The organism is Micromonospora sp. NPDC050397 (assembly GCF_044901685.1).
In the GTDB taxonomy this organism is placed as follows: Bacteria; Actinomycetota; Actinomycetes; order Mycobacteriales; family Micromonosporaceae; genus Micromonospora_G.
In genome coordinates this window covers 378991-609676 of the sequence record NZ_JBJDPS010000002.1, presented here as the reverse complement: position 1 = coordinate 609676, position 230686 = coordinate 378991, and the positions used below count along the sequence as shown (strand labels likewise).

General features: G+C 71.5%; 209 protein-coding genes, 10 pseudogenes and 1 riboswitch (2 of these 220 running past the window's edge). Of the genes and pseudogenes, 80 read left to right on the top strand and 139 right to left on the bottom strand.

All coding sequences use genetic code 11. The features are described from left to right. Positions 1-47: the 3' end of an SDR family oxidoreductase gene (locus ACI2K4_RS08900; protein WP_404509858.1), read on the top strand. It extends 700 nt beyond the left edge of the window; the window shows 47 of its 747 coding nt (coding positions 701-747); the start codon falls outside the window, past its left edge; its stop codon occupies positions 45-47. A 29-nt stretch (positions 48-76) separates the two neighbouring features. On the opposite strand, the gene ACI2K4_RS08895 is transcribed toward ACI2K4_RS08900, so the two are convergent. Beyond that, the gene (locus ACI2K4_RS08895) at positions 77-484 is read right to left on the bottom strand and encodes a hypothetical protein (protein WP_404509856.1); all 408 of its coding nucleotides are present in this window, start codon (positions 482-484) and stop codon (positions 77-79) included. A gap of 208 nt (positions 485-692) precedes the next feature. Here ACI2K4_RS08895 and ACI2K4_RS08890 point away from each other — a divergent pair, with 208 nt between their 5' ends. Next, entirely contained in the window at positions 693-1352 is a 660-nt protein-coding gene (locus ACI2K4_RS08890) for a hypothetical protein (RefSeq protein ID WP_404510308.1), read from the top strand. Positions 1353-1463: 111 nt separating this feature from the next. Here the strand turns inward: ACI2K4_RS08890 and ACI2K4_RS08885 are convergent, their stop codons facing one another. After that, complete coding sequence (locus ACI2K4_RS08885; protein WP_404509855.1) at positions 1464-2783, bottom strand: NAD(P)/FAD-dependent oxidoreductase; 1320 nt, start codon at positions 2781-2783, stop codon at positions 1464-1466. Next, the gene (locus ACI2K4_RS08880) at positions 2780-3724 is read right to left on the bottom strand and encodes a ferric reductase-like transmembrane domain-containing protein (RefSeq protein ID WP_404509853.1); all 945 of its coding nucleotides are present in this window, start codon (positions 3722-3724) and stop codon (positions 2780-2782) included. Before ACI2K4_RS08880 ends, ACI2K4_RS08885 begins: the two co-directional genes overlap by 4 nt. 312 nt (positions 3725-4036) lie before the next feature. On the opposite strand from ACI2K4_RS08880, the gene ACI2K4_RS08875 reads away from it, so the two are divergent. The 6 genes from ACI2K4_RS08875 to ACI2K4_RS08850 all read left to right on the top strand — a co-directional run bounded on the left by ACI2K4_RS08875 (position 4037) and on the right by ACI2K4_RS08850 (position 10513). Beyond that, on the top strand, positions 4037-4990 hold the full coding sequence (locus ACI2K4_RS08875) for a DUF4142 domain-containing protein (RefSeq protein WP_404509851.1): 954 nt from the start codon (positions 4037-4039) through the stop codon (positions 4988-4990). A 28-nt stretch (positions 4991-5018) separates the two neighbouring features. Further along, on the top strand, positions 5019-6044 hold the full coding sequence (locus ACI2K4_RS08870) for a Pecanex-like protein 1 (protein WP_404509850.1): 1026 nt from the start codon (positions 5019-5021) through the stop codon (positions 6042-6044). A 298-nt stretch (positions 6045-6342) separates the two neighbouring features. Continuing rightward, positions 6343-7260, top strand: a complete 918-nt coding sequence (locus tag ACI2K4_RS08865; RefSeq protein ID WP_404509849.1) for a DNA-3-methyladenine glycosylase family protein — start codon at positions 6343-6345, stop codon at positions 7258-7260. A gap of 18 nt (positions 7261-7278) precedes the next feature. Further along, a complete protein-coding gene (locus ACI2K4_RS08860) occupies positions 7279-8388 on the top strand; it encodes an ATP-dependent DNA ligase (RefSeq protein ID WP_404509848.1) in 1110 nt (369 codons plus the stop codon). 36 nt (positions 8389-8424) lie between these two features. Continuing rightward, positions 8425-10008: an alpha/beta hydrolase gene (locus tag ACI2K4_RS08855; RefSeq protein ID WP_404509847.1), complete on the top strand. Its 1584-nt coding sequence runs from the start codon at positions 8425-8427 to the stop codon at positions 10006-10008. Between the two features lie 46 nt (positions 10009-10054). Further along, the gene (locus ACI2K4_RS08850; RefSeq protein ID WP_404510307.1) at positions 10055-10513 is read left to right on the top strand and encodes a GNAT family N-acetyltransferase; all 459 of its coding nucleotides are present in this window, start codon (positions 10055-10057) and stop codon (positions 10511-10513) included. Between the two features lie 27 nt (positions 10514-10540). On the opposite strand, the gene ACI2K4_RS08845 is transcribed toward ACI2K4_RS08850, so the two are convergent. The 5 genes from ACI2K4_RS08845 to ACI2K4_RS08825 all read right to left on the bottom strand — a co-directional run bounded on the left by ACI2K4_RS08845 (position 10541) and on the right by ACI2K4_RS08825 (position 14672). Further along, positions 10541-10951, bottom strand: coding sequence for a hypothetical protein (locus ACI2K4_RS08845; protein WP_404509845.1), 411 nt, complete (start codon positions 10949-10951; stop codon positions 10541-10543). After that, positions 10948-11415 carry a hypothetical protein gene (locus ACI2K4_RS08840; RefSeq protein ID WP_404509843.1) on the bottom strand — a complete coding sequence of 156 codons (468 nt, stop codon included), beginning with the start codon at positions 11413-11415 and terminating at the stop codon, positions 10948-10950. Before ACI2K4_RS08840 ends, ACI2K4_RS08845 begins: the two co-directional genes overlap by 4 nt. Before the next feature lie 415 nt (positions 11416-11830). Then, positions 11831-12637, bottom strand: a complete 807-nt coding sequence (locus ACI2K4_RS08835) for a hypothetical protein (RefSeq protein WP_404509842.1) — start codon at positions 12635-12637, stop codon at positions 11831-11833. 392 nt (positions 12638-13029) lie between these two features. Further along, the gene (gene ligD, locus ACI2K4_RS08830; protein WP_404509841.1) at positions 13030-14067 is read right to left on the bottom strand and encodes a non-homologous end-joining DNA ligase; all 1038 of its coding nucleotides are present in this window, start codon (positions 14065-14067) and stop codon (positions 13030-13032) included. A 29-nt stretch (positions 14068-14096) separates the two neighbouring features. Then, a complete protein-coding gene (locus ACI2K4_RS08825) occupies positions 14097-14672 on the bottom strand; it encodes a hypothetical protein (RefSeq protein ID WP_404509839.1) in 576 nt (191 codons plus the stop codon). Positions 14673-14738: 66 nt separating this feature from the next. Here ACI2K4_RS08825 and msrB point away from each other — a divergent pair, with 66 nt between their 5' ends. The 3 genes from msrB (at position 14739) to ACI2K4_RS08810 (ending at position 16050) form a co-directional block, all read left to right on the top strand. Further along, on the top strand, positions 14739-15152 hold the full coding sequence (msrB, locus tag ACI2K4_RS08820; RefSeq protein ID WP_404509838.1) for a peptide-methionine (R)-S-oxide reductase MsrB: 414 nt from the start codon (positions 14739-14741) through the stop codon (positions 15150-15152). Between the two features lie 127 nt (positions 15153-15279). Then, positions 15280-15540 (top strand): Prokaryotic metallothionein, encoded by a 261-nt coding sequence (locus ACI2K4_RS08815; protein ID WP_404509836.1) that lies wholly within the window; start codon positions 15280-15282, stop codon positions 15538-15540. A 69-nt stretch (positions 15541-15609) separates the two neighbouring features. Next, entirely contained in the window at positions 15610-16050 is a 441-nt protein-coding gene (locus ACI2K4_RS08810) for a GNAT family N-acetyltransferase (protein WP_404509835.1), read from the top strand. Positions 16051-16189: 139 nt separating this feature from the next. Here ACI2K4_RS08810 and eis read toward each other — a convergent pair whose 3' ends face one another. Next, positions 16190-17425, bottom strand: a complete 1236-nt coding sequence (eis, locus tag ACI2K4_RS08805) for an enhanced intracellular survival protein Eis (protein WP_404509833.1) — start codon at positions 17423-17425, stop codon at positions 16190-16192. 124 nt (positions 17426-17549) lie between these two features. Further along, a complete protein-coding gene (locus ACI2K4_RS08800; protein ID WP_404509832.1) occupies positions 17550-18302 on the bottom strand; it encodes an acetate uptake transporter family protein in 753 nt (250 codons plus the stop codon). 209 nt (positions 18303-18511) lie between these two features. On the opposite strand from ACI2K4_RS08800, the gene ACI2K4_RS08795 reads away from it, so the two are divergent. Beyond that, entirely contained in the window at positions 18512-20146 is a 1635-nt protein-coding gene (locus tag ACI2K4_RS08795; RefSeq protein WP_404509831.1) for a hypothetical protein, read from the top strand. A gap of 67 nt (positions 20147-20213) precedes the next feature. Here the strand turns inward: ACI2K4_RS08795 and hemQ are convergent, their stop codons facing one another. The 3 genes from hemQ to hemE are packed head-to-tail and all read right to left on the bottom strand — an operon-like array spanning position 20214 to position 23537. Continuing rightward, positions 20214-20915, bottom strand: a complete 702-nt coding sequence (hemQ, locus tag ACI2K4_RS08790; RefSeq protein WP_404510306.1) for a hydrogen peroxide-dependent heme synthase — start codon at positions 20913-20915, stop codon at positions 20214-20216. Between the two features lie 59 nt (positions 20916-20974). Continuing rightward, on the bottom strand, positions 20975-22435 hold the full coding sequence (hemG, locus tag ACI2K4_RS08785; protein WP_404509830.1) for a protoporphyrinogen oxidase: 1461 nt from the start codon (positions 22433-22435) through the stop codon (positions 20975-20977). Between the two features lie 19 nt (positions 22436-22454). Further along, positions 22455-23537: a uroporphyrinogen decarboxylase gene (gene hemE, locus ACI2K4_RS08780; protein WP_404509829.1), complete on the bottom strand. Its 1083-nt coding sequence runs from the start codon at positions 23535-23537 to the stop codon at positions 22455-22457. Between the two features lie 118 nt (positions 23538-23655). Here hemE and ACI2K4_RS08775 point away from each other — a divergent pair, with 118 nt between their 5' ends. Next, entirely contained in the window at positions 23656-24228 is a 573-nt protein-coding gene (locus ACI2K4_RS08775; RefSeq protein ID WP_404509828.1) for a DUF3000 domain-containing protein, read from the top strand. Between the two features lie 66 nt (positions 24229-24294). Here ACI2K4_RS08775 and ACI2K4_RS08770 read toward each other — a convergent pair whose 3' ends face one another. Together ACI2K4_RS08770 and ACI2K4_RS08765 are read right to left on the bottom strand one after the other, a co-directional pair. Further along, on the bottom strand, positions 24295-25143 hold the full coding sequence (locus ACI2K4_RS08770) for a hypothetical protein (RefSeq protein ID WP_404509827.1): 849 nt from the start codon (positions 25141-25143) through the stop codon (positions 24295-24297). A 73-nt stretch (positions 25144-25216) separates the two neighbouring features. Next, positions 25217-26524 (bottom strand): trypsin-like peptidase domain-containing protein, encoded by a 1308-nt coding sequence (locus ACI2K4_RS08765; protein WP_404509826.1) that lies wholly within the window; start codon positions 26522-26524, stop codon positions 25217-25219. A gap of 221 nt (positions 26525-26745) precedes the next feature. Between ACI2K4_RS08765 and ACI2K4_RS08760 the strand changes: the two genes are divergently transcribed. Then, positions 26746-28065 carry a ribonuclease D gene (locus tag ACI2K4_RS08760; protein ID WP_404509825.1) on the top strand — a complete coding sequence of 440 codons (1320 nt, stop codon included), beginning with the start codon at positions 26746-26748 and terminating at the stop codon, positions 28063-28065. Positions 28066-28132: 67 nt separating this feature from the next. Here the strand turns inward: ACI2K4_RS08760 and galE are convergent, their stop codons facing one another. After that, positions 28133-29152 carry a UDP-glucose 4-epimerase GalE gene (gene galE / locus ACI2K4_RS08755; RefSeq protein ID WP_404509824.1) on the bottom strand — a complete coding sequence of 340 codons (1020 nt, stop codon included), beginning with the start codon at positions 29150-29152 and terminating at the stop codon, positions 28133-28135. A gap of 242 nt (positions 29153-29394) precedes the next feature. Between galE and ACI2K4_RS08750 the strand changes: the two genes are divergently transcribed. Together ACI2K4_RS08750 and ACI2K4_RS08745 are read left to right on the top strand one after the other, a co-directional pair. Beyond that, on the top strand, positions 29395-30594 hold the full coding sequence (locus ACI2K4_RS08750; protein WP_404509823.1) for a thiolase family protein: 1200 nt from the start codon (positions 29395-29397) through the stop codon (positions 30592-30594). Next, positions 30591-32660 (top strand): 3-hydroxyacyl-CoA dehydrogenase NAD-binding domain-containing protein, encoded by a 2070-nt coding sequence (locus tag ACI2K4_RS08745; RefSeq protein ID WP_404509821.1) that lies wholly within the window; start codon positions 30591-30593, stop codon positions 32658-32660. The genes ACI2K4_RS08750 and ACI2K4_RS08745 overlap by 4 nt, the downstream gene beginning before the upstream one ends. 73 nt (positions 32661-32733) lie before the next feature. On the opposite strand, the gene ACI2K4_RS08740 is transcribed toward ACI2K4_RS08745, so the two are convergent. The 4 genes and pseudogenes from ACI2K4_RS08740 to ACI2K4_RS08725 form a co-directional block, all read right to left on the bottom strand. After that, positions 32734-33117 (bottom strand): VOC family protein, encoded by a 384-nt coding sequence (locus ACI2K4_RS08740; protein ID WP_404509820.1) that lies wholly within the window; start codon positions 33115-33117, stop codon positions 32734-32736. Positions 33118-33448: 331 nt separating this feature from the next. Continuing rightward, a pseudogene (locus tag ACI2K4_RS08735) lies at positions 33449-34615 on the bottom strand (sensor histidine kinase); the annotation flags it as partial. A gap of 8 nt (positions 34616-34623) precedes the next feature. Beyond that, entirely contained in the window at positions 34624-35310 is a 687-nt protein-coding gene (locus tag ACI2K4_RS08730; protein ID WP_404510305.1) for a response regulator transcription factor, read from the bottom strand. 165 nt (positions 35311-35475) lie between these two features. Further along, on the bottom strand, positions 35476-36924 hold the full coding sequence (locus ACI2K4_RS08725) for a PQQ-binding-like beta-propeller repeat protein (protein WP_404509819.1): 1449 nt from the start codon (positions 36922-36924) through the stop codon (positions 35476-35478). A gap of 78 nt (positions 36925-37002) precedes the next feature. Here ACI2K4_RS08725 and ACI2K4_RS08720 point away from each other — a divergent pair, with 78 nt between their 5' ends. Then, positions 37003-38982 carry a hypothetical protein gene (locus ACI2K4_RS08720; protein ID WP_404509817.1) on the top strand — a complete coding sequence of 660 codons (1980 nt, stop codon included), beginning with the start codon at positions 37003-37005 and terminating at the stop codon, positions 38980-38982. A gap of 109 nt (positions 38983-39091) precedes the next feature. Here ACI2K4_RS08720 and ACI2K4_RS08715 read toward each other — a convergent pair whose 3' ends face one another. Both ACI2K4_RS08715 and ACI2K4_RS08710 read right to left on the bottom strand, forming a co-directional pair. Beyond that, the gene (locus ACI2K4_RS08715; protein WP_404509815.1) at positions 39092-41083 is read right to left on the bottom strand and encodes a hypothetical protein; all 1992 of its coding nucleotides are present in this window, start codon (positions 41081-41083) and stop codon (positions 39092-39094) included. Positions 41084-41114: 31 nt separating this feature from the next. Beyond that, positions 41115-43061, bottom strand: a complete 1947-nt coding sequence (locus ACI2K4_RS08710) for a hypothetical protein (RefSeq protein WP_404509814.1) — start codon at positions 43059-43061, stop codon at positions 41115-41117. A 188-nt stretch (positions 43062-43249) separates the two neighbouring features. Between ACI2K4_RS08710 and ACI2K4_RS08705 the strand changes: the two genes are divergently transcribed. Beyond that, positions 43250-44437, top strand: a complete 1188-nt coding sequence (locus tag ACI2K4_RS08705; protein WP_404509812.1) for a hypothetical protein — start codon at positions 43250-43252, stop codon at positions 44435-44437. 176 nt (positions 44438-44613) lie between these two features. On the opposite strand, the gene dxs is transcribed toward ACI2K4_RS08705, so the two are convergent. Then, entirely contained in the window at positions 44614-46602 is a 1989-nt protein-coding gene (gene dxs, locus ACI2K4_RS08700) for a 1-deoxy-D-xylulose-5-phosphate synthase (RefSeq protein ID WP_404509811.1), read from the bottom strand. 233 nt (positions 46603-46835) lie between these two features. Between dxs and ACI2K4_RS08695 the strand changes: the two genes are divergently transcribed. Then, positions 46836-47090, top strand: coding sequence for a hypothetical protein (locus ACI2K4_RS08695; protein WP_404509810.1), 255 nt, complete (start codon positions 46836-46838; stop codon positions 47088-47090). Positions 47091-47151: 61 nt separating this feature from the next. Here ACI2K4_RS08695 and ACI2K4_RS08690 read toward each other — a convergent pair whose 3' ends face one another. Continuing rightward, positions 47152-48516, bottom strand: a complete 1365-nt coding sequence (locus ACI2K4_RS08690) for a class I SAM-dependent RNA methyltransferase (RefSeq protein ID WP_404509808.1) — start codon at positions 48514-48516, stop codon at positions 47152-47154. Beyond that, positions 48513-50597, bottom strand: coding sequence for an APC family permease (locus ACI2K4_RS08685; RefSeq protein ID WP_404509807.1), 2085 nt, complete (start codon positions 50595-50597; stop codon positions 48513-48515). The genes ACI2K4_RS08690 and ACI2K4_RS08685 overlap by 4 nt, the downstream gene beginning before the upstream one ends. Positions 50598-50766: 169 nt before the next feature. On the opposite strand from ACI2K4_RS08685, the gene ACI2K4_RS08680 reads away from it, so the two are divergent. After that, entirely contained in the window at positions 50767-51432 is a 666-nt protein-coding gene (locus ACI2K4_RS08680) for a potassium channel family protein (RefSeq protein WP_404509805.1), read from the top strand. Between the two features lies 1 nt (position 51433). After that, a complete protein-coding gene (locus tag ACI2K4_RS08675) occupies positions 51434-52123 on the top strand; it encodes a potassium channel family protein (protein ID WP_404509804.1) in 690 nt (229 codons plus the stop codon). Between the two features lie 11 nt (positions 52124-52134). Here ACI2K4_RS08675 and ACI2K4_RS08670 read toward each other — a convergent pair whose 3' ends face one another. From ACI2K4_RS08670 to dut, 4 genes and pseudogenes are all read right to left on the bottom strand, one after another. Continuing rightward, positions 52135-52827, bottom strand: coding sequence for a DUF3159 domain-containing protein (locus ACI2K4_RS08670; protein WP_404509803.1), 693 nt, complete (start codon positions 52825-52827; stop codon positions 52135-52137). A gap of 40 nt (positions 52828-52867) precedes the next feature. Further along, complete coding sequence (locus tag ACI2K4_RS08665; RefSeq protein ID WP_404509802.1) at positions 52868-53248, bottom strand: OB-fold nucleic acid binding domain-containing protein; 381 nt, start codon at positions 53246-53248, stop codon at positions 52868-52870. 295 nt (positions 53249-53543) lie between these two features. Further along, positions 53544-54212 (bottom strand): annotated as a pseudogene (locus ACI2K4_RS08660) (DUF3710 domain-containing protein); the annotation flags it as partial. Continuing rightward, positions 54209-54709, bottom strand: coding sequence for a dUTP diphosphatase (gene dut, locus ACI2K4_RS08655; RefSeq protein WP_404509800.1), 501 nt, complete (start codon positions 54707-54709; stop codon positions 54209-54211). The gene dut and the pseudogene ACI2K4_RS08660, both read right to left, overlap by 4 nt. Before the next feature lie 87 nt (positions 54710-54796). Between dut and ACI2K4_RS08650 the strand changes: the two genes are divergently transcribed. Further along, a complete protein-coding gene (locus ACI2K4_RS08650; protein ID WP_404509799.1) occupies positions 54797-55336 on the top strand; it encodes a DUF3093 domain-containing protein in 540 nt (179 codons plus the stop codon). Here the strand turns inward: ACI2K4_RS08650 and ACI2K4_RS08645 are convergent. After that, positions 55333-56208: a hypothetical protein gene (locus tag ACI2K4_RS08645; RefSeq protein ID WP_404509797.1), complete on the bottom strand. Its 876-nt coding sequence runs from the start codon at positions 56206-56208 to the stop codon at positions 55333-55335. The genes ACI2K4_RS08650 and ACI2K4_RS08645 overlap by 4 nt on opposite strands. A gap of 141 nt (positions 56209-56349) precedes the next feature. After that, the gene (locus ACI2K4_RS08640; RefSeq protein ID WP_121159124.1) at positions 56350-56646 is read right to left on the bottom strand and encodes a DUF4193 domain-containing protein; all 297 of its coding nucleotides are present in this window, start codon (positions 56644-56646) and stop codon (positions 56350-56352) included. Between the two features lie 439 nt (positions 56647-57085). Between ACI2K4_RS08640 and ACI2K4_RS08635 the strand changes: the two genes are divergently transcribed. Beyond that, positions 57086-57601: a LytR C-terminal domain-containing protein gene (locus ACI2K4_RS08635; protein ID WP_404510304.1), complete on the top strand. Its 516-nt coding sequence runs from the start codon at positions 57086-57088 to the stop codon at positions 57599-57601. Between the two features lie 281 nt (positions 57602-57882). On the opposite strand, the gene ACI2K4_RS08630 is transcribed toward ACI2K4_RS08635, so the two are convergent. After that, positions 57883-58704, bottom strand: coding sequence for an inositol monophosphatase family protein (locus ACI2K4_RS08630; RefSeq protein WP_404509795.1), 822 nt, complete (start codon positions 58702-58704; stop codon positions 57883-57885). 286 nt (positions 58705-58990) lie between these two features. Between ACI2K4_RS08630 and ACI2K4_RS08625 the strand changes: the two genes are divergently transcribed. Both ACI2K4_RS08625 and ACI2K4_RS08620 read left to right on the top strand, forming a co-directional pair. Further along, complete coding sequence (locus ACI2K4_RS08625; RefSeq protein ID WP_404509793.1) at positions 58991-60604, top strand: RNA polymerase sigma factor; 1614 nt, start codon at positions 58991-58993, stop codon at positions 60602-60604. Positions 60605-60849: 245 nt separating this feature from the next. After that, positions 60850-61083: a hypothetical protein gene (locus ACI2K4_RS08620; RefSeq protein ID WP_404509791.1), complete on the top strand. Its 234-nt coding sequence runs from the start codon at positions 60850-60852 to the stop codon at positions 61081-61083. Positions 61084-61293: 210 nt separating this feature from the next. Here ACI2K4_RS08620 and ACI2K4_RS08615 read toward each other — a convergent pair whose 3' ends face one another. The 3 genes from ACI2K4_RS08615 to ACI2K4_RS08605 form a co-directional block, all read right to left on the bottom strand. Further along, positions 61294-63015, bottom strand: a complete 1722-nt coding sequence (locus ACI2K4_RS08615) for a DEAD/DEAH box helicase (RefSeq protein WP_404509790.1) — start codon at positions 63013-63015, stop codon at positions 61294-61296. A 181-nt stretch (positions 63016-63196) separates the two neighbouring features. Further along, positions 63197-63907, bottom strand: a complete 711-nt coding sequence (locus ACI2K4_RS08610; RefSeq protein ID WP_404509789.1) for a trimeric intracellular cation channel family protein — start codon at positions 63905-63907, stop codon at positions 63197-63199. A 39-nt stretch (positions 63908-63946) separates the two neighbouring features. Continuing rightward, positions 63947-64165 carry a DUF3039 domain-containing protein gene (locus tag ACI2K4_RS08605; protein WP_404509787.1) on the bottom strand — a complete coding sequence of 73 codons (219 nt, stop codon included), beginning with the start codon at positions 64163-64165 and terminating at the stop codon, positions 63947-63949. A 104-nt stretch (positions 64166-64269) separates the two neighbouring features. Between ACI2K4_RS08605 and ACI2K4_RS08600 the strand changes: the two genes are divergently transcribed. Beyond that, on the top strand, positions 64270-65205 hold the full coding sequence (locus ACI2K4_RS08600) for a pseudouridine-5'-phosphate glycosidase (RefSeq protein WP_404509786.1): 936 nt from the start codon (positions 64270-64272) through the stop codon (positions 65203-65205). Beyond that, positions 65202-66101 carry a carbohydrate kinase family protein gene (locus ACI2K4_RS08595; RefSeq protein WP_404509784.1) on the top strand — a complete coding sequence of 300 codons (900 nt, stop codon included), beginning with the start codon at positions 65202-65204 and terminating at the stop codon, positions 66099-66101. The genes ACI2K4_RS08600 and ACI2K4_RS08595 overlap by 4 nt, the downstream gene beginning before the upstream one ends. A gap of 113 nt (positions 66102-66214) precedes the next feature. Here the strand turns inward: ACI2K4_RS08595 and ACI2K4_RS08590 are convergent, their stop codons facing one another. After that, positions 66215-66589, bottom strand: coding sequence for a YciI family protein (locus ACI2K4_RS08590; protein WP_404509782.1), 375 nt, complete (start codon positions 66587-66589; stop codon positions 66215-66217). A gap of 409 nt (positions 66590-66998) precedes the next feature. Here ACI2K4_RS08590 and ACI2K4_RS08585 point away from each other — a divergent pair, with 409 nt between their 5' ends. Continuing rightward, the gene (locus ACI2K4_RS08585) at positions 66999-67628 is read left to right on the top strand and encodes a hypothetical protein (protein WP_404510303.1); all 630 of its coding nucleotides are present in this window, start codon (positions 66999-67001) and stop codon (positions 67626-67628) included. A 134-nt stretch (positions 67629-67762) separates the two neighbouring features. On the opposite strand, the gene ACI2K4_RS08580 is transcribed toward ACI2K4_RS08585, so the two are convergent. Beyond that, entirely contained in the window at positions 67763-68116 is a 354-nt protein-coding gene (locus tag ACI2K4_RS08580) for a DUF3099 domain-containing protein (RefSeq protein WP_404509781.1), read from the bottom strand. A gap of 102 nt (positions 68117-68218) precedes the next feature. Here ACI2K4_RS08580 and ACI2K4_RS08575 point away from each other — a divergent pair, with 102 nt between their 5' ends. Together ACI2K4_RS08575 and ACI2K4_RS08570 are read left to right on the top strand one after the other, a co-directional pair. After that, positions 68219-68506 (top strand): hypothetical protein, encoded by a 288-nt coding sequence (locus tag ACI2K4_RS08575; protein WP_404509780.1) that lies wholly within the window; start codon positions 68219-68221, stop codon positions 68504-68506. A gap of 13 nt (positions 68507-68519) precedes the next feature. Beyond that, positions 68520-68831, top strand: coding sequence for a ribbon-helix-helix protein, CopG family (locus ACI2K4_RS08570; protein ID WP_404509779.1), 312 nt, complete (start codon positions 68520-68522; stop codon positions 68829-68831). Positions 68832-68865: 34 nt separating this feature from the next. Here the strand turns inward: ACI2K4_RS08570 and ACI2K4_RS08565 are convergent, their stop codons facing one another. After that, on the bottom strand, positions 68866-69441 hold the full coding sequence (locus ACI2K4_RS08565) for an HhH-GPD-type base excision DNA repair protein (protein ID WP_404510302.1): 576 nt from the start codon (positions 69439-69441) through the stop codon (positions 68866-68868). Positions 69442-69747: 306 nt separating this feature from the next. On the opposite strand from ACI2K4_RS08565, the gene ACI2K4_RS08560 reads away from it, so the two are divergent. Genes ACI2K4_RS08560 through dtd form a run of 3 tightly spaced genes read left to right on the top strand, consistent with a single transcriptional unit; the run spans position 69748 to position 72147 of the window. Beyond that, complete coding sequence (locus tag ACI2K4_RS08560; protein WP_404509777.1) at positions 69748-70188, top strand: cupin domain-containing protein; 441 nt, start codon at positions 69748-69750, stop codon at positions 70186-70188. A 46-nt stretch (positions 70189-70234) separates the two neighbouring features. Continuing rightward, positions 70235-71719 carry a methyltransferase gene (locus ACI2K4_RS08555; RefSeq protein WP_404509776.1) on the top strand — a complete coding sequence of 495 codons (1485 nt, stop codon included), beginning with the start codon at positions 70235-70237 and terminating at the stop codon, positions 71717-71719. A 5-nt stretch (positions 71720-71724) separates the two neighbouring features. Next, positions 71725-72147, top strand: a complete 423-nt coding sequence (dtd, locus tag ACI2K4_RS08550; RefSeq protein ID WP_404509775.1) for a D-aminoacyl-tRNA deacylase — start codon at positions 71725-71727, stop codon at positions 72145-72147. A 99-nt stretch (positions 72148-72246) separates the two neighbouring features. Here the strand turns inward: dtd and ACI2K4_RS08545 are convergent, their stop codons facing one another. Further along, on the bottom strand, positions 72247-73035 hold the full coding sequence (locus ACI2K4_RS08545) for a sporulation protein (RefSeq protein ID WP_404509774.1): 789 nt from the start codon (positions 73033-73035) through the stop codon (positions 72247-72249). Positions 73036-73326: 291 nt separating this feature from the next. Here ACI2K4_RS08545 and sigB point away from each other — a divergent pair, with 291 nt between their 5' ends. Continuing rightward, positions 73327-74379: an RNA polymerase sigma factor SigB gene (gene sigB, locus ACI2K4_RS08540; protein WP_404509772.1), complete on the top strand. Its 1053-nt coding sequence runs from the start codon at positions 73327-73329 to the stop codon at positions 74377-74379. Positions 74380-74512: 133 nt separating this feature from the next. Beyond that, positions 74513-74869: a YrdB family protein gene (locus ACI2K4_RS08535; protein WP_404509771.1), complete on the top strand. Its 357-nt coding sequence runs from the start codon at positions 74513-74515 to the stop codon at positions 74867-74869. Positions 74870-74921: 52 nt separating this feature from the next. Here the strand turns inward: ACI2K4_RS08535 and ACI2K4_RS08530 are convergent, their stop codons facing one another. The 5 genes from ACI2K4_RS08530 to ACI2K4_RS08510 all read right to left on the bottom strand — a co-directional run bounded on the left by ACI2K4_RS08530 (position 74922) and on the right by ACI2K4_RS08510 (position 80952). Beyond that, positions 74922-77666 carry a GNAT family N-acetyltransferase gene (locus tag ACI2K4_RS08530; RefSeq protein WP_404509770.1) on the bottom strand — a complete coding sequence of 915 codons (2745 nt, stop codon included), beginning with the start codon at positions 77664-77666 and terminating at the stop codon, positions 74922-74924. Between the two features lie 39 nt (positions 77667-77705). After that, positions 77706-78887 carry an acetoin utilization protein AcuC gene (locus ACI2K4_RS08525; RefSeq protein ID WP_404509768.1) on the bottom strand — a complete coding sequence of 394 codons (1182 nt, stop codon included), beginning with the start codon at positions 78885-78887 and terminating at the stop codon, positions 77706-77708. A gap of 106 nt (positions 78888-78993) precedes the next feature. Next, positions 78994-79848 carry a sulfurtransferase gene (locus ACI2K4_RS08520; RefSeq protein WP_404509767.1) on the bottom strand — a complete coding sequence of 285 codons (855 nt, stop codon included), beginning with the start codon at positions 79846-79848 and terminating at the stop codon, positions 78994-78996. A gap of 124 nt (positions 79849-79972) precedes the next feature. Further along, a complete protein-coding gene (locus tag ACI2K4_RS08515) occupies positions 79973-80161 on the bottom strand; it encodes a DUF397 domain-containing protein (protein WP_404509766.1) in 189 nt (62 codons plus the stop codon). After that, the gene (locus ACI2K4_RS08510; protein WP_404509765.1) at positions 80152-80952 is read right to left on the bottom strand and encodes a Scr1 family TA system antitoxin-like transcriptional regulator; all 801 of its coding nucleotides are present in this window, start codon (positions 80950-80952) and stop codon (positions 80152-80154) included. Before ACI2K4_RS08510 ends, ACI2K4_RS08515 begins: the two co-directional genes overlap by 10 nt. Before the next feature lie 308 nt (positions 80953-81260). Between ACI2K4_RS08510 and ACI2K4_RS08505 the strand changes: the two genes are divergently transcribed. The 5 genes from ACI2K4_RS08505 (at position 81261) to ACI2K4_RS08485 (ending at position 83596) form a co-directional block, all read left to right on the top strand. Continuing rightward, complete coding sequence (locus tag ACI2K4_RS08505) at positions 81261-81542, top strand: hypothetical protein (RefSeq protein ID WP_404509764.1); 282 nt, start codon at positions 81261-81263, stop codon at positions 81540-81542. After that, the gene (locus tag ACI2K4_RS08500; protein ID WP_404509763.1) at positions 81539-81850 is read left to right on the top strand and encodes a hypothetical protein; all 312 of its coding nucleotides are present in this window, start codon (positions 81539-81541) and stop codon (positions 81848-81850) included. The genes ACI2K4_RS08505 and ACI2K4_RS08500 overlap by 4 nt, the downstream gene beginning before the upstream one ends. Before the next feature lie 70 nt (positions 81851-81920). Next, positions 81921-82160, top strand: coding sequence for a DUF397 domain-containing protein (locus ACI2K4_RS08495; protein WP_404509762.1), 240 nt, complete (start codon positions 81921-81923; stop codon positions 82158-82160). Positions 82161-82212: 52 nt separating this feature from the next. After that, positions 82213-82668: a hypothetical protein gene (locus ACI2K4_RS08490; RefSeq protein ID WP_404509760.1), complete on the top strand. Its 456-nt coding sequence runs from the start codon at positions 82213-82215 to the stop codon at positions 82666-82668. 22 nt (positions 82669-82690) lie between these two features. Next, positions 82691-83596, top strand: a complete 906-nt coding sequence (locus ACI2K4_RS08485; protein WP_404509759.1) for a JmjC domain-containing protein — start codon at positions 82691-82693, stop codon at positions 83594-83596. Positions 83597-83770: 174 nt separating this feature from the next. Here the strand turns inward: ACI2K4_RS08485 and ACI2K4_RS08480 are convergent. Further along, positions 83771-83890: pseudogene (locus ACI2K4_RS08480) on the bottom strand (sulfurtransferase); the annotation flags it as partial. Between the two features lie 149 nt (positions 83891-84039). Next, positions 84040-84216 (bottom strand): hypothetical protein, encoded by a 177-nt coding sequence (locus ACI2K4_RS08475; protein WP_404509758.1) that lies wholly within the window; start codon positions 84214-84216, stop codon positions 84040-84042. A 114-nt stretch (positions 84217-84330) separates the two neighbouring features. Between ACI2K4_RS08475 and ACI2K4_RS08470 the strand changes: the two genes are divergently transcribed. Next, positions 84331-85017 carry a metal-dependent transcriptional regulator gene (locus ACI2K4_RS08470; RefSeq protein ID WP_404509757.1) on the top strand — a complete coding sequence of 229 codons (687 nt, stop codon included), beginning with the start codon at positions 84331-84333 and terminating at the stop codon, positions 85015-85017. A gap of 171 nt (positions 85018-85188) precedes the next feature. Here ACI2K4_RS08470 and ACI2K4_RS08465 read toward each other — a convergent pair whose 3' ends face one another. The 6 genes from ACI2K4_RS08465 to ACI2K4_RS08440 form a co-directional block, all read right to left on the bottom strand. Next, positions 85189-85737: a hypothetical protein gene (locus ACI2K4_RS08465; protein WP_404509755.1), complete on the bottom strand. Its 549-nt coding sequence runs from the start codon at positions 85735-85737 to the stop codon at positions 85189-85191. 141 nt (positions 85738-85878) lie between these two features. Further along, positions 85879-87114: an L-2-hydroxyglutarate oxidase gene (gene lhgO, locus ACI2K4_RS08460; protein ID WP_404509754.1), complete on the bottom strand. Its 1236-nt coding sequence runs from the start codon at positions 87112-87114 to the stop codon at positions 85879-85881. 11 nt (positions 87115-87125) lie between these two features. Then, positions 87126-87422 (bottom strand): DUF5522 domain-containing protein, encoded by a 297-nt coding sequence (locus ACI2K4_RS08455; protein ID WP_404509753.1) that lies wholly within the window; start codon positions 87420-87422, stop codon positions 87126-87128. Positions 87423-87532: 110 nt separating this feature from the next. After that, on the bottom strand, positions 87533-88228 hold the full coding sequence (locus ACI2K4_RS08450; RefSeq protein ID WP_404509752.1) for an ABC transporter permease: 696 nt from the start codon (positions 88226-88228) through the stop codon (positions 87533-87535). Beyond that, complete coding sequence (locus tag ACI2K4_RS08445) at positions 88225-89163, bottom strand: ATP-binding cassette domain-containing protein (protein WP_404509751.1); 939 nt, start codon at positions 89161-89163, stop codon at positions 88225-88227. The genes ACI2K4_RS08450 and ACI2K4_RS08445 overlap by 4 nt, the downstream gene beginning before the upstream one ends. After that, on the bottom strand, positions 89160-89519 hold the full coding sequence (locus tag ACI2K4_RS08440) for a GntR family transcriptional regulator (RefSeq protein WP_404509750.1): 360 nt from the start codon (positions 89517-89519) through the stop codon (positions 89160-89162). Before ACI2K4_RS08440 ends, ACI2K4_RS08445 begins: the two co-directional genes overlap by 4 nt. Before the next feature lie 221 nt (positions 89520-89740). On the opposite strand from ACI2K4_RS08440, the gene ACI2K4_RS08435 reads away from it, so the two are divergent. After that, a complete protein-coding gene (locus ACI2K4_RS08435; RefSeq protein ID WP_404509749.1) occupies positions 89741-90436 on the top strand; it encodes an MFS transporter in 696 nt (231 codons plus the stop codon). A gap of 131 nt (positions 90437-90567) precedes the next feature. On the opposite strand, the gene ACI2K4_RS08430 is transcribed toward ACI2K4_RS08435, so the two are convergent. From ACI2K4_RS08430 to ACI2K4_RS08420, 3 genes are all read right to left on the bottom strand, one after another. After that, entirely contained in the window at positions 90568-93471 is a 2904-nt protein-coding gene (locus tag ACI2K4_RS08430; RefSeq protein WP_404509748.1) for a vitamin B12-dependent ribonucleotide reductase, read from the bottom strand. Positions 93472-93536: 65 nt separating this feature from the next. After that, the gene (gene nrdR / locus ACI2K4_RS08425; protein ID WP_404509746.1) at positions 93537-94073 is read right to left on the bottom strand and encodes a transcriptional regulator NrdR; all 537 of its coding nucleotides are present in this window, start codon (positions 94071-94073) and stop codon (positions 93537-93539) included. Between the two features lie 322 nt (positions 94074-94395). After that, the gene (locus tag ACI2K4_RS08420) at positions 94396-94704 is read right to left on the bottom strand and encodes a LysM peptidoglycan-binding domain-containing protein (RefSeq protein ID WP_404509745.1); all 309 of its coding nucleotides are present in this window, start codon (positions 94702-94704) and stop codon (positions 94396-94398) included. Between the two features lie 263 nt (positions 94705-94967). Here ACI2K4_RS08420 and lexA point away from each other — a divergent pair, with 263 nt between their 5' ends. Then, positions 94968-95759, top strand: a complete 792-nt coding sequence (lexA, locus tag ACI2K4_RS08415) for a transcriptional repressor LexA (RefSeq protein WP_404509744.1) — start codon at positions 94968-94970, stop codon at positions 95757-95759. A gap of 110 nt (positions 95760-95869) precedes the next feature. Here lexA and ACI2K4_RS08410 read toward each other — a convergent pair whose 3' ends face one another. Together ACI2K4_RS08410 and hflX are read right to left on the bottom strand one after the other, a co-directional pair. Then, entirely contained in the window at positions 95870-97609 is a 1740-nt protein-coding gene (locus ACI2K4_RS08410; protein WP_404509743.1) for a hypothetical protein, read from the bottom strand. An 82-nt stretch (positions 97610-97691) separates the two neighbouring features. After that, positions 97692-99140, bottom strand: a complete 1449-nt coding sequence (gene hflX, locus ACI2K4_RS08405; RefSeq protein ID WP_404509742.1) for a GTPase HflX — start codon at positions 99138-99140, stop codon at positions 97692-97694. 221 nt (positions 99141-99361) lie between these two features. Between hflX and ACI2K4_RS08400 the strand changes: the two genes are divergently transcribed. After that, entirely contained in the window at positions 99362-100849 is a 1488-nt protein-coding gene (locus tag ACI2K4_RS08400) for an NAD-dependent malic enzyme (RefSeq protein ID WP_404509741.1), read from the top strand. Between the two features lie 149 nt (positions 100850-100998). Here ACI2K4_RS08400 and dapF read toward each other — a convergent pair whose 3' ends face one another. From dapF to ACI2K4_RS08385, 3 genes and pseudogenes are all read right to left on the bottom strand, one after another. Continuing rightward, positions 100999-101859: a diaminopimelate epimerase gene (dapF, locus tag ACI2K4_RS08395; protein WP_404509740.1), complete on the bottom strand. Its 861-nt coding sequence runs from the start codon at positions 101857-101859 to the stop codon at positions 100999-101001. A gap of 215 nt (positions 101860-102074) precedes the next feature. Beyond that, positions 102075-102980, bottom strand: a pseudogene (gene miaA / locus ACI2K4_RS08390) (tRNA (adenosine(37)-N6)-dimethylallyltransferase MiaA); the annotation flags it as partial. Further along, positions 102977-103807, bottom strand: coding sequence for a class III extradiol dioxygenase subunit B-like domain-containing protein (locus tag ACI2K4_RS08385; protein ID WP_404509739.1), 831 nt, complete (start codon positions 103805-103807; stop codon positions 102977-102979). The gene ACI2K4_RS08385 and the pseudogene miaA, both read right to left, overlap by 4 nt. Positions 103808-104028: 221 nt before the next feature. On the opposite strand from ACI2K4_RS08385, the gene ACI2K4_RS08380 reads away from it, so the two are divergent. Both ACI2K4_RS08380 and ACI2K4_RS08375 read left to right on the top strand, forming a co-directional pair. After that, positions 104029-105237, top strand: coding sequence for a DUF349 domain-containing protein (locus ACI2K4_RS08380; protein ID WP_404509737.1), 1209 nt, complete (start codon positions 104029-104031; stop codon positions 105235-105237). Between the two features lie 386 nt (positions 105238-105623). Further along, on the top strand, positions 105624-107003 hold the full coding sequence (locus tag ACI2K4_RS08375; RefSeq protein WP_404509735.1) for a cellulose binding domain-containing protein: 1380 nt from the start codon (positions 105624-105626) through the stop codon (positions 107001-107003). A gap of 55 nt (positions 107004-107058) precedes the next feature. Here ACI2K4_RS08375 and miaB read toward each other — a convergent pair whose 3' ends face one another. After that, complete coding sequence (gene miaB, locus ACI2K4_RS08370; RefSeq protein WP_404509733.1) at positions 107059-108552, bottom strand: tRNA (N6-isopentenyl adenosine(37)-C2)-methylthiotransferase MiaB; 1494 nt, start codon at positions 108550-108552, stop codon at positions 107059-107061. Between the two features lie 306 nt (positions 108553-108858). On the opposite strand from miaB, the gene ACI2K4_RS08365 reads away from it, so the two are divergent. Continuing rightward, positions 108859-109134, top strand: a complete 276-nt coding sequence (locus ACI2K4_RS08365) for a DUF2277 family protein (protein WP_404509732.1) — start codon at positions 108859-108861, stop codon at positions 109132-109134. Between the two features lie 98 nt (positions 109135-109232). On the opposite strand, the gene ACI2K4_RS08360 is transcribed toward ACI2K4_RS08365, so the two are convergent. Then, a complete protein-coding gene (locus tag ACI2K4_RS08360) occupies positions 109233-109715 on the bottom strand; it encodes a hypothetical protein (RefSeq protein WP_404509731.1) in 483 nt (160 codons plus the stop codon). A 604-nt stretch (positions 109716-110319) separates the two neighbouring features. Here ACI2K4_RS08360 and ACI2K4_RS08355 point away from each other — a divergent pair. From ACI2K4_RS08355 to ACI2K4_RS08340, 4 genes are read left to right on the top strand one after another with little or no spacing between them, the layout of a single operon-like run. After that, positions 110320-111072, top strand: coding sequence for an amino acid ABC transporter ATP-binding protein (locus ACI2K4_RS08355; protein WP_404509730.1), 753 nt, complete (start codon positions 110320-110322; stop codon positions 111070-111072). A 58-nt stretch (positions 111073-111130) separates the two neighbouring features. Further along, positions 111131-112012: a glutamate ABC transporter substrate-binding protein gene (locus ACI2K4_RS08350; protein WP_404509729.1), complete on the top strand. Its 882-nt coding sequence runs from the start codon at positions 111131-111133 to the stop codon at positions 112010-112012. Between the two features lie 47 nt (positions 112013-112059). After that, on the top strand, positions 112060-112770 hold the full coding sequence (locus ACI2K4_RS08345) for an amino acid ABC transporter permease (protein WP_404509728.1): 711 nt from the start codon (positions 112060-112062) through the stop codon (positions 112768-112770). A gap of 46 nt (positions 112771-112816) precedes the next feature. Further along, positions 112817-113776, top strand: coding sequence for an amino acid ABC transporter permease (locus tag ACI2K4_RS08340; RefSeq protein WP_404509727.1), 960 nt, complete (start codon positions 112817-112819; stop codon positions 113774-113776). 232 nt (positions 113777-114008) lie between these two features. Here the strand turns inward: ACI2K4_RS08340 and rny are convergent, their stop codons facing one another. From rny to ACI2K4_RS08305, 7 genes are all read right to left on the bottom strand, one after another. After that, positions 114009-115784, bottom strand: coding sequence for a ribonuclease Y (rny, locus tag ACI2K4_RS08335; protein ID WP_404509726.1), 1776 nt, complete (start codon positions 115782-115784; stop codon positions 114009-114011). Between the two features lie 510 nt (positions 115785-116294). Further along, complete coding sequence (locus tag ACI2K4_RS08330) at positions 116295-117005, bottom strand: 3-keto-5-aminohexanoate cleavage protein (protein WP_404509725.1); 711 nt, start codon at positions 117003-117005, stop codon at positions 116295-116297. A 49-nt stretch (positions 117006-117054) separates the two neighbouring features. Further along, the gene (locus tag ACI2K4_RS08325; protein ID WP_404510301.1) at positions 117055-117819 is read right to left on the bottom strand and encodes a regulatory protein RecX; all 765 of its coding nucleotides are present in this window, start codon (positions 117817-117819) and stop codon (positions 117055-117057) included. 278 nt (positions 117820-118097) lie between these two features. Beyond that, on the bottom strand, positions 118098-119144 hold the full coding sequence (gene recA, locus ACI2K4_RS08320; RefSeq protein ID WP_404509724.1) for a recombinase RecA: 1047 nt from the start codon (positions 119142-119144) through the stop codon (positions 118098-118100). A gap of 182 nt (positions 119145-119326) precedes the next feature. Further along, the gene (locus ACI2K4_RS08315; RefSeq protein ID WP_404509723.1) at positions 119327-119527 is read right to left on the bottom strand and encodes a DUF3046 domain-containing protein; all 201 of its coding nucleotides are present in this window, start codon (positions 119525-119527) and stop codon (positions 119327-119329) included. Positions 119528-119862: 335 nt separating this feature from the next. Next, positions 119863-120558, bottom strand: coding sequence for a UdgX family uracil-DNA binding protein (locus ACI2K4_RS08310; RefSeq protein ID WP_404509722.1), 696 nt, complete (start codon positions 120556-120558; stop codon positions 119863-119865). A gap of 93 nt (positions 120559-120651) precedes the next feature. Beyond that, the gene (locus tag ACI2K4_RS08305; RefSeq protein WP_404509721.1) at positions 120652-121992 is read right to left on the bottom strand and encodes an aminotransferase class I/II-fold pyridoxal phosphate-dependent enzyme; all 1341 of its coding nucleotides are present in this window, start codon (positions 121990-121992) and stop codon (positions 120652-120654) included. A 316-nt stretch (positions 121993-122308) separates the two neighbouring features. On the opposite strand from ACI2K4_RS08305, the gene ACI2K4_RS08300 reads away from it, so the two are divergent. Both ACI2K4_RS08300 and leuE read left to right on the top strand, forming a co-directional pair. Then, positions 122309-123505 (top strand): bifunctional pyridoxamine 5'-phosphate oxidase family protein/GNAT family N-acetyltransferase, encoded by a 1197-nt coding sequence (locus tag ACI2K4_RS08300; protein WP_404510300.1) that lies wholly within the window; start codon positions 122309-122311, stop codon positions 123503-123505. Beyond that, positions 123505-124176 carry a leucine efflux protein LeuE gene (leuE, locus tag ACI2K4_RS08295; protein ID WP_404509720.1) on the top strand — a complete coding sequence of 224 codons (672 nt, stop codon included), beginning with the start codon at positions 123505-123507 and terminating at the stop codon, positions 124174-124176. Before ACI2K4_RS08300 ends, leuE begins: the two co-directional genes overlap by 1 nt. A gap of 38 nt (positions 124177-124214) precedes the next feature. Here the strand turns inward: leuE and ACI2K4_RS08290 are convergent, their stop codons facing one another. The 12 genes and pseudogenes from ACI2K4_RS08290 to ACI2K4_RS08235 all read right to left on the bottom strand — a co-directional run bounded on the left by ACI2K4_RS08290 (position 124215) and on the right by ACI2K4_RS08235 (position 137642). Then, entirely contained in the window at positions 124215-125105 is an 891-nt protein-coding gene (locus ACI2K4_RS08290) for a sporulation protein (protein ID WP_404509719.1), read from the bottom strand. 210 nt (positions 125106-125315) lie between these two features. Beyond that, positions 125316-126380 (bottom strand): hemolysin family protein, encoded by a 1065-nt coding sequence (locus ACI2K4_RS08285; RefSeq protein ID WP_404509718.1) that lies wholly within the window; start codon positions 126378-126380, stop codon positions 125316-125318. Then, positions 126377-127750, bottom strand: coding sequence for a hemolysin family protein (locus ACI2K4_RS08280; RefSeq protein WP_404509717.1), 1374 nt, complete (start codon positions 127748-127750; stop codon positions 126377-126379). Before ACI2K4_RS08280 ends, ACI2K4_RS08285 begins: the two co-directional genes overlap by 4 nt. Positions 127751-128074: 324 nt before the next feature. Continuing rightward, on the bottom strand, positions 128075-129541 hold the full coding sequence (locus ACI2K4_RS08275; RefSeq protein ID WP_404510299.1) for a M28 family peptidase: 1467 nt from the start codon (positions 129539-129541) through the stop codon (positions 128075-128077). Positions 129542-129891: 350 nt separating this feature from the next. Next, complete coding sequence (gene mnhG, locus ACI2K4_RS08270; RefSeq protein WP_404509716.1) at positions 129892-130239, bottom strand: monovalent cation/H(+) antiporter subunit G; 348 nt, start codon at positions 130237-130239, stop codon at positions 129892-129894. Further along, positions 130236-130496 (bottom strand): monovalent cation/H+ antiporter complex subunit F, encoded by a 261-nt coding sequence (locus tag ACI2K4_RS08265; protein WP_404509715.1) that lies wholly within the window; start codon positions 130494-130496, stop codon positions 130236-130238. Before ACI2K4_RS08265 ends, mnhG begins: the two co-directional genes overlap by 4 nt. After that, complete coding sequence (locus tag ACI2K4_RS08260; protein ID WP_404509714.1) at positions 130493-131359, bottom strand: Na+/H+ antiporter subunit E; 867 nt, start codon at positions 131357-131359, stop codon at positions 130493-130495. The genes ACI2K4_RS08265 and ACI2K4_RS08260 overlap by 4 nt, the downstream gene beginning before the upstream one ends. After that, the gene (locus tag ACI2K4_RS08255) at positions 131356-132861 is read right to left on the bottom strand and encodes a Na+/H+ antiporter subunit D (protein WP_404509713.1); all 1506 of its coding nucleotides are present in this window, start codon (positions 132859-132861) and stop codon (positions 131356-131358) included. The genes ACI2K4_RS08260 and ACI2K4_RS08255 overlap by 4 nt, the downstream gene beginning before the upstream one ends. A 176-nt stretch (positions 132862-133037) precedes the next feature. After that, positions 133038-133496 (bottom strand): annotated as a pseudogene (locus ACI2K4_RS08250) (Na(+)/H(+) antiporter subunit C); the annotation flags it as partial. Further along, on the bottom strand, positions 133493-136342 hold the full coding sequence (locus ACI2K4_RS08245) for a Na+/H+ antiporter subunit A (protein WP_404509712.1): 2850 nt from the start codon (positions 136340-136342) through the stop codon (positions 133493-133495). The gene ACI2K4_RS08245 and the pseudogene ACI2K4_RS08250, both read right to left, overlap by 4 nt. Before the next feature lie 248 nt (positions 136343-136590). Further along, positions 136591-136989, bottom strand: coding sequence for a hypothetical protein (locus ACI2K4_RS08240; protein ID WP_404509711.1), 399 nt, complete (start codon positions 136987-136989; stop codon positions 136591-136593). Positions 136990-137279: 290 nt separating this feature from the next. Then, complete coding sequence (locus ACI2K4_RS08235; protein ID WP_404509710.1) at positions 137280-137642, bottom strand: hypothetical protein; 363 nt, start codon at positions 137640-137642, stop codon at positions 137280-137282. A 170-nt stretch (positions 137643-137812) separates the two neighbouring features. Between ACI2K4_RS08235 and ACI2K4_RS08230 the strand changes: the two genes are divergently transcribed. From ACI2K4_RS08230 to ACI2K4_RS08220, 3 genes are all read left to right on the top strand, one after another. After that, on the top strand, positions 137813-142459 hold the full coding sequence (locus ACI2K4_RS08230) for a DEAD/DEAH box helicase (protein ID WP_404509709.1): 4647 nt from the start codon (positions 137813-137815) through the stop codon (positions 142457-142459). A 251-nt stretch (positions 142460-142710) separates the two neighbouring features. Then, positions 142711-143193 (top strand): VOC family protein, encoded by a 483-nt coding sequence (locus ACI2K4_RS08225; RefSeq protein WP_404509708.1) that lies wholly within the window; start codon positions 142711-142713, stop codon positions 143191-143193. A 122-nt stretch (positions 143194-143315) separates the two neighbouring features. Then, positions 143316-143843, top strand: coding sequence for a DUF6624 domain-containing protein (locus ACI2K4_RS08220; protein WP_404509707.1), 528 nt, complete (start codon positions 143316-143318; stop codon positions 143841-143843). A 54-nt stretch (positions 143844-143897) separates the two neighbouring features. Here ACI2K4_RS08220 and ACI2K4_RS08215 read toward each other — a convergent pair whose 3' ends face one another. Beyond that, entirely contained in the window at positions 143898-144785 is an 888-nt protein-coding gene (locus tag ACI2K4_RS08215) for a diacylglycerol/lipid kinase family protein (protein ID WP_404509706.1), read from the bottom strand. A gap of 169 nt (positions 144786-144954) precedes the next feature. Here ACI2K4_RS08215 and ACI2K4_RS08210 point away from each other — a divergent pair, with 169 nt between their 5' ends. Further along, entirely contained in the window at positions 144955-145653 is a 699-nt protein-coding gene (locus ACI2K4_RS08210; RefSeq protein WP_404509705.1) for a pentapeptide repeat-containing protein, read from the top strand. Between the two features lie 198 nt (positions 145654-145851). On the opposite strand, the gene ACI2K4_RS08205 is transcribed toward ACI2K4_RS08210, so the two are convergent. Continuing rightward, entirely contained in the window at positions 145852-147135 is a 1284-nt protein-coding gene (locus ACI2K4_RS08205) for a macro domain-containing protein (protein WP_404509703.1), read from the bottom strand. 56 nt (positions 147136-147191) lie between these two features. On the opposite strand from ACI2K4_RS08205, the gene ACI2K4_RS08200 reads away from it, so the two are divergent. Both ACI2K4_RS08200 and ACI2K4_RS08195 read left to right on the top strand, forming a co-directional pair. Continuing rightward, positions 147192-148382: a GTPase family protein gene (locus ACI2K4_RS08200; protein ID WP_404509701.1), complete on the top strand. Its 1191-nt coding sequence runs from the start codon at positions 147192-147194 to the stop codon at positions 148380-148382. Between the two features lie 27 nt (positions 148383-148409). Further along, the gene (locus ACI2K4_RS08195; protein ID WP_404509700.1) at positions 148410-148625 is read left to right on the top strand and encodes a hypothetical protein; all 216 of its coding nucleotides are present in this window, start codon (positions 148410-148412) and stop codon (positions 148623-148625) included. Between the two features lie 53 nt (positions 148626-148678). Here the strand turns inward: ACI2K4_RS08195 and ACI2K4_RS08190 are convergent, their stop codons facing one another. After that, positions 148679-149809, bottom strand: coding sequence for a Clp protease N-terminal domain-containing protein (locus ACI2K4_RS08190; protein ID WP_404509699.1), 1131 nt, complete (start codon positions 149807-149809; stop codon positions 148679-148681). Positions 149810-150072: 263 nt separating this feature from the next. Between ACI2K4_RS08190 and ACI2K4_RS08185 the strand changes: the two genes are divergently transcribed. Both ACI2K4_RS08185 and ACI2K4_RS08180 read left to right on the top strand, forming a co-directional pair. Continuing rightward, entirely contained in the window at positions 150073-150615 is a 543-nt protein-coding gene (locus tag ACI2K4_RS08185; RefSeq protein ID WP_404509698.1) for a TIR domain-containing protein, read from the top strand. A 99-nt stretch (positions 150616-150714) separates the two neighbouring features. Further along, complete coding sequence (locus ACI2K4_RS08180) at positions 150715-151968, top strand: hypothetical protein (protein WP_404509697.1); 1254 nt, start codon at positions 150715-150717, stop codon at positions 151966-151968. Between the two features lie 28 nt (positions 151969-151996). Here ACI2K4_RS08180 and ACI2K4_RS08175 read toward each other — a convergent pair whose 3' ends face one another. Further along, positions 151997-153463, bottom strand: a complete 1467-nt coding sequence (locus ACI2K4_RS08175; RefSeq protein ID WP_404509695.1) for an ATP-binding protein — start codon at positions 153461-153463, stop codon at positions 151997-151999. Positions 153464-153525: 62 nt separating this feature from the next. Beyond that, the gene (locus ACI2K4_RS08170; protein ID WP_404509693.1) at positions 153526-154464 is read right to left on the bottom strand and encodes an LLM class F420-dependent oxidoreductase; all 939 of its coding nucleotides are present in this window, start codon (positions 154462-154464) and stop codon (positions 153526-153528) included. Between the two features lie 80 nt (positions 154465-154544). Between ACI2K4_RS08170 and ACI2K4_RS08165 the strand changes: the two genes are divergently transcribed. The 3 genes from ACI2K4_RS08165 (at position 154545) to ACI2K4_RS08155 (ending at position 156474) form a co-directional block, all read left to right on the top strand. Next, positions 154545-155333 (top strand): S-adenosyl-l-methionine hydroxide adenosyltransferase family protein, encoded by a 789-nt coding sequence (locus tag ACI2K4_RS08165; protein ID WP_404509691.1) that lies wholly within the window; start codon positions 154545-154547, stop codon positions 155331-155333. Positions 155334-155394: 61 nt separating this feature from the next. Next, positions 155395-155643, top strand: coding sequence for a CPCC family cysteine-rich protein (locus ACI2K4_RS08160; protein ID WP_404509690.1), 249 nt, complete (start codon positions 155395-155397; stop codon positions 155641-155643). Between the two features lie 27 nt (positions 155644-155670). Further along, positions 155671-156474 carry a DNA-formamidopyrimidine glycosylase family protein gene (locus ACI2K4_RS08155; protein WP_404509688.1) on the top strand — a complete coding sequence of 268 codons (804 nt, stop codon included), beginning with the start codon at positions 155671-155673 and terminating at the stop codon, positions 156472-156474. A gap of 19 nt (positions 156475-156493) precedes the next feature. Here ACI2K4_RS08155 and ACI2K4_RS08150 read toward each other — a convergent pair whose 3' ends face one another. The 4 genes from ACI2K4_RS08150 to ACI2K4_RS08135 form a co-directional block, all read right to left on the bottom strand. Beyond that, positions 156494-156700, bottom strand: a complete 207-nt coding sequence (locus tag ACI2K4_RS08150; RefSeq protein WP_404509687.1) for a hypothetical protein — start codon at positions 156698-156700, stop codon at positions 156494-156496. Continuing rightward, positions 156697-156951, bottom strand: coding sequence for a hypothetical protein (locus ACI2K4_RS08145; protein ID WP_404509686.1), 255 nt, complete (start codon positions 156949-156951; stop codon positions 156697-156699). The genes ACI2K4_RS08150 and ACI2K4_RS08145 overlap by 4 nt, the downstream gene beginning before the upstream one ends. A 587-nt stretch (positions 156952-157538) precedes the next feature. Beyond that, a complete protein-coding gene (locus tag ACI2K4_RS08140; protein ID WP_404509685.1) occupies positions 157539-158699 on the bottom strand; it encodes a multiprotein-bridging factor 1 family protein in 1161 nt (386 codons plus the stop codon). A 198-nt stretch (positions 158700-158897) separates the two neighbouring features. Continuing rightward, the gene (locus ACI2K4_RS08135; RefSeq protein WP_404509684.1) at positions 158898-160088 is read right to left on the bottom strand and encodes a helix-turn-helix domain-containing protein; all 1191 of its coding nucleotides are present in this window, start codon (positions 160086-160088) and stop codon (positions 158898-158900) included. Between the two features lie 417 nt (positions 160089-160505). On the opposite strand from ACI2K4_RS08135, the gene ACI2K4_RS08130 reads away from it, so the two are divergent. After that, positions 160506-164138 carry a fibronectin type III domain-containing protein gene (locus tag ACI2K4_RS08130; protein WP_404509683.1) on the top strand — a complete coding sequence of 1211 codons (3633 nt, stop codon included), beginning with the start codon at positions 160506-160508 and terminating at the stop codon, positions 164136-164138. Positions 164139-164146: 8 nt separating this feature from the next. Here the strand turns inward: ACI2K4_RS08130 and ACI2K4_RS08125 are convergent, their stop codons facing one another. From ACI2K4_RS08125 to ACI2K4_RS08095, 7 genes are all read right to left on the bottom strand, one after another. Continuing rightward, entirely contained in the window at positions 164147-164929 is a 783-nt protein-coding gene (locus tag ACI2K4_RS08125) for a hypothetical protein (RefSeq protein WP_404509682.1), read from the bottom strand. Positions 164930-165017: 88 nt separating this feature from the next. Continuing rightward, complete coding sequence (locus ACI2K4_RS08120) at positions 165018-165878, bottom strand: PspA/IM30 family protein (protein WP_404509681.1); 861 nt, start codon at positions 165876-165878, stop codon at positions 165018-165020. Between the two features lie 246 nt (positions 165879-166124). Then, entirely contained in the window at positions 166125-166598 is a 474-nt protein-coding gene (locus tag ACI2K4_RS08115) for a helix-turn-helix domain-containing protein (protein ID WP_404509680.1), read from the bottom strand. Between the two features lie 195 nt (positions 166599-166793). Then, positions 166794-167315, bottom strand: a complete 522-nt coding sequence (locus ACI2K4_RS08110) for a CinA family protein (protein ID WP_404509679.1) — start codon at positions 167313-167315, stop codon at positions 166794-166796. 194 nt (positions 167316-167509) lie between these two features. Continuing rightward, positions 167510-168103, bottom strand: coding sequence for a CDP-diacylglycerol--glycerol-3-phosphate 3-phosphatidyltransferase (gene pgsA / locus ACI2K4_RS08105; protein WP_404509678.1), 594 nt, complete (start codon positions 168101-168103; stop codon positions 167510-167512). A 4-nt stretch (positions 168104-168107) separates the two neighbouring features. Next, a complete protein-coding gene (gene rimO / locus ACI2K4_RS08100) occupies positions 168108-169622 on the bottom strand; it encodes a 30S ribosomal protein S12 methylthiotransferase RimO (RefSeq protein ID WP_404509677.1) in 1515 nt (504 codons plus the stop codon). A gap of 223 nt (positions 169623-169845) precedes the next feature. Then, positions 169846-170769 carry an ornithine cyclodeaminase family protein gene (locus ACI2K4_RS08095; RefSeq protein ID WP_404509675.1) on the bottom strand — a complete coding sequence of 308 codons (924 nt, stop codon included), beginning with the start codon at positions 170767-170769 and terminating at the stop codon, positions 169846-169848. A 150-nt stretch (positions 170770-170919) separates the two neighbouring features. Continuing rightward, positions 170920-170986, top strand: a riboswitch (guanidine-III (ykkC-III) riboswitch). A gap of 7 nt (positions 170987-170993) precedes the next feature. On the opposite strand from ACI2K4_RS08095, the gene ACI2K4_RS08090 reads away from it, so the two are divergent. Beyond that, positions 170994-171254, top strand: a complete 261-nt coding sequence (locus tag ACI2K4_RS08090; RefSeq protein WP_404509674.1) for a hypothetical protein — start codon at positions 170994-170996, stop codon at positions 171252-171254. Between the two features lie 58 nt (positions 171255-171312). On the opposite strand, the pseudogene ACI2K4_RS08085 reads toward ACI2K4_RS08090, so the two are convergent. Together ACI2K4_RS08085 and ACI2K4_RS08080 are read right to left on the bottom strand one after the other, a co-directional pair. Continuing rightward, a pseudogene (locus tag ACI2K4_RS08085) lies at positions 171313-172899 on the bottom strand (DNA translocase FtsK); the annotation flags it as partial. Positions 172900-173066: 167 nt separating this feature from the next. Beyond that, positions 173067-173802 (bottom strand): annotated as a pseudogene (locus ACI2K4_RS08080) (DNA translocase FtsK 4TM domain-containing protein); the annotation flags it as partial. Positions 173803-173952: 150 nt separating this feature from the next. On the opposite strand from ACI2K4_RS08080, the gene ACI2K4_RS08075 reads away from it, so the two are divergent. The 3 genes from ACI2K4_RS08075 (at position 173953) to ACI2K4_RS08065 (ending at position 178042) form a co-directional block, all read left to right on the top strand. After that, on the top strand, positions 173953-174423 hold the full coding sequence (locus ACI2K4_RS08075) for a YbjN domain-containing protein (protein WP_404509673.1): 471 nt from the start codon (positions 173953-173955) through the stop codon (positions 174421-174423). 14 nt (positions 174424-174437) lie between these two features. Continuing rightward, the gene (locus tag ACI2K4_RS08070) at positions 174438-176294 is read left to right on the top strand and encodes an HSP90 family protein (RefSeq protein ID WP_404509672.1); all 1857 of its coding nucleotides are present in this window, start codon (positions 174438-174440) and stop codon (positions 176292-176294) included. 173 nt (positions 176295-176467) lie between these two features. Next, a complete protein-coding gene (locus ACI2K4_RS08065) occupies positions 176468-178042 on the top strand; it encodes a YbjN domain-containing protein (protein ID WP_404509671.1) in 1575 nt (524 codons plus the stop codon). 55 nt (positions 178043-178097) lie between these two features. Here ACI2K4_RS08065 and ACI2K4_RS08060 read toward each other — a convergent pair whose 3' ends face one another. Then, the gene (locus tag ACI2K4_RS08060; RefSeq protein ID WP_404509669.1) at positions 178098-178481 is read right to left on the bottom strand and encodes a DUF2784 domain-containing protein; all 384 of its coding nucleotides are present in this window, start codon (positions 178479-178481) and stop codon (positions 178098-178100) included. A 137-nt stretch (positions 178482-178618) separates the two neighbouring features. On the opposite strand from ACI2K4_RS08060, the gene ACI2K4_RS08055 reads away from it, so the two are divergent. Beyond that, entirely contained in the window at positions 178619-179581 is a 963-nt protein-coding gene (locus ACI2K4_RS08055; RefSeq protein WP_404509668.1) for a hypothetical protein, read from the top strand. 87 nt (positions 179582-179668) lie between these two features. Here ACI2K4_RS08055 and ACI2K4_RS08050 read toward each other — a convergent pair whose 3' ends face one another. Continuing rightward, entirely contained in the window at positions 179669-180802 is a 1134-nt protein-coding gene (locus ACI2K4_RS08050; protein ID WP_404509667.1) for an epoxide hydrolase family protein, read from the bottom strand. 106 nt (positions 180803-180908) lie between these two features. Between ACI2K4_RS08050 and ACI2K4_RS08045 the strand changes: the two genes are divergently transcribed. Next, on the top strand, positions 180909-181883 hold the full coding sequence (locus ACI2K4_RS08045; RefSeq protein WP_404509666.1) for a helix-turn-helix transcriptional regulator: 975 nt from the start codon (positions 180909-180911) through the stop codon (positions 181881-181883). A gap of 42 nt (positions 181884-181925) precedes the next feature. On the opposite strand, the gene ACI2K4_RS08040 is transcribed toward ACI2K4_RS08045, so the two are convergent. The 5 genes from ACI2K4_RS08040 to ACI2K4_RS08020 form a co-directional block, all read right to left on the bottom strand. Beyond that, complete coding sequence (locus ACI2K4_RS08040) at positions 181926-183617, bottom strand: ribonuclease J (protein WP_404509665.1); 1692 nt, start codon at positions 183615-183617, stop codon at positions 181926-181928. A gap of 82 nt (positions 183618-183699) precedes the next feature. After that, positions 183700-184626 carry a 4-hydroxy-tetrahydrodipicolinate synthase gene (gene dapA / locus ACI2K4_RS08035; protein WP_404509664.1) on the bottom strand — a complete coding sequence of 309 codons (927 nt, stop codon included), beginning with the start codon at positions 184624-184626 and terminating at the stop codon, positions 183700-183702. Positions 184627-184703: 77 nt separating this feature from the next. After that, complete coding sequence (thyX, locus tag ACI2K4_RS08030; protein WP_404509663.1) at positions 184704-185456, bottom strand: FAD-dependent thymidylate synthase; 753 nt, start codon at positions 185454-185456, stop codon at positions 184704-184706. Positions 185457-185508: 52 nt separating this feature from the next. Further along, positions 185509-186087, bottom strand: a complete 579-nt coding sequence (locus ACI2K4_RS08025; protein ID WP_404509662.1) for a DUF2752 domain-containing protein — start codon at positions 186085-186087, stop codon at positions 185509-185511. A 40-nt stretch (positions 186088-186127) separates the two neighbouring features. Further along, positions 186128-187357: a winged helix-turn-helix domain-containing protein gene (locus ACI2K4_RS08020; protein WP_404509661.1), complete on the bottom strand. Its 1230-nt coding sequence runs from the start codon at positions 187355-187357 to the stop codon at positions 186128-186130. A gap of 162 nt (positions 187358-187519) precedes the next feature. Here ACI2K4_RS08020 and ACI2K4_RS08015 point away from each other — a divergent pair, with 162 nt between their 5' ends. Next, a complete protein-coding gene (locus tag ACI2K4_RS08015) occupies positions 187520-188074 on the top strand; it encodes a GNAT family N-acetyltransferase (RefSeq protein WP_404509660.1) in 555 nt (184 codons plus the stop codon). Here ACI2K4_RS08015 and ACI2K4_RS08010 read toward each other — a convergent pair. Then, complete coding sequence (locus ACI2K4_RS08010) at positions 188047-189390, bottom strand: glycosyltransferase 87 family protein (RefSeq protein ID WP_404510298.1); 1344 nt, start codon at positions 189388-189390, stop codon at positions 188047-188049. The two genes, ACI2K4_RS08015 and ACI2K4_RS08010, sit on opposite strands and share 28 nt — an antisense overlap. 34 nt (positions 189391-189424) lie before the next feature. Between ACI2K4_RS08010 and ACI2K4_RS08005 the strand changes: the two genes are divergently transcribed. After that, positions 189425-190009, top strand: a complete 585-nt coding sequence (locus tag ACI2K4_RS08005) for a GNAT family N-acetyltransferase (protein WP_404509659.1) — start codon at positions 189425-189427, stop codon at positions 190007-190009. Between the two features lie 64 nt (positions 190010-190073). Here ACI2K4_RS08005 and ACI2K4_RS08000 read toward each other — a convergent pair whose 3' ends face one another. From ACI2K4_RS08000 to ACI2K4_RS07985, 4 genes are all read right to left on the bottom strand, one after another. Next, positions 190074-190973 (bottom strand): carbohydrate ABC transporter permease, encoded by a 900-nt coding sequence (locus ACI2K4_RS08000; RefSeq protein WP_404509658.1) that lies wholly within the window; start codon positions 190971-190973, stop codon positions 190074-190076. A gap of 1 nt (position 190974) precedes the next feature. After that, the gene (locus tag ACI2K4_RS07995; RefSeq protein ID WP_404509657.1) at positions 190975-192102 is read right to left on the bottom strand and encodes a carbohydrate ABC transporter permease; all 1128 of its coding nucleotides are present in this window, start codon (positions 192100-192102) and stop codon (positions 190975-190977) included. A gap of 93 nt (positions 192103-192195) precedes the next feature. Further along, entirely contained in the window at positions 192196-193443 is a 1248-nt protein-coding gene (locus ACI2K4_RS07990) for an extracellular solute-binding protein (RefSeq protein WP_404509655.1), read from the bottom strand. Positions 193444-193550: 107 nt separating this feature from the next. After that, the gene (locus tag ACI2K4_RS07985) at positions 193551-194615 is read right to left on the bottom strand and encodes a substrate-binding domain-containing protein (protein WP_404509653.1); all 1065 of its coding nucleotides are present in this window, start codon (positions 194613-194615) and stop codon (positions 193551-193553) included. A 240-nt stretch (positions 194616-194855) separates the two neighbouring features. Between ACI2K4_RS07985 and ACI2K4_RS07980 the strand changes: the two genes are divergently transcribed. Further along, complete coding sequence (locus ACI2K4_RS07980) at positions 194856-196919, top strand: glycogen debranching N-terminal domain-containing protein (protein ID WP_404509652.1); 2064 nt, start codon at positions 194856-194858, stop codon at positions 196917-196919. Between the two features lie 58 nt (positions 196920-196977). Here the strand turns inward: ACI2K4_RS07980 and dapB are convergent, their stop codons facing one another. From dapB to rimP, 18 genes and pseudogenes are all read right to left on the bottom strand, one after another. Further along, on the bottom strand, positions 196978-197730 hold the full coding sequence (gene dapB / locus ACI2K4_RS07975) for a 4-hydroxy-tetrahydrodipicolinate reductase (RefSeq protein ID WP_404510297.1): 753 nt from the start codon (positions 197728-197730) through the stop codon (positions 196978-196980). Between the two features lie 152 nt (positions 197731-197882). Then, the gene (locus ACI2K4_RS07970; protein WP_404509651.1) at positions 197883-199187 is read right to left on the bottom strand and encodes a M16 family metallopeptidase; all 1305 of its coding nucleotides are present in this window, start codon (positions 199185-199187) and stop codon (positions 197883-197885) included. Positions 199188-199413: 226 nt separating this feature from the next. Further along, entirely contained in the window at positions 199414-201771 is a 2358-nt protein-coding gene (locus ACI2K4_RS07965) for a polyribonucleotide nucleotidyltransferase (protein ID WP_404509650.1), read from the bottom strand. Between the two features lie 283 nt (positions 201772-202054). Then, entirely contained in the window at positions 202055-202324 is a 270-nt protein-coding gene (rpsO, locus tag ACI2K4_RS07960) for a 30S ribosomal protein S15 (protein ID WP_404509648.1), read from the bottom strand. Between the two features lie 117 nt (positions 202325-202441). Continuing rightward, positions 202442-203413 carry a bifunctional riboflavin kinase/FAD synthetase gene (locus ACI2K4_RS07955; RefSeq protein ID WP_404509646.1) on the bottom strand — a complete coding sequence of 324 codons (972 nt, stop codon included), beginning with the start codon at positions 203411-203413 and terminating at the stop codon, positions 202442-202444. Positions 203414-203459: 46 nt separating this feature from the next. Continuing rightward, positions 203460-204347, bottom strand: a complete 888-nt coding sequence (gene truB, locus ACI2K4_RS07950) for a tRNA pseudouridine(55) synthase TruB (RefSeq protein ID WP_404509645.1) — start codon at positions 204345-204347, stop codon at positions 203460-203462. Continuing rightward, positions 204344-205450 (bottom strand): AraC family transcriptional regulator, encoded by a 1107-nt coding sequence (locus ACI2K4_RS07945; protein ID WP_404509643.1) that lies wholly within the window; start codon positions 205448-205450, stop codon positions 204344-204346. Before ACI2K4_RS07945 ends, truB begins: the two co-directional genes overlap by 4 nt. Positions 205451-205566: 116 nt before the next feature. Beyond that, positions 205567-206148, bottom strand: a complete 582-nt coding sequence (locus ACI2K4_RS07940) for a flavoprotein (RefSeq protein ID WP_404509642.1) — start codon at positions 206146-206148, stop codon at positions 205567-205569. Positions 206149-206243: 95 nt separating this feature from the next. Then, complete coding sequence (locus ACI2K4_RS07935; RefSeq protein WP_404509641.1) at positions 206244-207575, bottom strand: MATE family efflux transporter; 1332 nt, start codon at positions 207573-207575, stop codon at positions 206244-206246. A 593-nt stretch (positions 207576-208168) separates the two neighbouring features. Continuing rightward, a complete protein-coding gene (locus ACI2K4_RS07930; protein ID WP_404509640.1) occupies positions 208169-208387 on the bottom strand; it encodes a DUF6186 family protein in 219 nt (72 codons plus the stop codon). Continuing rightward, a complete protein-coding gene (locus tag ACI2K4_RS07925) occupies positions 208384-208791 on the bottom strand; it encodes a hypothetical protein (protein WP_404509639.1) in 408 nt (135 codons plus the stop codon). Before ACI2K4_RS07925 ends, ACI2K4_RS07930 begins: the two co-directional genes overlap by 4 nt. A gap of 118 nt (positions 208792-208909) precedes the next feature. Next, entirely contained in the window at positions 208910-209953 is a 1044-nt protein-coding gene (locus ACI2K4_RS07920) for a bifunctional oligoribonuclease/PAP phosphatase NrnA (RefSeq protein ID WP_404509638.1), read from the bottom strand. Continuing rightward, positions 209950-210432 (bottom strand): 30S ribosome-binding factor RbfA, encoded by a 483-nt coding sequence (gene rbfA, locus ACI2K4_RS07915; protein ID WP_404509637.1) that lies wholly within the window; start codon positions 210430-210432, stop codon positions 209950-209952. Before rbfA ends, ACI2K4_RS07920 begins: the two co-directional genes overlap by 4 nt. Before the next feature lie 174 nt (positions 210433-210606). Continuing rightward, on the bottom strand, positions 210607-210900 hold the full coding sequence (locus ACI2K4_RS07910) for a DUF503 domain-containing protein (RefSeq protein ID WP_404509636.1): 294 nt from the start codon (positions 210898-210900) through the stop codon (positions 210607-210609). A gap of 87 nt (positions 210901-210987) precedes the next feature. After that, positions 210988-214014, bottom strand: coding sequence for a translation initiation factor IF-2 (gene infB, locus ACI2K4_RS07905; protein ID WP_404509635.1), 3027 nt, complete (start codon positions 214012-214014; stop codon positions 210988-210990). Between the two features lie 93 nt (positions 214015-214107). Further along, positions 214108-214439 (bottom strand): annotated as a pseudogene (locus ACI2K4_RS07900) (YlxR family protein). Between the two features lie 15 nt (positions 214440-214454). Next, positions 214455-215510 (bottom strand): transcription termination factor NusA, encoded by a 1056-nt coding sequence (gene nusA / locus ACI2K4_RS07895; RefSeq protein WP_404509634.1) that lies wholly within the window; start codon positions 215508-215510, stop codon positions 214455-214457. Further along, complete coding sequence (rimP, locus tag ACI2K4_RS07890) at positions 215507-216340, bottom strand: ribosome maturation factor RimP (protein ID WP_404509633.1); 834 nt, start codon at positions 216338-216340, stop codon at positions 215507-215509. Before rimP ends, nusA begins: the two co-directional genes overlap by 4 nt. Before the next feature lie 274 nt (positions 216341-216614). On the opposite strand from rimP, the gene ACI2K4_RS07885 reads away from it, so the two are divergent. The 4 genes from ACI2K4_RS07885 (at position 216615) to ACI2K4_RS07870 (ending at position 218685) form a co-directional block, all read left to right on the top strand. Next, positions 216615-217052, top strand: a complete 438-nt coding sequence (locus ACI2K4_RS07885; RefSeq protein WP_404510296.1) for a hypothetical protein — start codon at positions 216615-216617, stop codon at positions 217050-217052. Continuing rightward, on the top strand, positions 217049-217471 hold the full coding sequence (locus ACI2K4_RS07880; RefSeq protein ID WP_404509632.1) for a ferritin-like domain-containing protein: 423 nt from the start codon (positions 217049-217051) through the stop codon (positions 217469-217471). Before ACI2K4_RS07885 ends, ACI2K4_RS07880 begins: the two co-directional genes overlap by 4 nt. Positions 217472-217565: 94 nt before the next feature. Then, positions 217566-218108: a PadR family transcriptional regulator gene (locus ACI2K4_RS07875; RefSeq protein WP_404509631.1), complete on the top strand. Its 543-nt coding sequence runs from the start codon at positions 217566-217568 to the stop codon at positions 218106-218108. A 79-nt stretch (positions 218109-218187) separates the two neighbouring features. Further along, positions 218188-218685 carry a nitroreductase family deazaflavin-dependent oxidoreductase gene (locus tag ACI2K4_RS07870; RefSeq protein ID WP_404509630.1) on the top strand — a complete coding sequence of 166 codons (498 nt, stop codon included), beginning with the start codon at positions 218188-218190 and terminating at the stop codon, positions 218683-218685. A gap of 12 nt (positions 218686-218697) precedes the next feature. Here the strand turns inward: ACI2K4_RS07870 and ACI2K4_RS07865 are convergent, their stop codons facing one another. From ACI2K4_RS07865 to ACI2K4_RS07855, 3 genes are all read right to left on the bottom strand, one after another. Then, on the bottom strand, positions 218698-219414 hold the full coding sequence (locus ACI2K4_RS07865; protein ID WP_404509629.1) for a VIT1/CCC1 transporter family protein: 717 nt from the start codon (positions 219412-219414) through the stop codon (positions 218698-218700). Beyond that, a complete protein-coding gene (gene map / locus ACI2K4_RS07860; RefSeq protein ID WP_404509627.1) occupies positions 219411-220268 on the bottom strand; it encodes a type I methionyl aminopeptidase in 858 nt (285 codons plus the stop codon). The genes ACI2K4_RS07865 and map overlap by 4 nt, the downstream gene beginning before the upstream one ends. 136 nt (positions 220269-220404) lie before the next feature. Then, a complete protein-coding gene (locus ACI2K4_RS07855) occupies positions 220405-221661 on the bottom strand; it encodes a SpoIIE family protein phosphatase (RefSeq protein ID WP_404509625.1) in 1257 nt (418 codons plus the stop codon). 466 nt (positions 221662-222127) lie between these two features. Between ACI2K4_RS07855 and ACI2K4_RS07850 the strand changes: the two are divergent. After that, a pseudogene (locus tag ACI2K4_RS07850) lies at positions 222128-222247 on the top strand (hypothetical protein); the annotation flags it as partial. A gap of 5 nt (positions 222248-222252) precedes the next feature. Here ACI2K4_RS07850 and ACI2K4_RS07845 read toward each other — a convergent pair. The 4 genes from ACI2K4_RS07845 to pcaF form a co-directional block, all read right to left on the bottom strand. After that, positions 222253-222561, bottom strand: a complete 309-nt coding sequence (locus tag ACI2K4_RS07845; protein ID WP_404509624.1) for a hypothetical protein — start codon at positions 222559-222561, stop codon at positions 222253-222255. A 291-nt stretch (positions 222562-222852) separates the two neighbouring features. Beyond that, positions 222853-223353: a DUF456 domain-containing protein gene (locus ACI2K4_RS07840; protein ID WP_404509623.1), complete on the bottom strand. Its 501-nt coding sequence runs from the start codon at positions 223351-223353 to the stop codon at positions 222853-222855. Positions 223354-223357: 4 nt separating this feature from the next. After that, positions 223358-225505 carry a putative bifunctional diguanylate cyclase/phosphodiesterase gene (locus ACI2K4_RS07835; RefSeq protein WP_404509622.1) on the bottom strand — a complete coding sequence of 716 codons (2148 nt, stop codon included), beginning with the start codon at positions 225503-225505 and terminating at the stop codon, positions 223358-223360. A gap of 353 nt (positions 225506-225858) precedes the next feature. After that, positions 225859-227064, bottom strand: coding sequence for a 3-oxoadipyl-CoA thiolase (pcaF, locus tag ACI2K4_RS07830; protein WP_404509621.1), 1206 nt, complete (start codon positions 227062-227064; stop codon positions 225859-225861). Positions 227065-227168: 104 nt separating this feature from the next. On the opposite strand from pcaF, the gene ACI2K4_RS07825 reads away from it, so the two are divergent. After that, the gene (locus ACI2K4_RS07825; RefSeq protein WP_404509620.1) at positions 227169-227777 is read left to right on the top strand and encodes a DUF998 domain-containing protein; all 609 of its coding nucleotides are present in this window, start codon (positions 227169-227171) and stop codon (positions 227775-227777) included. A gap of 96 nt (positions 227778-227873) precedes the next feature. On the opposite strand, the gene ACI2K4_RS07820 is transcribed toward ACI2K4_RS07825, so the two are convergent. The 3 genes and pseudogenes from ACI2K4_RS07820 to ACI2K4_RS07810 all read right to left on the bottom strand — a co-directional run. Continuing rightward, complete coding sequence (locus ACI2K4_RS07820) at positions 227874-229118, bottom strand: sugar ABC transporter permease (protein WP_404509619.1); 1245 nt, start codon at positions 229116-229118, stop codon at positions 227874-227876. A gap of 307 nt (positions 229119-229425) precedes the next feature. After that, positions 229426-230223: pseudogene (locus ACI2K4_RS07815) on the bottom strand (ATP-binding cassette domain-containing protein); the annotation flags it as partial. Positions 230224-230337: 114 nt separating this feature from the next. After that, a protein-coding gene (locus tag ACI2K4_RS07810; protein WP_404509618.1) for a sugar ABC transporter substrate-binding protein crosses the window boundary here: on the bottom strand, positions 230338-230686 show its 3' portion. It continues 752 nt past the right edge of the window; 349 of the gene's 1101 nt are visible here — the last part of the coding sequence; its start codon lies beyond the right edge, outside the window; its stop codon occupies positions 230338-230340.

The window sequence follows — 230686 nt, the reverse complement described above, 5'->3', positions numbered from 1 at the left end:
TCTGGGGTCACCTGGCGGACGGCTCGTACGGCGTCCTGCCCTGGTAGTCGGGGTGCCAACCACCCGGTAGGCGGGATCAGGCGCGACCGGCGGGTGCCCGACGCTGTTTCGGCACCTGCCGGTTGAAGCACGGGTGCAGGGCCACGACCAGGGCGTCCTTCGTACCCCCCGGGTTGTCGATCTCCTGCCAGCGGACCGTGCAGCGGCCGAGCCAGCCGGCGATGTCGGCGGCCGCCGCCGCACTGCCGGGCGTGTCGAGGAGCTGGCCGACCTGGTCGTGCAGGACCGACGATCCCCGGTTGCCGGTCAGGTGCTGCCGCAGCCGGCGTCGCAGGTTGCCCGTCCACCCGACGTAGACCACCGTGCCGGCGTCGAGAACCACGTGCACCCCCGGTGAGCTGGGAGCATCTGCGACGGCGTCGATGGTGTACGGCTGGGCGGCGGTGAAGCCGGCCAGGAGGTCGCGGGGCGCGGTAACGGGCATGCACGGACGCTACCGATCCGACCCCGTCCCTGGTAACCCCACCCACCCCCCGAGGCGGCAGCCACTTCCCCCCGGCCGGGTACGGGAAATCGGCGCGAACAGTTCAACGACTTACTGTGAAATTGTCCACGGTGAATCACTCATCCGCTCGGCCGAACCCGCCGTACTTCCCGGTGACCTGCCAAGCTGAGGAGGACACGTGGCACTGATGAAGCGAACCGTCACCGTGGCGAGCACGCTGGCCGCAATGACCGCGATCGCCGCACTGACGGCTTGCGCCCCGGCCGGCTACGACGCCAGCCAGGCCACCGACACCGAGCCGGTGGCAAATGCCGAGGCCGCGGCCGCCGCCGCGAGCCCGACCCCGGAGCCCTCCGAGTCCGCCGCGGCGAAACCGCCGTCGAATGTTCCTCTCACCACGCAGCTCATCGCCAAGGATGTCGCCAAGATGGGTTCGGTGGTCACCGACCAGAAGGGCTGGATCCTCTACCGGTTCGACAAGGACTCGGCCAACCCGCCGACCACGAACTGCAACGGCGACTGCGCCCGGGTCTGGCCGCCCGCGATCACCGACGGCAACACCGAACTGACCGGCGTCTCGGACGAGAAGGTCGGCGAGGTGACCCGCGAGGACGGCACCCGGCAGATCACGCTGGGCGGCTGGCCGCTCTACCGCTACGTCGGTGACCTGAAGCCGGGCCAGTGGAAGGGCCAGGGCGTCGGTGGCACCTGGTTCGTCGTCGCCCCCGACGGCAAGAAGAACCTGAGCTGCCTGCCCGAGGGCACCCCGAAGGCCGTTGCCCCGCCGCCGCTGGAGGGCGAGGCCGGTGCCGCCGAGAACACCGGCGGCGACGCGTACTCGTACTGACCGTGTGGCCCCCGACGCGGCGGCCGACCGTTGCCGTACTGGGCGCGGCCGGCCGTCGCCGGGGGCATTGTCAGGTCGACGGATCTCTCGTGGCCGACGGGCGGCCGGCGGTCAGCTCGCCTCGGCGAGCCGTCGGGCAGCCGGCCTGGCGGTGCCAACGGCGGGAGCCGGGACCGGGGCGGTCGCGGTGACCGCCACGGGAGCGGGCGCGGCCAGGGTGACCGGGGCGGCGAGCATGGACCGGGTGATGGAGGTGAAGGCATGCGGCGCGTTGACCGCGACCAGACCGACGAGTCGACCCTCGTCGTGGTAGCCGACCAGCACGCCGGCCCGGGCCGCGTCGCGGCGACCGGGCCGCATCTCGGTGACCATCACCTCGGCGTACGACGGCAGTTCACCGCAGACCTGAACGCGCAGACCGTACTGGTCGGACCAGAATCTCGGCACCAGGGTCACCGGTGGGATCTCGCGCTCCCCGGCGAGCAGGGTGTGCGCGGCCGCGCGGCCCTGCTCCAGTGCGGCGATCCAGTGTCCACACCGGCGCGGCCGGTGGGAGTAGCGGAGGTTCGGCCAGCGGGCGACGGTGCCGGCGGCGACCACACCCTCGACACCGAGCACCCGGAGACTCTCGTCGCAGCGCACCCCGTCGCTGATGTCGATCCCGGTGCCGTCGAGCCAGTCGACGTCGGGTCGCTCGCCGGTGGTCGTCACGACCAGGTCGGCGAGGACCTCGTCACCGTCGTCGAGCTCCACCAGCCAGCCCCGGCGACGCCGGTTCAGCCCGGTGACCCGGCGGCCGAGTCGCAACTGGACCCCGTCGCGGGCCACCTCCCTGGTGACCATCCGGCCGACGGTCTCGCCGACCGCGTTGGCGAGGACGTACGGCATCGAGTCGACCAGTACGCAGTCACGGGCCAGGGTGCGGATGGCGGACGCCACCTCGCAACCGGTCAGCCCGGCCCCGATCACCACCACCCGTTGGGCGTCGCGCAGGGCACCGCGCAGCGCCCACGCGTCGGCGATGGTGCGCAGGGTGTGCAGTCCGGCTTCGCCGACCGGCCAGCCCCGGGGCAGCGCGGCGCGGGCGCCGCTGGCGATCACCAGCCCGTCGTAACGGAAGCGCTCGCCGGTGTCGGTGCTGACCACCCGGTCGTCCGGGTCCAGGTGCACCGCCCGGCGGCCGAGATGCCAGGTGATGTCGGCGCCGTCCAGCACCGGCATGCGCACGTCAGCGGGGCGCCGGTGTCCGGTGAGCAGCCCCTTCGAACAGGCCGGGCGGTCGTACGGGGCACCCGGTTCGTCGCCGATCACGCGTACCTCGCCCCGGAAACCGGCCCGGCGCAGTTCCTCGGCGGCGGCCACCCCGGCCCGGCCCGCACCGACCACCACGACCCGGTCGTACGCGGAGCGGACGGCGCGTCGCCGCCTCACGGTGCACCGTCGCGGCGGTGCACCCCCGTGCCACTGCCCGAGGGTACGGAGCGGGGAGCCGGTCGGGGCCGGGGACGCCGACCGACCCGGGTGGACCGGCGGTCGTCCTCGGGATCGGTGTCCGGGTCGAGATCGAGGTCGACCGGGAGTGGGGTGAGCACGGTGGTCGGCACCCGGTTGAGGGTAATCGCCCGTGCGGGGCAGACCTCGACCGCTCGGATCACCGCGTTGGTCTGGTCCGCCGGCACCATGGCCTTGTACGCGAGCCGGCCGTCGCCGCGCAGCGTGAACACGTCCGGCGCCTCGTGCTCGCAGAAGCCGAACCGGGCGCACCGGTTGGCGTCCACGTTCACCGTGATCTCCTGCCCGCGTCGCCGGGAGGCGAACCGGTCGCCGAGGTCACGGCGCAGGTCGCCGATCCACGGTGTGGTCGTGATCCAGAGCGCCACAGTGGACAGCCAGGCCACCAGTACGCTGCCCCAGACGACGGGTGGCCCGACATCCGAGCCGGAGATCAGCACGTGTGCGACGAGCAGCATGAAGGCCACGTACGTCAACGCGTGCAACGCCCGCCACCGCGCGTATCCCAACCGACGTTGGATCAGTACGGAGAGGGTCGTGGCGAGCATCAGCTCCAGCGCGACGACGCCGACCCCGATGCCGATCGGATCGGTGGGGTTGAGGAAGGGGATGAACTGGTCCACCAGCCGAACCGGACCGCCGGGCGAGGCGAGTTGGGCGAAACCGTGCACCAGCGCGAGGCAGAGTCCGAGCAGGGCGATGGTGGAGTGCGTGGCGTGAGCGGTCGAGTGCCGGATGCGGGTGAGCGCCCAGCCGTTGCGGAGGACCAGGCCGGACAGCACCGCGAGCCAGAGCAGGAAGAATGAAATAAATCCCACGGTCGCGGCGATGAGATGCACGCTTTCCTGCGCACTGCGCACGTCTGCGGTCCTCCTATTCCAGATGACACCAGCCCAGCGCCACGGGTCTATACCATTCTGGGCTACCAGCCAGTATGGTGACCCGGGCGCAAAAGTCAAGGCGACCCTGACCAACGTTGTGGCCTGGGCATTGAACCGCGCCCATCGGCCGAACGGATGATGTCCCCGGTTGACCGTCGCCAACATAAGTTCCTGTTAAGTAAGACCTAAGAATTCCGTATCTTGTTGACCCCGGATTGACGGCCGGACAATACGATCCGTACGGTTTCCGGGCAGTCGAAGATTTGTTGATTGTCAGGGGGAGGTGAGCCCATGTTGACCGCACTGCCACGCCGGCGACGCGGGCCGAACTGGCCGGTGGCGTTGACCACCGGAATTGCCGGCGCCCTGCTCGGCGGGGTGCTCGGCGCCCCGGTGGCGGCCACCGCCGCTCCGCTCGGCGGCCAGCCGGCGCAGGCCCGGCCAGCCCAGGTCCAACCGGTACGAGCGGCCCAGCCGATGCAGCAGCCGCCCCGGGCGGTGCCGCCGGCACTGGCCCTGGGTCCGGTGGTCGCCCACCCGACGGGTGGCCCGGTCAGCACCGCGGTGCCGAATCCGCTGCTGGAGATGCCGGCCAAGCCGTCCGCCGCCGGACCCGTCGGCCCGGCCGACCGGGACCTGTTGGTCAAGGTCAAGCTGGCCGGGCTCTGGGAGATGCCGGCCAGCGACATGGCGGTGGCCAAGGGCTCGTCCCCGAAGGTCAAGGAGGTCGGCGGCAAGATCGGCCCCCAGCACATGGCACTGGACGAGCTGGTGGAAAGGGCCGCGGCGAAGCTCGGCGTGCCCCTGCCGACCGAGCCGACCCCCGAGCAGAAGGGCTGGCTCGCGGAGATGCAGCGGGCCACCGGCCCGCAGTTCGACCTGGTCTTCGTGGAACGGCTGCGGGCCGCCCACGGCAAGATCTTCCCGGCGATCGGCGCCGTCCGCGCCGGTACCCGTAACGGGGTGGTCCAGGAACTCGCCGCGCAGGCGAACGCGTTCGTACTCACCCACATCACCCTGTTGGAAAGCACCGGGCTGGTCGACTACGAGCGGCTCCCGCTGCCACCGGCCCCCGCCCCCGCCGACGCGGCGGCAGCCGTCGTGGGCGGCAAGGGCTCGCTTCTCAGCAGCGTCGACACCCGCGCCGCCACCGGCGGCATCAACCCGACCGTCGTCTGGCTCGTGCTGCTGGCCGCGCTCATCGCCGGTGCCTACAGCATGGTCCGCCTGATCCGCCCCCGCTGATCAACCCTCTAAGGAAGAGGTGCTCCACGTGAACGACACCCCTGCCCGCAGCACTCGGCAACGCGGGAAGATCCGTCCGCCGCGCCGTACCCGGCTCATCGCCGTACTCTCCACCCTGGTCGTCTTCGGCGGCATCGTCGCGGTCACCCAGATCTCCTCGGCGGGCACGAACGGCTGGCGCAACCGGGGCAGCAACTGGTGCCCCCCGGCGACATCCCCGGCGAAGCCGCCGACGCCCGCGCCGGCCTCGCCCGGTGCGAGCGCACCGGCGGCCACCCTGGCGCCCGGCAGCGCGGCCCCGACCGGCGGCGCGCCGAACCCGTCCAACACGGCGGCGGCGTACCACGACCACGGCTCGATCCAGCACCCCGGCGACGGGCAGGAGCCGCTGATCGCCGGATCGCAGAACCGGCAGCAGGACCGCAACCGGGGTCGCAACTGCACCCCCAGCCCCGGTGCGCCGACCAGCGCTCCCCCGGTCGGCAACCCGGCCAACCCCGGGGCCCCGCTGGAGATCCTCGGCAACAGCTGCGAGCAGAGCCAGAAGCAGCCGCACGACGGCTTCCAGAACGGTGACCGCTGCGTCAGCACCGAGTTCGGTGAGGTCGCGACCGCCGAGGACAACCCGTCGCTGCTGATCACCAACGCCCCGCGTCGGGTCCGGGTGAACCAGTCGTTCACCATCCGGGTCAGCACCCGCAACCTGGTCCGGGACCGCTTCCTCGCGGCCGGTCAGGGCGGCTACTACAAGGAGAGCTCCTTCCTGACCGAGGAGGGCCTGGTACGCGGCCACTTCCACACCGCCTGCCGGATGCTCACCAGCGACCGGAGCGCTCCGGACCCGGCGCCGGTGCCGGCGTTCTTCGTCGCCACCGAGGACGGCAAGGGCGGCGCGCGGGCCGACGAGGTCACGGTGACCGTGCCGGGTCTGCCGGCCGCCGGTGAGGCACAGTGCGCCTCGTGGGCCGGTGACGGTTCGCACCGGGTGCCGATGATGCAGCGGGCCAACCAGATCCCCGCCTTCGACGTGGTCCGGGTCACCGTCACCCGCTGACCGTCGACGGGTGACGGGTAACAACTTCCCGGAGCAGGTGGGCACACCACCAACCACCCCTCCACGGCCGGTGTGCCATCAGGTCCCCAACCAATCCCCACGGCTGGCCCGCGACCGAGCGGACGGACAGGAAGGACGGCCCCTACAACTGCCAGGTCAGCCGACCTGCTCCGGGTAGGACAGGCACCGGGACGCGCACGGGCGTCCCGGTGCCCTCCCGTTTACGTACCCTCTTTTCCCAGGTCACAGCGGTCTGCCCCGGGCGCCGTCGGCCGCTCGCCCGTGGCAGAGTGTCCGGGTGACCGAGACAGCGGCGGCGACGCGGACGCTCCGTCCACCGGACGGATACCGGCTCGCCGCCTCGGTCGGCCTGCTCGCGATGGGCAACCATGATCCGTGTGCCCGCTTTGTCGACGGCACGTTCTGGTGGGCCACCCGTACCCCGTCCGGGCCGGCGACGCTGGCGCTGCGGCGTACCGGTGGGGATCTGGTCGCCACCGGCTACGGACCCGGCGCCGAATGGGTGCTGGAGCGGGCCGACGCGGTCGCCGGACTCCGGGACGACCTGACCGGCTTCGCGGCCCTCGCCGCCGGCCACCCGGTGGTGGCCGAACTGGCCCACACCCACCGTGGCCTGCGGATTCCCGCCACCGGGCAGGTCTGGCCGAGACTGCTGCGGGCGATCCTCGAACAGAAGGTCACCGGCAAGGAGGCGTTCCGAGGTTACGCGGCCACGGTCCGACACTTCGGCACCCGTGCCCCGGGACCGGTGCCGACGCTTTGGGCACCACCGGAGCCGGCCGAGGTGGCGGCGGCGCCGTACTGGGTGTTCCACCCGTTCGGGGTGGAACAGCGCCGGGCCGACACGCTGCGCCGGGCGGCGACGGTGGCGGACCGGTTGGAGCGGTGCGCCGACTCGGCCGAGGCGACCCGACGGCTGACCGCCGTCGTCGGCATCGGACCGTGGACCGCCGCCGAGGTGGTCCGGATCGGGTACGGCGACGCCGACGCGGTGAGCGTCGGTGACTACCACATCCCGAACACGGTGAGCTGGGCGCTGGCCGGGCAGGCGCGCGGGGACGACGCCCGGATGCTCGAACTGCTGGAACCCTTCCGGGGCCACCGTGGCCGGGTCTGCCTGCTGCTGGCCACCGCCGGTATCCATGCCCCACGCTTCGGTCCCCGCATGCCGATCCGCTCCTTCGCCCGCTTCTGAGTCTGGTTGACTGGGCGGGTGGAGCTGCCGATCAACCCACCGGTCGAGCCGATGCTGGCCAAGAGCGTGCCCCGGATCCCCACCGCCGCCGGCATGAGTTACGAGCCGAAGTGGGACGGGTTCCGGTGCATCGTGTTCCGGGACGGTGACGAGGTCGAGTTGGCCAGCCGGGGCGGCAAGACCCTGACCCGTTACTTCCCCGAGGTGGTCGAGCAGGCCCGCCGGCAGTTGCCGGCGCGCTGCGCGGTCGACGGCGAGCTGGTCGTGATCCGGCGGGACGGACCGGACGGCGCACCCCGGCTCGATTTCGAACTGCTCAGCCAGCGGATCCACCCGGCCGCCTCGCGGGTGGCCATGCTGGCCGAGACCACCCCGGCCGACCTGGTCGCGTTCGACCTGCTCGCACTCGACGACGTGTCCCTGGTCGAGTTGCCGTACGCGGACCGCCGGTCCCGGCTGGAGGCGGCACTGGCCGGCGTCGAGCCGCCGGTGCACGTCACCCCGAGCACCGCCGATCCGGAGGTCGCCGGACGCTGGTTCGAGATCTTCGAGGGTGCCGGTCTGGACGGGCTGATCGCCAAGCCCGCCGAGATCAGGTACGAGCCGGGCAAGCGGCTGATGTTCAAGATCAAACATGCCCGTACGGCGGACGTGGTGGTGGCCGGGTTCCGCTGGCACAAGTCGGGTCCGGTGGTGGGTTCGCTGCTGCTCGGGCTCTACGACGACAACGGCGTACTGCACCACGTCGGGGTCTCCGCCTCGTTCACCGCCGCCCGCCGGGCCGAACTGCTCGAAGAGCTGGCGCCCTACCGGGGCGAACCGGAGGGGCACCCGTGGGTGCACGGCGATCCGACCCCGGGCCAGCGCCTGCCCGGCGGGCCGAGTCGCTGGACCGGAACAAAGAGCCTGGAATGGGAGCCGCTCCGCCCCGACCTGGTGGCCGAGGTGGGCTACGACGCGATGGAGGGGGACAGGTTCCGGCACACCGCGCAGTTCGTCCGCTGGCGGCCGGACCGGGACCCCCGGTCCTGCGGGTACGAGCAGCTCGACCGGCCGATCCGGTTCGACGTCGACCAGGTGCTCGGTGGCGACCCGGCGGCAACCGGGCGGGCGGAGCCGACCGCGTAGCCTGGCGACACCGACAGATCGATCGGGAGGTCTCTGGTGACCCGCACGCTCGCCCGACGCTGGCGCGTACTCGCCGGCTGCGTCGCCGCCACACTGCTGCTGAGCGGCTGCACGCTGCCCGTCTTCGCGCCGCGTACCGAGGGCGGGGCCGCCGGTCCCGCCCCGTCCGGGCCGGTCGGGGGAACCGCGGACTGGCGGCCCTGCCCGGAGGTTCCGCGCGAGTTGGTCGGCCGGGCCGCGCCGGACATGCGGTACGACTGCGCGACCGTCGCCGTACCCCGGGACTGGCTCGCCCCCGGCGCCACCGCCTCCCCCAACAACCGCGACACCTTCGGCATCGCCCTGATCCGGGCCCGCTCCGCCAAACAGCGCGACCGGATCGGTTCGCTGCTGGTCAACCCGGGCGGCCCGGGCGGCTCGGGCGTGGACACCGCGGTCTACCTCTCCTTCGGTTCGGCCTTCGGCGGCATCCCGGCCGACGTGACCGATCGGTTCGACATCGTCGGCTTCGACCCGCGCGGCGTGGCCCGGTCCAGCCCGGTGGAGTGTGTCTCCGACGAGAACCTGGACGCCAGTTTCGGGTACGACCCCGACCCGGACACTCAGGCCGGCTTCGACGGGCTGGTGGCGCTGAACCAGCGCATCGGCGAGGCGTGCGCCGACAGGTACGGCGACGAACTGCGCCTGTTCTCCACCGAGCAGGCGGCCCGGGACATGGACGCGATCCGGGCGGCGGTCGGCGACGAGAAGCTGACCTACCTGGGCTACTCGTACGGCACCCTGCTCGGGGCGACGTACGCCCAGCTCTTCCCGCGTAACGTCCGGGCGCTCGTGCTCGACGGCGCGGTGGACCCGAAGCAGGACAGCGTCGCCGACTCGGAGAGCCAGGCCAAGGGCTTCGAGCTGGCCTTCACCAACTTCACCCGGTGGTGCGCCCAGAACGCGGCCCGTTGCCCGATCGGTCCGGACGCGCGGGCGGCGGTGACCGAGGCGCTGGCGAAGGCGGACGTCTCCCCGGTGCGCGGGCGCGGCGGCCGGACCGCGACCGGCGGTTGGATCCTGTACGCCGTGATCGCCTCGCTCTACGCCGAGTCGGACTGGGAGAAGCTGGCCAAGGCGATCGACCAACTGCGGGGCGGGGACCCGACCGGGGTGTTCGAGCGCGCGGACTCGTACGCCGAACGCGAGCCGGACGGCACCTACTCGAACCTCTTCGACGCCAACCTGACCGTCAACTGCGCCGACGACGAGGGCACCCCGGACCTGGCCGGAATCCGCGATCTCCAGTCGCAGTGGCGGACCCGCTACCCGCTCTTCGGCCCCCCGCTCGCGCTCGGCCTGTTGACCTGCCGGTACTGGCCGGCGCAGCGGGACCCCTACCCGACCGGCCCGGCGACCGGGGCGCCGCCGATCCTGGTCGTCGGCACCACCGGTGACCCGGCCACCCCGTACGAGCAGACGCCGAAGCTGGCCGAGATGCTCGGCGTCGGCACCGTGCTGACCTGGGACGGCGAGGGCCACACCGCGTACCCGCAGACGCGTTGCATCACCGAGGCGGTGGACGCGTACCTGGTCGACCTCACCGTGCCCCCCGCCGGCCTGCGCTGCCCGGCCCGCTGACCGGAACGCCGGTCGGCTGTGTCAGGCTGGCCGGGTGACCGAGGAGATCATCTATCGGGTCGCCGGGCGGACGGACGTACCGGCGATCGTGGCGCTGCTCGCCGACGACGAACTCGGCGCGACCCGCGAGATCGTCGGTGAGGAGGTGGACGCCGCCTACTGGGCCGCCTTCGAGGCGATCGACGCCGACCCGCGCAACGTGCTGATCGTCGCCGATCACCACGGCGAGGTGGTGGGCACCATGCAGCTCACCTTCGTCCCGTCGCTCACCCGTGGCGGCGCCGAGCGCGCCGAGATCGAGGGGGTACGCGTCCGTGCCGACCGACGCGGCAGCGGACTGGGCCGCTCGATGATCGAATGGGCGGTGGAGCAGGCCAGGGAGCGGGGCTGCGGTCTGGTCCAGTTGACCACCGACAAGCGACGTATGGCCGCCCACCGCTTCTACTCGCGGCTGGGATTCCAGGCCAGCCACGAAGGGATGAAGCTCCCGCTGCGGCGGGGGTAGGCCACGGGGCGCCCTCGGCGGTCCGGGTCACGGGATCCGGGAACCCGGACCACCGCCCGCCTCTCCGGCGAGGATGTACTCCCGGAGACGCTCGATGGTGGCGTCACTGGCGAAGATCGCCCGCTGCCACCGCCGGATGAGGTCGGTCATTTCCTGGACCGCGGCACGGAGTTCACGAATCTCCCGGCTTGCCGCCGCGGCCTGGCGGCGGGCCCGTTGGGTCTCCGCCTCCAGCTCCGCCACCCGGGTCTTGAGTGGATCGACCAGGGTGAGGGCGGTGTCGGTGAGTACGTCGGCGGCGTCGGCCCGGAACTTGCGTCGCTGCAGTGCGACGGTGGCGATCGCGGTCACTCCGCCGGTGCCGCCCAGCAGTCCCACCACGGAGAGCAGGATCTGGATCCAGGTCGGCCCGGACGCGGTGGATACTGCGGTGATCACGGCGATTCTCTCTCTACGAGCAGGGGGACCTCGACGAGTGTGCAGGCGGCTCCGATCTGGGCAAGCCGGCGTAGGTCGCGGACGATCTGCGTACTACGCCAGTGGGAGGCGGCCGAGACGGCGCCGACGAAGGTGCCGGCGGCCAGGCCGGCACGTCCGCTGGTGGCGAAGATGGCGATGGTGTACATCCCGGTGGTGGTGCCGAAGAGCACGATGGCACCGAGTTCCAGCCCCAGACCGGTGGAGAGCTGGCCGCGCCAGGTGATGCCGACGAGGCCGAGCAGGCCGCCGACGATCAGGCCGACCTCCCAGATCGCCTGCACCGCCTCCGGCATCGTGACGGCGACCGACCGGGGCCGGGCGTCGGCGAGCACCAGGCCCGAGCCGCAGACGACCGCGGCCACGAGCAGGGTCACCTCGAACGGGTGCCGCCCCGAGATGATCGGCAGTGGACGCATCGTCATCCCCTCCGGACCGTGGGCACGCAGCCGCCGGCGGGCGGCTGGTCGGATCCGGTACGGCCGGTTGATGTATGCCGAATCGCGCGGTAGGCGCTGAGTCTCATGATTTGCCCCCTGGCTTCAAGTGGTAGCACGCCCGACGGACCTCCGCCGATCCGCAGTTGTGTCGCGTTTCGGCAGGTCAGAGCACTTTCCTGGGGCGGGAGGCGGCGGGCCGGCCCGGGGTGCGTCGGGACGGACCGGCCCGCCGCCGGTGGACGCCGAGCGGTCCGCCGCCGTGCGGACACGACGGACCGTTCGACGCGCGGGGCGGATCCGGCGGACCCCGCGACGGCCCGGTGCGCTCCGGTGTGGAATCGAGCGGCCGGCCGCCCTGCCTGCCGGACCCGGGTGTTGCCCCGAGTCGTCAGGAGTCGGTTCAGCGCGGGGTCGCCGCGATCCGCCGCAGCAGCGCCTCGGCCAACTTGTCGTAGTCGATCGGGGTCGGCTTCGCCGCCTCCGCCGTCTGGAGCTTGAGTACGGCGGTGACGTCACGGCGGAGTTGGTTGAACTCGCGGACGAACTTCATCTCGCGGGTTCCACCGTCGGTGGTCTCCTGCATGTCGAGCAGCGCGTCGCTGGCCTGCCAGGCCACTGACAACGCACCATCCTGGGCCGGGGTCATCATGTCGTCCTCCTCGATCGGTGTGGTGGTGTTGGTGTCGCCGAGCGCGATCGCGAGGATTCGCCGCATCAGCCCCCGATCGGCGCAGTGGCGCCGGTCGAGACTCAGGTGCCAGTGCCAGAGATGCGAGCTGTCCGAGGTGGCCGCGACGTTGCGGACGTTGTCCCAGCCATCCACCACCTTGTCGCCGTCGACGTTGCAGTAGATCTCGCGGACCTCTTCGAGCTGCCCGGCCCGCATCGCGGTGAGCAGCCGCTTGGACTGGGCGATCATGCTTTCGGTGCTGCCCGGGGTGAAGTCGAAGCCGGCGATGTGCCGCAGTTGGTCCGCGGTCAGCCCGGTCTGCTTCGTGTAGGTACGGCTGGTGGCGAGTGGACTCTTCTCGATGAACTCCTGCGACCGGTGCGCACCCCTGAGGTGCAGATAGTCCCCTTTTGTCCCTGCGGCGGCGCGGGGTCGACCGGTACGTCGGCACAGTTCGTCCCCGAGCCAGTCAAGCTCGACGGTGACGATCTCGCGGCGGACCCAGGGATCGGCGTTGAATGCTGCCTGCGTGGCCATGAAGGCACCGCTTCCCGAACACGGACCGGGCGGTCAGCGGGCAGGTGTCGTACCACCGGCGGCGGCGAGCATCGCCCGCCCGAGAGGTAGACCTGCCGGTTCGTGATCTGATTTTCGATGATCTCCTCGACACGGCGAGGAATTGCCCGGCCGGTCCGACGGGGGGCCGGCCACGCCGGGCCGCGTTGCCCGGCCGGCGCGTCGACGGGTGCCGCACACCGGTTTCCGGATCCCGGTGCGGGCCGGTCGGGGGGATGTGGATGCCTCCGAACCACCCGCCGACAACGCCGTTACTTTAAGCAACGACGCCTCTGACCTGCGGTTTCGTATCGGCGTGCAGGATGGCACATTTTGCGATCACGGTCGGCCGCAACCCGACGCCGAGCCTGTCGTTATCCGGATTTCCCGTCGGTCGGACGGGCCCGGCTGGGCTGGACCCGCTTCGGCTCACCCGGCATCTTCGGATGGTCCGGCGGGTACGGCAGGTCGCCCGACCCGCCCCGGTCGTCGCGGTCGGCCCACTCCAGCAGCGGGGTGATGTCCCACGGCGACTCGTCCAGCCCGGCGTACGGGTCGCCGATCGTGGCGATCCTCGGTGGCACCGTACGCAGGTCGAAGTCGTCCGGCTCGACGTCGGCCAGTTCGTCCCAGGTGACCGGGGTGGAGACGGTGGCCCGGGGGTTCGCGCGCAGCGAGTACGCGCAGGCGATGGTCCGGTCCCGGGCCATCTGGTTGTAGTCCAGGAACACCTTCTCGCCCCGCTGCTCCTTCCACCACGAGGTGGTGGCCAGGTCGGGGCGACGGCGCTCGATCTCCCGGGCGAAGGCGATCACCGCCCGGCGTACCTCGGTGAACGCCCAGCGCGGCTCGATCCGCAGGTAGACGTGGACGCCCCGGCCGCCGGAGGTCTTCGGGAAACCGGTCGCGCCCAACTCGTCGAGAAGTCCGCGCACCTCACCGGCGACCGTCACCGCGTCGGCGAAGTCGGTGCCCGGCTGCGGGTCGAGGTCGATCCGCATCTCGTCCGGCCGGTCCACGTCGGCCGCCCGTACCGGCCACGGGTGGAACACCACGGTGCCCATCTGCGCGGCCCACGCGACATGGGCCAGGTCCGCCGGACAGAGTTCGTCGGCGGTACGACCGCTCGGGAACTTGATCTCCGCGGTCTCCACCCATGGCGGCACGCCCCGGGCCGGCACCCGCTTCTGGAAGAACGCCTCCCCCTCGATCCCCTCCGGGAAGCGTTGCAGGGTGGTGGGACGCGACCGCAACGCCCGCATGATGCCGTCGCCGACCGCGAGGTAGTACTCGAACACGTCCCGCTTGGTGTAGCCCGGTCCGGGGAAGATCACCCGGTCCGGGCTGCTCAGCCGTACCTGGTGTCCGGCCACCTCGACCTCGACGGCCGCCACCTTCGCACTGCCTGCCATGTCGCGACCATATGCCAAGAACGGGCCGCTCACGGCCCCTGCCCGGGGGTCGGTTCGGGTCGCGCCGGCACCCGCCAGTCCCGGTGGGTCGCCCAGAGGTGGCAGATCAGGAAGAGTTTCCGCTCGAACCTCGGGTCCCGGGCGAGCCACCCGTCGTACGGGGCCCGCAGCCGCAGCACCGCGCCGTTGCGCAGGTAGACCGCGACCAGGGTCCGCCCGCGTCGGCGCTCCGCCCGGATGTCGACCACCAGTCGCCAGGGTGCGAAGCCGTCCAACCCCAGTGGCACGCTGCGGACACCCAACTCGTCCAGCCGGGCCCCGACCCGACGGCGGATCACCAGGCCGTAGACCAGGCCCAGCGGCAGCGGGACGAGTGCGGCGAACCAGGTCGGCTGCGGCGGGGCGCGCAGGTGCCAGGTCCCGCCGACCAGTACCGCCAGCGCGGTGGGCCCGGTCAGCACGGCGCCGCTGAACACGAACGTGCCCACCGTGCCACTCCAGAGCCCGTGCAGGAGCGCCTGACGCCAGGTCGGCCGGAAGTCGGCCAGCACCGTGAGCCGATGCTTGCCGTCCTGATCCCCGCCCGGCCTGGTGGCCGCCCGCATGCCCTGTCAACGATCGCCGGGGGCGGTTGGTAATCATCCACGCGCCGGCCGCCGTACCGTTGGGGTATGACTCTTGACAAGAAGGAGCTCCCGCGTACGGAGGACGAGTGGCGGGTCCGCCTGTCACCCGAGGAGTTCCGGGTGCTGCGCCAGGCCGGCACCGAGCGGGCCTGGACCGGCGAATACGTCGAAACCAAGACTCCGGGGACATACCGCTGCCGAGCCTGCGACGCGGAACTCTTCTCCAGCGACACCAAGTTCGACTCGCACTGCGGCTGGCCGAGCTTCGACCAGGCCCTGCCCGGCGCGATCCGTTACATCGAGGACCGGTCGCTGGGGATGGTCCGGGTCGAGGTCCGCTGCGCCAACTGCGACTCGCACCTGGGGCACCGGTTCGACGGTGAGGGGTTCACCCCGACCGACGCCCGTTACTGCATCAACTCGGTCTCCATGCGCCTGGACCCGACCGACGTCCACTGATCGACCGGTTTCCGCCGGGGTGGCCGGATCACCTGCAGCCCCGGCCGGGGCGGTTTGACCGTTCCGGTTGCCCTCCGTGGTTCGGACCCGCAAGCTGGGGGACAGTGTCCGAAACGGGGGATTTGTCATGGCAATCTGCGAAACCTGCGGCAACGACTACTGGATGTCGTTCGAGGTACGGACGGTGAGCGGCGACTCGCACACGTTCGACTCGTTCGAGTGCGCGATCCAGGCACTGGCGCCGATCTGCGAGCACTGCCAGGTCCGGATCGTCGGACACGGCGTCGAGGTGTCCGGCCGGTTCTTCTGCTGCGCCCACTGTGCCCGCGCGGTCGAGGGTGACCGTGGCGCCGCGATCAAGGACGCGGTCGGCGCCCGTCCCGCCTGAGCCGAACCGGAGCGGGACCGGTCCCCTCCGGCTGTCTCCGCCACGCGCCGTTGCGCCTACGATCGCGGAATGCCTGCCACCCTCCACGTCGCCCCGTTCGCCGACCTCGACGCCCGTACGCTGCACGACCTGATCCGGCTGCGGGTCGACGTGTTCGTGGTCGAGCAGAAGTGCCCGTACCCGGAGTTGGACGGTCGGGACGTCGAGCCGGGCACCCGGCACCTCTGGCTGGAGCAGGACGGTGCGCCCGTGGCGTACCTGCGGATCCTGGCCGACCCCGACGGCGTCGAACGGATCGGGCGGGTCGTGGTGGCGGCGAGCGCGCGTGGTGACGGCCACGCCGGTCGTCTGATGACCGAGGCCCTCGCGGTGATCGGCGAGCGCACCAGCGTGCTGGAGGCACAGGCCCATCTCGCCGGCTTCTACGCCCGTTACGGCTACTCCCCCACCGGACCGGAATACCTGGAGGACGGCATCCCCCACCTGCCGATGCGCCGCACCCCCGCCTGACCGCGTCGGGTGTCGGAGGGTCTTCGGCTCCTCCCGCGCGGGTGTTGGTCACGTTTTTCGTACATGTTCTTCCGTGTACGTACGCGAAAGAACATGTACGAAGAAAACGCGGAACACACTCCTGCCCGGTGGCCGACCGTCAGAAGTCGGCGAAGATGTACGGCATCGTGCGCGGGAACAGGGAACGGAGCTGGGCGGCGGCGGGAGCCGGCACGTCGCCGAAGCCGCGCAGGGGCAGTTCGTCGGGATCGAGTACGCCGTAGACCAGCGCGGAGATGCCGGCGGCGGTGAGCGTGGCGGTCGGCACCGAGGCGGCGGCACCGCCGGCACCGGGAGTCACGTCGAGCCGACCGGCACCGGCACCGGCACCGGCACCGGCACCGAGATCGGACCCGCCGTCGAGCAGGTAGGCACCAGCGACGTACGGGTCGTCGACGACCTCGATCCGTACCCGACCGGGGCCGACGGAGATACCGCGCAGGGCCTCCACGGAGAGCACCCGGGCCATCGGGGCGCCCAGGGTGGGGAAGACCACCCTGGTCTCGCTCTGGATGGCGAGGTCGGTGGCCCAGAGTTCCGGCGACTCGTCGGCGGGGACCACGACGCTGATCCGGTCCACCTGGTCGACGTGGCGGGCGAGGAACTGCAACAGCAGCGCCCGGCCGAGCGGATTCGCGGTCAGCATGTCCTCACCGAGCAGCGTGCCGCCGTGGCCGTCGATGGTGTAGGTGAGCGCGCCGACCACCTCGCCGTCGGCAACGGCGGTCACCAGCCAGCGGTCGTCCCGGTCCCGGAGTTGGACCGCCCGGTGGTCGGGCAGGAGCGAGAAGCCGTGCCGGGAGGTGAGCAGCCGCTCGGTGAAGGCGCGGTAGTCGTCGTACCCCTCCCGGATCCGCTGCCAGCGCAGCTCGCCCGGCAGGTCGGCCCGGAGCAGTTCGCCGAGGTCCGCCGGGGAGAACCGGACCGTACGCGGCCGGGGCAGGCCGACGTACCCGAAGCGGGCGTAGAAGGAGGGGCGGAACGGGTAGAGCGCGGTGACCGCGTACCCCTCGTCGCGCATGTCGCCGAGCATCCGGGTGACCAGCGCGCGGACATGTCCCTGACGCCGGGCGAGCGGTTGGGTGGCGACACCGGTGATGCCGAGCATCGCGAACACGCCGCCCCGGACGTTCTGCCGCATCGGGAGTGCGCTGACCACCGCCCGGGTACCGCCGTCGTCCTCCGCCACGAGCGTGACGTTGCCCTCGTGGTAGGGCAGGTGTTCCTGGTACTTCTCCAGCTCGGTCGCGGACATCGGCGACCGTTCGAAGGCGTACCCCTGGATGGGCCAGCTCAGCGTCGGACGTTCCTCGTTGGTCAATCGGCGGATCTTCATCGCCCCATCCCAGCGGGCTTCGCCCCTGGGTTCAACCCGGTTACCGCCGACGTGGACCCGACCGGCTCACGCCGCTGGTCGGGTCCACGTCCGGACGGACCCCGGGGTCAGCCGGTCGGGTGGGTCACTGGCCGACCTTGATGCCCGGCTCGCCCGCGACGAACTGGATGGACTGGCGGGGTTCCCGGCCCGGTACGTTGACCCCGCCCCGCTTGCCGATCGGCAGGATGACCCGGCGGAAGGTCCCCTCCAGCATCATCGCGGTGGCGACGTACCAGGCGATCAGGGCGGCGACGATGAAGAACCAGGCGCCGGTGGTACGCCACGCGGAGCTGTCCGCGATCTGGCCGACCCCGAAGGTGGTGGCGCCGGCGGCGAGCGCGGTGAGCACCCCGGCCAGGCCGAGGTTCACCGCCAGCGCGGCCACCGCACCGGACCAGGTGACAGCGGCCATGGCCACGAACCAGTAGCCGAGCGCCACGAACGGGGTGGGCTGGGTCAGCACTCCGATGGCGACGAGCAGGAAGAGCAGGCCGTAGGCGAGCCAGAACGCGCCCCACATGCCGTGCATGGCGGTGGCCAGGCCGTCCCGGGCCCGGTACGCCCACATGCCGGCGAGGAGTTGGGCCAGGCCGCCGGTGAAGGCGGCGAACGGGAAGAGGAACTGTGGCGTCGCCGAGCTGCCGTACCAGCCGGCCAGGTTGGTGGCGACCACGAAGGTGGCGGCGGCGAAGCCGAACAGCCCGAGGATCGAGGGCGCGGCGACCGGCTGGAGCGAGATCGTGGCGTGGTTGCGCCAGAACTCGAACTCGCCGTCGTGCCCGTCGTGGCCGTCGTGGCCGCGCATGGGTTGTGCCGGGCGGGACATGTGAGACATCTCCAGACTCCTTCTCCAGCGGATCTCACCGCCTTACGCGGCCGTGCCCGTAGCTCTCGCGGACTACCCATCGGACCAGGCATTACACGGATCGGGACGGCACGGCCTTCGCGCCGACCGCCAGGGCGCCTTTCGGTCATTTGTTGACTTTCTCCCATGGTCGAAATAGCCTTCGGCCGATCTGTAAAGTTTGTGAACCGGGAGGCACCGTGGACCTCGGGCCGAATGTCCTGGTGTTCGACCCGTCGATGCCCAGCTCGACGATCCAGGACCGGTTGGACGCCGTCTTCCGCCGGCAGGAGGAGAACCAGTTCGGCGACGACCGGTACGCCCTGCTGTTCCGGCCCGGCAGCTACGACGTCGACGTCAACGTCGGCTTCTACACCCAGGTCGCCGGCCTCGGGTTCCTGCCCGACGACGTCACCGTCAACGGCGGCGTACGGGTCGAGGCGGGCTGGTTCGGCGGCAACGCCACCCACAACTTCTGGCGCGGCGCGGAGAACATGTCGGTCAATCCGCCGTCCGGCACCGACCGGTGGGCGGTGTCACAGGCCGCGCCCTACCGCCGGATGCACGTACGCGGCGACCTCCAGCTCGACGACGGCGGCTGGTCCAGCGGCGGGCTGCTCGCCGACACCCGGATCGACGGGGAGGTCCGCTCCGGGTCGCAGCAGCAGTGGTTGTCCCGCAACACCCGGTGGGAGAGCTGGACCGGTTCGAACTGGAACATGGTCTTTGTCGGCGCGGTCAACGCCCCGGCGAACAGTTTCCCCGACCCGCCGTACACCACGGTGGGACAGACCCCGGTGGTACGGGAGAAGCCGTTCCTCCACCTCGACCCGGCCGGCGACTACCGGGTCTTCGTACCGGCGTTACGAACCAACTCGGCCGGTACGAGCTGGGCCTCCGGCAACCCGGCCGGCACCTCCCTGCCGATCGACGATTTTCTCGTGGTGCGGCCGGGCGCGACCGCCGCCACCGTCAACGCGGCCCTGGCCCAGGGTCGGCACCTGCTCTTCACCCCGGGGATACACCACCTGGCCGACACCCTGCGGGTGACCCGGCCGGACACGGTGGTGCTCGGGCTCGGCATGGCCACCCTGATCCCGGACGACGGCGTGGTCGCGATGACCGTCGCCGACGTCGACGGGGTGAAGATCGCCGGGCTGCTCTTCGACGCCGGCCCGACCAACTCCCCGGTGCTGCTGGAGGTCGGCCCGACCGGCTCGTCGGCGGACCACTCGGCCAACCCCACCTCGCTGCACGACGTGTTCTTCCGGGTCGGCGGCGCGGCGGTCGGCAGGGCCACGGTCAGCCTGCGGGTGAACAGCTCACACGTGATCGGCGACCACCTGTGGCTCTGGCGCGGCGACCACGGCCACGGCATCGGCTGGGACCTGAACACCGCCGACACCGGCCTGGTCGTCGACGGCGACGACGTCACCATGTACGGCCTCTTTGTCGAGCACTACCAGAAGTACCAGATTATCTGGAACGGCGAGCGGGGCCGGACCTACTTCTACCAGAACGAGATCCCGTACGACGTGCCGGACCAGGCGAGCTGGCGCGACGGCGGCCAGCAGGGGTACGCCGCGTACCAGGTGGCCGACGCGGTCGACACCCACGAGGCGTGGGGACTGGGCAGCTACTGCTTCTTCAGCGGCAACCCGTCGGTCGTACTCGGGCACGCGTTCGAGGTGCCGGAGAAGGCCGGGGTCCGGTTGCACAACATGACCACGGTCTCGCTCGGCGGTGGCGTCGGGACCATCCGCGCCGTCGTCAACGGCGTCGGCGACCCGGTGGACCCCGACAACACCGTGTCGACGCTGGTCGACTACCCCTGATCGGCGCCGCCGGGCGACCCGGCGGTGCGGGGGCCGGGGCGACCGGCGCCCGACCCCCGCGGCACGCTCACGGCAGGCTGGCGACCAGTTCGGTGAGGGTACGGCGGCGCCCGGTGTAGAACGGGACCTCCTCGCGTACGTGCCGGCGGGCCCGCGAGGCTCGCAGGTCACGCATCAGGTCCACGATCCGGTGCAGCTCGTCCGCCTCGAAGGCGAGCATCCACTCGTAGTCGCCGAGCGCGAACGAGGCGACCGTGTTGGCCCGTACGTCCGGGTAGCCCCGGGCCATCCGGCCGTGCTCGGCGAGCATCTCCCGGCGCTCGGCGTCCGGCAGCAGGTACCACTCGTACGAGCGCACGAACGGGTAGACGCAGACGTAGTCGCGGGCCGCTTCCCCGGCCAGGAACGCCGGCACGTGGCTCTTGTTGAACTCCGCCGGCCGGTGCAACGCCATCTGGGACCAGACCGGCGCCACATGCCGACCGAGGGCGGTACGCCGGAACAGCCCGTACGCCTCCTGCAACGCGTCCGGGTCGGACGAGTGCCACCAGATCAGCAGATCCGCGTCGGCGCGCAGCCCGGAGACGTCGTACGCCCCGCGTACCACCACGTCCTTGCCGGCCAGGTCGGCGACGAGCGTCTCCGCCTCGGCCGCGATCCGGTCCCGGTCGGCCGGCAACGGTCCGGTCGCCCGGAACACCGACCACATGGTGTAACGGATGCTCTCGTTCAGCTCTCGCAGCCGCGCCGCGTTGGTCTGCTCCACCACCGAGGCACCCGCCTCGTCCGTGGCAACCGTGCCGTCCTGCGAAACCCTCGGATCCGCACTCATACCGTCGCTCCTCCCAGCGCCTTGACGATCTCCTCGGCGGCTGTCTCGCCGGAGCGTACGCAGACCGGCAGACCGACCCCGTCGTAGCCGGCGCCGGCCAGCGCCAGCGTCGGGTGGGACGCCCGCAGCGTGTTCCGGGCCGCCGTCACCCGGTCCAGGTGCCCCGGCGTGTACTGCGGCAGCGCACCGCCCCACCGCTGCACCTGGCTCGCCACCGGGGCCGGCAGCACCGGGCCGCCGATCAGCGTGCCCAGCTCCCGGTGCACGATCGCGGTCAACTCGGCGTCGTCGCGCTGGAGCAGGTGCTCCTCGCCGTACCGGCCGACCGAGGCGCGCAGCAGCGCCAGCCCGTCGGGGCGGCGCAGGTGCGCCCACTTGGTGGTGAAGAAGGTCGCCGCCTTGGTCAGGGTCTGCTCGCCGGCCGGCACCAGGAGGCCGGAGAGGTCGGGCAGGGCCGCCGCCGGCAGGGCCAGGGTGACCAGCGCGACGCTGGCGTAGTCGAGCCGGCCGACCAGCGCTCCGGCCCCGACGTCGACGCCGCTGAGCAGCCGGGCCGCCGGACGTGCCGGCAGCGCCAGCACCACCGCCTCCACCTCGACCGCCTCGGGGTTCCGGGTCGGGCCGATCACCAGCCGCCAACCGGTCGGGGTACGGGTCAGCTCGCGGACCGCGGCGCCGAGCCGGATCTGCACCCCGACCCGCCCGGCCTGTGCACCGGTCGGCGTGACCAGGGCCTCGGCCGCGGCGTTGACCAGCCGGCTCAGCCCGCCGGCCACGGTGGCGAAGACCGGGTGACCCGCGGGCCGGGGCGCCGCCGCCTGGGCCGCCCGGACGGCACCGGTCAGGGTGCCCTCCGTACGCGCGGCACGGGCCAGTCCGGGCATGGTGGCGGCCAACGAGAGGGTGTCGGCGCGGCCGGCGTAGACACCGCCGAGCATCGGGTCGACCAGCCGGTCCACCACCTCGTCGCCGAGCCGGCGTCGGACCAGCTCACCGACGGGCAGGTCCTCGTCCGGGCCGAGCAGCGGGCGGCCGGCGTCCCGGTCCCGGTCCGCCGCCGGAGACGCCAGCGTGGCCACCTTGGCCAGATCCCCGGGTACGCCGACCAGCGTGCCGCCCGGCACCGGCACCAGCCGACCGCCGAGCGCGATCGCGGCCTGCCCGGTCGCCGGGTGCACCAGTTCCTCGCCCAGTCCCAGTCGACGGGCCAGCGCGACCATGGCGGATTCGCCGCCGGCCGGGTCACGGGTCAGGAACGCCTCGGCGCCCAACTCGACCGGGGAACCGGCGATCGTCCCGGTGCGCAGCTTGCCGCCGAGCCCACCGGACTGCTCGTACACCGTGATGGTGGTCCCGGCCGGCGCCAGTTCGCGCAGCCGGAGCGCGGCGGCGAGACCGGCGATGCCGCCGCCCACGACCGCGATCCGTGGTCCCGTTTCCCTGCCCGGCGTCTCCATGCTCAGCGGCTTTCCATGATCAGCGGGCGGACGCCTCGTGTACCAGCGCGACCACCCGGGTCAGCACCTCGGGGTCGGTTTCCGGCAGCACCCCGTGGCCCAGGTTGAACACGTGGCCGGGGGTGGCGGCGCCCTCGGCCAGGATCCGCCGCACCTCGGTCTCGATCACCGGCCACGGGGCGAAGAGCACGCACGGGTCCAGGTTGCCCTGCACCGCCTTGTCCGGCCCGATCCGCACGGTCGCCGCGTCCAGCGGGGTACGCCAGTCGACCCCGACCACGTCCGCGCCGGCCTCGCCCATCGCGCCGAGCAGTTCGGCGGTGCCCACACCGAAGTGGATCCGGGGTACGCCCGCGTCCGCCAGACCGGCCAGCACCGCCGCCGAGTGCGGTAGGACGTACCGCCGGTAGTCGGCTTCGGAGAGCGCGCCGGCCCAGGAGTCGAAGAGCTGTACGGCGGACGCCCCCGCGTCGACCTGCACCCGGAGGAACTGGCCGGTGATCTCGGCCAGCCGGGCGCAGAGCGCGTGCCAGACCTCGGGTGCGCCGTACATCAGCGCCTTGGTCCTGGCGTGTGTCCGCGACGGCCCGCCCTCGACCAGGTAACTGGCGAGGGTGAACGGCGCCCCGGCGAAGCCGATCAACGGCGTGTCGCCCAGGTCGGCGACGAGCAGCCGGACCGCCTCGTCCACAAAGGATAGATCGTCGGGGGTGATCGGACGGATCAGGTCGACGTCGGCGGCGTCGCGCACCGGCCGGGCCACCACCGGTCCGGTGCCCGGCACGATCTCGAGGTCGACCCCGGCCGCGGCGACCGGCACCACGATGTCGCTGAACAGGATCGCGGCGTCCACCCCGTGCCGGCGCACCGGCTGAAGGGTGATCTCCCGGACCAGCTCCGGCCGCCGGCACGACTCCAGCATCGGCACCCCGGCCCGCAGCTCCCGGTATTCCGGCAGCGAGCGCCCGGCCTGACGCATGAACCAGACCGGGGTGTGCGGGACCGGCAACCGCCGGCAGGCGCGGACGAAGGGCGAGTCGGCGGGGCCGGCCGGGGCGGAATCCCCGCCCTGGCTCGCGCTGCCAGCAATCGTGGTGGTCATCGGGGCAATCGTGCCACGCCCCCCGCCGGGACCGGCGGGCGCCGGGTGGTTTTGTGAGCACGGACGCGGCCGGCGCGGCGATCCCCCACCGTGCCACCGGTCGGCTTAGGCTGCGAACATGGCCGCCCCGATCGTGCTCCCCGAGACGTTCACCCGCGCGGTGGCCGGGTTGCGTACGGCCGCGCCGAGGGCCGAGATCCAGCTCGAAGAGGTGGGTGCCCCGCAGCGCCTTGCCCCGTACACCTTCGCGCTCGGCGCCGGGGTGCTGCGCGACGGCGACGAGGTGGCCAGCGGACGGCTGATCCTGCTGCACGACCCGGCCGGACACGAGGCGTGGGAGGGAACGCTCCGGTTGGTCACGTACGTCACCGCGGAGTTGGAGGTGGACCTCGCCGCCGACCCGCTGCTGCCCTCGGTCGGCTGGACCTGGCTGACCGACGCGCTCGACGCGCAGGGCGCCGACCATCGGGCCCTGGGCGGCACCGTGACCCAGACCATGTCGACCCGGTTCGGCGACCTGGCCGGGCCACCGGCCGCGGGCGACATCGAGATCCGGGCCTCCTGGACCCCGCTCGGCGCCGACCTGCGGGCCCACCTGCTGGCCTGGTGCACCCTGCTCGCCTCGACCGCCGGCCTCCCACCGCCCGGGGTCACCGCGCTCTCCGAGCGGCGCCCGGCCGGCGCCGCCTGAACCAGCGGCAGCCGACCGCCACCACGGGAGCGGCCGACCGGGTGGGACGGCCGCTCCGGATCTCCGTCAGAGGTAGCCGTCGGCCTCCTCGCAGACCTTGTCCGCCTCCTCCAGCGCCTTACGGAAGGCCGCCTCGCTGGTCGCGGTCATGGCGGTGCTGACCAGGTCGAGGCACTTCGCGATCACGGCCTTCTGCCGGGCCTGCTCGTCCCGGTCGTTCTTCGTGCCGGTCAGATCCTGCTCGACCGCCTTGATCCGGTCGTTCGCCACCTGTACGTCCCGCTTGAGCTGCTCGATCTGCTGCTGGTTACCGGTGATCGTCTTGTCCCGGTCACTCAGCTTGCCGCCCAGGTCCCGCTCGGTCCGGGACAGCTCGTTCGACTTGGTGACAAAGAGCCCGGTCGTCACCGCGCCCACGCTGAACAGCAGCGCGACGACGATCGACAGCACCAGCACGGTACGGCGCCGGCCACCGCCGGGCGGCGGCGTGACGTACGGCAGGCCGGATCCGGGCGGCCCGGACATCGGCGCACCGAGGGGCGCACCCGGGTACGGCACACCCGAGTAGGGCTGCGGCCCGCCGGAGACCGGCACGCCGGACGCCGGCACCGCCGAGACGGGCGCTCCCGGGACCGGCCCCGGGTACGGCGGCAGGCCCGGTCCCGGCTGGCCGGCGGACGGGTAACCCCCGGCCGGCTGGGCCCCCGGGGCCGGGTACGCCACCGTCGGCGACTCACCACCGGCAACGGGCGGGTACGCCACCGTCGGCGGCTCGACCGGCGCGGCGGGAGCGGCCGGAGCCGGCTGGCCGGCGGCGGGCGTCCCGGAAGTGGCACCCGCACCGGGGACCGGGGACAGCGGGGTGGTCGGATCGCCCGGCGGCGTTTCGCCGGGACCGTTCAGCGGCTGGGACATGGGGGTTCCTCCGTGAGTGGGGCTGAGCGCTGGATCATCGGGGCCGGCGCGGTTCGGGGCGGGCCGACGTGACTCAGCAGATCTTGAAACCGTCGCAGGCGGTCTTGATGGGCACGGCCAGGCCGATTCCCTCGGCGTCGCGGGCCTTCGCCGTGGCGATGCCGACAACCTGCTTGGCCGCGTTGATCACCGGGCCGCCGGAGTTGCCCGGGTTGATCGGCGCGTCGAACTGGATCACCTTGCCGGGGCCGTCCTCGTTGTCCCGGAACGCGCTGACCACACCGGTGGTCACGCTGTCCTCGAGGCCGAGCGGGGCGCCGACCACCACGATCTGCTGCCCGGACTTCACCGCCGCCGGGGCGGCCACCAGGCCGGTGAACTTGCCGTCGGTGCTGAGCTGCGCGATGTCGTTCGCCTTGTCGACCTTGACGATGGTCGCCGGGAAGCGCTGGTCCGTACGTTCCAGGAAGACCTGGCGTCCGCCGCCGTTCCAGAGCTCCTCGACCACGTGGAAGTTGGTGAACAGGTTGGTCCCGCCGTTGCCGGTCGGCTTGCCCACGGCGAACGCGGTCCCGGTGAACTGTCCGGCGCGGACCCGGAAGACGCTGGGCAGCACCGCCGTGGAGATCGCCTCGGGGTTGAACGCCTGACCGGCCCGGTTCTCGAGCTCCTGGGTCCGCCCCTCCACACCGTCCAGCCGGGTCCCGTCCGCCCGCTGCGCCTCCGCCAGCGCCCGGTCGGTGTCGGCCAGCCGGCCGGTGAGCCGGTCGATCTGGTACGCCTGGAAACCGACCACACCGGCCAACGCCAGCACCAGCAGCAGCGCGGTGACCCCGGGCCAGGCGAGCCGCCGCCGGGCCACCGGGGCCGGCGCCGCGCCCACCGGCGCCGGGTAACCCAGCGCCGGATCGGGTGTCCCCCAGGCGGGACCGGAGACGGGAACGTAACCGCCCGACGGGGCCGGCGCGACGGCCGGCGGCGCCGCCGGCCCGTAGCCCGACACGGGCCCGGTGGGCGGGGCGTAGCCGGAGATCGGGGCGTTCGGCGGACCGTAGCCGGGAACGGGCGCGGCGGGCGGGGCGTAGCCGTCCGGTTGGCCCGTGCCGTGACCGGGGTGGAGGTTCGGTGCCGTCGTATCGGCACCCCGTGCCGGCTCCATCCGGGGCGGTTCCATCCGGGGCGGTTCCATCCGGGGCGGCAGCGGACCGGGACGTACGCCGGCGACGCGGTCCGGCTCGGTGGTGCCGGGCGGGGCCTGCCACTGTCCGCCGGCTGATCCGGGGTCGGTGGTGTCGTCGGTCGGCGGTCGCGGACCGGGGACCGGCGCGCCGGGAACCGGCTCGTAGCCGGGCGCCGGCTGCTGGTCGTACCCAGAGGTCATGAATCGACGTCCTCCCGTAGACGTTCATGCCAGAGTCGCAGCATCGGGCAAACCTGCCCGGGGATCTGCGGCAAGGAGGGACCGTACCGGCCGTGCTGAGCTTTGTCTTCCCCGATGTCTGACTCGTCCAATCCGACAGATGTACGCACCGACCGGCTGGACAAAGCGCCGCGCCGGCCCGGCTGCGTATGGCGGATGCGAGTGACCACTAGGGTTGTCAGGTGACCGACGAACCACCCCTGCGCCGTCGGGCCGCGCAAAGCCAAGCAGGGAACGAGCCGCACAGCCTGCCGGCGCTCGCGCCGGATCCCGAGACCGTGGGGCCCGACCCAACGCCTGGCGGGCCCGTTCCGCTCCTCGCCCCTCGTGACGGCACACCGGAGCCGGTGGCAACCCCTGCCGCCCTCGCCGATGTCGTCGCCCGCTTCGCCGCCGGCACCGGCCCGGTCGCCGTGGACGCCGAACGCGCCTCCGGCTACCGCTACAGCCAGCGCGCCTACCTGGTGCAGTTGCGCCGGGCCGGCGCTGGCACCGTACTGATCGACCCGCTCCCCCTCGGTGACCTGCACGGTCTCGACGAGGCGCTCGCCGACACCGAATGGGTGCTGCACGCGGCCAGCCAGGACCTCGCCTGCCTGGCCGATCTCGGACTGCGCCCACGCCGGCTCTTCGACACCGAACTGGCCGCCCGGCTGGCCGGGTTCGAACGGGTCGGCCTGGCCGCGCTGACCGAACAGCTACTCGGCTTCACGCTGGAGAAGCACCACTCCGCCGCGGACTGGTCCAGCCGGCCGCTGCCCGAGTCCTGGCTGACCTACGCCGCGCTCGACGTGGAACTCCTCACCGACCTGCGCGACGCGCTCGCCGCCGAACTGGACCGGCAGGGCAAGTCCGACTGGGCCGCCGAGGAGTTCGCCGCCCTGGTGCTCTGGGGGACGCAGCCGCTGCGGCAGCGCCCCGACCCGTGGCGGCGTACCTCCGGCATCCACCGGGTCCGGGGGGCGCGTGCCCAGGCCCGGGTCCGGTCGATGTGGTACGCCCGGGACGCGATCGCGGCCCGGCGCGACTCCGCCCCGGGCCGGGTGTTGCCGGACGCCGCGATCATCGCGGCGGCGGAGATGGACCCGAAGGACGAGCGGACGCTGTTGATGCTGCCGGGCTTCGGCGGGCGTTCGGTACGCCGACTCGCCCGGACCTGGCTGGAGGCGCTCTCCGAGGCGAGGGCGTTGCCCGACGACGCGTTGCCGGTGAGCGCACCGGTCGACGGGCCGCCCCCGCCGCACCGGTGGGCCGAACGGGACCCGACGGCGGCGGCCCGGCTGGCCCGCTGCCGCGAGGTGGTGACCAGGATCGCGGGCGAGCACAACCTGCCGCCGGAGAACCTGATCACGCCGGACTCGGTCCGGCGGCTGGCCTGGACCCCGCCCGACGAGATCTCCGAGGCCACGGTGGTCGAGACGCTGCGCGGCTACGGCGCCCGCAACTGGCAGGTCGAGCTGATCGGTGCCGACCTCACCCGCGCCCTCCCCGAACCGCTGTGAGGTAAGGAAGGGCCCCTTGTTAACGCATAGCGTTAACAAGGGGCCCTTCCTTACCCTGCTGGGCGGCTCAGGAGGGGGTCGGGGTGGCGGGGGGCAGTACGCTGTCCCGCTTGGCGGCCCACTGCAACGAGTGCCGGATGCCGTCCTGGAGGGTCAGCTCCGGCTTCCAGTCGAGCAACTGCCGCGACCGGCCGGTACGGGTGTAGGAGCCGGCCGAGTCACCGGGGCGGGGCCCGGTCTCGCGTACCCGCAGTGGACGGTCGCTGACCGCGTCGAAGGCGGCGACAAACTCCCGGACGGTGGTCCCGTTGCCGGTGCCGAGGTTGATCACCTCGTGCGAGTGCTCGGCTCCGACCGGCAGGATGTCGTCGAACCGGCGCAGCGCCTGTACGTGGGCGCGGGCCAGGTCCCAGACGTGGATGTAGTCGCGGATGCCGGAACCGTCCCGGGTCGGCCAGTCGACGCCGGTGATCAGGAACTCGTCGTCGTTCTCGGCCGCGCTGATCATCTTGCCGAGCGCGTGGCTGGGGCGGCGCAGTTGCAGCCCCGTACGCATCATCGGGTCCGCGCCGACCGGGTTGAAGTAGCGCAGTGACAGTGCCCGCAGCGGCGACGAGGCGGCGGTGTCGGCGAGGATCGACTCCAGCATCGCCTTGGTCCGGGCGTACGGGCTGGTCGGCTCCAGTGCGGAGTTCTCGTCGACGGAGAAGTCCTCGCCCGGCCGGTAGATCGAGGCCGAGGAGCTGAACAGGATCCGTTCGCAGCCGTTGCGCAGCAGGTGGTCGAGGAAGTCGACCGACTTCGCCACGTTCTCCCGGTAGTAGCGCAGCGGTTGAGCGACCGACTCGGGAACGACGATCAGGGCCGCCGCGTGCACCACGGCGGTGATGTCCGGGTGTTCGGCGAAGATCCGGTCGATCAGCGCGCCGTCGGCGATGTCGCCCCGGTAGAAGATCCGGTCCCGGGTGAACTCCACCCGACCGGTGTTGAGGTTGTCCAGGACAACCGGTTCCAGCCCGTCGTCCAGGCAGGCCGAGACCACAGTGCTGCCGATGAAGCCCGCACCACCCGCTACCAGTACCTTCAACGCCGCCTCCGTGTCGCCTCACCTGGTCCCGATCAACCTACCGGAACGACGCCGGCGCCGAGCCGGTCGGCGGTGCCGGCGGTGCCCCACGGGCGGACGAAAGCCGAGCCGGTCGGCGGTGCCGGCGAAACGCCCACGGTGGACGAGAATCGGTGTGGCCTGGACCACAGATCGGGCGCTGACAGCCATAGTTACCGGCGAGTAGCATCCGAGGTACACGCCCCGCCGGCAAGGAGGCTCTTGTGCCCCGTGAAGTCCGGGACGTCGTCTTCGTCGACGGCGTCCGCACCCCGTTCGGCAAGGCGGGTGGGATGTACGCCAACACCCGCGCCGACGACCTGGTGATCCGTTGCATCCGCGAACTGCTGCGGCGAAACCCCCAACTGCCGCCGGAGCGGGTGGACGAGGTGGCGATCGCGGCCACCACCCAGATCGGCGACCAGGGCCTGACCATCGGCCGGACCGCCGCGCTCCTCGCCGGCCTGCCGAAGACCGTGCCCGGCTACGCGATCGACCGGATGTGCGCCGGCGCGATGACCGCGGTGACCACCGTGGCCGGTGGCATCGCCATGGGCGCGTACGACGTCGCGATCGCCGGCGGCGTCGAGCACATGGGCCGGCACCCGATGGGCGAGGGGGTGGATCCCAACCCGCGCATCCTGGCCGAGAAGCTGGTCGACCCGTCCGCGCTGGTCATGGGCTCGACCGCAGAGAACCTGCACGACCGGGTCCCGCAGGTCACCAAGGAGCGCTCGGACGCCTTCGCGCTCGCGTCGCAGCAGAAGACCGCCAAGGCGTACGCCAACGGCAAGCTCCAGGACGACCTGGTGACCGTCGCGATCCGTGACCCCGAGACCGGCTGGGGACTGGCCACCGTGGACGAGGCCCCGCGCGACACCTCGATGGAGAAGCTCGCCGGCCTGAAGACCCCGTTCCGCCCGCACGGCAGGGTCACCGCCGGAAACGCCGCCGGGCTGAACGACGGCGCCACCGCCAGCCTGCTCGCGGCCGAGGAGGTCGCCCGTGAACTGGGCCTGCCGATCGGCATGCGCCTGGTGTCGTACGGCTTTGTCGGGGTCGAGCCGGAGGTGATGGGGATCGGCCCGATCCCCTCCACCGAGAAGGCCCTGCGGATCGCCGGGCTGAGCATCGACGACATCGGCCTGTTCGAGCTGAACGAGGCGTTCGCGGTGCAGGTCCTCACCTTCCTGGACCATTTCGGCATCGCCGACGACGACCCCCGGGTCAACCGGTGGGGCGGGGCGATCGCCATCGGGCACCCGCTCGCCTCCTCCGGCGTACGACTGATGACCCAGCTCGCCCGGCAGTTCGCCGAACAGCCCGAGGTGCGGTACGGCATCACCGCCATGTGCATCGGCATCGGCATGGGCGGCACGGTCATCTGGGAGAACCCGCACTGGAAGGGTGTGACGGCATCGTGACCACCGCGCAGAACCCGAACGAGGTCGTCACCAGGGCGTTGCTGCGACTGGTCGACGTACCCGGGCTGGACCGCCCGGCCGCGCTGATCACCCTGGACAACGGCTTCGACCACAAGAAGCCGAACAGCCTCGGCCCGGCCGGACTGGCCAGCCTGGACGAGGCGATCACCGCCGCGCTCGCGGCCGAGCCCGCGCTGGTCGCGGTGACCGGTAAGCCGTACATCTTCTGCGTCGGCGCCGACGTGACCGGCATCCCGCTGGTCACCGACCGGGAGCAGGCGCTCGAACTGGGCCGCCTCGGTCACCGGGTCTTCGCCCGGCTGCGCGACAGCGCGGTGCCGACCTTCGCCTTCGTCAACGGCGCGGCACTGGGCGGCGGGCTGGAACTCGCCCTGCACTGCCACTACCGGACGCTCTCCGGCGGCGCGGCGGCGCTGGCGCTGCCCGAGGTGTCGCTGGGCCTGGTCCCCGGCTGGGGCGGCACCCAACTGCTGCCGAACCTGATCGGCATCCCGATGGCCACCCAGGTGGTCATCCAGAACCCGCTCACCCAGAACCGGATGCTCAAGCCGAAGCAGGCGGCCGAGATGGGCATCGCCGACGTGCTGCTCGAACCGGCCGACTTCCTGGAGCGCTCGCTGGAGTGGGCCGCCGACGTGGTCCGGGGCACGGTCACGGTGAGCCGGCCGGAGATCGACCGGGACATGTGGGACGGGGTGATGTTCTTCGCCAGGCAGACGCTGGACGAGCGGCTGCACGGCGCGGTGCCGGCCGCGTACCGGGCGCTGGAACTGCTCGGGCTGGCCAAGGACGCGCCGTTCGAGGTCGGCACGGCGGCCGAGGACGAGGCCCTGGCCGACCTGGTGCTCAGCGAGGAGCTGCGCAGCGGCCTGTACGCCTTCGACCTGGTCCAGCGCCGGGCCCGCAAGCCGGTCGGGGCGCCCGAGGCCGCCCTGGCCCGGCCGGTCACCAAGGTCGGCGTGGTCGGTGCCGGGCTGATGGCCTCGCAGCTCGCCCTGCTGTTCGCCCGGCGGTTGCAGGTGCCGGTGGTGCTCACCGACCTCGACCAGACCCGGGTCGACCAGGGCGTGTCGTACGTCCACGGCGAGATCGAGAAGCTGGTCGGCAAGGGCCGGCTCGACCCGGGTACGGCGGCCAAGCTGCGCGGCCTGGTCACCGGCTCGGTGGACAAGTCCGTCTTCGCCGACGCCGACTTCGTCATCGAGGCCGTCTTCGAGGACCTGGGGGTGAAGAAGCAGGTCTGGGCGGAGCTGGAGAAGATCGTCGCACCGGAGGCGGTGCTCGCCACCAACACCTCGTCGCTCTCCATCACCGCCATGGCGGCCGACCTGGAACATCCCGAGCGGGTGGTCGGCTTCCACTTCTTCAACCCGGTCGCGGTGCTCCCCCTGCTGGAGATCGTCCGGGGCGAGCGGACCGACGACGCCACCCTGGCCACCGCGTTCGCCGTCGGCAAGGAGCTGCGCAAGTCCTGCGTACTGGTCTCGGACGCGCCGGCGTTCGTGGTCAACCGGCTGCTCACCCGGTTCCTCGGGGAGATCTTCGCCGCGGTCGACGCCGGTACGCCGCTGGAGGTGGCGGACAGCGCCCTGGACCCGCTGGGACTGCCGATGCGCCCGCTGGCGCTGACCCAGCTCGTCGGGCCGGCGGTCGCGTACCACACCGGGGCGACGCTGCACGCGGCGTTCCCGGACCGGTACGCGTCGAGCGAGAACCTGCGCCGGATCGCCGACTCCGGTCTGCCGCTGCTGGTGGACGGCGCCGTGAACCCCGAGGTGGTCACCCTGCTCCAGGTGGGTGACCAGCCGCTGGACGCCGAGCGGGTACGCCAGCGCGCCCTCGACGCACTGGCCGGCGAGATCCGGCTGATGCTCGACGAGGGCGTGGTCGCCGGGGCGCCGGAGATCGACCTGTGCCTGATCCTGGGCGCCGGCTGGCCGTTCCACCTGGGCGGGATCACGCCGTACCTGGACCGGACCGGCACCTCGGAACGGGTCACCGGCCAGCGCTTCCTGCCGTACGGCGTGGCCAGCCTGCCGGCCTGACCCGGTCGCACCACAGCGGGGGCCGCTCACCGCGTGCACGCGGTGAGCGGCCCCCGTTCCGTACCGAACGACGTCAGCCGGCGCGTTCGGCCGCGCTGCGCTCGACGCAGAACTCGTTGCCCTCCGGATCGGCGAGGGTCACCCAGCCGGTGCCGTCCGGCCTGCGGTGGTCGGCGACCAGGGTGGCGCCGAGCGCGCGGACCCGGGCCACCTCCTCGTCCCGGCCGCGGTCGCTCGGTTGCAGGTCGAGGTGGAACCGGTTCTTGACCGTCTTGCCCTCCGGCACCCGGATGAAGAGCAGGCTGGGCCCGGCTCCGTCGGGTGCCTCGGCAATCGCCTCCGGGTCACCAGGGTGGTCGTCGGCGCTGCGCGGGTAACCGAGCACCTCGGCCCAGAAGCCGGCCAGGGCGTACGTGTCGGCACAGTCGACGGTGATGTGCCTGATGCGGGAACTCATGGATGTCCTCCAGGACGCTGGGGCGCCCCGTGACCGGACGGGTCAGCGGGAACCGGGACGGGGCGCGGCAAGGTTCGACTGACTCATCGACCGCACCTCCCTCCCACCGCTGGCTGACCGGACCCGAGCCTCCCACAGACCGGGGCGCCGGACAAGCTCCCGTCCGCTACCGGACCGGCGGCGTCGGTACGTCCGCCGCGCCACCCTCCGCCGGGGACGAGGTCGCGCCCGGTGCCGGGGCCGAGATCGCCGCCGGACCGGGAGCCGGCCTCGGCGCCGGTGCGGCAAGGGCCGCCGGTACGGCGACCGGGGTGGGCACCACCACGGCCGAGGCCGCCACCACCGGGGTCGCGTCGGCGGCCGGCAACGTCACGGTGACCTCCAGCCCGCCACCGTCCTGGGCCACCGCCGTCACCACCCCACCGTGCGCGTCGCAGACCGCGGAGACGATCGAGAGCCCCAGACCGGAGCCCCGGGCACCGGTCCGTTCCCGGCCACCGCGCCGGAACGCCTCGAACAGACCCGGCACGTCGGCCTGGTCCACCTCGAAGCCGGTGTTGCCGACCACCAGACGTACCTGACGCTGGTCGGAGCTGGTCCGCACCCAGAGCCGCCCGTGCAGGTGGTTGTACCGGACCGCGTTCTCGATCAGGTTTCCGGCCAGCCGCTCCAGCAGGCTGGGATCGCCGACCACCGGCGCCGGCTCCAGCGACGTACTGACGTCCAGGCCGAGCCGGTCCACCTCGGCGCGCATGGCGGAGAGCGCCACCGCGACCCCGTCGGCCAGGTCGGTCGGCGCCTTGCGGCTCAGCCGCCGCCCCGACTGGGCCTCGCTGCGGGCCAGCACCAGCAACGAGTCGACCAGCCCGTTCGCCCGTTCCGAGGCGTCCCGGACCACGATCGCCATCCGGCGGAACTCGGCCACGTCCGCCTCGGGGTCGGCCAGCGTCACGTCGATCTCGGTACGCATCACCGCCAGCGGCGTACGCAGCTCGTGCGAGGCGTTCGCGACAAAGCGTTTCTGCGCCTCGAAGGCGCCCCCGATCCGGTCCAGCATCGCGTCGAAGGTGCCGGCCAGCTCGGCCACCTCGTCGTCCGCCCCGGAGTAACGGATTCGCTGGTCGAGGGTGGCCTCGCCGAGCCGCCGGGCGGTCGAGGTGACCTGGTGCAGCGGGCGCAGCGCCCGACCGGCCACCGCGTACGCGCCGGCCACCCCGACCACGCTGATCGCCAGCAGGGCGACCAGACCCTTGGCGAGCAGCTCACGGCTGGCCAGGGTGACCATCCACTCCTGCCACTGCGCCGCGTCCATCTCGGTGTTGTCGGCCAGCACTACGGTGGTGCCGGGACGCAGCTCGGCCGCCGGCCGGAGCGCGTCGGTGACCAGCAGCCAGGCCAGCAGCAACAGGATGGCACCGGCACCCACCAGCAGCACCCCGTTGAGCAGGGTCAGCCGCAGCCGCAGGGTGGGCCGCAGCCGGCTGCGTCGACGGGTCAGGTAGACGGTCATGCCTGGACCTGCTCGGGCAGGTAGTGCTCCGGCACCCGGTAGCCGGCGCCGACCACGGTCTCGATCAGCGGCGGATCGCCGAGCTTCTTCCGCAGGGTCATCACGGTCACCCGTACGGTGGTGGTGAAGGGGTCGGTGTTGGCGTCCCAGACCCGTTCCAGCAGCTCCTCGCTGGACACCACCGCGCCCCGGGCCTTGAGCAGCTCCTCCAGCACCCCGAACTCCTTGCGGGTCAGGTCGACCGGCGCGCCCGCCCGGGTCGCCACCCGGCGGGCCGGGTCGACCACCAGGTCCGCGACCGTGAGCACCGGCGGCGCGGCCGGGGTGGCCCGCCGGCCCAGCGCCTGCACCCGGGCGACCAGCTCGTCGAAGGCGAACGGCTTGGGCAGGTAGTCGTCGGCCCCGAGTTGCAGCCCCTCCACCCGCTGGGTGACGGTGCCGCTCGCGGTCAGCATGAGCACCCGGGTCAGCGCGCCGGAATTGACCAGGTCCGCGCAGATCTGGTCACCGTGCACACCCGGCAGGTCCCGGTCGAGCACGACCACGTCGTACCGGGTCACCATGGCCATCTCGTGCCCGGCGGTGCCGTCGTAGGCCAGGTCGACGGCCATGCCCTGGCGACGTAAGCCGCGCCCGATCGCGTCGGCGAGGTTCCGCTCGTCCTCCACCACCAGTACCCGCACCACGACCTCCAGCTTTTCCGACTCTCCCCCGCCCTCCCAAACAACCTAGCCGCGCCCACCAAACCGCAGCTCAGCCCGGCCCTCGCCGAGCGTGGCAGGGCGGCGCTGGGGCGGACGGTCAGGCGGTGTGGTCGGAGCACGGGTCAGGGCGGTGTCGGACGTGGGTCAGGCCGGCAGCCGCCAGATCCCGATGTCGCCGTTGAGCCGGCGGCAGACCAGCACGCCGTGGCTCCCGGAACGGCTCGACCGCGTGCCGTACTGGCAGTCGCCGGAGATGCCCGGCAGGGCCACCAGCGGTCGCGCGGTGGCGGTGGCCGGGTCCAGTTCGGCCACCCAGGTCCGGCCGTCCAGGCTGCTCCGGATCCCGAGCAGCCGGACCCGGTCCGCCGGTCCGCCACCGGCCGGCGCCGCGTCACCGGTCACCGCACCGAGTAGCTGCCAGGCACCCAGTTCACCGAGCACCCGGCCGGTGGGCGGGTCGACCACGGCCAGGCCGGCGGCGAGCGACGGTCGCGCCTCGTGGCTCGCGATCAGGTACGACCCGATCGGCGTCAGGTAGCTCCACCGCTCGTCGGCCCAGCGCGACGCACCGGTCCGCCGGTCCAGCACGCGTACGCCGCCCTCGGGGCGGAACGCACAGAGCAGGGCCCCACACGCCTGCGGCCACGGCTGCCGGTCGACCTCCCAGTCGATCGTCCAGCGCCGCTCGAACCGCTCCAGCCCGTACGCGGTGAGGTGGGACGGTCCCTCCGGCACCAGCATGAAATCGCCGACGGCGGCCGGTGGCCCCTGCCAGCCGTCCCCGGTCGGCGACCGGGGCAGTTCGACCGAGCGCCGCACCCGCCCGTCGGCCAGGTCCCGCAGTTCGAGCCGACCGTCCGGCAGCCGGACCAACACCACGTCCGGCCCGGGCGCCGCGAACCAGACGGCGGTCGGGTCCGCCGGTGCGCCGGCGTAGCCGTGTGCCGTACCGGCGGGGAGCGCGACCGACCAGCGCACCTCGCCCGAGTCCGGGACCACCGCCCGCAGGGTGCCCGGCGCGCGGCTGCCCCAGCCGTCCGGCAGGTCGCCCGGGTCGGGTCCACCCGACCCCTCGACGTCCGCGTCCGCGTCCGACACCCAGAGCAACACGTCACCGCTCGCCGTCACGGTCTCGAACTGACCTGGTCGGAGCCAGGAGACCACGCCGGTACGGGCGTCCACCCCGACCGTCCGCCGGGGTGCCGTCGACCCCCAGTCGGAGGCCAGCACCAGCGTGTCACCGACCAGCGCGTACCCACCGAACGGGCCCGGCACCGGCATCCGCACCCGCCACAGTGGCGCGGCGTCCGGCAGCCGGTACGCGCCCACCTGCTGTCGGGGCTCGCCGGTCGGGTCGACCGGGTCGATCACGAAGAGCTGGTCGGCGCCGGTCAGCACCGACACGCCCAGCCGGGCCGGGATCGTCGCCTCCGGGATCGGGGCGAAGCCCCGCCCGGCCGCGCCGAGCGTGCCGAGCAGCAGCGCGAGCACCGCGCCGAGCCGTACCGACCGGGCGGCCAGCCAGGAGCGGGCCAGCGGCCGGTCCCGCACCGGTGGCTCGGTGAGCCGCTCACCCAGCTCGATCTGGACCACCCGTCACCCCTGTCCGTCGCGGAGTCCCCACCCACCGGCCGAGCGGCCGTCGTACGGTCCGAGTCACCGGCCGTCGGGATGGTTCGATCCGCACCGGGGGTCCGTTTCCCGCCCGGCTGGCCCGAAACACTCCAGCGTCCGCCTGTACGATGTCGCGTCGTGGCAATCCCGGTAGTAAATAACAATTCGGACGCAGAATCCGGGTCGGACACCGTCTCCGGCCCGGACACCACGACCGGCTCGGACACCACGACCGGCTCGGACACCACGACCGGTTCGGACACCACGACCGGCTCGGAGGAACCCGCCCGCGCACGCCGACCGCGCTGGCGGCCGGCGCGAGCCGACCTGCTCGCCGTCGCAGCGTACGTCCTGCTCGGCGTCGTGGTGTGCGCCAACTACTGGGTGGACATCCAGCACCGGGTCTCGTCACACCTGCCCACCGACCACAGTTGGTTCGAGTGGCTGCTCTCGCACGGTGCCTACTCCGTCCGGCACTGGGAGAACCCGCTCTTCTCCGCCCGGCAGAACGCGCCCGAGGGCGTGAACATGATGGCGAACACCTCGGTGCTCGGCATCAGCCTGCCGCTGGCCCCGCTCACCCTGCTGCTCGGGCCGCAGGTCACGTACGCGATCTATCTCGGCGGGGCACTGGCGGCGACCGCCGCCACCTCGTACTGGATGCTCTCCCGGCACCTGGTCACCTCGCGCGCGGCGGCGTTCGCCGGCGGGGCGTTCCTCGGCTTCGCGCCGGGAATCGTGCACCACGCCAACGGCCAGCCCAACTTCGTCTCCAACTTCCTGCTGCCGCTGATCGTCGTCCGGGTGCTCCGGCTGGGCGAGCCGGGACGCTGGCGGCACAACGGCGTCGTGCTGGGCCTGCTGGTCGCGTACCAGATCTTCATCAACGAGGAGATGCTGCTGCTGACCGCGCTCGCCTGCGCGGTGATCGTGGCCGCGTACGCGGTCCAGCGCTGGTCGTCGGTACGGGCCCAGGCGGTGCCCTTCCTGCTCTCCCTCGGCGTCGGCGGGGCGCTCGCCCTGCTGCTGGCCGGCTACCCGATCTGGTACCAGTTCAACGGCCCGCAGTCCTACCGGGGACTACAGGGCGGGGTGTTCCACAACTGGGGTGAGGACCTGGCGGCGTACGTCACCTACTCCCGGGACACCCTGGCCGGCTCCGAGGCGGTGGAGAAGACCCTCGGCATGACCGAGCAGAACACCTGGTTCGGCTGGCCGCTGGTCGGGCTCGCCCTGCTGGTGATCGTGCTGCTCTGGCGGGTCTCGCTGGTCGCCCGTACCGCCGCCGTGCTCGCCCTGGTCTTCGGCGTCGCCGCGATCGGTCCCTCGGTCCGCCTCGGCGGCGAGGTGACCGAGGTACGCGGCCCGTGGAGCTACATCCCCGACGACGTACCGCTGGTCGAGATGATGATGCCGACCCGGCTCAGCCTGGTCGTCGCCGCCGTGGTCGGGGTGCTGATCGCGCTCGCCTGGAACACCGTGGCGACCGCCCCGGGCGACGGGCCGCGCTGGCGCCGGGTCCGGATCCTGGCGTACGCGGCCATCGCGCTCACCCTGCTGCCGCTGGTCCCGAAGCCGCTGCCGGCGATGCACGTCGACCCGCCGCCGAGGTTCATCACCGGTGCGGAGTGGCGACCCTACGTACCGGCCGGACGCACCCTGGTGCCGGTGCCGGTGCCCAGCAACGTGCACGGCCTGTCCACACTGCGCTGGAGCGCGCTGACCGGGCACGCCTTCCCCGTTCCCGGCGGCTACTTCATCGGCCCCGACGCCACCGGCGCGGGTGTCTTCGGCGCGACCACCCGCCCGACCGCCATGCTGATGTACGTCACCATCGACACCGGCCGGGTCCCGGACATCACCCCGGAGGTACGCGCCCAGGCCATCGAGGACCTGCGGTTCTGGCGGGCCTCGGTGGTGGTGCTCGGCGAGCACCCGCACGAGGGCGAGTTGCGGGCCCTGATGACCGCGCTGCTCGGACCGGCGCAACGAGTCGACGACGTCTGGCTCTGGGACGTCCGCCCCCTCATCCCCTGAGTAAGGAAGGGCCCCTTGTTATCGCTTTCTGTATAGGAAGGGGCCCTTCCTAACCACCGGGCGGAGCCGGCGCGGCGCGGGCGGCGCGCGGTGGGGGTGGTGGGGGCGGTCAGAGGGCGGCGCGGTCGCGTACGTCCCAGACCCAGGCGCCGGAGATCGACTTTCCCGGCCCGAGCAGCAGGTCGACGGTCTGCTTGACCGGGTTGCCCCGGTGCAGCCCGCCCTGTACGACGATCGCCGCCCGCCAGTGTCGCAGGTCCTCGACCGCCTGCCGCCGCTGCTCGTCCCCGATCGGCGGCACCTGCCCGGTGTGCGCGACCGCGTCGAGCAGTACGGCCGTCGGCCGGTCCGGCGTACCCCAGCGGGCCGTCGGGTCGTCCGGGCCGGTCGGGCCGATGAAGTAACCACCGGGTGCGGTGAAGGCCAGGTTGGTCCGGGCTGACCAGTACATGCCCGCGATCGCCTCGCCACCTCGGGTCGGTGGGACCGGCACCAGGGTACGGCCGGGCGGCACGTACGAGCGCCACTCACCGGTGGCGACGAACTCCGGCACCGGCCAGTTCGGCACGGTCCGGATCGGCAGCGGTGCCACCGGCAGCAGCACCGCGACCAACGCACCGGTCCAGAGCAGCCGTACCGGCGCACCAACGGCGACCGGTGGACCAACGGCGACCGGTGAACCAGCAGCGACCGGTGGACCAACGGCGACCGGCGAATCACCGGCGGCCGAACTCGCCGGGCCGGTCCCGGTCGCCAGCCCGGTGCCGGTCACCGGGCGCCGCCGGCAGACCTCGTCGGTGGCGAGGGCGAGCAGGATCGCCATCATCGGAAGGCAGACCAGCGGGAACCGGGCCGGCACCGCCAGGTCGATCAGCGGCAGGTCGGCCACCAGCCGGTACGGGCCCGACAGCCCGGTCAGCCGGCCGTCCAACCGGATGTTGTCGCCGAGCGACAGGGCGGCGAACACGAGTACGCCGACGGCGAGCGCCCGGACCAGGGGGCGTCGCCACTGCCAGACCACCACGACCGTCACGAGTACGAGCAGCGGCAGCCCGAAGAAGGAGTTCTCCTCGGTCGGGTTCGGCGACAGCAGTCCGGGCACCGAGTCGTGCCCGGTCAGCGACTGGCGGGCGGACGCGGTGAACGAGTTGAGGTCCAGCGCGTACGCGCCCGGGTCGAACGGCAGACCCCGGTAGTGCCCGGGACCGAAGAACTGGAACCAGAGCGGGTACGCCAGCAGCGTCCCCGCGACCAGCGCGCCGATCCCGAGCCGGCCGAGGAAGGAGGGGCCGAGCCGACGTACCGTCGCCGGGCTCACCACGGCGTAGCAGACGGTGAACAGGCCGCAGGCCAGGACCAGGAACGCCAGCACCTCCTCGCCGAGGAAGACCTGGTACGTGACGAGCAGGCCGAGCAGCAGGCCGCGCCGTACCACCCGGCCGGTGGTCGGGTCGAACACGACGGCGAGGATCACCGGCACCAGGAACTGCGAGATCATGTGCAGGTGGCCGGTGGCCTGGGAGATCATGCCGGGACCGAATCCGCAGAGCAGCCCGCCGAGCGCGGCGGCGTACCGGGACCGGACCAACCGGCGGGAGAGCAGGAAGAACCAGGCGGTGGCGGTGCCGGCGAGGGACACGACGATGGCCAGCAGGAACGTGGTGTGCGAGCCGAAGAGCAGGGTCACCGGCGTGAGCGGGACACCCAGGCCGAGCACCGAGGTGTTGGCCATCAGGTTGACCCCGTCCGGGGCGTTGAGCGCGGTGCTGTGCAGCGGGTTGTCCAGCCGGGTCACCGCCTGCGCGGCACGGGCCAGCATCCACTCGAAGAGCATCTGGTCGTTACCGGCCCGGGTGGTGTGGCCCGGGTGGGCCCAGAGCCGGCTGGTGACGTACCCGGCTGCGATCAGGTAGCCGACCACCACCGCCAGATCGAGCGGCCACCTCCCGGCGGCGAAGAGCCGGCGGGGCCACCACCGAGGTTCGCCGGGGGCGGTCGCGGCATCGAGCGGGGCCGGGGCGGTCGGAGGCCCGGGAGAGGCCGGCGCGTCCACGGTTTCCACCGTGGTCACGTTCGGTTCCGCTCCCGGGTCCGTGGTCATCCGACCGGTACCCGTGTCCCGAGTCGCCCCATCAGCTACTCGGCGCGGTCAGGGTCCGGATGTCCCACAACCAGACGTCGTCCACCCGCCGGCCGGGGCCGACGATCTGCTCCACGGTGCGGCGCAGCGGTTCGGCGTTACGCTCCCGGACCGGGAGCACCAGGATCGCCGTGCGCCAGTGCCGCAGCTCGTCCATCGAGCGGCGGCGCTCGCGGTCGGTCAGGGTGAGCACCCGGCCGGTGGTCGAGACCTGGTCGAGCAGTTCGCTGACGCCGCTCGGGCGTCCACCGAACCGGCCCGGGTCACCGGTGTTGCCGTTGCGCGGGGCGAGGAAGTAACCACCCGGGATCTTGAAGTCGAGGTTGGTCGAGGCGGCCCACCGCATGCCGTTGGTGTGTCCCATGGCCGGCACCGGCACCGGGACCAGCGACTGGTCCGGGCCGACGAACTGCCGCCAGTGCCCCGAGGTGACGAAGTCCGGTACGGGCGGCCGGGGGCCGACCTTGAGCGGCAGCGGGACCAGCGGAACCAGCACCACGGCGAGCGCGGTGATCACACCGATCCGACGGATCCGCAGCTCGACGGTCTCCAGCGCCCAGGCCCGGTCGACGGCCACGGCGAGCAGCACGCCGATGACGACCGTCGTGATCAGACCGAACCGGGTCGGCACCACCGCGTCCAGCAGCGGCACCTTGACCAGCCACTCCCACGGGCCCCAGAACAGCTCCCGGTTCCAGTAGGAGACCCGCTCACCCAGCGACAGGATGGCGAAGAAGAGGCCGGTGAAGGCGAGCGCCCGGACCAGCACCTCGCGCCGGAGCCAGATCACGATGCCCAGGGTGAGCAGCGCGAGTCCCCAGCCGAAGAAGGCGTTCTCCTCCGAGTAGTTGGGAGCCAGGTTCGCGTTGGCCCGCTCGTTGCCGCCGAGGGTCGGCGACCCCGGGCTGATGAACGCGGCCAGGTCGTTGCCATAGTCGCGGACCGCGTCGCTGAGACCGTGGTACGCCTGCCGCCCGGCGAACTGCACGTAGAGCGGGTACGCGAGCAGGGCGACCGCGAGCAGGGCGCAGACCAGCAGCCCGGTGCCGAGCGGGCGCCACGCCGCACGCCACCTCCCCGGCTGCTGCGCCACCACGGCGAGCAGGAAGATCCCGCAGGCCAGCGCGGTGAAGAGGAGGATCTCCTCGTTGATGAACGCCTGGTAGCTGACCAGCACGGCGAGGATCAGGCCGTCGCGTACCGGCCGGGTGGTGCGGGTGAGCACGAGCACCCGCCAGACGATGAACGGCAGCAGGAACTGCGAGATGATGTTCGGGTGCCAACTCGCGTGTGACAGCAGCGCCGGGGAGAAGCCGCAGAACCAGCCGCCGACGATCGCCGCGATCGGGTTGCGGACCACGTGCCGGGACAGCACCCAGTACCAGGCCGAGGCGGTGCCGGCGAGGCCGAGCGTCACCAGGACCACGAAGGACACCGCCGGGCCGAACAGCAGCGTCACCGGGATCATCGGAATGCCCAGCCCCAGGATGGCGGTGTTCGCCATCAGGTTAACCCCGTCAGGATAGTTCAACCGGTCGGTGAAGAACGGGTATTCGCCGTGCAGCACCACCCGTACCGAATGGGCGAGGAAGAACTGCACCTGTGCCGGGTCGCTGCTGTAGAGCGACGCCACCCGACCGGCCGGGTCGATCCAGATCTGGCTGGTCACCCAGAAGGCGGCGAGCAGGAATGCACCGAAGACCAGCAGGTCACGGCGCCGGGTCGGCCACCGGCGTACGTTCGTGCCCGGGTCGTCGGAGCGGTCGGCGGTCTCCCGGTCCGGACCGGATTCGGGGGGTGTCGGCGCCGGGTCGGCACCACCGGCCGCGTCGAGGGTGACCGGCTCCCGCTCTCCGGTCGGATCGATGGCAGCGTGCCCGCCGGACCCGGTTGGCTCCGGTTCCGGTGTCGTTTTGAGACGAGGCTCGGCAAGCGTCACAGTCGGCGGAGTCTACCGGAGCGTCACGGACGTATCGGACGGCACGTACGGGTTTGCGCGTCGATAAACCACTCCCGAGCGTGAGTCGACAAAAGCTGGCACGGCTTTGCGAGGTGCGGCCCGAGCCCCGCCCGAGATCTCGTAAGATGTGGCATCCGCAGCACGCCGACGGGATCGGGGGCTTACAGGTGGGTTCGGTCCGTCATGGCGGTGTGCTGGGCGCGCTGCTGGCGCTGGCGGTGTTGGTGGCCGGCTGTGGTCCGAGCACGACCGAGCCGTCCGACCCGCTCCGGGTCGGCGCCGACTCGCGCGACGGCTCGCTGGAAACCTGGCCCGCCCGGGGCGGACTGGCCGGCGATCCACAGGCGACGGCCGCGGTCACCCGGGCGGTGGCGCACTGGCGTTCCCCGGTCGACGACCGGGTGCATCTCTCCTCCTCGGGCATCCTCTGGCTCGGCCAGCTCGACGGTGGGCCGATCGCCGTGGTCGCCGCGGACGTGCCCGGCGACGCCGGCTCCTGGTTGCTACAGCTCTCCGGCCGGGGCGCCGAGTTCGAGGTCACCGAGGCGCTCGACTACTCCGACCCGGGCTACCTGATCTACTCCGACGTGCTGCCGCTCACCGTGCCGCAGGGGCGGCGCTACCTGACCTCCACCCGGGTCGAGCGGCTGCTCGGACCGGACGGCAAGCCGTTGGCCGTGACCGACGGGGTGAGCGCGCCGGTGGAGGTGCCGCGCTGCGGGGCGGTGCCGATCACCGCACGGCTGCGCAGCACCGAATCGCTGCCCCAGGGGCGGGCGAACGACCGGCTGGTCGACCTCGGCACCGGGATCGACGGCCCACGGTATCCGCTGGTGGTGGACGAGTCCGGGTCCGGTGCGAGCGCCCTGGACGGGCTGGACACCTGCGTGCTCGCCGCCGCCACGGGTCCCTTCGGCAGCATCCCGCGCCGCGTCCACGACCGTGATCATCTCGGTTCGGTACCAACCTCCTGGCCGGCCGACCGGGTGGCCGCCCGCCCGCTGGGTCAGGTCCGGATCGGTGACGAGAAGGCCGGCAAGCTCGAACAGCTCTCCTGGCACACCGACGCGGGCGTGATGAACGCGGTCGTGCTGCGCCCCGCCCAGGGGGCCCCGGTGGTCTCGGAGGCGGACCGGGTGAACCCGTTGCAGGCGTACGAGCTGCCCACCCCCGGCAAGACCCTGGTGGTCCTGGTCTGGCGGGCCAACTCGGAGACCAGCCTGGCGCTGCCGCCCGGGGTGGTCCGGCTGGTGGACCGGCCCGGCCTGGCGGTGGTCGAGGAACCCGCCGACCCGGAGACGTTCACCCTGAACACCGCGGACAAGTCCTACCAGCGCCAGATGGGCGGCCAGTAGCGCCCGCCGGGACGCTCACTCCGCCGGGGCCGGTCCGGGACCCCCGGACCAGCCCTGGGCCGGCGTACGTGGACGACCAGCCCTGGGCCGGCGTACGCGGACGGCGGAAACGGCACCGCCAGCGCCGGTACACCCGGTGACCCGGGGACCGACGCTGGCGGTGGAGTTGTCGCGGATCAGGCCCGACCGTTGCGGCCCTTGGCGGCCCGGTCACCGCTGACCGGCCGCTGCTCGGCGGCGGCGGCGATCCGCACCGGCTCGATCGGCGCGTCCAGGCGGGAGACCCAGCCGGTGACGTCCCGGGCCACGTCCTGTGCGGTCAGCCCGAGGTCGGCGAGGATCTGCGCCCGGGTGCCGTGCGGCTGCCAGACCGACGGCACCCCGAGGTCCCGCAGCGGCACCGTCACGTCGGCGTCACGCATCGCCTTGGCCAGCGCGTCGCCCACCCCACCGGCGCGTACGCCGTCCTCGACGGTCACCACCAGCCGGTGCTCACCGGCGAGCGTCACCAGCTCCTCGGGGATCGGGCGGATCCACCTCGGGTCGACCACGGTCACGCCGTAACCCTGCTCGGCCACCCTGGCCGCCACCTCGACCCCGAGCTGCCCGAACGCGCCCACCGCGACCAGCAGCACGTCGGTACGGGCGGACTCGGCCAGCACGTCGACCTGACCCACCCGGCGGACCGCCGGCAGGTCCTTGGCGACCGAGCCGGTCGGGAAGCGCAGGATCGTCGGCCCGTCGTCGACCGCGACCGCCTCACGCAGTTCGGCGCGGAGGGTCGCGGCGTCGCGGGGCGCGGCGATCCGGAGTCCGGGCACCACCCCGAAGACGGACATGTCCCAGATGCCGTAGTGACTCGGCCCGTCGGGGCCGGTGATGCCGGCCCGGTCGAGCACGAAGGTGACCGGGAGCTTGTGCATCGCCACGTCGAGCAGGACCTGGTCGAAGGCGCGGTTGAGGAAGGTGGCGTAGACGGCGACCACCGGGTGCAGGCCGCCGAGCGCGAGACCGGCCGCCGAGGTGGCCGCGTGCTGCTCGGCGATGCCGACGTCGTAGACCCGCTCGGGATACTTGCGGGCCAGCGCGGCGATGCCGGTCGGCTCGGCCATCGCGGCGGTGATGCCGACGATGTCGGGGCGCTCGTCGGCGACCGCCACCAGCTCGTCGGCGAAGACCTGGGTCCACTTGACCGACGGCGCGGCGAGCTGCTTGCCGTTGGCGACGTCGAAGGCGCTGGGGCTGTGGAAGCAGTCCGCCTCGTCCTCTTCCGCCGGCCGGTAGCCGTAACCCTTGCGGGTCACCGCATGCACGATCACCGGGCCGCCGAAGCCCCTGGCCCGACGCAGCGCCGACTCGACCGCGGCGACGTCGTGCCCGTCCACCGGGCCGACGTACTTGATGCCGAGATCCTCGAACATCGCCTGCGGCGCGACCGCGTCCTTGATGCCCTTCTTGACCGCGTGCAGCACCTCGTACATCGGTCGGCCGACCAGCGGGGTCGAGCCGAGCGCGTCCTTGACCACGTCGAGCACCCGCTCGTAGCCGGGGTTGAGCCGCAGGGTCGAGAGGTGGTCGGCCAGGCCGCCGATGGTCGGTGCGTACGACCGGCCGTTGTCGTTGACCACGATGACCAGCGGGTTGCGGGCGGCGGCGATGTTGTTCAGCGCCTCCCAGCACATGCCGCCGGTGAGCGCGCCGTCGCCGACCACGGCGACCACGTCGCGCCGCTCACCCCGCAGGGCGTACGCCTTGGCCAGCCCGTCGGCGTAGGAGAGCGCGGTCGAGGCGTGCGAGTTCTCGATCAGGTCGTGCTCGCTCTCGGCCTGGCTCGGGTAACCGGAGAGCCCGCCACGCTGGCGGAGGTTGTCGAAGCCGTCCTGCCGCCCGGTGACCATCTTGTGCACGTACGCCTGGTGTCCGGTGTCGAACAGGAAGCGGTCGCGGGGCGAGTCGAAGACCCGGTGCATGGCGAGGGTCAGCTCGACGACGCCGAGGTTGGGGCCGAGGTGTCCGCCGGTACGGGACACCTTGGCGACCAGGAAATCGCGGATCTCGGCGGCGAGCAGGTCGAGTTCCTCGGCCGACATCCGCTTGACGTCCTGGGGGCCGCGAACCGTCGCCAGCAGCCGGCCAGGGTTGGCCGCACCCTCTTCAACTCTCATGACCGGAGAGTCTATCGGCCCCGGCGGCGCCCGCAGCCCGGGCCGAGATGGTGCGTGGGATTTCCACGAAACCAGCCGGTCACCCTCCGTGGCTACCGTCCGGGTCGGCCGGTACGCCGATCAGCCAACCGGTTCCACCGGATCGTCACCGACTCCGGGCAGCAACGACGCGGGCACCACGAGCAGGGCGACTTAACATGGCGATAACACTCTCCTCTTTCAGAGGTGCAAAGATGTCGCCTCGTCCTCGTCCCCCGCACTGGTCGGGTCCCGGCGCCGGGACCCGGATGTCCGGCCGCTACGCCACCGGCCAACTCCTGGCGCTGCTGGTGGTGACCCTGATCGGCCTGCCACTACTGCCGCTGCTCCTGCTGATCATCGCCTGGATCCGGCTGCGGGACCGGGCCCAGGCCCGCGCCGAGCGTCGGGCCGCCCGCCGGGCGTCAACCACCCCGACCGCCCTGGCGCACGGCCTGCTCCTCCGCTGAGCGGCGCGAACTCCTCCGCCGAGCGGCGCGCGAACTCCCGCCCGGACCCGTCCCCGCCGGACTAGCTTTCCGGTCCGGCCGGTACCAGCAGCCCGACGCACTCCACGTGCTGGGTCATCGGGAAGAGGTCGAATCCGCGCAGTTCGACCAGCCGCCAGCCGGCCTCGGCGAAGACGCGTACGTCACGGGCGAACGCCGCCGGGTCGCAGGCGACGTACGCCACCGCCCGTGCCCCGACGCCGGTGAGCGTGCGTACCACCTCGGCACCGGCACCGGTGCGGGGCGGATCCAGCACGACCAGGTCGACCGGACCGGTGATCCGGCGGCGGGCCAGGGCGGTCTCCACCTTCGCCGACACCACCTCGACCCCGGTCAGGTCGGCCAGGTTGCGCCGGGCCGCCGCCACGCCCGACGGCGCCGCCTCGACCATGGTGATCCGGCCGGTCGGACCGACCCGCTCGGCGAGCGCGGCGGCGAAGAGCCCCGCCCCGCCGTACAGGTCCCAGGCGCGTTCGCCCGGCTGCGGCGCGAGCATCTCCAGCACCGCGCCGACCAGGGTGTCCGCCGCCGCCGGGTGGACCTGCCAGAAGGCGTCGGCGGGCAGTTCCCACTCCCGGCCGGCGGCCAGCTCGCGGACCGTCTCCGGCCCCCGCTGGTTGACCTGTACGCCGTCCACGACCGTCCGTACGTTCACGTCCCCACCGGCCGAGGCGACCGTCTCCACCGCCTCGGCGTCCGGCCAGCGCTGCCCGTCCGAGGAGAGCACCGGCAGGGCCTGGATCGCGGGGTGGGCGATCAGACAGCGGTCGACCGGCACCACCTCGTGCGAGCGGTGCTTGAGCAGGCCCGCCCGGCCGGCGGCGTCGACCGCGTACCGGACCCGGGTACGCCAGCCCAGCGGCCCACCGGGCAGCGGCTCGATCCGTACCCCCAGCGCCTCGACCTCGGCCGGGGTGAGGTGGCCGAGCCGGCGCAACTGCTCGCGTACGACCTCGGTCTTCCAGTCGAGCTGCGCCTCGGGCGAGACGTGCTGGAGGTCGCAGCCACCGCACCGGTTCGGCCCGGCGTACGGGCACGGCGGTGTCACCCGCCCCGGCGCCGCCTCCAGTACGGTCACCGCGTCCGCCCGCAAATATCCCCGGTTGACCTCGGTGACCTCGGCGATCACCCGCTCACCCGGCAGGGCGTGCCGGACGAAGACGATCTGCCCGTCGAGCCGGGCGACGCAGTGCCCGCCGGGGGCCACCGCGTCGATCGTCAGCTCGATCAGCTCGGCCTCGCCCGGCCCGGTCCGCTCCCCGCCGGTCCGCTCCGCGCTGTCCTGTTCCACTCTGGTCCGCTCCGCCGGAGGCTGGGTGTGCCGGCCCGGGTCGGCGCCGGGCCGGGTCTGGTCCGGGGCCACCGGGTCGGTGCCGGCCCGGCTCATCGGGACCGCTCCGTCGGCTCGGTCCCGGTCCCGGTCCCGGTCGGCGCGGCCGGTGGTGGCTGGGGCGGGGCCGGGGTGAGCAGGCCACCGACGCTCGCCCCGCGCGGGCCCCGGGCGGGGGTGCGGCTCAGCGTCGCGTCGTACCGGTCCAGGTCCTTGCTCGCGGACGAGGCGAGCTGCCAGGGCACGCTGGTGACCATCACGCCCGGCTCGTAGAGCAGGCGGCCCTTGAGTCGCAACGCGCTCTGGTTGTGCAAGAGGTTCTCCCACCATCGGCCGACCACGTACTCGGGAATGAAGACGGTGACCACGTCGCGGGGTGCGTCCCGGCGCACCGAGGCGACAAAGTCGAGAATCGGGCGGGTGATCTCCCGGTACGGCGAGTCGATCACGGTCAGCGGCACCGGGACCCCCCGCCGCTCCCACTCGGCCTGGATTACCCGGGTGTCCTTCTCGTCCACGTTCACCGTCACCGCGGTCAGCGTGTCCGGCCGGGTCGCCTGGGCGTACGCGATCGCCCGCAGCGTCGGCTGGTGCACCTTGCTGACCAGCACGATGGCGTGGTTGCGGGCGGGCAGCATGGGCCGCCCCTCGGCCGGGGTCAGCTCGGCCGCGACGGTGTCGTAGTGCTTGCGGATACCGAGCATGAGCAGGTAGATCACGGCCATCGCGGCGATCGCGATCCAGGCACCGAGCAGGAACTTCGTGATCAGCACGATCACCAGTACGACCCCGGTCAGCCCCATGCCGAAGCTGTTGATCGCCCGGGACCGGATCATCCTGCGCCGGCGTTCCGGGTCCCGCTCCACCCGCAGCAGCCGGTTCCAGTGCCGGATCATGCCGGCCTGGGAGAGGGTGAAGGAGACGAAGACCCCGACGATGTAGAGCTGGATCAGCCGGGTGATCTCCGCCTGGAAACCGACGATCAGCACGATCGCTGCGATGGAGAGGAAGACGATGCCGTTGGAGAAGGCCAGCCGGTCGCCCCGGGTGTGCAACTGACGGGGCAGGTACCGGTCCTGGGCGAGGATCGAGCCGAGCACCGGGAAGCCGTTGAAGGCGGTGTTCGCGGCCAGGAAGAGGATCAGCGCGGTCACCCCGGCGACCACGTAGAGCAGGAACGACCCGCTGCCGAAGACGGTCTCGCCGAGCTGGGTGGTGACGGTCTTCTGCACGTACCCCTCGGGACCGGAGATGATCTGCCGGGCCGGGTCCTCGACGAACTGGAGGTGGGTCAGGCGGGCCAGCCAGATGATGCCGACCAGCATGGTGACTGCGACCACCCCGAGCATCAGCAGCGTCGACGCCGCGTTCTTGCTCTTCGGCGGCTTGAACGCCGGTACGCCGTTGGAGATCGCCTCCACCCCGGTCAACGCCGCGGCGCCCGAGGAGAAGGTTCGCAGCAGCAGGAAGACCAGGGCGAAGCCGGTGACGCTGTGCTCGGCCTGGATGTGCAGGTCGGCGCTGGGCGCCCGCAGGTCGTCGCCGAGCACGAAGACCCGGACCAGACCGGTGAGCACCATACCGATGATCACGATCATGAAGCCGTAGGTCGGGATCGCGAACGCCGTACCCGACTCGCGCAGGCCGCGCAGGTTGATCGCGGTCAGGATGACCACCGCCGCCACCGCGACGCCGACCTTGTGGGTGGCCACGAAGGGCACCACCGAGCCGAGGTTGGCCACGCCGGAGGAGACCGACACCGCCACGGTCAGCACATAGTCCACCAGCAGGGCGCTGGCCACACCGAGCCCGAACCGGGGCCCCAGGTTGACCGTGGCCACCTCGTAGTCGCCGCCACCGGAGGGGTAGGCGTGCACGTTCTGCCGGTAACTGGCCACCACCGTGAGCATCACCACTACCACGGCCAGCGCCACCCAGGGCGAGAACACAAACGCCGAGGCGCCCGCGATCGACAGGGTCAGCAGGATCTCGTCCGGCGCGTACGCGACGCTGGAGAGCGCGTCGGAGGCGAAGACGGGCAGGGCGATGCGTTTGGGTAGCAGGGTGTGCTGCAGCTTGTCGGACCGGAACGGCCGACCGAGCAGCAGTCGCTTCATCAGAGAGGTGGGGCTGGCCACAACCGCTAAGGGTACGACCGGCAGGTGCCGGTCGACATCGGGTGGCGATCAACCTCTCCCCCGCGCGTACGAGTACGGTCGGGCGGCGTGGGCTGCCCCCGGCATGGCACGCTCTGAGGGTCCCCCGGCCGCCGGCTGGAACGGACGGTTCACGCCAGGAGGAAGCACCGTGCACATCGTGATCATGGGATGTGGACGGGTCGGCTCGACGCTCGCCCACGATCTGGAGTCCCGCGGTCATTCGGTGGCCGTCATCGACCAGAACGCGGACAGCTTCCGCCGGCTCGGCCCCGACTTCGGCGGGATCACGGTCACCGGGGTCGGATTCGACCGCGAGGTGCTGCGCCAGGCCGGGATCGAACGGGCCGACGCCTTCGCCGCGGTCTCCAGCGGGGACAACTCCAACATCATCTCGGCTCGGCTGGCCCGGGAGACGTTCGGCGTGGCCCGGGTGGCCGCCCGGATCTACGACCAGCGGCGGGCCCAGGTCTACGAACGGCTCGGCATCCCGACCGTGGCCACCGTCCGGTGGACCGCCGACCGGATGATCCGCCACCTGGTGCCGGAGGGGAACGTGGAGATCTTCCGCGACCCGACCAGCACCGTGTCGATCATCGAGGTGCCGGTGCACAAGGACTGGGTCGGCCGGCCGGTACGCGCCATCGAGGAGGCGACCGGAGCCCGCGCCGCGTACGTGATGCGGTTCGGGATCGGAACGCTGCCCACCGTGTCCAGCGTTCTACAGGAGGGTGACCAGCTCTTCATGCTCGTCACCGACGACATGGCCGGCGGGGTCACGACGGCGGCCGGGCTGCCGCCGGAAGGGGGACAGTGACATGCGGGTCGCCATCGCGGGAGCCGGCAACGTGGGGCGCTCGATCGCCCAGGAGCTGATCGACAACGGCCACCAGGTCATGCTCGTGGAGCGGCAGCCGAAGATGCTGCGCCCGGAGCGGGTGCCGGACGCCGACTGGGTGCTCGCCGACGCGTGCGAGCTGGCCAGCCTCGAGGAGGCCGACCTGGCGAGCTGCGACGTGGTGGTCGCGGCGACCGGCGACGACAAGGTCAACCTGGTGGTCTCGCTGCTGGCCAAGACCGAGTTCGCGGTGCCCCGGGTGGTCGCCCGGGTGAACCGGGCGGAGAACGAGTGGCTCTTCACCGACCAGTGGGGGGTCGACGTCGCGGTGAGCAAGCCGCGGGTGATGGCCGCGCTGGTCGAGGAGGCGGTGACGGTCGGCGACCTGGTCCGGCTGATGACCTTCCGGCAGGGCGAGGCGAACCTGGTCGAGATCACCCTGCCGAACGCCGCGCCCTACGTCGGGCACCCGATCCACGCCGTACCGCTGCCCCGCGACGCGGCCCTGGTCGCCATCCTGCGCGGCCGGCGGGTGCTGGTGCCGAGCCCGGACGACCCGCTCGAGGCGGGCGACGAGCTGATCTTCGTCTGCACCGCCGAGGTGGAGGACGCGGTACGGGCGGTCATGCTCGGCGCGGACAGCGTGGAGCGGACCCGGGCGGAGGGCTGACCACCGCCCGGTCAGCCCGCGCTGGTCGCGGTGCTCGGCACCGGCGGCGCGTCCCGGGTCACCCGGCGCACCGTCCAGACCGTGATGGCAAGCAGCAGGAGGTACGGGGGGTAGCCCAGCACCAGCCGGGCGACCCCTAGCGCGGTGTCCTGGTCGGCGAGGTAGAGCGCCGCCTGGACCCCGACCTTGGCCAGCCAGACCACGCCCCAGAGCACGGTGAGCCAGGTGAAGGTACGCACCAGCTTGCCGTCCTGCCGCCACTCGGACTTGCCGCCGGCCACGAAGACCGACCAGATCCAGCCGACCAGCGGCTGCCGGATGGCCGCCGAACCCAGCAGGACCAGCCCGTAGGCGATGCCGTAGAGAATGCCGGGCAGGTAGAAGTCCTTCGAGTCCCCGCTGCGGTACGCGATGAAGGCACCGACGCCGATGCCGAAGAGCCCGTTGACCGCGTGCCGGACCGGCCGGCGTTGGAGCAGCCGCATCACCGCGATGGCCACCGCGACCGCCAACGACGCGATCAACGCCGGCCGCAGGTCGGCCAGCACGTTCACCAGCACGAAGATGATCACCGGAATGCTCGACTCGACCATCCCCCGCCAGCCGCCGAGCTGCTCGGCCACCTGTTCGGCGATGGTCGGCAGCGGCGGTTCCCCCGCCGGTTCGGCGTCGACCCTCTCGGCCGGCTGTGGTCCAGTCGTCATCTGCGCGTCTTCCGTTCGGGGCGGCTGCCCGGCCTCGGACTCAACGGGGCAGTTCCAACTCGTAGTGCGGGTTGTAGATGACTTTACGGTCATCCCGGAGTGCCACGCGACCACGAACGGTCAACTGCCGGCCCGGCTCGATGCCGGTGATGTGCCGGCGCCCCAGCCAGACCAGCGTCACCACGTCAGTGCCGTCGTAGAGGTCCGCCTCCAGGGTGGGCAGGTTCGTCCGGGGGGTGTACACCACCGTACGGAGCCGCCCGGAGAGCGACACCTGCTGACCGCGTCGGCACAGCCCGGCCGGCGTGCCACCACACTGCGCGCTCTCCCGGCGCAGCTCCTGCGCCTCGATCTCGGCCTCGCTCGCGGTCAGCCGCTGCAGGAGGTTGCGCAGCGACCCCCGACCCTCGTCGGTCGCCATGACCTCTGTGCCTCCTCGATCCGCCCGGGTCACCCCGTCGCGGCCCACTCCAACCAACCCTGCCAGGGCCCGCACCGCCAGCGTACGCCGATCCACCGGGGCGACGCGGACCCGGTGGAACCGCCCGGGTCCGCCGATGCCGCCGGCACCGGGGAGCCGGTCAGACCGAGCCGCGCGGGCGCGGCGAGGGCTTGTCCCGACGCGGCCCCTGATCGGTCGCGCCGTTGATCCGGGGCGCACCGCCGGCCCCGTCCGGGCCACCGCCGTCCGACGAGATCACGGTCTCCCCACCCGGCGGGTTGCCGGTCGACCCCGCCTGGGCGGCCTGCCGGTCGGCGATCTCCCGGGGCAGTCGCAGGGGCAGCGGTTCGCGGACCGGCTTCGCCTCCTGGCCCCGGTCCACCACCAGCCCGTGCAGGCACTCGACGAGCGGTCCGGCTGCGTCCGGGTCGGTCGCCACCCGCCCCTGGTAGACGCCACGGACCATCCAGCGGGGGCCGTCGATGCCGACGAAGCGCAGATCGGTGAACTGACCCTCCGGGGTACGCACCCGAGCCCTCAGCTCGACGCCGTACTCGCCCTCGCTCTCCTCGGCCGCCGTCCCCTCGTTGAACAGGGACTCGCGGATCTCCTGGCGCACCTCGTCCCAGATCCCCTCGGACCGGGGCGCGGCGAAGACACCGAGTTGCAGGGCGTTCTCCCCGTGCAACAGCACGACCTGCTGGACCACGCCGTCGGGATCGGCCTGGACCCGGATCTCCACGTCGGCGACCGCGGGGATGTGCAGGCTGCCGAGGTCGAGCCGGTCCACCCCGTCCGGGGCCTGCGACACGTCGTACGGACCCCGGTCCGGCACCCGGTCCTCGGTCGGGTCCAGCTCGGGCTGGTCGGCCGCCGACCGCCCGGACCGGCCGGACCGCTCGTCACGGGCGTGCCGTCCGCCACGTCCTCGAGAAAAGATCACCGTGCCGACCTTTCGTTGTGCTCGCTTGCGTCGCGGGGGGTCACCAGATCCGCGTGTCCGCCAGTCGAACCGTGCCCACCCTCACCCCGCGCGGTGGCGGGCAGCTCGTCGACCGGGTGGAAGCCGGCCCGTTCGACCCGCTGCACCACGAGTTGCGCGATCCGGTCGCCACGACAGATCTTCGCCGAGTTCGCCCGATCGTGGTTGATCAGGTTGACCATGATCTCGCCACGGTAGCCGGCGTCGACCGTACCGGGCGCGTTCAGCACCGTCACACCGAGCCTGGCCGCCAGCCCCGAACGCGGGTGGACCAGGCCGACGAACCCCTCCGGCAGGGCGATCGCGATTCCCGTACGGACCAGAACCCGCTCCCCCGGCGCCAACTCCACGTCCTGGGCCGAGAGCAGGTCGGCGCCCGCGTCACCGGGGTGTGCGTACACCGGTAGCGGTAGGTCCGGGTCGAGCTGACGCACGGGTACGGGCACAGCTTGGGTCACGGTCTCACTCTTCCGATCCGGTGGTCCGCTGGCGGTCGCCTCTATCCTGCCGGGTCACCCCGCCGCGCCGCGCCGTACCCTCACACTGTGGCACCAACTCGTCTCGATTCCGCCGCCGGACCCGGCACGGGCAGCGCCGACGGATACCGCGAACGGCTGCGCCTGCCCTGGTGGTGGTGGCTGACCGGGCTCGCCGCCGCGGCATTGCTGTCGATGGAGGTCTGGCTCGGCTCGAACGGGACCCGGGCGTGGCTGCCGTTTGTCGTGCTGCTGCCCGCGACCGCCGTCGGGCTGTGGCGGCTGGGCCGGATCGCCATCCGGGTGGACGGTGGCGAGTTGCTGGTCGACGACGCGCGGCTGCCGGTCGGGTTTGTCGCCGACGCGATCGCCCTGGACGCCAGCGGCCGGCGCGAGGTGCTCGGAGTGGGCGCCGACCCGCTCGCCTTCGTCGTCCAGCGCCCCTGGGTCGGCGGTGCCGTACAGGTGGTGCTCGACGACCCGGCCGACCCGACCCCGTACTGGGTGATCAGCTCCCGGCATCCGGTGCGGCTGGCCGAGGCGATCCTGGCCGCCCGGGGCGACCGGGACGACGCGCCCGACCGCTCCGCTCCCGCCAACGCGGGCTAGCCGGTCTCGCCGGGTCGGTGCTCCGGCTCCGCCTGCGGCGGGGCGGTGATCGCCCGGAACTGCTTGCGCAGGTCGGTACGGATCGCGTCGCCCAGCCCGAGGGTCGCCCGCCGGTTGAGGTAACCCGCCACCGCGGCTCCGGTCAACAGCGGGGCGAGCGTGGTCAGGTTGCGGCCGAAGCGCCGCAACAGCACGTCGCGCAGTTGCTTGCGGGCCGGCGCGCCGAGGATCGCGCTCACCCCCATGCCGGGCAGGAACGGGTTCACCCCGCGCCGGCTCGCCCAGGACTGGATCAGGGCGGTGGCCCGCTGGGTGCTGCTCCCCGGCACCGACACCCCGTACGCCTCGTGCAGCTCGCCGATCAACTTGATCTCGATGGTGACCACCGCGACCGTCTCCGCCGCCAGCAGCACCGGCGCGGAGAGCAGGCTCGGCGTGACGGCCCACTCGACCGCCGCCACCCCGCCACCGGCCGCACCGACCCCGGCGGTGGCGCGTGCCGCGTTGCGGATCAACCGCTCGGCGAGCGCGTCCCCGTCGAGGCCGTCGTAGTGCCGGCGCAGCGTCTCCCGGTCCCGGATCGGGATGTGCGGCACCACCTCGCCGACGACGTCGCTCATCCACCGGATCGCCGCCCTGGGCCGGAACAGGTCGCCCAGGCCGCGGGCGCGGACCTGGCCGACGAGCCGGCCCAGCAACCTGGTCCGACGCGCCGGTTCGAGGTCGTCCTCGGTCAGCGCGGCGATGGTCGCGCCGAGGTTCCCCTCGGCGCTCTTCGTCTCGGCGTCCGGTGCGGAATCCACCGGGCCGGTTCCCCCGGTCGGCGCCGGCACCCCCGCAGGGGTTTCCGGCGCCTGCTCGGAGCGGGTCATACGCCGACCTCCAGCCATGCCGGTCCGTCCAACGTCGAGTCGGTCGGATCGAGTCAAGCAGGTCAGCGCCACCCGCGCATCTCGAATCGAACGCGGTCCGTCCGCCGCCTCACCCTCGCCGCCCCCGGCGCCGGTGCGGCCTCAGGCGCACTCGCGGCAGATCAGCTCACCGTTGCGTTCCACCGCGAGCTGACTGCGGTGGTGCACGAGGAAACAGCGGGCGCAGCGGAACTCGTCCGACTGCATCGGCAGCACCTTCACCGTGAGCTCTTCGTCGGCCAGGTCTGCACCAGGAAGCTCGAAGCTCTCGGCAACTTCGGCCTCGTCGACGTCCACGGCGCCCGACTGTGAGTCGACGCGCCGGGCCTTCAGCTCTTCCAGGCTGTCCTCGCCGAGGTCGACCTCGTCGCGACGCGGGGCGTCGTAGTCGGTGGCCATCGGTTTCACTCTCCCATATCGATATAGTCGCTTCCGGTTGTAACGCCGGAAGACACTGTTTCGGTTCCCGCTGGCCGGTCGTCTTTTTCCGGTCCCCGACCCCGGCTCGGTGCCCGGGCCACGGCCGCCCGGGGGAACACCCCTGGCGAGCGCGGTACCTTACCCCCCATCGGGCGAGGCATGTATACCGCCCTCGCGGCATCCTTGTACGCCCGAGCGGCCAGAGTTGTTCCCAATGTGACTCAGGCGACACGAAGATAGGGGTAGCGGTAGTCCGAACGGCGTCGGCACGCCGGCAGGTTTGCCGGTTTCCGCGCCGGGCCGGACAACGGCTAGCCTCACCGGCATACTCGGTAGCCGACGGCGGCGGGGTCTCCCGTGCCGTACGGCGGCACCGACCACACCTGTACGGGGAGCCAACCAGATGAGTTTTGCCCGGGTGCGAGCGCTTGTCGTCGTCGGGGTGCTGGCGCTGCTCGCACTGACCTTCGTCATCACGGCGCTGTTGCGTGACTCCCAACGCGGGTCGGCCTCCGGCGACGCCTGTCCGGCCGGGTTCAAGCGGGCCAACGTCGTCCTGCGGGAGACCAAGGACATCAAGATCAACGTCTTGAACGCGACAGACACCGCCGGACTGGCCGCCAGCGTCGCCACCGACTTCAAGAACCGCAAGTTCCAGATCGTCAAGCAGGGCAACGACAAGAAGCGGGTCGACAGCGTGGCGGTGCTGCGCTTCGGCCCCAAGGGAGTCGGTTCGGCGCACCTGCTCAAGGCGTACTTCCTCAACGAGGCCGAGGACGAGTACGACCCGAACCGCGACGACGACACGGTCGACGTGGTGATCGGCAACAGCTACACCCAGCTCGCCACCACCACCGAGGTCAACCAGGCGCTCAGCGCCGCCGGGGCGCCGACGCCACCGCCGGGGTCGTGCGCCGACAAGAGCGGCGCCTAGGGCCCACGGCGACGCCGGTCTCCGGCCCGCCGCAGGATCCGGTCCCGCCGGCCGGTCGAGTGCCGGCCAGGATCTCCGCCGAGATCTCCACCGAAGGGTGGATCGATCCCGCCTCTTCAGGTGGGATCGATCCACCCTTCGGCTCAACGTGGGGTAGCCCCGGCGCCCGGGCGCGCTCGTCGGGTCCGACGCGGCGGGCGACCTCGTCGGGTCCGGCGCGGCGGGCGTTTTCGTCGGGCCACGGGGCGGGCGGACCGAACGCGAGACCGATCCGGCGCCGGCTACGGCCCGCCGGCCGCGTCGAGCTTGGCCAGTCGCTCGTGCAACGGCTCGAAGAGCGCGGGCGGCGCGGCGATCACCAGGTCCAGCCCGGCCGGGGCACCGTCCAGCCCGGCCACCCGGAGCCCCGCCTCGGTGGCGACCAGACCGCCCGCCGCGTGGTCCCAGGCGTTGAGGCCCTTCTCGTAGTAGGCGTCCACCCGGCCCTCGGCCGCCAGGCAGAGGTCCAGCGCCGCCGCGCCGAACCGGCGGATGTCCCGGACGTGGGCGATCAGTCCGGCGAGCACGTTCGCCTGGTGGGAGCGACGGGCCGGGTCGTACCCGAAGCCGGTGCCGACCAGCGCCTGACCGAGGTCCGTCTCGGTCGAACCGGCGAGCCGTCGGCCGTCGCGCCAGGCCCCGCCGCCCCGGGTGGCGGTCCACTCGTCCCCGGTGGCAGCGTTGATCACGACCCCGGCGACCACCTCGCCGTCCACCTCCGCGGCCAGCGAGACGGCGTACTGGGGCAGGCCGTACAGGTAGTTCACGGTGCCGTCGATCGGGTCGAGGATCCAGCGTACGGAGCCGGGCCCGGCGACCGTGCCGACGGCGGTGCCGTACTCCTCGCCGAGCACCGAGTCGGCCGGGCGGGCCTCCCGCAGGGCCGCCACGACCTGCCGTTCCACCGCCCGGTCGGCGGCGGTGACCACGTCGGTGACGGTGCTCTTGGTGGCCACCGCCGAAACTCCCTCGGTACGCATCCGTCGGGCGGTCCCGGCCGCCTCGCGGGCCACCCTGAGAGCGAGTTCCAGCAGTTCGTCGGCGCTGGGCCGAGTGCTGACCATGGCGTCCCCTTCTCGCACGGCTGCGACGTCCGCGCCGGACGCGAGTATCATCCTTACAAAGTCCACATGCGCTCCGAGTCGGCGGCCTCCAGCCGCCGTTTCGGCGTGCGGCGGGGGAGGATCCCCGCCGACGGCGTTACAATTCACGCCTGCCCACGCGCCACGGACCGCCGACAACCGGCTGGCCCGGGACTCGGGGGTCCCTCAACCAATCGGTCCGGCACGACGCCTAGCGCTGCGCTGGCCGACCCGGCCGTGCTCGCTCATCGCCTCCGGAAGGTCATTCGTGACAGAACCCCGCCACACCGGCGCCGACGTACGCTCCCTCACCGACACCCTGATCGCCCACGCGCAAAACGCCGGCGGCCAGCTCACGTCGGCTGAGCTGGCGCGCACGGTCGAGTCCGCCGAGGTGACCCCGGCCCAGGCCAAGAAGATCCTACGGGCGCTGTCCGACGCGGGCGTAACCGTCGTCGTCGACGGCTCCGCGAGCACCCGCCGCCGGGTCGCCGCCGCCCGGTCAGCGACTCCCGCCTCCAGGGCCACCACCGCAAAGGCAACCGCCAAGAAGGCCGCGCCGGCCCAGAAGCAGGCGCCCGCCGCCGACGAGGCCGCCCCGGCCCGTAAGGCCGCCGCCGCGCCCCGCGCCGCCGCCGAGAAACCCGCTGAGACGGCCGCCAGAGCCGCCAGCCGCACCGGCCGGGCCACCAAGGCGGCCGGGGCCGGTTCCGGCGCCACCGGCGCCGTGAAGGCGGCCAAGACCGCGGTCAAGACCAAGGGTGCCGAGGACGGCGTCGACGGCGACATCGATCCCGAGGAGCTTGCCGCCGAGATCGAGGACGTCGTCGTCGAGGAGCCGGCCGAGCTGACCCAGGCGGCCGAGTCCGACGCGGCGAACTCCGCGACGGACAACGACTTCGAGTGGGACGACGAGGAGTCCGAGGCGCTCAAGCAGGCGCGTCGTGACGCCGAGCTGACCGCCTCCGCCGACTCGGTCCGGGCCTACCTCAAGCAGATCGGCAAGGTCCCACTGCTCAACGCCGAGCAGGAGGTCGAGCTGGCCAAGCGGATCGAGGCGGGCCTCTACGCCGCCGAGCGGATCCGCGCGGCCGAGGAGGGCGAGGAGAAGCTCGTCATCCAGATGGCACGGGACCTCGGCTGGATCTCCCGGGACGGGGAACGGGCGAAGAACCACCTGCTGGAGGCGAACCTCCGCCTGGTGGTGTCGCTGGCCAAGCGTTACACCGGTCGCGGCATGGCCTTCCTCGACCTGATCCAGGAGGGCAACCTCGGCCTCATCCGCGCCGTCGAGAAGTTCGACTACACCAAGGGCTACAAGTTCTCCACCTACGCCACCTGGTGGATCCGCCAGGCCATCACCCGCGCCATGGCCGACCAGGCCCGCACCATCCGCATCCCGGTGCACATGGTCGAGGTGATCAACAAGCTGGGCCGGATCCAGCGCGAGTTGCTCCAGGACCTGGGCCGCGAGCCCACCCCGGAGGAGCTGGCGAAGGAGATGGACATCACACCCGAAAAGGTGTTGGAGATCCAGCAGTACGCCCGGGAGCCGATCTCGCTCGACCAGACCATCGGCGACGAGGGCGACAGCCAGCTCGGCGACTTCATCGAGGACTCCGAGGCCGTGGTCGCGGTCGACGCGGTCTCGTTCTCGCTCCTGCAGGACCAGCTCCAGCAGGTGCTGCAAACGCTCTCCGAGCGCGAGGCGGGCGTGGTCCGGCTGCGCTTCGGGCTCACCGACGGGCAGCCCCGCACCCTCGACGAGATCGGCCAGGTGTACGGGGTGACCCGCGAGCGGATCCGGCAGATCGAGTCGAAGACGATGTCGAAACTGCGCCATCCGTCCCGGTCCCAGGTTCTTCGGGACTATCTTGACTGACCCCGGAACGTCAACCAGTTGTGTCGGTTTGATCACCAGGTGTACAACACCCGATAGCGATCGGCCGGTTTCCCGGTTGTGATCGTTGACGTGGCACCCTTGGTGCACGGCACACTGTCTCTACCACGTGTGACCTCGGTCCCCCGCGGGCACACTGGGAAGGCCACACCCCGCCAGGGTGTTGCAGGATAGGTGAGCAACGACCGAAGAGAGTGTTCATCGGTGACGACCCGAGGAGGAAGGCGATGACCCCGACCCTCACGCCGCCGCCCGAGACGGTGGCTCCCCCAGCCGCCGATGAACGGTGCGACCGCTGCAACGCCGCCGGCAAGCTCCGGATCACCCTCGCGGGTGGGAGCGAGCTGGTGTTCTGTGGACATCACGCGAACAAGTACGCCGAGGATCTGGTGAAGATCACGGTCCGGTTCGCGGCTGACCCGGATTTCACGTGGCGTGGCGCCGATCTGATGGCGAACTGATACGAATCCCTAGATAGCCTGCCGGAGGTACCCAGACGGGTGCCTCCGGTTGACTATCTCCCGCCCCTGACCGCCGCCGAGCCAGCAATCCGACTGGCCGGTACGGACAGGGACGATCGACGCGTCACGACCGGCCGTGGCTCGTACCCTCCCGAAGGGGTGGCACGGGGCGCGGCCGTCGTCGTGCCGGGACGTTCCTCCCGGTACGGGTCAGAGGGTCTGCACGGTGGCGATGCGCTCTTCCAACTGCTCGATGGTGGCCTGCGCGCTCGGCGGGCCACCACAGATCCGGCGCAGCTCCGCGTGGATCTTCCCGTGCGGCAACCCGGTGCGGTGGTGGTGCGCCGCGACCAGGGTGTTGAGCTGACGGCGCAGCACCACCCGGCGCTCCCCCGCGCTCCGGGGCGCGGACGGCTCCCGGGGCGCCGGCACCGGATCCTCGGCCGCCCGGCGCCGCTTGGCGGCCAACTGCTCCGCCTGACGCTTGTTCAGCAGCACCGCCACCTGGTCGGCGGTGAGCAGCCCGGGCAGGCCCAGATACTCCTCCTCCTCCGGCGTACCGGCCTGGGCGGTGGTGCCGAAGGAGGCGCCGTCGAAGATCACCTGGTCCAGGTGGGCGGTCGCCTCCAGCACCTCGAACCGCTTCTCCAGCTCACCGCTGGCCTTCTCCTCGCGCTGCGCCCGTTCGAGCAGGTCGTCCTCGAAGCCCTCGCGCTTCTTCGGCTCGCCGAGCACGTGGTCCCGCTCGGCCTCCAACTCGCTGGCCAGCCCGAGCAGGTGCGGCACGCTGGGCAGGAAGACCGAGGCGGTCTCCCCGGTTCGGCGGGCCCGGACGAACCGGCCGATCGCCTGGGCAAAGTAGAGCGGGGTCGAGGCGCTGGTCGCGTAGACCCCGACCGCGAGTCGGGGGATGTCGACCCCCTCGGAGACCATCCGTACGGCGACCATCCAGCGCTGCTCGGAGGCGGCGAACGCGGCGATCCGGGCGGACGAGCCGACGTCGTCGGAGAGCACCACGACGGCCTTCTCACCGGTGACCCGCTCGATCAACCGCGCGTACGCCCGTGCCGCCTGCTGGTCCGTGGCGATCACCAGACCACCGGCGTCGGTCATGCCGCCGTCCCGCAGCACCTGTAGCCGCGCGTCGGCGGCCCGCAGCACCTGTGGCATCCAGTCGCCGGCCGGGTCCAGCACCGTCCGCCACGCCTGGGCGATCAGGTCCGGGGTCATCGGATCGCCGAGCCGGGCGGCCAACTCGTCGCCCGCGTTGGTACGCCACCGGGTCTCGCCGGAGTAGGCGAGGAAGATGACCGGCCGCACCACCCCGTCACGGAGCGCGTCGGCGTAGCCGTAGGTCGAGTCCGCGCGGGAGCGTGGCAGCCCGTCACCGCCGCGCTCGTACGTCACGAACGGGATCGGGTTGTCGTCGGACCGGAACGGCGTACCGGTGAGCATCAGGCGTCGTACGGCCGGTTCGAAGGCGGCCTTGACCCCGTCCCCCCAGGTACGGGAGTCGCCGGCGTGGTGCACCTCGTCCAGGATCACCAGCGTCCGCCGGGTCATCGTGCGCCGGCGGTGCACCTGCGGCGCCATGCCCACCTGGGCGTAGGTGACGACCGCACCGTGGAAGTCGGTCGAGGAGTGCAGGTCGGCGTTGCGGAACGCGGCGTCGAGCTGGATGCCCACCCTCGCCGCGGCGAGGGCCCACTGGGTCTTCAGGTGTTCGGTCGGGGCGACAACGGTGACCGCCTCGACGGTGCCGTCGCAGAGCAGTTCGGCGGCGATCCGCAGCGCGAAGGTGGTCTTACCCGCGCCCGGGGTGGCGACCGCCATGAAGTCCTCGGACCGACGGCGCAGGTATCCCACCAGCGCCTTGCGCTGCCAGTCCCGCAGCGCCGGGAAGGTGTCGATCACCGGCAGTCGGGCACCCACGCGAGAACTCCCCTCCGGCTACCGGAACGAACCGGTCGCGGACCGCCGGAATCGCGGTGCGCCGGTGGTAGCGGTAACGGCGGACCATGAAAACGCCCCCGCGTCCCAGGTGGCGCGCGAAGGCCGTCCCAGCATAACCAGGCGGGGCCGAGCGGCCCAGGCGACACCACCGCCCCACCGGTCACACTCCCGGCCGTCTGGCCCCCTCGTCCCCGCCACCCGCGACGGCGTCGCCGCGCTCCGTATCCGGGTCCGACCGTCGGCGTGGCCCCGGGACCGGGACCATCGGGATCGGGGCCGACCAACGCCGCCGCAACGCCACCAGGCGCAGGCCGAGGACGAGCACCATCGCGCCGACCAGCGGCAGCGGCCCGGTCACCCCGGCGAAGTCGAGGGTGACCACCACGATCGCCCCGGCGAGCGCGGCCACCGCGTAGATCTCCCGACGGAACATCACCGGGATCTCCCCGGTGAGCAGGTCCCGGGCCAGACCGCCGCCGATCCCGCTGAGCATGCCGATCAGCACCGCACCGACCGGCGGCACGTCCGCGTCGAGCGCCTTGAGGGTGCCGGTGACGGTGAACAGGGCCAGACCGGCCGCGTCGAGGATCAGGACGGCGGGGCGTAGCCGGGCCAGTTGTGGATGCAGCCAGAAGACCGCCGCCGCGGTCACCGCGGCGGTGACCGCGTAGCGCCAGTCAGCGAATGCCAGGGGTGGGACCTCGTTGATCACCAGGTCCCTGAAGATCCCACCACCGAGGGCCGCGACGAACCCGACAAAGACCACGCCGAACAGGTCGAGCCGCTTCACCACCGCGGCCGACGCGCCGGACGCGGCGAACACGGCCACGCCGAGCAGGTCGGCGAGGAGCAGGGCGGTCGAGGTGGTCACCGCAAGATGTTACGTGCCCTGACCGCGTACGCCCGCGACTCAGTCGCGCATCGAGTCGTAGATCTCCTTGCACTGCGGGCAGACCGGGGAACCCGGCTTGGCCGCCTTGGTGACGGGAAACGTCTCGCCGCAGAGGGCGATCACGAAGGTCCCCATGACCGCACTCTCGGCGATCTTCTCTTTCCGGACATAATGGAACATTTCCGGCCCGGTGTCGGCATCCTTCAACTCCGGACGCTCGAGAACCTCAGTGCTCACGTCGGTAATACCTCCCAGAATGACCCCGCAACTTTCCAGTTTGGCAGGTCACCGACGCGGGGTCCACCGGAACGGCCACCCGCCGGCCCCGTACGGTGATCAACGTGACCAAGTTCAACATCCGGTACGGCGCCGAGGTGGCCGACGCCCGGCGCGACGGGCGCCCGATCGTGGCGCTGGAGAGCACCATTGTCTCGCACGGGCTGCCCCGCCCCGACAACCTCCGGGTCGCCCGGGAGATCGAGCAGGCGGTCCGGGCCACCGGCGCCGTACCCGCCACCATCGGCATGGTCGAGGGCCAACTGGTGGTCGGCCTCGACGACGCCCAACTGACCCGCCTCGCCAGCACCGACGGGGTGGCGAAGCTCTCCGTACGCGATCTCGCGGTGGCCGCCGCGACCGGCGCGGACGGTGCCACCACCGTCGCCGCGACCAGCGCGGTCGCCGCCGCCGCCGGGATCGGGGTCTTCGCCACCGGCGGGCTCGGCGGGGTGCACCGCGAGGCGGCACAGACCTTCGACGAGTCGGCCGACCTGACCGCCCTGGCCCACACCCCGATCGCGGTGGTCTGCGCCGGGGTGAAGTCGATCCTCGACGTCGGCGCGACCCTGGAACGGCTGGAGACCCTCGGGGTGACCGTCGTCGGCTACCGCAGCCGCCACTTCCCCGGGTTCTTCATCACCGACAGCGGATTCACGCTCGACTGGGCGCTGGAGACACCCGAGCAGATCGCCACCATGCTGGCCGCCCGCGCGGACCAGGGCGTGCAACCCGGCGGTGTGATCGTGGCGAACCCGCTGCCGGTCGACGAACAACTCGACCCGGACCTGCACGACCGGACGCTGGCCGACGGACTCGCGCTGATGGCCGAGCACGGGGTGACCGGCAAGGCCGTGACACCCTTCCTGCTCTCCCACTTCCACTCGTCCACCGGCGGCGCCAGCCTCGCGGTCAACGTACGGATCATCCTGCGGAACGCGACCCTGGCCGGGCAGATCGCGGTGGCCGCCGCGACCGGGGCCGGCACCGTCGCCGGATGAGCGGGGCGGCGCGGATCATCGCGGTCGGCGACATCGTCACCGACGTGCTCGCGGTGCTCTCCGGGCCGCTGGCCACCGGCTCGGACACCCCGGCGGACATCCAACTCACCGGTGGCGGCCAGGCCGCGAACACGGCGGCCTGGTTGGCCTCGCGGCGGCACCCGGTAACCCTGGTCGCGGTGGTCGGTGACGACGAGCCGGGCCGGGCCCGAGTCGCGGAGCTGACCGCCGTCGGCGTCGACTGCGCGGTACGTCACTGCGCCGAGGCGCCGACCGGAACGGTGATCGTGCTCGCCGGGCAGGGCGACCGCACGATGGTCAGCGAACGCGGGGCCAACGTTTGGCTGGCCCCGGCCGACGTGGACTCGGCCCTGACCCACGCTCCGGACGCACGACACCTGCACCTGTCCGCGTACACCCTGTTGGACCCCCGGTCGCGCGGCGCCGGCCGGCACGCGCTCGCCGCCGCCCGCGAGCGCGGCCTCACCACCAGCGTCGACGCGGCCTCCGCCGAACCGCTGCGGCGGCTCGGCGCCGCGCTCTTCCTGGACTGGGTACGCGAGGTCGACCTGCTGCTGGCCAACGCCGACGAGGCACTGGTGCTCGCCGGCACCGGGAACGCCCTCGCCCAGGCCGCGCGACTGACCGGGGCGGTACGGCACGCGGTGGTGAAACGCGGCGGCGCGGGTGCGGTCTGGGCGACCCGGGACGGTACGACCGCGGAGGCACCGGCCCACCGGGTTCCGGTACGGGACGTGACCGGGGCGGGTGACGCCTTCGCGGCGGGCCTGCTGTCCGCCTGGGTGCGGGGCGCGGATCCGGCCACGGCACTGACCCTCGGTGGCGAACTCGGAGCGGTTGCGGTCAGTACGGTCGGCGCCCGACCTCCGGCGTGACCGCCCCGCGCCCCAGGTCTCAGCTCGATCCACCCGGGCGTCGTCTCAGGCGTGGTCCTCCCGCCCGGCGAGCCCTCCCAGCGAATCTCGCCCGGCCGGACAACCTCGGGATGTCACCCCCGCCTGTCAGCCTGGCGGAGCATCTCGTCGGTCTCGGGGTCGGCCATGAGCTCGCGGACCTCCTGCGCACAGCGGCAGCCAGCGGCGATCTTGGCCGCCCACTTCAGCGCGTCTTCGCGTGAGGGCACGTCAAGGACCACAAACCCGCCGATGACCTCCTTGGTCTCCGGGAAAGGGCCATCGGTCACCGTCCCGTCCGTGGCCACGACGCTCGCCCTCTGCCTTTGAAGCCCGGTGCCGAACACCCAGACGCCGGCGTCCACCGCCTCCTGGACCACCGCGTGCGAGGCCTTGCCCACGTCGGCCATCTCCTCGTCGGGGATGTGGTCCATCGCACCGTCATTGAACGAAATCAAGTACCGCGTCATCCCACGACTCCCTTGTCCCGGCAGCCCCCGTCGGCCACCTGTCACCTGTCACCTGTCACCTGTTCCACGAACGACGAACCCCGTACTCGACGCCCTGCCCAAAAGAATCTTCCGACGGAAGCTCCGCCGCTCCATACGGGGTGGGGGCGGGGCGGACCGGCGGGTGGTGGGCGGAATGTTCCGTTTGCGAGGTTTTTGGGCTTGATCAACTTGGGTTGGGGTCATGATCGGCGGAATGTTGGCTGGGTCGGGGTCGTTATACATCGCGTACGACCGGAGCAGCGCCGAGGCGTCCCCCGCCTCGTAGAGCCTGTGGCCTCGTACTTCTTCCCGAGTGACGCACCTGTGTCCCCCACGTGTGTGCGCCTCGGAACCCCCGAATGGAAGGTGAACCATCGTGAAGACGACCATGACCCGATGGCTCCCGGCTGTCGCGGAGACCTCGTTCGTTCGTAGGACCGCCCTGGGTGTTGCCGGCCTCGCCTTTGTCGGCGGCGCCGTCGCCGGCCCCGCGAGCCACGCGTTCGCGTCCCCGGCCGAGCAGACCGCCCCGGCCATGACCACCGTCGCCGCCGTGAGCGCCGACAGCAAGCCGGCCATGGACAAGCTTTCCCCGCACGGCACCCAGGGTGCGCAGTCGCACATCAGTCTGAGCAAGGATCAGCTTGCCAACGCCAAGGCCATTACAGATACGGCCAGGAAGCTCGGCATGGGTGAGCGTGGCGCGGTCATCGCGGTCGCCACCTCGATGCAGGAGTCGAAGCTGGAGAACCTGGGTCACCTCGGTGACATGAACGACCACGACTCGTTGGGTCTGTTCCAGCAGCGCCCCAGCTCCGGTTGGGGTTCGCCCGAGCAGATCACCGACCCGGTGTACGCCTCGACGGCGTTCCTGAAGGGTCTGAAGCAGGTTGACGGTTGGCAGGACATGCCGCTGACCGATGCCGCGCAGAAGGTTCAGGTGTCGGCGTTCCCGGACGCGTACGCGCAGTGGGAGGACCAGGCCGCGCACATCGTGCAGGACGTCTGGACCAAGTAAGCACCACAGCACAGCGACACGAGCAAGCACCACCGTTGGTTGACAGAACGAGAGCCGGGCACCCCAGGAGGGTGCCCGGCTCTCGTCGTCCTGTCTTTCGGAGCCCGACCGGTCGGGCCACTGGTCCCGCCCGATCAGGGCTCGGCGTCGATGACCGGGTGCGGTCGCTCCTCGGCGGTGAGGGTGCGGGGCGGAGTGTCGTCGAGGTGGCGTTGCCGGAACCGGGCGAGCCGATGCTGGTCCTTGGGCGGGCGGTCGTTGGCGAGCAGCACGGCCAGCCAGGGCACGAGGACCATGCCGACGGCACAGAGCGGCAGCCAGAGCCAGAGCAGGGGCGCCTTGACGCCGACCAGGATGGCACCGGCGACGATGCACACCACCCGGATGCTCATCATCACGACGTAGCGCACCTGACGGCTGTGCAACTGCTCCTGCTGGCTCCGTGAGGCGTCGGTGATGAGTATTGGCTGGTACGCCTGGTGCTTCACACGGTCCTCCTCGGGGTGCCGCTCCATCCTCGCACCCGCCGGGCGACACCGCCGAGGAGCTGACCAGCAAAATTCGTGTTACGTACGTGGTACGCTCGCCGCGTGGGCAGCAGGTTCAGCTTCACCGACGAGGCGCTGGACAACCTGAAGGTCTACGGCGTCTCCTCGGGTGAGGTCTGGGAGGCCCTGCACAGCACGCGGCGGGTCATCCGACACCTCGGCGACGACGTGATGGTCGTGTACGCGACCGCACGGCGGGGGCGACGGCTGGCCATCCTGCTCGCCGAGGCCGACCACGGTGACAACGACTGGGACATCCTCTCCGCACGCGACCTCAGCGACAGCGAATCCAAGCGCTACGAGGAGGCGATCCGGGGATGGCGACGATGAGGAGGCGGTGACGATGAACCGACACGACGCGACCAAGCACTTCCACGAGAGTGGCGACCGGCTCGCGGACCTGATCGACGACAGCCAGCCGGTCGAGCTTCCCACACCCGACACCGAGGTGCCGATGGTCAGCCGATCGGTGCGGCTGCCGGTGGAGACGTACGAGCGGGTGCGGGAGGCCGCCGAGGCGCGGGGCATCGGGGTCACCACGCTCATGCGCCAGTGGATCGAGGCTGGCCTCGCCGACCTGGACGACTCCGCGACCGTGTCGCTGGCTGACGTACGCCGGGCGCTGGCCTCCCTCGCCCACCCGACCGCCGCCTGAGGCCACCGGCCGGGGTGGCTCGGCCCGCTGGCCGTCAAACCTTCGCGGCGGCCTTCACCTGCTTCTTGTACTCGCGAACCTTGGTCAACGACTCTTCGTCAACGATGTCCGCCACGGAGCGGTACGCCCCCTCTTCTCCGTACCCGCCCGCGGCCTGCCGCCATCCGTCCGGCTGTACTCCGTACTGCTTGCCCAGCAGTGCCACGAAGATCTGCGACTTCTGCTTCCCGAATCCAGGCAGTGCCTCGATTCGCTTCAGCAACTCCTTGCCGTCACTCACGTTGGTCCAAAGCGCCGAGGCGTCCCCGCCATACTGATCAACCAGTACCCGACACACCTGCTGGGTCCGGGTCGCCATGGCCTTCGGAAAACGGTGCAGCGCCGGAGGAGTCGAGAAGATCTCGATTAACTGATCAGGGTCGTAATCGGCTACTTCTGCTGCGGTCGGCTCATGCCCAAGTCTTTGCGCGAGCACGTACGGTGACGTGAATGCCTTTTCCATCGAGATTTGTTGATCAAGAGTTAGGCCGATCACGACAGCCAGCGGGTCGCGACCTAGCAGGTCATTCGCTTCAGGCGGAACAGGCAGGGACAGCTTCATGTCACTCATTTTGCCCGGCCGGTGTTGTCCCGCCACGCGTGACCCAGGGTCACGACAACCCGGGGCACAAATCCGAGCCTACTCGTTGGCGATGTCTCAACCGAGCCACCCCCAGAGCTTCCCCCGACCCGCCGAGCGGCCCGCCGCCCCGACCGGGTTCGGCCGCCCCGCCGCCGGCTAACCTCGGCATCGTCCGCCCGCCACCGCACGGCTCGCCGCCGGAACCAACCGGCAGACGAACCTCGGTACCGCCCGCTCGGCGAGCACCGACAACGGTGTGACGGACGGTAGCCGTACCCGGAAGGAGCACCAGTCGTGACGACATCATCCCGGCCCGACCTCGCCGCCCAGCTCGACCTCGCGCCCCACCCCGAGGGTGGCTGGTTCCGCGAGACTTGGCGGTCCGCGCACACCTTCAACCCCCAGGGGTACGCCGGGGAACGCAACGCCGCCACCGCGATCCACTTCCTGCTCGCCCCGGGCGAGGAGTCCCGCTGGCATCTCGTGCGCTCGGACGAGCTGTGGTTCTGGCACTCCGGCGGCCCGCTGCGCCTGCGGTTCGGCGGGACCGGGACGGAGCCGGCGGCCGAACCGGTCGAGGTGCTGCTCGGCGCCGACGTGGCGGCCGGTCAACGCCCCCAGGTGCTGATCCCGGGCGGGACGTGGCAGGCCGCGGTGCCGGCCGGCGACCAGCCGGTGCTGGTGAGCTGCGTGGTGGCACCGGGGTTCGATTTCGCGGACTTCGAGTTGCGCTGAGGGGGTTGCGGCCGGCCGGATCGGCGGGAGCGGGCAGGATGGCGGGGTGGACGAAAACGACATGCTCCTCTCCGCCACCGGCGTCGACCAGCTTCGCACCGCGCTCACCAACGCCGGTTACACCTCGAGCGGCATCGCCGAACGGCTCGGTCCGCAGGCGACCAGCGGGATGGCCCGCAACGACTTCCGGGCGGCGCTGCGGGTCACCGCCGACCGTGACCCGCTCGGCACGCTGATCCGCCTGTTCGTCTGCGCCCAGACCGAGCCGGAGCCGGCCGTGGCGGCGGCCCTCGCGCCGCTGCCGCTCACGGAGGCACTCCAGGCCGGTCTGGTCGAGCGGGTCGACGGCGGCCTGCGCCAGGGCATCGACCTGGAGCCGTACGGGGACGCCTGGTGGGCGCTCTCCGACGTGCCGGCGAGCGCCCGGCCCGGCCGACCGCTCGCCGCCGACCATGTGCTGGGCATCGGCGGGGCGTCCACCACGCTCGTCGGCGCCACCGTCCGGCGGCCCGTCGACACCGCCCTCGACCTCGGCACCGGCTCGGGTGTGCAGGCACTGCACCTGGCCACCCACGCCCGCCGGGTCACCGCGACCGACGTCTCCGCCCGGTCGCTGCGCTTCGCGGCGACCACCGCCGCGCTGAACGGCCAGAGCTGGGAGCTGCTGTACGGGGACATGACCTCGCCGGTGGCCGGGCGCCGGTTCGACCTGGTGGTGAGCAACCCGCCGTTTGTCGTCGGGCCGGGGACCACCACGCACAGCTACCGCGACTCCGGTCGGGTGGGTGACGGCATCGCGGCCGAACTGGCGGCTGCCGCGCCGGACCTGCTCACCGAGGGCGGCACCATGCAGTACCTGGCCAACTGGGTGCACATCGCGGGTGAGGACTGGGGCGAGCGGGTGGCCGGCTGGTTCGCCGGGACCGGTCTGGACGCCTGGGTGATCCAGCGCGAGGTGGCCGACCCGATGGCGTACGTCGACCTCTGGCTGGCCGACGCGAGCGAGGCCGCCGACCCGCACCGGGTGGCGGCGTGGCTGGACTGGTTCGACGCGCAGAAGGTGGAGGGGGTCGGCTTCGGTGTGATCAACCTGCGCCGGTCCGGCCACGACAACCCGGTGGTACGGGTCGAGGACCTGCGCCAGCCGGTGCAGCCGCCGATGGGCGACCAGATCGCCGCCTGGTTCGACCGCCAGGACTGGCTCCGCGTACGCGACACCGACGCGCTGCTGGCCAGCCGCTACCGGATGGCCGAGGGGCTGACGCTGCGGCAGGAGGCGACCATGGGTCCGGAGGGCTGGGCCGTGGACCGTCAGGTTCTCGCGATGCCGCACGGGCTGCGGTGGAGCGAGGAGGTCGACCCGCTGGTGCTGGCCCTGGTCGGCGGCGCCGACGGGCAGTTGCCGCTGCGTGACCAGTTGGCGGTGCTCGCGGTGGCGCACGAGGTGCCGGTGGAGGAGCTGGCCGAGGCGGCCGGGCCGATCGTCGCCCACCTGGTCGAGCGGTCCGTGATCACGCCGGTCGCGGACTGAGCGCGATGCGTACGGTGGTCCAGACGGTCAGCCGGGCCAGCGTCACGGTCGACGGGGAGGTGGTGGGCGAGATCTCCGACGGGTTGCTGGTGCTGGTCGGGGTGACCCACACCGACACGGCGGCGACGGCCGAGACGATGGCCCGGAAGGTGCACGAGCTGCGCATCCTCGACGGCGAACGGTCTGCCTCGGAGCTGGCGGCGCCGGTGCTGGTGGTCAGCCAGTTCACCCTGTACGGCGACGCCCGTAAGGGGCGTCGGCCGAGTTGGGGAGCGGCGGCACCGGCCGAACTGGCCGAGCCGCTGGTGACGGCGTTCGCCGAGGCGCTGCGGGCCCGTGGGGCGAAGGTCTCCACGGGGCAGTTCCGGGCGCACATGCTGGTCGAGAGCGTGAACGTCGGCCCGTGCACGATTCTGCTCGACCTCTGACCGTCCCGTCCCTGACCGTCCCGTCCCTGACCGTCCCGTCCCTGACCGTCCCGTCCCCCGCTCGGTGCCTCTGGCCGGGCGGGGGACGGCGGTGCAGGGTCAGAAGAACAGGCCGCGCTGGCGCATCGACTGGCGCAGCCAGCCATCGAGCTGGGCGTTCCAGTCGGTCCGGTCGGCGGTGGCGTAGTCGACGGTGAACCGGCCGAACGCGTCGCGCCCCTCGGTGAAGACGCCGCCCCGCTTGTCGAGTTCGAGCACCACCTGAAGGTGCTGCGGCGTCCCGACGAAGGTCAGCTCGAGCTGGTTGATCGCGCGGGCGTACTGGGGGGCGGGGTAGAACTCGATCTCCTGGTAGAACGGGAGCGTCTGCTGCACACCGTAGATCCGGCCGCGCTCGACGTCGGCCCGGGTGAAGCGGAAGCCGAGGCGGAGCAACGCGTCCAGGATCCGCTCCTGCGCCGGCAACGGATGGACCGCCACGGCGTCCAGGTCGCCCTTGTCGACCGCGCGGGCCACTTCGAGCTCGGTACGCAGCCCCATCGTCATGCCGTGCAGGTGCTGACCGTAGACCTCGGTGATCGGCGTCTCCCAGGGCACCTCGAACCGGAACGGGATCTCGTGGCGCTGCCCGCTCTCCAGTCGGAACGAGCCGGTGGCCCGCTGGCGCTGGAACTCCTGCGTGGTGTCGTACTCGCCGTCGCCGCTCTCCACCTCGACCCGGGTGACCAGGCCGAGCGCGACGTACTCGATGTCCACCGCGTGGTCGCCGCCGGCGACCTGGATCCGCCCCTCGAGGTGACCACCCGGCCGGCAGTTCGGGTTGTCCAGGACGGTCTCCACCGACGGACCCCCCACGCCCATAGCCTGCATCAGTCTCTTGAAGACCACGCCGTCCTCCGTTGGCAATCGTCGGCTGAGTCGCTGCCCGCGGCTCTCCCTGCTGGCCGCGTGGCCGGTCGGTGGCACAGTAGTCCGTCCCGGCAAGCCCGGATCCCGGCAGAAAAAGATTATCGACATAACACCGTGAATCAGTCGATTCACCCGGGCGAACTACCGGTTTCATGCCACCCCGACGATTGCCTCACCTCCGCTTCACGCCCCACCGGCCAAGCTGGTTTCCGTCGGCGCCACACGGCCGCCGGTACGCACCACTTAGTCGACGCGGGGAGGCGACTGAAGATGGTCCTACAACTGACTCAGAACGAACTTCACCCGGCCGCCATCAACGGGCCAGATAGCACCAGATTCACCACCGCCGGCACCGTGTTCGGCGACAACACCGCCGGCGACAACCTGGTCGACCTCGACGCGACCGACGAGCGTGGCGTCTCCGCCGACCTGGTGCGCGCGTACCTCAACGGCATCGGGCGGACCAAGCTGCTCACCGCCGTACAGGAGGTCGATCTGGCCAAGCGGATCGAGGCGGGCCTGTACGCCGAGGAGAAGCTGGCCGCCGAGCCGACCGCGTCGCTGCGGCGGGACCTGGAGATCGTCGCCGACCAGGGCCGGCTGGCGAAGAACCACCTGCTGGAGGCGAACCTCCGCCTGGTGGTGAGCATCGCGAAGCGTTACACCGGTCGCGGCATGGCCTTCCTCGACCTGATCCAGGAGGGCAACCTCGGCCTCATCCGCGCCGTCGAGAAGTTCGACTACACCAAGGGCTACAAGTTCTCCACCTACGCCACCTGGTGGATCCGCCAGGCCATCACCCGCGCCATGGCCGACCAGGCCCGCACCATCCGCATCCCGGTGCACATGGTCGAGCAGGTCAACCGGATGGTCCGGGCCCGGCGCGACCTCGCCGGCTCGCTCGGCCGCGAACCCACCGTGGCCGAGGTGGCCGTCGCGCTGGGGGTGCCGGAGTTCCAGGTGATCGAGCTGATCTCGTACGACCGCGAGCCGGTGAGCCTGGACCAGGCCGTCGGCGAGGACGGCGAGAGCGCGCTCGGTGACTTCGTCGCCGCGGTCGACCCGCGCGAGGAGCCCGGTGACGCGGTCTCCCAGGGCATGCTCCGCAACGAGGTGGAGATCGTGCTGGCCACCCTGTCGCAGCGCGAGCAGGCGGTTATCCGGCTCCGGTTCGGGCTGGACGACGGCCGGCAGCGCACCCTCGACGAGGTGGGCCGGGAGTTCGGGCTCTCCCGGGAACGGATCCGGCAGATCGAGAAGGTGACCCTGATCAAGCTGCGGGACCCGTCCCGCGCCGACCGGCTGGAGGCGTACGCCAGCTAAGCAACCACGGTCGGGCACCAGGACCCCCCGTCGACAGCGGTTCGCGTCGACCGGGGGTCCTTCGGTGTACCCACCGGTGGCTTCCGGCACCGACCCGCGCCACCGCCCCGCCCCGGGGTGAGAGAGTGCGGGGATGAGAGTCGCGAACCTCGGCCTGCGGTTCCTGCTGGAACTCTGCGCCCTGGTCGCACTGGCGTACGGCGGTTGGCTGGCCGGGGGCCCGCAGTTCTGGCAACGGATCCTGCTCGCGGTGCTGGCGCCGCTCGCCGCCGCGTTGATCTGGGGCAGGTGGGTCGCGCCGAAGTCGGACCGGAAACTCGCCGACCCGCTCCGGCTGGTCCCGGAGTGGGTGGTCTTCGGCGCCGCGACCGCCGTACTGGTCGTCAGCGGTCATCCGGTCCTCGGCGCGGCGCTGGCCGTACTCGCCGCTGCCAACCGCCTGGTGCTGTGGCGTCTCGGCAGCGACACCGACGGCCGGGTTACCGGTTAACAAGGGCCCCTTGTACTACCGGATGCGATAACAAGGGGCCCTTCCTTTCGGGTCAGAGGCGGCGGGGGCCGGTGTCGGGGCGGGGCGCGGAGGCGGGCGGGGAGAGGTCGATCTGGGCGTGCAGCACCGACAGGCCGTCCGGTCGGGCGAGCACCGGGTTGAGCCGCAGGGAACGTACCCGGGGCTGCTCGTCCACCAGCCGACCGACCCGTTGCAGCAGGTCGGCCAGCGCCTGCCGGTCGACCGGGTCGGCGCCCCGGTAGCCGCGCAGCAGCGGTGCCGCCCGTGGCTCGTCGACCAGCGCCTGGGCGTCCCGGTCGGTCAGCGGCGCGGCCCGCCACGCCCGGTCGCCGAGCAGTTCGGTCGCCACCCCGCCCAGCCCGAACCCGACCACCGGGCCGAAGGTGGGATCCTCGACCGCCTCGACCACGCAGGCCACGCCGGGGGTGACCATCGGCTGCACCAGGACCCGGGGGCCGAACCGCTCGGCGATCTCCCGGTACGCCCGGCGTACCTCCGCGTCGTCGGTCCGGTCCAGCCGAACCGCCCCCAGGTCGAGCCGGTGCCTGAGCCCCTCCCGCGCCGCCTTGAGCGCCACCGGGTAGCCCCGTTCCCCGGCCGCCGCCACCGCCGCGTCGGCGGAGTCGACCAGGGTGGACGGTACGACCACGATCCCGTACGCGGCGAGCAGGCGCTCGGCGAGGCCGGTCCCCTCCGGCGTTCCCGACCTGCCGTCGGTGGACCAGTGACCACCGACGACCCACCCGGGGGCGAGTACGTCCCGGGCCGCCTCGGGCTCGATCCCGGCCAGTTCGGGCAGGTGGCCGACGGGCCGGCGCAGCCAGTCGGCGTACCCGGCCACCCGGGACAGTGCGCGTACCGCCTCCTCCACGGTGGGGTAGGACGGCACGCCCGCCGGTGGTCGACCGACCGGGAAGGTCGCCACCGTCGGTCGGTCACCGGCGAGCGCGACACTCGCCACCGCCGACGCGAAGTCGGCGTCCTCGCCGACGAGCTGTCCGGGCAGCGGCGGGGCGAAGTGCACCAGCAGAGCGTCCACCGCCGGATCCACCGCGGCGAGGGCGAGCGCGTCGGCGAATTCGTGTGCGGTGGCCTGCGGCCCGACGTTCGCCGGGTAGCCGGTGGCGATGGTGAGTCCGTGCGACCGGCAGGCGATCGCCGCCAGGTCGGCCAGCGCGGTGGAGTTGCCCACGATGCCGACCCGGCGACCGGTCGGCAGCGGTTGATGGGCGAGCAGCACCGCGACGTCGAAGAGTTCGGCGACCGTCTCCACCCGGATCACCCCGGCCTGGCCGTGCAGTGCGGTCACCGCCGCCGCGTCCGGCCCGATGACCGTCATCGTGTCCAGCCCGGCCACCGCTTCCGTGTCCGGCCCGGCCACCGCTTCCGTGTCCGGCCCGGCCACCGCTTCCGTGTCCGGCCCGGCCACCGCTTCCGTGTGGGGCCCGGTCAGCGTCGTGTCCAGCACGGCGGGGGCGGGTGAGGCGAGCGCGACCACCGGCTTGGTGCGGCCGATCCGACGGGCGAGCCGGGCGAACTTGCGCGGGTTACCGAAGGTCTCCAGGTAGAGCAGAATCACGTCGGTGCCCGGATCGTCCTGCCAGTACTGCAACAGGTCGTTGCCGGAGACGTCCGCCCGGTTGCCGGCGGAGACAAAACTCGACAGGCCCAGTCCCCGGCGTTCGGCCTCGGCGAGCAGCGCGACGCCGAGCACTCCGGACTGGCTGAAGAAGCCGACCCGTCCGGCGACCGGCAGTCGGGGCGCGAGGGTCGCGTTCAGGCGTACCCGGGGGTCGGTGTTCGCGATCCCGAGACAGTTCGGCCCGACCACCCGCATACCGGCGGCGTACGCCTCGCGGATCAGGTCACGCTGGGCGGCGGCACCGGCCGGGCCGGACTCGGCGAACCCGGCCGAGACCACGACCAGGGCGTGCAGTCCGGCCCGGGCCGCGTCGGCCACCACCTCCGGTACGGCCTCCGGCGGCACCGCGACCACGGCCAGGTCCAGCGCCACCGGGGCGTCGGCCGCCGACGGGTACGCGGGCAGGCCGCCGACGCGTGGCGCGGCAGGATGGACGGGCACCAGGTGCCCGGTGAACCCGCCGTCGCGCAGGTGCCCGAGGATGGCGGCGCCGATGCCCTGGCCGGTGGCGCTGGCGCCGTACACGGCGACCCCGGTCGGGGTGAGCAGCCGGGCGATCGAGCGCGCCTCGGTCCGGTGCTCGCGTCCCCACTGCACCCGCAACGACTCCTCGGTCGGGGCGATCGGGAAGCTGAGGTGGACCACGCCGTCGGCGTACTGGCGCTGCACCAGGTAGCCGAAGTCGGCGAAGACCCGCAACATGGTCGCATTCGACGGCAGCACCTCGGCCACGAACCGGGTGATCCCCTCCGCGCGAGCCGCCTCGGCCAGGTGTTCGAGCAGGACCGAGCCGATGCCCCGGCCCTGGTGCGCGTCCTCCACCACGAAGGCCACCTCGGCGTCGGTGGCCCCCGGTCCGAGCCGGTCGAACCGGCCGACAGCCAGGATCTGCCCGGCCGAGAGCACCACGAACGCCTCCCGGTCGTGGTGGTCGACGGTCACGAAACGCCGCAGGTCCCGGTCGGGAATGCGCGGGTACGGCGAGAAGTAGCGCAGGTAGCGGGTGCGCTCGGAGAAACGGGAGTGCATGGCGACGATGCCCGCCGCGTCGTCGGTGCGGATCGGTCGCAGGTGGACCGTGGTGCCGTCGCGCAGCAGCACGTCTGCGGCACGCTCCGGTGGGCCGTCGACCAACCCGATCGCCTCCGTCCACTCCCCCGGTCGGTCCCCGGGTCAGTCCCTCGGGTCGTACGGGTCCAGCCCGTGCAGGGGGAAGACCGCCTTGCGGGTGGCGAGGATGGCCCGGTCGACCGCGTCCGGCTCACCGGCCGGCTGCCACGGCTGGTACGTCGGGTCGACGTCGTCGGTCATCCGCAGCGGCACCTCCCGCTCCGGCCGCCGGGCACGGGCCAGCGCGCGCCAGGCCGGCGGGGTCAGCGTGGCCGGGGCGATCGGCTCCCCGGTGGCGATCGCGAGCAGGTGGGTCCAGGCCCTCGGCACGACCTCGACCAGGGCGTACCCGCCGCCGCCGGTGGCGATCCAGCGCCCGTCGCAGAGTTCGTCGGCGAGTGCCCGCAGGGCCAGGTAGCTGGCCCGCTGGCCGTCCACCGAGAGGCGCAGGTCGGCCAGGGGGTCGAGCCGGTGGCTGTCCGCACCGCACTGGGTGACCAGGATCTGCGGCCGGAACGCCCGCAGCACCGACGGCACCACCGCGTGGAAGGCCCGCAGCCAGCCGGCGTCGCCGGTGCCGGGCGGCAGTGGCACGTTGACCGCGCTGCCCTTGGCCGCCGGTCCACCGGTCTCGTCGGAGAAGCCGGTGCCCGGGAAGAGGGTCATCGGCGTCTCGTGCAGGCTGATGGTGAGCACCCGGGGATCGTCGGCGAAGATCTCCTGCACGCCGTCGCCGTGGTGCACGTCGACGTCCACGTAGCCCACCCGCTCGGCCCCGAGGTCGAGCAGCCGGGCGATGGCCACCGCGGGGTCGTTGTAGACACAGAACCCGGCGGCCCGTCCGGCCATGGCGTGGTGCAGGCCACCGGCGACGTTGACCGCGCGTCGGGCCTCGCCCCGCCAGACCGCCTCGGCGGCGGCGATGCTCGCCCCGGCGACCAGGGCGCTCGACTCGTGCATGTTGTCGAAGACCGGGTTGTCGGGGGTGTTCAGGCCGTACCCGGAGAAGAACGGGTCGTCCGGGGCGGCCCGGACCGCGTCCAGGTAGTCCGGCCGGTGCACCCGGGTCAGCGCCGCCTCGTCCGCCGCGACCGGCCTGACCAGCCGGACCCCCGGCCGGTCGAGGACGCCGAGCTCCCGCGCCAACGCGACGGTCAGCTCGACCCGGACCGGGTCGAGCGGATGCTCACCCAGGTCGTAGGCGAGCAGGGATTCGTCCCACACCACCACCGTGCCATCCGACATGGCGCCATCGTCGCATGCCCCGCTGCCGCGTCCCAGGCCCGTTCCGGACCACCGCCCTACCGGCTCAGCCGTCGGAACCGGTGGCTCAGCCTTCCGAACCGGTGGCTCAGCCTTCCGAACCGGTGGCGACCGGGCGACCGGGATCGGTGAGCCAGTGGCTCCACGAGCCGACGTAGAGGGCAGCGTCCGGGTGTCCGGCGAGGTGCAGGGCGAAGACGGTGTGCGCGGCGGTCACCCCGGAGCCGCAGTACGCGCCGACGCGTACGCCGGGCTCGACGCCGGCCTCGGCGAACCGGGACCGGAGCGCGTCGGCGGCCCGCAGCCGGCCGCCCGCGCCGACGTGTTCGGTGGTCGGCAGGTTGACCGCGCCGGGGACGTGTCCCGCCACCGGGTCGACCGGCTCGGTCTCGCCCCGGTAGCGGGCCGGCGCGCGGACGTCGAGCAGCACGCCGTCGCGGGCGAGCGCGGCAGCCTCCGCCGCGTCGAGGACCGGCAGGGCGCCCGGCCGGACCGTGACGTCCCCGGGCGACGGTGCCGGGACCTGGTCGGTGACCGGCTGCCCGGCGTCGACCCAGGCCGGGTAGCCACCGTCGAGCACCCGGACCTCTCCGTGCCCGGCCCAGCGCAGCGTCCACCAGGCGCGGGCGGCGGCCATCCCGTCCCCGCCGTCGTAGACCACGACCGGGTGCCCGGCCCGGACCCCGGCGGCGCGCAGGGCCTGTTGCAGGGTCTCCGGGTCGGGCAACGGGTGCCGACCGCCGACACCGGGCGGGCCGCACAGCTCCCGATCCAGGTCCACGAAGACCGCCCCGGGCAGGTGCCCCACGGCGTAGTCGGCGCGGCCGGGCGGGCCGGCGAGACGCCAGCGCACATCGAGTACGGTAGGTGCGGCCGGCTCCGGGTCGGCCAGCTCGGCGACGAGGGTGGCTACGTCGACCAGAAGATCATCTGTGGCGCGCATGACACCCAGTCAACACCATCACATTCGGCCGGCACCAACAGGAGACGCCCCGTTCCGGTGCTGGGGACAAACAACGAAGCCCCAGCCCACCCATCGGGTAGCCGGGGCATCGTCCTGCCTGGTACTAGGACTTCCGGGCGAAGCCGACGAACGCCCTCCACGCTTCGGGTCCGAAGGACAGGGTGCCGCCGTCGCGGTCCTTGGTGTCTCGGACGAGCACGACGCCCGCGAGGTTGTCGGCGACCTCGACGCAGTTGCCCGAGTTGCCACTACTCCGGGTGCTCTTGTGCCAGATCGCGCCGGTCAGGTCCATACCTCTGCCGCCTCCGAGATCATCTTCATGGTCTGCCCGTGAGGCATAGCCTCAGCCCGCACAGACTCCCACGTTTGCCGCAAGGAGTGTACGTCCACGGACCGCTCGACAATTGTGCCCTGCAACTGGTTGTCGAGGTAGCCCATGTCGTCGCCCTCCGGCGGCGTGGCGAGCACGAAGGCACCGTTGAGTCCCGGGTACGCACCGGTCCCCTTCGGGACCAGATGAAGATGGACCCTCGGCCTGCGGCCGACCTCCATCAGGTGGTGAAGTTGCTCCCGCATGACCTTCGGCCCGCCGATCGGGCGCTCCAACGCGGTGTAGTCGAGCACCCCGACAAAAAGCGGCGGGCTGTCTCGGATGAGGATCGCCTGCCGGGCAAGCCGGGCCGCGACCTGCTGCTCCATCTCGTCGCCGACGAGTTGGCTCGCCCCCTCATGCAGCGCCCGCGCGTACTCCTCGGTCTGTAGCAGGCCGGGCAGAACCATGGGCTCGAAGCTGCACAGCGCGGTTGCCTCCTGTTCGACCGTGACCCACTCGCGGAACCACGGCATCAGGCTCTCGCGGATGATTGTGTTACGGATGCGGACCAGCAGGCCACCGGCCTGAAGGATGTCGTCGCACCGCTGGGTGAATTCTTCTCGGGGCGGACGCCTGCACTGCTCGACCGATGCCACGAGCGACGCCGAATACTTGATCTTTTCTCCCAGTGCCTCCTGAGAGAGGCCGGCTTCCGTGCGCAGGCGGCGCAGTTCCCCGGCGAACAAGTCAAGCATGGGCGTTCGATTCATCTGCACACCTCTGCACATTGATCACCGCCAGCCGTACGGCTGGTCGGTGGTGGGTGGATTCCTTCCGAGAGTAGGGGGTCGGATAGCAGGGTGTCACTAGTGGAACCGCTCGGACCCTGGTGCTTTATCCACCCCGGTATCGGACGGGCGGAACCGCGCGGGGCCGTCCCAACCTCCCTGCGGGACGGCCCCGCCTCCAATGTCGAGGAGGTACAGATGTTCGTCTACCGCCGATGGCGGGACCTTTGGTCCGGTACTGACGTTCGGCCAGAACATTGGCCACCGCGTGCACCACAAGGGCAGCCGTCATGATCGGTAGCGCTTTTGCCCAGGTGGGAGAGACGGTTCACGCCGAGGCGGGCGATTACCGTCGGACCGTCATCCCCGCCTACGAGGACAGCATGGGTGATCTTCACCTACGGCTGACCCACGTGCCGATCGACGCGGGAGCGTACGACACCGAATGGGTCACCGTACGCGGGATTGAAAAGCCGATGGGTAAGCCCGAGCTGCCCGAGGCGGTTTATGCGATCCGTCGTCGCGTCCTGGCAGAGATCGAACGGCCAGCGCCGGAAGGGCCGCTCTGGTGATCGAGCCGAAGCCGGTCGCGACCCGGCAGATTCACCTACCACTGCGTCCGGTCTGGTGCTGCCGGCTCTGCGCCCGACCGTGGCCGTGCGCCGACGCCCGGCGCGACCTGACCGTGAGCTTCCGGCACCAGCGGGTCGCACTGATGCTCTACCTCGCCACACAGTTCGTGGACGCCATCTCCGACCTGCACGTCTACGACGCCGCCCTCGGGCCGCCGCCGGACGTACGGGCCATCTTCGAACGCATCATGTGCTGGATGCCGCCCCGGGACTCCCGCCAGTTGTCGTCCAGGCCAGGCGACACCTGACGGGCGCACAAAGGCACCACCGGCACGGGGACCGAATCCCCGCACAGCGCACCCGAAGGGAGATTGTCTCGTGGAGCAGGTCAATCTGTACGAGGTCGACGCCTCCAGCGTGAACCTCCGCAAGCTCTGCGGCGGTGGCATCAACAACCTCTCCATGGAGAGCTGCGTCGCCGCCGCCATCCTGCCCGGCAACCCCGACGCCGTCATCATCGGCGACTCGAAGCTGGGCGCTGACACGCCGACCCTCCGGTTCACCCGGCAGGAGTTGGACAACTTCTTCGCGGCGTACCAGGCCGGCGAGATCAGCTAACCAATCGAGGGCTGGCCGCGCGGAATGTGCGGCCAGCCCGCCCCCGAGAGGGATGATTGCGCTGGTGGCGCACCATTGGCACGGTTACGGCCCCTGGCGGGGTACGCACGAGTTCTTCAGGCGCGAGCACGAGCCTGAGCGGCGCCCCGGTAACAGCCCCGGCGACGCGCAGACGGTTGCGTTCATCGCGGCTAACACGCCGCCCATGCAGAACGGGCACTACCTCCTGCGGCGAGGCCAGACGGCACAGGAGCGGACATGGACTGACTTGCAGGAACCGCTTGCCTGGCTCACCGGCATGTATGCCCAGTGCCCGCCCGACCCGACTCTCAGCTACGGCACCCCGGGCGACTGGCTGGAATACACAGAACTGTCGCTGAGGCACGGGGGCGACGCCATCTGGCACTACACCACGAGCAAGAACGGCAACAGGGTCGTGACGTACGCGGTGATCTCCTGCCCGCATCGCCACCTCTCCGAAATTCCATGTCCCCTCCCACCGAACTGACTTCGCCCCCTGGGAGATCCTCATGTCCCTCGACATGATCATCGGCCGCGAGGCCGCCGCTACCATTTTGACCGAATGGCCTACCAAACCATTCGCACTGACTCTTCCGTCCGACAGCCCGGTCGGACGGGTGATCAACGCGCAGACGATTCGCGGCTTCCTGACCGCCGGCTGCGCGCCGAGCACCTACGTCAACATGTTCCATCGGGGCGAGGCGCTGCATCCGGGCCGGTTCACCGCGGACGATCGGGTGGCGCCGGCCTCCGTGCAACTCCTACTCGATCAGGGTGTCACCATTCAGCTCCGCGAGCTGAATCGCTGGCATCCCCCCATGAGCGCCATCTGTGCTGGCATCCAGGCGCAGACCGGCTGCCCCGCGTATGTGACCGCGTTCATCACCCCGGGCGGCACCCAAGGGCTCGACTATCACTGGGACCAGTACCTCGGGATCGTCGTGCAGTTGGAGGGATCGAAGACCTGGGAGCTGTGGGAGCCCAAGATCGAGTCGCCATACCGCGACCACGCGACGTCAACGCGCCTCTGGGACGGCGACTGGGTCGGGCAGTGGCAGGACTCCGGCCCCGACATGACGGTCGACTTGTCCGCCGGACAGGTTCTCGTACTACCTCGGGGCTGGGTGCACAATCCGCACTCACGGCACTCCAACGAAACCAGCGTGCACCTGACCTTCGTGCTGCGGGAGCGCGTACCGCTGTGGATCGCGGAGCGGCTGATCGGCAGCGCGATCAACGATCCCCGTTTCCGCGTCGTGATTCCGCCATCAGGGCTCGGCTCCGAGTCAATGCCGGAAACGGTGAGGAACGTGTGCTCGTTGATGGTGGACTACATCGGCGGGCTGAACATCGAGGAGATCTCGGGAGTGCTGCGACGCGCCGCTCAGCAGGAGACCAGCCACTCCACCGTGTGATGCGCAAGGAAACGGCCGCATTTTGCGCAAGTAGGTGGCGGCTACGGCAAGAGCCTCGGACTCCTCAACCTTGCCGTCGGCGTCAAGCTTCCGAGCAGGGTCGAGGAGCTGGCAGTCCAACCTGGGGTGGCGCCCGGGTCGGACCCCGGCCGCGCACAGAGCCCGTTGCAGAGCCCCGGTCGCGCACAGGGCCCGTTGCGGAGCCCCCGGGTCGGACAACGGGCGCCGCCCACCATCGCCGGACGGGCGGCAGAGCCTCCCGTCCAGATCGACAAAGACCGCCCCGGACAGGTGCCTGGTGATCGCGAAGAGTTTGGCCGGCTATGGCGAGCCGAACTATTCGTGATCATGGTCGGGCGGGTTCCTGGGCCGGGCCTCAGCTTCCCGTCGCTTCGGCTGCCTGATCTGGTGTAGGGGTGCGCCGCGCAGCCGGGCGAAGCTGATCAGATTCGGGATCGCGAGGACCCGATCGCCCGCGCTCCGGCAAGGTGGTCGGCGCGGCCGGGCGGGCCGGCGAGACGCCAGCGCACATCGAGTACGGTAGGTGCGGCCGGCTCCGGGTCGGCCAGCTCCGCGACGAGGGTGGCTACGTCGACCAGAAGATCATCTGTGGCGCGCATGACACCCAGTCGACACCATCACATTCGGCCGGCACCAACAGGAGACGTCCCGTTCCGGGTACGGCTCCGTGTCGGTGACTCGGGGTAGCATTGCGTACCGGGAGGGCGGCTGACGTGAACGACCTTGTCGATACGACAGAGATGTACCTGCGCACCATTCTCGAACTGGAAGAGGAGGGCGTGCCGGCGCTGCGCGCCCGGATCGCCGAGCGGCTGCACCAGAGCGGACCGACCGTCAGCCAGACCGTGGCGCGGATGGAACGTGACGGGCTGTTGACCCTGGAGGACGACCGGCACCTGCGCCTCACCGACTCCGGGCGGGGCCTCGCGATCGCCGTGATGCGCAAGCACCGGCTCGCCGAGCTGCTGCTCGTCAACGTGATCGGGATGCCCTACGAGGAGGCCCACGAGGAGGCCTGCCGGTGGGAGCACGTGATGAGCGACGCGGTCGAGCAGAAGGTCTACGACCTGCTGAACCGGCCGACCCGCTCGCCGTACGGCAACCCGATCCCCGGCCTGGAGGCGCTCGGCAGCGAGCACGTCTCGGCGAACACCGAGGTTCCGGACGGCGAGCGCAACCTGGCCTTCCCCGGCCTGACCGGCCCGGTCGTGGTCCGACGGATCTGCGAGAGCGTGCAGACCGACGGTGACGTGCTGCGGCAACTGCACGCCGCCGGGGTCGACCCGGGTGCCACGGTGACCGTGGCCCAGGAGCGCGACGGCGTGACCATCGACCGCTCCGGGGACAAGATCCGGCTGCCCCGTGAGGTGGCTTCCCGGGTCTTCGTCGCCGCCACCTGATTCTCCCGTCCCGGCAGGTCCGGGACGTGATCCGACCGCACACACCCACTCCGGCCGCCGTCCAACGGCGGCCGGAGGTGTCTGGGCCGCCGTTGGCGGTCGAGGTGAAGCGCTCCAGTCAGGCCGGCTTCCGGTCGGAACTGCTCCCGGCGACGCGGCGACGCGGCGACGTCAGCGGTCGGCGGCGTCGACCTGTTTGGCCAGCGTGACAAGCTTCCCCGCGAGGGCGTCCGCCGCCGGCTTACCCTCACCGGCCGGCAGGGTGTAGCGGAGGCTGATCATCTGACCGTCCGAGGAGAGCCAGCACACCTCCACGCCGGCGCCGTGATCCTTGCCCGGGGCGAGCGTCACCCGGTAGGCGGCCTTGCCCAGCCCCTTGACGCTCTGTCCGCCGTCGGGCGCCTCGTCGCCGAAGACCGAGGCGTCCGCCGTGGTCGGCGTCACCGCCAGCGCCAGGTCCGGCAGACTGGCCTGCTCCGACTGGAGTACGCAGGTGTTGGTCTTGCCCTGGGTGGTGGCGGCCGACACGTCGAACGTGGTGCCCACGGCCTTTTCGATCGCCGGGTAGTCGAGCAGCCGGCAGACCCCACCGGCGGCCGCGGCCGGCAGCTTGACCACCGGTGGGATCGGCAGCGGTTCGCTCCTGGTCTCGGCCGTCGGCTCGCCACAGCCGGAGAGCGCCAGCAGCCCGGCGCCGATCAGTAAGAGCCGCCCTCGCACGATGACCTCCCGCTCGCCTCCGGCCGGCGGCCGGTGAGTCCGTCGGACACCGTACGGGGTCGGGCGGTAGGGACGAAACCCCCCGCTCGGTCGAGCCTCTCCGTCGACACTTTTCGCCCGCGGGTGGACCGCGTAATCCGGCTATTCGGGCAGCCGGGCCACGATGTGCTTGGCGATCTCCAACGAACTGGTCGCCGCCGGGGACGGCGCGTTGAGCACGTGCACCTGTCGGGGGCCGTCCACGATGAGGAAATCGTCGACCAGCGAGCCGTCCGGTGCGATCGCCTGGGCGCGTACGCCTGCCGCGCTCGGCACCAGGTCGTGCTCGGTCAGCTCCGGCACCAGCCGGGCCAGGCTGGCGGCGAACCGGCGTCGGGACAGCGAGCGGCGTACCTCGGTCAGGCCGTAACCCAGGTGCCGGCGGGCCAGCCGCCACAGCCCCGGGTAGCCGACCAGGTCGGCCACCTCCCGTGGATCGACGCGCCGCCACGAGTAGCCCTCCCGGGCCAGCGCCAGCACCGCGTTCGGGCCGGCGTGCACGCTGCCGTCGATCATCCGCGTCAGGTGTACGCCGAGGAAGGGGAACTGCGGGTCGGGTACCGGGTAGATCAGCCCGCGTACCAGGTCCCGCCGCTCCGGCCGGAGCTCGTAGTACTCGCCCCGGAACGGGACGATCCGCGCGGGAGGTACGACGCCGGCCAGCCGGGCCACCCGGTCGGCGTGCAGCCCCGCGCAGTTGACCAGCACGTCGGCCACCACCTCGCCGTCGGTGCTGGTCACCACGATCTCGTCCGCACCGGTCGGCCGGGCTCGACCCGGACCGCCACCTGGCCCTGGCCCGTTGGCGCGGGTGCGGATCCCGGTGACCCGGGCACCGAGCCGGATCCGGGCACCGGCCTTCTCCGCCAGGGTGGCCAGCGCCGCGCAGACCGAGGTGAAGTCGACGATTCCGGTCGACTCGACCCGCAGCGCCTCGACACAGCGCGCCGCCGGCTCGTACTCGGCCGCCTCGGCGGCGCTCAGCAGACGTACCGGCAGCCGGTTGGCGAGGGCCCGCTCGTGCAGCGCCCGCAGCCGGGGCAGTTCCGCCTCCTCGGTGGCGACGATCAGCTTGCCGCAGCGCCCCACCGGGATGTCCTGCTCTGCGCAGAAGTCCACCATGGAACGGCTGCCCGCGCGGCAGAGCTCGGCCTTGAGACTGCCCGGCCGGTAGTAGACCCCGGCGTGGATGACGCCCGAGTTGTGACCGGTCTGGTGGGCCGCCAGTCGCGGCTCCTTCTCCAGCACGGTCACCTCGGCACCGGGCCGGTCCAGGGTGATCCGGTGGGCCGTCGCCAGCCCGACGATGCCGCCTCCGATGACCACGTACCTCGCCATGGGCGCAGACGCTACCGGTCCGGGCGGTCGATGGGAGCCGGGTCGGCGGCCGGCTCGTCGTCGACATACGGACAGTGCCGGCACCCCCGTCCGCAGCAGGTGCCACGCCGGGCCAGGAAGCCCGCGGTGAGCACGAACAGTCCGGTCGTTGGGTCCGGGTAACCGGCCTGGCCGGCGGCGAGGGCGGCCGAGTGCACGGCCAGGATCGCCTCCCGCCCGGGGTGGTCCGGGGCGAGCCGGGACCGGTGTGGCCGGTCCAGCGGCCGGGGTGCCAGCGGAAGCCGCCGCTCCCGCCCGCCGTCGCCCATCCCGCGAGGTTACGTCAGCGGCGTCGGCACTCCGCCGACGGCGAGGGGTTCGGCTCCCCCGAAAGAGCCGAACCCCTCGCGACCCGTGAGCCCTCTCCGGCCGGGCGAGGTCAGGCGGTGGCCCGACGGATGGTCAGCAGGCCGACGGTGGCGAGCGCGACCGCCAGCAGTGCCGGCCAGCCGGCGAAGAGGCTCAGCGGGGACTGGTCGGCGAACCACTGTCCCACCGCCGGCCACCACCGCTGCCAGGTGACCAGCACGCCGAGCAGGCCGAACAGGAAGAGCAGGGCGATGCTCACCAGGTAGAGGCCACCCATCCCCCACCGCTTGTGCACCAGCGCCGCACAGATCCCGAAATAGCCGAGCACGACAAAGGGCACCGTGTAGATCACGATCTGGGCGAGCGGGTTGTCGCTGTTCATGAAGGAGAGGCCGAAGAAGCGCATGGAGATGCCCCAGCCGTCGGTGGCTCGCTCGACCAGCTTGAGTAGGTAGATCAGCACCCCGAAGACCAGTGACTCGGCGACCACCAGCAGCGAGGTCGCGGCGTAGAAGGTCCGCCGGGTGAGGCTCAGCCCGAGCGAGAACGAGAAGAACTGGGTGATCGACTGGCCGGCGCTGACCATCAGCACGACGTAGATGCTGAGCAGTCCGCCGGTCTGCGGCCCGTCCGGGATGTCGTCCCCGATCGCGCTGAACAGGGCCAGGTTGATCAGGAAGCTGGAGCCCACGATGCCCCACGGCCAGCCGACCAGAGCTGGCCAGGTGATCAGTTGGATCCGGGTCGCGGTGAGCACGCGGCTCATCGGACGTCCCCCTTGTCTGCCGTACGGACGTTGCCCTTGCCCTGGTCACGGACATGATCGGCACCGTTGGCGGTGCTGGTGAGCCGAACCACCAGTTCCTGCAACGCGACCGGCGCCAGGTCCAGCCCGAGCGCGGCGGCCCGCTCCCGGTCGGCCGGCGCGAACGCGCCCCGGAGGGTGACCCGGACCAGGTTCCCCATCCGTTCGCGGTGCAGCTCCTCGGCGCGCGTGCCCAGCCGCTCCAGTGCGTCGAGCGAGCCGGAGACCGTCACCAGTTCGGTACGGAGCACGTCCGCGCTCTCGTCCAGCAGGATCCGTCCCTGGTCGATCAGCAGGACGTGCTCGATCAGGTTGCTGACCTCGTCGATGAGGTGGGTGGAGAGCACGATGGTGCGCGGGTGCTCGGCATAGTCGGTCAGCAGCCGGTCGTAGAAGATCTGACGGGCGGTGGCGTCCAGTCCCAGGTACGGCTCGTCGAAGAAGGTGAGCGGTGCCCGGGCGGCGAGTCCGATGATGACGCCGAGCGCGGAGAGCATGCCCCGGGAGAGCTTGCGCACCTGCCGGCGGGGCGGGAGCTGGAAGTCGTCGACCAGGGCCGAGGCGAAGTCCCCGTCCCAGTGCGGGAAGAGCAGGCTGGCCGCCTCCAGCGCGTGCCGTACCTGGAAGGGTTGCGGGTAGGTCTGGCTCTCCTTGATGAAGCAGAGCCCGGTCAGCACCCCGCTGTTCTCGTACGGGTGCTGCCCGAACACCGACAGCTCGCCGGAGCTGGCGAAGTTCTGTCCGGTGAGGATCTGCATCAGGGTGGTCTTGCCCGCGCCGTTTCGGCCGAGCAGGCCGTGGATCGTGTTCTCGGCCAGGGTGAAACTGACGTTGTCGAGCGCGGTCGTGTGACCGTAGCGCTTGGTGAGGCCGGTGACGGTGACAACCGGGTTCATCGCTCCCCCTCCCGGATGTCGATCATCGACTTCAGCTCCTCGGCGCCGATGCCGAGCTTGCGCGCCTCGGCGAGCAGGGGTCGGACGTACTGGTCGGCGAACTCTTCGCGGCGTCGCTCCCGCAGCTTCGCGCGGGCGCCGGTGGCGACGAACATCCCGATTCCTCGTTTCTTGTACAGCACACCGTCGTCGACAAGCTGGTTCACGCCCTTGGCCGCGGTCGCCGGGTTGATCCGGTGGAAGGCGGCCAGTTCGTTGGTCGAGGGGACCTGGGCTTCCTCGGCGAGCGTGCCGTCGATGATCGCGGTCGCCAGCAGCTCCGCGACCTGGAGGAAGATCGGCCGCCCCTCCTCCATCACCCGCGACCGCCCGGCACGATCCCGGTCCGGCCCGGCCGGTGCGGGTTTGCTGGTTCATTACTCATGTAACTAACCATCTAACCAACGGGGTCAACTGTCAAGGTGCTTCCGGGGTCTGGTCCGTCACTCGTCGGGAGGCCGACAGGGGCAAAAAATGCTTTCCCCGGCCGGACCTGGCGCCGATAGAGTGCCGACTCCCGCGCAGACAGGCGTCATCGGTGACACGACAGCTCACGTACGCCCCGGAGAACGGGGCCTGCACTCCCCCGTCGCTCTGGCGCAGCCGCGACTTCCTGCTGCTCTGGGGCGGTCAGACGGTCGGCGAGATGGGGACCAGGATCTCCGGCATCGCGGTGCCGGTGCTCGCCGCCGAGACCCTGCACGCGAGCGTGTTCGAGATCTCGCTGCTGACGCTCCTCGCCTGGCTGCCGTACCTGCTCTTCTCACTGCCGGCCGGCATCCTGGCCGACCGCGTCGACCAGCGCAGACTCATGATCGTCTGCGATCTGGGACGGTTCGCCCTGCTGGTGCCGGTGCCGCTTGTCGCCGTCGCCTGGGAGCTGACGCTCTGGTTCCTGTACGTCGTCGTCGGGCTCACCGGTGTGCTGACCGTCGGCTTCACCGTTGCCTACCGGAGCGCGTTCCCCCGCCTGGTGCGAGCCGACCAGTTGGTGGACGGCAACGCGAAGCTGGTGATGGGCCGGGACTTCGCCGAACTCCTCGGGCGGGTCAACGCGGCGTTCCTCCGGATCTGCTACGGGGTCATCCCGCTCGGCGCCCTCTTCGGCGGCACGCTCGGCAGCCACCTGGGCCTGCGTACGGCGCTGTGGATCTGCGTACTCGGCACCTGGAGCGCCGCCCTGTTCGTCCTCTTCTCACCACTGTGCGGGATGCGGGACCTGCCGGCGGGCTGACCGGCGAGTCGACCCTGGCAAGCACACCGTCCCCCGGACCTGGCGGGTCCGGGGGACGGTGTCATCGGTCAGTCCCGTGCCGTGCGGTCAGCCCCCGTCGCCGGGTCCGTCCGTACGGCCGCTTCTCGCGATCAGCTGCAACCCGAGGTCGAGCCGCAGCCCTCGCAGACGTAGCAGCTACCCGCCGGGCGCATCTTCGTGCCGCAGGTGAAGCAGAGCGGGGCGTCCGCCGCCTTGCCCAGCACCGCCTCCAGCAACTCGGTGGAGGAACCCACCCGTACGCCCAGCGGCTTGGCCGATGCCACCTCGGCGTCCACCGCCGTGACCGGGGCGGCGGGGGCAGCCACCGGCTCCGGCTTGACCTCGACCGGCGCCGCCACCGGAGCGGAGGAGGCCAATACGGTCAGCTCCATGTTGTTCTCCGCCTCCGCCTCGGCCCGCAGTTGGGCGGCCCGCTCGGTGGCGGTGAAGATGCCGAGTTCGGCCCGGCGCTCGTAGGGCAGGAAGTCCAGGGCCAGCCGACGGAAGATGTAGTCCATCACCGACGCCGCCATCCGGATGTCCGGGTCGTCGGTCATACCGGCCGGCTCGAACCGCATGTTGGTGAACTTGCTGACGTACGTGTCCAGCGGGACGCCGTACTGCAGGCCGATCGAGATGGCCACCGAGAAGGCGTCCATCACCCCGGCCAGGGTCGAGCCCTGCTTGGACATCTTCAGGAAGACCTCGCCCAGACCGTCGTCCGGGTACGAGGAGGCGGTCAGGTAGCCCTCCGCCCCGCCGACCGAGAAGGAGACCGTCTCGGACGGGCGCTTCTTCGGCAGCCGCTTGCGCACCGGGCGGTACTCGATGACCTTCTCGACCGCCTGCTCCGCCGCCGCCGCGACCTCGGCCGGAGCCGACTCGGTCGCCTTGGCCGGCTTGGCCACCGAGAGCGGCTGTCCGACCTTGCAGTTGTCCCGGTAGATCGCCAGCGCCTTCAGGCCGAGCTTCCAGCCCTCGAAGTAGATCTGCTCCACGTCGGCGACGGTGGCCGCCTCCGGCATGTTGACCGTCTTGCTGATCGCGCCGGAGATGAACGGCTGCACCGCCGCCATCATCCGTACGTGCCCCATCGGGGCGATCGAACGCTCGCCCATGGCGCAGTCGAAGACCGCGTAGTGCTCCGGCTTGAGGCCGGGGGCATCAACCACGTGCCCGTGGTCGGCGATGTGCTCGACGATCGCCTCGACCTGCTCCTCCGGGTAGCCGAGGCTGCGCAGGGCGCGCGGGACGGTCTGGTTGACGATCTGCATCGAGCCGCCGCCGACCAGCTTCTTGAACTTGACCAGCGCCAGGTCCGGCTCGACCCCGGTGGTGTCGCAGTCCATCATCAGGCCGATGGTGCCGGTCGGGGCGAGCACCGACGCCTGGGCGTTGCGCCAGCCGTTGCGCTCGCCGACCTTGTTCCCCTCGGTCCACTGCTTGGTCGCCTCGCGCACGATCGCGGTCGCCACCGCACCGGTGGGCTTGATCTCGTCGTTGGCGGCGGCGTGCTTGCGCATCACCCGCTTGTGCCCCTCGGCGTTACGGGCGTAGCCCTCGTACGCGCCGACCACGCCGGCCAGCTCCGCCGAGCGGCGGTACGCGGTGCCGGTCATCAGCGAGGTGATCGCCGCCGCGACCGAGCGCCCGGTCTCCGAGTCGTACGGGTGACCGGTCGCCATCAGCAGCGCGCCGAGGTTGGCGTAGCCGATGCCGAGCTGCCGGTAGGCACGGGTGGTCTCACCGATCTTCTCGGTCGGGAAGTCGGCGAAGCAGATCGAGATGTCCATCGCGGTGATCACGAACTCGACCGAGCGGACGAACTTCTCCACCTCGAAGCCACCGTCGGCGCGGAGGAACTTCATCAGGTTCAGCGAGGCCAGGTTGCACGAGGAGTTGTCCAGGTGCAGGTACTCCGAGCACGGGTTGGAGGCGGTGATCCGCCCGGTCTCCGGGCTGGTGTGCCAGTCGTTGATGGTGTCGTCGTACTGCAGGCCCGGGTCGGCGCACTCCCAGGCGGCCTGGGCGATGGTGCGGAAGAGCCCCTTGGCGTCCACCGTGTCGATCACCGCGCCGTCGAGCCGGCCGCGCAGGTCGAAGGTGCCACTCTCCTCGACCGCGCGCATGAACTCGTCGGTGACCCGGACCGAGTTGTTGGCGTTCTGGTACTGGACGCTGACGATGTCGGAGCCACCGAGGTCCATGTCGAACCCGGCGTCGCGCAGCGCACGGATCTTGTGCTCCTCGCGCGCCTTGGTGGTGACGAACTCCTCGATGTCCGGGTGGTCCACGTCGAGGATGACCATCTTGGCCGCCCGCCGGGTGGCGCCGCCGGACTTGATGGTGCCGGCGCTGGCGTCCGCGCCGCGCATGAAGCTGACCGGGCCGGAGGCGGTGCCGCCGCTGGAGAGCAGCTCGCGCGAGGAGCGGATCCGGGAGAGGTTGACCCCGGAGCCGGACCCACCCTTGAAGATCAGCCCCTCTTCCTTGTACCAGTCGAGGATCGAGTCCATCGAGTCGTCCACCGCCAGGATGAAGCAGGCGCTGACCTGCTGTGGCGAGGCGGTGCCGACGTTGAACCAGACCGGCGAGTTGAAGCTGAAGACCTGGTGCAGCAGCATCCAGGTCAGCTCGTGCTCGAAGATCTCGGCGTCGGTGTCGGTGGCGAAGTAACCATGCTGCTCCCCTGCGGCGCGGTAGGTCTTCACCACCCGGTCGATGAGCTGCTTGAGCGACCACTCACGCTCCGGGGTGCCGACCGCGCCCCGGAAGTACTTGGTGGTGACGATGTTGGCCGCGTTGACGCTCCAGGAGTCCGGGTACTCGACCCCCCGCTGCTCGAAGTTGATCGAGCCGTCCCGCCAGTTGGTCATCACGACGTCCCGGCGTTCCCAGGTCACCTCGTCGTAGGGGTGCACCCCCTCGGTGGTCCAGACCCGCTCCACCTTCAGCCCGGTCGTGGTGGTCGCCCGCGCCCGGCTCTTGTTCGCTGTCATGCCTTCCCCCGCCATCTCATCCGCCCCCTAACCGACACGGTCCGCCGCCGTGCCACCGAAATTCAAAAAATCGCAGAAAGTCAACTGGTACGGCCGCCGGCCGGCTCCGGCGTTGCCGGATCCGCCACCGGGGCCCGCTCCCCGGCGCCGTCCCGGGCCGCCGTTCGGGCGGCGGCGGCGGCGCGCAGGGCCTCGATCTCCCGTTCGAAGTCCCCCAGGGAGTCGAACGAGCGGTAGACGCTGGCGAAGCGGAGGTAGGCCACCTCGTCCAGCTCCCGCAGCGGCCCGAGGATGGCCAGTCCCACCTCGTGGCTCGGTATCTCGGCGGCGCCCTTGGCCCGGACGGTCTCCTCCACCCGCTGCGCGAGCAGCGCGATGCGGTCCTCGTCGACCGGGCGGCCCTGGCACGCCTTGCGCACCCCGCCGATGATCTTCGTACGGCTGAACGGCTCGGTCACCCCGCTCCGCTTGACCACCGCGAGCACGGCCTCCTCGACCGTGGTGAACCGCTTCCCACACTCGGGGCAGGCCCGCCGACGCCGGATCAACTGACCGTCATCGGCCTCACGTGAGTCGACGACCCGAGAGTCGGCGTGCCGGCAGTATGGACACCGCATGGCCGAGCTCCTTTCACCACCGCGAGGGGCGCCCGCCATCTTCCGGACACCCGAACAGCCGGCGGGAGCCACCCTACGGTGGCTGGCGCCGTGCTGTTGAGTGGGAAGCGGTGAGTAGTCGAACCCAACCTGTGGTCGACTTACACCCTTGTCACTACTACATCTAGGGGTCGACCGTATGCCGCGTAGCGGCCGGGGTCAAGTTGACGGGCGGGTGTCGCGCGTCGCCGTTATCTTCCCAACACCCGGGGTCGGCCAGCGGTTACCGGTCCCCGACGGACGGTCAGACGATCACCGCACAGAACCGTCCGATGACGGAGGGTCACTCTTCCCGGGGAAGGGTCAGCCGCTGGCCGGCGTGGATCGTGTAACCCTCGATCCCGTTGAGCCGGCGGATCTCGTCGATCATCCGGAACGGCTGTCGGCTGGGCCGGTGCCGCTCGGCAACCGACCAGAGCGTGTCCCCGGGCAACACCACGGCGGTCGGCGCCGGGCCGGGCGGGTCGGCCGCCCGCGACGAGGGCGCGAGGATCACCGCCAACCCGATCGCGACGAGCAGGTAGAAGCCGAGCAGCACGGCCCGACCTCGCCGGGTCAAACGGAGCCGGCCGCCCCGCGAGGGCCGAGACATCTCCGACGCACCCACGCTGACCTCCAAGATCGAACGCCAGTTCGATAGAACAGACGTACGATGGTGTATCAGAACAGGCGTACGGATGTCGAGCGCGCGGGCGCGACACGCCGACGCCACGTCGTACAGATGTTTGAAACTGTCTGATCTCACCTATACGGTCGTGAACAACCGAACCCGACCGGCGCCGCGCCGTCCCGGGCTCTCGGTCCCATGCGCACCACGTGCCACCCAGGCACCCCCGCCGAGCAGGGAGGACGGACGTGTCGACCGACGACCGGACCAACGGGCAGCACCATCCGCAGAAGGCCGTCGCCGATTCCGGCGCCACCGGGACCCGTCGGCGTGGCGCGGCCCGCACCCGCGCGTCCGAGCCGACCCTGCGGGCCGTCACGCCGGTGGTGAGCCACTTCCCCGATCTGGTGAGCGCCGACCTGACCGCCCGGCAACGGCGGATCCTCGAGTTCATCCGGGACTGGGTGGAGCGCTACGGCTACCCGCCGAGCGTCCGTGAGATCGGCGAGGCGGTCGGCCTGGTCTCCCCGTCCAGCGTCGCCTACCAGCTCAAGGAGTTGGAGCGGAAGGGCTTCCTGCGCCGCGACCCCAACCGCCCCCGCGCGGTTGACGTACGACCGCCGAGCGACCTGCTCGACGACGAGGCGGCCCGGGCACAACGTCCGGCGCCGGCCTACGTGCCGATGCTCGGCCGGATCGCGGCGGGTGGCCCGATCCTGGCCGAACAGGCGGTCGAGGACGTCTTCCCGCTCCCCCGCGAACTGGTCGGTGAGGGCGAGGTCTTCATGCTCAAGGTGAAGGGCGACTCGATGCTGGACGCGGCGATCTGCGACGGCGACTGGGTCGTCGTCCGGCAGCAGCCGACCGCCGACTCGGGCGAGATCGTCGCGGCCATGCTCGACGGCGAGGCGACGGTGAAGACCTACCGTCGGCGGGACGGGCACGTCTGGCTGATGCCGGCCAACTCGGCCTTCGACCCGATCCCCGGTGACAGCGCGTCGATCATGGGACGCGTGGTGGCCGTACTCCGTCGGATCTGAGTCTTCCCCGGCCGCCCCCGGCCCGGCTCCGCTGGAACCGGGCGAGGGTCCGGTGTCCGGCGGCGGTGGGTCAACCGAACCGTCGTTGACCCGCCGCCCCGCTCACGGTCTCAGCGACGCCCCTGCTCGGGGTAGCCCTGCTCCGGGTAACCCTGCTCCGGATAACCACGCTCGGGGTAACCGTTCGGTCCCGGTCGACCCTGTCCACCCGGGCCGCGCTGGGCGCGCTGCCCGCCCTGCTGCTGCCCGTACTGGCCGCCCCGGGGTTGGCCGTAGCCGTTCGGCGGCTGGCCGTTCTGGCGGTTGCCCCCCTGGCCACGAGGGTCACCAGCCGGCTGAGGGCCGCCACGTCCCCCGCCCCCGTAGACCGGGCCGGGAGCGGCACCGCCGGGACCGCCTCCGCCGTACACCGCGCCACCGCCACCGCCACCGCCGGGCGGCCGACCCTGGCCAGCGCCGCCCGCGGGCGGCCGACCGGGCCCGCCTCCGCCGTAGACCGCACCACCGGCCGGCTGGCCGCCGTAGACCCCGGCCGCCGGCCGGCGCGGAGCTTCGTACTCCCCGCCGGGGCGGTAACCACCACCGCCACCGGCGCCGGACGCCGGCTCGGTCCAGCCGGCACCCTGTCCGGCGCCGCCGTACGTCGTGCCCCGGGGTGGTGCGGCCGGCGACTCGAACGAGCCGTCCTCCCGAACCTGCCGGCCGTCCTGCGGCCCCTTCGGGTCGTCCTGCGGTGCCTGGAGATCCACCGGCTCGGCGGCGCGCCTGCGCCGGGAGCGGAGGATGCCCCAGATCCCGAGGCCGACCAGGAGCGCGCCGACCACCCCCACGGCGGCGATCAGGTACGTGATGTCCGTGAGGGTCAGGTCGGCGGTCCAGGACTTGCCGCTGTCGCCGTCGGCCCCCCCGTCCTCGTCACCGGCCGCGGCGGCGGCCTCGGCCACCTTGGTCGAGGGGACGTAACTCTGGATCACCACGTCGGTGTCGTCGGCGAGACTGCCCACGTCCGAGACGGTCACGAAGGACTTGCCGTCCGAGGTGTACGAGATCGCCTCGCCGAAGGCGTCGGCCAGCGGGGTGATCCGGGGCTTGCCACCGGTGAGCGCCTTGACGATGTCGCCGTCCGGTACGTCCCACTCGAAGGCGTCCGCGTACGTGCGCAGCACGATCTTGGAACCGTCCGGCGACCGGGCGGCACCGGTGACCATCAGCCGGCCGGTCGCGGTGAGCAGGTTCTCCGTGGTGCTCTTGGGCAGCCGGATCTCGCCCGCCAGCTCCATCGGCACGCCCTGGTCGTTGTCCTTCTGGAGCGGGGCCGTGGGGCGGTAGATCTCGCTCTTCTCGGTGCCGGTCTTGGTGACGATGTACGGGGTGCCGTCCGCCCCGATCAGCAGGGCCTCGGCGTCGTGCGGCTTGTTGCCCGGGTACGCCAGCCGGTGCGGGACCGGCTTGCCGGTCCCCTCGACAGCCAGGCTCCACAACACCACGCTGCGGCGACGGGTCTCGGCGTCGGCGTTGTCGCCGATGTCCGCGACCCAGAGCGTCTTGCCGTCGGCGGAGAGCGCCAGGTCCTCGGGGTCGGAGGCCCGGCGCCCGGGGTACGGCACCGTCTTCGTCACCTTGCACTTGCTGCTCAGGAAGAAGATCTGATCGTGGCTCTCGACGTCGGTGCTGTCGTTGATCACGACGTAACCGCTCTTGGTCGCGATCATGCCCGACAGCTCGTTGGTACGCGGGTCGTCGACGGTGCAGACCTTGGTCGGGGCGGCGAGCGCCGGGGCCGCCATAAGCCCCAGGCTCGCGCCGACCAGACCACCGACAACCACGACCGAGGAGAGGGCACGTCGCATCCGGCAAGTGTCGCACGTCGCAGAAGCACGCCGGGCGGCCCGTGATCCTTCGTCCCCGGACTGCCGTTCGGGCAGTTCCAAACTACTCCCCGGTCGCCCGGTAAGGGGCCAGTTCGGCGGCGAGTGCCTCGTCGACCCGAACGTGCAGCAGTGTCCCCTCGGCGAGGTGTGTGGTGCCCAGCACCTCGCCGCGCCGGTGGACCCGGGCGACCAGGTCACCCCGGGCGTACGGCAGGACCGCGCGCAGTTCGACCGCCGGCCGGGGCAGCCGCTGCTCGATGGTCGTCCGCAGCTCCTCGATGCCCCGCCCGGCGTGCGCGGAAACAAAGATCGCGTCCGGCCACTCCCGCTTGAGCCGGAGCAGCGTCTCCTCGTCGGCCGCGTCGGTCTTGTTCACCACCAGCAGCTCGGGCAGCTTGTCGGCGCCCACCTCGGCGAGCACCTCGCGGACCGCGCGGACCTGCTCCTCCGGGTCGGGATGTGCCCCGTCCACCACGTGCACGACCAGGTCGGCCTCGGCCACCTCCTCGAGGGTCGAGCGGAACGCCTCGACGATCTGGTGCGGCAGGTGCCGGACGAAGCCGACCGTGTCCGAGAGGGTGTACGCCCGACCGTCGGTGGCGTCCGCCCGGCGGGTGGTTGGGTCCAGGGTGGCGAAGAGCGCGTCCTCGACCAGCACGCCCGCCCCGGTGAGCCGGTTGAGGATGCTGGACTTGCCGGCGTTGGTGTAACCGGCGATCGCCACCGCCGGGACCGCGTTGCGGCCACGTCGGGCGCGCTTGGTCTGGCGTACCACCCGCATGCTCTTGATTTCCCGCCGGAGGCGGGAGATGCGGTGCCGGATCCGGCGTCGGTCGGTCTCGAGCTTCGTCTCACCCGGGCCACGGGTACCGACGCCACCACCGGCGCCACCACCTCGACCGCTACCGCCGGCCTGGCGGGACAGGCTCTCGCCCCATCCGCGCAGCCGGGGCAGCAGGTATTCGAGCTGGGCCAGCTCGACCTGGGCCTTACCTTCCTTGCTCTTCGCGTGCTGGGCGAAGATGTCCAGGATCAGCGCGGTCCGGTCGACCACCTTGACCTTGGTGCGCTGCTCCAGGTTGCGCAGTTGGGACGGCGAGAGCTCTCCGTCGCAGATCACCGTGTCCGCGCCGGAGGCGAGCACCTCGGCGGCGAGATCGTCGACCTTGCCCCGCCCGATGTACGTCGCCGGGTCCGGCCGGGTGCGGCGCTGGATCAGCCCTTCGAGAACCTCGGAACCGGCGGTCTCGGCGAGCGCCGCCAGCTCGGTCAGCGAGTTCTCCGCGTCGGTGACGGTGCCCTCGGTCCAGACCCCGACCAGGACCACCCGCTCCAACCTGAGTTGCCGGTACTCGACCTCGGTGACATCGGTGAGCTCGGTGGAGAGGCCGGCCACCCGGCGCAGTGCCTGGCGGTCCTCCCGCTCCAGCTCACCGGTGGTGACCTCGGCACCCAGCAGGGCGTCGAATTCCTGGTCGGTCAGCGGAGCGAAGCTTTCCTGATTTCGCAAGCGGATCTCCTGTCCGTATTGATCCCTGGACCTCAATCGTGACACGCTGCGCCGCCGATCGCACCGCCATAATCCGGCACCCCGCCCAATCGCCGCGTCCGGCACCGACGAGGGTCGTACAGCCCACCAGTGGGGGATGCGCCGCGAGCGCGTCGCGCGCAGCGGGTAAGAATGCGTTGCGGCGGCCGACCGGCCGTGCCCACCAACGACGGAGGGATCCCGTGACCACCACCCGCCTGCCGAGCGCCGGATTCTCGATAACGATCCGGATCGGCGTCACCGCTGACGCCTCGGCCATCGGCCGGCTCACCACCTGCGTCGGCGAAGCCGGCGCCATCGTCACCGCCCTGGACGTGGTCGACTCCGACCCGACCACGGTGATCGTGGACCTCACCTGCGACACCGCCGACGCCAACCACGCCGACCAGGTGGTCAAGTCACTGACCGCGCTGGAGGGGGTGGACGTCCGCAAGGTCTCGGACCGTACGTTCCTGCTGCACCTCGGCGGGAAGATCGAGGTCAGCCCGAAGGTTGCCCTGCGCAACCGGGACGAACTGTCGCGCGCGTACACCCCGGGCGTGGCCCGGGTCTGCCTCGCCATCGCGGAGAACCCGGCCGACGCCCGTCGGCTCACCATCAAGCGCAACACCGTCGCCGTGGTCACCGACGGGTCGGCCGTACTCGGCCTGGGCAACCTCGGGCCGGCCGCGTCGCTGCCGGTGATGGAGGGCAAGGCGGCACTGTTCAAGCGCTTCGGCGGGGTGGACGCCTGGCCGGTCGTGCTCGACACCCAGGACGTGGACGAGATCGTCTCGATCGTGCGGGCCATCGCCCCGGCGTACGGCGGGATCAACCTGGAGGACATCGCCGCCCCGCGCTGCTTCGAGGTCGAGGCGAAGCTGCGGGACCTGCTCGACATCCCGGTCTTCCACGACGACCAGCACGGGACCGCGATCGTCGTCCTGGCCGCGCTCACCAACGCCCTGCGCGTCGTGGGCAAGCGGCTCGCCGACGTCAAGGTGGTCGTCTCCGGGGCCGGGGCCGCCGGTACGGCGATCATGAAGCTGCTGCTGCGTCAGGGCGTCGGCGACATCATCGCGTACGACCGGGCGGGCGCCCTGCACCGTGGGCTGGCCGACACCAACCCGGCCTGGAAGTGGCTGGCCGAGAACACCAACAAGGAGAACTACAGCGGTGACCTGCCCGGGGCGATCCGGGGCGCCGACGTCTTCATCGGGGTGAGCGCGCCGAACCTGCTCACCGGCGACGACATCGCCGGCATGGCGAAGGACTCGATCGTCTTCGCGCTGGCCAACCCGGACCCGGAGGTCGACCCCCGGGAGGCGCGCAAGCACGCGGCCGTGGTCGCCACCGGCCGGTCCGACCAGCCGAACCAGATCAACAACGTGCTGGCCTTCCCCGGCGTGTTCCGAGGCATGCTCGACGCGCACGCCGAGGAGTTCACCGAGGAGATGGCCATCGCGGCGGCCCAGGCCATCGCGGACGTGGTCGGCGAGGACAAGATCAACCCGACGGTGATCGTGCCCAGCGTCTTCGACGCCCGGGTGGCCACCGCGGTCGCCGCGGCCGTACGCGCCGCCGCCCAGCACCCGTCACCGGCCCCGGCCGCCGACCCCGGCCCGGCGGATCTCCCCGAGATCGCCGCCAGCGCCGCCGCCCCCACCGCCCCACCCGCCACCACCAACTGACCCCCTCCCCCACCCCACCCCGACCACCCCGCCCGCTCGCCGAGCGCCGTTGATCATGAGGTTGTCGCAGCTCCCGGGCTCGGAATCCGCAGCAATTTCATGATCAACGGGGTGGGGTTGGGGTTGGGGGTTGGAGTGAGGTGTGCCGGTCAGGGCAGGGTGGTGCCCTGGGCCACCAGGAGGGCGGGGCCGGCCAGCCAGGCGCTGTCGCCGTCCAGGGTGATGGTGAGCCGACCACCGGGTACGTCCACCGCGACCACGCCCTCGGTCAGGTTCGCGTCACGGAGCGCCGCCGCTGCCACCGCCACGGCTCCCGAACCGCACGACAGGGTCTCCGCCGAACCCCGCTCGTAGACGCGCATGAGCATGTGCAGGTCGGCGCCAGCGACTGGCTCACCGGGCGTGACAAACTCGACGTTGACCCCGGCCGGGAAGACCGCCGGATCGGATCCGGGGGCCCGGGTCAGGTCGAGCGCGGAGAGCTCGACACCGGTCGGCAGTGAGCAGACCAGGTGCGGGTTGCCGCAGTCCACCACGCTTCCGTTCAGGGTCAGCCCGGGCAACACGGCGGTGCTGTCGCCGTACAGCCGGGGTGCGCCGAGGTCTGCGGCGATCTCCCCGTCCGCGACCACCAGGCGCCCGACGGCGGCCGGACCGACCACGGCCCGGACCACCCCGGACCGGGTGGCGATCGGCAGCCCGGCCTCCTCCGGCTCGGCCAGACCGGCACTGAGCAGGTAACGGGTGAAGACCCGCACCCCGTTGCCGCACATCTCGGCCAGCGAACCGTCGGCGTTCCAGTAGTCCATGAACCACTCGGCCTCGGCGGCGTACGCGGCGCCCTCCGGGTGTTTCGCGGCCCGGATCACCCGGAGTACGCCGTCCGCGCCGACCCCGCGCCGCCGGTCACAGAGCGCCGCGACGGTGGCCGGGGTGAGCGGAAGCTCGCCGTCCGGATCGGGAAGGATGACAAAGTCGTTGCCGGTGCCATGACCCTTGGTGAACTGCACCAACCCATCATTCCCGATCCGTCGCGGAATCATCCTCCGGGTCATCCGGCCGAACGGGTCCCGGGGGGCTCCGCCGCTGCGCGCGATCCGGCGGCACGTTCAGCGGCGGATTCGGCGGCGCGTTCGGCGGCACGTTCAGCGGCGGATTCGGCGGCGCGTTCGGCGGCACGTTCAGCGGCGCATTCGGCGGCGCGTTCGGCGGCGCGTTCGGCGGCACGTTCAGCGGCCCGGACGGCCGAGAGTCCGGCCTCCAGCAGGTCCGGGCGCTGCGCGTCCAGCCACTCGATGCGGGGGTCCCGGTGGAACCAGGTCCGCTGGCGCCGGACGAAGCGGCGAGTCTTGCGTACCGTTTCGGCACGCGCGTCCGCGTCCGTCAGCTCGCCGTCGAGCAGGCGCAGCACCTGCTGGTAACCGAGGGCCCGGCCCGCCGTACGGCCGTCCCGCAGGCCCCGCGCCTCCAGCGCGCGGACCTCGTCGACCAACCCGTCCGCCCACATCCGGTCGACCCGGGCGGCGACCCGCTCGTCCAGGCTGGCGGTGTCCCGGTCGACCCCGAGCTGCACGGATTCGTACCAGGGCTTCGGGTCCGGCAGGGCGGCGGTGAACGGCCCGCCGGTGAGCTCGATCACCTCCAGCGCGCGTACGATGCGCCGACCGTTGCCGGGCAGGATGCCGGCGGCGGCCGTCGGGTCGACCGCAAGCAACCGCTGGTAGAGCGGCGCCGGGCCGACCTCGGCCAGCTCGGCCTCCAGCCTGGCCCGCAGGGCCGGGTCGGTCCCGGGGAACTCGAACTCCTCCAGCACCGCCCGGACATAGAGCCCCGAGCCGCCGACCAGCAGCGGCACCCGGCCCCGGGCCAGGATGTCGTCGACCGCCCGCCGGGCCAGCCGCTGGTACTCGGCCACGCTCGCCGGCTCGGTGACGGCCCAGATGTCCAGCAGGTGGTGCGGCACCCCGGCCCGCTCGGCCACGGTCAGCTTGGCGGTGCCGATGTCCATCCCCCGGTAGAGCTGCATGGAGTCGGCGTTGACCACCTCGCCGCCGAGCGCCTCGGCCAGACCGATGCTCAGGTCCGACTTTCCGGCGGCGGTGGGCCCGACGACGGCGACCACGAGGCTCATTCGCCCTCCTCCCGCTCCCAGTTGGCGACGAAGTAGCCGACACCGTACGGTGCCGCAGAATAGGACAGATCGGCGGTCCAGGCCGTCCCGGTCGCCTGGGCCGCGCCGGCCAGCACCTGCCAGGCCGCCCGGCCGGCCACCCAGAGCCGCGCCGAGACCGAGGGGTCCAGGCCGAGCAGGGCGTCGACGTCCGCACCGGCCAGCGCCGAGGCCACCCTTTTGTCGTACGTGGCCGCGCGCGGGTCGTGGTAGCCCGGCGCCTTCTCACCCCGGCGGGCCGACCCGTCACCGAGTACCAGCAGCGCGATCCTGGGCCGGTGCTCGGATCGCCGCGCCCCGTACTCGGCACACTCGGCCGCGTCGTTGTCGGCGGACACGGCGTCCAGCAACACGGTCCGGCCGCCGAGGTCGTGCCGGCTGAGCAACCACCCGCCGACCAGCAGGCTAAGTGGGGTGATCCGGCTTCCCGCCCGGCGACCAGCGCCCGAGTCCGGGTTCGCCTCCTGCTTCGGCCCCTGCTCCTGCGTCGGCCCCTGCTTCGGCCCCTGCTTCGGCTTCGGGCTCTGGTCCGGGCTCTGGCTCGACGGGAGCGCGAACTCGGCCGCCACTCCCCACGGCGCGAAACCGCCGACGTACGGTGGGGAGAGTTGTTCGGTACGCGTCGCGCCCCCGACCACCAGCACCGCGTCCGACGGCACGGAGAGTAGCCTGGCTATCGCGGAATCCGCCGCGTCCCGCAGTTCGTCCAGTTCGGCGGCGGCCGAACCGGCGATCTCGGGCACGATCATCGGCGGGTGCGGACAGACGGCGGCGGCAACCAGAGACACGCCACCACCGTAGCCGGGTTCGGACCTTACACCCGCTTGCACACCGATCGGCCATGGTCAAGGACACCGTATGGTCACGGTCGACCACAGGCGCTCGACGCGGACCGGGTTGGACCTGTGACAATGCCGGGAGAAACTTCGCTGCAATATATGACTGCGCCGTGGCGGCGACCCCGGGGGACCTTTCTCTTCGGCGGCGCCGGGAGAACGAGGATGGGCACATGAGCGACTGGACGGCCTTCGGACGGGTGGACGCGGACGGCACGGTCTACGTCAAGACGGCCGAGGGCGAGCGGGTGGTCGGTTCCTGGCAGGCCGGGGCGCCGGAGGAGGGGTTGGCGCACTTTGCCCGCCGCTTCGCCGACCTGGTCACGGAGGTGGACCTGATCGAGGCGCGGCTCAACTCCGGCGCCGCTGACGCGGCACACTCGCTGGCGAGCGTACGGCGACTACGCGGCACGCTGGCGGAGGCGCACGTCGTCGGCGACATCGACGCGCTCGCCGCCCGGCTGGAGAAGCTGGCCGGAGTGGCGGACGAGAAGGCCGGCGAGGCGAGGGCGGCCCGCGAGACGGCCCGGACGGAGGCGTTGGCCCGCAAGACCGCCCTGGTGGAGGAGGCGGAGAAGCTGGCCGCCGAGTCGACCGGCTGGAAGACCGCCGGTGACCGACTCAAGGAGATCCTCGACGAGTGGAAGACCATTCGCGGGGTCGACAAGAAGACCGACGGTGAACTGTGGAAGCGGTTCGCCGCCGCGCGGGACGGCTTCACCCGCCGCCGGGGCGCCCACTTCGCCACTCTGGACGCCCAGCGCAAGCAGGCGCAGGGGGCGAAGGAGGAGCTGGTGGCGGAGGCCGAGTCGTTGGCCGAGTCGACCGACTGGGCGGCGACGGCCAACCGGCTCAAGGACCTGATGACGCAGTGGAAGGCCGCGCCTCGTGCCTCGAAGGAGGCCGAGCAGAAGCTGTGGGACCGGTTCCGGGCCGCGCAGGATGCCTTCTTCTCGCGTCGCAGCGAGGTCTTCTCCGCCCGGGACAACGAGCAGCGCGGCAACCTCGACCGCAAGCAGGCGCTGTTGGCCGAGGCCGAGGCGATCGACGTGGATGCCGACCCCCGGGCCGCGCAGGCCAAGCTGCGTGAGATCCAGGGCCAGTGGCACGACGCCGGTCGGGTGCCCCGTGAGGCGGCCGCCGGTCTGGACCGTCGGATGCGGGTGGTGGACGACAAGGTACGTCAGGCGATGGACTCGGCCTGGCGGCGTACCGAGCCGTCGGCGAACCCGTTGCTGGTCCAGATGCGCGACCAGGTGGCCGAGGCGGAGCAGCGGCTGGCCCGGGCACAGGCGTCCGGTGACGCGAAGCGGATCCGCGAGGCCGAGTCCGCACTCGCCGCCAAGCGGCAGTTCCTTCAGCTCGCGGAGCAGGCGAGCTGACCGTTCCACGCAAGGATCACGGCCGAGCGGGCAGTTCGGCACGGTGGTGAGAGCCGAGCGGGCAGTTCGGCGCCAAGGCTGGGAAGGGGCTCCTCCGGTTGCGACGACCGGAGGAGCCCCTTCGACGTGCGGGGGGTGAGTGAGCCCTTCCGGCTACCGGGTAGGCGGGACCTTTACATCGATTCAAATCCATGGTTGCATCAGGAAAGCGCTTGCCTCGGGCAAACGAGCGCGGGAGCCACAGTCTTCGACCACCCCGGTTCGATCCGTACGGCAGCGAGCCGCACGATGTCGATCCGGCGGACCACCGGGCCGCTTGGGCACGGCCACGGAGGTGATCCGCCGTACGACGCCGCTCGCCTGCTGGTGGAAAAAGGAGAGCGACCATGCTCGCACGACGGCGCCGGATGGCGCTGTTCAGCACCACCGCCGTAGCCACCCTCACCCTCGCCGCGACCGGAATCGTCACCGCCGTCAACGCCCACGCCGCCGCCGGCTGCCAGGTCAGCTACTCGGTCGGCAGCCAGTGGCCCGGCGGCTTCAGCGGCAACGTCAACGTCACCAACCTCGGCGACCCGATCTCCGGTTGGACCCTGCGCTGGTCGTACTCGGCCGGGCAGCAGGTCACCCAGGCGTGGAACGCGACCGTGACCCAGAGCGGCGCCCAGGTCAGCGCGGCCAACGTCGGCTACAACGCCAACCTGGCCACCAACGCCACCGTCTCGATCGGCTTCAACGGCACCTGGAACAACTCCAGCAACCCGGCGCCGACCAGCTTCAGCCTGAACAACGTCGCCTGCACCGGCAGTGTCGCGCCAACCACCCCGGGCGGCAATCCGACCACCCGGCCACCGACCACGCCACCGACCACCCGCCCGCCGACCACCGGGCCGACGTTGCCGCCGCAGACCGGGTTGGTCGGCTGGGCGACCCAGAACGGTGGCACCTCCGGCGGCGGCAACGCCTCACCGGTCACCGTCACCGACTCCGGCGCCCTGACCAGCGCCCTCGGCTCCACCAGCGCGGCCGTCATCCGGGTCTCCGGCACCATCTCCTGCTCCGGCATGCTCCGGGTCCGGTCCAACAAGACCATCCTCGGCACCGGCTCCAACGCCACCATCAACGGCTGCGGATTCAACATCAACGGCGACCGCAACGTCATCATCCGCAACCTCAACTTCCGCGGCTGGGACGACGACGCCATCAACGTCCAAGAATCAGCCACCAACATCTGGATCGACCACAACAGCTTCACCGACGGCTACGACGGCGCCGTCGACGTCAAACGCGGCTCCGACTTCGTCACCATCTCCTGGAACCGCGTCTACGGCCACGACAAATCCATGCTCCTCGGCCACAGCGACGACAACGCCAGCCAAGACACCGGCCACCTACGCGTCAGCTACCACCACAACTGGTTCGACGGCTCCGGCCAACGCCACCCCCGCGTCCGCTTCGGCAACCCCGTCCACGTCTACAACAACTACTACAACAACATCAGCGGCTACGGCGTCGCCTCCACCGAAGGCGCCGGAGTCCTCGTCGAAGGCAACTACTTCGAAAACACCGACGACCCCTACCACCTCGGCGAAGGCGACTCAGGACCCGGAACCCTCGTCGCCCGCAACAACCACTTCGTCAACTCCGGCACCGGACAAACCGGCGGCAGCGTCGCCAGCATCCCCTACAACTACCAACTCGACACCGCCAGCAACGTCAAATCCATCGTGACCGCCGGCGCCGGCACCGGCCGAATCGGCCTCTAACCCGTTAGGAAGGGCCCCTTCCTATACCGAAAACGATAAGAAGGGGCCCTTCCTTTCAGCGGTCGCAGGCGGTGGCGGCGGCGGGGGCCAGCGGTGGTACGCCGACGGTGGGCAGGCCGAGGGTGACGGCCGAGGTACGCGGGACACGTCCCGCCTCGTACGCGTCGCCGGCCCTGGTCCTCCGGTGGCCCAGCGGCGCCCCGTCCGCGTTCAGGTGGTGCGGCGCGGCGTACGTGATCACGGTGTGCACGATGTCGCCGGGCCGGATCGAGGCGGCGTCGGGGCCGGCGTCGAAGTGCACCAGCCGACCGTCCCGGGCCCGACCGGACATCCGTCCGGTGCGCTCGTCCTTACGGCCCTCACCGACCGCCACCAGCACCTCGACCTGCTCACCGACCAGCTTCTTGTTCTCCGACCAGGTGCCTTCCTCGACCGCCGCGATCAGCCGCTCGTACCGCTCCTGCACGACCTGCTTCGGTAGCTGGCCGTCCATGGTCGCGGCCGGGGTGCCCGGACGCTTGGAGTACTGGAAGGTGAAGGCCGACGAGAACCGTGCCTCACGGACCACGTCCAGGGTGCGCTCGAAGTCGGCGTCGGTCTCACCGGGAAAGCCCACGATGATGTCGGTGGTGATCGCCGCGTCCGGCATCGCCGCCCGTACCTTCTCGATGATGCCGAGGTAGCGGTCGGACCGGTACGACCGGCGCATCGCCCGGAGTACGTCGTCCGAGCCCGACTGCAACGGCATGTGCAGCGAGTGGCAGACGTTCGGCGTCTCGGCCATCGCCGCGATCACGTCGTCGGTGAAGTCCTTCGGGTGCGGGCTGGTGAACCGGACCCGCTCCAGCCCCTCGATCTCGCCGGTGGCGCGCAGCAGCTTGCCGAAGGCGAGCCGGTCGCCGAACTCGACACCGTACGAGTTCACGTTCTGGCCGAGCAGGGTCACCTCGAGCACCCCCTCGGCGACCAGGGCGCGCACCTCGGCCAGCACGTCGCCGGGGCGGCGGTCCTTCTCCTTGCCGCGCAGTGAGGGCACGATGCAGAAGGTGCAGGTGTTGTTGCAGCCGACCGAGATCGACACCCAGCCGGCGTAGGTCGACTCACGTCGGGTCGGCAGGGTCGACGGGAAGACGTCGAGGGATTCGAGGATCTCCACCTCGGCGCTGGAGTTGTGCCGGGCCCGTTCCAGCAACACCGGCAGCGAGCCGATGTTGTGGGTGCCGAAGACGACGTCGACCCAGGGCGCCTTGCGGACGATCTCGCCCCGGTCCTTCTGCGCCAGGCAGCCGCCGACCGCGATCTGCATGCCCGGGTGCTTGTCCTTGACCGGGCGGAGATGACCGAGGTTGCCGTAGAGCCGGTTGTCGGCGTTCTCGCGTACGGCACAGGTGTTGAAGACCATGACGTCCGGATCGTCCACCTCGGCGGCGCGTACGTAACCCGCCTGCTCCAGCAGTCCGGAGATCCGCTCCGAGTCGTGCACGTTCATCTGGCAGCCGTACGTCACGACCTTGTAGCTCTTCGACACCGTCGTGCGCCCCTCTCCCACGGCCACCAAGCGTAGCCGTCTGCTTCGCCCTACCCGGGCCGGGTGTGGGCCGCCCCGTACGTCGCCGCCCCGGAGACCGTCCCGTCGGGTCGTACGGTAGTTGGGCCGGGCGCGGGGGGCGGCGCCCGGCCGGCGTCGGTGGCAGAGTAGGCACGTCAGCGAAGGTCCCCGCGCGGCGCCCGCCCGCAGGCCGCTCGGTAGCCGAGCCGGACCGAGCCAGGATCGGCGGAGCCGGACCGAGCCGGAATTGGGGAGCCGGACCGGCCGGGGATCGCCGAGCCGGACCGGCCGGGATTGGGAGGAAACATGTGCCGGAGCATCAAGACCCTGCGTGAGCCGTACGCCGAAGAGGTGACGCCGGCCGACATCGAGGCCGCCGCCCTGCAGTACGTACGCAAGATCTCCGGCTTCCGTACCCCCGCCGCCCACAACGCCGAGGCGTTCCAGGCGGCGGTTGCCGCCGTGACGGAGGCGACCAGGGTCCTACTGGACCAGTTGGTGGTGCGCGGCGCCGGCCCCGCTCGGGAGTCCACCGCCACCGCGAGCCCCTCCGCCGCCCGCACCACCCCGACCCCCGGCTGACCCTCTTCGGCTCGCCGGGGCCCGGGTGGGTCAGGTCCTCCCCGGCTCGCCGGGGCCGGGTGGGTCAGGTCCTCCCCGGCTCGCCGGGGCCGGGTGGGTCAGGCGGCGGCGAGGGCCGGGACGACGGAGTCCGGCGCCCACTGCGACTGCTGGCACTGGGACCAGGCGCGGCACCGGGGACTGTGCGTGCTGCACAGGCGGAGGCCGCTGAGGACCTCCCCCTCGTCCTCCTCGCGCACGTCCAGGTGCACCGGACGGATGGTGCCGTCCGAGCCGACAAGCAGATGTCGTCCGGGATCGAGGGTGTCGTCCACGAAGAGGCACTGCCGGCCGAGCCGCCGCGCGAACGCCGCGATCACCGTCGCCTCCGGCAGACCCTCGGGGATGCCGTAGCAGTCCAGCGAGGTGGGAAAGTCGCCGGGCCGGTGCCAGACGTCGCACACCACCGCGTCGAGCGGCAACCGGGCCGGATCGGCCTGGTCCATCGGCACCACCGCCAGGCCGAGTACGTCGACCAGGGCGGTACGGACTTCCGCGGTGGTCACGCGGTCGTCGATCTTCCAGTTCCACAGCTCGGTCACGCCGCCTCCTCGCTGTGCGCAGCCATGGCCGCAGCAACGGCCCCTACTGACGATGGTGACCGGCAGCCGACGCCACATGGGGCTAAGTTACCGGTCTGTGACCATATCTGCCGAAATCCGCCTAACCAACTACCTTCCGTAATCGAGTGGTGACACTCTACCGCTCCGGATGTGCACGCGCACTCACTTAGCGTATTCCAGGTACGACAGTAGGTTTGCCGACACTCGCCACCCCTCGACCCCCCGGAGCCGGTGCGGCGAGCCGGGCCACACCCGGGGTGCGATCCCTCCCGTACGCCGGGCCGGTCCACCGACAGCGCTGAGCGAGGGAAAGCTCACGCTCGGCGGGATGACCGCCACCGGGGCCCGCCCGCTCCCGCGATCGCCTCCGATACCGATCGGGCCGGGTGTTCGCGCAGGTCAGGATGGGTGACAAGGCCGCCAACAAAGATCCTTTCGCGCCGTACGGGTCCGCGAACGACACCCTGCGCGTTACCGCCCCGTGACCAGATCGTTTGCGTCGCCGCACGTCAGGTCCCCTACAGTTGCGTAACCAAAGCAGACTGGGGCCCACAGTGGGGCCACAGACCAGACAGGTGGGGGCATGACCGCGTCGACCGACCAACCGCTCATCAAGCTTGACGGGGTCAACAAATGGTTCGGCCCACTCCACGTGCTGCACGACGTGAACCTCTCGGTCAGTCGCGGCGAGGTGGTCGTCGTGATCGGACCGTCGGGCTCCGGCAAGTCGACGCTCTGTCGCGCGATCAACCGACTGGAGCCGATCAACTCGGGCACCATCGTCTTCGACGGGGAGCCGCTGCCAGCCGAGGGCAAGGCCCTGGCCCGGCTTCGGAGCGAGGTCGGGATGGTGTTCCAGTCGTTCAACCTCTTCGCGCACAAGACGATCCTGCAGAACGTCACGCTCGGACCACTCAAGGTGCGTAAGGAAAAGCCGACCGCCGCGCGGGAACGCGCCCTGGCCCTGTTGGACCGGGTGGGCATCGCCAACCAGGCGGACAAGTACCCGGCCCAGCTCTCCGGTGGACAGCAGCAGCGGGTCGCGATCGCACGCGCCCTGGCGATGCAGCCCAAGGCGATGCTCTTCGACGAACCGACCAGCGCGCTGGACCCCGAGATGGTCGGCGAGGTGCTGGACGTGATGACGTCGCTGGCCCGGGACGGGATGACCATGGTCGTGGTGACCCACGAGATGGGCTTCGCCCGGCACGCGGCGAACCGGGTCATCTTCATGGCCGACGGCCAACTCGTCGAGGACGCTCCGCCGGAGGAGTTCTTCGCCAATCCGCGCAGCGAGCGGGCCAAGGACTTCCTGTCCAAGATCTTGACGCACTAGCGCGTCCAGTGTGGAGCGCCCCGTCGGGGCGACCGCTTCGTCGAAGAAGGAGATGTAGATGCGTATCTCGCGAGTGGCCACGCTGGCCGCGGTCGCGGCGCTGTCGCTCAGCGTTGCCGCGTGTGGCGGCGACAGCGACGGCGGGTCCGGCACGGCGCCGGAGAGCAAGAGCTTCGCCGCCGGCACCACGATGGAGAAGCTGAACAAGGCCGGCAAGATCACCATCGGCACCAAGTTCGACCAGCCGGGCTTCGGCCTGAAGGGCCTGGACAACAAGCCGGCCGGCTTCGACGTGGAGATCGCCAAGATCATCGCGGAGGAACTCGGCATTCCCGAGAGCGGGGTCTCGTACGTCGAGACGCCGTCGGCCGTCCGCGAAGAGGTGCTGGAGCAGGGCAAGGCCGACATCGTGGTGGCGACGTACACGATCAACGACAAGCGCAAGGAGCGGATCGACTTCGCCGGTCCGTACTACGTCGCCGGGCAGCACATCATGGTCCGCGCGGACGACTCGAGCATCACCGGCCCGGACTCGTTCAAGGCCGGCGGCAAGAAGGTCTGCTCGGTGCAGGGCTCGACCCCCGCCACCAACATCGAGAAGTACCTCGCCGACAAGGTCTCCCAGCTCGTCGTCTTCGACGTCTACCAGAAGTGCGTCGACGCGCTCGCCAGCAAGCAGGTGGACGCGGTGACCACGGACAACGTCATCCTCACCGGCTTCATCGCCAAGAACGAGGGCAAGTACAAGCTCGCCGGTGAGAAGTTCACCGAGGAGCCGTACGGCATCGGGGTGAAGAAGGGCGACACCGCCTTCCGCGACTTCATCAACGACACCCTCGAGAAGATCTACACCGACGGCCGCTACGCGACCGCCTGGAAGGACACCGCGGGCAAGTTCGACTCGGCCGTGCCGACCGGCCCGGCCATCAACCGGTACTGAGTTCCAAGGGCTAGGAGCTGGAAGGTGACCATGAGAGAGGCGTACCCGTGAGTGTGCTCGTCGACCACTTCGACGTCTTCGCCGGAGGGCTCTGGGTCACCTTCCAGCTCTGTCTGCTCTCCGCGATCGGTGCCCTGCTGCTGGGCACCGTCGCGGCGGTCATGCGGATCGCGCCGGTGCCGCCGCTGCGCTGGATTGGCACCGCCTACGTGACGGTATTCCGCAACTGTCCGCTGACCATCGTGCTCTTCTTCTCCGCGTTCGCGCTGCCGGCGCTGGGCTCGAACGCCGACTTCCTGCGGATTCCCGGACTCAGCTCGATCTTCAGCCGGCTCGGGATCGACCTGCCGTACTTCCGGTTCGCCATCATCGCGCTGAGCCTCTACACCGGGGCCTTCGTCTGCGAGGCGATCCGCAGCGGCATCAACGCGGTGCCGACCGGCCAGGCCGAGGCGGCACGGGCGATCGGCCTGACCTTCTCGCAGAACCTGCGTCTGGTCGTGCTACCGCAGGCATGGAAGTCCGCCATCGTCCCGCTGGGCAGCGTGATCATCGCGATGATCAAGAACTCCGCGCTGGCCGGCTTCTTCGGCGTGACCGGTGACCTCTCCAACTCCGGCACGAACCTCACCAGCGCGCTCGGCGAGCCGATCATCCCGGTCTTCTTCGGCGTGAGCGTCGGCTTCCTGCTCATGACCGTACCGCTCGGCATCCTGCTGGACCGGGTCGAGCGACGCCGGGCGGTCGCCGCCCGATGAACGAGCGAAACATCCAGCGGTACGCGACGCACGGCGAGGAAGCGGCATGAATCAACAGCAGTCTGTGCTCTACGACGCACCGGGGCCCCGGGCTCGAAGGGTGACCCTGATCGGCAGCGTGATCGCGGTCGTCGGCATCGCCGCCTTCGTCTACTTCCTCGTCTATCTGCCCCTGGACGAAAAGGGCCAGTTCACGATGGAGAAGTGGGGACCGCTGGTCGACCCGGGCAACGAGCTGTTCTCGCTGGTCTGGGCCCGGCTCCGGGAGGGCTTCGTCGCCACCCTGATCGCCGCCGCGCTGGCGATCGTCGCCGCGCTGCTCTTCGGCACCGCGCTCGCCATCCTGCGGATCCAACTCAAGGCGCTGCGGGACCGGCGGTTCGTCGGGCTGAGCGCGCCGGTGGCGGTCGTGCTGCGCGCACTGAGTTGGCTGCTCAACACGATCAGCCGGTTCTTCGTCGAGATCTTCCGTGGTCTCCCGGTCGTGATCACCATCTTCTTCGTGGCGAGCGCCCTGCCCGAGCTGGGCGTGGACCTCGGTAACCTGCTCTGGTACCTGGTCATCGGCCTGACCATCTACAACGGTGTGGTGATCGGCGAGATCCTGCGCTCGGGCATGGAAGGGCTGCCCGGCGGGCAGCGCGAGGCCGCCCAGGCCGTCGGCCTCAGCTCGTTCCAGACCACCCGCATGATCCTGCTGCCGCAGGCGTTCCGGATCATGCTCCCGGCCCTGATCAGCCAGCTCGTCGTGGTCTTCAAGGACACCTCGCTCGGCTTCATCATCGGCTACGAGGAGGTGCTCCGGGTCAGCAGTTTTGTCATCCAGAACCTGGAGAACCCGATCCAGGTCTACGCCGTCGTCGGCACCATCTACATCCTGGTGAACTACCTGCTCTCCAAGGTCGCCGAGTACACCCAGCGGCGGATGGCGCGGGGCCGGCGTACCCGTGGCCTCGGTGCCGCCAAGGTCGCCCCGCCGGCCGCCGTCGCGGGCACGGCGGCCTGACCACCAACCCTCCGCCTGACCGTCGCCCGGGTCCAGCCGAACAGGCTGGCCCGGGCTTTCGGCATGTCAGGGGCTCTCCCACCCGCCGGCCGGGCCGCGCGTACGGACGTCGAGGTGGCCCGGATCCCGGGCCCGGCGGGGCCGGGGGGCCGGGGGGCCGGGGCCGGGGCCGGCGGACCAGGGCCGGGCCGGGCCGGGCCGGGCCGGGCCGGGCAGCCCGGAGCGGCCCCGCTCAGCGCGCGATCTCGGTGACCCGGGACTCGCGTACCACGGTGACCCGGATCTGACCCGGGTAGGTCAGCTCCTCCTCGATCTGCTTGGCCACGTCCCGGGCCAGCACCGCCGCGCCGATGTCGTCCACGTCGTCCGGCTTCACCATCACCCGGATCTCCCGGCCAGCCTGCATCGCGAAGACCTTCTCGACGCCCGTCTTGCCGCCCGCGATCTCCTCGATCCGTTCGAGCCGCTTGACGTACGCCTCCAGGCTCTCCCGCCGCGCCCCCGGGCGACCGCCGGAACAGGCGTCCGACGCCTGGGTCAGCACCGCCTCGATGGTTTGCGGCTGCACCTCGTTGTGGTGCGCCTCGATGGCGTGCACGACATCCTCGGACTCGCCGTACTTGCGGGCCAGGTCGGCACCGATCAGCGCGTGGCTTCCCTCCACCTCGTGGGTGAGCGCCTTGCCGATGTCGTGCAGGAAGGCACCCCGTTTGATGGTCTGCGCGTCCAGCCGCAACTCGGCCGCCATGATGCCGGCGATGTGGGCGGTCTCGACCAGGTGCTTGAGCACGTTCTGCCCGTACGACGTCCGGTAGCGCAGCCGGCCGAGCAGGGTGACCAGCTCCGGGTGGATCTCCGTGATGCCGACCTCGACCAGCGCGTCCTCGGCCGCCCGCTGACAGAGCCGCTCTACCTCGTGCCGGGCTGTCTCGAAGACCTCCTCGATCCGGTGCGGGTGGATCCGGCCGTCCAGCACCAGCTTCTCCAGGGTGAGCCGGCCGATCTCCCGGCGTACCGGGTCGAAGCAGGAGAGCAGTACGGCCTCGGGGGTGTCGTCGATGATCAGGTTGACCCCGGTGACGGATTCGAAGGCGCGGATGTTGCGCCCCTCCCGGCCGATGATCCGCCCCTTCATCTCGTCGCCCGGCAGGTGCAGCACGCTGACCACGCTCTCCGCGGTCTGCTCGCTGGCGACCCGCTGGATGGCGTCCACCACGATGTGCCGGGCCCTCTGGTCGGCGGTCTGGCGCGCGTCCGCCTCGATGTCCCGGATCAGGATCGCCGCCTCGCGCTTGGCCTGTCCCTCGATCGCCTCGACCAACTCGCCCCGGGCCGCGTCGGCGGTCAGACCGGCAACCCGTTCGAGCTCCCGGCGGCGCTGCTCCTCCGCCTCGGCCAAGGCTGTTTCCCGGGTGTTGAGGGCGCCCTCCCGGGTGGTCAGCTCGGCGGCGGCGGCGGTCAGCCTGCGCTCCCGTTCGGTGAGGCGCTCGACCTCCTCGCTGTGCAGCCGCTCCCGCTCGTCCATCCGCTGGGCCCGCCGCTCCACCTCGACGGCCTGTTCCTTGGTGGTGGCCGCGAGGGAGGCGATCTCCCGTTCGCCGCTGCGCCGCGCCGCGGCCCGCGCCTGCTCGGCGTCGGCCTCGGCCTGCCGGTGCGCCCGGTCCAGCACGGTGTCCGCCTCGACCCGGGCGGCGTCCAGCACGCGTCGGGCCTCGGCCCTCGCCGCGCTCGCCTCGGCCTTGGCGGCGGCGGCCTCGGCCCGTGCGGCGGCGGCGGCCGACTTCGCCGCGTCCACCGTCGTGTACGCCTCGTCGGCCGCCGAACGGAGCGCCGCGAGCGACTGCTCCTGACGGTCCTTCTCGGCCACGAACGCGGAATCGTCGGCGGCCGGACCGGTGCTGCCCACGCCGAGCCGGCGCAGTGCCCGGGCGCCCAGGATCAGGCCGGTGAGCACCAGCGCGGCGAGCACCGCGATCGCGACGAGAAGTCCCCACTCGAGCGCGCTCATGCCGACGCCCCACAGCGACTCAACCCGATGTCCCCGCGCCGCCCGGTCATGGCCGCCTCCCCTCACCGTTCCGGCGCCGGAGGGTCGCCCTCCTGGTCACGCGCCCTACGGCTGTCGAGACGCCCGACCGAGGCGGCTGGCCGAGGATAGGCGCCATCGACGGTGTGTTGGGATACACCGCCGAGGGCCGGAACCGTGTGCCACCGTCACCGAACCGGCCTGTCCGGTAACGGGCTATCTGGCCTCTGAACTGGCCAAAGTGATGCCGTACTGTTACGCGATCTATGTTGTGCGTTTAGCCTGCGATGGTCGGGCAGTCTCACCTGTAACGCGAGGCTAGGTCGCGAGGTGCCCATCGGTCAAGGACTCATGATCCAGCATGAGTCGGACGTACGGCACACGGATGCCTACCCGCAGCTCATGACGGGTGGGGCATACCCGGACGAGCCCGACCGTCCTAGGCCGCTCCGGCTCGCTCCGACGGTCCACGTGAGACCCGGGGCTCGGTCGTCAGCCGGCGCCCAGCGCGACCGCGACCGCCACCAGTTCGGCGTTGCCGGCGGCGACCGAACCGTCGGGCAGGGTACGGGTGTCCTCCAGCCCGATCCGGGTGGACAGGCCACGGCGGAGCGCGTCACGCAGCACCGGCCAGACCGCCGGCCCCTCGGCGTGCAACAGCACCGGCGGTCCACCCGCCGGCAGTGCACCCAGGATGCGCTCCGCGTCCGCCAGCGCGTCGACCGGATCGGGTCGCATGCACTCCACCAACACGCGCAGCACCGGGACCCGCCACCGCCGGTACGCCACGGCAGCCTCCGGTGTCCAAAGGCCGGCCTCGACCGCCACACCCCGCTCGTGCAGGGCCGTGGCCACCTGTTCGGCACCCTCCTCGTGCGCGTTCACCGAGGCGAAGTCGGGCAGCACCGTCCATGCCCGTACGGCGGCCACCCTCGCTCGCGGGTCCGGCTCGATCCAGGCACCCGTGCTGACCCCCACCGGTGTCCCGGGGGCGGCCCGACGCACCTCGGTGACGGCCTCGGCCACCCGGGCCGCGTCGAGGCTCTCCCGCTCGTCCCGGCCCCGGGGGTGCAGGTGCACCGCGCCCGCACCGGCGGTCACACACTCGGCGGCGTCGGCGGCCAGCTCCGCGGCGGTGACCGGGACGGCCGGGTGCTCGTCCCGGCGTACGCCGCCGTTGAGGCAGACCTTGAGCACGGTCACCACTCTCCCGTCTCGGTCTCGGCAGGCGCGTCCGGGCCGGTCGGCCCGCCTACTCGTCGGCGCGACCGGGCCGGTCCAGCTCCGTCTCGGCCTCGGCGAGCGCGTCCGGGTCGATGTACTCGGCGAACTCCGCCGCCTCCGCGCTCTGCGCGGCGAGCGCGTCCTTCACCGCCCGGATCGCCACCCCGGGTGGATAGCCCTTGCGGGCGAGCATGCCCACCATCCGCCGGAACACCGCCTCCGGCGTGCCTCGGGCGCTCCGCAGCTTGCGCTCGACCAGCGCCCGCGCGGTCTCCTCCTCGGCCGTCTCGTCCAACTGGCCGAGCGCCTCGGTGGCGATGTCGCGATCGACACCCCGCTGGCGCAGCTCGTTGGCGAGCGCCCGCCGGGCCAGGCCCCGCCCCTGGTGGCGACTGGTCACCCAGGCCCGGGCAAAGGCGGCGTCGTCGATGATGCCGACCTCGTCGTAGCGGTCGAGCACCTGGTGGGCGATCTCCTCGCTGATCCCCCGCTTGGTCAACGCCCCGGCCAACTCCGCCCGGGTACGCGGACGCACGGCAAGCTGCCGAAGGCAGATCTCCCGGGCCAGTTCCGCCTCGTCCCGGGGCGGAACCGGTTCGGCATCGCCCCGGCCACGGCGGCGGCCACGGGGTCGCTCGGAATCCCCGCCGGAAGCACCGGAGTCGTTCCCGGAACCGTCCCCCGGCCATCGACTGACCGACCCACCGGCAGCATCCGCCGACCGGTACGTCGACGCCGGTCTGCTCCCCTCGGGCCAGCCCTGCTGTTCCTCGGCCCACTCGCCGGAGCCCACGCCACCGGCCAGTCCGAAACCACCGGCCGGATCGAGACCACCGGCCAGTCCAAGACCACCGGCCGGATCGGGACCACCGGCCCGACCGGGACCACCGGCCGGATCGACGCCGCTCGTCGGGTCGGCGCCGTCACGGGTCAGATCGGCGCTCGCGGCACGGCCCCGCCGCGAGCGCCCTACGGTGCTGCCGCCCGGGCGGGGCGGCGCGGCATCCCAGCCACGCCCCGACCGGGCACCACGTCGTCCAGCCACGATGGGGTGAAGGATTCAGCGGCCGGTCAGAAGTCCACCGGCGGCAGCTCCGGCCCACCGGCGGCGTCGCTCGGGCTGACTCCGACGCCCAGCTTCTCCAGGATCTTCTTCTCGATCTCGGCCGCCACGTCCGGGTTCTCCTTGAGGAACTCCCGGGCCTTCTCCTTGCCCTGGCCGAGCTGGTCGCCGTCGTAGGTGTACCAGGCGCCGGACTTCCGGATGATCGACTGCTCCACGCCGACATCGATCAGCGAGCCCTCGCGGGAGATGCCCTTGCCGTACATGATGTCGAACTCGGCCTGCTTGAACGGCGCGGCGACCTTGTTCTTCACCACCTTGACCCTGGTGCGGTTACCGACCACGTCGGTGCCGTCCTTGAGGCTCTCGATCCGGCGCACGTCGAGTCGGACCGACGCGTAGAACTTGAGCGCCCGACCACCGGTGGTGGTCTCCGGGCTGCCGAACATGACGCCGATCTTCTCCCGGAGCTGGTTGATGAAGATCGCGGTGGTGCCGGTGTTGTTGAGGACACCGGTGATCTTCCGCAGTGCCTGGCTCATCAGCCGGGCCTGGAGACCGACGTGGCTGTCGCCCATCTCGCCCTCGATCTCGGCCCGGGGCACCAGCGCGGCCACCGAGTCGATCACGATGATGTCCAGCGCGCCGGAGCGGATCAGCATGTCCGCGATCTCCAGCGCCTGCTCACCGGTGTCGGGCTGGGAGACCAGCATCGCGTCGGTGTCGACCCCGAGCGCCTTGGCGTATTCCGGGTCGAGCGCGTGCTCGGCGTCGATGAAGGCGGCGATGCCGCCGGCCCGCTGCGCGTTGGCCACCGCGTGCAGCGCCACGGTGGTCTTACCGCTGCTCTCCGGGCCGTAGACCTCGATCACCCGGCCGCGCGGCAGACCGCCCACGCCGAGTGCCACGTCGAGCGCGATCGAGCCGGTCGGGATGACCGCGGTCTGGATCACCGGCCGTTCGCCGAGTCGCATCACCGAGCCCTTGCCGAACTGCTTGTCGATCTGAGCGAGAGCAAGGTCTAGTGCCTTCTCCCGGTCAGGTCCTGGCGCCATGGTTGCCACCCCTGCCTTCGCCGGCGTCTTTGCTGAACTTTTCGTCACGCGGACACGCTAGGCGCTGGGTCCGACAGAAAACAGCCGACCTGCCGTGAGCTGTGGACCAACACCCGCTGTGGACAATAGCCGAACAGGTGTACGACAGCATGCATGACACGCCGTATTGGCATAACGGCAGCTCAGCGTAGTCGAGTCGGCACTCTGTCGGGATATGCGGCGACCACCGCACGCCAGACGACCACCGTTTCCTCACCCTCCGCGAGCGCCTGCGTGACCGTTCTGCCGCCCAACTCGGACAGCACCTGATCCGCGGCGATGCTGGTCGCGTACGCCGGGCCGAACACCTGCTCCAGCCGCTCCCAGAAATCCGTCAGCCGCACCGGCCCAACCCCCTCGCGTCCCCGACCCGGTTCCACCACCGGGCCACCGCGCCACCACCGGACGCCGGTCGCCCACGCTAGCGTCACCGACGCCGCCACCGCGAACGGGCACAACGCCGGACAGTGTCGGCCACGACGCCCGAGAGCGTGGGTCACAACGACCGATGGCATGGGGCACGCCGCCCAGGGGACGTCGGCGTCACGGCGCCCTACGGTGTCGGCGTCACGGCGCCCTACGGTGTCGGCGTCACCGCTCCCGGGGGCACGGGTCACGGCGCCCTACGGTGTCGGCGTCACGGCGCTCCCGGGGGCACGGGTCACGGCGCCCGACGGCGTCAGCCCAGTGCCCGTGCGGCCACCGTCAGGTCGGCGACCAGACCGGCGTACGCGCTCTCCCGGTCGTCGGCGCGCAGCACCGCCGAGGGGTGGATGGTGGCCAGCAGCCGGGTCGGCTCGACCGGCCCGTTCGCCGTGGCCGGCGGCGGCCGGGTGAAGTCCTCCGGGCGCTGGGCGGATTCCGGCCACGGCAGCAGCACCCCACGCTCCCTGGTGACCCGGAACGCCGGCCCGAGCAGCGCCTTCGCCGCGATCGCGCCGAGCACCACGACGACCCTGGGGCGCAGCAGCGCGAACTCGGCGACCAGCCAGGGACGGCAGGCGACGATCTGCGTCTGGTCCGGCGTCTGGTGCAGCCGCCGCTTGCCCCGTACGGTGTGTCGGAAATGCTTGACAGCGTTTGTCAAGTAGAGCTGTCGCGGCTCCAGACCGACGTCCTCCACCGCCCGGCGCAGCACCCTGCCGGCCGGGCCGACGAACGGCAGCCCCTGCTGGTCCTCGACGTCACCGGGCTGCTCGCCGACCATCACCATCGGGGCGCGCACGGCACCCCGGCCGAAGACCGTCTGGGTGGTGTCCTCGTACAGGTCACAGCCCCGGCAGGAGCCGGCGGCCTCGCGCAACGCGGTCAAGCTCCGCGCGCCGGGCGGGATGAACTCCTGTGCTCCGGGAACGGCCCTGGTCTGCTGCGCCATGAACGCTGTCCTACCCGGTCTCGCCGCACCCACTCTTCAAGCGAAAGGAAGGGCCCCTTATTAACGCATAGCGTTAATAAGGGGCCCTTCCTTTCACGCGGTGAAGGGGGGTGGGGTGGGGGTAGCGGTCGCCCGGAGCAGGGCGTCGGCGAGCGGCTCGATGTCGTCGGCGGCGAGCGGGCTGACGGTGATCCGGACGGCCGGGGCGCTGCCGAGCCGGTAGAGGGCACCGGGCGCGACCGCGTACCCGGCGTCGCGGAGCCCGGTCACCGCACGGGTCTCGTCCGGCACCGGGACCCAGACGTTGATCCCGGTCTCGCCGTGGGCGGTCAGTCCCCGCCGCTCCAGCGCCGCGAGCAGCCCCTGCCGGCGGTGCCGGTAGCTCTCCCCGGCGGCGGTCACCAGCGAGCCCACCGCCGGGTCCTGCCAGAGCCGGAGAGCCAGCCGTTGCAGCAGGGTGGAGACCCAACCGGCGCCGACCCGCATCCGGCCCGCCACCCGGGCCACCGTCTCCTCGTCACCGGCGAGCACCGCCAGCCGCAGGTCCGGGCCGTAGGGCTTGCTGGCCGAGCGTACGAATGCCCAGCTCCGGGTCACCGCGCTGAGGCTGTGCAGGGGCACCCGCGCGAGTTCGGCGGCGTGGTCGTCCTCGATCAGCAGCAGGTCGGGCCGGGCACCGAGCAGTTCGCGCAGTCGCGCCGCCCGGTCGGCGGTGACGGTCGCCCCGGTCGGGTTCTGCGCCCGGCTGGTGACCACGAGGGCCCGCACACCGACGGCGAGGGCGGCGCGTACGCCGGCCGGGGTCGGGCCCTGGTCGTCGACCGGCACACCGACGGGGTGCAGCCCGAGCGCGGCGACCAGGTCGAGCAGGTTGGCCCAACCCGGGTCCTCGACCCCGACCGGGTCACCGGGACGCAGGTGCGCGGTGAGCAGTCGCTCGATGCCGTCGAGCGCGCCGAAGGTGACGGTGACCGCGTCGACCGGCACCCCGTCGGCGGCGAGCCGTCGGTGGGCCAGTCGCGCCAGTTCGGGCAGCACGCCGGCGTCGCGGTAGCCGATCGGCTCGTCGGTGGCGGCGGCGAGGGCGGCCAGGTGCAGGCCGAGTGGTGGCAGCAGCCGGTGGTCCGGTTCGCCGGTGGAGAGGTCGAGCGCACCGGCGGCGGGCGCCAGCCGCAGTGCCGAACGCGGGGCGGCGACCGGTGGCCGGTGGCGGACCCGGGTGCCGTGCCGCCCGGCTGTCTCCACCAGTCCACGTTGGCGCAACACCTGGTACGCCTTGGCCACCGTTGCCGGGCTGACCGCCAGCCGCTCGGCGAGGGCCCGGACCGGTGGCAGGGCGGCGCCCGGCGGCAACGCGCCGGTGCGTACGCCCGTTTCCACGCTGGCCGAAATCTCGGCTGCCGTACCACCTTCGGGCTGATAATGTGCTGCCACAATCGCTGGATTGTACTAGCACAATCTGGAGAGGCGCCAGATGGACACGGAACTGGACGGCGGAGAACTGGACACGGAACTGGACGGCGGAGAACTGGACACGGAACTGGACGGCGGAGAACTGGACACGGAACTGGACGGCGGAGAACTGCACGGCGAGACGCTGCCCGGCGAGGAGCCGGGGGGCGAGACACCGGGCAGCGGAGAGCTGGGCGGGGGCGAGCTGGGCGGCGGAGCGGAGGCGCTGGGCGGGCAGGGGCGCCGGGAGGCGTACCCGCGCACGGAACGGACCACCGCCAACCGTGGCCGCAACCGGATGGACTACCAGCGGGACACCGCGCACACGATCCTGGACGAGGCGTACCACTGTGCCATGGCCTTCATCGCCGACGGCGAGCCACGGGTGCTGCCCATCCTGCACGTACGCGTCGGGGAGACGGTCTACCTGCACGGTTCCACCGGCGGCCGGCCGCTGCTCGCCGCGCGGGGGCCGAACGGGCTGGCCGTCTGCCTCAGCGTGACGCTGCTCGACGGTCTGGTCTACGGCCGCTCCCAGTTCCACCACAGCGCCAACTACCGTTCGGTGATCGCGCACGGCACCGCGCACCTGGTCACCGACGAGGCCGAGAAGCGCGAAGCGATGACCGCGCTGGTGGAGAAGGTGGGTCGGGGCCGGGCGGCGGAGAGCCGGCCGCCGACTCGCAAGGAACTCGCCGAGACCGCACTGCTGGCCCTGCCGCTGCGCGAGGTCTCGGTCCGAGCCCGGACCGGACCGGTGGTCGACGAGCCCGAGGACTACGCCCTGCCGCACTGGGCCGGGGTGCTGCCACTGCGGCAGGTCGCCGGCCCACCCGAGCCGGACGCGGGGGTGACGGCACCGGTCCCCGGCTACCTCCGCCCGGCCCACTCGCCCTGGCTCACCCCGGCGACGATGGCCGGCGCGCACGTACGGCTGGAACCGCTCGACCTCGCCCACACCGACGAGTTGTACGCGGCCGGCGACGACGCCGAGGTCTGGCGCCACCTCGCGCACCCCCGCCCCGGGCACCGCGACGAGTTGGCCGCGATCGTCGCCGAGGCGCTACGCGCCCAGCACGACGGTCGGCGGGTGCCCTGGGTGCAGCGCTGCGCCCGGACCGGCGCGATCGTCGGCAGCACCTCCTACTACGAGGTGGACGAGGCCCGGCGGGCGGTCGCGATCGGACACACCTGGCTGGGCCGGGCGCACTGGCGTACCGGGATCAACACCGAGGCCAAGCTGCTCCTGCTCACCCGGGCCTTCGAGGAGTTGGGCGCGGAGCGGGTCGCCTGGCACACCGACATCCGCAACGAACGGTCGCGGCGGGCGATCGAACGGCTCGGGGCGACGCGCGAGGGGGTGCTGCGCCGCCACCGGCAGCGGCCGGACGGCTCGTGGCGGGACACCGTGCTCTACGCCATGACCGCCGACGAGTGGCCGAAGGCACAGCTCACCCTCCAGGAAATGCTTCGCCCGGCGGCGACGGCGGGGTGATGATGGCGCCCGTGCTGGGAATCACCGACATCTGGACCTATGTGCTGGGCACCGTCGCCATCGTGCTGCTGCCCGGACCGAACTCGCTCTTCGTGCTCTCCACCGCCGCCAAACGCGGGGTACGGGTCGGCTACCAGGCGGCCGCCGGGGTGTTCCTCGGCGACACCGTGCTGATGGTGCTCTCCGCCGCCGGGGTGGCGTCACTGCTCACCGCGTACCCGCCGATCTTCATGGTGATCAAGTACGGCGGTGCGGCGTACCTGGGATATGTCGGACTGGCCATGTTGTACGGAGCGTGGCGGCGCTGGCGGTCGCGTAACGACCCGCGAACGCCGCGGCTGGTCGACGCCGCGGGACCGGAGCCGGCCCGCAACCCGTTCCGCCGGGCGGCGGTGATCAGTTTGCTCAACCCGAAGGCGATCCTCTTCTTCATCTCCTTCTTCATCCAGTTCGTCGACCCGGCCTATCCCTATCCGGCCCTGTCGTTCCTGCTGCTCGGGCTGGTCGCGCAGGTCGCCAGCGTGCTCTACCTGACGGTGCTGATCCTCACCGGCACCTACCTGGCGGCCCAGTTCCGCCAGCGGCGCCGACTGGCCGCGGCGATGACCACCGGGGTCGGAGTGCTCTTCCTCGGCTTCGGCCTGAAGCTCGCCACCGCCAGCGCCGGTTGACCCACCGGGCGTCCGCGTCACGGATGCCGGCCCGTACCTCAGATGCCGCCCTCGCCGCCCGCGGTGCCGACCAGGCCCTCGCCCTCGGGCGGCAGGTCCGGCGGGCGGTTGGTGTTGACCGACTCCGGCAGCGGCGGTCCGTCCTGGGCACCGGAACGGACCGCCGCGTGCCGCGCCACCGCGTGCCGGATCCAACTGTCCACCAACTCGGCCCAGTTCAGCCGCTCGGCCCCGGCGTGCCGGACCCGGAACCGACTCAGGCTGACGTGACTCGCACCGGCGAGCGCCAGCCGCCGGTCCAGCACGAAGACCACCCGCAACTCCTGCGGGTCGGCCAGGAAGGTCAGTTCGACCTCGGAGAACGGACCGGCGTAGAGCGGCGCGGCCCAGTACCCGATCTTCTGGTGGAACGGCAGACTCTGGTCGATCCCCGGTAACCGCCCCTGTTGCAGCCCGACCTGCCGCAGGGTGAAGCCCAACTCGCCGAGGGTCGCCAGGATCCGCTCCTGGGCCGGCAGGGGATGCACGAAGACCCGGGACAGGTCGCCCCGGTCCAGGCCCGGACCGAGGGCCACCTCTGTGCGTACGTCCATCGGCAGGTTGAGCCGGGGGTGGCCGTCGACCACCGTCACCGGCAGTTCCCAGGGCATGGGTACGGCGAACCGGACCGCACGCCGCTCCCCCGGTGCCAGCACCACCGGCCCGGCCACCGGCACCCGGCCGAACTCCACGTCGAGGTAGCCGTCGCCGCCGTCGGCCGGCTCGACCCGGGTGACCAGGCCGAGCACCACGTGGTCGACCGGCACCGGGGCACTGCCGCCGCCGAGGGTGACCTGTCCGGGCAGGAGCAGCCCCGGCCGGGTGCTCGGGTTGGTCAGGACGGTACGGACCCCGAAGCCCGAATCCCCCGTCCCGTCCCCGAAGCTCACCGTCGGCCGTCCCTCCACACCGAACCCGCCCTGCCGAACCCGCCCTGCCGAACCTGGCGCAGTCCCCGTGGTCCGGCCCTGCCGATCCTGCCGCAACGGGGCCGGGCGGGGCGGCCGATTCGACCACCCCGCCCGGGAACCCGTCACGTCGCCCGGCGGCATCTCGCCCGGCGGTGTTCCGCCCGGCGGTGTTCCGCCCGGCGTTCTGCCTCAGCGCAGCCGACGGCCGCGCGGGACCGGGTCGGTCTCGTCGTCGAACTCCCCGATGACCTCCTCCAGGAGGTCCTCCAGGGCCACGAAGCCGACCGGCCGACCGACCCCGGCCCGGTCGGTGACCAGCGCGAGCTGTGCCTGACGGGCCCGCATCGCGGCCACCGCCTCGGTCACCGTGGCGGTGGCGGCGAGACTGAACACCGGGGTCATCAACTCGGCGGCGGTCGCCGGTCGACCCGCCGTGGTGGCCCGTACCGCCTCACGGACGTGCACCATGCCGGCCACCACCCCCGGTCGGTCGAGTACGGCCAGCCGGGAACGACCGCTGTCCCGGCTCACCTCCTCGATCCGGTCCGCGCTGTCGTCCCGGCGTACCGCGACGATCCGGTCGACCGGTTCCATCACGTCGGCCACCGTCGTTCCCTGCAACTCCAGCATGCTGGTCAGCAGTTGTTGCTGGTCGGCGGCGAGCAGGCCGTGCTCGGCGGACTGTTCGAGCAGCATCCGCAGCTCCTCCGGCCCGTGCACCTGGGCCAACTGGTCCTGCGGTCGCACCTTGACCAGCCGCAGGATGGCGTTGGCGAGCCCGTTCAGCGCGGTGAGGATCGGGCGGACCACCCGGGCGAAGCCCCGGAAGGGCAGCGCCAGCAGCACGGCGGAGCGCTCGGCGTCGGTGATCGCCCAGGACTTCGGCGCCATCTCGCCGACCACCAGGTGCAGGAAGGTGACCAGCAGCAGCGCGAAGAGCAGGGCGATCACGTGGCTGGGCGCCTCGGGCAGGCCGACCGCGCCCAGCACCGGGCTGACCAGGTGCTCGATCGCCGGTTCGGCCAACGCACCGAGGCCCAGCGTGCAGACGGTGATGCCGAGTTGGGCGCCGGCCAGCATCAGCCCGAGTTCGCGTACCCCGTCCAGGGCCGCCCTGGCCGCGCGGCCACCGGAGGCGGCGGCCTGTTCCAGCCGGTAACGCTTGCTCGCCACCAGGGCGAACTCGGCCGCCACGAAGAAGCCGTTCAGCGCGAGCAGCAGGATCGAGATAAGCAGTGCCCAGGTCGTACTCATGCCTTCACCTCGGGTTGCTCGGACCCGGCGCCGAGCGCGCCGACCACCGCCAGACGGACCGAATCGGCGACGTGCCGGTCGACCGCGAGGACCTCGACCAGCGCGCGGGGCTGCTGCGGGCGGCCGTTCTCCGGCTCGGGCGACAGGCTGATCTCCAGCCGGTCACCCACCTCGGGCACCCGGCCCAGCTCCCGCATCACCAGACCGGAGAGGGTGTCGTACTCCGGGGCCTCCGGCAGGGCGATGCCGGTGCTGTCGGCGACCTCGTCGATCCGCCAGCGGGCGGGCACCACCCAGGAGCCGTCCGGCTGGCGGGTCGGGGTCGGCTCGGGCGGGTCGTCCTCGTCCCGGATCGGCCCGACCAGCTCCTCGGCGATGTCCTCCAGCGTGATCACGCCGGCGAAGCCGCCGTACTCGTCGACCACGCAGGCGAGCTGACGGTGCCCGGACCGCAGCCGGTCCAGCACCGTCGGCAGCGGCAGCGTGGTGGGCACCAGCAACGGCGGTACGGCGACCTCGGCGACCGTGGTGGTGGAGCGCCGTTCCGGCGGCACCCCGAGTACGTCGGCGATGCCGGCCACGCCCACCACGTCGTCGACTCCCTCGGTCCCGCGTACGGGGAACCGGGAGTGCCCGGTGTCGAGCAGCTCGACCAGCCGGCTCACCGGTTCGTCCGCCTGCACGGTGTGCACCGCCACCCGGGGCACCATCGCCTCGGCGGCGGTGAGCTGGCGGAAGTCCAGCCCCCGGTCGAGCAGGGTGGACATGGCCACGTCGAGCTGTCCCTCCTCGCGCGACTCGGCGATGATCTGTTCCAGGTCCTCCGGGGTGGCGCCGCTGGGCAGCTCCTCGATCGGTTCGATGCCGACCCGACGCAGCAGCCGGGTGGCGGCGGCGTCGAAGAGCCGGATCGCCGGCCCGGCGATGGTCAGGTAGATCAGGGTCGACCGGCTCAGCTTGACGGCCAGCATCTCGGGCCGGGCGATGGCGAGGTTCTTCGGCGCCAGCTCACCGAGCACCATCTGCACGACGGTGGCGATGACCAGGGCCAGCGCGACGGAGAGCGGCATGCTGACGCCCTCCGGCACGCCGGTGACGCCGAACAGGTCGGCGAGTCCGTCGCCGAGGAACGGCTCGGCGACGTAACCGACGAGCAGGGCGGTCAGGGTGATGCCGAGCTGGGCACCGGAGAGCATGAACGAGAGCCGTCCGGTGACCTTCAGGGCGCGGGCCGCCGCCTGGTCGCCGTCGTCGGCGAGTTGTTTGAGTTTGCCGCGGTCGACCGCGACGTAGCCGAACTCCTGGGCGACGAAGTAACCCGTCGCGGCAGTGAGCACGATGATCAGAAGAAGGCCGATCGCGATCAACACGGAGGGCTCAGGGCTCCCCGGTTCGACGGTCGGTACGAGAAATGCCGGGTCTGTCCCGGCTGGCTACTACTGCCCTCCTGGGCAGAGGAGTCGATCATGCGGACAGTTTATCGGGGTGGGCTGGACATTCGCTCGAACCCCCGCCAGTCCGTACCGCCCATCGGGCAGGAGAGCGAGCCGGCGGTGATCCCCGGTGAGCTGAGGGACAAAACACGCGAACAGCGATCAAACAGCGGATCGGCGATCGCGGCCAACCGGGGCCGGTCCGTCCGAGTGACCTCGGGCCACTCGGACGGACCGGTTGCCGTACCCGGCGATCACACCTCAGCTCTGGGTGATCTTCACGTCGTCCACGGCCGCCTCGACCAGGCTGGCGCCGCTGGCGTCCGCCGCGTCGACCAGGATCCGGACGTTCTGCCCGGCGAAGCCGGAGATGTTGACGCTCGCGGTCTGCCACGCCGCCGCCCGGTTGGTGGCCGCGCCGGTCACGTTCAGCACCGTCGACGTGCTCGCGCCGACCACCCGTACCCGGAGGTAGTCGGCGCTGCTGGCGTTGTTGAGGTGGGCCAGGTACCAGGAGAACGACAGGGTCAGGGTGCCGCTCGCCGGCAGGCTGACCACCGGCGACTGGATGCCGCTCACCCCGCCGTCGAGGTCGTGGTCACCCGCGCTGGCCCCGGCGAGCGGGCCGGTCACCAGGTCGAAGGTGCCACTGACCGTGGTGCCGAGCTGGGTGGCGACGCCCGAGCTGGTCGCGGCCGGGTCGGCGCGTACCCATTGGCCGAGCGTGGCGGTGTCGGTGCCGGCCGGGTTCGCGGTCCAGCCGGTCGCGGTCTCGAAGGTGTCGCTGTAGACCGTGCTGCCCGGCGGCGGCGCGGTCGCGGCCAGTTCCCAGACCGTGTACGCGATCGCGTCGGCGTTCCGGTTGAGCGCGGTGTCGTTGATGTTGGTGGTGGTGTCGCAGGCGCGGTGGTAGCACGGGTCGAACGCGCTGCCGGCGGTGCCGCCCCAGAGCGTGGCCTGGGCGCTGGACTTGACGCCCTCGGCGCCGGTGAACGTACCCCCGGCCGGGATGCCGACGGCGATGAACGGCCCGTAGTCGCTGCGGCCGTCGAAGTCGGTGCCCCGGGTCGCCACCCCGATCGAGGTGAAGTACGCCTGGATGGTCTGCTCGATCTGGGCCGAGCCGGCGGGGCCGGGACCGGAGCCGACACCGTCGGAGTTGTCCCCGTCGTAGACGAAGTAGCCGGCGTTGGGTGAGCCGACCATGTCGAAGTTGAGGTACTGCTTGATCCTGGTCCGCTCCGCGCTGGGCAAATTGTTCACGTAGTACTGGGACCCGCGCAGCCCCAACTCCTCGGCACCCCACCAGCCGAACCGCAGGTGCTTGCCCGGGTTCAGGTTGGCCCGCGCCACGGCGAGCGCCACCTCCAGGATCGCCGCCGAGCCGGAGCCGTTGTCGTTGATGCCCGGTCCGGCGGTCACGCTGTCCAGGTGCGCCCCGGTCATCAGTACGTTGTTCGGGTCGCCCCCGGGCCAGTCGGCGATCAGGTTGTAGCCGGTGGCCCCGCTGTACGTGAACGACTGCACGGAGGTGGTGTAACCGACCGCGTCCAGTTGCGCCTTCACGTAGTTCACCGAGGCCAGGTAACCGGGCCGACCGTGGGCCCGGTTACCGCCGTTGGCGGTGGCGATCGACTGGAACTGGGTCAGGTGCGCCTTCACGTTGGCCAGCGGGATGTCCGGCGCGGCGAGGACAGCCACCGGGTCGGCCGTACCGGTCCCGGCGATCGCGTACGGGGCGGCGCCGGCCGACGCGACCACGCTGGCCACGATCAGGGCGGGGATACCGACGGCGCGGAGCAGGCGGGATCTCACATGTCCTCCAGGGGTGAGCTCACATGTCCTCCAGGGTGAGAAGGTCGGGTCACTCCGGTGCCGCCGGTGGACCGGCGCCGGAGCGGACCGTCGACAACATCGACGATCACCACTGGGTAGGTTGACCATCCCGCTCCGCGCCGGCAATACGCGGATGCCCAAATCCTCACCTGCCCCGAATTGCGACGCCCCCGCCGTCACACCCGCCCAAGCGTTAGGAAGGGGCCCTTCCTATACAAAATCCGATAACAAGGGGCCCTTCCTTAACGGTCGGGGGTGGGGTTTTTGGTGGCTAGTTCGTCGACTATCAGGAGGTCGGGGCGGTAGCGGCCGGAGCGGTACGCGGCCCGGCCCACCATCTGGGCGGCCACCGGCGCGGTGGCCAGTTGGAACACGCCGACCAGGATCAGGGTGGCGATGTCGGCGCCGGTCCGCAGCCGCAGCCCGACCCCGACCAGGATCAGCAGCAGCCCGAGGATCTGCGGTTTGGTGGCCGCGTGCATCCGGGAGAGTACGTCCGGGAAGCGCACCACGCCGATCCCGGCGGCGAGACTGAGCAGTGCCCCGGCGACCAGGAAGACGGCCGAGAGCAGGTCCGCCACCCCGGTCACGACTCCTCCCGGGCGGCGAACCGGACCACCACGACCGAGGTGGCGAAGCCCAGGACGGCGAGCACCACCAGGATCGGCAGGGTGGTGGCGTGCCGGTTGACCGCCGCCTCGGTGCCGACCCCGCCGACGATGATCGCCAGCAGCAGGTCGGTGGCGACGACCCGATCCAGTAGGGACGGCCCACGGACGATCCGGAACAGGGCCAGCAGCGCCGCGGCGCAGAGCACGATGGTGACGATCATGACGATCACGGTCATTCGGACACTCCTCGATCGGTACGGCTGGTCGGTGGCTGGTCGACCGGCGGTGGCTCGTCGTTCGGGGCACCACCCGGCGGTGGCTGGTCGACCGGCCCTGGCTCGTTGACCGGTCCACCACCCGGCCCTGGCTCGTTGACCGGTCCACCACCCGGCCCTGGCTCGTCCTCCGGTCCACCATCCGGCGGTGGCTCGGAGGGCGGTTTGTCGGAGAGGGGACCCGGCGACTCCACGAGGCGCAGTTCGGCGGCGGAGCCGGTGGCCCGGATGATCCGCCGTTCGAGCGCGAGCACGTCCCGTCGGGCACGCTCCACGTCGGCCGAATCGCGTACGTCCAGCACGTGGACGTAGAGCGTGCCGGTGCGGCGTACCGCCTCGACGATGAGCGTGCCGGGGACCAGGGACAACGCCTCGGCGGTGAGGGTCAGGTTCAGGTCCGAGCCCACCCGCAGCGGTACGGCGATGATCGCGCTCTGCGTGGCCCGCCCCGGCCGGAGCGCGACCAGGGCGACCTGGACGCTGGCGGTGAGCAGTTCGGCGGCGAACCGACCGGCGAACCGGAGCAGCGGCAGCGGACGGATCCGACCGTCGAAGGTGACCCGGGGCAGCGGGAAGAAGACCAGCACGAGCAGTGCCACCAGGCCGCCGCCCAGCACGTTCCCCCAGGTGAACTCGCCCCAGAGCAGATTCCAGACCAGCACCAGCCAGGCCACGGTGACAAGCTGGTCGCGCCACCGGCCCCGGCCGCTGACCGGGCGGCTGGTGGTGGCCGGCGGAGGTGCGCCACCCGCCGCACCGCCACCCGCCGCACCGCCACCCGGTACGCCGCCACCCGCTGCACCGCCATCCGGTACGCCGCTCATCGGACGCTCACCGGGAAGACCGCCTCCACGTACGGCGTACGTTGTCTCAGGTCCTCCGCCGCGTCGGTGCTGATCTGGTAGAGCGGCCCGGCGACCACGGTGAGCCCGATCCCGAGGACGACCAGGGCGAGGGTGGCACCGACCATGATCGGCGAGAGCCCGGCCGGGGCGTGCGGGTCGGCCAGCCTCGGCGCGCGCCAGAACGCCAGGTTCCAGACCTTCATCGTGGCGTACAGGGTGAGCAGGCTGGTCAGGGTGCCGCCGATGACCAGCAGCCAGGGCAGTACACCACCGGCCGCGACACCGGCCTGGAGCAGGCCGAGCTTGCCGAGAAAACCGGAGAACGGCGGTATCCCGGCGAGGTTGAGCGCCGGAACCAGGAACAGCACCCCGAGCAGCGGCGCCACCCGGGCCAGCCCGCCGAGCCGGTCCAGGTTGGTGCTGCCACCGCGCCGCTCGACCAACCCGGTCGCCAGGAAGAGGGTGGTCTGCACGGTGATGTGGTGCACCACGTAGAAGATCGCCCCGGAGAGCCCGGCCAGCGAGGTCAGCGCCACCCCGAAAATCATGTATCCGATGTGGCTCAGCAGGGTGAAGGAGAGCAGCCGTTTGATGTCCGACTGGGCCACCGCGCCGAGGATGCCGATCACCATGGTGAGCAGCGCGACGATCAGCAGCAGGTGGTCCACCTGCCCGTCGGGGAAGAGCAGCGTCTCGGTGCGGATGATGGCGTACACACCGACCTTGGTGAGCAGCCCGGCGAAGACCGCGGTGACCGGAGCGGGTGCGGTCGGGTAGCTGTCCGGCAGCCAGGCCGAGAGCGGGAAGACCGCCGCCTTGATCCCGAAGGCGAGCAACAGCATCAGGTGCAGCACCAGCCGTAGCTCCGCCGGGAGCGCGTCGAGCCGGTCGGCGAGCTGGGCCAGGTTGAGCGTGCCGGTGGCGGCGTAGATCAGCCCGATCGCGCTCAGGAAGATCATCGAGGAGAGCAAACTGACCACCACGTACGTCGTACCGCCGCGGATCCGCACCCCGGTCCCGCTCAGCGTGATGAGTACGTAGCTCGCGGCGAGCAGCATCTCGAACCCGACGAAGAGGTTGAACAGATCCCCGGAGAGGAAGGCGTTTGTCACGCCCGCCGTCAGCACCAGGTAGGTGGGGTGGTAGATGGTGACCGGGGTCGAGTCCGCCCCGTCCGCCCGACCCTCGCCGATCGAGTAGAGCAGCACGCAGAGGGTCACCGCGGCGGAGACCACCAGCATCAGCGCCGAGAGCTGGTCGGCGACGAGCACGATGCCGACCGGCGCCGGCCAGCCGCCGACGTACACCACCTGTGGGCCCTCTCGGGTGGAGAGCACCAGCAGCATCACCGCGACGGTGAGGGTCGCGGCGAGCGCGGAGACGCTGACCAGCCGCTGCGCCCTCGGGTGCCGGGCCAGGACCAGCGTCAGCGCCGCCGCCAGCAGCGGGATGACGACCGGCAGCGGGACCAGGGCCCTCATGCCGCACCTCCCCGGTGTCCCGGGCCACTCGCACCCGGGTTGGCCGGAGCCTCGCCAGGCTCGGACGGGATCGCACCCGGCTCGGACGGGATCGCACCCGGGTCGGACGGGATCGCACCCGGGTCGGACGGGATCGCACCCGGGTCGGACGGACGGGGGCCCGGGGTGTCGGTGAGGTCCTGGCGGATGAACGGGCCGGCGGGACCGGGCACCTGTTCCGGGTCCGGGCCGTCGTCGCCACCCTCGTTCGCGCGCTCGTCCGCGCTGGTCACCTCGTCCCGCTCGGCGAGCACCATGATCCGCTGATCCTCCAGGTCGTCCTGTACCTCGTCGTGACCGAACAGTTGCCAGCTCCGGTAGCCGACGGCGAGCAGGAACGCGGTGATGCCGAGCGTGATGACGATCGCGGTGAGCACCATCGCCTGGGGCAGCGGATCACTCATCTCCGACTCCGGCGTGACCCCGACGATCGGCGCCTCACCGGACCGGCCGCCGAGCAGGATGAGCAGATTGACCCCGTTGCCGAGCAGGATGACCCCGAGCAGCACCCGGGTCAGGCTGCGTTCCAACAGCAGGGTGACGCCGGTGCCGAAGAGCACACCGATGGTGAGCGCCTGGACCAGGTTGGGGATCATGTCAGCTCCCGCTCTCGCAACGGTTCCAGCTCCGTCTCCGGTCCCACCCCGGCCTCGATCTGCCGGTCCACCTCGGCGCCGAGGCTGCGCAGGATGTCCAGCACCAGGCCGACGACGATCAGGTAGACGCCGATGTCGAAGAAGAGCGACGTGACCAGGTGCACCTCGCCTACCACCGGCAGGTGCAGGTCGAGCACGGCGCTCTGCAACACGTCGGCGCCGAGCATCAGGGCCAGCACACCGGCCCCGACCGAGACGAAGAGCCCGGCCCCGAGCACCAGACCGGCGTCCACCGGCGCCGCCTCGTCCAACTCGTACCGGCCGCCGGCGAAGTAGCGCACGGCCAGCGCCAGACCGGCCACCAGCCCGCCGCTGAACCCGCCGCCGGGCGCGTTGTGTCCGGAGAAGACCAGGTAGAGCGAGAAGAGCACGATGGTGTGGAAGATCAGCCGGGTGACCACCTCGAAGACGATCGACCGGCGCCGGTCGCGCAGGGTCGGACCGGCGCGCAGCCAGACCCGCTCCCGGCGGCGCTCCGGACGGCCGAGCAGCCGACGGCCGACCTCCGGGCGGCGCGGACCCGGACCGGCCCGGGGATGCTGGAAGATCAGGCTGGCCACGCCGGTCGCGGCGACCACCAGCACCGCGATCTCGCCCATCGTGTCCCAGGCCCGGATGTCGACCAGCGTGACGTTGACGATGTTGCGGCCGTGGCCGTACGAGACGGCGAGTTCGGCGAAGTCGACCGAGATCGGCACCGCTTGGCGGCCACCGGCGGCGACCAGGGCCAGCCCGGTCACGACGAGGCCGACCGCCGTACCGATGGCGGCCCGCAACCACCGGCTGCGGCGCAGCGGCCGGGCCGAGAAGTTGGCCGGCAGCCGGCGCAGGACCAGCACGAACATCACGATCGAGACGGTCTCGACGAGGAACTGCGTCAGCGCCAGGTCGGGGGCGCCGCCGAGGATGAACATCATCGCGGTGCCGTAGCCGGTGACGCCGACCAGGATCATCGCGGTCAGCCGGCGGCGGGCCCGCACGGTGAGCACCGCCGCGGTGACGAGCACCGCCGCGATGACGATCTGCACCGGGCTGTGCCAGAGCGCGACCCGGTCCGGCCAGGGGCGGCCGAGCAGCAGCGCTCCGCCCGGGACGACCACCAGGACCACCAGGATGGTGCCGAGGTACTGCGGCAGCGATCCGCGCTGGGTGGCGCCGGTCACCTCGACCGCGACCCGGTCGAGCCCGTAGGTGATCTTCTCGTAGGCGGTCGCGCCGTCGAACGGGGCGTGCAGCCGGGTGACGACCCGCGCCATCGGCTCGCGGAGCGCGAAGAGCAGCCCCCCGGCGGCGAGCGCGACCAGGGAGAGCCCGACCGCCAGGCCGGGCCCGTGCCAGACCGCGAGGTGGTACTCACCCGGGCCGAACCGCGCGGCGTACGGCACCAGCAGGTCGTCGACCGGCCCGGACAGTACGCCCAGCGCCAGCCCGGTCAGGGCGAGCAGGGCCACCGGTGCGGCCATCGCGACCGCCACCGGACGGACCGGGGTGGCCGGCAGTCCGCGCTTGGCCGCGAAGGCGCCCCAGACGAAGCGCAGGCTGTACGCGACGGTCAGGGTGGCGCCGACGACCAGGAGCGCGAGCAGCAACGGGTCGTGCCGGAACGCCTCGAACACCGCCTCCTTGCCGACGAACCCGAGCAACGGCGGCAGTCCGGCCATCGACGCCGCAGCGAGTACGGCGGCGGCGCAGACCAGTGGCATCCGCCGGCCCAGTCCGGAGAGCGAGGGCAGTTCCCGGGTGCCGGTGCTGTGGTCGACGATGCCGACGACGAGGAAGAGCGCGGATTTGAACAGGGCGTGCGCGAGCAGCATCGTGGTGCCGGCGAGCGCGGCGTCCCGGGTGCCCGCCCCGGTCAGGATGAACAGCAGGCCGAGCTGGCTGACCGTGCCGTACGCCAGCAGCAGCTTCAGGTCGGTCTGGCGCATCGCGGCCCAGCCGCCGAGGATCATGGTGACCGCCCCGGCGACCAGGACCATCGGCCGCCACGGCGACACGGTGGCGAAGATCGGGGCGAGCAGCGCGACCAGGTAGACGCCGGCCTTGACCATGGCCGCCGCGTGCAGGTAGGCACTGACCGGGGTGGGAGCGGCCATCGCGGCCGGCAGCCAGAAGCTGACCGGGAAGATCGCGGACTTGGTCAGCGCACCGACCAGGATCAACACGACCACCGTGGCGAGGTGTCCGCCGCCCGGCAGCGGCGCGTGCGCCAGTTCGGAGATCCGGTAGGTGCCGGCGTGCTGGCCGAGCATGATCAGGCCGACCAGCATGGCCAGCCCTCCGGCGCTGGTCACGACGAGCGCCTGGGCGGCGGCCCGGCGGCTGGCCCACTTCTCCGGGTGCTGGCCGATCAGCAGGTAGGAGCAGACCGTGGTCAGCTCCCAGAGCACGTAGAGCAGGACCAGGTTGTCCGCGACGACCAGGCCGAACATCGCCCCGGCGAACCCGACGAAGACGGCGGCGAAGCGGCCCAGCCCCGGCTCCCCGTCGGCGAAGTAGCGGGCGCAGTAGATCAGCACCAGGGCCCCGACCCCGCCGACCAGCAGCACCATCAGCCAGGAGAGGTCGTCCAGCCGGAGGGCCAGGTCCAGGTGGAGTTGGCTGACCCAGCCGTACGTCTCGGTGACCGCGCCGTGGTCGCGGACCGTACCGCTGCGGGCCACCGCCCAGCCGAGGGCCGCCGCCGGGGCCAGCGCCAGCGGGTAGAAGGCGCGGCGACCCCACCAACGGACGAGCAGTGGCGCGATCAGCGCCAGCGCGAGATGGAGGCTCAGCAGCACCAGCATGCGTTCTCCAGGTAGAGGTCATCGCAGGCCCTTGTCCAAGGGTCTGTGGCTGTGGAGGATCAGACGGCAGAAACGGCGATAATGCCGGCGAATACCGAGAAGAGGGCTAAAACCCCACGGGTACGCGGTTGAGCCGCGCGGGCCGTGGCCCGGACGGATGGACGTACCCGGAGAGGGGGTGACCCGGTTCGGAGCGGAACCGGTCGACGGCGGTCAGCCGCACGTGGTCCCGGTGGTGCCGGCCGGGATCAGGCCGGCGGAGCCCGACTCGACCGGCCGGAGACCGTCCTGCCGTGCGGACCGGCCCGGTCGGTGGTGACGGGCGCGGCGGCGACCGCCGGGGCGGGCGGTGCGACGACGGGCGCGACCGTGACCGCGACCAGTCGCGGTGCCGGCGGGGGCAGTTCCTGCTCGCTGTGGGCGCTGACGGCGGAGCGGCGCGGACCGGCGTCCTGCTCACCCCGGCCGATCGCGCCGAGACCGGGTTGGTGCGGGGCGGCGCCGATCGAGGCGTGCGGTGTGGCGAGGGCGCCGGCCGGTGTGGCGGCGGACCCGGCGCCGTGCACCGCGACCAGTGACAGGAGTGCGACCAGGACGGCGACGAGCAGCCGGCCGACCGGCCGGCGCGTCAGGCGCCCGTCCCACATCGCGTCCGTCTCCCCATCCTCCGGCCCACTGGAGCGCTTCCCGCCCGAGTGGTCGCTCGTTCGAGCGGCACTCGTCGATCGCTCGTCGGCAGGTCCCCCGGTACGGGCGATCGTCGGCGGGTGCAGTCTACCGGGTACGGCCGCCACCGCCCGGGTACGCGTTCCCGGCACCGCCCGGGTACGCGTTCCCGGCACCGCCCGGGTACGCGTTCCCGGCACCGCCCGGGCAAGCGTTCCCGGCACCGGTGGTGGGCGGCGGTGGGGCGGCGGGGCGGCGTCGGTGGCGGAGGTCAGTCCGATGTGGAGCCGACCAGCAGGTCGGGTCGTCCGAGCTGGAGCACGACCCGGTTGACCAGGTGCTGCGCCGCGGCCAGCGAACGCACCGGGACGAGTTGGCCGCGCCCCTCGCGGCGCAGGACGAAATAGTGCACCGCGGCGCGTACCCGGGCTCGGTCGGCGGCGCTGGCCTGGGCCGTGTCGAGGACCAGCACCCGCAGGCAGGCGCCGACACGTTCGGCTAGTTCGAGGTCGGCACCGCGCAGCCCGAGCCGGAGCGCGGCCAGGTGACCGTCGACCTTCCGGATGAGCACGTCGGTACCGCGCTCGGTGCCAGGGCCGGCGTCCTGCCTGGCGCTGCGCTGTTCGGCGGTCATCCGGCCCCCTCCGTACCGACGTCGGGCTGCCGGAGAAGTTACTTTATGTGGCACTAGCCCAGCAAGCAGTTAAGTGACACTTAACGTAGGAACCACCCTTTAAGGGCGCAAATCCGACAGGAGGCCACGGGCGGACGCCGACTGTCGTAGCCACCGGGCAGGATTGGCCCATGGCCGAGGTGCTGGAACGGTTCGGGGTGGCGACGCGGGAGTGGTTCGCCGCCGCCTTCGCCGCGCCCACCGCCGCCCAGACCGGCGCGTGGCAGTCCATCGGTGCCGGACACAACGCCCTCGTCGTCGCGCCGACCGGCTCCGGCAAGACGTTGGCCGCCTTCCTCTGGTCGCTGGACCGGCTGGCCAACGAACCCCGCCCGGCGGACCCCCGGCACCGCTGCCGGGTGCTCTACGTCAGCCCACTCAAGGCGCTCGCCGTCGACGTCGAACGCAACCTGCGCACCCCGCTCACCGGCATCCGGCAGGCGTCCACCCGGCTGGGACTGCCGCCACCGGAGATCACCGTGGGGATGCGCACCGGCGACACCCCGGCGGACGAGCGGCGGGCGTTCGCGCGTACCCCGCCGGACATCCTGATCACCACGCCCGAGTCGCTCTTCCTGCTGCTCACCTCGGCCGCCCGGGACTCGCTGCGCGGAGTCGAGACGGTGATCGTCGACGAGGTGCACGCGGTGGCCGCCACCAAACGCGGTGCCCACCTGGCCCTCTCCCTGGAACGGCTGGACGGGCTGCTGCCCCGGCCGGCGCAACGGATCGGCCTCTCCGCCACCGTCCGCCCGATCGACGCCACCGCCCGCTTCCTGGCCGGCGCGCGCCCGGTGGACGTGGTGCAACCGCGCACCCCGAAGACCATCGAGGTGCGCGTCGAGGTGCCGGTCGAGGACATGACCCGGCTCGACGAGCGGGACACCCCGCCCGACGACGAGTTGGGCACTCCCCGCCGCGCCTCGATCTGGCCGGCGGTCGAGGAGCGGGTCTTCGAGCTGATCCGGGAACACCGGTCCACCATCGTCTTCACCAACTCCCGGCGCGGCGCGGAACGCTTCTGCGCCCGGCTCAACGAACTCGCCGCCGAGCAGGCGATGGCGCCTCCGGCTGCCGACGGCGGCCCGGCACTCGCCGCCGGACCGGCCGACGCGCCGTCGACAGCCGGTGGTGGACCGGACGGGCCGGCGCTCGCCGCCGGACCGTCCCGGTCAGCGCGGCGGGCACCGGCCGACCGGCTGCCGGCGGAGATCATGGCCCAGTCCGGCGCCGCCGATGGGGCGCCGCCGGTGATCGCGCGGGCGCACCACGGCAGCGTCTCGCGGGAGGAGCGCAAGCACATCGAGGAGGCGCTCAAGTCCGGCCAGCTCCCCGCCGTGGTCGCCACCTCCAGCCTCGAACTCGGCATCGACATGGGCGCGGTCGACCTGGTGGTGCAGATCGAGGCGCCGCCGAGCGTCGCGGCCGGGCTGCAACGGGTCGGCCGGGCCGGACACCAGGTCGGCGCGGTCTCCCGGGGGGTCGTATTCCCGAAACACCGGGGAGACCTGATCTCCTGCGCGGTGGTGGCGGAACGGATGGGCGACGGGGCGATCGAGGAGCTGCACTACCCGCGCAACCCGCTGGACGTGCTGGCCCAGCAGATCATCGCGATGGTGGCGCTGGACGAGTGGCGGGTGCCCGACCTGGCCGCCCTGGTCCGCCGCGCCGCGCCCTTCGCCGAACTGCCCGAATCGGCCCTGCACGCGGTGCTGGACATGCTCTCCGGCCGCTACCCCTCGACCGCCTTCGCCGAACTGCGCCCCCGGCTGGTCTGGGACCGGGGTGCCGACCTGCTCACCGGCCGACCCGGTGCCCAGCGGCTCGCCGTCACCAGCGGCGGCACCATTCCCGACCGGGGCCTGTTCGGGGTCTTCCTGGCCGGCGCCGAGCGCGCCTCGCGGGTGGGCGAGCTCGACGAGGAAATGGTGTACGAGTCCCGGATCGGCGACGTCTTCCTGCTCGGCTCCTCGTCCTGGCGGATCGAGGACATCACGCCGGACCGGGTGCTGGTCTCCCCCGCCCCCGGACAGGCCGCCCGGATGCCGTTCTGGAAGGGCGACAACCTCGGCCGACCGATCGAGCTGGGCCGAGCCATCGGCGCCCGGCTGCGGGCACTGGTCAAGCAGGACGACGAGACCGCCACCGCCGGCCTGCGCGACGGCGGGCTGGACGCCTGGGCGGCCGGCAACCTGGTCGCCTACCTGCGGGAGCAGCGGGAGGCGACCCGGGCGTTGCCGGACGACCGGACCGTGGTGGTCGAGCGCTTCCGCGACGAGTTGGGCGACTGGCGGCTGACCGTGCACTCGGTGCTCGGGGCCAGGGTCAACGGCCCCTGGGCGCTCGCCATCGGCCGCCGGCTGGCCGAACGGTACGGGGTGGACGCGCAGGTCGTACCGAGCGACGACGGCATCGTGGTGCGACTGCCCGACACCGCCGACGAGCCGCCCGGCGCGGACCTGGTCGGCTTCGACCCGGACGAGATCGGTCAACTCGTGCAGGAGGCGGTCGGCGGCTCGGCCATGTTCGCGGCCCGGTTCCGCGAGTGCGCGGCCCGGGCACTGCTGCTGCCCCGCCGCGACCCGCGCCGCCGCCAGCCGCTCTGGCAGCAGCGGCAACGCGCCGCCCAACTGCTCGACGTGGCCCGCGAGTACGCCGACTTCCCGATCACCCTGGAGGCGGCCCGGGAGTGCCTACAGGACGTCTTCGACGTACCGGCGCTGGTCGGGCTGATGCGCGACCTGGCCGCCCGGAAGATCCGGCTGGTCGAGGTGGAGAGCGCGCAGCCGTCGCCGTTCGCCCGGTCACTGCTCTTCGGGTACGTCGGCGCCTTCCTCTACGAGGGCGATGCTCCGCTGGCCGAGCGGCGGGCCGCCGCGCTGGCCCTCGACTCGACCCTGCTCGGCGAGTTGCTCGGCCGGGTCGACCTGCGCGAACTGCTCGACCCGGCGGTGGTCGCCGAAACCGAGCGGCAGTTGCTCTGGCTGACCGAGCAGCGCCGGCCCCGGGACGCCGAGGACGTGGTCGAGTTGCTCCGGCGGCTCGGCGACCAGACCCCGGCCGAGCTGGACGAGCGCGGTGTCCGACCGGAGTGGCTGACCGGCCTGGAGGCGAGCCGGCGGGTGCTGCGGGTCCGGATCGCCGGGGAGCAACGCTGGATCGGGGTCGAGGACGCCGGGCGGCTGCGCGACGCGCTCGGGGTGGCGCTGCCGGTCGGCGTCGCGCAGGCGTACCTGGAACCGGTGGTCGACCCGCTCGGTGACCTGGTCGCCCGGTACGCCCGTACGCACGGGCCGTTCGCGGCGGCCACCTGCGCCGCCCGGTTCGGGCTCGGGGTGTTCGTGGTGGAGCAGGCGTTGCGCCGGCTCGCCGCCACCGGTCAGGTGGTCTCCGGCGAGTTCTCCCCCAGCGGCACCGGCACCGAGTGGTGCGGGGCCGAGGTGCTGCGGCTGCTGCGCCGCCGCTCGCTGGCCGCCCTGCGCCGGGAGATCGAGCCGGTCCCGCCGCGCGCACTCGCCACGTTCCTGCCCCGCTGGCAGCAGGTCGGCGGCAACGCCCGGGGCGTGGAGGCGGTGGCCGCCGCGATCGAGCAGTTGCAGGGCGTGGCGGTGCCCGCCTCGGCACTGGAGAGCCTGATCCTGCCGGCGCGGGTGGTCGACTACTCCCCGGCGTACCTGGACGAGCTCTGCGCCAGCGGTGAGGTGACCTGGGCCGGGTCCGGCGCGATCGGCGCGGCCGACGGCTGGGTCAGCCTGGCGTACGCCGACGCGGCGCCACTGCTGCTCCCCCCGCCCGACCCGGCACTCGCGCTCACCCCGCTGCACCAGGCGATACTCGACGCGCTCGGCGACGGACAGGCGCTCTTCTTCCGGGCGTTGGCCGACCGGGTCGGCTCGACCGACGACGAGCCGCTGGTCGCCGCCGTCTGGGAATTGGCCTGGGCCGGCTGGCTGACCAACGACACCATCGCCCCGCTGCGCGCACTGCTCGGCGGGCGCGGTGCCCACCGGGCCCGGCCCGGGGCGCCCCGCACCCGCTACCGGCGCCCGGGTCGCCCGGTGCTGCCGGCCCGGGGCGGCCCACCGGCGGTCGCCGGTCGCTGGTCCCGCCTGCCGGACCGGGACACCGATCCGACCCGCCGGGCCGCCGCCCTGGCCGACCTGCTGCTGGAGCGGCACGGGCTGGTCACCCGGGGGGCGGTCGCCGCCGAGGGGGTGACCGGCGGTTTTGCCGCCGTCTACCCGGTGCTGGTGGCGATGGAGGAGCGCGGTGCGGCCCGACGCGGCTACTTCGTCGAGGGGCTCGGCGCGGCCCAGTTCGCCGTACCCGGGGCGGTGGACCGGTTACGCGCGCTGGCCGAGCCGGAGGACGGCCGCCAGCGCGCCGACACCGCCCTGGTTCTCGCCGCCACCGACCCGGCGAACCCGTACGGCGCCGCCCTGCCCTGGCCGGAGCGGGTGGTCGACTCCGGTGACGGGGAGCGGGGAACGAGTGGTCACCGGGCCGGGCGCAAGGCCGGTGCGCTGGTGATCCTGGTCGGCGGCGGGTTGGCGCTCTACGTCGAGCGGGGTGGCCGCACCCTGCTGTCGTTCACCGACGACGAGCAGACCCTGATGCTGGCGGCGAAGGCACTCGCCGACGCCGTGCACTCCGGCGCCCTCGGCACCCTCTCGGTGGAACGCGCCGACGGCGAGTCGGTCTCCGGCACGGCACTGGCCGCCGCCCTCACCGCCGCCGGCTTCCGCCCCACCCCCCGCAGCCTCCGCCTACGCGCCTGACCCCCCGTGCCCCCACCCACCCCGCCCCTCTCGCCTGAGGGCGTTGATGCGGGGCGGGGGCGGGTGGGGCGGTGGGTGCCGTCCCGGGTGCGCAGGACCCATGCCGAGCGTGACGGCGTGGTAGACCTCGGCCGCTGCCGTGGTGTCCGTGCGGGGTGACACGTCCCCCGGCCGACAGACCCTGGTCGAGCCAGGGCGACACACCCGGTAACCCTTGCCGGCGAACATCGCACCCACATATGGTCGCGACCATGCCGGTGACGTTTCGGGAACCGTTTCCGATCATCCTCAGTGACGATCTCGGCAAGCTCACGGCGTTCTACCGGGACCACCTCGGATTCACCGAGTCGTACCGTTTTCCGGGCGACCACGGCGACCACGACAACGCCGACGGTGCCGACGGTGCCGACGGTGCCGACGGTGCCGAGGATGGTGATCCGGAGTTCGTCGTGCTCACGCTCGGCGGGGTTCAGTTCGCATTCGGCAGGGCGGGCGGGATCGCACTGCACGGCATGCCACGCCGTTCGGACAACGGAGGCCGGACAGAGATCTGCGTCTACACCGACGATGTCGACCAGGCGGTCACGCAGCTGCGCCGGGACGGGGTCCCGGTGCTGTTCGAGCCGACCGACCAGCCATGGGGCGAACGGGTCGCGTACGTCGCCGACCCGGACGGGAATCCGGTCCTCATCGTCGCCCCGCTGCCGCCTCCCGTCACCCCGACCGGGTCATGACCCGGACGACACAGAACGCGACCGGCCGACAAGGAGTGAACAAGCGAGCGGAAAGACGACCGGGCGGGAAGAGAGCAACCGGCGACGGAAAGTGCGACCGGGGCAGGGAAATGGTGACCGACATGGCGGAGAACAGCCTCGCGAAAGAGCTTGTCGTGCGGATGGACCGCGATCAGCAGGCCCGGTCCGAATTGCCGAGACAGCCGAACAACTACGACGACTGGGCCCGGGTGGAAATCGTCGACACCGAGAACACGGCCTGGCTGAAATCGGTGCTCGACCGGCACGGCTGGCCCAGGCGCAGCGAGGTCGGCGACGAGGCGGCGAACGCCGTCTGGTTGCTGGCCCAGCACGCCGACCGCGATCCGGAGTTCCAGCGGCGCTGTCTCGGCCTGCTCGAACGGGCGGTCCGCGACGGCGAGGCGAGCACCGTCCACCTGGCCTACCTCACCGACCGGGTGCTCCGGGCCGAGGGCAAACCCCAGGTGTACGGCACCCAGTTCTGGCACGACCCGGACGATCCGGAAAAGCTGACCGCCCAGCCGATCGAGGATCCCGCCCAGCTCGACGACCGGCGGCGCGCGGTCGGCCTCGCTCCCTTCGTCGAGTACGAGGCCCTGATGCGCCGACGCGAACCCGGGAACGGCTGAGCCGCTCGCAGGCAGCGCACCGCGCCCACGCCGAAGAGCCGGCGGAGCGGTCGACTAGGCCGGGCCGGGGACCGGTACGCAGACGGTGATCGCGTCCGGCACCACCCGTGCCTTCAGCCGCTTGCTGGTGCCGTACGCGCCGCCGTCGAGTTCGTACGCGGTCGGCTCGCCGAACCGTACGTCGATCTTGCGCCCCTGCGTGACCTGGACCAGCGGCGACTTCTCGGTCCGGCCGACCGCCATCCGGCCGAGCGTACGGGCCCAGTCCAGCGCCCCGTGCCCGGTGGCGACGCCGACCTCCAGCCGACCGTCGTCCGGCCGCGCGTCGTCGAACGCCTCGATCCCGCCGGTGATCTGGCTGACGTTGCCGAGCAGCACGCAGCTCGCCTCGCCGTCGAACCACTTCTCCCCGTCGACCCGGATCTTCACCGGCACCGTCTCGTCGCGTACGTGCCGCAAGCCGGTCCAGACGTAGGCGAGCTTGCCCATCTCGTCCTTGAGGTGCCGGTCGGCGTCCGAGATCATCTCCGCGTCGAAGCCGGCACCGGCCATCACCGCGAAGTGCTGCCCGTTGACCCGCCCGAGGTCGAGCCGGCGACGCTCGCCACCCAGCGCGATCCCGAGCGCCTGTTCGAGATCCTGCGGTACGCCGAGGTTGGTGGCGAGCAGGTTCGCCGTGCCGGCCGGGATGATCCCGATCGCCCCGTCCCAACCGGCCAGGGCGTCCACGCAGTGCTGCACCATGCCGTCACCGCCCCAGACCAGGATCAGTTCGGCACCCCACTCGACCGCCTTGCGCGCCTTCTTCGGCGCCTTGCGACTCTTCGGCACCTCGTACCAGAGCAGGTCGTCGACGCCCGCGTCGGTGAGCCGCCGACGCAGCTCGCCGAGCCCGCCGCCGAGCGTCTTCTTGCGGTGGGCCACCACCGCGACCCTGGTCACCTCGGCACCCTGACTTCGGCGCCCGGGACCGGTCCGCGCCGGGCACGATCAACGGAGTACGTCATGCGGCTGGTCATACCCAGTCGCCGGCTCGTCCTACCACCCGGCGGCTCGCCGCCTCCCCACCCGCTGACGCCGGCCGCCGTTCCGGGTGGGCTAGCGTGCCGGCATGTCCGTACGTTCGATACGCCGGGACCCGGGCCGGTCCCACGCGCGGGTGCCGGCGGAACCGAGGCGGCCGTCGTCGCTGGACCTGGCCACGGCCGAGGAGCACACCCTCGACCACGAGGCGACCTTCCGCCGGCTCGGATTCCTGGACCTGGACCTGTCCGGCCGTACGGCCGAGGCGGTCGAGTTCGAGCAGTGCCGGATCCGGGGAACCGACCTGAGCGGGACCCAGCTCGACGGAGCGACGCTGCGCGACTGCCTGGTGGAGAACTCGAACCTGGCCAATCTCCGGGCCGACCGGCCGACCCTGCTCCGGGTACGAATCGCGTCCTCCCGGTTGACCGGCGCGCACTGGGTCAACGGCTCCCTGCGGGACGTGACCATCGCCGGATGCCGGCTCGACCTGTCGTCGTTCCGGTTCAGTGACCTGCACACGGTGGCCTTCGAGGGTTGCAACCTCAGCCGGGCGGACTTCCAGCACGCGGACCTGACCGGGGCCCGGTTCACCGACTGCGACCTGACCGGTGCGCAGTTCAGCCAGGCGAAGTTGGCCGGGGCCCGGTTCGCCAACTGCGACCTGGCCGGAATCGGCGGGGTGACCAGCATGGCCGGCGCGATCGTCGCCCGGGCCGACCTGATCGCGCTCTCGTACACCCTGGCCGGTGCGCTCGGCATCACGGTCGAGGACGAAGCTCCCTAGCTGACCGTTTGTGTGGAAAGCCGGGCGCCGGCGACTAGCCGGACCGACCACAACGATTTCCTATCGCCGCGGTTGCCATCGAACACGTCGATAACGACAGAATCCGAAGCGGCCGGGCACCCGGGAACGGAATCGCGAAGCGAGGATCGGCAGCGACGGCGACACGAGCAGGAACTGAGGGTCCACCCCTACCCCCGTTCAAAGGCTGTTTAGGAATGCGACCGCACGAAGCGCGTCGATCTTATCGAATTTGTCGGGCGGCACAACGATACGCAGTTCAGGTGAGATCAGTCCCTCACGTGAGCGTCGGACAAACGACTCGACGATCATCTCCAGCAACTCCTCCGACTCACCTGGCATCACTCGGGCAAGCCCCGAACCGACGATGGGCATCGCCACCGGCCGGAGTTGGCCGTACCTCGCTACCGCGTTCCAGGCGTTGTCGAGGCCGATTCTCAGGTCGTCCAGAGTCGACTGGGCAACAAGATCATTTCCCATGCTGCTGTAAGCGACCGCGAAAATCCGTCGAGCGGAGTGACTCAGCACCGCCACAGTCCCGAGCGGATAGCGGACCAACTTGCCACGCCGCTTGTCACGCCGGCTTTCGACCTTGAGTGGAGCGATGCGACCAAGCGCCGATCGCAGCGCACGATCGATGGAGGCCTGATCACCGCCGTAAAACTCGTTTAGCAGTTGTCCCTGCACGCTCCGACGGCTGATGACATGGTCGTCCCGTACAGAGGTATCGAACGTGTCGCTGAATCCGACAACGAGATGTGCGTCGTCTTGGACGAACAGATCTCCCGATAGCACGCTCACCTGGAACGCAGGGTTTTCGAACCGCCGACCGATACCGCCGCGCGTCTCGGTCCGGCTCCGCATACGGCGCGCGAGGACATCCAACTCGGACCGTAACTCTACGTTGTCCGGATCGTCGGACCACAGACGGATACCGAGGTCGAAGGCACGATCAAGTAGCCCAAGATCGGCGTATAGCCGAACCAGGTCCCGCCGAGCCTGGGTACGTATCACCTCTAACTGACGGACCAGCCGGACGGCGAAGCGGGCGTCCACCGCATCGGAAAGCGGTGTTCCCCGCCAGAGATCAAGCGCTGTCCTCAACTCAACCATCGCCTCGGGTCGATTGAGCCCTTGGGCGGACATAACCATACGCCGAAAGCGAAAGACGTCGACCTGTTCGGCAGGCAGCACCAGCCGATAGGCGGAGATCTGCGCCCGTTCGGTGATCAGTACACGAGAATCCTCGCCCGGATGCAACGGATCGAGGCATGCACGTAGTTCACTAATACGCTTTTGGACGCTGACTCGGTCCGCCCGCCTGACTGTAACACCGGGCAGGCCCCATACGTCCCGAAACAATTCTTCCACGGTGACGGGCTGCCCCTCAGCGACAACCAGCCGAATCAGGACGACCATCGCCTTTGGAGTCAGCCTGTGAGTCACGCCGTCGACCTCGATCACGGCAGGACCGAAGAGCCTCACTCTCAGCGGCATCCGGCCAACTCCTTCCGTCCTTGATGAGGACGCCGAGCGTACGACAGATCATGCCCGGGAGCAATCGGGAAATGGTCCGGAAGCACACGGGAAGCAGTTTGGCTCTTGCGGCGGAAGTACCGCGACGATGCAATTTGGGAAGAGATTCGGGTCGTCCCTGCACACGAGGAGCAAATTTGCGATCACCACGCGAATCCAACAAGGAGGAACTCGAGGCCATCGGGGCGGAAGTAGCCACTCGCTACCGCGATCTACGAAAGCGGCCCTTATCCGTTGCGATCATGGGCCAGACCGGCGTAGGAAAGTCCTCACTCCTGAATGCCATGTTCGCCGCAAACCTGGAGGTTGGCCACGCTCGCCCGACGACAAAACAGCCAACTCCGCTCTCGGTCAGAAGCAACGAGGGGCACGAGATCATCTTTTGGGACCTACCTGGAATAGGTGAGTCTGAATCGGCTGACGCGGGCTACCTCGATGTGTACGCCGACCTACTACTCGGCTGTGACGTGGCGATCTGGGCATGCCACGTTGACAACAGGTCGACACTCCAGGACGTTCGAACACTGGATGCCCTGCTCTCTGGTCGGAGCATCGACCAGCGCCGTCTCCTGCTTTCCAGGCTCACCTTTATTCTGACGAAGGCGGATGTCCTCTCGAATCCGTCCTGGATCTACGCATTGGACGGCAACTCCGGCACGTTCGCACCCCCCAAGGCGGTAACCGGTCGACTGGAAGAGCGTGAACGGTACTTTGAAGAAGTGCTTCTTGCTCCGCATTACCAGGAACTGGTTTCCCGGACTTACGTAACCGGCCGGTTCAGTGGACGAAAGCTGTCGATTCTCTCGGAGGTAGCGGGACATCGACTGGAAATCGAAGGGCGAGAACTGATCTGCCACGGATACGTGACCGACCAGGTCGAGAAAAGGCTTCTGGCCAGATTCCCCGACACCTCGGAAGTATGGCAGAGGCTACGCGAGAACCATCGTGTGATTTCTTGTTCGTCGATCTTCAATTACGACCTTACTCGCGTCCTGGCAGCGATCCTCAACAAGCTCGGATGGGAATCGGTCGCCCGCTTCGCCGACGTGATCGAAAAGACGGAGAACATTAGCGACATCCCATTCGACACCGCTCGCCATCTCTCCAACATCGTGGTATGGGATCGCAGGACCGAGCGCCCGATATACGACCTTAAGACCGCTGAAATCCGCTAGTCAAATCGCTTTTTAGGAGATCATTAAATGAGTGAATTCGAGGAGTACCGAGCAGCCGTCGAACGCCGCGCCCACCGCGACGCGGGTTTCAGACAATCGCTCATCCGAACCCTTCAGCCAGGCATGGAGCACTTGTTCGAACAATTGCTTGTACAGGTTTTCACTCAACTTGGACAAGCAATATCGAAAGTTGGGATCGACTACGTACGCAACTGGCTACGACGGCACGGCTGGGGCAGCTGAAGGCTGGTGGGGCCGGAATGAACCGGTCCCACCACCGTTCACGCCTGAAATTCTCAGGCACCCTTACGGGACGGCGATGTCCCGGGCGCGGACGACGGCCCCGGCTTCGTCGGCCGTCGCCCGAGCGCGGCCAGGCGAGTGAAACGACCGCCCCGTAACCAGTCGCCACCGGACTCATTGACCGCACATCCAGCACTCTTCAACCGTTCAGCAATCCGATTCAACTGCCGCTCGGGTTGATCGCCTATCCGGATCACATCACGTCCGGTCAGGTTCGGTACGGCGCGGAGCGCTCCCACCTCGACGATGATCGTTCGTTCCGGTATGACCCCGAAGGCCATACCCGTCTCGAACAGCACCCGCGGATTGGGCTGGCCGAACAGGCGGCCGTCACGGGCAGGGTTCTTCCCATCCCGTAGTCCTGGATGCAGGTAAGCCACTTCATCGACCGTCAGAAGGGCGACAACCGCTTGCACCTTGTCGAATGCCAACCGGACAGCGTCACCTAGATACGGCGCCGCGCTGCCGGCTCCGCGAACGATCTCCTCTTGTTCCATCGGTCGAAGGTCAAGCGCACGAAGGAATCCGAAGATGGCATCACGCGCCTGCTCGTCATTACCACAAATGACCAGAACACGCCGTTCTCGCGCATCCTCACGCACACGGCGAGAATCGAATTCGTGTTCTCGGCTCACGCGCACCTGAGATCCGGCATTGGGGACGGCTACGGTTGTCGGCACCGTGGTTTTACCGGCAAGCTGCGCGACGACCTCGTTGCGAATCATGAAAGTCGAAATTCCAAATTGACCCAGAAGCTTCACACCAGAATTTCCGCCGTCGTTGAGCATCCCCAACAGTATGTGCTCTGTCCCAATGTAGTTGTGCTGCAAGGCGAGCGCCTCACGCAGCGAGTACTCAAGAGACTTACGCATTTCCACGGTGAAAGGTATGTGACCGTCTGGTGGTTCGGCCAAATCGGCTGGCTTGCTCATGAGTAGCCGCTGCCGCAGCTCTTGCCAGCCCAGCCCGAACGCCATTAACGCGCGGGCTGCCACACCCTCCCCCTCCAGGAGGCAGGCAACCATCACATGATCAACATCGATGCTGCGGTGACGGTCCAAGCGCGCCTCCTCCTGAGCCAGAACGACAATTCTCCGTGCCCGGTCAGTGAATCTCTCAAACACGGAAACCTCGTAGAGAGTCTGGCAGCCGTGCGAGAAGCACGGCTTCTGCTGGGGACGACGTCCACTCGATGTCTGAATTCTTACCCATGACGAATCATCCAGCAGAGTGGACGAACGGTCAATTGATCCTGTCCGCGCCGACAGGTTGGCCCGGACAGCTACGTTAGCACCGGCGTGCCGGTCCGACGCCCATCCACCTGTCCGATCAACGACGCACGATCAACATTCACTATCACGATCAACATTCAGCATTAGGAGAGCCGATGCCCAACCCCCGTCACGTCTTCGTTGTTCACGGTCGAGACGACCAGGCCCGCTTGGCGACCTGGGGATTTCTGCAGGCACTGGACCTCCGACCGCTGGACTGGGAGGAGAACGTCCGAAGCTCCGGCAGCGCCGCACCGTTCCTCGGCCAAGTGCTTGCTCGCGCCTTCGAGAAAAGCCAGGCGGCGGTTGTCCTGCTGACACCCGACGATGCGGCAAGCCTCCATCCAAACCTGCATCAGGCCGCTGAGCCTGACTACGAGACCAAGCCAACCGGACAGGCCCGACCGAATGTCCTGTTCGAGGCAGGTATGGCATTTGCCCTACAGCCGAGGCGTACCGTAATCCTCGAGTTCGGGCGCCTACGCCCATTCTCCGACATTGGCGGGCTCAACGTCGTCAGGGTTGACGGATCCGTATCCCGGTTGAAGCAGGTTGCCGAACGTCTCCGCGTGGCTGGTTGCGATGTGAACGACCGCGGGGTCGACTGGCTCGACGCTCGCCGATTCGCAGGCTTGGACGCGTACACCCGTCGACCCTGACGGCACGCAACAGAGAGGTCGCGGCACCTGGCCGCTACGAGTCCAGTAGGACCGACAGATCACGCCGTCCCGCTCGGGTCGCTCTGGCAGGATCAGCCCGTGCCGATCACCGCCTCCCGTGCCCTGGTACGCCAGACCGAGCGTTGGTTCGTGCGCCACGGTGTGCCGCAGATGATCGCCGGCTACGACTTCGACCGGCACATCCTCCCCCGGATGCTGCCCTTCCTCGCCGTGGTCGTGGTCGCCGATCTGGCCTGGGTGATCCTCCGGGCAGCCGAGGGCGCCACCCGGTGGGTCCTGTTCTCCGTGGTGGTCGTGGCGGGGCTGGCCGGCTGGTCGGCGCTGACCCGGTTCGGTCGCCGGTTACCCCACTTCTCTCACCGCGCGATGGTCACGGTGCTGGTGGCGTACGCGGTGGTGCCGCTCGCCGTACCGCCGCTCGTGCTCTGGCTGCACGACGGCCGGGCCGGCGTCACCATCACCTCGGCCGCCGCGTTCGCGCTGCTCTTCGCCGGGTCGTGGCTCTCCACCGCCTACGGCGTGGTGCCGCTGCTGCGCCGGGCGATCCGGCACGCGGTCGACGACATGCGCAACAGTGTCCGGCTACAGGGCCGGGCCCTGCCGCTGCTGCTCTTCGTGACCTTGTTCTTCTTCTTCACCGGCGAACTCTGGCAGGCGATGAACCGGCTGCCCTGGTACCGGCTGGGCCTGGTGCTGACCCTGTTCACGGCGGTCACCATCCTGGCCGCGGCCGGGCGACTGCGTGACGAGATCGGCCGGGTGGAGCAGGACCTGAGCCAGCGGCGGCTCTCCTCGTCCTGCCAGCGCACGCCGCTGGCCAGCCTGCCGATCGAGGAGGTGGCCCCCGACGGTCCACTCCGGCCGGTGCCGCTGCACGGCCGCCAGGTCGGCAACCTGCTGCTCATGCTCGCCACCCGGCAACTGGTGCAGGCGCTGGTGGTCGGGGTGGGGCTGTTCTGCTTCTTCCTGCTGCTCGGGCTGATCGTGGTGCAGCCGGAGACCGCCGAGCAGTGGATCGGCGAGCCCCCGGCGACCCTGGCACCCGAGATCCCGGTGCCGCTCGCGCTGCTGCGCAACGCCGCCCTGCTAGCCGGTTTCGGCAGCATGTACTTCGCGGTCACCTCGATGAGCGACACCGAGCACCGCCGGCAGTTCTTCGCCCCGATCCTGGACGAGGTCGAGCGGACGCTCGCCGTACGCGCGGTTTACCTCGCCGTACGTGACATCGTGCTGCCGGCCCAGGCCACCGGGCCGGTCCCCGGGGCATTCGTGGAACCGCCCGCCGAGGCCAGCGTCGCGGATTCCCGGCCGCAGCACGGCCGGGTCGACTGACACGGCCAACGCTCCGGCCTCGCCCCGGCTACCCGTCCGCGCCGGCCCGCCAGGCGTTCAGGAGGTCTTCGGGGCCGTAGACGGCGTCGAGGCCGCCGCAGGACACCCCGCTGCGGGAGACCGCCAGTATCGGCAACGGCTCGTCGGTGAGTGCCGCACGGTGGCGGTGCAGGACGGTCAGGTCGTGCGCGTCGAACGCGGCCTGGTCGAGCCATTTGATGGAACCAAGGAACAGCAACTCTCGCGCGACCGGCCCACGGTCCGCCCCGACGATGTCGACCTCGATGTCGTTGGACCGGGTCCAGTAGCCGCCCACCGCCCCGGCCACGGGCAGTGTCCCGTCCGGTAGGAGACGGGCCAGTGCCTCCCGGATCATCGGTTCGACGGCCCGTCCCCGCCAACTCGTCCACCCCTGGCGGATCCGGGCCATGGTCAGATCACCCCGACCCCGCTCGATCTCCGGCATGTGCGGGGCGATGAAGTGCAACCAAAAGCGGAGGTAAGGGTCGACGATCCGGTAACGACGTTCCTTCGACGGCCGGGTGGACAACGGCAACTCCCCGACGACCAGTCGCTTCTCACTCAACGTGTCCAGCGAACGTTGCAGCGGGGTCGCCCCGAGGCCACCGCTGGCACGCGCGATGTTGGCGAAGGTCCGCTCTCCCGAGCCGATGGCGGCGAGCACCGAACGCGCCTGGATCATCGCCGGGAACTCGGCGGCCAGCGACCGCTCGGCCGAGACGAGCATCGCCGAGGTCGGGTCGGACAGGGCTTCGGCGAGGAAGTCCCAGACATCCGCGCCGGGTCGCCACTCGGTGCAGACGAGCGGGAGCCCACCGGTGACCAGTGCGGCGTCGATGGCGTCGGCCGCGCCGAGGTCGAGCATGACGCTCAGGTCCGCCGGGTTGAGCGGACCCACGACCATCTCACGGCCACGCTGGTGGAACGGCCGCTCGTAACTGTTGAGCGCCTCCATCATCGACAGGTCCGAGCCGATGAGGATCAGCAACACGGGCTTGCGGGACAGTTGCCGGTCCCAGGCCCGCTGCAGCACACCCTCGAAGACACGCTCCGCATCCATCAGGTAGGGCACCTCGTCGATGACGACCACGCTCGGGGTGTCGTCGGGCAGGGCTGCGGCGAGCAGCCGGAAAGCCGCGTCCCAGTCCTGTGGGTTGCCCGCTGCCAACAGCTCGCGGTCGGGCAGAGTCGACTCGGCGGCGTCGGCGCCGAGCCGCCGTAGTTCCGCCGATGTCGCGGCCCCGGCGGCGGTGAAGTAGAGGCTGGGCGAGCCTCCCGTCTCCACGAACTGCTCGACCAGCCGTGACTTGCCGACACGTCGACGGCCTCGGATCAGCAGACAGCGTCCGGGACGATCCGCGCCGGGGGTGACCCGGTCCAGCTCCGCGCCGAGCAGCCGAAGCTCCTGCTGACGACCCACGAAGGCCACCACCGTGCACCACCCCCACCGCTTGAACTGCCCCAAGACTGACATGCATGTTACTAACATTGGTGTTACTAACATGCATGTTACTAACACCAATGTTAGTCCTGCGGTCAGAGCTGGGGTGCCACCTCGGCAGCGATCAGGTCCAACTGGTCCAGGTCGGTCAGGTCCAGGAACTGGAGGAAGAAACGGGACGCGCCGCCCTTGGCGTACTCGTGTAGTTGCTCGACCACCTCGTCCGGGGTGCCGACCACGCCCGGTCCGGCGCGCAGCTCGTCCAGGTCCCGACCGATAGCGTCGGCCCGGCGACGCACCTCGGCGTCGTTGCGCCCGCAGACCACCGTGACGGCGGCCGAGAGCGCCAGCGGGGCTCGACCGGCCGCGTCCCGGCCGATCCGCTCGCACGCCTCGACGACCGCCGCGAAGTTCTTCGCCGCCGCCTCGGCAGACTGGAACGGTACGTTGTACTCGTCCGCGAACCGGGCGGCGAGCACCGGTGTCCGCTTCAGCCCGGTCCCGCCGACGATGACCGGCGGACCGGGTTGCTGCACCGGCTTCGGCAGGGCCGGGGAGTCGTAGAGGTCGTAGTAGCCGCCCCGGTAGGTGAAGGTCTCGCCTGGCGGCGTACCCCAGAGCCCGGTAATCACCTCGAGCTGCTCGGTGAGCCGGCCGAACCGCTCGCCCAGCGGCGGGAACGGAATGCCGTACGCCCGGTGCTCGGCCTCGAACCAGCCGGTGCCCAGGCCCAGCTCGACCCGCCCGCCGCTCATCTCGTCGACCTGCGCCACCGAGATGGCCAACGGTCCGGGCAGCCGGAAGGTGGCCGAGGTGACCAGGGTGCCGAGCCGGATCCGTTCGGTCTGGAGCGCGAGCCCGGCCAGGGTCAGCCAGGCGTCGGTGGGACCGGGCAGCCCGTCCCCGTTCATCACGAGGTAGTGGTCGGATCGGAAGAAGCCGTCGTAGCCGCAGTCCTGCGTGTGCCGCGCCACCCGGAGCAGGTCCTGGTAGGACGCGCCCTCCTGCGGCTCGGTGAAGATGACCAATCTCATGGGGTCAGCTAACCATCGGCACCCACCACCGGCCCGACCAGCCGCACGGTCACGGCGAGTCGGCGGCTAACCTGCTGGTCATGCCCGGCTACGGATGGATCAGCCTGACCACCGACTACGGCCTCGAGGACGGTTTTGTCGCCGCCTGCCACGGTGTGATCGCCCGCCTTGCCCCCACCGTACGGGTGCTCGACGTGACCCACCTGGTGCCGCCGGGCGGGGTCGCCCGGGGTGCGGCGGTGCTCGCCCAGACGGTCGGCGCGCTGCCGCCGGCCGTACACGTGGCGGTGGTCGACCCGGGCGTGGGCACCGCCCGGCGCGGGATCGCGTTGCTGACCCCCGGCGGCGCGCTGGTCGGCCCGGACAACGGGCTGCTGGTCCCGGCGGCGGAGGCGCTCGGCGGCGTCGGGCACGCGGTGGAGCTGACCAACCCGGCCTGGATGGCGGCCACGGTCTCGGCGACCTTCCACGGGCGCGACGTGTTCGCCCCGGCCGCCGCCCGGCTGGCGCTCGGTGCCGACCCGGCCGACGCCGGCCCGACGATCGCTCCGGAGAGCCTGGTACGCCTCCCGGAACCCGTGGTCGAGACCGGGCCGGGCTGGCTCGCCGCCGAGGTACTCTCGGTCGACCGCTTCGGCAACGTGCAGCTCGCGGCCCCTGCCACCGCGCTCGACCGGCTCGGGTCGCGGCTGCGGGTGGGGAGTCTGCGGGCCGAGCGGGCGACGACCTTCGGCGATGTCCCGGACGGGGCCATACTGGTCTTCGCCGACTCCGCCGGGCGGGTAGCGGTGGCCGTCAACGGCGGCCGGGCCGATGCCGTGCTTTCGCTGGTTAACGGTCAGGTGGTACGCATTGCGGACGCTAGCTGATCTATTTCCGCATCGCGGACACGAAGCTGCGACACGTTCACCATTGTGGAATGCTTGCGCGGTGGGGAAGCACTCGGTCGACGTCAAGGCATGTCCATGTTGTGGCTTTTTTACCGGAGAAGGCGGGACCTGTCCCGTCTGTTTCTGGACCAACGACGGCCAGCACGGGTCGGATGACGTTGTCGTGCCCGACGGCCCCAACGGCGACCTGAGCCTGTCCCACGCCCGTCTCAACTTCGCCATCTACGGCGCCAGCCACCCCCGCTACCAGGACATGGTGCGCGCTCCGCGCCCCGAAGAGCAGCCCTGACCCGACGGTAGCGGGCAGGATGGAAGCGTGCCCGAAGGCGACACCGTCTGGAACACGGCCCGCGCGCTGCACCGCGCGCTGGCCGGTGGGCGGCTGACCGCGACGGACTTCCGGGTGCCCCGACTCGCCACCACCGACCTGGTCGGCGCCACCGTGACCGAGGTCGTCAGCCGGGGCAAGCACATCCTGATCCGGCTGACCGATCCGGTCGGGGAGCAACGGATCAGCCTGCACTCGCACCTGCGGATGGACGGGTCCTGGCGGGTCTACGCGTCGGGCGCCCGCTGGGCGGCCCGGCCGGCGCACCTGATCCGGGTGGTGCTGCGTACCGCCGACGCGATCGCGGTCGGATACCACCTGCACGACCTGGCCGTGCTGCCCACGACGCAGGAGGAGCAACTGGTCGGGCAACTCGGGCCGGACCTGCTCGGCCCGGACTGGGACCCGGACGAGGCGGTGCGCCGGCTGCTCACCCACCCCCGGACCAGCATCGCCGAGGCCCTGCTCGACCAGACGAACCTGGCCGGGGTGGGCAATCTTTACAAATCAGAGCTGCTCTTCCTGCGCGGGGTCGACCCGTGGACGCCGGTCGCCTCGGTGCCCGACCTGCCGGGGATGGTGAGACTGGCACAGCGACTGCTCGCCGCCAACCGGGGCCGGTGGACCCAGAGCACCACCGGTTCGCTGCACCGGGGCCAGACCAACTACGTGTACGGGCGCCGGGCCCAGCCGTGTCGGCGCTGCGGCACCCTGATCGAGAAGGCCGAGCAGGGTGAACGGGTCACGTACTGGTGTCCCCGCTGCCAGCCCGCCCCGGACCGGGCACCCTGACGGACCCAGCGGGATCGACTCACACCAGGAACACCTCGACGGTCGACCCGTCCGGTCGGGTCACCACCAGGTGCCCGTCGGGGGCGAGCCGGAGCACCACGGCCGCGATCCGGACCGCGTGGTTGAGCGCGTCGGTACGCGACACCCGCCACGCGGAGGCCAGCTCGTCGAGCGCGGCGACCGCCGCCGGAGGATGGTTGTACGTCGCCTTCACCAGCCCGCTCATCGGAAGATGATGTCGAGCTCGTCACGGAAGCGGGCCACCCGCTCCCGGATCACCCACGGCTCGGGCAGCGGATAGGGCTGGTAGTCGTCGCCCAGACTCTCCAGCACCAAGCACGCGCGAATGAAAAATGCGCAGCTCTGCCCGATGACACAACGTGGGCAACGTCCGTCGACCGGCCAGTGCCGACGTACCATCTTGCGTGCCCGGAGCTGGGTGAGCCGGAGCCGCTGGTGCGGCATGAGCGCGCTCACCGGTTCGCCTTTCCGTACAACAGGCCCACGGCGTCCGCGAGAGCAGGGCAGCCGTCGTCACCCGTACAGGACGGGGACGGGCACCGCTCGCCCCGGTCGTGGCGGTAGACCACCTTCAACGCCGCCCGTAAGGTCTCCTCCGCCGTGCTCACGACCACGACCGCCAGCGCCCCGCGTTGGCCCGAGCCGGCCGCACCCCGGCGCCCGACCGGCGTGCCCCGCCGACCACCGCCACCCCGACCAGCAGCAGCGCTGGCCGCAGCTCCACCGAACCACCCTCAGGCTCTGGTACGACACCGGGAGCCGCCTGGTCTGCCAAACCGGTTTCGGGTCCGTCCGAAAACCACTTCCGTCTGGTGCTGTTGATCGCCACCATCCACCTCCAACACATGGGGGCATGGCGACAACCGTGTACCGCCACACCCCGGCGCCGGGACCAACCACGAGGGAATTGGGCCAGGCGCGATCGGGAGGCGCGACGCCACCGCAGGCAGAGGCCAACGGGAGGCGAGGACCATGTGTACGGTCTTCGCCGCGCCCACAAGCAGCGTCGTCGGTCTGTGACGCCCACGCCAGATCGTTGGCGTCTACGTCCTGTCCATAGACAGTTGGAAGCGGTGGACAGCCCCGTCAACGCGGTCGAGCAGCCGCTGCGAACGCATCGCCGTACCGATGGCTCGGGCTCTCGTCAGCGCATCTCGCGCACTCGCCAAGTCCCCCGACTGGCCCTGGGCAATGGCCAGGTCGCACAGGTAGGTGCCGCCCCAGTCGGTGCTCTGGGACTCCGCGGACAGTCCGGCGACGCCTTCCGTCAGTAGCTCGACGGCCGGCTCGTTGTACTGCGGTCTGGTCGCCCCCAGGCACCGGTAGACGATCCCGCGCTGGAGACGGAAGAAGTCGTCCGTGTAGAAGTAGATCCAGGGCGGTGCTTCCCGCTCGCCTTGCCTGTGTGCAAGTTCCTCGGCCTCGCTGACCTTCGACAGCACGGCTCCCGGGTCGCCACCCACCATGGCAAGTGCTCGCGCTTCCTGGCCGGCGGAATAGGCACGCTGCCCGGCGTAGACACTCGGGTCCCGTTGGGCCGCCTGGGACAGGCCGACCATCGACCCCAGCTCACCCGTTCCTTCGGCGAGGTATCCCTTGAAACTGAGGATTGTGGCGATCATGTCGCGGTTGTCGACCTCGGTGGCCCACTCCAAGGCGCGGTCGAACCACGTTCTCGCGCCCGCGCGATCATCGACCGCCGCGTGCAGCCACCCGGCGAACTGCGCCCACTGGCTCGCCGTGTTCACCAGCCGTGGGCGCACGTCGTCCCTCGAATCCCCGACGAGCATCAGGACCAACCCGAGCTGCTCACGTACGGGGTCGATCACTGCTGCCGCCCCGAGGGCATCCTCAAGACGACGCTGACCAACGAGCAAGATGTCCAGGCCGTCAATTGCACGGGAGTCCGCCTGGCGCGGGTGCGCGGCGGCGTACCGAAGCCGGTCTTTGGTGTCCGGTGTTAGTACGGCCGTCGTGTCGGTGACCATGGCGGTCAACTGCCCGCCTGCGCGGAGTTCCGCGTCGAGCAGCCTTGCCAACGCGACGGTCGGCCGAGCGGTGCCCAGCTCGATCTTGCTGAGTTGGGCCCGGCTGACGAAGACGCTCGCGGCAAGGGGTCGTAGTGACAGTCCGGCGGCCTCGCGGAGACGCCGGACCTCGGCACCGAAGCGGGGATCAACGGCAAGGGTCGATCGTCGCGGCATAGCGGCTCCCAGGTAGGGCTGGGGTGGCGGCACGCCAGGCCCTACCCGGACGGGCCGCCACTTCGGACGGTACACGTTCAAAACGATCGAGGGATCACGATCGAGACGCGAGCGGCCCGGACCATCGCGCTACGGCTCGCCTGACCCAGCTCACCGAAACCAGGTCTCTGGGCGGGTGGACGGAATCGCATTATGCGACTATGCGTGCACGTCCACACCGACACGACGGGCCAGCACGCGGAGATCGTCCGAGAGCGACCGGTCCCGAGCCCGACGCACCATCGCCACGACCGCGTCCTGCGCGAGAGGGTTCAGCGTGAACGTCATGGGCGCCGCCCGCTCCGCCCGCATAAACGCGGTCAACGCCTCTCGGTCGTTGCGCCCCGAGTGCGCGAGCGCCCGGCCGAGGTCCAACCAGTAGGACTGGTGCCGGATGACCGCCCGCAGCGGATCGGGGCGGACCCGCCGCGCTATTTCCGTCACGCGGCCGTACTCGCCCAACTCGGCCGCGATCGACATCTCCCACAGCTTGACGTTTGTCGGACCGAAACACGCCTGGTTGAACCCCGCCCCGTCGCCGGGGTCGCCGAGCGTGTCGGCCTCACGAGCCGCCTCGGCAAGCTGCCCGCGCGCGTCATCGGCCCTGCCGTCGACGGCCGACGCGAACGCCGCCGACAGGTGGAGCTGTCCGAGCATCTGCCGTACGTCCGGTGCGGCGGCGGCCCCCTGGAGGTCCGCGAGTGCCCGACCGGCGACCCGGCTGGCAACCCCGGCGGCTTCGATCGGCAGAGACTGGGCGGTCGCGAACCGGGCGGCCCCGACCCAGGCCGCATGCCCCGAGGTCTCGGCAGCGGTCAGCGCCACCTTCGCGGCGACCCGTGCCAGGTGGCGGTAGCCGAGGTGACGCAGGCACGCCGACGCGTGGTAGGCGACCTGAGCCAGCGCCCGGCCGCCATCGTCGTGGCTGGCGGCGGCCACCAGCAACGCCGGCAGTTCCCGAGCCATGACCGCGTAGTTCGCCTGGTCCCGGAGTTCGGCACTCCGCGCGATCCCGGCGCTCAGTTGGGCGGCGGTACGGGTGGCGGCGCGGCGCTCACCCTCCTCGATCTCGATCAGTGCGGTCCAGATGACGGGTATGGCGTCGGCGGCGCCCGCCTTGATGGGGTCCGTCGGGTCACCGGGTTGATCGAGCAGGTCGGCAACGGTGACCTGTAGAGCTGCGGCGACACCGATGAGAGTGGCCCGCCGTTCGATGGTCTTCCGGCCGGCTTCGACCTGTGAGATGTAGGACTGCGAAACTCCGGCGAGTCCGGCGAGAACGGTTTGGGTCATCCCGCCCCGGCGCAGACGCCAGTACCTGATCCGTGCGCCGATCGTCTCCCCGGACATGACTTCGCCCTCCCCGGTGGCGGTCTGGGAGGTGACACGCCGGCCACTGACCGACGGGCCGCCACTTCGGACGGTACACGTCCGGAACGATCGAGGAACCACGATCGAGCGGCGACCGTGGGCGGCAGTTTCGCGTACGGTCGCCACGCCCCGCCCTCGCGCCGCTGCGGCATGCTGGTAGAGGACGCGCAGCGCAGCGAACGGGCCAGCTACCGGTGTTCCCACCGTCAGCGGACTTCCGGACCCGATCCCCCGACGACCGGACCGATACGCGAAACGAACCGACACTGACCCGACCGTATCCAATGGTCGCGCCGTGCGGTTAGTTGCTTACGGATCGTCAGGAATGGCCATCCTGATCGGCCCGGTTCGGACCCCTCCGCGCCGGCCGGCAGCATCCGGGGAGGGAGCACGGTCATGTTCAGGAAACTCGCGGCGAACCGCCTGGCCAGACGGGCCAAGCAGGAGACCGGGAACGCACCCGCCACCGCGCCGGAGCAGGCGCCCGACGAGACCCGGCCGGGCATCCCGCAACAGGTTCCCGTCCCGGGGCCACTGCCCACGCCGGCTCCCCTGCCCGTCCCGGACTACTTCGGCTTCGTCCCGAACTACGCCAACAGCCCGCTGCCCCGGCTCGATCCGGCCGGGCACGTCGTCGCCGGCACCGGTCTGCGGAAGTTTGTCGACTCGCTGCCCGGCCTCGACCGGACGTACGGCAACAACCTGGGCAACTTCCTGCCGGTCGCCACGCCCGACACGGTCAGCTATCCCGGCTGTGACTACTACGAGATCGGGTTGGAGCAGTTCTCCCAGCAGTTGCACCGGGACCTCGGGCCGACCCGGCTGCGGGGCTACCGACAGCTCAACAACGGCACCGACGCCAACGGCCGCAACACCGTCGTCCCGCCCAACCGGCCGCACCACCTGGGACCGGTGATCGTCGCCCAACGGAACCGGCCGGTCCGGGTGACGTTCGTCAACCGGCTCCCGACCGGTGCCGCCGGCCTGCTGCCACTGCCGGTGGACCCGACCGTACGGGGCGCCGGGACCGGCCCGCTCGGCGGGACCGAGCGGTACCCGCAGAACCGTGCGGCGCTGCACCTTCAGGGCGCGGCGACGCCGTGGATCAGCAACGGTGGTCCGGAGCAGTGGATCACCCCGGCCCAGGAGTCGACCTCGTACCCGAGCGGGACCAGCGTGGTGAACGTGCCGGACATGCCGGACCCGGGGCCGGGCGCGGTGACGCTCTACTACCCGAACCAGTCCGGCGCCCGGATGCTCTGGTACCACGACCACGCGCTCGGCATCGCCCGGCTCACCGTCTACTCCGGGCAACTCGGCCTCTACCTGCTCCGGGACGAGACCGAGCGGCAACTCGTCGACGAGGGGATCATCCCGGCCGACGAGATCCCCCTGGTGATCCAGGACAAGACCTTCGTGCCCGGCGACGCCCAGCTCGCCGCGCAGGACCCGACCTGGGACAAGACCAACTGGGGCGGGCGCGGCAGCCTCTGGTACCCGCACGTCTACATGCCCAACCAGAACCCGTACAACGAGTCCGGCACAAATCCGATGGGGCGGTGGGACTACGGGCCGTGGTTCTGGCCGCCGTACACCGGCACGGTGAACGGGCCGGTGCCGAACCCGCACCACGACCCGGTCACCGCGCCCTGGCAACCGCCGGTGATGCCCGGTACGCCGAACCCGTCGGTGGTGCCGGAGGCGTTCCTGGACACCCCGCTGGTCAACGGCTGTGCCTACCCGTACCTTCGGGTGGCGCCGAAGGCGTACCGGTTCCGGATTCTCAACGCCTGCAACGACCGCAGCCTCAACCTCCAGCTCTACTACGCGGCCTCGAACGACCCGATGTGGCACCCGGACGGCAGCCTCGGCGAGGCCGGCGCCGGTGAGGTGCCGATGGTGGAGGCGATCCCGAACCCGGACCATCCGCCGACCTGGCCCACCGACGGTCGGGCCGGTGGGGTGCCCGATCCGACCCGGGTGGGGCCGGAGTGGATCCAGATCGGCACCGAGGGAGGCCTGCTGCCCGAGGTGGTGGTGGTGCCCAACCAGCCGATCAACTACGTCTACAACCGGCGCGACATCGCCGCGCTGAACGTCTCCGCGCACGCGCTGCTGCTCGGTCCGGGCGAACGGGCCGACGTGGTCGTCGACTTCTCGGCCGTACCGTCCGGGTCGAAGATCATCCTCTACAACGACTGTCCGGCGCCGATGCCGGCCTTCGACACCCGGTACGACTACTACACCGGCGCGCCGGACCAGACCGCCGCCGGTGGGGCGCCGGGAACCCAGCCCGGTTACGGACCGAACACCCGGACCCTGCTCCAGTTCCAGGTCGAGGGCGACCCGGACCAGCCGTACGACCTGGAGGCGCTGCGCGCCCGCCTGCCCCGGGCGTACGGCGACAGCCAGCCGCCGCCGATCGTGCCGCAGCCGGCGTACGACAACGCCTTCGGCACCCGTACGCCGAAGAACACCCACGTGCCGATCCACAGCAACACGATCACGTTCACCCCGGCCGGTCGGAACGCCCCGGTGACGCTCCCGCTGCGGGCGAAGGCGATCCAGGAACTCTTCGAACCCGAGTACGGCCGGATGAACGCCACCCTCGGGGTCGAACTACCGAAGGTCAGCGCGCTGGTCCAGACGACCACCCCGCTGACGTACGTGGACCCGCCGACCGAGATCCTGACGCCGACCGACCCACCCACCCCGATCGGGGCACCCGGCGACGGCACCCAGATCTGGAAGATCACCCACAACGGCGCCGGAACCCACGCCATCCACTTCCATCACCTGGTGGTGCAACTGGTCAACCGGGTCGGCTGGGACGGCGCGATCCGGCCACCGGACCCGAACGAACTGGGCTGGAAGGAGACGGTCCGGATGAACCCGCTGGAGGACACCATCGTCGCCGTCCGGCCGGTCCTGCCAGACCCGCTGCCGTTCAAGGTCGGCGACAGCGTACGGCTGCTCGACCCCACCCGACCGGCCGGCACGACCGACGGCTTCACCCAGGTCAACCCGCGTACCGGTGACCCGGCGGTGGTGACCAACCAGATCTTCAACTTCGGCTGGGAGTACGCCTGGCAGGGCCACCTGGTCGGGCACGAGGGCAGCGAGCTGAGCCGGCCGCTGGTGCTGCGGGTCTCCCCCGCCCAGCCCACCGGGCTCACCGCGACGGCGGTCCCCGGTTCGCCGACCGTGCCGCCCGCGATCACGCTCGCCTGGACCAACAACGCGACCCGCCCGGCGGCCACCAACCACCTGGTGGAACGGGGCACCAACGCCGCTTTCGGCGGGGCCGTCACCCGGTTCACCGTGCCACCGGGGTTGAGCACCACCAGCGACGCCACGGTCACGCCGGGCACGACCTACTACTACCGGGTCCGGACCGAGACCTCGGTCGGCTACTCCGGCTGGTCCAACAGCGCCTCGGCGGTGGTACGCCTGATCGCGCCGAGCGGCCTGACCGCCTCGGTCTCCCCGGCCGCCCCGCTCCGGGTCGACCTGGCCTGGCGGAACCGGTCGTTCGCCACCGAGATCGAGGTGCAGCGGGCGGTCAACCCCACCTTCACCAGCGGCCTGATAACCGCCTCCGGCTCGCTGACCAGCGCGTACACGGACAGCACGGTCACCCCGAACACCACCTACTACCACCGGGTGCGGACCAGCTACCTCGGTGCTCCGTCACCCTGGTCGACGGTGTCGGTGGTGACCGTGCCGACCGTACCGGCGGTGCCGCACAGCCTCGCCGCGACGGCCACCTCGCCCGCCCCGGACTCGGTCAGCGTGAAGCTGAACTGGTTCGAGAGCGCCGGGAGCGTGGTCAGCGGTTTCACCCTGCAACGAGCCACCGACGCCTCGTTCAGCGCCGGCCTGACCAGTTTCACCATCGCCGGTACGGCCCGCTCGTTCACCAACACCGGCCTGTCCCCGGAGACCGTCTACCACTGGCGGATCCAGGCGTTCAACGCCGTCGGCACGTCCGCCTTCACCCCGGCGGTGGTGGCCCCGCCGCCGGACTGACCGACCGATCAGTACGGGGTGCGAGTGGGATTCGCCATGCCCCGCAACTGGGCCAGTCCGTCGGTCACGCCGTGCAGCAGGTCGGTCGCCTCGGTGAGCCGTTCGGCGGCCGGGTGCACGTTGGCCGAGCGGGAGTCCTCGGCCAGGTAACCGGCTGCCGCCGCGACCAGCGTCTCGTACGCGACGACGCCCCGGTCGAGCTGCTGGAGCAGGTGCCGGTGGGCGTCCGCCAACGCCGGGCGGGACTCCTGCGGCGCGAACCGCATGGTCTTCTCCAGCCCCACCACCTGATACGCCAGGTCGTGCAGGGACCGCTGGGCCGCGGTCGCCTCCAGCACCGCCGGTCCGGCCAGCGCGGGCAGCCGGCCGGCGAACCCGTCCATCACCGCCGACGCCTGGGAGAGCCGCTGCCAGGGCCCAGCCGCCGCCGAGCCACGCAGTGCGATCCGGGTCTTCTGCCGGCGTACCTCGGCCAGCGCGCCACGCCCGGCGGGGAGTCGCTCGACGGCGGCGACCAGCCGCGCGCGGACCTGCTCGGCCGCGACCGCCGGATCGGGCGGGGGCGGCGCCGGGCGGGCCGCCAGTGCCCGCAGGTCGGCCCAGCGCCAGAGGGCGAGCGCGGCGGAGGCCCCGGCCGCTCCCATCCAGGCCGCGTCCGGCAGTCCGAGCCCCTGGTACGGGGTGAGGATGGCCGCCGCGCCGCCCAGGCCACCGGCGAAGACGCTCCAGGACCGGGCGGAGCGGCGCAGTGCGCGCATCCGACGGAAGTAGCGGGCTCGTTGGTCGGCCATCCCTGCCCTCTCTGCCCCGCGCCAGGCCACCGTGGCGGCGCTCGTCCGGCCGACCCGACGCTGGCCGGGCCGGCTCACCCGACCCGGGTCAGCCGGCGGCGCTCTGGTCGCCGGTCGGCTTCTCCCGGGCCAGGCTCGCCCGGATCTCGTCCAGCCGGGCCACCCCGGCGGTGTCCGCCGCCCGGGCGGCCTGGTCGACCGCCGGTTGCGGCTTGCCGCCGAGCTGCTCCCCGGCCATGCTGGCCCGGATCTGCTCCAACCGGGCGGAGCCGGCTAGGTCGAGACTGCTCTTCTCCACCTCCAGCATCCGGCCCTCGACCGAGTTGGCGGCGAGCTCCGCGCGCCCCATCGCGGTCGCGTACCGCCGCTCGATCTTCTCCCGCACCTCGTCCAGCGAGGGGGTGGCGGTCGGCGCGGCCCGGTTCGACAGCGCCCCCAGCGAGTTGGCGATGCTTTCCTGCATCTTGGCCTGTTCGAGCTGGCTGAGCAGCTTGGTCCGCTCGGCCAGCTTCTGCTGGAGGATCATGGAGTTGTTCTCCACCGCGCGGCGGGCCTGCCCGGCGGCGCCCAGCGCCTGGTCGTGCAGGGCCTTCATGTCCTCGGTCGACTGCTCGGCGGAGACGAGTTGGGCGGCCAGGGTCTGCGCGGTCTGCTCGTACTTCTGGGCCTCCGCCTCGTCACCGCCGGTCCTGGCCCGGTCGGCCAGGACCAGCGCCTGCCGGGTCATCGCCTGGAGGCGTTCGACCTCGGACATCTGGCGGGACAGCCGCATCTCCAACTGGTGCTGGTTACCGATGACCGCCGCCGCCTGCTGGACGAGCGCCTGGTGCTGCCGCTGGGCCTCCTCGATGGCCTGCTGGATCTGCACCTTCGGGTCAGCGTGCTCATCGATCTTGGCACCGAACAGCGCCATCAGGTAGCGCCATCCCTTGACGAACGGGCTCGCCATCTTCGCGTATCCCCTCGATCTGATCGGCTGCGGTGGGCTGCCGCCGCCGGCCGGTCGACACCGGTCGGCCACGCGGCACGGTCTTCATCGTCCCAGTCCGGCGCCACACCGGCAGAAGACCACGGGGGATATCGGCCGGGCAGACCGCTGGAACTGCAACCCTACGCCGTGGATCAGCCACCCAGCACCACACCGACGCGGCGGAACCCGCCCGGGGTGGGTCGGGGCAAGCGGGTGGGAGCGCGCTCAGGCGGCGCGGACGACCTCGCGGCCCCGCTCGTTCGTGGAGCGCACCCGGCGGGTGGTGCGCAGGGTCGCCTTGAGCGGAGAGTCCTGCCGGACCGAGACCGAGACGTTGCCGTCGGTGGCCACCTGCCGTACGCCGGACTCGGTGACCGTACGCACGCCCGTCTCGGTCAGCACGCCACGGGCCGGTACGTCGACCGCCGAGCGCTCCTGCACCGGGGCGAGCACGTCGGACATCTGCTCCGCCAGCGCGACCGTGTCACTGACCTCGCTGAGCAGCTCGGAGAGGCGGGCGCCGAGGGCGTCACAGATAGCGGCGAGCAGCTCGCTCGACGCCTCCTTCTGGCCCCGCTCGATCTCGGAGAGGTATCCGAGGCTCACGTTGGCCGCCGAGGAGACCTCGCGCAGGGTGCGGTGTTGTCCCTGCCGGCGAGCACGCAGCGCGTCACCGATCACCCGGCGTAGCAGGACCATCGCACCTCCCCCTGACGTGGGACCGTACCTCCGGCGGCGCAGTCAGCGTGATGCCGCGCGGAGCGACTCCGACCCCAGACCCCGACCGCTGCCGGAGCCTTCCCGCAACCGTACCCGTTGCCGGCCCGCGCGACATCCCACCCCGCCGGTCCGGATTCCCGGCACCGGCCCGGAGCGGGCCGGCGGAGACCTCGATCACCCGTGCGCCGAGGGCGGTACGACGCCGTGCAGCTCCTCGGCGAGCAGCCGCAACACCTCGGTCACCGCACCCGACCGGATCTGGGCCCGACCTCCGTCGAGCCGCAACTGACGCACCCGGGCGCCGACCGGTCCGGCGACCGCCACGTAGACCAGGCCCACCGGACGGCTGTCCTGGGGCTCCGGTCCGGCCACCCCGGTGGTCGCCAGGCACCAGTCGGCCCCGCAGCGCTCACGGCCACCCCGGGCCAGGGCGACCGCCACGTCCGGGTCGACCGGCCCCCGGGCGTCGAGCAACGGCGCCGGTACGCCGGCCAGCGAGCCCTTCAGATCGGTGGCGTAGACCACCAGACCACCCCGGAAGACGCTGCTCACCCCGGCGATGTCGACGATGGTGGCGGCCAGCAACCCGCCGGTGAGCGACTCCACCACGGCCAGGGTCTGCCCCCGCTCGGCCAACGGGTGCACCACCGCCGCCGCCTCGGTGGCCGCGTCGCGTGCCTCGGCACCGGTCGTCATCGCGCCTCCTCGCCCGTCGCTGCGCCCAACCGCCGCCGGCCGGCTCGGGTGACGGTCCGCTCCCCCGTCATGTTCATGATCACGGTCGTGGTCATGATCACGGTCGTGGTCGCCTGTGCTCCGGGCAGCGGTCCTGGGTCAGCGGTCCTGGGTCCTCGGTCCTGGGTCCTGGGTCCTCGGTCGGCGGTCCTCGGTCAGCGGGATTGGCGCCGCAGCCGCAGCGCGCGCACCACGTAGTCGAGTCCGGTGATCACCGTCACCACCAGGGCCACCCCGACGAGCCACGGGCCGACCCAGGTCACCGCCGACGGCACCGGCCACAGGTACCAGACGATCGCGAGGATCTGCAACGCGGTCTTCGCCTTGCCGCCCCGGCTCGCCGCGATCACCCCGAACCTGATCACCCAGAACCGGATCAGGGTCACCCCGAACTCGCGGGCCAGGATCAGCAGCGTCACCCACCAGGGCAGCAGGTCGTACCAGGAGAGCAGGACCAGGGCGGCACCGGTCAGCGCCTTGTCCGCGATCGGGTCGGCCACCTTGCCCACCGCCGTGACCAGCTTGAACCGGCGGGCGATCCAGCCGTCGAGCAGGTCGGTCGCGGAGGCGAAGGCGAAGGTCAGGCAGGCGGCTATCCGCCAGGCCGGATGGGTCATCTCGGAGACGACCACCAGCGCCACGAATACCGGCACCAGGACCAGCCGCAGGGCGGTGAGCGCGTTGGCCGCGTTGACGACGGGCACCGGCTCGGCCATCGCGGCCGGGGCGGGTTCCGACGCTTCGGTCACGCCGTCACCTCGCGCCGCTCGGCGGGCTCGCCGCCGCGGAGACCAGCTCGACCGGTACGGCGATCAGGTCCACACCCTCGGTGCCGGTGACGGTGGCCCGCACCAGGTCGCCGGGGCGCAGCGCGGCCAGGTCGACGTCACCGTGCTCCGGCGATACCAGGGTGGTGGAGCCGTCCACCTCCGGTGCCTGGTGCGCCGCGCGCCCCTCGACCACGTTGTCGTCGATCGAGTCGACCAGCACCTCGACGGTGGAGCCGAGCCGTTCCTCCGCGCGCTGGGAACAGAGTTCGTCGGCGAGCGCGCTCAGTCGGTCGTACCGGCGCTTGATCGTGGCCGAGGAGACCTTGCCGGGCAGGCCGGCGGCCTCGGTGCCGTCCTCGTCGCTGTAGTCGAACATGCCGATCGCGTCGAGCCGGGCCTCGGAGAGGAACCGGACCAACTCGTCCACGTCGCCCTTGGTCTCGCCGGGGAAGCCGACGATGAAGTTGCTCCGGGCACCGGCGGCCGGCGCCAGCTCCCGGGCCGAGGCGAGCAGTTCGAGGAACCGGGCGGTCGACCCGAAACGGCGCATCCGGCGCAGCACCGGCTCACTGGAGTGCTGGAACGAAAGATCGAAGTAGGCGGCCACGCCGGGGGTGGTGGCGATCGTCTCGACCAGGCCGGGGCGGGTCTCCGCCGGCTGGAGGTAGCTCGCCCGCACCCGGACGATCCCGCTGACGGCGGCGAGCTGCGGCAGCAGCTTCTCCAGCAGTCGCGGGTCGCCCAGGTCCTTGCCGTACGAGGTGGAGTTCTCGCTGACCAGCACCAGCTCACGTACGCCCGTGCCGGCCAGCCACTCCGCCTCGGCGAGCAGTTCTTCCGGTGGGCGGGAGACAAACGCGCCCCGGAACGCCGGGATGGCGCAGAACGCGCAGCGGCGGTCGCAACCGCTGGCAAGCTTGAGCGAGGCGACCGGGCCGGCGGCGAGCCGGTGGCGCAGCACCGGACGCAGGTGCGCCGGGGTGTGCTCGTCGGCGACCAGAGCGCCGCCCGCCGGTCGGGTCTGTGCGTGGCCGGGGACCACGACGCCGCTGCCGTGCCGGGCGACCGGGGTCAGCGGGAGCAGTTCGCGGCGGTCCCTGGGGGTGTGCGCGGCGACCTGCTCACCGGCGAGGACCGCGTTGAGCCGGGCGGAAATGTCGGGGTAGTCGTCGAAGCTGAGCACCGCGCCGGCCTCGGGCAGGCTGTCCGCGAGCTCGCGGCCGTAGCGCTCGGCCATGCAGCCGGCGGCGACCACCTTCGCCCCGGTGTCGGCGGCGGCCAGCAGGGTCTCGATCGAGTCCTGCTTCGCCTTCTCGACGAAGCCACAGGTGTTGACCAGCACCACGTCGGCACCCTCGCCGTCGGTGGTCACCTGCCAGCCGTCGGCGTCCAGCCGGGCTGCCAACTCCTCCGAGTCGACCTCGTTACGGGCACAGCCGAGGGTGAGCAACGCGACCCGACGGCCGGCGGTCGAGGAAGGGGAAGTGGCAGACACCATCCGAGGGTACCGGGCCGCTCCGGAAGCCCGGCGGGCGCTACGGCCGCAGCCGCCCGCACACGCACCCGCCAGCCCGACCGCAGCCGCCCGTCGACGCACCCGCCAGCCCGACCGCAGCCGCCCGTCGACGCACCCGCCAGCCCGATCGGGGCCGCCCGTCGACGCACCCGCCAGCCCGATCGGGGCCGCGGCGCCGGGTGGTCAGCCGACCGGGTGGGCTCGGCTACGGCCGGGGGACCGCGACCCGGGCCAGCCGGTCGAGCAGGAACACCTCGGTGCCGGCGAGCCCCACCGAGCAGAATAGGGTCACCTGGTCCGCGTCGGTCCGCCCCGGGAGCGCACCGGCCAGCACCGCGCCGAGGTGGTGCAGTCGGTCGGCGTACGGCGGCACGGCGGCGAGCATCGGCGGCTGGTAGTCCATCGCCTGCTCGGGCGAGTCGGTGGCCAGCACCTCGGCCCGGTCGAGCAGGTCCGGGCCGAACTCCGACCGTCCCTGCTGCTTGAAGCCGACCACGTTGACGTGCGCCCCGGGGGCCAGATCCCCCGCGTCGAGCACCGGTGTGGGGCTGTCGGTGGCGAGCAGCACCAGGTCGCGTCCGCGTACGGCCGCAGCGGCGGTGGTCACCGCCCGGGCGTTGAGGCCCAGTTCCGCGCGGACCCGGGCGGCGAACGCCTCCCGTACCTCCGGGGTGCGGCAGTAGACGGCCACCTCGGCCAGGGGGCGGACCGCCGACGCCGCCCAGAGCTGGGTCCACGCCTGCCGACCGGCCCCGAGCACCGCGACCGTACGGGCGTCGGCACGGGCGAGCGCGTCCACCGCCACCCCGCCGATCGCACCGGTACGCCGGGAGCCGATCTCCTCGCCGACCGCGATCGCCCGGATCCGTCCCGAGCGGGCGTCGTGCAGGACCACCGCCTGCTCACCCTCGGGATGCCCGAACGTGTCGTAGGAGCGGAAGCCGTACCACTCGCCGGTCAACTGCCCGGCGGTGGTCACCAGACGCCCGCCGTTCAGCGGTGTGGAGGCCCGTGGCGGCGCGACCAGCAACCCGGCGTACGCGGCCAGCACCGCCTCGCGCATCGCCTCGACCGCCGTTGACGCGTCCAGGTGATCGGTCACCTCCGCGTCGGTGAAGAGCAGCGTCATGCGACGACCTCGGCGCCGTCGGGGAGCGCGGTGCCGGTGCAGGGCAGAGTCATGTACTGAATCCTGATAGTTGAACCCCGGTTCAGGTCAAGTCGCGCGGGAGAGGTACGCCACACATTCGGCGCCCGTTCCGGAGCTAGAATCGGCGCCAGGTGGTCGCTTCCGCGTCCCCCCGGACGAGCGCGTGCCGTACCCGGCCAGGCAAAGACGGCGCGCAGACGGTGATGACCACAATTGACCTGATCGAGGTCCTCGGCGCACTGCTGATCCTGGCCGCCTTCGCCGCCACCCAGCTCCGCCGGATGGACCCGCACTCCGTCCGCTACCTCGTCCTCAACACCCTGGGCGCCGGCATCCTCGCGGTGATCGCCGCGGTCGAACGGTCCTGGGGCTTCCTGCTGCTCGAAGGGACCTGGACGGTCGTGTCCCTGGTCTCCCTCACCCTGGCCCTACGCCCACGCCGCCAACCTCCCGCGACGCACTAGGTGTAAGGAAGGGCCCCTTGTTAACGCTATGCGTTAACAAGGGGCCCTTCCTTACACCTCAGGCGTCGGTGTCGCCCTGGATGCCGGCGAGCGCCTCTTCCAGCTCGTCCGGCTTGACCAGCACGTCGCGGGCCTTGGAGCCCTCGGAGGGGCCGACGATGCCGCGCGTCTCCATCAGGTCCATCAGCCGGCCCGCCTTGGCGAACCCGACCCGCAGCTTGCGCTGCAACATGGAGGTGGAGCCGAACTGCGAGGTGACCACCAGCTCGATCGCCTGCACCAGCAGGTCCAGGTCGTCGCCGATCTCCTCGTCGACCTTCTTCTTCGTGTCCTTCGCCGGGGCGAGTACGTCGGACCGGAACTCCGGCTCGCGCTGCTCCTTGCAGAACTTGACGACGTCGCTGATCTCGGACTCGTTGACCCAGGCGCCCTGGATGCGTACCGGCTTGGAGGCACCCATCGGCAGGAACAGCCCGTCGCCCCGGCCGATCAGCTTCTCCGCGCCGGGCTGGTCCAGGATGACCCGCGAGTCGGCCAGCGAGCTGGTGGCGAAGGCGAGCCGGGAGGGCACGTTGGCCTTGATCAGTCCGGTGACCACGTCCACCGACGGGCGCTGGGTGGCCAGCACCAGGTGGATACCGGCGGCCCGGGCGAGCTGGGTGATCCGGACCACCGAGTCCTCGACGTCGCGTGGGGCGACCATCATCAGGTCGGCCAGCTCGTCCACGATCACCAGCAGGTACGGGTACGGCCGGATCTCCCGCTCGCTGCCCGGTGGTGGCTTGATCTGTCCGGCCCGGACCTTGCGGTTGTAGTCGTCGATGTGGCGTACCCCGGCGGCGGCGAGGTCGTCGTAGCGCATGTCCATCTCGCGGACCACCCAGTCCAGCGAGTCGGCCGCCTTCTTCGGGTTGGTCACGATCGGCGTGACCAGGTGCGGAATTCCCTCGTAGGTGGTCATCTCGACCCGCTTCGGGTCGATCAGCAGCAGCCGTACCTCGTCCGGGGTGGCCCGGGTCAGGATGGAGACGAGCAGCGAGTTGAGGCAGGACGACTTACCGGCGCCGGTCGCCCCGGCGATCAGGATGTGCGGCATCTTGGCCAGGTTGGCCACCACGAAGCCGCCCTCGATGTCCTTGCCGAGCGCCACCACCATCGGATGGTGGTCACCGGTGGCGGCCCGGGATCGGAGCACGTCACCGAGGGCCACGTCCTCCCGGTCACTGTTCGGGATCTCCACCCCGACCGCACTCTTGCCCGGGATCGGGCTGAGAATCCGTACGTCGGGAGACTTCACCGCGTACGCGATGTTGCGGGACAGTTGGGTGATCCGCTCCACCTTGACCCCGTGGCCGAGTTCGACCTCGTAGCGGGTGACGGTCGGGCCCCGGGTGAAGCCGGTCACGGCGGCGTCCACGTCGAACTGGTCGAAGACGCCGGTGAGCGCGGCGATCACCTCGTCGTTGGCCTTGCTCCGGGTCTTCGGCGCGCTGCCGCCGCGCAGCAGGTTGGCCGGCGGCAGGACGTAGTCGCCGCCGATGCCGGTGAGGGCGAGCTGTTCGGCCCGGGTCGGTGCGGGTGAGTGCTCGGGCGGTTCGGCGGCCCGGCGGGCGGCCGGGACCTTCGTCGGTGACTTGCGCGTCAGCGGGGGCAGCGGCTCGTCGGCGAACTCGTCCTCGCCGAACCCGTCCTCGTCCGGGACCGTCCCGGCCCGACTGCCGGTACGGCGCCGCGCCGGCCGCCGCCGGGGCGGTGGCGCCTCGTCCTCGCCCTCCTCGTCCTCCTCGTCCGTCGGCTCGGTGGAGCGTCCGGTGACCGCCTCCGCGAGCAGCCCCAGCCGCTCGGGAATCTTGTTGATCGGGGTCGCGGTCACCACCAGCAGGCCGAACAGGACCAGCAGCACCAGCAGCGGGACGGCGACCCAGGGGGTGACCGCGTCCTCCAGGGTCTGCCCGATCCCGGCGCCGATCAGCCCGCCGGCGTAGTCGCGTTCCAGGTTGGTGGCCGGGTGGTGGCCGATGTGCAGCAGCCCACCGGTGCCGAGGATCAGCGCCGACCAGCCGACCAGCCCGCGACCGTGGTGGTCGGGCTCGCTCGGCGTACGCATCAGCCGGATCGCGCCGATCAGCAGCAGGATCGGCAGCACCACGGAGATCGCGCCGAGGAAGAGCCGGATGGTGTCGGCCAGCCGGGCGCCGAGCGGCCCGGCCGAGGAGAACCAGACCGCGACCGCGGTGAGGATGGACAGTCCCAGCATGAGCAGGCCGCCGCCGTCGCGGCGGTGCTCCGGGTCGAGGTCGCGGGCGGTGGCCGCCTGCCGGCCGGCGGCCCGGACCGCCCAGCCGACGCTGTGCGCCAGCCCCATCCACATCGCGTTCGCGGCCCGTCCGAGGTAGACCACGGGCGGTGTCCGCGCCGGGCGCTTGGGGGCCGCGCGGCCCCTGGCAGGCTGCCGGGACGCGGTCGATTTTCCGGTACGGCCGGCAGCGGCGCCGCGCGTGGACGTCCCGCTTCGGCGCCGGTTCGCCTGAGGGGTACGGCCCGCCATAAGGACACACGTTAGCCCCGCCGTCCCGGATATCCGCGCTTTTACCGGTCGTGTCCTGGGACGGTCCGACCCCGCTATGCCGCGTCGCGTGACCCGCCTAACATCACGGGCAGACCAACCAGCCCGCCTCGCCGCAATGGGGGACGCCGCATGTCATCGCCGGGATCCGGCCACACCTCGGGGGAAGCCGTCGGGGCGGGGCAGTTGCAGACACTGCAACCGCTGACCAACGACCTGATCGCGGCGGTACTCAGCGCCCGAGGCTTCTCGTTCTACACCGACGGCGACGGCGACCTGGTCGGCCGCTGGGACGACAACCTGATCTACTTCTTCCGACTCGGCCCGGACGGCGAGCTGCTCCAGGTCCGGACGATGGCGTCGACCACGTTCCCGATCGACCACGTGCCGGCGCTCTACGCGTTCTGCAACACCTGGAACCACGACCGGCTCTGGCCCAAGGCGTTCGTGCACGTCAACGACGACGGCAGTGCCCGGGTCTGTGGCGAGGTGACGGCCGACCTGGCCCAGGGGGTGACGCTGCACCAGCTCGACCAGCTCGTCAACTGCGGCATCTCGACCGGCTGCCAACTGTCCGAGTCGGTCGCCGAGCTGCGGCCCTGAACCCGGGACGGGCGATGGAACAACGGTTCCGGGTCGACCTGCGCGGCGTGGTCGACCTGCTCAGCCACCACCTCTACAGCAGCCCCCGGGTGTACGCGCGCGAGCTGTTGCAGAACGCCGTCGACGCGGTCACCGCGCGGCGGGTGCTGCCCGGTCCCGAGGGTCCGGCGGGCGAGCCCGGTCGGGTGGTGTTCGAGATCGACGCCGACGGCACGCTCCGGGTGCACGACAACGGCGTCGGGCTGACCGAGCCCGAGGTGCACACCTTCCTGGCCAGCGTCGGGCGTACCTCCAAACGGGACGAGCTCGGCTTCGCCCGGCAGGACTTCCTCGGCCAGTTCGGCATCGGCCTGCTCTCCTGCTTCATGGTCGCGGACACCATCGAGGTGCTCACCCGCTCGGTCACCGGCACCCCGGCGGTCCGCTGGACCGGACACGCCGACGGGCGCTACTCGGTCGAGGTGGACGAGGCCGCCCGGGCGTCGACCGGCACCACGGTGGTGCTGCGGCCCCGGCCCGGCAGCGCGTACTGGTTCCTGCCGGACCAGGTCGCGGAGCTGGTCCGGACGTACGGGCACCTGCTCGACGTGGAGGTGGTGCGGCACGCGCCCGGCACCGACGAGCTGCGGCTGACCGAGCCCCGGGCGCCCTGGGAGATCGAGCACGACGACCCGGAGGTACGCCGCCTCCACCTGCTCGACCACGGCACCGACCTGCTCGGCAGCCGCCCGATGGACGTGATCGACCTGCGGGTGCCCGAGGCCGGGCTGGTCGGCGTCGGTTATGTCCTGCCGACCGCGAACGCGGTTCAGCGGGGCGGCCACCGGGTCTACCTGAAGCGGATGCTGCTCAGCGAGAACGCGGTCGGGTTGGTGCCGGAGTGGGCGTTCTTCGTCCGGTGCGTGGTGGACGCCTCGGTGCTGCGACCCACCGCGAACCGCGAGGGGCTCTACGACGACGACCTGCTCTCCCTGGTACGCGAATCGCTCGGTGCCCAGATCCGGGACTGGTTGCTGAACCTGTCGGTGCACCACCCGGACCGGCTCGCCGCCTTCCTGCGGGTCCACCACCTGGGGGTCAAGGCGCTCGCCGTCCGCGACGACGAGATGCTGCGACTGGTCGACGCCGGACTGCCGTTCGAGACCAGCCGGGGCACGATGACGTTGCGCGCGTTCCGACGCAACGCCCCGGTGCTGCGCTACGCCGAGACGGTCGACGAGTTCCGTGCGCTCGCCGCGATCGCCAGCGCCGCCGGCACCCCGCTGGTCAACGCCGGTTATGCGTACGACACCGAGATCCTCGAACGGCTGCCCCGGATCGACCGGTCGGTCACCGTACGGCGGCTCGACCCGGGTGAGCTGGCCGCCCGACTCGAAGCCCTGCCGGCCGAGCAGGAGGCGGGGCTGACCACCTTCCTGGGCGTCGCCCGAGGCGTACTCGCCGAGTTCGGCTGCGTACCGCTGATCCGCCAGTTCGACCCGGTCACCGTGCCGGCGCTCTACGTGGTCAGCCGGCGGGCGCACGAGCAGGACACGGTGTCGCGCAGTCTGGCCCAGGCGGACGAACTCTGGTCCGACGTGCTCTCCGCCTTCGCCGACGTCGAGGTCGAGCACCGCCCGGAGTTGGTCTTCAACTGGCGGCACCCGCTGATCCGGCGGATCACCGCCGGCCCGCCCGGCGCCACCCTGCGCCACGGCATCGAGGCGCTCTACGGTCAGGCCCTGCTCGCCGGCCACCACCCCCTACGCGCGGTCGACACGGCCGCCCTGAACCGATCGTTTCTCGCGCTGCTCGACCGCGCCTTCACCGGCCCACCAGCCGGTACGGGCCCGGCCGACGCGGCGGACCCGCCCCCCGAGGAGATTGCATGAGTACGCGCAGCGAGACGACCGCATGAGCGAGCGAATCAGCCAGCAGAGCGCCGAGACAGCTCATGCCGTCAACGAGCGAAGCGAGGCGAGGGCATGAGCGAGCGTAGCGAGCGAATCAGCCAGCAGAGCGCCGAAACAGCTCATGCCGTCAACGAGCGAAGCGAGGCGACGGCATGAGCGAGCAGGAGAAGTTGGTCGAGGCGCTGGACGAGGCCCGGGATCTGCCCGACGGCGACGGCAAGATCGCCGAGCTGGAGCGGATCGTGGCGCACGCGGACGCCGCCGCTGACGTACGGCTCGGCTTCGACGCCCGGTTCGCGCTGATCGACGCGTACAACAACCACACCGAACGCTGGCGGATGCTGCCGCCGTTCAGTTGGTGCCTGGCCACCTTCGACCGGGACCCCTCCCTTTTCGACGACTGGGACGCGGAGATGCTCCGCTGGTACCACAAGTGGGCGATCGCGGCGCTGCGCAGCACGCCCAGGGTGGGACTGGCGCAGACCCAGGCGGCCCTGGACGACCTGGAGCGGCGGTTCCGGGAACAGGGCCGCAGTCTCCAGGCGGTCTACAACCTGCGCTGCCGGGTCACCGACCACCTCGGCGACGAGGCACAGGCCCGCGAGTGGCTGACCCGCTGGCGGGGTGCCCGGCGGGACGAGAACAGCGACTGCGCCGGTTGCGACCCGTCCCGACAGGCCGAGCTGCTGGCCGGCTGGGGCGAGTGGGAGGAGGCGGTGGCCACGGTCGAGCCGGTGCTCTCCGGCACGCTCGGCTGCGCCGAACAGCCGGAGAAGGCGCTGGCCGCGGTGCTCGTCGCGTACCTGCGGTTGGGCCGGTTCGACGAGGCGGCCCAGGCGCACGTACGCGCGTACCGCCGGCACCGGCACGAACGGGACGCGTTTGCGTACCTCCCGGAGCACCTGCGCTTCTGCGCGCTGACCGGGCAGCACGAGCGCGGGTTGGAGATCCTCGGCACCCACCTCGGCTGGCTGGACCGCCCGTACGACGACTCCTCGGCGATGGAGTTCGCCGCCGCCGGAGCGCTGGTCTGCAAGCTGGCCGAGGAGGCCGGGATCGACCGCGTGCTCCACCGCCCGGAGTACGGCGACCGTCCCGCCGCCGACCTGACCCTCGCCGCGCTCGGTGCCGACCTGCGCGCCACCGCGCAGGAGCTGGCCGGGCGGTTCGACGCCCGCAACGGCTCCAGCCACCAGTCCGGCCGGATGGCCGCCTGGCTGGCCGAGCGGCCGCTGGACGCGACGGTGACGCTGCCGGCGGACGAGCCGTCGGGCGACTGGGCGATGCCCGGCGCCCTGCCGCCCGAGGGTCGGCAGGACGTGGTGGCGCCGCTGCGGGTCGAGGCGATCGTGGGGGTCCTACAGGAGCGCGGCGACCACTACCTGGTCGAGGAGGACGGCACGGTGGGCGGCCGGTGGGGCTCCGCCGTGATCCAGTTCCAGCAGATCGGCGAGCGGCAGGAGATCCTGCACGCGCGCGTCATCGCCGACCGACGGCTGGAGGCGGACCGGCTGGCCGAGGCGTACGAGTTCTGCAACGCCTGGAACCACGACCAGTTGCTGCCGAAGGCGTACGTGCACGACACCGGCGAGGGCGAGCTGATCATCGCCGGTGACGTCACCACCGACCTGGAGCACGGGGTGAGCGGCCCCCAGCTCGCCACCCTGATCAACGCCACGGTATCCACCGGCGCAGCCTTCGCCGACGCCGTATCCAACCTCCCCTGACCACCCGTTGATCACGAAGGGTTTGGCTCGCTACAGCCGGTCAAACTCTTCGTGATCAACGCTTGGGCGCGGGGGTGGGGCGGGGTAGTCGGCGGCGGAGCGCGAATCCGGTCCAGGAGCCGAGCACCACGAGGGCGAGCAGGGTCTGGGCCAGGGCGGTGAGCCGTTCGGGGTAGATCACGCCTTCGACGTACCGGTCGATGAAACCCTGGGTGGTCGCGGCGCCGGACTCCCCGGCCTGCCGTCTCGACCAGTGTTCGGCGTAGGTGAGCGGGCAGAGCAGCTTGCCCACGACGACCGTCACTCCCCACCCGGCGGCGGCCAGGTGCGGCCAGATCGTCCACCGCCAACGCCAGGCCAGGAACCCGCCGAGCAGCAGGTACACCAGGAACCCGAAGTGCACCACCAGGATCACCGTGGTCAGCAATCGATAGCCCATGTACGCCTCCGAGGCCAGGCTACGCAGCGGGCGACCGCAAAATCCTGGGTACGCGAACTCAACCGGTGCGTGGATCGACCCGGGGCCGGGGTGGGACGTCGGGCCGGTTCGTCGTACCGGGTCGTTAGCCTGTCCCGATGCGACGCATGGCCGCCGAACTTCTCGCGCACCGCACCGACGTGCGGATCGGCTTCGACCTCCGCCCGGCCACGATGGGACGCGGCCGGGCGTGTCGGAGGACGGCGGACCAGGTCGAGGCGTTGGACGACCGGCTCGGTCCGACGGCTGCGGCGCCCTGTCCGCCCGGCGAACTGCTCGCCACGGCGCCGGACCTGGGTGCCGTGGTGACGCTGGACGGCGACGACCTGGTCGTCCGTCGGGGCGATGTGGACGTACGCGTGCCGGTGCCCGGCGCCGACTCGGCGACCCTACTGACCGACGGCTCGTTGCTGGTGACGGCGCCGGTGTTCGAGAAGCGCACCTGGAAGGGGCGGACCTACACCGCCAAGGCCGAACACCGGGTGCTGTTGATCGATCCGGCCGGAAAGATCGCCCACGAAGCCACACTGGAGGTCTCGGACGCGGGCATGATAGCGCTCGCGCACCCCTACGACGGCTCGGTGTTGCTCGACGCGGGCGAGGGGCAGGACGGCAGCTCGATCTTCCGGGTCCGCTCGGACGGCGACGAGCTGCACGTCGAGCGCATCCTCGAAGACGCGGTCGCCACCGACTTCAGCCCGTCCGGGGATCGGCTGCTGGTGACACCGCACCCGAGCATCGGCGGCCCGGTCCGGGTGCTCTCCTGGCCCGACCTGACCCCGCTGCACGAGCTGTCCGAGGAGACGCTGGACGAGGAGGAGGGCTTCGACCTGTACGGCTGCTTCCTCTCCGAGACCCGCGTCGTCCTCTCCGTCTCCGGCGCCCTGCCACTGGTCTGCACGGCCGACCTCGTCCCGGAGGGCCGCGTCGCCCTGCCCGACGAGTACGCCGACGCCGAGCCCGAGACCCTGGTCGGCCTGGCCGAAGATGTCATCGGTCTGGACCTCTACCTCCGGGACGAGTCCACGGCGGCGACCGTCTGGCGCCTGCCACCCGCCTAGCGGGTCATGCCCCTGTCCGGCCGTTGCCGCACGCCCTACCACCGGCAACCGACCGATCACGAACACGCCCAGCGGGCCACGCGACGGTCAGCGGAGCTTCGCGAAGAACGTACGCAGGTCGGCGGCGACGTCGTCGGGGCGCTCCATGCAGACGAAGTGGTGGCCGCCCGGGTTTCCCTCCGGCCAGTGCACGATGGTGTTGTCCCGCTCGGCCAGGCGACGGAATCCGGGCGGGCCGCTGTAGACACCGGTCGGCACCGCCTTTTGTCCCTGCGGCCAGGCGAACCCGGTGCTGTCGTACATCGGCCAGGACGACGAGCCGAAGGTGCCGGTCAGCCAGTAGAGGCTCACGTTGGTCAGGAGCAGGTCGCGGTCGATCAATCGCTCCGGCAGCTCCCCGCCCGCCGAGAACTCCTTGAACTTCTGCGTCATCCAGGCGAGCGCGGCGACCGGCGAGTCCTGCCACCCGTACGCGAACGTCTGCGGTGCGGCGCGCAGCAGCGAATGGTGGTCGACCCCGGTCATCCAGTCCGCCGACTGGACACTCGCGTAGGCTGCCCGCTCGTCCTCGGTCAAGGTCGGCAGGTCGTCCTCGGTCGGGAAGCCGAGCCCGCTGATCACGTACACACCGGCGACGTGCTCCGGTGCGATCCTGGCCACCTCGGGGGCGACGTACGCGCCGAGGTCGCCGCCCTGGGTGCCGTAGCGGCGGTAGCCGAGGCGGCTCATCAGCTCGGCCCAGATCCGGGCCACCCGGTCGACGGTGAAACCGGGCTCCCGTGGCGGGGCGGAGAACCCGAACCCGGGCACCGAGGGTACGACCACGTGGAAGGCGTCGCCCGGCCCGCCACCGTACGCGCGCGGGTCGGTGAGCCGGCCGATCAGCTCGACGAACTCCACGAACGAGTTCGGCCAGCCGTGCGTGAGCAGCAGCGGCAGCGCGTCCGGCTCGGCGGAGCGTACGTGCAGGAAGTGGATGTCCTGGCCGTCGATCTCGGCCATGAACTGGGGGAATTCGTTGAGCCGCGCCTCCTGTCGGCGCCAGTCGTAACCGTCACGCCAGTAGGCCGCGAGGTCCCTGAGGTAGGCCACCGGCACGCCTCGACGCCACCGCTCACCCGGCAACTGCTCGGGCCACCGGACCCGGGACAGCCGATCGGTCAGGTCGTCCAGGTCGGCCTGCCGGACGTTGCTGCGGAACGGGCGGATCTCACTGCTCATGACTCTCCTCGTACGTTCTGTGGGTGGCCGCCGGAGCGCGGCCGGGCTGAACCGTACGAGCCATGTAGGCCAGATCCTGTCCCCGTTGGCGGACAGAATGGATGCCGTGCGTGACACCCCCGGTCGGCTGCTCAGGCTGCTCTCCCTGTTGCAGACCCCGCGCGACTGGCCCGGCAGCGAGCTGGCGGAACGGCTGCGGGTCAGCACCCGTACCGTGCGTCGGGACGTCGACCGCCTCCGTGAGCTTGGTTATCCGGTGCGGGCGACCAAGGGGACGAGCGGTGGCTACCGGCTCGCCGCCGGCAAGGCCATGCCGCCGCTGCTCCTCGACGACGAGGAGGCGGTGGCGATCGCGGTCGGCCTGCGGATCGCCGCCGGGCACCCGGTGGACGGGATCGAGGAGGCGTCCGTACGGGCGCTGGCCAAGGTCGTCCAGGTGCTGCCGTCCCGGCTACGGCACCGGGTCGGCACCTTCGCCGCCGCCACCGTGCCGATGCTGGTCGGCGACGGCACGAGCGTCGACCCGCAGACCCTGACCGTGCTCGCCTCGGCCGCGACCGCTCACGAGCGGCTGCGGTTCGACTACCGGTCGGGGGACGGGACACCGAGCCGGCGGCTGGTCGAGCCGTACCGGCTGGTGGCGGCCGGCCGGCGGTGGTATCTGCTGGCGTACGACAACCACCGCGACGACTGGCGGATCTTCCGGGTGGACCGGATCGGCGACCCACGCTCCACCGGCGTCCGGGTGCCGCCCCGGGAACCGCCTGAGCCGGATGCGGCGGCCTTTGTCATCCGCAGGATGTATTCCCTCGCCCCGACCTACCGGGTACGGGCGACCGTGCACCTGCCGGCCGACCAGGTGACCGCCCGGCTCGGCACGGCACCGGGTGAGGTCGAACCGGTCGACGACCGGAGCTGCCGACTGGACGGGCACGCCGACACCCTGGAGTGGTTGGCGACCCGGCTGCTCCTGCTCGGCTGCGAGTTCGAGGTGCACGAGCCGCCGGAGCTGGTGGAGCACCTGCGGGCACTGGGCGGCCGGGCGCGCCGGGCGGCCGGAGCCGGAAGTGAATCGGGGTGACGCGGCGGCGTGCCACGTCACCCCGGTGCGAACTGATCCTGATCAGACCTCGACCACGTTCGGCACGATCATGGGTCGGCGCCGGTACGCGTCGTTGACCCAGCGCCCGACCGTACGGCGGACGATCTGCTGGAGCTGGTGCGGATCGGTGATGCCGTCGGACGCGGCCCGGCTCAGCGCCTCGGTGATCAGCGGGATCACCGGGCTGAACGCCTCCGGGTCGTCGGAGAAGCCCTTGGCCGAGACGGTCGGGCCGCCGACCACCTTGCCGGTCACCGAGTCGATCACCACGGTCGCGGCGATGAACCCACCGTCGCCGAGCATCCGCCGCTCGGTGAGCAGCGACTCCCCGACGTCACCGACGGCTAGGCCGTCGACGTAGACGTACCGGCTCTGGACGTGACCGACCAGCGTGGCCCGCCCCTCGACCAGGTCGACCACGTCGCCGTCCTCGCAGAGCACCACCCGGTCCGGCTCGACGCCGGACTCGATACCGAGCCGGGCGTGCGCGCGCAGGTGCCGCCACTCGCCGTGCACCGGCAGCAGGTTGCTCGGCCGTACGACGTTGAGCAGGTAGAGCAGCTCACCGGCGGGTGCGTGCCCGGAGACGTGCACCTTCGCCACGTCCTTGTGGATCACGGTCGCACCGGCCCGGGACAACCGGTTGATCACTCGGTAGACCGAGGTCTCGTTGCCCGGCACCAGTGAGCTGGCCAGCACCACCGTGTCGCCCGGCGCCACCGTGATGTGCCGGTGGTCGCCGGTGGCCATCCGGCCGAGCGCGCTCATCGGCTCGCCCTGCGACCCGGTCGACATGAACACGATCTGGTCCGGCGGCAGCGCGGTCGCCTCGTCCAGCCCGACCACCAGGCCCGGCGGGATCTGGAGCAGCCCGAGGTCGCGGGCGATGCCCATGTTGCGGACCATCGAGCGACCGATCAGGGCCACCTTGCGGTTGTACTCGGTCGCCGCGTCGAGCACCTGCTGCACCCGGTGCACGTGCGAGGCGAACGACGCCACGATGATCCGGCCGCGCGCCTTGCCGAAGATCGCGCCGAGAATCGGTCCGATCTCCCGCTCGGGCGTGACAAAACCGGGGATCTCCGCGTTGGTCGAGTCGGAGAGGAGCAGGTCGACGCCCTCGGCGCCGAGCCGCGCGAAGCCGGCCAGGTCGGTCAGCCGCCCGTCCAGCGGAAGTTGGTCCATCTTGAAGTCACCGGTGTGCAGCACGAGACCGGCCGGGGTACGGATGGCCACCGCGAGTGCGTCCGGGATCGAGTGGTTCACCGCGAAGAACTCGCACTCGAACGGACCCAACTGCTCCCGCGCGCCCTCCCGGACGGTCAGCGTGTACGGCTCGATCCGCCGCTCGGCGAGTTTCGCCTCGACCAGAGCGAGGGTGAACTGCGAGCCGACCAGCGGAATGTCCGGCTTGTGCGCCAGCAGGTACGGCACCGCGCCGATGTGGTCCTCGTGCCCGTGCGTCAACACGATCGCCTGCACGTCCTCGAGCCGGTCGAGGATCGGTGCGAAGTCGGGCAGGATCAGGTCGACGCCGGGCTGCTCGACGTCGGGGAAGAGCACCCCGCAGTCGACCACCAGCAACTTGCCGTCGTACTCGAAGACGGTCATGTTGCGCCCGATCGCGCCCAGCCCACCGAGCGGTATCACCCGCAACCCACCCACCGGTAGCGGTGGGGGCAGTTCCAACTCCCGCGCCTGCGGCTGACTCATGCCACCGCCTCGCCGCACTCGACCACGACCGCCGCCTCACTGTTCAACTTGCCCATGCCGCCGACCTTACTGACTGACCCACTCATGCCGGCAACTCCAGACCGGCTTCCGCGCAGTCGTCGCGCAACCGCGCCAACTCGGCATCGGTCGCGTCGACCAGCGGCGGACGCACCGGTCCGGCCGGCAGACCGGACGCGGCGAGCCCCGCCTTGACCAGGATGGTGCCCTGGGTGCGGAAGATCCCGGTGAAGAGCGGCAGCAGGCGGCGGTGCAGGAGCAGCGCGCCGTGCTGCTCGCCCCGGTCGTACGCCTCGATCAGCTGCTTCGCGAGCGCACCGGTGAAGTGGGTGGAGGTGCCGACCAGACCGACCGCGCCGACCGCGAGCGCGGGCAGGGTGAGCGAGTCCTCGCCGGAGTAGAAGGCCAGGTCGGTGCGGCTGGTCACCCAGGAGCTCGCGGTCAGGTCGCCCTTGGCGTCCTTCACCGCGACGATGCGCTCGTGCTCGGCCAGGCGGACCAGCGTCTCGGTGTTTATCGGCACCCCGCTGCGGTGCGGGATGTCGTAGAGCATCACCGGCAGCCCGGTGGCGTCGGCCACCGAGGTGAAGTGCCGCAGCAGTCCCGCCTGCGGCGGCTTGCTGTAGTACGGCGTCACCACCAGCAGGCCGTTCGCGCCCGCCTTCTCGGCGGCGACGGCAAGCTCGATGGTGTGCCGGGTGTCGTTGGTGCCGACCCCGGCTACCACCTGGGCGCGGTCACCGACCGCCTCCACCACCGTCCGCAGCAGGAGTTCCTTCTCCGCGTCGGTGGTGGTGGGCGACTCGCCGGTGGTGCCGCTGATCACCAGGGCGTCGTTGGCCTGCTCGTCCACCAGGTAGGTGGCGAGCCGGGCCGCGCCGTCGAGGTCCAGCGAGCCGTCCGGGGCGAACGGCGTGACCATGGCCGTGAGCAGTCGCCCGAAGGGACGGGGTACCGCCCGGTCGGCGGCGGCAGGGTGGTCGTGCGTCATACCGCTAACCTATCGGACGCCGACCGCCCCGCCGCCGGGGAAGTCGCCGCTCGCCCCCCGCCACCACCGACGGGCGCTCAGGACTGTGCGGCGTACGGGCTCGCGGCGACCTCGGTGCCGTCCGGCAGGGTGCTGATGGTGAAGTCGGCGAAGACGTTCGGCGCCGCCCGCTGGAGCTGACGCAGGCACTCCACCGCAAGCTCGCGAATCTCCACATCTGCGGTCTCGGTGGCACGCATCGCCACGAAGTGCCGCCAGGCCCGGTAGTTGCCGCTGACCACGATCCGGGTCTCGGTGGCGTTCGGCAGCACCGCGCGGGCCGCCTGCCGGGCCTGCTTGCGGCGCAGCGTCGGGTTCGTCACGTCGGCGAACCGCTGCTCCAGCCCCTCCAGCAACTCGTTGTACGCCCGTACGCTCGCCTCGGTCGCCTCGACGAACCGCTTGTGCAGCTCGGGATCCTCGGCGATGACCGCCGGCTCCACCATCCCGGCGTCCCGCTCCGGGACGTACCGCTGGGAGAGTTGCGAGTAGGAGAAGTGCCGGTGCCGGATCAGCTCGTGGGTGAAGGAGCGGGACACACCGGTGAAGTAGAACGTCACGCTGCCGTGCTCCAGCACCGACAGGTGACCGACCTCCAGGATGTGCGCGAGGTAGCCCGCGTTGGTCGCGGTGGCCGGGTTCGGCTTCTTCCAGGACTGGTAGCAGGCCCGACCGGCGAACTCGGCTAGTGCCTGGCCGCCCTCGGCGTCGGTGGACCACGGCACCTCTTCGGGCGCTTCGAACTGGGTCCAGGCGATCAGCTTGACCTGCGGCGACACGATTTCCGGCATTCCTGGGACTCTAGTTGCCCCGGTTCCACGAGTGGCGGAAGGGTCCGGCGGGTCAGACGTAGAACCAGGTGAACGGCTCCCAGGGCAGGTTGCGCAACACCGAGAAGGTCAGCCAGGCGGCGAGGAACACGCCGATCGTCACCGGCCCCACCGAGAGCCGGGGCAGCCGCCAGCCGAAAAGCTGTTTCGAGGCCCAGGCGACGTACAGGTAGACCAGGAACGGGACGGCGAAGACAAAGAGGACGTGGTGCCGGGCGGCGGCGGGCAGGTCGCCGTGGAGCAGGTACCAGAACGCGCGGGTGCCGCCGCAGCCGGGACAGTCGAGGCCGGTGGTCAGCTTCAGCAGGCAGGTGGACTCGGCGTCGGGCGCGCTGCGGGTCGGGTCGGCGTAGAGGGTGTAACCGACCGCGCCGCCGAGGCACCCGAGCACCGCGACCGGTGCCAGCCAGCGAGGTGACCGGGCGGAGATCCAGTCGAAGAACCGGGTGATCCGGTCCGGCCGGGCCACCTCGTAGACCGGCTCGTCGGGATAACCCCGATACGCCACCGGGTAGGCGGGGTCGCCCGGATGGGGCGGCGGCACCGGGGCGTGCTCGACGGACGGAGTCGTCGGTCCACCCGCGCTCGTCATGTCCACCCCACTCGTCGCACCGGCCGGGCACCGGCCGGCTTCACCGTACACCGGTGGTGCTTGCCAGGACGGCCGCGAGCGGACCCGCCAGATCGCCCGCGACGGGCGGCGCGACCGCGCCCAGGCCGAGCCAACCGGCGAGCCGGCGCAGTTCGTCGGCGAGCGCCAGGGCGGTCTCGGCCGGGTCCGCGCCCGGCTCCAGCCAGGCCGCCGGCACCAGCAGCAGACCCGCCTTGCGGTCGGCCTTGAGGTCGACCCGGGCGGTGAACCGGTCCCCCTGGAGGAACGGCAGCACGTAGTAGCCGTAGACCCGCTGCGGTGCCGGCACGTAGATCTCGATCCGGTAGCTGAGACCGAACAGCCGCTCGGTCCGGGACCGCTCCCAGATCAGCGGGTCGAACGGGCTGACCAGGGTGTTGGCCCGGATCCACCGGGGCAGCCGGGCCTGCGCGTGCAGATAGGTCGGCCCCCGCCAGCCCGGCACCGTCACCGGCAGCAGCTCGCCGGCCTCGACCAGCTCGGCGACCGCCACCCGCGAGGCCGCCACCGGCAGCCGGAAGTAGTCGCGCAGCTCCGGCTCGGCCGCCACGCCGAGCGCCCGTGCCGCGACCGAGACCAACCGCCGGTACGCGTCCGCCGGTGCCGGTGTCGGCGCCTGCACCACGGCCGGTGGCAGCACCCGTTCGGGCAGGTCGTAGCGGCGGGCGAAGGAGTTGGTGCGGCTGGCGGCAGCCACCTCGCCGGCCCAGAAGAGGAACTCCAGCGCCCGCTTCACGTCCGACCAGTTCCAGCCCCAGTTGCCGGTCTGCCGGGGCGCGTCGTGCTCGATCTCGGCGGCGGTGAGCGGCCCCCGGTCGCGTACCTCGTCGCGCACCCAGTCGACCAGTTGCGGCTGCTCCTGGGCGATCCGCCGCATCCCGCCCCAGGCGCTGTCGTGGGCGTCGGCCATCCGCCAGCGCAACGCGGGGTGCAGGTCGACCGGGACCAGTGACGCCTCGTGCCCCCAGTATTCGAACAGCTCCCGGGGCGGCTGGTAGGCGGCCCGGTCCAGCAGGGCCGTCGGGTACGGGCCGAGCCGGCTGTACGCCGGCAGGTAGTGGGCCCGCTGCAACACGTTGACCGAGTCCATCTGGATCAGCCCGACCCGGTCGAGCACCCTCCGCAGGTGACGCACGGTGGGCACGGCGGTGGGCACGGGGTCGGCGAAGCCCTGGGCGGCGAGCGCCACCCGTCGCGCCTGCCCCAGCGACAAGGATTCGGGTACGGCCACAAGTCCGCACCCTAACCTCCCCCACCGACACCCCCTCCGAAGGAAGGGCCCCTTGTTATCGCTTTTGGTAGAGGAAGGGCCCCTTCCTAACCGTTGGCACCTCCGGGCGGGGCGCGGGCGGGTGCGCTGGACTCGCCGCCCGGCAGGGGCTAGAACGGAGGCGTGCTGACCATCCGACCCGAGCAGCCCGCCGACGCCGACGCGGTGGCGAGCGTGCACGTACGCACCTGGCAGGCCGGATACGCCGGGATCATGCCGGACGAGGTGCTGGCGCGGCTGAACGTACAGGCGTGGGCGCAGCGGCGACGCGACGTCGGCACCGCCGAGCCGGACCACCCGTTCACCACCCTGCTCGCCGAACGGGACGACACGGTGATCGGCTTCACCACCTTCGGGCCGTACCGCAACAACCAGGACCGGGACGACCTCGACCAGGCGTACGGCGAGATTCTCACCATGTACGTCGACCCGGCGCACTGGGGCACCGGGGTCGGGCGGGAGCTGATGGACGCCGGACTGACCGGGCTGACCGGACGGGGCTGGCGGGACATCAGGCTCTGGGTGCTGGCGGAGAACCAGCGGGCCCGCCGCTTCTACGAACGGTTCGGACTGGTCGTCGACGGGGAGCAGTCGACGTACGAGGTCCAGGTGACCCTGGGGCAGCCGCCGGTCGGGCTGCTCGAACTGCGCTACTCCGCCCGCCTCGGCGAGCCCTGACCGGTCGCTACGGCGAGACCCGGATCGGCGGGCCGTGACCGGTTCCCGATCGGCGTGCCGAGCAGCAGCGCGATGCTGATCCAGACGTAGGCGTTGCTGCCGAGGAAGCCGTCCACACCGGTGAAGTCGTGTTCCCAGACCCAGACCAGCCGGCTGCACAGCAACACGTACGCGATGATCCCGAAGGCCAGCAGGGCGCGCCGCCGGCGGCTGCCGGCGGGCGCCGCGAGCCCGTGGTCGACCAGCAGCACCAGGGCCGGGATCAGCCAGACCAGGTGGTGCACCCAGGTCACCGGGCTGACCAGCGCACCGAGCGCCCCGGTCAGCGCCAGCCCGGCCACCTCGTCCCCGGCGGCCACCGCCCGGCGCACCCGCCAGGCCCAGACCAGCAGCGCGGCCACCACCAGCACCAGCCAGGCCAGGGTGCTCGGCTCGGCCGGGTCGAGCCGGGCGACCACGCCCCGCAATGACTGGTTCGAGATGAAGGCCAACTCGCCGACCCGGTCGGTGTCCCAGAGCGCGGTGGTCCAGAACTCCCGGGAGGCGTCCGGGGCGACCGCGGCGGCGACCAGGGTGGCCACCGCGGCGGTGCCGCTCGCCGTGACCGCCGCCCGCCACCGGCCGGTCACCAGCAAATAGACGATGAAGATGCCCGGGGTGAGTTTGATCGCGGTGGCCAGCCCGATGCCCACCCCGGCCCACCGGCGGTAGCGGGCCGGGTCGCGGCGGCGGGCCGATGGACGCGCCGGCAGGTCACGGCGGCCAGCCGGTGGGCGCCACGGCAGGGCGTGACCCGGCAGCCGGGTGCCCGGGGCGGCGTACCCGGGGCGGACCAGCCAGAGCAGGTCGGCCGCGACCAGCACCAGCAGCACCATGTTGACCTGGCCGAAGTCGACCGTCTCGCGCATCGGCTCGAACGCCGCCGCCAGGCAGACCGCGACCGCCAGCACGAACCAGCGGGTCCAGCCCATCCGGCGGGCGACCGGGTCGACCAGCCACCAGAGCAGCAGCACGCTGACCAGCGCGGTCACGGTGACGCTGAGCACGCTGGAGAGCAGGAACGGCAGGTACGCCAGCGGCAGCAGGAGCAGGGCGGCGAAGGGCGGGTAGGTGAAGCCGTACTTGCTGTTCGGCTTGAGCCAGTCGTAGATCTCGCCGCCCTCGCGGGCCCAGTAGTGCAGGGCACCGGAGTAGACCTTCAGGTCGAAGAAACCGTGCCCCACCGCCGCGACCGAGAGGAAGCCGGCCACCAGCACGGCCAGTGCGATCACGAAGAGCACCTGGTACCGGGTCTGCCGGAAGGCACCCTGCGCCACCGTCGTCTCCCTCGCGTCCGTACGCTCACCGTTCATGGCTCTCGGGTACGTCCGCCCGGCGCGTCCGGAGGACGCCGCCGAGATCGCACGCATTCAGCTCGCGACCTGGCGGGTCGCCTACCGCACACTGCTGCCCAGGCACGTGCTCGAACGGTTGGACGAGGGGTGGCTCGGCAAGCGGTGGAGCGCCGCGATCGAGGCACCGCCGTCCGCACAGCACCGGGTGCTGGTCGCGATCGAGCAGGCCGAACAATCGTATCTGGTGGGTTTTGCCGCATCCGGACCGGCAGACGAACAGTCCCTCGCCCCGGACGAGCCGGCCGACGCGCTCGGCCCGGACGTGGTCGCGGTGACCGACCTGCTGGTGGAACCGCGCTGGGGCCGCCGTGGGCACGGCAGTCGGCTGCTGGCGGCAAGCGTCGACCTGTGGCGCGAGGACAACATGGGTACGGCGGTCGCCTGGGCCTTCGACGGCGACCCCGCCACCCGGTCGTTCCTGACCAGCACGGGTTGGGAGCCGGACGGGGCGAGCCGGGCACTGGACGTGGACGACATGCTGGTGCCGCAGCTCCGCCTGCACGTCGCGCTCGCCGCCGAGGAGCCGGCCGGAACCGCCTGAGCGGCACCGGCAAAGCGCTCAGCCTTTGTCCGCGCCCTGGTTCGCGTCGCGGACGAAGGGGTACTCAACCCTTGTCCGCGCCCTGGTTGGCGTCGCGGACGAAGTAGCGCTGGAAGACCACGAAGATGATCGCCACCGGGATGGTGGCGAGCAGCGCGGCACCGAGCTTGAGCGGGTACTGCGTACCCACCCCGAGGGAGCCGCTGACCAGGTCGGCCAGACCGCGCGGCAGGGTGAACAGGCTCGGGTCCTGGACCGCGACCAGGGTGTGCGGGAACTCGTTCCAGGAGCCCTGGAAGCTGAGGATGGTCAGCGTGATCAGGGCCGGTCGGGCGGTCGGCAGCACCACCGACCAGAACGTACGGAACACACCAGCGCCGTCGATCCGGGCCGCCTCCTCGACGCTGAGCGGCACCGACTCGAAGAACTGCTTCATGATGAAGACCCCGGCGGCGTCGGCGAGCAACGGCAGGATCAACGCGGTGTACGTGTCGTAGATCCCGAGTTGGTTGAGCACCAGGAACTTCGGGATCAGCAGCACCACGCCCGGTACGGCCATCACCGCCACCACGGCGGCGAAGATCGCGCCCCGGCCGGGGAAGCGCAGCCGGGCCAGGGCGTAGCCGGCGAGCGAGTCGAGGAACACCCGACCGAGCGTCACCACCACCGTGACCAGCAGGGAGTTGCCCAGCCAGAGCGGGAAGTTGGTCCCCTCGAAGATCCGCTGGAAGCTGTCCAGCTCCACCGGGTTCGGCACCGGGGAGAGCGGGTTCGCCGCCGCGTCCGGTTCGCTCTTGAACGAGCTGGCGATCTGGATCACAAACGGGTAGAGGAAGACCAGCGCGAAGAAGATCAGGATGGCGTACCCGACGAAGCTGGTCACCAGGGCGCGTGGCTCGCGGCGGCCCGGGGTCGCGGTCTCGCGCCTCGTACGTTCCCGGGGTGGTTCGGTCAGCACGGCCATCTCACGACCTCCGCTCGGTACGACGGAACAGCCGGCGCGGGCGGCCGGCGTCCCGGTCACGCATCAACCGCCGTTGGGCCAGGGTCAGCAGGATGATGATCAGGAAGAGGACAAACGAGATCGCCGCACCGCTGCCGTAGTCGAAGTCCCGGAACGCGGTCCGGTAGGAGAGGTAGGCGGGGGTGAGCGTGGTCTTCGCCGGATTGCCCTGGCTCATCACGTAGATCTGGTCGAACACCTGCCAGGAGCCGATCAGGCCGAGGGTCAGCACCAGGAACAGGGTCGGTTTGATCATCGGCAGGGTGAGGTGGCGCAACCGCTGCCACCGGGTCGTACCGTCCAACACGCTGGCCTCCTCCAGCGCCACCGGCACCCCCTGCAGCGCGGCGAGGAACATCAGCATGAAGGTGCCCGAGGTGGTCCAGACGACCAGCACGATGATCGCGGTCAGCGCCACGCTCGGCCCGGCCAGCCAGTCCCACCAGGTCAGCCCGAACAGCCCGCCGTCGGTGAGCGCCGCCGGGGCCTGGTCCACCCCGAACAGCCCGAGGAACAGGTGCAGTACGCCACGCGAGTCGGCGAACCACTGCGGCCCGTCGATGCCGAACAGGCCCAGCAGCGCGTTGATCGCCCCGGAGTTGGCGAACATGAAGAGGAAGACCACGCTGATCGCGACCGAGCTGGTCACCGAGGGAAAGTAGAACGCGGTCCGGAAGAAGGACTTGCCCTTGAGCATCCGGTTGTTCACCACGAGGGCGAGGAAGAGAGCGAGCGCGGTCTGTACCGGTACGACGATCGCCACGTAGTACGCGTTGTTCCGGATCGCGGTCATGAAGTCGCGGCGGGCCAACCCGTCCTCGGTGAACAGGTGGGTGTAGTTGTCCGCGCCGACGAACGGGACCTTGCCGGTGAACGGGCTGCCCTGGCCGTTCCAGGAGGTGAGGCTCACCCAGAGCGCCATCAGGATCGGCAGCAGCATGAACAGGCCGAGGATCACCACGACCGGCGCTACGAAGGCCCAGCCGGCGGCCCGCTCGTTGCCACGGATGCCACCACGGATGCCGCCACGCCGAGGGCCCCGCCGACCGGTCTCGTCGTGGTGGGAGGTGGTCAACACTCCGGAAGCCATGCTTCCTCTTTTCGGGGGTGGGAAATTCACTGCGTGGTAAGGAAGGGCCCCTTGTACAACCGATTCCGATAACTAGGGGCCCTTCCTTGCGGGTCAGCCGCCGATGGTGGCGGCGGTGTTCTTCTGCAGGTTGCTCAGGATGGTCTTCGGGTCGGTGTTGGCCAGCGCGGAGAGCTGGGCGTCGAAGTCGGCCAGCACGCTGTCCATCTTCGGGGCGTTCACCGGGCCCTGGGCGTAGTCGGCAGCGTCGATGAACGGCTTGTCCGCCGGGAACGCCTGGGTGTACTGGTCCCGGGCCGACTCGCGCGACGGCATGACGCCGAACGACTTGGCGAAGGTCATCTGCTGGTCGACGCTGGTCATCGCCTCGACGAACTTGATCGCCTGGTCCTTGAACTTGCTCTTGGCCGCGATGCCCCAGCAGTTGGTGAAGGAGAGCGTGCCCTTGCCCTTCGGGCCGGTTGGCAGCGGGTGTACCGAGTACTTGACGTTCGGGAAGTCGTTCTGCAGGCCGCCCTTGATCCAGTTGCCCTCGATGGTCATCGCGACCTTGCCCTTGCCGAACGCCTCACCGGCCCAGCCGGCGTCGAGCTGCTTCGGGTACTGCGCCAGTCCGGCGGCGAGCAGGCTCTTGACGTACTCCAGGGCCTGGAGGTTCTCCGGGGTGTCGGCGGTGGCCCGCTTGCCGTCGGCGCTGGTGATCCAGCCGCCGGCCTGGGTCAGGAAGGCGCCGACCCGGTCCCGGGTGTCGCCGATGGCCAGCGGCGTGATCCCCTTGGCCTTGATCTTCTGCGCGGTCGTGGTGAGCTGTTCCCAGGTGGTCGGGATGTCGGCGTCGGTCAGCCCGGCCTTGCTCCACAGCTCGGTGTTGACCTGAAGGGCGAGGGTGGAGAAGTCTTTTGGCGCGCAGTAGAACTTGCCGTCGTAGGTGAACGTGGTGCGCAGGCTGTCGTAGAAGTCGTCCTTGCCGGCAAGCTTGTCACCGTACGGTTCCAGCGCACCGACGCTGGCGTAGTCGGCGAAGCGTCCGGCGTCGACGTAGAACACGTCCGGCGGGGTCCCACCGGCGAGCGCCTGGCCGAGTTGCTGGGTGAGGTCCTGCGCGGGGGTGACGGTGGCGGTGTTGCCGGAGCCGCTGGCCCAGGCGGTCGCCGCGTCCTGGACCGCCTTGGTCTCGGCTGCCCCGGAGGAGCCGATCAGGATCTGCAACGATGCGGGGCCGCTGCTCTGGGCGCCGCCGGACTGGTCGTCGTCGAAGCCACCGCCGCAGGCGGCGGAGCCGAACAATGCCGCCACGGCGATACCCGCCACGGCAGTGTGCCGGATCAAACGTCGTGCCATCTCAAACTCTCCTGATCGGGGATGGGATTGCTCAGTACGGGGTGAAGCTGTGGAGCCCGGTTCGAGGCGGGGTGGACCTGGAACCCGGTTCGAGCGGGGGCGCCGGGTCAGCCGGACCGCCGGACCACCAGCGCCGGCGCCAGCAGCACCTGGGCGGGGGTGCCCGGGGGCGGGCCCGGTGGGCCGCCAAAATGAGCCGAGGCGTCGGCGTGGGTTGAGCCGCCGGAGTGGGCCGAGCCGCCGCCGTCGAGCACCTCGGCGAGCAGGTCGACACAGCTCGCCGCGGCCTCGGCCAGTGGCTGGCTGACGCTGGTCAGGCCGATCGCCTGGGCGACCGGGGTGTCGTCGAAACCGGTGACCGCGACCTGGGCCGCGCGCTCCCGGACCGCCTGCAGGGCGCCGAGCGCCAGCGAGTCGCTGGCGCAGACCAGGGCGGTCGGCGGCGTCGGCAGGTCAAGCAACCGGCGTGCCACCTCCTCACCCTGGGTGATGCCATCGGGGGTCTCCCGATCGAGTTCGGTCGCGTCGGCACCGATCGCGGAGACGGTCGACGCCCAGCCAGCGCGGCGGTCGTCACCCACACCGGAGCCCGCCGGCCAGCCAATGAAGGCTATCCGTCGGTGACCCTGCGTCACCAGATGAGAAGTTGCCGCAGCGGTGCCGGCGGCACCGTCGACGTCGACCCACGGGTAGCGCTCCGGCGCGTCCCAGGACCGACCGAAGGTGACGAAGGGGACCTTCCGTTCGGCCAGCCAGGCGGTCCGTACGTCACCGTGGTCGGTGCCGGTGAGCACGAACGCGTCCAGGTCGTACGCGCCGAGCAGGTCGTCGTAGGTGGCGATCTCGTTCGCGGCGTCGGTGGCGGTGTAGAGCATCACGCGGTAACCGGCCACACCGGCGGCCTCGGTGAGCCCGTGCAGGAAACGGTCGAGCACCGAGCCGTTGATGCCGTCACGGGTCGGTTCGATCCGTACGGCGATCAACTGGGAGCGTCCGGTACGCATCTGCCGGGCCGCCTGGCTGGCCCGGTAACCGAGCGCGGCGATCGCCTCCCGGACCCGCTCGCGGGTCTCCTCCCGGACGATCTCCGGACTGTGGATCACGTTCGAGACGGTCTGGCGACTGACCCCGGCTTGCCGGGCCACTGTCGCGATGGTCACTTTCTGGGCCATTGGTCCCTCCTCCCGTCTTGAACGTTCAAACTCTGATGCGGCATTATTGGATCGTTCAAGTTTCTGGAATGTTTCGCATGTTGCACTGCCCGCAAGCGATCTGTCAAGGGTTTCGTCGACGTCTCTCCGGCCCAACAAGCCCTGCCAGCACCACACGAAGCGCTACTCGCGCCGCACGAAGCCCCACCCGACAAAGCCTCGCCCGGACCGCACGACCCCGCCCCCGTTCAGGAGCCACACGTGACCAACGCCAACCGCCACCTGCAACCGCTACTGCACGACCTCGTCGGCGTCGTCCTGGCTCCCACCAGCGCGTTGAGCACCGCCGACGGGCAGATCCGGCCGGACGGCGTACAGGGCGTCTTCCACGCCGACGCCCGGGTCCTCGCCCGCGCCGAACTGCTGGTGGACGGTCGCGAGCCGGAACCGATCAGCCACGGCACGGACGGCCCGCACGGCGCCCGCTTTGTCGCCCTGGTCCGCTGGCACGGCGACCCGACCCCGGACCCGACCGTACGGATCGACCGGATCCGCCGGATGACCCCGCGCGGACTGACCGAGGAGATCCAGGTCGTCTCCACCGCCGCAGTGCCGGTACGGGCCGAGGTCACCCTCGACGTCGGCTGCGACCTGGCGCCGATCGAGGTGGTCAAGTCGGACGGTCCCACCACCGACCTCGAACCCAAGAGCGGCGAGCCCGGCCAGCTCACCTGGTCGGCCGAGGGCACCACCGTGGTGCTCACCGGCGAGGCGGCCACCGTCGTACCCGGCTCCGGCCGGCTCTCCTGGCCGGTGGAGCTGGCACCGCGCGGTCGCGCCGTACTGCGCTGGCGGCTGTTGGTCGACGACCCGCGCGCGGTGGTCGTCACGCCGCCGGCCGAACCCGCCTGGTCCCGCCCGGAGGTACGGTCCGACGACCGGCGGCTGAGCCGGCTGCTCGACCGGTCCCTGGACGACCTGCGCGGACTGCGCCTGGCCGAGGTGGGCGCCCCGCACGAGGTGTTCCTCGGCGCCGGTGTGCCCTGGTTCCTCACCCTGTTCGGCCGGGACAGCCTCTGGGCCGCCCGGATGATGCTCCCGCTCGGCACCGACCTGGCCGCCAGCACGCTCCGGGTGCTGGCTCGCCGGCAGGGCGTCCGGGTCGACCCGGACTCCGGCGAGGCTCCCGGCAAGATCATGCACGAGCTGCGCCGGCACGATGTCACCCTGGTCGGCGACGGCCTGCGGCTGCCCGCCGCCTACTACGGCACGGTGGACGCGACCATGCTCTGGGTCAGCCTGCTGCACGACGCCTGGCGCTGGGGGCTCGCCGAGGAGCAGGTCGCCGACCTGCTGCCGCACCTGGAGGCGGCGCTCGGTTGGCTGGCCGAGCACGCCGACGCCGACGGTGACGGCTTCGTCGAGTACGTCGACACCAGCGGTCGCGGCCTGGCCAACCAGGGCTGGAAGGACTCCTTCGACTCGGTTCGGTTCCGCGACGGCTCGCTCGCCCGGGCCCCGATCGCCCTCGCCGAGGTGCAGGGCTACGCGTACGAGGCGGCAACCCACGGCGCGGCCCTGCTGGACGCGTACGGTCGCCCCGGAGCGGAGCGCTGGCGTGACTACGCCGGAACGCTCGCCGAACGGTTTCGCGACCGGTTCTGGGTCGACGGACCCGACGGGGCGCACCCGGCCCTGGCCCTGGACCGGGACAAGCGCCCGGTCGACTCGCTGACCAGCAACATCGGCCACCTGCTCGGCACCGGGCTGCTCTCGGCCACGGAATCGGCACGGGTCGCCGAGGCGCTGGCCGGTCCGGGCCTGGCCGGTGGCTTCGGGCTACGCACGATGTCCTCGACCGACGGCGGCTTCAGCCCGTTGTCGTACCACTGCGGTTCGGTCTGGACCCACGACACCGCGATCGTCATCGCCGGCCTGGCCCGTGAGGGGTTCACCGACCCGGCGGCCCAGCTCGCCGAAGGGCTGCTCAGCGCGGCCGAGGCGTTCGACTACCGGCTGCCCGAACTGTTCGGCGGCGACGACCGGGCCACCCTGGGCCGGCCGGTCCCCTACCCGGCCGCCTGCCAGCCGCAGGCGTGGGCCGCTGCCGCCGCCGTGGTGCTGCTGCAGGTGGCGGTCGGGCTCTACCCGGACGTGCCGGCCGGCACCGTACGCCTGCGTCCGCTGCGCGGTGCCCCGCTCGGCGCGGTGGACGCGCGGCGGCTGCGGGTGGCCGGCGCCCCGGTCGACGTGAGCGTCGACCCGACCGGCACCGCCACCATCACCGGCCTGCCGGCCAACCTCACCATCGCCCCCGAGCGCTGAGAGGTAAGGAAGGGCCCCTTATTAACGCATAGCGTTAATAAGGGGCCCTTCCTTACGCTCAGTCGAGTAGGGGGTCGAGGCCGAGGGTGAGGCCGGGACGGCGGGTCACCTCGCGAACGGCGAGCAGCACCCCGGGCATGAACGAGGCCCGGTCGTACGAGTCGTGCCGAATGGTGAGCGTCTCGCCGGTCGTACCGAAGAGCACCTCCTGGTGCGCGAGCAAACCGGTGGCCCGGACCGCGTGCACCCGTACCCCGTCGACCTCGGCCCCCCGGGCGCCCGGCACCTCGTCCTTGGTCGCGTCGGGCATCGCGCCCAGCCCGGCCTCGGCCCGTGCCTGGGCGATCAGCCGCGCCGTGTGCGTCGCCGTGCCGCTCGGCGCGTCAAGCTTCTTCGGGTGGTGCTGCTCGATCACCTCGGCCGACTCGAAGAACCGGGCGGCGCGCGCGGCGAACTGCATCATCAGTACGGCGCCGATCCCGAAGTTCGGCGCGATCACCACTCCCACCCCGGGCTTGTGCGACAGCCAGTTGCGCACCCGCTCGAGCCGCTGCTCGGTGAAGCCGCTGGTGCCGACCACGACGCTGATCCCCTGCTCGACGCACCAGTGCAGGTTGTCCATCACCACGTCGGGGGTGGTGAAGTCGACGACCACCTCGGCACCGGCGTCCGAGGCGCTGAACAGCCCGTCGCCCTGGTCGACCATTGCCACCAGTTCGAGGTCCTCGGCGGCGTCCACCGCCTTGCACACCTCGATGCCCATCCGGCCTCGGGCGCCCAGCACCCCGACCCGGAGCGGCTCGGCCGACATCCGCGCCCGTGCTTCAAGTCCGTCACTCACGGGCCACAACCTATCCCACCGGGCACGAACGCACCCGGAGACGTCCTGACCCGGTCACGCCCGGCCGCAGCGGTGGTCAGCCGGCGGCGCCGAAGTCACCCCCGCCCGACCGGAAACGGTGGTCAGCCGGCGGCGCCGAAGTCGCCGTCACCGAACGGGCCGACCACGGCGAGCGACATCGGGCGGGCAAGCAGGTCGGCGGCGAGGGCGTTGACCTCGTCGGCGCTCACCGCGTCCACCCGGGCCAGCAACTGGTCCACCGAGAGCAGGTCGCCGTAGAGCAGCTCGCCCTTGGCCAGCCGGCTCATCCGCGAGCCGGTGTCCTCCAGGCCCAGCACGTACGAGCCCTTCGCCATGCCCTTGCCCCGGGCCAGTTCGCTCTCGGTGACGCCCTCGGCGGCCACCCGGGCCAACTCGGAGCGGACCAGCCCGAGCACCTCCTCGACCTTGCCCGGCGCACAGCCGGCGTAGACCGCGAAGAGGCCACTGTCGGCGTACTGGCTGGCGTAGGAGTAGACCGAGTAGGCCAGCCCGCGCTGCTCCCGGATCTCCTGGAAGAGACGGCTGGACATGCCGCCGCCGAGCACGTTGTTCAGTACGCCGAGCGCGAACCGCCGCTCGTCGACCCGCCCGATCCCGGCACAGCCGAGTACGACGTGCGCCTGCTCGCTCTCCTTGTGCTCGACCACCGTGCGGCCGGAGCGGGTACGCGCCGCCGGGCTGGCCGCGCGCGGCGGCGCCGGTTCGGCCGCCGGGGTGTCCAGCGGGGTTCCGCGCAGTGCCTGGCGGACCAGCTTGACCACGGTCGCGTGGTCGAGGTTGCCGGCGGCGGCGATCACGATGTTCGGCGCGACGTAGCGCTTCTTGTAGAAGCTCTGGATCTGCCGGCGGGTCATCGGGGAGATGGTCTCCTCGGTGCCCGAGATCAGCCGGCCGAGCGGGTGGTCGCCGTAGACGGCGCTGGCGAAGAGGTCGTGCACCTCGTCGCCCGGTTCGTCGTCGTGCATGGCGATCTCTTCGAGGATCACCCCGCGCTCGGTCTCGACGTCGGCCGGGTCGAGCACCGAGTCGGCGACCAGGTCGCACATCACGTCGATGGCCAACGGCAGGTCCTGGTCGAGCACCCGGGCGTAGTAGCAGGTGTACTCCTTGGTGGTGAAGGCGTTTGTCTCGCCCCCCACCGCCTCGATCTCGGCCGAGATCTCCAGCGCGCCGCGCTTGTTGGTGCCCTTGAAGAGCAGGTGCTCCAGGAAGTGCGAGACCCCGGCGGAGGAGCCGGTCTCGTCCCGGGAGCCGACACCCACCCAGATGCCGAACGAGACGCTGCGCACCGTGGGGATCGCCTCGGTGAGCACCCGCAGCCCGCTGGGCAGGACGGTACGGCGCACGGTGCCACCCAGCGGGTCGGCGCTGAGCGTACGGGTCACGGCCCGGGTCTGGGCGGCCCGCTCTTCCCCGGCGACACCGGGTTTGCCGGCGGACCGGTGAACACGCCGCGGAGTCAGCGCGGACGGGGGTTGGGTATCGCGCTTCAAGAGGCCAGGACTCCTAGTTCGACGGAGATGGACAGGGCCGTGTCCCATCGACATGGTCGACAGGCCACGGCCCGAGGTGTGGGCGTGCCCCGTGCCGGGACACGCCCACTCCGGTGGATCAGCTACGGCGGTCCCGACGACGGCGCTCGCCGCCGCCCTCGCCGCCGCCCTCACCGTCACCACGGCTCGGGCCACGGTCGCCCCGGTCCCGGTCACCCCGGTCACGCGGGCCACGGTCGCCCCGGTCGCGGCCGGCCGGACGCTCGGCACCGGCCTCGGCGGCCGGGGCCTCCTCGCCCTCGGGCCGCACCTTGTCCAGGTAGATCTTGCCGCGGGCGTCGATGTCGGCGATGGAGACCTCGACCCGGTCGCCGACGTTGAGGAAGTCCTCGACCCGCTCGACCCGCTTGCCGTCGCCGACCTTCGAGATGTGCAGCAGGCCGTCCCGGCCGGGCAGCAGCGAGACGAAGGCACCGAACGCGGCGGTCTTCACCACCGTGCCGAGGAACTTGTCCCCGACCTTCGGCAGCGTCGGGTTCGCGATCGCGTTGATCCGCTCGACCGCGGCCTCGGCCGACGGGCCGTTGGTCGCGCCGACGTAGATCGTGCCGTCGTCCTCGATCGAGATCTCGGCGCCGGTCTCGTCCTGGATGGCGTTGATGGTCTGGCCCTTCGGCCCGATCACCATGCCGATCTTGTCGACCGGGATCTTCACCGTGGTGACCCGGGGCGCGTAGTCCGACATGGTGGCCGGACCCTCGATCGCCGCCTGCATCACGCCGAGGATCGTGGTCCGGGCCTCGTTCGCCTGCTGCAACGCGGCGGCGAGCACGTCCGACGGGATGCCGTCGAGCTTGGTGTCGAGCTGCAACGCGGTGACGAACTCCGGGGTGCCGGCGACCTTGAAGTCCATGTCACCGAACGCGTCCTCGGCGCCGAGGATGTCGGTGAGCGTGACGTACTGGGTCTTGCCGTCGACCTCGTCCGAGATCAGGCCCATCGCGATGCCGGCGACCGGCGCCTTGAGCGGCACACCGGCGCTCAGCAGCGCCAGGGTGGACGCGCAGACCGAGCCCATGCTGGTGGAGCCGTTCGAGCCGAGCGCCTCGGAGACCTGGCGGATCGCGTACGGGAACTCCTCGCGCCCCGGCAGCACCGGGATGAGGGCCCGCTCGGCGAGCGCACCGTGACCGATCTCACGACGCTTCGGCGCACCGACCCGGCCGGTCTCACCGGTCGAGTACGGCGGGAAGTTGTAGTTGTGCATGTAGCGCTTGGACTTCTCCGGGGAGAGGGTGTCCAGCGCCTGCTCCATCCGGAGCATGTTGAGCGTGGTGACGCCGAGGATCTGCGTCTCGCCGCGCTCGAACAGCGCCGAACCGTGCACCCGGGGCAGCACCTGGATCTCGGCGGTCAGCGGCCGGATGTCACGGGGACCCCGGCCGTCGATCCGGACCTGCTCGCGCAGCACCCGGGCGCGTACCTCGGACTTGGTCAGCGACCGGAAGGCGGCGCTGACCTCGCGCTCGCGCCCCTCGTAGTCGGCGGCGAGCTGCTCGCGCACCCGGTCCTTGATCCGGTCCAGCGCGTCCTCACGCTCGGCCTTACCGGCGATCTTGAGCGCCTCGGCGACCTCGCCCCGGGCGATCCCGGCGACCGCCTCGAAGACGTCGTCGGTGTAGTCCAGGAAGACGGGGAACTCGGCCACCGGCTTCGCCGCCACGGCGGCCAGCTCGCTCTGCGCCCGGCACAGCTCGCGGATGGCCGGCTTCGCGGCCTCCAGGCCGCTCGCCACGACCTCCTCGGTCGGGGCGACCGCACCGCCGGCGACCAGCGCCACGGTGTGCTCGGTCGCCTCGGCCTCGACCATCATGATGGCGACGTCGCCGTCCGGCAGGGTGCGGCCGGCCACGACCATGTCGAAGGTGGCCCGGGCCAGCTCCTCGTGGGTCGGGAAGGCAACCCACTGGCCGTCGATGTGGGCCATCCGGGTCGCCCCGATCGGGCCGGAGAACGGCAGGCCGGAGAGCTTGGTGGAGAGCGACGCCGCGTTGATCGCGACGACGTCGTACGGGTGCTGCGGGTCGAGCGCGAGCACGGTCTCGACGACCTGGACCTCGTTGCGCAGGCCCTTGACGAAGGACGGGCGCAGCGGCCGGTCGATCAGCCGGCAGGTGAGGATCGCGTCCTCGCTCGGGCGACCCTCGCGGCGGAAGAACGAGCCGGGGATCCGGCCCGCGGCGTACATCCGCTCCTCGACGTCGACGGTGAGCGGGAAGAAGTCGAACTGCTCCTTGGGCTGCTTGCCCGCGGTGGTGGTGGAGAGAACCGTCGTCTCGCCGAGCTGGGCGATGACGGAGCCGGCGGCCTGGCGGGCCAGCCGGCCGGTGGAGAAGGTGATCTCACGGGTGCCGAACGCACCGTTGTCGATCACGGCCTTGCTGTGCTCGGTGCCGAGGTTGTTCTGCTCGGTCATGAGTGTGTTGCACTCCTTCGGTCGTGGGGCTCACGACCGCCCGGTGCGTCGGTACGTCCCGGCGCACGCCCGGAAGGCTCGGGGAACTGTTCGAACGGCCGGTCTTCGATCGAAGCGCCCGGGGTGCCGGCTCGTTGCCGGGGGTCCGGGGGCCACTACCGAGGACCGGTGCCGACCCGCTCCCGCTTGGGTGGTCGCGCTGGCCCCGGTTATTCGTCGGTGACGGGTCGGGGGAGCGGGCGTCGCCGGGTCGGGCCCGGTCGCGCACCACTCCCCCGCTCGGTCACCTCCGCAGGCCGAGCCGCTCGATGAGCGACCGGTAGCGGTTGATGTCCTTCTTCTGCATGTAGTTGAGCAGCCGGCGACGACGGCCGACCAGCAGCAGCAGACCACGACGGCTGTGGTGGTCGTGCTTGTGCACCTTCAGGTGCTCGGTGAGGTCGGCGATGCGCTTGGTGAGAACCGCGACCTGGACCTCGGGCGAACCGGTGTCACCCTCGACGGTCGCGTACTCCTGCCGGATCTTGCTCTTTGCTTCCTGGTCGAGCGCCATTTTCTCCCTGTTCTGATGGGTTTCTTGGATAACCCTCGCTCCCGCGGCGTCGTGCAGGCGCGCGAGGACCCCCGTCGGTGACCCGACGTCTCCGCCACATTACCAGCCCGTGGCCGGTCAAGCCCCCGAAGGGCCGTCCGGACCCGCCGCGAGCAGGACTTCCCGGGTCTGGGCCACGTCCTCGTTGATCTGCGTCACCAGCGGTCCGACGCCGTCGTAGTGACGGGTCTCGCGCAGCCGGGTGACGAAGTCGAGCGCCAGCCGCTCACCGTAGAGATCACCGGTGAAGTCGAGCACGTACGCCTCGATCCGCCGCTCCTGGCCGTTGAAGGTGGGGTTGGTGCCGATCGACACCGCGGCCGGCAGCCGCTCCGGCTGGCCGCCGCGTCCCCCGTGCCGGATCATCCAGGCGGCGTAGATGCCGTCCGCCGGCACCGCCGCGTAGCGGTGGCAGAGCAGGTTGGCGGTGGGGAAGCCGATCTCACGTCCCCGCTGGTCGCCCCGGACCACCACACCCTCCAGCCGGTGCGGGCGGCCCAGCGCGGCCGCTGCGGCGGTCACGTCGCCCGCCGCCACACAGGCCCGGGTGTACGTCGACGAGAAGACCGTGTCGTCCCGGGCCACCAGCGGCGCGCCCTCCACCGCGAACCCGAAGGTACGGCCGAGCCGCTCCAGCAGCACCACGTCACCGGCCGCCCGGTGCCCGAAGCGGAAGTTCTCCCCCACCACGACCAGCGCCGCGTGCAGGTTCTCGACCAGCATGTTGTGCACGAACGCCTCGGCCGTGAGCCGGGAGAAGTCGGGCGTGAACGGCACCACCCAGAGCACGTCCACGCCGAGCGACTCGATCAGGTCGGCCCGCCGGGCCGGTTCGGTCAGCACCGCCGGGTGCGAGCCGGGTCGCACCACCTCCGACGGGTGCGGGTCGAAGGTGACCACCACCGACTGCACCCCGAGATCGCGGGCGCGCTTCACCGCGTACCCGATGATCGTCTGGTGCCCCTGGTGGACCCCGTCGAAAACCCCGATGGTGACCACCGACCGGCCCCAACCGCCCGGCACCCCGTCCAATCCCCGCCAGCGCTGCATGCGCGTCCTTTCCGATCCTCTGCCCGTCGCCCCCGACCACCCCGGGTCAGGCCGGCGCGAGCACGATCTCCGCCCGAGCCCGGCCGCCCCGCTCGCTGACGATAGCGATCAGGCCGCCGGCCGGGTCGAACACGGCGTACGGCCCGTCGATGCCGGCCGGCTCGAGCGGGCCACCGTGCGAGAGCACCTTCGCCTCGGCGGCGTCCGCCTGGCGCGAGGCGAAGAACCTGCGCGCCGCCGCCTCGACCGGCAGGCCGACCACGTCCCCCGGTTCGCGCTCGGCCAACTCGTCCAGGGTGACCGCCTCGGCGATGTCGAAGCCGCCGACGGCGGTCCGACGCAGCGCGGTGAGGTGTCCACCGACCCCGAGCGCGGCGCCCAGGTCGCGGGCGATGGCCCGGATGTACGTCCCGGACGAGCAGGCCACGTCGACGTCGAGGTCCACCAGTTCGGGGGTGGGTCGGCGGATCGCGAGCAGGTCGAGCCGGGAGACCGTCACCCGACGGGCGGCCAGGACCACCGCCTCCCCGTCGCGTACCCGCTTGTACGCCCGCTCCCCGTTGATCTTGATGGCGCTCACCGCGCTCGGCACCTGCTCGATCTCCCCGGTCAACGGGACCAGCCCGGCGGTCACCGCCGCGTCGGTCACCCCGCCCGCCGAGGTCTGCGCGACCACGTCCCCCTCGGCGTCGTCGGTGATCGTCGACTGGCCGAGCCGGATCGTCGCGGTGTAGCGCTTGCCGGCGCCGATCACGTACGTGAGCAGCCGGGTCGCCCGATTGACGCCGATCACCAGCACCCCGGTCGCCATCGGGTCGAGGGTGCCGCCGTGCCCGACCCGTCTGGTCCGGGCGAACCGGCGAATCCGCGCCACCACGTCATGCGACGTCATGCCGCCGGGCTTGTCCACCACGATCAGACCGTCCACGCTCACGGCCGCCAAGCCTGCCAGACGCCGCCCGGCCGGCGGCGCCGGCCCACACCGGCTCCGCCGTCCTCTCCCCCGCCACTCCCACCCGACCCGTGGTGCGCCGCCCGGTATGCGGCGGGCGTGGTCCCGACAACGGACCGGAAGGCCCGGTAGAGCTGGGTCTCACTGGCAAAGCCGGCGGCGGCGGCCAGCTCGCCCACCGGCCGTCGCGGATGGGTGAGCAGCAGGCGGCCGACGTGTTCCACCCGGATCCGACGCAGCTCGTCGGCGAGGGAGAGCGGGCTGTCGGCGAAGAGCCGGAACAGCGCGCGGCGCGACAGGTGGCAGGCGCGGGCCACGGATTCCGCGTCCAGCCGCTGGTCGGCGAAGTTTCCGCGCAGGTGCTCCAGGACCCGTACCCGCGCCAGCTCACCGGCATCCGGCTCGGACGGCCCGGCGCCCGCCGCCATCGCCACCACCGATGCCAGCAGGCCCACGGCGTGCTCGGTGAAGATCCCGGTGCCGTCCGGATCGCGGCGGGACAGCGCGGTCAGGGAGGTGAAGAAGCCGGCGACGACCGACGCCGGGCCGTCCGGGTCCAGGGGTACGGCCGTCGCCCGGCGCATCGCCCGCTCGGTCAGACCCGCCCGGTCGAGGAGTCTCGCGCTCGGCACCTGTACGACCAGTTGCTCGAACTCGGCACCGAAGGTGAAGGCGAACGGCCGGCTGCTGTCACAGACGACGATCGAGCCGGGAACCAGCTCGGTGCTACGGCGGTCCTGCTCCACCCCGCTGCTCCCGGCGAGCTGGATGGTCACCAGCGTGTATCCGCGCAGACCCCGGTCGATCAACGCGGGGGTACGGCGTACCCGCTGGCCGGTGGCGCGCACCCGGGAGAGTTGGAAATCGTCGTCGCCGAGGTGTTCGACGCTGGCGCGGAACGGCTGCCCGGTCAGCGGGACCGCCGCCAGGGGCACGATCGTACGACTGATCACCTCCCGGTAGGCGGCGAAGGCGTCCCGGACCCCGATCCCGTCGGTCGTCCACCCGGTGTGGGGCCGCCCGGTCTGCGGCCGTCCGGCTGCACCGGGGCGTGGTGCGGGCGGCTGACCACGGGAAACGACCACGGCCCGATGCTCGCACCCACGCCGCGCCCGCGTCCACGAGCCGCACTGTGGGCTCGATTACCCGCCCGGGACCCAGCCAGCCCATCCCGGCCGGCAAGCAGGGCGGGCCGGCTCGATCACCCCGCGAGCAGTTCCCGTACGGCGGCGACCACGGCCGGGGGCGGCGGCAACGTCGGGTTCTCGGCGACGCTGCGGCTCGCGACGTCGTACCGCTCGGCCCAGGCCGGATCCACCACGTGGTGGCCGTCCGCACGCAACTGCTCGATGTTGCGCGCGACCGAGGGTTTCGCCCACATGCTCGCGCTCATCACCGGGAAGAACACCACCGGGCAGGTCGCCGCCAGGATGACGCCGGCCAGGAGGTTCGGTGCGGCGCCGGTGGCCGCCGCCGCGAGCATGTTCGCCGTCGCCGGCAGGACGATCACGATGTCGTGGCCGGCGGCCAGGCTCGCCTGGTTGTCGGTCGGCCAGTCCGCCGGATCGTCCCCGGTGACCACCCGGTCGGCCAGCAGCCCGACGGTGTGCGCGGGAAGGAACCGCCGCGCCGAGTGCGTCATGACCACGGTCATCGTTTCGGCCAGCTCGGCGTGCAGTGCGGTGAGGTAGGGCGGCAGCATCGTGACCGACATGGAGCCACTCGCCCCCACCAGCAGTCGTGCCCTCGGTGACGCCACGACGGGGTCGCTCTGTTCGGACAAGGTTTCCTCCAGGCTCGGGTTCGGGTTCGAGCCTGTCCGACCACCGGCCGCCAGGTGCACACAATCGGTGCCAGGGGACCCACAACCGGTGCCGGTCAGCGGGTCGCGCCGGCCACCGCCCAGGCGCCGGAGCGCAGTCGGAGCAGCAGGCCGACCAGACGTACCAGCACGAGCAGCGCCAGGCCGGCCCAGATCCCGCCCAGCCCCAGGTCGAACGCGTACGCGAGCCAGATCGCGGGCAGGAAGGCGCAGACCGACGCGACGATGGTGAGGTTGCGCAGGAAGCGCAGGTCGCCCGCGCCGATCAGGACCCCGTCCAGGGCGAACACCACCCCGGCCACCGGTTGCATGGCGACGAACCACGGCCACGCGGTGAGTGCCTGTTCGCGTACCTGGTGGTCGGCGCTGAACCAGGACGGCACGACCGGCGTCCCGGCGGCGACGAGCAGCGCGAAGGCGAGCCCGCAGACCCCGCCGACGAGGGCGAACCGGCGAGCCAGGGCACGGGCACCCGCGACGTCACCGGCTCCGAGGGCCGCGCCGATCAACGCCTGCGCGGCGATCGCGAGGGCGTCCAGCGCGAGCGCGGTGAAGAACCACAGTTGCAGGGCGATCTGGTGCGCAGCCACCGACGCGGCACCGAAGCGGGCGGCGACGGCGGTGGCCGACAGGAAGCTGATCTGGAAGGCGGCGCCACGCACCAGCAGGTCCCGGCTGAGCACGAGCTGGTCGGCGATCATCCTCGGCCGGGGCCGTAGCGACACCCGCTCGGCCACCAGTGCCCCGACGAAGAGCAGGCCACCGGCGGTCTGGGCGACCACGTTCGCGACCGCGCTGCCGACCAGGCCGAGTCCGGCGGGATAGACCAGCAGCGGGCAGAGCACCGCCGAGAGCACGTTGGGGCCGAGCACGAAGTAGAGCGGACGTCGGGTGTCCTGCACACCCCGCAGCCAGCCGTTCCCCGCCGCCGCGAGCAGCAGCCCGGGAGCGCCGAGGGTGGCGATCCGCAGCCACGACGCGGCGGCACCGGCCACCTCGGGGTCGCCGCCGGCCAGCACCCGGGCCAGCGGCCCGGCCGTCACCTGCGCCACGACCAGGAGCAGCACGCCGACGGCGAGCGCCAACCACGACGCCTGTACGCCCTCGGCGACGGCCGCCGCGCGGTCACCGGCGCCGAACCGGCGGGCGGAACGGCCGGTGGTGCCGTACGCGGTGACGGTGCCGAGCCAGACGACCAGGGTCAGGACCGTGCCGCCGATCGCGAGCGCGGCGAGTGGCACCCTGCCGAGGTGCCCCACCACGGCGGTGTCGACCAGCACGTACAGCGGTTCGGCGGCGAGCACGACCAGGGCTGGCAGGGCCAGCCGGGCGATCCGGCGCGAGGAGACCGGCGGCGTGACGGGGCCGGCGGCGGTGAGGCTGCTCATCGGGCCCGATCCTGGCATGCACCGGTAAGGATCGCAATGTGTCGTCGGGCTTACCGGACCGGTCGGGGTCGGGAGCCGGGATCACGGCCTCCCGGGACCGACCTCGGCTCGACGGCCTCCCGGGACCGGTTCCCGCTCGACCGGCGGTGCGAGGGGTGGCGTGCCCGACCGCGTGGGCGGCGGGCGGCCGGCGGCCGAGTACGACGCTTCGGCCGTCAGCCGCGCACCGGGTACGTCACTGCCGGGTGTCCATCGACGTCTGCAACGCGCGCCGCGCCTGCTCACGCGCCTCGTCGTTGTTCTCCTGCTTGGTCTTCGCCGGTTGGGTCGCCATGGGAAGGCTCCTTTTCCAGGGCGCGCCGGGCACGCGGGGCGCGACCGGTCGCGTACGGGTTCTGCTGATCGCCTCGGACGCCCTCCGGGATCGCCGGACGGGTGGTCGGGGCAGCGTGAGCCCGGGTCGGTTGACCCTGGAGGCGGGCGGTGTCGGGTTGGGCACCGTCGTACGCATCACAAACCAAGCTATCGTTCAGGTCCACATCCTGTGCCCGATTCCCGCGATACGGAACGGTACGACGCGGTGACCTGCGGTGTCAGCGCGCGAAGAAGTGCCAGCCCAGCCACCACCAGAACCCGAAGAGGCCGATTCGGCCCACCGGGACCCGGCCCACCTCGTACCGCATCACCTGGGCGCAGACGTCACCGAGGGTCGGGATCCGGGAGCCCTCCCGCCGGGCCGCCCACTCCAGGACGGCAACCAGGGCGAAGGCCAGCGCGAACCCGCCGATCGCCAACAACCGAGTCGCGCTCATCGGCGTACCAACGCCCAGAACGCCGCCAACCAGCCGAAGTACGCCGCCGAGCGGAGAAGTTCGTCGGTGAGCAGCGGGTCGGCGAGCCGGGAGAAGGTGGGGAACTCGTCGCCGGACCCGGCCACGAAGGTGGCCCCCTCGAAAACACCAAAAACCGTCACCGGCAGCACCCACCAGACCGTGCCGGGCAGGGGTCGCTCGGGGGGCCGGCGGCGGGGCATCCGGCTGGCGAGTCCGAGCCAGATCAGCACACCACCGGTGGCGAGCGTGAAGAGGTTGGCCGAGAGCGAGAACGAGGGCAACTGCCCGCCGATCAGGGCGAGGAACGCGAGGATCGGTAGGGTAACGATGGGTTTGTCCCAGGGACGCGGCACTTCGACAGCTATTTCCGAGGGCTGCTCCATCTTCCGATTGTGCCCACGGTCACAGAGCGCCGAAAGTCCATTACTCCCCTGACTCGTCCCGGATTTCCGGTTCGACCCTCAGCCGCGCCCGACGCTCACCCGAATCGACCGCCGTCACTCACGAACCGGCCAGGACCCGGTCGAGTTCGGCCCGGATCGCGGCGATCACGTCGGCGGCACCGCCGCGACCGGTGAAGCCGGCGGCCAACCGGTGTCCGCCGCCGCCCAGCGCCACCGCGACCCGGCTCACGTCGACCGCGCCCTTGCTCCGCATCGAGACCGCCCACTCGGTGCCGGCCACCTGCTTGAGCACGCAGCTCACGTCGGCCTCCTCGGTGCAGCGCACCGAGTCGATCAGGGCTTCCAGGACGTACGCCGGCTGTCCGTGCCGGGCCAGGTCGTCGAGGGTGGCCTGGGTCCACACCAGGCCGTTGCCGCCGGCGGCGTCCGGTTCGAGTACGGCCCGACCCAACACGTCACCGTAGAGCCGGACCGCGCCGAACGGCCGGGTGTCGAAGACCCGGCGGGAGATCTCCTCCGGCCGGATCCCGGTGGCGAGCAGGCGGGCCGCCATCTCGTGCACCGCCGGGGTGGTCATCGCGAACCGGAACGAACCGGTGTCGGTGGTGAGGGCGACGTAGAGGCACTCGGCGATGTCCCGGTCGATCGGTACGTCGAGCCGGTCGAGCAGGCCCTCCACCACCACCGAGGTCGCCGCCGCGTACGGGTCGACCAGGTTGATCCGGCCGAACCGGGTGTTGGAGGCGTGGTGGTCGAGCACCACGACCTCACCGGCGGAGTCCAGCCGGCCGGCGAGGTCACCGATCCGGGACACGCTGGCGGCGTCGAAGCAGAGCACCAGATCCGGGTCGGTCCAGGTGTCGGCGGCCGGCACCAGCAGGTCGAGGCCCGGCAGGCCGCGGAACGGCTCGGCCACCCCGGGCGGGCCGGGAAAGGTCGCCTGGAGCTGCCGTACGCCGATCCGGCGCAGGCCGAGCGCACAGCCGAGCATGCTGCCGAGCGCGTCCCCGTCCGGGTTGACGTGGCAGATCAGCAGCACCCGTCCGTCGGCCGGCAGGGCACGTACCGCGGCGACCGCGGCGTCCCAGTCAGCCGTGCTCGGGCCGGCCGGCGGCGACTGCGCGAGCGCCGAGCCGGTCACCGTCGGTCACCGGAGTTTCCGACCGGCTCGTCCTCGTCCTCGTCGTCGTCGTTCTCGTCGTCCTCGTCGATCTTGTACGGCTGCGCGTCTCCGGCGTACGCCGCGTTGGCCGCCCGCCGCTGCACCTCCTCGTCCGCGTTGCGGGCCACGGCGAGCAGGTCGTCGATGTGCTTGACCTGGTCCTGCACGTTGTCCAGGACGAAGGCCAGGGACGGCGAGTGGCGCAGCCCCAGGGCCTTGCCCACGGTGCTGCGCAGCATGCCCTTGGCACTCTCCAGGGCGGCGGCGGTGTTGGCCTGGTCGGTCGCGTCGCCGAGCACGGTGTAGAAGACCGTCGCCTCCCGCAGGTCGGCGGTGATCCGGGCATCGGTGATCGTGATCATGCCGAGCCGGGGATCCTTGATCTGCGTCCGCACCACGGAAGCCACCAGTTCCCGGACACGCTCAGCGTGCCGGCGCACCTTGGCCGGGTCCGACATTTCCGCACCTCCACGGCATACCAACTCCCGGCGCGGACCGGCGGCACGAGGCACCGCCGGCAGCGACCGGCCGACTTTTGAACACTACCCGCGCGGCACGCCGGGGCGCTCCCGGGCGGGGCCGAGGATGGTGACCCCCGGCGGAGCCCTCGGGTACGGACCCACCGACCCCGATCAGTCGTCCTCGCCGTACAGCCGACGCCGTACGGAGAGCAACTCGAGTTCGGGCCGTCCGGCGACCAGCCGCTCGCACCTGTCGAGCACCTCGCCGACGTGGCCGGCGTCGACGGCCACCACCGCGACCGCGATCCGCGACCGCCCGTGCAGGTCGAGCTCACCGACCTCGGCGACCGAGATCTCGAACCGACGCAGGGCCGCCACCACGGGGCGCACGTACGCGCGCTTTGCCTTCAGCGACCGGGAGTCCCCCGGCAGCAATACATCGAATACAGCGGTTCCGGTAAACATCGCCCAGGACCATACCGTCCGGACACCCCGCACGACCAAGGGGTTTACGCCGGTGGGCGTAAACCCCTTGGTCAGTTACGGCTACCGTCAGGCGCGGGGCTTCTCCCGCATCTCGAAGGTCTCGATGATGTCGCCGACCTGGACGTTGTTGTAGCTGCCCAGAGTCAGACCACACTCGAAGCCCTCACGGACCTCGGTGGCATCGTCCTTGAACCGCTTGAGCGAGCTGATCGTGAGGTTGTCCGCCACGACCGCCCCGTCACGCAGCAGGCGGGCCTTGGCGTTACGCCGGATGACCCCCGACCGGACGATACAACCCGAGATGTTACCGATCTTGGAGGACCGGAACACGTCGCGGATCTCCGCGCTGCCGAGCTCGACCTCTTCGAACTCCGGCTTGAGCAGACCCTTGAGCGCCGCGTCGATCTCCTCGATGGCCTGGTAGATCACGGTGTAGTACCGGATCTCCACGCCCTCGCGGTCGGCGATCTCGCGAACCTTGTTCGAGGCCCGCACGTTGAAGCCGATGATCGTCGCCGCCTCGTCCGAAGCGCTCGCCAGCATCACGTTGCTCTCCGTGATGGCACCGACGCCACGGTCGAGGATCTTGAGTTGGACCTCCTCGGGGATGTCCAACTTGAACAGCGCGTCCTCCAGAGCCTCCACCGAACCGGAGACATCGCCCTTGAGGATGAGGTTGAGCGAGGTCTTCTCGCCCTCCTTGATCTGCTCCATGAGCGTCTCGAGGGTGGCCCGGCCACGGGAGTTGGCGAAGCTCGCCGCCCGCCGTCGCGCCTGCCGCTGCTCGGCGATCTGCCGCACCGTACGGTCGTCCGCGGCGGCCAGGAACGTGTCCCCGGCGCTGGGCACCGCGGTCAGACCGAGCACCATCACCGGACGTGCCGGTCCGGCCTCGGCGACCTGCTGGCCGTTCTCGTCGAGCATCGCCCGGACGCGTCCGTGCGCCCCACCGGCGACGATCGAGTCGCCGGCCCGCAGGGTGCCCTTCTGCACCAGCACCGTCGCCACCGCACCACGACCCTTGTCCAGGTGCGCCTCGACCGCGACACCCTGCGCCGGCCCGTCGATCGGAGCGGTGAGCTCCAGCGACGCGTCGGCGGTCAGCAGGATCGCCTCGAGCAGTTCGTCGATGCCGATGCCCGGCTTCGCCGCCACGTTGACGAACATGGTCTCGCCGCCGTACTCCTCGGCGACCAGGCCGTATTCGGTGAGCTGCTGGCGGACCTTGTCCGGGTTGGCCTCCGGCTTGTCGACCTTGTTCACCGCGACCACGATCGGCACGTCGGCCGCCTTGGCGTGGTTGAGCGCCTCGATGGTCTGCGGCATGACGCCGTCGTCGGCCGCGACCACCAGCACCACGATGTCGGTGACCTGGGCACCACGGGCACGCATGGCGGTGAACGCCTCGTGACCCGGGGTGTCGATGAAGGTCAACGCCCGCTCGGAGCCGTCGTGCGGAACCCGCACCTGGTAGGCACCGATGTGCTGGGTGATGCCACCGGCCTCGCCCGCGACCATGTTGGTCTTGCGGATCGCGTCCAGCAGCTTGGTCTTACCGTGGTCGACGTGACCCATGACGGTCACCACCGGCGGCCGGGTGACCAGCCGGTCGGCGTCGATCTCGGCGTCGAGGTCGATGTTGAACTGCGCCAGCAGCGCGCGGTCCTCGTCCTCGGGGCTGACGATCTGCACGTCGAAGCCGAGGTGCTCACCGAGGAGCAGCAGGGTCTCGTCCGAGCAGGACTGGGTCGCGGTGACCATCTCGCCCAGGTTGAACATCTCCTGGACCAGCGAACCGGGGTTGGCGTTGATCCGGTCGGCGAAGTCCGACAGCGAGGCACCGCGCGACAGCCGTACCGCCTGGCCCTGACCTCGGGGGGCACCCGAGCTCATGGTCGGCGCGGACAGGTTGTCGAACTCTTGTCTGCGCTGCTTCTTGGACTTGCGACCACGGGTCGGCTTGCCACCCGGACGCCCGAAGGCACCCGCGGCGCCGCCGCCACGGCCACGACCGCCGCCACCCGGGCGGCCGGCACCACCGGCGCCCGCACCGGCCGGCGCTCCACCACCGGGACCGCCACGGTAACCGCCCCCGCCGGGAGCGCCACCGCCACCGCCCGGACGGAAGCCACCGCCACCGCCGCCGCCACCGGGGCCACCACGGAAGCCACCGCCACCGCCGCCGCCACCGGGACCGCCACGGAAGCCACCGCCACCGCCGCCACCACCGGGACGACCCGCGCCGCCACCGGGACCACCCGGACGGCCGGGGCCGCCACCGGGACGGCCAGGGCGCTGGGTCGGCATCGAGGCCGGACTCGGCCGAGGCGGCATGGAGGCCGGACTCGGTCGGGGCGGCATCGACGCGGGGTTGGGCCGAGGCCCACCCGGCGCCGCCGGACGCTGGCTGCCCGGGGTGATGCCGAACGGGTTGTTACCGCCGCTGCGTGCCGGCGGACGTCCACCGGGACCGGGCCGACCGGGCGTGGGAGCACCCGGGTTCGACGGACGCGCGGCCGGCGAACCCGGACGCGGCGGAACGGCGTTGGGACCCGGCCGCGGACGGCTGGTCTGCGCGCCACCGTCGGCCGGGGGCTCCCGACGAACGGTCTCGCGCTGTTGCTGGCGGGCAGCCTGGGCGGCCTTGACGGCCGCCTCCTGCTCAGCCTTGAGGGCGGCGGCGCGCGCTTCGGCGGCCGCTACCTCAATGTCGTGTGCGCTCGCCGGTTTGGCGGCGGGCGCCTGGGATGCCGCCGGCTGGGGCGGACCGGGAACCGGACCCTTGGGCCGGGCCGGTGGCGCCGTGGGGCGCCGGGGCGGCATGGGCTTGGCGGAAACCCGAGGCTCACCCGGGGCGCTGGGCCCGGGGGTGGGTGCCGGGGTCGCCGGAGGGGCTGGGGTCGCCGGAGCGGCCGGAGCCGGGGAGTTCGACGACGCTACGAACGCGCCACGCAGCCGACGGGCGACGGGCGCCTCGACCGTGCTCGACGCGGACTTGACGAACTCGCCCATTTCCTTCAGCTTGGCGAGAACGGTCTTACTTTCGACCCCGAGCTCTTTTGCCAGCTCGTGTACGCGGGCCTTGCCTGCCACTGCACTCCTCACTCCGAGGTCGTGCGGGCAGCACCCGCAACAACCTCACTCGTGCACTTGAAGCCTGGTCATTTCTGGGACTTCATCGTGTGCTCATGTCGGTCGTCCTACCTTGCTTGCGACCCTCGCCCGGCCGGATTGCCGGACGTAGTGGTTGACGCATTGATGTGCTCGGCCAACGCCCCGGTGTCCGGGACACCGGGAACGCGCAGGGCCCGCCCGAAGGCGCGCCGCCGCTGCGCCAGCGCGAGGCAAGCCGGGTCTTGGTGCAGGTGCGCCCCCCGACCCGGCAGTCTGCGGGCCGGATCAGGTCGGAGATCGTGACCAACCCCGTCGCCGACCGCAATGACCCGCAGCAGCTCCACAGCCGGCGCACGTCGCCGACAGCCCACACAGGTGCGCTCCGGCCACGCGCGTCGTACCACTGGGAAAGTCTACCCCTACCCGGCCGAGATCGCTCCGCCCGGCTCGGTCACGTGATCAGCACCGCCCCGCGCACCGGGCGGGGCCGGACTGGTCACCTGTTCGTTGTCGGGACGGATGTCGATCCGCCAACCGGTCAACCGGGCGGCCAACCGGGCATTCTGCCCTTCCCTGCCGATCGCCAGCGAAAGCTGGAAATCCGGTACGGTCACCCGCGCCGTACGGCTGGCCAGGTCGACCACGTCCACCCGCAACGCCTTGGCCGGCGACAACGCGTTGCCGACGAAGCTCGCCGGATCGTCCGACCAGTCGATGATGTCGATCTTCTCGCCGTGCAGCTCGCTCATCACCGCGCGGACCCGCTGTCCCATCGGCCCGATGCAGGCGCCCTTGGCGTTCACGCCCGGAACGGTGGAGCGGACCGCGATCTTCGTACGGTGACCTGCCTCACGTGCGATCGCCGCGATCTCCACCGTGCCGTCGGCGATCTCCGGCACCTCCAGCGCGAAGAGCTTCTTCACCAGGTTCGGGTGCGAACGGGAGAGGGTGATCTGCGGCCCACGGAAGCCCTTCGCCACGTGCACCACCACGCAGCGCAGCCGCTGGCCGTGCTCGTAGATCTCACCCGGCACCTGCTCCGGTGCGGGCAGCACCGCCTCCAGCTTGCCCAGGTCGACGCTGACGATGCCCTTCTCGGCCCGCCCCTCGTGCGCCTGCACCACGCCGGTGACCAGATCGCCCTCGCGGCCGACGTACTCGCCGAAATGCACCTCGTCGGTCGCCTCCCGCAGCCGCTGGAGGATCACCTGCTTGGCGGTCATCGCGGCGATCCGGCCGAAGTCGTGCGGGGTGTCGTCCCACTCCCGGCCGACGACGCCCTCCTCGTCGATCTCCTGGGCGTAGACCAGGGCCGCCCCGGTCTTGCGGTCGATCTCGACCCGGGCGTGCGTCTCCGCGCCCTCGGTGTGCCGGTAGGCGGTCAGCAACGCGGTCTCGATCGCCGCGAGGATCGTGTCGAACGGGATCTCCCGCTCACGCTCCAGTGCGCGCAGCGCCGCGAGGTCGATGTTCACCTCTCCTCGCCCTCCACATCTTCGTCGTCAGTGTCGTCGGTCTCGGGCAGGTCCCCGTGCAGCGCGCCGGGTCGGTCGTCGTCCTCGGGCTGGTCGTCGTCCTCGTCCTGGTCGTCGTCGAACTCGACCAGGTCCTCGTCGGTCACCTCGTCGAGGCGGTTGAACTCCACCTGGACCCGGCCCGGGCCGAGGTCCGCGTACGCCCACTCGGCGAGACGCCCGTCCAGGTCGAACCGAACCCGCTCGGTGTCGGCGGCGACCACCCGCCCGGTCAGGTGCCGCTCGGCGGACTGCCGGGCGCCCGGCACCGGCTCGGGCGAGCGCTGGTCGGGCGCCGGTTGACCGGTGCCGGTGCCGGTTTGGCCGGTGCCGGTGACGGTTTGGCCGGTGCCGGTGACGGTTTGGCCGGTGCCGGTGACGGTGACCTTGACCAGCCGGCCGACGTTGCGCCGCCAGTGCCGGGGCAGGGTCAGCGGCCGGTCCACCCCGGGCGAGCTGACCTCGAGCTGGTATTCGCCGGCGACCAGGTCACCGCCGGTCTCCTCGGCCAGGTCGAGCGCCGCGGAAATGGCCCGGGAGACCTCGGCCACCGCGTCGAGATTGATACCGCCGTCGCCGTCCACGATGATCCGCACGACGTGCCGGCGGCCCGCGCGGGCGACCGAGACATCCTCCAGGTCGTAGCCGACAGCGGTCACCACCGGCTCGATCACGGCCCGCAGTCGGGCCCGGCGAGCCGTAAGATCACCCCGAGGGCGCTCGACGGGCCGGCGATCGCCAGACCGTCCAGCGGCCGTCGACCGGCTGGCGGCGCGGCCACGCTGCGTCATATCCGCACCCCTTTCCGAATCGTCGGCGGCCCGTCCGGGCAGCCATGCCAGTGCGCCACCGGGCGGAAACACACCCGGCGGCTGCGCAGAGCGTAACGCGCGGGCCGACCGGCGAGCCGGGCGGCGCACCGACCGGGCGCGGCGCTGGTGGCGGCCTTGCCCCCGAGCGGTAGCGCTGATGGTGTTCACTTGCCCGGTGCGGACCGCAGACACGAATCAGTTCAACGGCGTACCGGGGCGGTCCCGGCGCGACATCGTGTGGGGGCTCGGTCTGGTGGCGCTGGCCACCGGAGCCGGGTCGCTCACCGGCTGCAAGCTCTTCGGCAAGGAAGAAGTGCCCCCGCCGCCCGACCCACTCGCCATCCTGGTGACCAACGCGTTCGACCTCGCCACCCGGTACGACGTGGCGGTGGCCGCGTTCCCCGCGCTCGCCGACCGGCTCGGACCGGTGGCGCAGGCGCACCGGGCACACGCGGCCGAACTGGCCCGGGTGAGCCGCACCACACTGCCGAGCGGTGCGCCGACACCCGGCGCGACCGGTGGCACCACGCCCACCGGGGACCAGAAGGCCGCCCTGGCGCTGTTGCGGGCGGCCGAGACCGAGGGGCAGCAGACCATGGCCAAGGCGTGTGCCGAGGCACCGTCGGAACGGGCGGCCCTGCTCGGCACCATCGCCGCGGCCCGCGCCACCCACCTGGAGGTGCTGCGATGAGCGGGGCGCTGGACGCGGCACTCGTCGCCGAGTACGCGGCGATCTTCGCGTACGGGCCGATCGGGGTGCGGCTCAAGGGTGCCTCGGCGACCGAGGCCAAGGCCGCCGAGGCCGCGCACCGGACCCGTCGGGACGCCCTGGTGCTGCTGCTGACCTCGGGCGGGGGCACCGCGCCGGCCGCCTCGGCCAGCTACGAGCTGCCCTTCCCGGTGACCGACGCGGCAGCGGCGATGCGGCTGGCGGTGGAGATCGAGGAGCGTACCGGGGCGGTGTGGCGGGCGGCGCTGGCCCAGACCAACGGGGCGGAACGGAGCCGGGCCCTGGACGCGCTCACCGACTGCGCGGTCCGCGCGACCCGGTGGCGGCGCGGCGCCGGGATCAGCCCGGCCACGGTCGCCTTCCCGGGCCGACCGGCCTGACCTGCCGCGACCGCACCACCGTCGCGCGCCCCGGGGCGCCGTCCCCCGGCGGCCGACTTGCCGATGGCATACCCGGTATACATACTCGTTAGCCGTGTCCATCCGCTACGGCCTACTCGCCCTGCTCCACCGCGGGCCGATGTACGGCTACCAGCTCCGGTCCGCCTTCGAGGAGTCGATCGGCGCCGCCTGGCCGCTGAACATCGGTCAGGTCTACACCACGCTCGGCCGGCTGGTCCGGGACGGACTCGTCCGGGCGCTGCCCGAGCACGACGCCGGGCAGCGGCCGTACCAGATCACCGAGGCCGGGCGGACCGCGCTCGCCTCCTGGTTCGACACCGCCGTCGGCCACGCCGACCGTCCCCGCGACGAGCTGACCATCAAGCTGGCGCTGGCGCTGGCCACGCCCGGGGTGGACATCAACGCGGTGGTACGCAACCAGCGCGCGGCCACCAAACGGGCGCTCCAGGAGTTCGTCCGGCGCAAGGTGCGCGACACCCCGAACCAGAACCTCTCCGGGCGGCTGGTGCTCGACGCCATGATCTTCCAGACCGAGGCGGAGATCCGGTGGCTCGACCACTGCGCCGAGAGCCTGGGCGCCCAGGCCGGGTCCGCGCCCGGGACCGACCAGCAGTGACCACCCGGCCGGCGGGGCGGCGCGGTCGGGCCGGAAATTCGGGGGTGTCTTTTTCCTCGATCGACGGCAGACTGTGCCGATGTCCACTGTGGGTACGCTCATCCGCCGGCTCGGCCATCGACGATGGTTCGCCCGGGCGGTCCGGCTCGTCGTACCGGTGGACCGGCAGCTCGGTCGGCTCACCAGGGGACGGATAGTGGCGCTCGGCATCGCCCCGTCGCTGATCATCACCACCACCGGTCGCCGCTCCGGAGAGCCACGCAGCAACCCGCTGCTCTACGTACGCGACGGGGAGGCGCTGGTGGTGACCGGTTCGAACTGGGGCCAGGCCCACCACCCGGCCTGGTCGCTGAACCTGCTCGCCGACCCGGCCGCCACGGTCACCCTCGACGGCACCACGCTCCCGGTCCGGGGCACCCTGGTCGAGGGCGCGGAACGGGACCGTCTGTGGCAACTGCTGCTGGCCGAGTGGCCGGCTTACCAGACCTACGTGGAGCGCTCCGGTGGCCGCGACATCCGGATCTTCCGACTGACGCCGGCCCGGAGCGCGGACCCGACCCGGACCGAGGGGTCCTGACCGGCGCCCCGGTCAGCCGAGGGGTCCGCCCAGCCCGATCAGCCGACCGACCAGGTAGGTGACCAGGGCCGCCGCCGCGCCGAGGAGCAGTTGTCGTCCGCCGCTCATCCACCAGGGACGGTTGGTGAACCGGGCGACCAGCGCACCGGCGACGAACAGCCCCAGCCCGCCGACGCCGAGTGCCAGCCAGAGGCTGGTGAAGCCGACCAGGTAGGTCAGCAGCGGCACCAGGGCGCCGACCGAGAAACAGACCAGCGACAGGACCGCGGCGGTCCAGGGACTCGGCTGCTCGTCCGGGTCGACACCAAGCTCTTCCCGTACGTGCACCCGCAGTGCCTCTTCGGGGTTGCGGCCCAGCGCGGTCGCGACCTGCTCGGCCAGCTCCCGGGGCAGCCCGCGCTGGACCCAGGCGTCGGCGAGTTCCAGCGCCTCCGCCTCCGGGTGGCGCTCCAGCTCGCGGCGTTCCTTGGCCACCTCGGCGGCCAACTGCTCGTTCTGCGACCGGACGCTGGTGTACTCGCCCAGGCCCATCGAGATGGCGCCCGCCACCAGGCCCGCCACACCGGTCAACACGATCGTGCGGGGCGCGATGCCGCCCCCGCCGACCCCGGCGATCAGGGCGATGTTGGTGACCAGACCATCCATCGCCCCGAAGACGGCCGGCCGCAGCCAGCCACCGGAGACGTCGGCGTGGTGGTCCTCCCGTAGCGCCGCTGGTGCGTCGGTCATGGCAGGGTGAGGATCTCGTGACCGTCCTCGGTGACCAGGATCGTGTGCTCGAACTGGGCGGTCCACCGCCGGTCCTTGGTCACCACGGTCCAGCCGTCGGCCCACATGTCGTACTCGTGGGTGCCGAGGGTGATCATCGGCTCGATGGTGAAGGTCATGCCCGGTTCCATCACGTCGGTCGGCCGGGGGCTGTCGTAGTGCGGCACGTAGAGACCGCTGTGGAAGGTCTCGCCGATGCCGTGGCCGGTGAAGTCGCGCACCACCCCGTAGCCGAACCGGCGGGCGTACGACTCGATCACACGGCCGACCACGTTGATCTGCCGGCCGGGCGCGACCGCCTTGATGCCCCGCATCATCGCCTCGTGGGCCCGCTCGACCAACAGGCGCGCCGGCTCCGCCACCTCACCCACGCAGAAGGTCGCGTCGGTGTCGCCGTGCACGCCGTCGATGAACGCGGTGACGTCGACGTTGATGATGTCGCCGTCCTCCAGCACGGTGGAGTCCGGGATGCCGTGGCAGATGACCTCGTTGAGGCTGGTGCAGCAGGACTTGGGAAAGCCCCGGTAGCCGAGGGTGGACGGGTAGGCGCCGTGGTCCACCAGGAACTCGTGCACCACCCGGTCGATCTCGTCGGTGGTGACGCCCGGCTTGCAGTGCTCACCCGCGAGCTGGGTGGCCTGCGCGGCGAGGCGGCCGGCGACCCGCATCTTCTCGATCGTCTCGGGCGTCTGGACGTGCGACCCGCGCCACTCCCGGGGCCGCTTCTTGCCGACGTACTCCGGTCGCGCGATGTGCGGCGGCACGGGCCGCCACGGCGAGAGCGTGCCTGGGGTGAGTGGCGCACGGACGTTCATTCACCCAGCCTATCGTCGGGCACCGACCCGCTCACCGCGCCCGTGACCCGCGCCACCGTCGTCCGACGACGGCCGCTCCGCCGGTCCCGCGCGCCCGCCGTTCGTCGCGACCCGGGGTACGGCCCGGGGCGGGTGCTCAGGTGGCGAGCCGCCGCCAGAAGGTGACCTCGGTACCCGTCGCCGTACGGTTCACGCTGAGTTCGCCGAGCGACCTGATCAGGGCCAGCCCCCGGCCCCGGAAACCGGGATCGTCCGACTCCCGCCACCGGCCGCTGTCCCGTACGGTCGCCGCCACCACCCCGTCGGCGACCGCCACCTCGACCATGATCGTTCCCTCCGCCGGTGCGACCGGATGCTCGATCGCGTTCGCCGCCGCCTCGGAGACGGCGACGACAAGATCGAAGCTGTCGGCCTCGCCCACCTGGTGCGCGGCGAGGAAGTCCAGCAGCCGCTCGCGCAGCGGACTCAGCTTGGTCGGGTCCGCCGGCAGGCGCAGCACGAGCCGGTCGGGGGTGCTCTGGGCGAGCAGCAGGATCGCCATCTCCTCGGCCCGGGGCCGGCGCGGGGCCTGGACGAACCGCACCTGCACCAGTTCCTCGATCTGCTCCCCGGGCGGCCCGTACGGGACGGCCGCCACCGGTGCGGACGACTCGCCCGCCGCCTGGATCGTCAGACCCCGGGTGTCGAGCGGGCTGACGCCGTCGACCAGGTCGTCGGCCGGGCTCCGGCTGCCGGTGGCGTCGACCGGGTGGCTCACCTCCGGTCGGCCCGGACGCCCGGTCACCAGCCCTCGACGACCCGCCGGGCCGGCCGGACGCCGGGTCCGGGGTGAACCGGATCCGGGAGGAGGTCCGCCCGACGGCGCCGCGACCGGACGGGGCGGGTGGAACAGCAGTCGAGCGCCGGGCGGCAGCACCGTCTCGACCGACCGGTGACCGACCTCCGGGCGGGTCCCGATCGGCGGACCGAGCGGCCGGCGGTACAGCACGTCGACCTGCCCCTCGGGTCCGACGCAGATCGGCGACGGGTGCCCGGCGCTGGCGTAACAGAGCGCGCCGGTACGCGGATCGAACTGGAGACAGAGGGCGATCACGTCCCACCGGTGACGGGCGTTGCCGAACTGCCGGTCGAGCAGGGTGAGGGCGGTCCCGGGTGGTACGCCGGCCAGCAGGTGCGCCAGCAGCGCGGTGCGGAGTTGCCCCATCGCGGCCACGGCGAGCACCCCGGTGTCGAGCACCTCACCGACCACCAGCACAAGTTGCCCATCACGCCGCGTGACTACGTCGTACCAGTCGCCGCCGGCAACGGGATCGATGTCACCAGGTATCCGACGGGCCCCCCGCACCAGGTCGGCATCCCGCCGCCTGCCATCTCCTGCCGGGCCCGAACTCATCTCGCCTCCTGCTCCGGTGGGGTGTAATCGCCCTGCCGCCCGCTCACCGTGTCGGTCCATGTACCCGATCGGGCCAGCGCCGTAACGCTTCGACCGAGGACAGTTGGATCGACTCCCGCTCCGGCGCGACCGACGCGGAATCACGGTGGGTAATGATCGCGGCGGACGCCCCACCGGTAATCACGTTGCCGAACGCCGCCGGCCGCCGCATGCTGGTGGACACACCGACGCACAGCACCCGGCCCGGAACACCGGGCCCCGCGTCGGGTCCTCGGATGACCCGACGTAAGCGACGGCGCGGGACGCGGTCACCTCTCTCACCCGTACGGCGTTCCGCCGTGCCAGCGCCCGTCCCGCGCCGTCGCACCCTTCAACGTCGCTCGACCGCTTCAACGGGTCTCGATTCCCGAGGGGTTGGGAAAGTCGGACAAATCTCTGTTTTTACGCGAACAGTCCCAATCAACGCATGGACGGTGACCCGCTCAGCGTCGTACCGGCCAGCGGCAGCACGCCCAACGGCACCTACTCCTGCACCACCGTCAACTGCACGTACACCTCGGGCCCGCTCTTCTCCGGCCAGGACAGCTTCAGCTACACCGTCCGCGACCCGTCCGGGGCGACCTCGGCCAGCCTGGTCACCGTGACGGTCACCCCGAACGCCGGCACCGGCCTCTCGATCAGCGCGCCGGAGACCGCGATGCTGCCGACGGTCACCATCGGTAGCACCCGGACCGCCGGCACGATCGGCCCGGTGACCGTCACCGACGACCGGGGCGTGTTCTCCGGCAACTGGACCGCGACGGTGTCGATCACCGACTTCACCACCGACGGGGGTGCGTCCTTCCAGACCGTGCCGAACGAGCTGGTCGCGTACGCCTCCGGGCCGCTGCTGCACGCCACCGGGAGCGGCACCTTCATCCCGCAGCCGGGCCCCGCTCGGGGTGCCGCAGACCGCCGCCGGGTGGAGTGGCGGGGTCGGGGGGAACATGGTCTCCTGGGACCCCACCCTCACGGTCGACCTGCCACTGGTCCTGGTGACCGGCAGCTACACCGCGACCGTTACCCACTCCGTGGCCTGAGCCGCGACCGGACGCCCTTGACCGGGACGCGGAACGACGGCGAGCCCGGCCGGGACGCGGGACAACGGCGAGCCCGGCCGGAGGGCGGGACAACGGCGAGCCCGACCGGGGGTCAGACGACGGCGAGCCCGACCACCCAGGTCAGCGCGATGGCTAGGCCGACGCCCAACTCGACCAGCATGGCCAGTCCGGCCGCCTTGAGCGCGTCCTTCGTGGACGGCCAGGCCAGCCTGGAGTCGCCGAGGCGCAGCCGCTCGGCCAACCAGACGCCGAGCACGAAGCCGGCGATCAGGCCCACCACCGGCACCACGAAGAAGCCCACCAGACCGAGTACGCCACCGGCCAGCAGCGTGCTGTTCGGCACCCCGGTCCGTTTCAGGTTGCGCCCCGGCCAGGCGTACTTGATCACGGTGCCGATCAGCGTGAGCGCGGTGGCGATGGCGAGGACCACCCACCTGCCCCAGCCCGCGTCGTCGAAGATCGCCCAGATCAGCACGCCGCCCCAGCAGAGCGGCAGCGCCGGGAGCACAGGCATCAGCACGCCGACGATGCCGGCGACGATGAGCAGCCCGGCGAGGAAGGTGACCAGGGAATCGGTGTCCGTCAGATCCACCCGGTCAGCCTGCCCTACCCGGACCGGTTTCGTGTAGTCGCGCGGTGATCCGCTCAGCCGCCACCGGTGCACCGAAGAACAACCCCTGCCCGGCGTCGCAGCCCAACGCCCGCAGCCGGTCTGCCTGCCCGGCGGTCTCCACCGCCTCCGCCGTCACCGACAGGCCCAGCGCGTGCGCCAACCGGACCAGCGTGTCCACGATCCGCTCGTCGACCAGCGCGAGCGCGTCGGTGGAACGGATTCCCTCGACAAACGGGGCGGCGAGCTTGAGCGCGTGGATCGGCAACCGCCGCAGGTACGCCAGATTGGAGTAACCGGTGCCGAAGTCGTCGATGGCCAGCCGTACGCCGAGCGCGGCCAGCCGGCGCAGCGAACGTACCGGCTCGCCGCCGGTGGCCATCAACGCGCTCTCGGTGATCTCGAGTTGGAGAAGTTCGGGCGGGAAGCCGGTGTCCCGCAACGCCTCGGCGACCATGTCGACCATGCCGGGATCGTTGGCCTGGCGTACGGCCAGGTTGACGCTGACCACGAGCCGCGCGTCGGGAAACTCCCGCCGCCACCGGCTGCCGTACGCGCACGCCTCGCGCAGCACCCACCGGCCGAGCCGGATGATCAGGCCGGTCTCCTCGGCCAGCCCGATGAACTGGTCCGGACCGAGCAGGCCCAGGTCGGGGTGACGCCACCGGACCAGCGCCTCGACCGCCCGCAGCGAGCCGTCGCCCAGCGCGACGATCGGCTGGTAGTCCACGGTGAACTCGCCCCGCTCCAGGGCCGCCGGCAGCACCGCCGCGAGCCCGGCCCGGGCGTTGTCCCGGGCACCCCGCTCCGGGTCGTACACCGCCCAGCGCCCCCGGCCGTCGGCCTTGGCCCAGTACAGGGTGGCGTCGGCGGCCTTCATCAGGTCGGCCGGACGGGTCCCGGCGAGCGCCTCCTCGACCAGGCCGATGCTGGCCGACACCTCCAACTGCTGGTCCCCGACCTGGACCGGCCGGGCCACGGTGGCGAGCGCGACCTCGGCCACCTCGACCACCTCCCGGGAGCCGCTGCTGCCGTCGACCAGGATCACGAACTCGTCGCCGCCCATCCTGGCCACCAGGTGACCACGGGCGGAGACCGACTCGGCGAGCCGCTGGGCGACCACCACCAGCAGCCGGTCGCCGAGGTCGTGGCCGAGGCTGTCGTTGATCGCCTTGAAGCCGTCGAGGTCCAGGAAGCAGAGGCCGACCCGGTCGGTCGGGCTGCCGTGGGCGAAGACCGCCGCCAGCCGGTCGAAGAAGAGGGTCCGGTTCGGCAGCCCGGTCAACGGGTCGTGCAGGGCCTGGAAGCGCAACCGTTGTTGGAGTTCGTACCGCTCGGTGATGTCCTCGACCACCGCCACCACGAACCTGGGTCGGCCGTCGCGGTGCCGGATCAGGGAGAGTGCGAGGTCGGTCCAGACGACCGTGCCGTCCTTGCGGCGGTACCGCCGCTCCGCCCTGGCGGACTCCCGCTTGCCCTCGACCAGTTCCTGGTAGAGCTCGGCGAGCGGAGTGGCGTCCTCGGGATGGCACAGCGCGGTGACCTCGGTGTCGCGCAGTTCGGCGACGGAGTAGCCGAGCATCTCGGCGAACGCCTGGTTGACGTCGACGATCCGACCACCGACATCGGCGATCCCCATCCCCAGCGCCGCCCCGGTGAAGACCGCCCGGAACCGCGCCTCGCTGTCGCGTAGCGCCTGCTCGATCTCGTCCCGCGCCTGCCAGGCCGAACGACTGATCCGTTCCTGCTGGCTGAAGGTCAGCTCGCGCAGGGCCCGGGCGAAGCCGGCCGCCAGGCTGCCCTGCAACCGGGCGACCCGGTGCCGTACGGCGGGCGAGTCGGGTCGCTCCGGCAGCACCGCGTTGGCGAACCCGGTGCCGAGGGCACGGACCGACCAGTCGAGCATGGCCGGCTCGGTGAGGTGGACCGCGACCAGCGCTTGGCCGACGTCGCCGGCCGGATCCGCGCTGAACGGTTCGGCGAGCAGCGCCTGTGCCAGCCGGGCCGTGTGCACCGCCAGCAGCCGCTCGGTCTCGGCCGAACTCATCGGCACGAAGCCGAGCCGGGCCATCGCACCGGCCCACTGTCGTGCGTACCGCTGCACACCGGCCCGGCTGAACTCCTCGCCGGTCACCGGTGGGACGGGCGCCGGCACGGCTAGCCGCCGAGTGCGTCGGAGCGGTCCACCCGGTCGCCGGCACGGGCCGACGTGGCGTCCAGAGTGGACGGTTGGACCTCCGGGCGAAGTTCGTCAGGCAGTTGCATGGTCCGCCTCAGCTCGTAACGCCGGTACGCCGACCGGCCCGGTAGAGCCATCGAGCATACGCGTGACCGGAGCACCCGGGGCCCCACCGTGAGTCGATACGTCCGACCCTTCGGCCCCTGTTGCGCCGCCTGTCGTCCGACCGCCGGCCCGCCGGCTGTCCGACCGGATCCACCGCCCCACCCGACCGGTTCCGGTGGCGCTACTCGAACGCTCCCACGGTGCTACTCGGCAGCTTCCAGCATCAGCGCGATGCCCTGGCCGACCCCGATGCACATGGTGCAGAGTGCCCGTCGGGCGCCACGGTGGCGCAGCTCCAGGGCGGCGGTCAACGCGAGCCGGGCGCCACTGGCACCGAGCGGGTGCCCGAGCGCGATCGCGCCGCCGTTCGGGTTGACGTGCTCGGCGTCCTCCGGCAGCCCGAGCTCGCGCAGCACCGCCACCGCCTGGGCGGCGAACGCCTCGTTGAGCTCGACCACGTCGACCTCGCCCATGGTCAGCCCGAGCCGGTCCAGCAGCCGCCCGGTGGCGGGCACCGGGCCCATCCCCATCACCCGTGGCGGCACCCCGGCCGCGGCCGATCCGGTGATCCGGGCCAGCGGGGTGAGGCCGTGGCGACGTACCGCCTCGGCGCTGGCGACCAGCACGGCGGCGGCACCGTCGTTCACACCGGAGGAGTTGCCGGCGGTCACCGTGCCGCCGTCGCGGAACGGCGTCGGCAGCGCGGCCAGCCGTTCCATCGACGTCTCCCGGGGATGCTCGTCGAGCGCGACCAGCTTCGTCTCCCGGCGACCGGCCGGCACCTCGATCGGCGCGATCTCCTCGGCCAGCCGGCCACTGGCCTGCGCCCGGGCAGCCCGCTGCTGGGAGCGGAACGCGAAGGCGTCCTGGGCGGCACGGTCGACACCGTACTCGGCGGCCACGTTCTCGGCGGTCTCCGGCATCGCGTCGGTGCCCCAGCCGCGCTGCATCAGCGGATTGACGAACCGCCAGCCGAGGGTGGTGTCGTAGATCTCCGCCGTACGGGCGAAGGGGGTGGTCGCCTTCGGCTGCACGAACGGCGCCCGGCTCATGCTCTCCACCCCACCGGCCACCACCAGATCGGCCTGGCCGGCGATGATGGCGCGGGCGGCGGTGCCGACCGCGTCCAGGCCCGACCCGCAGAGCCGGTTGACCGTGGTGCCCGGCACGCTCTCCGGCAGCCCGGCCAGCAGGCCCGCCATCCGGGCGACGTTGCGGTTGTCCTCACCCGCCTGGTTGGCGCAGCCGAGCACCACGTCGTCCACCGCCGCCCAGTCGACGGCCGGGTGGCGGGCCACGAGTTCCCGGATCACGTGCGCCGCGAGGTCGTCGGGGCGTACCCCGGCGAGCGCGCCCGCGTAACGGCCGATGGGGGTACGGACGCCGGAGACGAGGTATGCCGCTGTCACGTCCGGCAGCATAACCACTCCCGCCGCGCGCACTCCGGGCCTGCCGTCGCCCGGCCTCGGGGCACCGGCGACGGCCACTCCGGTCGCCGGGATAGTTTGTCCCCATGCGCCGGACCCTGGTCGCGCACGGAGCCGTGGCCTGCGTCCTGTCGGGCACGGTCACCGTGAGCCTCGCCGTTGTCGTCGGCCCGACGTCCGCGCTCACCGGGTACGTCAGCGAGGCCGGTGTGGGGGCCGGCGCGTACGCGACCGCGTACCGGTTGGGGGTTTTCGGGGTGGCCCTCGGCCTGCTGCTCCTCGCCGCCGCCCTGCCCCGCACGGTGTGGCCGGCGGCGGCGCTGCTCGCCGCCGGGGCGGCCGGCACCGGGCTCTCCGCCTCGGTCACCTGCAGCGCCGGGTGCCCGCTGCCGCCGTTCGAACAGACCACCGCCGCGGACCTGGTGCACGGTGGCGCGAGCATCGCCGCCGTCGCGTGTGTGGTCTTCGCCATGCTCGCCGTCGCCTGGTCGACCGGTGCCGCGCCGCTGCTGCGCCGGCTCGGTCTGGTCGGCGCCGTCGTGGCGTTCCCGCTCTCCGCGACGATCGGGCTGGCCATGCTGTTCGTCGGCCGGTCGACCCTGGTGGGCATCGTCGAACGGGCACTGCTCGGGGTGATCGCGCTCTGGCTGGTCGCCAGCACACTCGCAGCCGCCTTCGCCCCCGCCAAGGAGTAAGGAAGGGCCCCTTGTTATCGCTTTTGGTAGAGGAAGGGGCCCTTCCTAACCTCCGTCGGCGGTGAGCGGCACGTCCGTCGGCGGGGGTGAGCGGGGTCAGCCTCGGCCGGTGGTTCGGCGGCCACGCCGGGAGAGCGAGTCGAGGATGACCGCGGCCAGCAGCACCCCGGCCGTGATCATGAAACGCACCGACGAGTTGAGCTGGAGCAGGAACATGCCCGAGGTGATCGACCCGAGCACCAGGGCACCGAGCAGCGCACCGTAGGTCGATCCCCGTCCGCCGAAGAGGCTCACCCCGCCGATGACGGCGGCGGCGATGGCGATCAGCAGGGTGTCGGCGGCGCCGGTGGACTGGCCGGCGGCGAACCCGCGCGAGGCGGTCAGCACGCCGCCGAACGCGGCGAAGGCGGAGGCGAGCGCGAACACCGAGATCCGGATCAGGGGGACGTTGATGCCGGCCCGGCGGGCGGCCTCGACATTGCCGCCGACGGCGAAGATGCTCCGGCCGTAGCGGGTCCGGCGCAGCACCAGGTCGACCAGAACCACCAACCCCACAAAGATCAACAACGCCACCGGTACGCCCTGCCAGGCGTTGAGCACACCCACGGCGGCAAAAACCAGCACCGCCAGCCCGAGTACCCGCAGCAGTGACGCGAGCGGGCCCCGGGTCGGCAGTCCGGCCGAAATCCGCCGTCGGCTGTCGACCAGGACTGCCGCCGCGTACACGACAACCGCCGCCGCGCCGATCACCCATCCGGAGACGTCGTCCAGGTTGGTGTGGGTCAATCCGCCGATGAACCCGGTGTACGGGAGGTTGATCGTCCCCTCCGGGCTGAGCAGCAGGAGTTGGAGTCCCTGCCAGCCGATGTTCCCGGCCAGGGTGACGATGAACGCGGGCACCCCGATCCGGGCGAAGATCGTGCCCTGGAAGATGCCGATCGCGATGCCGAACAGGATCGCGACGATCATGGCGGCGACGTCGCCCCAACTGTTGCGCACACTCAGTACGGCCAGCAGCGCCGCAGCCGCCCCGGCCACCGAACCGACCGACAGGTCGATCTCGCCGAGCAGCAGGACCAGCACGATGCCGACACTGATCGTCCCGGTGGCGGCGATCTGGAGCGCCAGGTTGGAGAGGTTCTGCGGGCTGAGGAAGGCGTCGTTGAGCGACTGGAACACCGCCCAGATGATGATCAGCCCGATCACCACCGGCCAGGCGCCGAGTTCCCCACCGCGCAACCGTCGCCGGAGGATGTCCAGCGGCCCCTTTGCCCCCCGGTCGGCCGGATGTTGCAGGCCGTCTCCGGCGGGCGGCTCCGGGCTCGTGGTCGCCGTACTCATGCCGAGACCTCCCGCCGTGTCACGTCCGCTCCTCCGGGTCCGGGGAGCCGGCACCACCGTCCGCCCCGCCCGGCCCCGCCCCGCCCGAGCCCCCCGAGCCCCCCGAGGAGCCCGGCGAACCGCCCGGACCGCCCGGACCGCCCGGACCAGCCGAGCCACCCGAACCGGCCGAACCACCCGAGGAGCCCGGTGAACCGGCCGAACCGCCAGAACCGCCCGGACCAGGCGAGCCGCTCGAACCAGGCGGGGCGCCAGAAGAGGGCGGGGCGATGGGGTCGGTCGGACCGACCGGGCTGGCACCGGGTTCGGGCGGGCCGGCCAGCCCGCCACCGCCGGTCTCGGCGGAACGGGCCCGGCGTCGGGTGACCGCGTTGTCGAGCGCCCCGGTGATCGCCTGGACGATCTCCTCCTGGCTGGTCCGCCGCTGGTCGAACACCCCGGCGTTGCGGCCGAGCCGCAACACCGCCACCCGGTCCGCGACCGCCTTCACGTCGGCCAGGTTGTGGCTGATCAGGAGTACGCCGAGGCCCCGTTGCCGGAGCCGTTCGATCAGGTCCAGCACCTCGGCCGTCTGCGCCACGCCGAGCGCGGCGGTGGGCTCGTCGAGCAGCACCAGCTTCGGTTCGCCGAGCAGCGACCGGGCGATGGCCACGGACTGCCGCTGACCGCCGGAGAGCCCCGCCGCCGGCAGCCGTACCGACGGGATCTTGACCGAGAGGCTGACCAGCAACTCCCTGGCCCGCCGCTCCATCCCGATCTCGTCGATCACGAGGCTGCGGGTCAGTTCCCGGCCGAGGAAGAGGTTGGCGACCACGTCGAGGTTGTCGCAGAGCGCCAGGTCCTGGTAGACGGTGGCGATGCCGAGCGCGGTGGCGTCACTCGGCTTGCCGATCTGCGCCGGCCGACCCTGCCAGCGGATCTCGCCGCTGTCGGCCGGGTTCACCCCGGCGATCACCTTGATCAGCGTCGATTTGCCCGCGCCGTTGTCACCGACCAGCGCGACCACCTCGCCCGGGTAGACCTCGAGCGAGACGTCGGCGAGCGCCTCCACCGCGCCGAACCGCTTGGAGATGCCGGACAACGCGAGCACCGGTGTGTCGGCCACCGCCCCTCACCCCGTTTCAGTTCAGGAGTCGCCTGCGGAAGATCAGGAGTTACCGGTTCGACCGTCGACGGCGCCGCACCGGGGCGGTACGCGGTCTCGCCGGCCGCCGTACGGTCAGGAGATGCCGGCGGCGGCGCAGGGTTGGGCGAAGGCCCCCGTGCAGATCTGCGCCGCGGTGTAGAACCCGTCCTTGATCACGGTGTCCTTGATGTTGCTCTTGGTCACCGCGACCGGTTCCAGCAGTACCGAGGTGACGTCCTTGGTCCCGTTGTTGCGCATGGTGGTCGACTGCGCGGTGAAGTCCTTGCCGGTCGCCGCGTCGATCGCCATCTGGCCGGCGACGTCCGCCTCGGGTTTGATCGACTTGAAGACCGTCATGAACTGGTCACCGGAGACGATCCGTTGGATGCCCGCGAGTTCCGCGTCCTGCCCGGTCACCGGCGGCAGCGGGGTACCGAATCCG

Bases quoted from the DNA above. Each gene is read 5' to 3' on its own strand.
- ACI2K4_RS07930 (WP_404509640.1), bottom strand. From the start codon at position 208,387: ATGAGCGCGACTCGGTTGTTGGCGATCGGCGGGTTCGCGCTGGCCTTC.
- ACI2K4_RS08895 (WP_404509856.1), bottom strand. From the start codon at position 484: ATGCCCGTTACCGCGCCCCGCGACCTCCTGGCCGGCTTCACCGCCGCC.
- ACI2K4_RS08185 (WP_404509698.1), top strand. From the start codon at position 150,073: ATGCCCAACCCCCGTCACGTCTTCGTTGTTCACGGTCGAGACGACCAG.
- ACI2K4_RS08130 (WP_404509683.1), top strand. From the start codon at position 160,506: ATGTTCAGGAAACTCGCGGCGAACCGCCTGGCCAGACGGGCCAAGCAG.
- sigB (WP_404509772.1), top strand. From the start codon at position 73,327: ATGGTCCTACAACTGACTCAGAACGAACTTCACCCGGCCGCCATCAAC.
- ACI2K4_RS08815 (WP_404509836.1), top strand. From the start codon at position 15,280: ATGGCAATCTGCGAAACCTGCGGCAACGACTACTGGATGTCGTTCGAG.
- ACI2K4_RS08355 (WP_404509730.1), top strand. From the start codon at position 110,320: ATGACCGCGTCGACCGACCAACCGCTCATCAAGCTTGACGGGGTCAAC.
- ACI2K4_RS08310 (WP_404509722.1), bottom strand. From the start codon at position 120,558: ATGGCGCAGCAGACCAGGGCCGTTCCCGGAGCACAGGAGTTCATCCCG.
- ACI2K4_RS07820 (WP_404509619.1), bottom strand. From the start codon at position 229,118: ATGAGTACGGCGACCACGAGCCCGGAGCCGCCCGCCGGAGACGGCCTG.
- ACI2K4_RS08430 (WP_404509748.1), bottom strand. From the start codon at position 93,471: ATGGCGGGGGAAGGCATGACAGCGAACAAGAGCCGGGCGCGGGCGACC.
- ACI2K4_RS08455 (WP_404509753.1), bottom strand. From the start codon at position 87,422: ATGGGCGACGGCGGGCGGGAGCGGCGGCTTCCGCTGGCACCCCGGCCG.
- rbfA (WP_404509637.1), bottom strand. From the start codon at position 210,432: ATGTCGGACCCGGCCAAGGTGCGCCGGCACGCTGAGCGTGTCCGGGAA.
- ACI2K4_RS08220 (WP_404509707.1), top strand. From the start codon at position 143,316: ATGGCGGAGAACAGCCTCGCGAAAGAGCTTGTCGTGCGGATGGACCGC.
- ACI2K4_RS08095 (WP_404509675.1), bottom strand. From the start codon at position 170,769: ATGACGCTGCTCTTCACCGACGCGGAGGTGACCGATCACCTGGACGCG.
- ACI2K4_RS08055 (WP_404509668.1), top strand. From the start codon at position 178,619: ATGCGACGCATGGCCGCCGAACTTCTCGCGCACCGCACCGACGTGCGG.
- ACI2K4_RS08825 (WP_404509839.1), bottom strand. From the start codon at position 14,672: ATGCGGGCGGCCACCAGGCCGGGCGGGGATCAGGACGGCAAGCATCGG.
- ACI2K4_RS07955 (WP_404509646.1), bottom strand. From the start codon at position 203,413: ATGCAGCGCTGGCGGGGATTGGACGGGGTGCCGGGCGGTTGGGGCCGG.
- ACI2K4_RS08235 (WP_404509710.1), bottom strand. From the start codon at position 137,642: ATGACCGCCGAACAGCGCAGCGCCAGGCAGGACGCCGGCCCTGGCACC.
- ACI2K4_RS08565 (WP_404510302.1), bottom strand. From the start codon at position 69,441: ATGAGTGACATGAAGCTGTCCCTGCCTGTTCCGCCTGAAGCGAATGAC.
- thyX (WP_404509663.1), bottom strand. From the start codon at position 185,456: ATGCCGGAAATCGTGTCGCCGCAGGTCAAGCTGATCGCCTGGACCCAG.
- dapB (WP_404510297.1), bottom strand. From the start codon at position 197,730: ATGTCGGCCGAGCCGCTCCGGGTCGGGGTGCTGGGCGCCCGAGGCCGG.
- ACI2K4_RS08200 (WP_404509701.1), top strand. From the start codon at position 147,192: ATGAGGACGCCGAGCGTACGACAGATCATGCCCGGGAGCAATCGGGAA.
- ACI2K4_RS08475 (WP_404509758.1), bottom strand. From the start codon at position 84,216: ATGCGCGCCACAGATGATCTTCTGGTCGACGTAGCCACCCTCGTCGCG.
- ACI2K4_RS08665 (WP_404509802.1), bottom strand. From the start codon at position 53,248: ATGGCGACCGACGAGGGTCGGGGGTCGCTGCGCAACCTCCTGCAGCGG.
- ACI2K4_RS07935 (WP_404509641.1), bottom strand. From the start codon at position 207,575: ATGAGCAGCCTCACCGCCGCCGGCCCCGTCACGCCGCCGGTCTCCTCG.
- ACI2K4_RS08695 (WP_404509810.1), top strand. From the start codon at position 46,836: ATGTCGCCTCGTCCTCGTCCCCCGCACTGGTCGGGTCCCGGCGCCGGG.
- msrB (WP_404509838.1), top strand. From the start codon at position 14,739: ATGACTCTTGACAAGAAGGAGCTCCCGCGTACGGAGGACGAGTGGCGG.
- ACI2K4_RS08835 (WP_404509842.1), bottom strand. From the start codon at position 12,637: ATGGCCACGCAGGCAGCATTCAACGCCGATCCCTGGGTCCGCCGCGAG.
- ACI2K4_RS08440 (WP_404509750.1), bottom strand. From the start codon at position 89,519: ATGGAGGAGGGGCGGCCGATCTTCCTCCAGGTCGCGGAGCTGCTGGCG.
- ACI2K4_RS07825 (WP_404509620.1), top strand. From the start codon at position 227,169: ATGCGCCGGACCCTGGTCGCGCACGGAGCCGTGGCCTGCGTCCTGTCG.
- dxs (WP_404509811.1), bottom strand. From the start codon at position 46,602: ATGAGAGTTGAAGAGGGTGCGGCCAACCCTGGCCGGCTGCTGGCGACG.
- ACI2K4_RS08740 (WP_404509820.1), bottom strand. From the start codon at position 33,117: ATGAGTTCCCGCATCAGGCACATCACCGTCGACTGTGCCGACACGTAC.
- ACI2K4_RS08585 (WP_404510303.1), top strand. From the start codon at position 66,999: ATGACCCGATGGCTCCCGGCTGTCGCGGAGACCTCGTTCGTTCGTAGG.
- ACI2K4_RS08720 (WP_404509817.1), top strand. From the start codon at position 37,003: ATGGTTCGATCCGCACCGGGGGTCCGTTTCCCGCCCGGCTGGCCCGAA.
- ACI2K4_RS08570 (WP_404509779.1), top strand. From the start codon at position 68,520: ATGAACCGACACGACGCGACCAAGCACTTCCACGAGAGTGGCGACCGG.
- ACI2K4_RS08060 (WP_404509669.1), bottom strand. From the start codon at position 178,481: ATGGGCTATCGATTGCTGACCACGGTGATCCTGGTGGTGCACTTCGGG.
- recA (WP_404509724.1), bottom strand. From the start codon at position 119,144: ATGGCGCCAGGACCTGACCGGGAGAAGGCACTAGACCTTGCTCTCGCT.
- rpsO (WP_404509648.1), bottom strand. From the start codon at position 202,324: ATGGCGCTCGACCAGGAAGCAAAGAGCAAGATCCGGCAGGAGTACGCG.
- ACI2K4_RS07985 (WP_404509653.1), bottom strand. From the start codon at position 194,615: ATGGCCCAGAAAGTGACCATCGCGACAGTGGCCCGGCAAGCCGGGGTC.
- ACI2K4_RS08230 (WP_404509709.1), top strand. From the start codon at position 137,813: ATGGCCGAGGTGCTGGAACGGTTCGGGGTGGCGACGCGGGAGTGGTTC.
- ACI2K4_RS07870 (WP_404509630.1), top strand. From the start codon at position 218,188: ATGTCCACTGTGGGTACGCTCATCCGCCGGCTCGGCCATCGACGATGG.
- ACI2K4_RS07925 (WP_404509639.1), bottom strand. From the start codon at position 208,791: ATGGAGCAGCCCTCGGAAATAGCTGTCGAAGTGCCGCGTCCCTGGGAC.
- rimO (WP_404509677.1), bottom strand. From the start codon at position 169,622: ATGGTGTCTGCCACTTCCCCTTCCTCGACCGCCGGCCGTCGGGTCGCG.
- map (WP_404509627.1), bottom strand. From the start codon at position 220,268: ATGAACGTCCGTGCGCCACTCACCCCAGGCACGCTCTCGCCGTGGCGG.
- ACI2K4_RS08245 (WP_404509712.1), bottom strand. From the start codon at position 136,342: ATGCTGGTGCTGCTGAGCCTCCATCTCGCGCTGGCGCTGATCGCGCCA.
- ACI2K4_RS08135 (WP_404509684.1), bottom strand. From the start codon at position 160,088: ATGTCCGGGGAGACGATCGGCGCACGGATCAGGTACTGGCGTCTGCGC.
- ACI2K4_RS08765 (WP_404509826.1), bottom strand. From the start codon at position 26,524: ATGACCTCTGGGTACGACCAGCAGCCGGCGCCCGGCTACGAGCCGGTT.
- ACI2K4_RS08535 (WP_404509771.1), top strand. From the start codon at position 74,513: ATGAGAGTCGCGAACCTCGGCCTGCGGTTCCTGCTGGAACTCTGCGCC.
- ACI2K4_RS08090 (WP_404509674.1), top strand. From the start codon at position 170,994: ATGACCACAATTGACCTGATCGAGGTCCTCGGCGCACTGCTGATCCTG.
- ACI2K4_RS08040 (WP_404509665.1), bottom strand. From the start codon at position 183,617: ATGAGTCAGCCGCAGGCGCGGGAGTTGGAACTGCCCCCACCGCTACCG.
- dapA (WP_404509664.1), bottom strand. From the start codon at position 184,626: ATGACGCACGACCACCCTGCCGCCGCCGACCGGGCGGTACCCCGTCCC.
- ACI2K4_RS08490 (WP_404509760.1), top strand. From the start codon at position 82,213: ATGATTGCGCTGGTGGCGCACCATTGGCACGGTTACGGCCCCTGGCGG.
- ACI2K4_RS08770 (WP_404509827.1), bottom strand. From the start codon at position 25,143: ATGTCCCAGCCGCTGAACGGTCCCGGCGAAACGCCGCCGGGCGATCCG.
- hemE (WP_404509829.1), bottom strand. From the start codon at position 23,537: ATGACCACCACGATTGCTGGCAGCGCGAGCCAGGGCGGGGATTCCGCC.
- hemG (WP_404509830.1), bottom strand. From the start codon at position 22,435: ATGGAGACGCCGGGCAGGGAAACGGGACCACGGATCGCGGTCGTGGGC.
- ACI2K4_RS08340 (WP_404509727.1), top strand. From the start codon at position 112,817: ATGAATCAACAGCAGTCTGTGCTCTACGACGCACCGGGGCCCCGGGCT.
- ACI2K4_RS08690 (WP_404509808.1), bottom strand. From the start codon at position 48,516: ATGAGCCGGGCCGGCACCGACCCGGTGGCCCCGGACCAGACCCGGCCC.
- ACI2K4_RS08510 (WP_404509765.1), bottom strand. From the start codon at position 80,952: ATGAATCGAACGCCCATGCTTGACTTGTTCGCCGGGGAACTGCGCCGC.
- ACI2K4_RS07965 (WP_404509650.1), bottom strand. From the start codon at position 201,771: ATGACCGAGCAGAACAACCTCGGCACCGAGCACAGCAAGGCCGTGATC.
- ACI2K4_RS08260 (WP_404509714.1), bottom strand. From the start codon at position 131,359: ATGAGCGGCGTACCGGATGGCGGTGCAGCGGGTGGCGGCGTACCGGGT.
- ACI2K4_RS08125 (WP_404509682.1), bottom strand. From the start codon at position 164,929: ATGGCCGACCAACGAGCCCGCTACTTCCGTCGGATGCGCGCACTGCGC.
- ACI2K4_RS08140 (WP_404509685.1), bottom strand. From the start codon at position 158,699: ATGCCGCGACGATCGACCCTTGCCGTTGATCCCCGCTTCGGTGCCGAG.
- ACI2K4_RS08525 (WP_404509768.1), bottom strand. From the start codon at position 78,887: ATGTCGGATGGCACGGTGGTGGTGTGGGACGAATCCCTGCTCGCCTAC.
- ACI2K4_RS08595 (WP_404509784.1), top strand. From the start codon at position 65,202: ATGAGCGGGGCGGCGCGGATCATCGCGGTCGGCGACATCGTCACCGAC.
- ACI2K4_RS08285 (WP_404509718.1), bottom strand. From the start codon at position 126,380: ATGAGTACGACCTGGGCACTGCTTATCTCGATCCTGCTGCTCGCGCTG.
- ACI2K4_RS08875 (WP_404509851.1), top strand. From the start codon at position 4,037: ATGTTGACCGCACTGCCACGCCGGCGACGCGGGCCGAACTGGCCGGTG.
- ACI2K4_RS08380 (WP_404509737.1), top strand. From the start codon at position 104,029: ATGAGCGACTGGACGGCCTTCGGACGGGTGGACGCGGACGGCACGGTC.
- ACI2K4_RS08590 (WP_404509782.1), bottom strand. From the start codon at position 66,589: ATGACGCGGTACTTGATTTCGTTCAATGACGGTGCGATGGACCACATC.
- ACI2K4_RS08165 (WP_404509691.1), top strand. From the start codon at position 154,545: ATGCCCGGCTACGGATGGATCAGCCTGACCACCGACTACGGCCTCGAG.
- ligD (WP_404509841.1), bottom strand. From the start codon at position 14,067: ATGGCAGGCAGTGCGAAGGTGGCGGCCGTCGAGGTCGAGGTGGCCGGA.
- ACI2K4_RS08195 (WP_404509700.1), top strand. From the start codon at position 148,410: ATGAGTGAATTCGAGGAGTACCGAGCAGCCGTCGAACGCCGCGCCCAC.
- dtd (WP_404509775.1), top strand. From the start codon at position 71,725: ATGCGTACGGTGGTCCAGACGGTCAGCCGGGCCAGCGTCACGGTCGAC.
- ACI2K4_RS08120 (WP_404509681.1), bottom strand. From the start codon at position 165,878: ATGGCGAGCCCGTTCGTCAAGGGATGGCGCTACCTGATGGCGCTGTTC.
- ACI2K4_RS08630 (WP_404509795.1), bottom strand. From the start codon at position 58,704: ATGGTCAGCACTCGGCCCAGCGCCGACGAACTGCTGGAACTCGCTCTC.
- ACI2K4_RS08450 (WP_404509752.1), bottom strand. From the start codon at position 88,228: ATGAGCCGCGTGCTCACCGCGACCCGGATCCAACTGATCACCTGGCCA.
- leuE (WP_404509720.1), top strand. From the start codon at position 123,505: ATGATGGCGCCCGTGCTGGGAATCACCGACATCTGGACCTATGTGCTG.
- ACI2K4_RS08065 (WP_404509671.1), top strand. From the start codon at position 176,468: ATGAGCGAGCAGGAGAAGTTGGTCGAGGCGCTGGACGAGGCCCGGGAT.
- ACI2K4_RS08025 (WP_404509662.1), bottom strand. From the start codon at position 186,087: ATGACGAGCGCGGGTGGACCGACGACTCCGTCCGTCGAGCACGCCCCG.
- ACI2K4_RS08110 (WP_404509679.1), bottom strand. From the start codon at position 167,315: ATGACGACCGGTGCCGAGGCACGCGACGCGGCCACCGAGGCGGCGGCG.
- ACI2K4_RS07990 (WP_404509655.1), bottom strand. From the start codon at position 193,443: ATGGCACGACGTTTGATCCGGCACACTGCCGTGGCGGGTATCGCCGTG.
- ACI2K4_RS08070 (WP_404509672.1), top strand. From the start codon at position 174,438: ATGGAACAACGGTTCCGGGTCGACCTGCGCGGCGTGGTCGACCTGCTC.
- rimP (WP_404509633.1), bottom strand. From the start codon at position 216,340: ATGACGCAGCGTGGCCGCGCCGCCAGCCGGTCGACGGCCGCTGGACGG.
- ACI2K4_RS08365 (WP_404509732.1), top strand. From the start codon at position 108,859: ATGTGCCGGAGCATCAAGACCCTGCGTGAGCCGTACGCCGAAGAGGTG.
- ACI2K4_RS08840 (WP_404509843.1), bottom strand. From the start codon at position 11,415: ATGACGATGCGTCCACTGCCGATCATCTCGGGGCGGCACCCGTTCGAG.
- ACI2K4_RS08170 (WP_404509693.1), bottom strand. From the start codon at position 154,464: ATGAGATTGGTCATCTTCACCGAGCCGCAGGAGGGCGCGTCCTACCAG.
- ACI2K4_RS08620 (WP_404509791.1), top strand. From the start codon at position 60,850: ATGACCCCGACCCTCACGCCGCCGCCCGAGACGGTGGCTCCCCCAGCC.
- lhgO (WP_404509754.1), bottom strand. From the start codon at position 87,114: ATGGCGAGGTACGTGGTCATCGGAGGCGGCATCGTCGGGCTGGCGACG.
- ACI2K4_RS08775 (WP_404509828.1), top strand. From the start codon at position 23,656: ATGGCCGCCCCGATCGTGCTCCCCGAGACGTTCACCCGCGCGGTGGCC.
- ACI2K4_RS08175 (WP_404509695.1), bottom strand. From the start codon at position 153,463: ATGTCAGTCTTGGGGCAGTTCAAGCGGTGGGGGTGGTGCACGGTGGTG.
- ACI2K4_RS08050 (WP_404509667.1), bottom strand. From the start codon at position 180,802: ATGAGCAGTGAGATCCGCCCGTTCCGCAGCAACGTCCGGCAGGCCGAC.
- ACI2K4_RS08375 (WP_404509735.1), top strand. From the start codon at position 105,624: ATGCTCGCACGACGGCGCCGGATGGCGCTGTTCAGCACCACCGCCGTA.
- ACI2K4_RS07880 (WP_404509632.1), top strand. From the start codon at position 217,049: ATGAGCGGGGCGCTGGACGCGGCACTCGTCGCCGAGTACGCGGCGATC.
- ACI2K4_RS08075 (WP_404509673.1), top strand. From the start codon at position 173,953: ATGTCATCGCCGGGATCCGGCCACACCTCGGGGGAAGCCGTCGGGGCG.
- nrdR (WP_404509746.1), bottom strand. From the start codon at position 94,073: ATGCGGTGTCCATACTGCCGGCACGCCGACTCTCGGGTCGTCGACTCA.
- ACI2K4_RS08810 (WP_404509835.1), top strand. From the start codon at position 15,610: ATGCCTGCCACCCTCCACGTCGCCCCGTTCGCCGACCTCGACGCCCGT.
- ACI2K4_RS08520 (WP_404509767.1), bottom strand. From the start codon at position 79,848: ATGCGCGCCACAGATGATCTTCTGGTCGACGTAGCCACCCTCGTCGCC.
- ACI2K4_RS07910 (WP_404509636.1), bottom strand. From the start codon at position 210,900: ATGTTTACCGGAACCGCTGTATTCGATGTATTGCTGCCGGGGGACTCC.
- ACI2K4_RS08240 (WP_404509711.1), bottom strand. From the start codon at position 136,989: ATGTGGGACGGGCGCCTGACGCGCCGGCCGGTCGGCCGGCTGCTCGTC.
- ACI2K4_RS08670 (WP_404509803.1), bottom strand. From the start codon at position 52,827: ATGACGACTGGACCACAGCCGGCCGAGAGGGTCGACGCCGAACCGGCG.
- ACI2K4_RS08350 (WP_404509729.1), top strand. From the start codon at position 111,131: ATGCGTATCTCGCGAGTGGCCACGCTGGCCGCGGTCGCGGCGCTGTCG.
- rny (WP_404509726.1), bottom strand. From the start codon at position 115,784: ATGAGCGCGCTCGAGTGGGGACTTCTCGTCGCGATCGCGGTGCTCGCC.
- ACI2K4_RS08640 (WP_121159124.1), bottom strand. From the start codon at position 56,646: ATGGCCACCGACTACGACGCCCCGCGTCGCGACGAGGTCGACCTCGGC.
- ACI2K4_RS08645 (WP_404509797.1), bottom strand. From the start codon at position 56,208: ATGACCCGCTCCGAGCAGGCGCCGGAAACCCCTGCGGGGGTGCCGGCG.
- ACI2K4_RS08485 (WP_404509759.1), top strand. From the start codon at position 82,691: ATGTCCCTCGACATGATCATCGGCCGCGAGGCCGCCGCTACCATTTTG.
- ACI2K4_RS08505 (WP_404509764.1), top strand. From the start codon at position 81,261: ATGATCGGTAGCGCTTTTGCCCAGGTGGGAGAGACGGTTCACGCCGAG.
- ACI2K4_RS08005 (WP_404509659.1), top strand. From the start codon at position 189,425: ATGGCTCTCGGGTACGTCCGCCCGGCGCGTCCGGAGGACGCCGCCGAG.
- ACI2K4_RS08115 (WP_404509680.1), bottom strand. From the start codon at position 166,598: ATGGTCCTGCTACGCCGGGTGATCGGTGACGCGCTGCGTGCTCGCCGG.
- ACI2K4_RS08445 (WP_404509751.1), bottom strand. From the start codon at position 89,163: ATGAACCCGGTTGTCACCGTCACCGGCCTCACCAAGCGCTACGGTCAC.
- ACI2K4_RS07865 (WP_404509629.1), bottom strand. From the start codon at position 219,414: ATGACCGACGCACCAGCGGCGCTACGGGAGGACCACCACGCCGACGTC.
- ACI2K4_RS08675 (WP_404509804.1), top strand. From the start codon at position 51,434: ATGCGGGTCGCCATCGCGGGAGCCGGCAACGTGGGGCGCTCGATCGCC.
- ACI2K4_RS08890 (WP_404510308.1), top strand. From the start codon at position 693: ATGAAGCGAACCGTCACCGTGGCGAGCACGCTGGCCGCAATGACCGCG.
- ACI2K4_RS08000 (WP_404509658.1), bottom strand. From the start codon at position 190,973: ATGGCCGTGCTGACCGAACCACCCCGGGAACGTACGAGGCGCGAGACC.
- ACI2K4_RS08225 (WP_404509708.1), top strand. From the start codon at position 142,711: ATGCCGGTGACGTTTCGGGAACCGTTTCCGATCATCCTCAGTGACGAT.
- ACI2K4_RS08150 (WP_404509687.1), bottom strand. From the start codon at position 156,700: ATGAGCGGGCTGGTGAAGGCGACGTACAACCATCCTCCGGCGGCGGTC.
- ACI2K4_RS08715 (WP_404509815.1), bottom strand. From the start codon at position 41,083: ATGACCACGGACCCGGGAGCGGAACCGAACGTGACCACGGTGGAAACC.
- ACI2K4_RS08420 (WP_404509745.1), bottom strand. From the start codon at position 94,704: ATGTCTCGGCCCTCGCGGGGCGGCCGGCTCCGTTTGACCCGGCGAGGT.
- ACI2K4_RS08515 (WP_404509766.1), bottom strand. From the start codon at position 80,161: ATGGACCTGACCGGCGCGATCTGGCACAAGAGCACCCGGAGTAGTGGC.
- ACI2K4_RS08410 (WP_404509743.1), bottom strand. From the start codon at position 97,609: ATGCGACGTGCCCTCTCCTCGGTCGTGGTTGTCGGTGGTCTGGTCGGC.
- eis (WP_404509833.1), bottom strand. From the start codon at position 17,425: ATGAAGATCCGCCGATTGACCAACGAGGAACGTCCGACGCTGAGCTGG.
- ACI2K4_RS08210 (WP_404509705.1), top strand. From the start codon at position 144,955: ATGTCCGTACGTTCGATACGCCGGGACCCGGGCCGGTCCCACGCGCGG.
- ACI2K4_RS07855 (WP_404509625.1), bottom strand. From the start codon at position 221,661: ATGAGTTCGGGCCCGGCAGGAGATGGCAGGCGGCGGGATGCCGACCTG.
- ACI2K4_RS08255 (WP_404509713.1), bottom strand. From the start codon at position 132,861: ATGAGGGCCCTGGTCCCGCTGCCGGTCGTCATCCCGCTGCTGGCGGCG.
- ACI2K4_RS07995 (WP_404509657.1), bottom strand. From the start codon at position 192,102: ATGGCTTCCGGAGTGTTGACCACCTCCCACCACGACGAGACCGGTCGG.
- ACI2K4_RS08300 (WP_404510300.1), top strand. From the start codon at position 122,309: ATGGACTACCAGCGGGACACCGCGCACACGATCCTGGACGAGGCGTAC.
- ACI2K4_RS08265 (WP_404509715.1), bottom strand. From the start codon at position 130,496: ATGACCGTGATCGTCATGATCGTCACCATCGTGCTCTGCGCCGCGGCG.
- ACI2K4_RS08800 (WP_404509832.1), bottom strand. From the start codon at position 18,302: ATGTCTCACATGTCCCGCCCGGCACAACCCATGCGCGGCCACGACGGC.